Annotated in this window: 152 protein-coding genes, 1 other RNA gene and 1 pseudogene (1 of these 154 running past the window's edge); 105 read left to right on the forward strand and 49 right to left on the reverse strand. The window is 56.2% G+C overall.

What is annotated here, in order from left to right:
• Window positions 1-11, reverse strand: the beginning of a protein-coding gene (gene ung, locus MKZ79_RS18260; RefSeq protein WP_336144061.1) for a uracil-DNA glycosylase. It extends 670 nt beyond the left edge of the window; only the first 11 of its 681 coding nucleotides appear in the window; it begins with the start codon at window positions 9-11; its stop codon lies beyond the left edge, outside the window.
• 270 nt (window positions 12-281) lie between these two features.
• Between ung and grcA the strand changes: the two genes are divergently transcribed.
• Window positions 282-665, forward strand: a complete 384-nt coding sequence (gene grcA / locus MKZ79_RS18265; RefSeq protein WP_336144062.1) for an autonomous glycyl radical cofactor GrcA — start codon at window positions 282-284, stop codon at window positions 663-665.
• A gap of 231 nt (window positions 666-896) precedes the next feature.
• On the opposite strand, the gene srmB is transcribed toward grcA, so the two are convergent.
• Window positions 897-2,222, reverse strand: a complete 1,326-nt coding sequence (gene srmB / locus MKZ79_RS18270) for an ATP-dependent RNA helicase SrmB (RefSeq protein ID WP_336144063.1) — start codon at window positions 2,220-2,222, stop codon at window positions 897-899.
• Window positions 2,223-2,354: 132 nt separating this feature from the next.
• Here srmB and trmN point away from each other — a divergent pair, with 132 nt between their 5' ends.
• Window positions 2,355-3,092: a tRNA(1)(Val) (adenine(37)-N(6))-methyltransferase TrmN gene (gene trmN / locus MKZ79_RS18275; protein ID WP_336144064.1), complete on the forward strand. Its 738-nt coding sequence runs from the start codon at window positions 2,355-2,357 to the stop codon at window positions 3,090-3,092.
• On the opposite strand, the gene nadB is transcribed toward trmN, so the two are convergent.
• Window positions 3,093-4,685 carry an L-aspartate oxidase gene (gene nadB, locus MKZ79_RS18280; RefSeq protein WP_336144065.1) on the reverse strand — a complete coding sequence of 531 codons (1,593 nt, stop codon included), beginning with the start codon at window positions 4,683-4,685 and terminating at the stop codon, window positions 3,093-3,095. It abuts the gene before it with no gap.
• Between the two features lie 361 nt (window positions 4,686-5,046).
• On the opposite strand from nadB, the gene rpoE reads away from it, so the two are divergent.
• From rpoE to acpS, 11 genes are all read left to right on the forward strand, one after another.
• Window positions 5,047-5,622, forward strand: a complete 576-nt coding sequence (gene rpoE / locus MKZ79_RS18285) for an RNA polymerase sigma factor RpoE (protein WP_336144066.1) — start codon at window positions 5,047-5,049, stop codon at window positions 5,620-5,622.
• A 30-nt stretch (window positions 5,623-5,652) separates the two neighbouring features.
• The gene (rseA, locus tag MKZ79_RS18290; RefSeq protein WP_336144067.1) at window positions 5,653-6,297 is read left to right on the forward strand and encodes an anti-sigma-E factor RseA; all 645 of its coding nucleotides are present in this window, start codon (window positions 5,653-5,655) and stop codon (window positions 6,295-6,297) included.
• A complete protein-coding gene (gene rseB / locus MKZ79_RS18295; RefSeq protein ID WP_336144068.1) occupies window positions 6,297-7,244 on the forward strand; it encodes a sigma-E factor regulatory protein RseB in 948 nt (315 codons plus the stop codon). The genes rseA and rseB overlap by 1 nt, the downstream gene beginning before the upstream one ends.
• Complete coding sequence (rseC, locus tag MKZ79_RS18300) at window positions 7,241-7,702, forward strand: SoxR-reducing system protein RseC (protein ID WP_336144069.1); 462 nt, start codon at window positions 7,241-7,243, stop codon at window positions 7,700-7,702. Before rseB ends, rseC begins: the two co-directional genes overlap by 4 nt.
• Before the next feature lie 270 nt (window positions 7,703-7,972).
• Complete coding sequence (gene lepA, locus MKZ79_RS18305; protein WP_336144070.1) at window positions 7,973-9,772, forward strand: translation elongation factor 4; 1,800 nt, start codon at window positions 7,973-7,975, stop codon at window positions 9,770-9,772.
• A gap of 25 nt (window positions 9,773-9,797) precedes the next feature.
• Entirely contained in the window at window positions 9,798-10,760 is a 963-nt protein-coding gene (lepB, locus tag MKZ79_RS18310) for a signal peptidase I (RefSeq protein ID WP_336144071.1), read from the forward strand.
• Window positions 10,761-10,883: 123 nt separating this feature from the next.
• Window positions 10,884-11,564 (forward strand): ribonuclease III, encoded by a 681-nt coding sequence (gene rnc, locus MKZ79_RS18315; protein ID WP_336144072.1) that lies wholly within the window; start codon window positions 10,884-10,886, stop codon window positions 11,562-11,564.
• Window positions 11,561-12,469 carry a GTPase Era gene (gene era / locus MKZ79_RS18320; protein WP_246760660.1) on the forward strand — a complete coding sequence of 303 codons (909 nt, stop codon included), beginning with the start codon at window positions 11,561-11,563 and terminating at the stop codon, window positions 12,467-12,469. The genes rnc and era overlap by 4 nt, the downstream gene beginning before the upstream one ends.
• Complete coding sequence (gene recO, locus MKZ79_RS18325; protein WP_336144073.1) at window positions 12,470-13,195, forward strand: DNA repair protein RecO; 726 nt, start codon at window positions 12,470-12,472, stop codon at window positions 13,193-13,195. It abuts the gene before it with no gap.
• Window positions 13,196-13,266: 71 nt separating this feature from the next.
• Window positions 13,267-13,998: a pyridoxine 5'-phosphate synthase gene (gene pdxJ, locus MKZ79_RS18330; protein WP_336144074.1), complete on the forward strand. Its 732-nt coding sequence runs from the start codon at window positions 13,267-13,269 to the stop codon at window positions 13,996-13,998.
• Window positions 13,998-14,378: a holo-ACP synthase gene (gene acpS / locus MKZ79_RS18335; RefSeq protein WP_336144075.1), complete on the forward strand. Its 381-nt coding sequence runs from the start codon at window positions 13,998-14,000 to the stop codon at window positions 14,376-14,378. Before pdxJ ends, acpS begins: the two co-directional genes overlap by 1 nt.
• A gap of 67 nt (window positions 14,379-14,445) precedes the next feature.
• Here acpS and MKZ79_RS18340 read toward each other — a convergent pair whose 3' ends face one another.
• Together MKZ79_RS18340 and MKZ79_RS18345 are read right to left on the reverse strand one after the other, a co-directional pair.
• Complete coding sequence (locus MKZ79_RS18340; RefSeq protein WP_336144076.1) at window positions 14,446-14,703, reverse strand: YfhL family 4Fe-4S dicluster ferredoxin; 258 nt, start codon at window positions 14,701-14,703, stop codon at window positions 14,446-14,448.
• A 99-nt stretch (window positions 14,704-14,802) separates the two neighbouring features.
• On the reverse strand, window positions 14,803-15,474 hold the full coding sequence (locus MKZ79_RS18345; protein ID WP_336144077.1) for a S24 family peptidase: 672 nt from the start codon (window positions 15,472-15,474) through the stop codon (window positions 14,803-14,805).
• 176 nt (window positions 15,475-15,650) lie between these two features.
• On the opposite strand from MKZ79_RS18345, the gene MKZ79_RS18350 reads away from it, so the two are divergent.
• From MKZ79_RS18350 to MKZ79_RS18445, 20 genes are all read left to right on the forward strand, one after another.
• Window positions 15,651-16,025, forward strand: a complete 375-nt coding sequence (locus tag MKZ79_RS18350; RefSeq protein ID WP_336144078.1) for an antiterminator Q family protein — start codon at window positions 15,651-15,653, stop codon at window positions 16,023-16,025.
• A 466-nt stretch (window positions 16,026-16,491) separates the two neighbouring features.
• Window positions 16,492-16,842 (forward strand): phage holin, lambda family, encoded by a 351-nt coding sequence (locus MKZ79_RS18355; protein WP_336144079.1) that lies wholly within the window; start codon window positions 16,492-16,494, stop codon window positions 16,840-16,842.
• On the forward strand, window positions 16,826-17,263 hold the full coding sequence (locus MKZ79_RS18360; RefSeq protein WP_336144080.1) for a lysozyme: 438 nt from the start codon (window positions 16,826-16,828) through the stop codon (window positions 17,261-17,263). The genes MKZ79_RS18355 and MKZ79_RS18360 overlap by 17 nt, the downstream gene beginning before the upstream one ends.
• Before the next feature lie 83 nt (window positions 17,264-17,346).
• Window positions 17,347-19,167, forward strand: a complete 1,821-nt coding sequence (locus tag MKZ79_RS18365; RefSeq protein WP_336144081.1) for an amylovoran biosynthesis protein AmsF — start codon at window positions 17,347-17,349, stop codon at window positions 19,165-19,167.
• A complete protein-coding gene (locus MKZ79_RS18370; RefSeq protein ID WP_336144082.1) occupies window positions 19,168-19,605 on the forward strand; it encodes a lysis system i-spanin subunit Rz in 438 nt (145 codons plus the stop codon).
• Between the two features lie 82 nt (window positions 19,606-19,687).
• On the forward strand, window positions 19,688-20,236 hold the full coding sequence (locus tag MKZ79_RS18375) for a phage neck terminator protein (RefSeq protein ID WP_336144083.1): 549 nt from the start codon (window positions 19,688-19,690) through the stop codon (window positions 20,234-20,236).
• 3 nt (window positions 20,237-20,239) lie between these two features.
• Entirely contained in the window at window positions 20,240-21,391 is a 1,152-nt protein-coding gene (locus tag MKZ79_RS18380; RefSeq protein ID WP_336144084.1) for a DUF3383 family protein, read from the forward strand.
• Between the two features lie 12 nt (window positions 21,392-21,403).
• Window positions 21,404-21,844, forward strand: coding sequence for a phage structural protein (locus MKZ79_RS18385; protein WP_336144085.1), 441 nt, complete (start codon window positions 21,404-21,406; stop codon window positions 21,842-21,844).
• A 3-nt stretch (window positions 21,845-21,847) separates the two neighbouring features.
• Window positions 21,848-22,273 (forward strand): phage tail assembly chaperone, encoded by a 426-nt coding sequence (locus MKZ79_RS18390; RefSeq protein WP_336144086.1) that lies wholly within the window; start codon window positions 21,848-21,850, stop codon window positions 22,271-22,273.
• Window positions 22,274-22,308: 35 nt separating this feature from the next.
• Window positions 22,309-22,461 carry a DUF6889 family protein gene (locus MKZ79_RS18395; RefSeq protein WP_336144087.1) on the forward strand — a complete coding sequence of 51 codons (153 nt, stop codon included), beginning with the start codon at window positions 22,309-22,311 and terminating at the stop codon, window positions 22,459-22,461.
• Window positions 22,451-24,097 carry a hypothetical protein gene (locus MKZ79_RS18400; protein ID WP_336144088.1) on the forward strand — a complete coding sequence of 549 codons (1,647 nt, stop codon included), beginning with the start codon at window positions 22,451-22,453 and terminating at the stop codon, window positions 24,095-24,097. Before MKZ79_RS18395 ends, MKZ79_RS18400 begins: the two co-directional genes overlap by 11 nt.
• A complete protein-coding gene (locus MKZ79_RS18405) occupies window positions 24,094-24,660 on the forward strand; it encodes a phage baseplate protein (protein WP_336144089.1) in 567 nt (188 codons plus the stop codon). The genes MKZ79_RS18400 and MKZ79_RS18405 overlap by 4 nt, the downstream gene beginning before the upstream one ends.
• Window positions 24,660-24,968, forward strand: a complete 309-nt coding sequence (locus tag MKZ79_RS18410) for a phage baseplate plug family protein (RefSeq protein ID WP_336144090.1) — start codon at window positions 24,660-24,662, stop codon at window positions 24,966-24,968. The genes MKZ79_RS18405 and MKZ79_RS18410 overlap by 1 nt, the downstream gene beginning before the upstream one ends.
• Window positions 24,965-26,041 (forward strand): baseplate hub protein, encoded by a 1,077-nt coding sequence (locus MKZ79_RS18415; protein WP_336144091.1) that lies wholly within the window; start codon window positions 24,965-24,967, stop codon window positions 26,039-26,041. Before MKZ79_RS18410 ends, MKZ79_RS18415 begins: the two co-directional genes overlap by 4 nt.
• A gap of 40 nt (window positions 26,042-26,081) precedes the next feature.
• Window positions 26,082-26,738, forward strand: coding sequence for a Gp138 family membrane-puncturing spike protein (locus MKZ79_RS18420; RefSeq protein ID WP_336144092.1), 657 nt, complete (start codon window positions 26,082-26,084; stop codon window positions 26,736-26,738).
• Window positions 26,735-27,088 (forward strand): hypothetical protein, encoded by a 354-nt coding sequence (locus MKZ79_RS18425; protein WP_336144093.1) that lies wholly within the window; start codon window positions 26,735-26,737, stop codon window positions 27,086-27,088. Before MKZ79_RS18420 ends, MKZ79_RS18425 begins: the two co-directional genes overlap by 4 nt.
• Entirely contained in the window at window positions 27,088-28,290 is a 1,203-nt protein-coding gene (locus MKZ79_RS18430; RefSeq protein WP_336144094.1) for a baseplate J/gp47 family protein, read from the forward strand. Before MKZ79_RS18425 ends, MKZ79_RS18430 begins: the two co-directional genes overlap by 1 nt.
• Window positions 28,287-28,859, forward strand: coding sequence for a DUF2612 domain-containing protein (locus MKZ79_RS18435; RefSeq protein ID WP_336144095.1), 573 nt, complete (start codon window positions 28,287-28,289; stop codon window positions 28,857-28,859). The genes MKZ79_RS18430 and MKZ79_RS18435 overlap by 4 nt, the downstream gene beginning before the upstream one ends.
• 1 nt (window position 28,860) lies before the next feature.
• Window positions 28,861-29,841, forward strand: a complete 981-nt coding sequence (locus tag MKZ79_RS18440; protein WP_336144096.1) for a gp53-like domain-containing protein — start codon at window positions 28,861-28,863, stop codon at window positions 29,839-29,841.
• 2 nt (window positions 29,842-29,843) lie between these two features.
• Window positions 29,844-30,269, forward strand: a complete 426-nt coding sequence (locus MKZ79_RS18445; RefSeq protein WP_336144097.1) for a tail fiber assembly protein — start codon at window positions 29,844-29,846, stop codon at window positions 30,267-30,269.
• A 125-nt stretch (window positions 30,270-30,394) separates the two neighbouring features.
• Here the strand turns inward: MKZ79_RS18445 and MKZ79_RS18450 are convergent, their stop codons facing one another.
• From MKZ79_RS18450 to MKZ79_RS18465, 4 genes are all read right to left on the reverse strand, one after another.
• Window positions 30,395-31,153: a glycosyltransferase family 25 protein gene (locus tag MKZ79_RS18450; RefSeq protein ID WP_336144098.1), complete on the reverse strand. Its 759-nt coding sequence runs from the start codon at window positions 31,151-31,153 to the stop codon at window positions 30,395-30,397.
• A 239-nt stretch (window positions 31,154-31,392) separates the two neighbouring features.
• Window positions 31,393-32,907: a hypothetical protein gene (locus MKZ79_RS18455; protein WP_336144099.1), complete on the reverse strand. Its 1,515-nt coding sequence runs from the start codon at window positions 32,905-32,907 to the stop codon at window positions 31,393-31,395.
• Between the two features lie 384 nt (window positions 32,908-33,291).
• A complete protein-coding gene (locus MKZ79_RS18460) occupies window positions 33,292-34,572 on the reverse strand; it encodes an O-antigen ligase family protein (protein WP_336144100.1) in 1,281 nt (426 codons plus the stop codon).
• A 294-nt stretch (window positions 34,573-34,866) separates the two neighbouring features.
• Window positions 34,867-35,706, reverse strand: a complete 840-nt coding sequence (locus tag MKZ79_RS18465) for a MurR/RpiR family transcriptional regulator (RefSeq protein WP_336144101.1) — start codon at window positions 35,704-35,706, stop codon at window positions 34,867-34,869.
• 159 nt (window positions 35,707-35,865) lie between these two features.
• On the opposite strand from MKZ79_RS18465, the gene murQ reads away from it, so the two are divergent.
• The 3 genes from murQ to tadA all read left to right on the forward strand — a co-directional run bounded on the left by murQ (window position 35,866) and on the right by tadA (window position 38,071).
• Window positions 35,866-36,768, forward strand: a complete 903-nt coding sequence (murQ, locus tag MKZ79_RS18470; RefSeq protein ID WP_336144102.1) for an N-acetylmuramic acid 6-phosphate etherase — start codon at window positions 35,866-35,868, stop codon at window positions 36,766-36,768.
• A 112-nt stretch (window positions 36,769-36,880) separates the two neighbouring features.
• A complete protein-coding gene (yfhb, locus tag MKZ79_RS18475) occupies window positions 36,881-37,519 on the forward strand; it encodes a phosphatidylglycerophosphatase C (RefSeq protein WP_336144103.1) in 639 nt (212 codons plus the stop codon).
• A gap of 39 nt (window positions 37,520-37,558) precedes the next feature.
• Complete coding sequence (gene tadA / locus MKZ79_RS18480) at window positions 37,559-38,071, forward strand: tRNA adenosine(34) deaminase TadA (protein ID WP_336144104.1); 513 nt, start codon at window positions 37,559-37,561, stop codon at window positions 38,069-38,071.
• Window positions 38,072-38,107: 36 nt separating this feature from the next.
• Here tadA and mltF read toward each other — a convergent pair whose 3' ends face one another.
• The gene (gene mltF / locus MKZ79_RS18485; protein WP_336144105.1) at window positions 38,108-39,565 is read right to left on the reverse strand and encodes a membrane-bound lytic murein transglycosylase MltF; all 1,458 of its coding nucleotides are present in this window, start codon (window positions 39,563-39,565) and stop codon (window positions 38,108-38,110) included.
• 266 nt (window positions 39,566-39,831) lie between these two features.
• On the opposite strand from mltF, the gene purL reads away from it, so the two are divergent.
• From purL to glnB, 5 genes are all read left to right on the forward strand, one after another.
• Window positions 39,832-43,716 carry a phosphoribosylformylglycinamidine synthase gene (gene purL / locus MKZ79_RS18490; protein ID WP_336144106.1) on the forward strand — a complete coding sequence of 1,295 codons (3,885 nt, stop codon included), beginning with the start codon at window positions 39,832-39,834 and terminating at the stop codon, window positions 43,714-43,716.
• A gap of 575 nt (window positions 43,717-44,291) precedes the next feature.
• Complete coding sequence (locus tag MKZ79_RS18495; protein ID WP_336144107.1) at window positions 44,292-45,719, forward strand: sensor histidine kinase; 1,428 nt, start codon at window positions 44,292-44,294, stop codon at window positions 45,717-45,719.
• Window positions 45,719-46,423: a two-component system QseEF-associated lipoprotein QseG gene (qseG, locus tag MKZ79_RS18500; RefSeq protein WP_336144108.1), complete on the forward strand. Its 705-nt coding sequence runs from the start codon at window positions 45,719-45,721 to the stop codon at window positions 46,421-46,423. The genes MKZ79_RS18495 and qseG overlap by 1 nt, the downstream gene beginning before the upstream one ends.
• Complete coding sequence (gene glrR / locus MKZ79_RS18505; RefSeq protein ID WP_336144109.1) at window positions 46,420-47,754, forward strand: two-component system response regulator GlrR; 1,335 nt, start codon at window positions 46,420-46,422, stop codon at window positions 47,752-47,754. Before qseG ends, glrR begins: the two co-directional genes overlap by 4 nt.
• Before the next feature lie 141 nt (window positions 47,755-47,895).
• Window positions 47,896-48,234 carry a nitrogen regulatory protein P-II gene (gene glnB, locus MKZ79_RS18510; RefSeq protein WP_017803161.1) on the forward strand — a complete coding sequence of 113 codons (339 nt, stop codon included), beginning with the start codon at window positions 47,896-47,898 and terminating at the stop codon, window positions 48,232-48,234.
• 48 nt (window positions 48,235-48,282) lie between these two features.
• On the opposite strand, the gene hmpA is transcribed toward glnB, so the two are convergent.
• Entirely contained in the window at window positions 48,283-49,467 is a 1,185-nt protein-coding gene (gene hmpA, locus MKZ79_RS18515) for an NO-inducible flavohemoprotein (RefSeq protein ID WP_336144110.1), read from the reverse strand.
• 332 nt (window positions 49,468-49,799) lie between these two features.
• Here hmpA and glyA point away from each other — a divergent pair, with 332 nt between their 5' ends.
• The gene (glyA, locus tag MKZ79_RS18520; protein ID WP_336144111.1) at window positions 49,800-51,053 is read left to right on the forward strand and encodes a serine hydroxymethyltransferase; all 1,254 of its coding nucleotides are present in this window, start codon (window positions 49,800-49,802) and stop codon (window positions 51,051-51,053) included.
• Window positions 51,054-51,146: 93 nt separating this feature from the next.
• Window positions 51,147-52,277: a 3-phenylpropionate MFS transporter gene (locus MKZ79_RS18525; RefSeq protein ID WP_336144112.1), complete on the forward strand. Its 1,131-nt coding sequence runs from the start codon at window positions 51,147-51,149 to the stop codon at window positions 52,275-52,277.
• Here MKZ79_RS18525 and csiE read toward each other — a convergent pair whose 3' ends face one another.
• Entirely contained in the window at window positions 52,278-53,543 is a 1,266-nt protein-coding gene (gene csiE, locus MKZ79_RS18530; RefSeq protein WP_336144113.1) for a stationary phase inducible protein CsiE, read from the reverse strand.
• Window positions 53,544-53,678: 135 nt separating this feature from the next.
• On the opposite strand from csiE, the gene MKZ79_RS18535 reads away from it, so the two are divergent.
• Together MKZ79_RS18535 and MKZ79_RS18540 are read left to right on the forward strand one after the other, a co-directional pair.
• Window positions 53,679-54,323: a DUF1007 family protein gene (locus MKZ79_RS18535; RefSeq protein WP_336144114.1), complete on the forward strand. Its 645-nt coding sequence runs from the start codon at window positions 53,679-53,681 to the stop codon at window positions 54,321-54,323.
• A complete protein-coding gene (locus MKZ79_RS18540; protein WP_336144115.1) occupies window positions 54,314-55,315 on the forward strand; it encodes a nickel/cobalt transporter in 1,002 nt (333 codons plus the stop codon). The genes MKZ79_RS18535 and MKZ79_RS18540 overlap by 10 nt, the downstream gene beginning before the upstream one ends.
• Before the next feature lie 59 nt (window positions 55,316-55,374).
• On the opposite strand, the gene suhB is transcribed toward MKZ79_RS18540, so the two are convergent.
• Window positions 55,375-56,178 (reverse strand): inositol-1-monophosphatase, encoded by an 804-nt coding sequence (gene suhB, locus MKZ79_RS18545; RefSeq protein WP_336144116.1) that lies wholly within the window; start codon window positions 56,176-56,178, stop codon window positions 55,375-55,377.
• Between the two features lie 117 nt (window positions 56,179-56,295).
• Between suhB and trmJ the strand changes: the two genes are divergently transcribed.
• The 6 genes from trmJ to MKZ79_RS18575 all read left to right on the forward strand — a co-directional run bounded on the left by trmJ (window position 56,296) and on the right by MKZ79_RS18575 (window position 63,033).
• Complete coding sequence (trmJ, locus tag MKZ79_RS18550; protein ID WP_336144117.1) at window positions 56,296-57,024, forward strand: tRNA (cytosine(32)/uridine(32)-2'-O)-methyltransferase TrmJ; 729 nt, start codon at window positions 56,296-56,298, stop codon at window positions 57,022-57,024.
• Window positions 57,025-57,177: 153 nt separating this feature from the next.
• A complete protein-coding gene (gene iscR / locus MKZ79_RS18555) occupies window positions 57,178-57,675 on the forward strand; it encodes a Fe-S cluster assembly transcriptional regulator IscR (protein ID WP_336144118.1) in 498 nt (165 codons plus the stop codon).
• A gap of 97 nt (window positions 57,676-57,772) precedes the next feature.
• Window positions 57,773-58,945: an IscS subfamily cysteine desulfurase gene (locus MKZ79_RS18560; protein WP_336144119.1), complete on the forward strand. Its 1,173-nt coding sequence runs from the start codon at window positions 57,773-57,775 to the stop codon at window positions 58,943-58,945.
• Window positions 58,946-59,061: 116 nt separating this feature from the next.
• The gene (gene pepB, locus MKZ79_RS18565) at window positions 59,062-60,345 is read left to right on the forward strand and encodes an aminopeptidase PepB (protein WP_336144120.1); all 1,284 of its coding nucleotides are present in this window, start codon (window positions 59,062-59,064) and stop codon (window positions 60,343-60,345) included.
• Window positions 60,346-60,392: 47 nt separating this feature from the next.
• Complete coding sequence (gene sseB, locus MKZ79_RS18570) at window positions 60,393-61,148, forward strand: enhanced serine sensitivity protein SseB (protein ID WP_336144121.1); 756 nt, start codon at window positions 60,393-60,395, stop codon at window positions 61,146-61,148.
• 235 nt (window positions 61,149-61,383) lie between these two features.
• Window positions 61,384-63,033, forward strand: a complete 1,650-nt coding sequence (locus tag MKZ79_RS18575) for a BBE domain-containing protein (protein WP_336144122.1) — start codon at window positions 61,384-61,386, stop codon at window positions 63,031-63,033.
• Between the two features lie 71 nt (window positions 63,034-63,104).
• Here MKZ79_RS18575 and sseA read toward each other — a convergent pair whose 3' ends face one another.
• A complete protein-coding gene (gene sseA / locus MKZ79_RS18580; RefSeq protein WP_336144123.1) occupies window positions 63,105-63,989 on the reverse strand; it encodes a 3-mercaptopyruvate sulfurtransferase in 885 nt (294 codons plus the stop codon).
• A 240-nt stretch (window positions 63,990-64,229) separates the two neighbouring features.
• Between sseA and MKZ79_RS18585 the strand changes: the two genes are divergently transcribed.
• The 13 genes from MKZ79_RS18585 (at window position 64,230) to MKZ79_RS18645 (ending at window position 84,407) form a co-directional block, all read left to right on the forward strand.
• A complete protein-coding gene (locus tag MKZ79_RS18585) occupies window positions 64,230-69,188 on the forward strand; it encodes an alpha-2-macroglobulin family protein (protein WP_336144124.1) in 4,959 nt (1,652 codons plus the stop codon).
• Window positions 69,189-69,226: 38 nt separating this feature from the next.
• Window positions 69,227-71,548, forward strand: coding sequence for a peptidoglycan glycosyltransferase PbpC (pbpC, locus tag MKZ79_RS18590; RefSeq protein ID WP_336144125.1), 2,322 nt, complete (start codon window positions 69,227-69,229; stop codon window positions 71,546-71,548).
• A 173-nt stretch (window positions 71,549-71,721) separates the two neighbouring features.
• Window positions 71,722-72,153, forward strand: coding sequence for a nucleoside-diphosphate kinase (gene ndk, locus MKZ79_RS18595; RefSeq protein WP_336144126.1), 432 nt, complete (start codon window positions 71,722-71,724; stop codon window positions 72,151-72,153).
• A 162-nt stretch (window positions 72,154-72,315) separates the two neighbouring features.
• Window positions 72,316-73,476 (forward strand): bifunctional tRNA (adenosine(37)-C2)-methyltransferase TrmG/ribosomal RNA large subunit methyltransferase RlmN, encoded by a 1,161-nt coding sequence (locus MKZ79_RS18600; protein WP_336144127.1) that lies wholly within the window; start codon window positions 72,316-72,318, stop codon window positions 73,474-73,476.
• A gap of 66 nt (window positions 73,477-73,542) precedes the next feature.
• On the forward strand, window positions 73,543-74,265 hold the full coding sequence (gene pilW, locus MKZ79_RS18605) for a type IV pilus biogenesis/stability protein PilW (RefSeq protein ID WP_336144128.1): 723 nt from the start codon (window positions 73,543-73,545) through the stop codon (window positions 74,263-74,265).
• Window positions 74,255-75,226 (forward strand): cytoskeleton protein RodZ, encoded by a 972-nt coding sequence (rodZ, locus tag MKZ79_RS18610; protein WP_336144129.1) that lies wholly within the window; start codon window positions 74,255-74,257, stop codon window positions 75,224-75,226. The genes pilW and rodZ overlap by 11 nt, the downstream gene beginning before the upstream one ends.
• Before the next feature lie 37 nt (window positions 75,227-75,263).
• On the forward strand, window positions 75,264-76,385 hold the full coding sequence (ispG, locus tag MKZ79_RS18615; RefSeq protein ID WP_336144130.1) for a flavodoxin-dependent (E)-4-hydroxy-3-methylbut-2-enyl-diphosphate synthase: 1,122 nt from the start codon (window positions 75,264-75,266) through the stop codon (window positions 76,383-76,385).
• 65 nt (window positions 76,386-76,450) lie between these two features.
• On the forward strand, window positions 76,451-77,740 hold the full coding sequence (hisS, locus tag MKZ79_RS18620) for a histidine--tRNA ligase (protein ID WP_336144131.1): 1,290 nt from the start codon (window positions 76,451-76,453) through the stop codon (window positions 77,738-77,740).
• Between the two features lie 13 nt (window positions 77,741-77,753).
• On the forward strand, window positions 77,754-78,374 hold the full coding sequence (locus MKZ79_RS18625; protein WP_336144132.1) for a YfgM family protein: 621 nt from the start codon (window positions 77,754-77,756) through the stop codon (window positions 78,372-78,374).
• A gap of 31 nt (window positions 78,375-78,405) precedes the next feature.
• Window positions 78,406-79,587, forward strand: a complete 1,182-nt coding sequence (gene bamB, locus MKZ79_RS18630) for an outer membrane protein assembly factor BamB (protein ID WP_336144133.1) — start codon at window positions 78,406-78,408, stop codon at window positions 79,585-79,587.
• Between the two features lie 154 nt (window positions 79,588-79,741).
• Window positions 79,742-81,226 (forward strand): ribosome biogenesis GTPase Der, encoded by a 1,485-nt coding sequence (gene der, locus MKZ79_RS18635; protein WP_336144134.1) that lies wholly within the window; start codon window positions 79,742-79,744, stop codon window positions 81,224-81,226.
• Window positions 81,227-81,285: 59 nt separating this feature from the next.
• Window positions 81,286-81,513 carry a zinc ribbon domain-containing protein gene (locus tag MKZ79_RS18640; protein WP_336144135.1) on the forward strand — a complete coding sequence of 76 codons (228 nt, stop codon included), beginning with the start codon at window positions 81,286-81,288 and terminating at the stop codon, window positions 81,511-81,513.
• Window positions 81,514-81,974: 461 nt separating this feature from the next.
• Window positions 81,975-84,407 carry a glucose/quinate/shikimate family membrane-bound PQQ-dependent dehydrogenase gene (locus tag MKZ79_RS18645; RefSeq protein WP_336144136.1) on the forward strand — a complete coding sequence of 811 codons (2,433 nt, stop codon included), beginning with the start codon at window positions 81,975-81,977 and terminating at the stop codon, window positions 84,405-84,407.
• A 48-nt stretch (window positions 84,408-84,455) separates the two neighbouring features.
• Here MKZ79_RS18645 and MKZ79_RS18650 read toward each other — a convergent pair whose 3' ends face one another.
• The 3 genes from MKZ79_RS18650 to xseA all read right to left on the reverse strand — a co-directional run bounded on the left by MKZ79_RS18650 (window position 84,456) and on the right by xseA (window position 87,285).
• Entirely contained in the window at window positions 84,456-84,788 is a 333-nt protein-coding gene (locus MKZ79_RS18650; protein WP_336144137.1) for a protealysin inhibitor emfourin, read from the reverse strand.
• Entirely contained in the window at window positions 84,785-85,798 is a 1,014-nt protein-coding gene (locus MKZ79_RS18655; RefSeq protein WP_336144138.1) for a M4 family metallopeptidase, read from the reverse strand. The genes MKZ79_RS18650 and MKZ79_RS18655 overlap by 4 nt, the downstream gene beginning before the upstream one ends.
• Before the next feature lie 116 nt (window positions 85,799-85,914).
• On the reverse strand, window positions 85,915-87,285 hold the full coding sequence (gene xseA, locus MKZ79_RS18660) for an exodeoxyribonuclease VII large subunit (RefSeq protein ID WP_336144139.1): 1,371 nt from the start codon (window positions 87,283-87,285) through the stop codon (window positions 85,915-85,917).
• A gap of 170 nt (window positions 87,286-87,455) precedes the next feature.
• Between xseA and guaB the strand changes: the two genes are divergently transcribed.
• The 3 genes from guaB (at window position 87,456) to MKZ79_RS18675 (ending at window position 91,710) form a co-directional block, all read left to right on the forward strand.
• On the forward strand, window positions 87,456-88,922 hold the full coding sequence (guaB, locus tag MKZ79_RS18665; RefSeq protein WP_336144140.1) for an IMP dehydrogenase: 1,467 nt from the start codon (window positions 87,456-87,458) through the stop codon (window positions 88,920-88,922).
• 73 nt (window positions 88,923-88,995) lie between these two features.
• Complete coding sequence (gene guaA / locus MKZ79_RS18670) at window positions 88,996-90,576, forward strand: glutamine-hydrolyzing GMP synthase (RefSeq protein ID WP_336144141.1); 1,581 nt, start codon at window positions 88,996-88,998, stop codon at window positions 90,574-90,576.
• Between the two features lie 213 nt (window positions 90,577-90,789).
• On the forward strand, window positions 90,790-91,710 hold the full coding sequence (locus tag MKZ79_RS18675; RefSeq protein WP_336144142.1) for an Rpn family recombination-promoting nuclease/putative transposase: 921 nt from the start codon (window positions 90,790-90,792) through the stop codon (window positions 91,708-91,710).
• Between the two features lie 86 nt (window positions 91,711-91,796).
• Here MKZ79_RS18675 and mgtE read toward each other — a convergent pair whose 3' ends face one another.
• On the reverse strand, window positions 91,797-93,233 hold the full coding sequence (mgtE, locus tag MKZ79_RS18680) for a magnesium transporter (protein ID WP_336144143.1): 1,437 nt from the start codon (window positions 93,231-93,233) through the stop codon (window positions 91,797-91,799).
• 100 nt (window positions 93,234-93,333) lie between these two features.
• Window positions 93,334-93,498 (reverse strand): YfgG family protein, encoded by a 165-nt coding sequence (locus MKZ79_RS18685; protein ID WP_442897176.1) that lies wholly within the window; start codon window positions 93,496-93,498, stop codon window positions 93,334-93,336.
• Between the two features lie 453 nt (window positions 93,499-93,951).
• On the opposite strand from MKZ79_RS18685, the gene MKZ79_RS18690 reads away from it, so the two are divergent.
• Window positions 93,952-96,132 (forward strand): sensor domain-containing phosphodiesterase, encoded by a 2,181-nt coding sequence (locus tag MKZ79_RS18690; RefSeq protein WP_336144145.1) that lies wholly within the window; start codon window positions 93,952-93,954, stop codon window positions 96,130-96,132.
• A gap of 9 nt (window positions 96,133-96,141) precedes the next feature.
• Here the strand turns inward: MKZ79_RS18690 and tehB are convergent, their stop codons facing one another.
• Genes tehB through ppk1 form a run of 3 tightly spaced genes read right to left on the reverse strand, consistent with a single transcriptional unit; the run spans window position 96,142 to window position 100,331 of the window.
• The gene (gene tehB / locus MKZ79_RS18695; RefSeq protein ID WP_336144146.1) at window positions 96,142-96,738 is read right to left on the reverse strand and encodes a tellurite resistance methyltransferase TehB; all 597 of its coding nucleotides are present in this window, start codon (window positions 96,736-96,738) and stop codon (window positions 96,142-96,144) included.
• Window positions 96,735-98,264 (reverse strand): exopolyphosphatase, encoded by a 1,530-nt coding sequence (gene ppx, locus MKZ79_RS18700; RefSeq protein ID WP_336144147.1) that lies wholly within the window; start codon window positions 98,262-98,264, stop codon window positions 96,735-96,737. Before ppx ends, tehB begins: the two co-directional genes overlap by 4 nt.
• Window positions 98,265-98,270: 6 nt before the next feature.
• Window positions 98,271-100,331 carry a polyphosphate kinase 1 gene (ppk1, locus tag MKZ79_RS18705; RefSeq protein ID WP_336144148.1) on the reverse strand — a complete coding sequence of 687 codons (2,061 nt, stop codon included), beginning with the start codon at window positions 100,329-100,331 and terminating at the stop codon, window positions 98,271-98,273.
• Between the two features lie 157 nt (window positions 100,332-100,488).
• Between ppk1 and MKZ79_RS18710 the strand changes: the two genes are divergently transcribed.
• Genes MKZ79_RS18710 through pstB form a run of 3 tightly spaced genes read left to right on the forward strand, consistent with a single transcriptional unit; the run spans window position 100,489 to window position 105,025 of the window.
• Window positions 100,489-102,609, forward strand: coding sequence for an ABC transporter permease subunit (locus tag MKZ79_RS18710; RefSeq protein WP_336144149.1), 2,121 nt, complete (start codon window positions 100,489-100,491; stop codon window positions 102,607-102,609).
• Window positions 102,606-104,243 (forward strand): phosphate ABC transporter permease PstA, encoded by a 1,638-nt coding sequence (gene pstA / locus MKZ79_RS18715; protein ID WP_336144150.1) that lies wholly within the window; start codon window positions 102,606-102,608, stop codon window positions 104,241-104,243. The genes MKZ79_RS18710 and pstA overlap by 4 nt, the downstream gene beginning before the upstream one ends.
• A gap of 14 nt (window positions 104,244-104,257) precedes the next feature.
• Window positions 104,258-105,025, forward strand: a complete 768-nt coding sequence (pstB, locus tag MKZ79_RS18720) for a phosphate ABC transporter ATP-binding protein PstB (RefSeq protein ID WP_336144151.1) — start codon at window positions 104,258-104,260, stop codon at window positions 105,023-105,025.
• Between the two features lie 236 nt (window positions 105,026-105,261).
• Here the strand turns inward: pstB and MKZ79_RS18725 are convergent, their stop codons facing one another.
• From MKZ79_RS18725 to purM, 4 genes are all read right to left on the reverse strand, one after another.
• Window positions 105,262-105,693 (reverse strand): hypothetical protein, encoded by a 432-nt coding sequence (locus MKZ79_RS18725; RefSeq protein ID WP_336144152.1) that lies wholly within the window; start codon window positions 105,691-105,693, stop codon window positions 105,262-105,264.
• Window positions 105,690-106,058, reverse strand: coding sequence for a tlde1 domain-containing protein (locus MKZ79_RS18730; protein WP_336144153.1), 369 nt, complete (start codon window positions 106,056-106,058; stop codon window positions 105,690-105,692). The genes MKZ79_RS18725 and MKZ79_RS18730 overlap by 4 nt, the downstream gene beginning before the upstream one ends.
• Before the next feature lie 391 nt (window positions 106,059-106,449).
• Window positions 106,450-107,088, reverse strand: coding sequence for a phosphoribosylglycinamide formyltransferase (purN, locus tag MKZ79_RS18735; protein ID WP_336144154.1), 639 nt, complete (start codon window positions 107,086-107,088; stop codon window positions 106,450-106,452).
• Window positions 107,085-108,125: a phosphoribosylformylglycinamidine cyclo-ligase gene (gene purM / locus MKZ79_RS18740; protein ID WP_336144155.1), complete on the reverse strand. Its 1,041-nt coding sequence runs from the start codon at window positions 108,123-108,125 to the stop codon at window positions 107,085-107,087. The genes purN and purM overlap by 4 nt, the downstream gene beginning before the upstream one ends.
• 239 nt (window positions 108,126-108,364) lie before the next feature.
• Between purM and upp the strand changes: the two genes are divergently transcribed.
• The 3 genes from upp (at window position 108,365) to hda (ending at window position 111,127) form a co-directional block, all read left to right on the forward strand.
• A complete protein-coding gene (upp, locus tag MKZ79_RS18745) occupies window positions 108,365-108,991 on the forward strand; it encodes a uracil phosphoribosyltransferase (protein WP_336144156.1) in 627 nt (208 codons plus the stop codon).
• 64 nt (window positions 108,992-109,055) lie between these two features.
• Window positions 109,056-110,333 (forward strand): uracil permease, encoded by a 1,278-nt coding sequence (gene uraA / locus MKZ79_RS18750; protein ID WP_336144157.1) that lies wholly within the window; start codon window positions 109,056-109,058, stop codon window positions 110,331-110,333.
• Window positions 110,334-110,425: 92 nt separating this feature from the next.
• The gene (hda, locus tag MKZ79_RS18755; RefSeq protein ID WP_336144209.1) at window positions 110,426-111,127 is read left to right on the forward strand and encodes a DnaA inactivator Hda; all 702 of its coding nucleotides are present in this window, start codon (window positions 110,426-110,428) and stop codon (window positions 111,125-111,127) included.
• Here hda and arsC read toward each other — a convergent pair.
• Window positions 111,124-111,477 (reverse strand): arsenate reductase (glutaredoxin), encoded by a 354-nt coding sequence (arsC, locus tag MKZ79_RS18760; protein WP_336144158.1) that lies wholly within the window; start codon window positions 111,475-111,477, stop codon window positions 111,124-111,126. The two genes, hda and arsC, sit on opposite strands and share 4 nt — an antisense overlap.
• A 7-nt stretch (window positions 111,478-111,484) precedes the next feature.
• Window positions 111,485-112,942 carry a beta-barrel assembly-enhancing protease gene (locus MKZ79_RS18765; RefSeq protein WP_336144159.1) on the reverse strand — a complete coding sequence of 486 codons (1,458 nt, stop codon included), beginning with the start codon at window positions 112,940-112,942 and terminating at the stop codon, window positions 111,485-111,487.
• A gap of 643 nt (window positions 112,943-113,585) precedes the next feature.
• On the opposite strand from MKZ79_RS18765, the gene MKZ79_RS18770 reads away from it, so the two are divergent.
• Complete coding sequence (locus MKZ79_RS18770; protein WP_336144160.1) at window positions 113,586-114,191, forward strand: DsrE family protein; 606 nt, start codon at window positions 113,586-113,588, stop codon at window positions 114,189-114,191.
• 230 nt (window positions 114,192-114,421) lie between these two features.
• Window positions 114,422-116,020, forward strand: coding sequence for a sensor domain-containing diguanylate cyclase (locus MKZ79_RS18775; RefSeq protein ID WP_336144161.1), 1,599 nt, complete (start codon window positions 114,422-114,424; stop codon window positions 116,018-116,020).
• A 492-nt stretch (window positions 116,021-116,512) separates the two neighbouring features.
• On the opposite strand, the gene bcp is transcribed toward MKZ79_RS18775, so the two are convergent.
• Both bcp and MKZ79_RS18785 read right to left on the reverse strand, forming a co-directional pair.
• Complete coding sequence (gene bcp / locus MKZ79_RS18780) at window positions 116,513-116,980, reverse strand: thioredoxin-dependent thiol peroxidase (RefSeq protein ID WP_336144162.1); 468 nt, start codon at window positions 116,978-116,980, stop codon at window positions 116,513-116,515.
• A gap of 2 nt (window positions 116,981-116,982) precedes the next feature.
• Window positions 116,983-117,552, reverse strand: a complete 570-nt coding sequence (locus MKZ79_RS18785) for a glycine cleavage system transcriptional repressor (RefSeq protein ID WP_336144163.1) — start codon at window positions 117,550-117,552, stop codon at window positions 116,983-116,985.
• 158 nt (window positions 117,553-117,710) lie between these two features.
• Between MKZ79_RS18785 and dapA the strand changes: the two genes are divergently transcribed.
• The 5 genes from dapA to MKZ79_RS18810 all read left to right on the forward strand — a co-directional run bounded on the left by dapA (window position 117,711) and on the right by MKZ79_RS18810 (window position 123,623).
• A complete protein-coding gene (gene dapA, locus MKZ79_RS18790; protein WP_336144164.1) occupies window positions 117,711-118,589 on the forward strand; it encodes a 4-hydroxy-tetrahydrodipicolinate synthase in 879 nt (292 codons plus the stop codon).
• A 15-nt stretch (window positions 118,590-118,604) separates the two neighbouring features.
• A complete protein-coding gene (bamC, locus tag MKZ79_RS18795) occupies window positions 118,605-119,636 on the forward strand; it encodes an outer membrane protein assembly factor BamC (protein ID WP_336144165.1) in 1,032 nt (343 codons plus the stop codon).
• Window positions 119,637-119,792: 156 nt separating this feature from the next.
• On the forward strand, window positions 119,793-120,506 hold the full coding sequence (gene purC / locus MKZ79_RS18800) for a phosphoribosylaminoimidazolesuccinocarboxamide synthase (protein ID WP_336144166.1): 714 nt from the start codon (window positions 119,793-119,795) through the stop codon (window positions 120,504-120,506).
• Window positions 120,507-120,742: 236 nt separating this feature from the next.
• Window positions 120,743-121,597, forward strand: coding sequence for a KPN_02809 family neutral zinc metallopeptidase (gene ypfJ / locus MKZ79_RS18805; protein WP_336144167.1), 855 nt, complete (start codon window positions 120,743-120,745; stop codon window positions 121,595-121,597).
• Between the two features lies 1 nt (window position 121,598).
• Entirely contained in the window at window positions 121,599-123,623 is a 2,025-nt protein-coding gene (locus MKZ79_RS18810; RefSeq protein WP_336144210.1) for a tRNA(Met) cytidine acetyltransferase TmcA, read from the forward strand.
• A gap of 33 nt (window positions 123,624-123,656) precedes the next feature.
• On the opposite strand, the gene MKZ79_RS18815 is transcribed toward MKZ79_RS18810, so the two are convergent.
• Genes MKZ79_RS18815 through MKZ79_RS18825 form a run of 3 tightly spaced genes read right to left on the reverse strand, consistent with a single transcriptional unit; the run spans window position 123,657 to window position 125,344 of the window.
• Entirely contained in the window at window positions 123,657-123,845 is a 189-nt protein-coding gene (locus MKZ79_RS18815; protein ID WP_336144168.1) for a YpfN family protein, read from the reverse strand.
• Between the two features lie 9 nt (window positions 123,846-123,854).
• Window positions 123,855-124,982, reverse strand: a complete 1,128-nt coding sequence (gene dapE / locus MKZ79_RS18820; protein ID WP_336144169.1) for a succinyl-diaminopimelate desuccinylase — start codon at window positions 124,980-124,982, stop codon at window positions 123,855-123,857.
• A 2-nt stretch (window positions 124,983-124,984) separates the two neighbouring features.
• Entirely contained in the window at window positions 124,985-125,344 is a 360-nt protein-coding gene (locus tag MKZ79_RS18825) for an ArsC family reductase (RefSeq protein WP_336144170.1), read from the reverse strand.
• 133 nt (window positions 125,345-125,477) lie between these two features.
• Between MKZ79_RS18825 and MKZ79_RS18830 the strand changes: the two genes are divergently transcribed.
• Together MKZ79_RS18830 and ypfM are read left to right on the forward strand one after the other, a co-directional pair.
• Complete coding sequence (locus MKZ79_RS18830) at window positions 125,478-125,672, forward strand: hypothetical protein (RefSeq protein ID WP_336144171.1); 195 nt, start codon at window positions 125,478-125,480, stop codon at window positions 125,670-125,672.
• A gap of 280 nt (window positions 125,673-125,952) precedes the next feature.
• Complete coding sequence (gene ypfM, locus MKZ79_RS18835; RefSeq protein WP_152601344.1) at window positions 125,953-126,015, forward strand: protein YpfM; 63 nt, start codon at window positions 125,953-125,955, stop codon at window positions 126,013-126,015.
• Window positions 126,016-126,110: 95 nt separating this feature from the next.
• Here ypfM and acrD read toward each other — a convergent pair whose 3' ends face one another.
• Window positions 126,111-129,227 (reverse strand): multidrug efflux RND transporter permease AcrD, encoded by a 3,117-nt coding sequence (acrD, locus tag MKZ79_RS18840; RefSeq protein WP_336144172.1) that lies wholly within the window; start codon window positions 129,225-129,227, stop codon window positions 126,111-126,113.
• Window positions 129,228-129,437: 210 nt separating this feature from the next.
• Window positions 129,438-130,952, reverse strand: a complete 1,515-nt coding sequence (locus tag MKZ79_RS18845) for a type IV pili methyl-accepting chemotaxis transducer N-terminal domain-containing protein (protein ID WP_336144173.1) — start codon at window positions 130,950-130,952, stop codon at window positions 129,438-129,440.
• A 385-nt stretch (window positions 130,953-131,337) separates the two neighbouring features.
• Here MKZ79_RS18845 and MKZ79_RS18850 point away from each other — a divergent pair, with 385 nt between their 5' ends.
• From MKZ79_RS18850 to MKZ79_RS18865, 4 genes are all read left to right on the forward strand, one after another.
• On the forward strand, window positions 131,338-131,610 hold the full coding sequence (locus tag MKZ79_RS18850) for a YdgH/BhsA/McbA-like domain containing protein (RefSeq protein WP_336144174.1): 273 nt from the start codon (window positions 131,338-131,340) through the stop codon (window positions 131,608-131,610).
• Between the two features lie 313 nt (window positions 131,611-131,923).
• Window positions 131,924-133,393: an L-asparagine permease gene (ansP, locus tag MKZ79_RS18855; RefSeq protein WP_336144175.1), complete on the forward strand. Its 1,470-nt coding sequence runs from the start codon at window positions 131,924-131,926 to the stop codon at window positions 133,391-133,393.
• A 119-nt stretch (window positions 133,394-133,512) separates the two neighbouring features.
• On the forward strand, window positions 133,513-134,094 hold the full coding sequence (gene nudK / locus MKZ79_RS18860; RefSeq protein ID WP_336144176.1) for a GDP-mannose pyrophosphatase NudK: 582 nt from the start codon (window positions 133,513-133,515) through the stop codon (window positions 134,092-134,094).
• A 588-nt stretch (window positions 134,095-134,682) separates the two neighbouring features.
• Window positions 134,683-135,768, forward strand: coding sequence for a DUF1176 domain-containing protein (locus MKZ79_RS18865; protein WP_336144177.1), 1,086 nt, complete (start codon window positions 134,683-134,685; stop codon window positions 135,766-135,768).
• A 54-nt stretch (window positions 135,769-135,822) separates the two neighbouring features.
• On the opposite strand, the gene hiuH is transcribed toward MKZ79_RS18865, so the two are convergent.
• On the reverse strand, window positions 135,823-136,233 hold the full coding sequence (hiuH, locus tag MKZ79_RS18870; RefSeq protein WP_336144178.1) for a hydroxyisourate hydrolase: 411 nt from the start codon (window positions 136,231-136,233) through the stop codon (window positions 135,823-135,825).
• Window positions 136,234-136,364: 131 nt separating this feature from the next.
• Here hiuH and hprR point away from each other — a divergent pair, with 131 nt between their 5' ends.
• Both hprR and MKZ79_RS18880 read left to right on the forward strand, forming a co-directional pair.
• Window positions 136,365-137,045, forward strand: coding sequence for a response regulator transcription factor HprR (gene hprR / locus MKZ79_RS18875; protein WP_336144179.1), 681 nt, complete (start codon window positions 136,365-136,367; stop codon window positions 137,043-137,045).
• On the forward strand, window positions 137,038-138,408 hold the full coding sequence (locus MKZ79_RS18880; protein ID WP_336144180.1) for a heavy metal sensor histidine kinase: 1,371 nt from the start codon (window positions 137,038-137,040) through the stop codon (window positions 138,406-138,408). The genes hprR and MKZ79_RS18880 overlap by 8 nt, the downstream gene beginning before the upstream one ends.
• A gap of 1 nt (window position 138,409) precedes the next feature.
• Here the strand turns inward: MKZ79_RS18880 and tkt are convergent, their stop codons facing one another.
• From tkt to amiA, 4 genes are all read right to left on the reverse strand, one after another.
• On the reverse strand, window positions 138,410-140,410 hold the full coding sequence (tkt, locus tag MKZ79_RS18885) for a transketolase (RefSeq protein WP_336144181.1): 2,001 nt from the start codon (window positions 140,408-140,410) through the stop codon (window positions 138,410-138,412).
• 93 nt (window positions 140,411-140,503) lie between these two features.
• Window positions 140,504-141,454 carry a transaldolase gene (tal, locus tag MKZ79_RS18890; protein WP_336144182.1) on the reverse strand — a complete coding sequence of 317 codons (951 nt, stop codon included), beginning with the start codon at window positions 141,452-141,454 and terminating at the stop codon, window positions 140,504-140,506.
• A gap of 373 nt (window positions 141,455-141,827) precedes the next feature.
• Entirely contained in the window at window positions 141,828-142,736 is a 909-nt protein-coding gene (hemF, locus tag MKZ79_RS18895; protein ID WP_336144183.1) for an oxygen-dependent coproporphyrinogen oxidase, read from the reverse strand.
• A 47-nt stretch (window positions 142,737-142,783) separates the two neighbouring features.
• Complete coding sequence (amiA, locus tag MKZ79_RS18900) at window positions 142,784-143,650, reverse strand: N-acetylmuramoyl-L-alanine amidase AmiA (protein ID WP_336144184.1); 867 nt, start codon at window positions 143,648-143,650, stop codon at window positions 142,784-142,786.
• 276 nt (window positions 143,651-143,926) lie between these two features.
• Between amiA and MKZ79_RS18905 the strand changes: the two genes are divergently transcribed.
• From MKZ79_RS18905 to MKZ79_RS18955, 11 genes and pseudogenes are all read left to right on the forward strand, one after another.
• Complete coding sequence (locus tag MKZ79_RS18905; RefSeq protein ID WP_336144185.1) at window positions 143,927-144,352, forward strand: GNAT family acetyltransferase; 426 nt, start codon at window positions 143,927-143,929, stop codon at window positions 144,350-144,352.
• 19 nt (window positions 144,353-144,371) lie between these two features.
• The gene (locus tag MKZ79_RS18910; RefSeq protein ID WP_336144186.1) at window positions 144,372-144,824 is read left to right on the forward strand and encodes a DUF2919 domain-containing protein; all 453 of its coding nucleotides are present in this window, start codon (window positions 144,372-144,374) and stop codon (window positions 144,822-144,824) included.
• 92 nt (window positions 144,825-144,916) lie between these two features.
• Entirely contained in the window at window positions 144,917-145,525 is a 609-nt protein-coding gene (locus MKZ79_RS18915; protein WP_336144187.1) for an RpoE-regulated lipoprotein, read from the forward strand.
• Window positions 145,526-145,728: 203 nt separating this feature from the next.
• On the forward strand, window positions 145,729-146,733 hold the full coding sequence (gene cysP / locus MKZ79_RS18920; protein ID WP_336144188.1) for a thiosulfate ABC transporter substrate-binding protein CysP: 1,005 nt from the start codon (window positions 145,729-145,731) through the stop codon (window positions 146,731-146,733).
• Window positions 146,733-147,566 carry a sulfate/thiosulfate ABC transporter permease CysT gene (gene cysT, locus MKZ79_RS18925; RefSeq protein ID WP_336144189.1) on the forward strand — a complete coding sequence of 278 codons (834 nt, stop codon included), beginning with the start codon at window positions 146,733-146,735 and terminating at the stop codon, window positions 147,564-147,566. The genes cysP and cysT overlap by 1 nt, the downstream gene beginning before the upstream one ends.
• Window positions 147,566-148,433: pseudogene (gene cysW / locus MKZ79_RS18930) on the forward strand (sulfate/thiosulfate ABC transporter permease CysW). Before cysT ends, cysW begins: the two are co-directional and overlap by 1 nt.
• Window positions 148,423-149,517: a sulfate/thiosulfate ABC transporter ATP-binding protein CysA gene (gene cysA, locus MKZ79_RS18935; protein ID WP_336144190.1), complete on the forward strand. Its 1,095-nt coding sequence runs from the start codon at window positions 148,423-148,425 to the stop codon at window positions 149,515-149,517. Before cysW ends, cysA begins: the two are co-directional and overlap by 11 nt.
• A 75-nt stretch (window positions 149,518-149,592) precedes the next feature.
• Window positions 149,593-150,483 (forward strand): cysteine synthase CysM, encoded by an 891-nt coding sequence (gene cysM / locus MKZ79_RS18940; protein WP_336144191.1) that lies wholly within the window; start codon window positions 149,593-149,595, stop codon window positions 150,481-150,483.
• Between the two features lie 147 nt (window positions 150,484-150,630).
• Window positions 150,631-151,311 (forward strand): response regulator transcription factor, encoded by a 681-nt coding sequence (locus MKZ79_RS18945; RefSeq protein ID WP_336144192.1) that lies wholly within the window; start codon window positions 150,631-150,633, stop codon window positions 151,309-151,311.
• Window positions 151,308-152,657 carry an ATP-binding protein gene (locus MKZ79_RS18950; protein WP_336144193.1) on the forward strand — a complete coding sequence of 450 codons (1,350 nt, stop codon included), beginning with the start codon at window positions 151,308-151,310 and terminating at the stop codon, window positions 152,655-152,657. Before MKZ79_RS18945 ends, MKZ79_RS18950 begins: the two co-directional genes overlap by 4 nt.
• A 57-nt stretch (window positions 152,658-152,714) precedes the next feature.
• Complete coding sequence (locus MKZ79_RS18955; RefSeq protein ID WP_336144194.1) at window positions 152,715-153,398, forward strand: GntR family transcriptional regulator; 684 nt, start codon at window positions 152,715-152,717, stop codon at window positions 153,396-153,398.
• Between the two features lie 50 nt (window positions 153,399-153,448).
• On the opposite strand, the gene crr is transcribed toward MKZ79_RS18955, so the two are convergent.
• The 5 genes from crr to cysZ form a co-directional block, all read right to left on the reverse strand.
• The gene (crr, locus tag MKZ79_RS18960; protein WP_336144195.1) at window positions 153,449-153,952 is read right to left on the reverse strand and encodes a PTS glucose transporter subunit IIA; all 504 of its coding nucleotides are present in this window, start codon (window positions 153,950-153,952) and stop codon (window positions 153,449-153,451) included.
• Window positions 153,953-153,995: 43 nt separating this feature from the next.
• Window positions 153,996-155,723, reverse strand: coding sequence for a phosphoenolpyruvate-protein phosphotransferase PtsI (ptsI, locus tag MKZ79_RS18965; RefSeq protein ID WP_336144196.1), 1,728 nt, complete (start codon window positions 155,721-155,723; stop codon window positions 153,996-153,998).
• A gap of 185 nt (window positions 155,724-155,908) precedes the next feature.
• Window positions 155,909-156,166, reverse strand: a complete 258-nt coding sequence (gene ptsH / locus MKZ79_RS18970; protein WP_125289603.1) for a phosphocarrier protein Hpr — start codon at window positions 156,164-156,166, stop codon at window positions 155,909-155,911.
• Between the two features lie 387 nt (window positions 156,167-156,553).
• Complete coding sequence (cysK, locus tag MKZ79_RS18975; protein ID WP_336144197.1) at window positions 156,554-157,522, reverse strand: cysteine synthase A; 969 nt, start codon at window positions 157,520-157,522, stop codon at window positions 156,554-156,556.
• A gap of 128 nt (window positions 157,523-157,650) precedes the next feature.
• Entirely contained in the window at window positions 157,651-158,412 is a 762-nt protein-coding gene (gene cysZ / locus MKZ79_RS18980; protein WP_336144198.1) for a sulfate transporter CysZ, read from the reverse strand.
• Window positions 158,413-158,633: 221 nt separating this feature from the next.
• Here cysZ and zipA point away from each other — a divergent pair, with 221 nt between their 5' ends.
• The 3 genes from zipA (at window position 158,634) to MKZ79_RS18995 (ending at window position 161,968) form a co-directional block, all read left to right on the forward strand.
• Window positions 158,634-159,662: a cell division protein ZipA gene (gene zipA / locus MKZ79_RS18985; protein WP_336144199.1), complete on the forward strand. Its 1,029-nt coding sequence runs from the start codon at window positions 158,634-158,636 to the stop codon at window positions 159,660-159,662.
• Window positions 159,663-159,733: 71 nt separating this feature from the next.
• Window positions 159,734-161,752, forward strand: a complete 2,019-nt coding sequence (ligA, locus tag MKZ79_RS18990) for an NAD-dependent DNA ligase LigA (RefSeq protein ID WP_336144200.1) — start codon at window positions 159,734-159,736, stop codon at window positions 161,750-161,752.
• Complete coding sequence (locus tag MKZ79_RS18995) at window positions 161,753-161,968, forward strand: DUF3820 family protein (protein ID WP_336144201.1); 216 nt, start codon at window positions 161,753-161,755, stop codon at window positions 161,966-161,968.
• A 33-nt stretch (window positions 161,969-162,001) separates the two neighbouring features.
• On the opposite strand, the gene MKZ79_RS19000 is transcribed toward MKZ79_RS18995, so the two are convergent.
• The gene (locus MKZ79_RS19000; RefSeq protein WP_336144202.1) at window positions 162,002-163,018 is read right to left on the reverse strand and encodes a bile acid:sodium symporter family protein; all 1,017 of its coding nucleotides are present in this window, start codon (window positions 163,016-163,018) and stop codon (window positions 162,002-162,004) included.
• A gap of 94 nt (window positions 163,019-163,112) precedes the next feature.
• Here MKZ79_RS19000 and MKZ79_RS19005 point away from each other — a divergent pair, with 94 nt between their 5' ends.
• Window positions 163,113-164,033: a LysR family transcriptional regulator gene (locus MKZ79_RS19005; RefSeq protein WP_336144203.1), complete on the forward strand. Its 921-nt coding sequence runs from the start codon at window positions 163,113-163,115 to the stop codon at window positions 164,031-164,033.
• Here MKZ79_RS19005 and MKZ79_RS19010 read toward each other — a convergent pair.
• Window positions 164,030-164,380, reverse strand: a complete 351-nt coding sequence (locus tag MKZ79_RS19010) for a FlxA-like family protein (RefSeq protein WP_336144204.1) — start codon at window positions 164,378-164,380, stop codon at window positions 164,030-164,032. The two genes, MKZ79_RS19005 and MKZ79_RS19010, sit on opposite strands and share 4 nt — an antisense overlap.
• Window positions 164,381-164,641: 261 nt before the next feature.
• Window positions 164,642-164,806, reverse strand: coding sequence for a hypothetical protein (locus tag MKZ79_RS19015; RefSeq protein ID WP_336144205.1), 165 nt, complete (start codon window positions 164,804-164,806; stop codon window positions 164,642-164,644).
• Between the two features lie 461 nt (window positions 164,807-165,267).
• On the opposite strand from MKZ79_RS19015, the gene MKZ79_RS19020 reads away from it, so the two are divergent.
• Window positions 165,268-166,053 (forward strand): hypothetical protein, encoded by a 786-nt coding sequence (locus MKZ79_RS19020; RefSeq protein WP_336144206.1) that lies wholly within the window; start codon window positions 165,268-165,270, stop codon window positions 166,051-166,053.
• A 55-nt stretch (window positions 166,054-166,108) separates the two neighbouring features.
• On the opposite strand, the gene MKZ79_RS19025 is transcribed toward MKZ79_RS19020, so the two are convergent.
• Window positions 166,109-166,235, reverse strand: a non-coding RNA gene (locus tag MKZ79_RS19025) — RtT sRNA.
• Between the last annotated feature and the right edge of the window lie 101 nt (window positions 166,236-166,336).

A 166,336-nucleotide genomic window follows, 5' to 3' on the forward strand; every position in this document is an offset into this window, starting at 1 on the left:
GCGTTGCCCATATCCGTCTCCTTTGGGGGTTCAACGCGTAGCTTAGCGCGGATCGCAGCAGGGTAAAACTTAAAATAAATTTTAATCCTGCAAAAAAAATTTAAATTTTTTATCCGGTTAAATTTAAATAAATCATTAAGTTGAGAATCTGCACATCTATCGAGCAGTGACATTTTTGATTTGTATCAAAACTATCGACACTTCACGCTGCTATATAAAGCGCTACAGATCAAATTTCTTCGCTGATGCTTCGTCAGCCACCAACTGCCTGGGAGGCAACAATGATTTCCGGAATCCAAATCACTCAAGCAAACGATCCAGCGCTGCTGAACTCTTTCTGGCTGCTGGATAACGAAAAAGAAGAAGCCCGCTGCGTCTGTGCGAAAGAAACTTACGAAGAAGATCAGATTGTCCCGGTCAGCGATCTGGGAGAGTTTGAATACCGTGAGATCCCGCTGGAAGTTAAACCGCAGGTTCGGGTTGAAGGCGGTCAGCACCTGAATGTGAACGTGCTGCGTCGTGAAACGCTGGAAGATGCCGTCAAGCATCCTGAGAAGTATCCGCAGCTGACGATTCGCGTTTCCGGCTATGCGGTACGTTTTGCTTCACTGACGCCAGAACAGCAGCGTGATGTGATCGCGCGTACCTTTACTGAAAGCCTGTAACCAAACCCGAAACGTCTGGTAAATTAGCCAGGCGTTGAAAATGACATCAGGGAAATTTTTCAATTATCTCTTTGAAAAATAAGATGTAGCTGCAATATAAGCCAGGTTTAAAAAAATGAGCTTGCCAAAAAAAAGCTTTTCAGGAAGAAACATAAACTAAAGCAGCAAAAAACGGGCTTCAAGCCTAAAAAAACCGCCTTGTGAAAGGCGGTTTTTTGTTATGCGGTCTGTTTATTCAGCGCTATCGGTTTTAGGTGCGGCGTTGGGCTTGCGACGCTTGCCGATATTTTTCGTATCACGATGACGCTTCTTCACGCGCGGCTTTTCCTGCTCTTTCTCTTTCTTCTCTTTGCGCTTCGCCAGCGTTTTCTTCGACGGCTTGCCGCTCAGCTTTTCGCTTGGCGCACGAGTAGTTGGACGCAGTTCGTCAATCACGCGCGCTTTAAGCGGTTCGTTGATATAGCGACTGATCTTACCCAGCAGCAGATGATCGTGTGCCTCAACCAGCGAAATGGCCACGCCTTTTTTACCTGCGCGTCCGGTACGGCCGATACGGTGCAGATAGATGTCGGCAGTGCGCGGCAGATCGAAGTTGAAAACATGGCTGACATCGTCAATATCAATGCCGCGCGCCGCCACGTCAGTAGCGACCAGCACGTTTACACGGCCATCCACTACGCGTTTGATCGCTTCATTACGCTTGAACTGCTCCAGCTCGCCTTCCAGATAACTGCTGTTAATGCCGGCATCGCGCAGCCAGCCGCAAAGCTCGTGCACTCGCTCGCGCTTACGCACGAAAATCACCGAACGGGTCACTTCCGGCTGTTTCAGCAGATGCAGCAGCAGGGCGGTTTTATGCTTGAGGTCGTCGGCGCGGTAGTACCACTGCAGGATTTTTTTGCGTTCGCGGCGCGCCGGATCGGATTCAATCTCGATCGGGTCGTTAAGCAGGCGCTCGGAAAAGTCCTGAATCGCTTCGCCTTCCAGCGTGGCGGAGAAGAGCAGCGTTTGCTTGCGCCAGCGAGTTTCCGCCGCAATGGTTTCAATATCCTGCGCGAAGCCCATATCCAACATGCGATCGGCTTCGTCCAGAATCAGCGTCTCTACCGCGCGGCAGTCGAAGTTCTCTTCTTTAATATACTGCAGCAGACGACCGGTAGTGGCGACCACCACATCCTGGTTCTCGCTGAAAACTTCCGCATGGTTCATATAAGCCACGCCGCCGGTAATGGTCGCGATATCCAGATGCGTATTTTTCGCCAGCTCACGAGCATGATCGGCAACCTGCATCGCCAGTTCACGAGTTGGCGTCAGGATCAGAATGCGCGGCGGACCGGACTTTTTGCGCGGGAAATCCAGCAGATGCTGGAGCGCGGGCAGCAGATAGGCCGCGGTTTTGCCTGTACCTGTTGGTGCCGAACCCAGAATGTCGCGACCCTCCAGTGCAGGCGGGATCGCAGCGGCCTGGATTGCCGTGGGGCGCGTGAAGCCCTTTTCCTGCAGGGCGTCCAGCAGGCTTTCATCAAGTTCGAGTTCGGAAAAAGTGGTTACAGTCATGGTCTACCTCAGTTTGGGGCGCTGATTATAGACAGTTTGCGCAGGATCTTCATCTGTTTGTGTGTAATGAATGACTTTTCCTTGCATCTTAATTGTCCTATGCTAGCGCCGTTTCCTTTTCAGGTCGGTTAAATGACTCAACAAAAAGCGGTATTGCGCTCTGACGGCTTTACCTTTAAACAATTCTTCGTTGCTCACGATCGCTGCGCTATGAAGGTCGGCACCGATGGCGTGCTGCTGGGCGCCTGGGCGCCGGTTGCGGACGCGAAACGAGTGCTGGATATCGGCACCGGCAGCGGGCTAATCGCGTTGATGCTGGCGCAGCGTACCGGCGAAAGCGTCGCCGTGGATGCGGTGGAGCTTGACGAACAGGCGGCGGTGCAGGCGCAGGAAAACGCCGCGGCTTCGCCGTGGGCCAGCCGCATTAGCGTTTACCGTGATGATATTCGTCACTGGACGCAACGTTGCGAGCATCGTTACTCGCTAATCGTCAGCAATCCGCCCTATTTTACGCCCGGTTCAGATTGCGCTACGCCTGCGCGCGCTTCGGCCCGTTCGACCACCGATCTGACTCACGATATGCTGCTGAACTGCGCGGAATCGCTGATTACCGAAGACGGCTACTTCTGCGTGGTGTTGCCGACGACGGCAGGCGACAGGCTGCTTACGCTGGCGTTACAGCATGGCTGGCACCTGAGATTTCGTACCGATATCGCCGATAACGACCGCCGACCGCCGAATCGCGTGCTGCTGGCGCTTTCGCCGCACCCCGGGGAAGAGTTTCTGGATCGCATGACGATTCGCGGGCCGGACCAGCGCTATTCCGAGGCGCACTGCAGCCTGACCCGCGACTTCTATCTGTTCCGCTAGTCAGGGCGTCAGTATCGTCGGCCTGGCTTCCTCAAGCTGCTGCGGATAATCCAGCGTATAGTGCAGGCCGCGACTCTCTTTCCGCGCCATCGCGCAGCGCACCATCAGCTCTGCGACCTGCACCAGATTACGCAGCTCCAGCAGGTTATTGGAAATGCGGAAATTGGCGTAATACTCGTTAATCTCCTGCTGCAGCAGATTGATGCGGCGCAGCGCCCGCTCCAGCCGTCTGGTGGTGCGGACGATGCCAACGTAATCCCACATAAACAGCCGCAGCTCGTGCCAGTTATGCTGCAGAATAACCTGCTCATCCGAATCGTCGACGCGGCTTTCATCCCACGCGGGCAGCTTATCTACGGCGGCCGTATGCTGAAGATGCGCGGTGATATCTTCCGCTGCCGACCAGCCATAAACCAGGCATTCCAACAACGAATTAGAGGCAAGACGATTGGCGCCGTGTAAGCCGGTATAGCTTACTTCGCCAATGGCATAAAGCCCGTTGAGATCGGTTCTGCCGTGGTGATCCACCATCACGCCGCCGCAGGTATAGTGTGCGGCCGGCACGATCGGAATCGGCTCTTTGGTCAGGTCGATGCCCAGCGTTTTCAACTTCTCCGCGATAGTGGGGAAGTGCGCCAGAATAAAATCAGCTGGCTTATGGCTGATATCAAGATACATGCAGTCCGCGCCCAGCCGTTTCATCTCGTGATCGATAGCGCGCGCAACGACATCTCGCGGCGCCAGCTCGGCTCTGGCATCAAAATCCGGCATAAAGCGCGTGCCGTCGGGCCTTTTCAGCAGTGCGCCTTCGCCCCGTAGCGCCTCGGTGAGCAAAAAGTTTCTCGCTTCGGGATGATAGAGGCAGGTAGGGTGAAACTGATTAAACTCCAGGTTAGCCACGCGGCAGCCCGCACGCCAGGCCATCGCGATGCCGTCGCCGGAAGCGACATCCGGGTTGGTGGTGTACTGATAAACTTTAGCAGCGCCGCCCGTTGCCAGCACCACGGTGCGGGCGCGGCAGGTTTCCACCTTTTCGCGTTTGCGGTTCCAGATATAAGCGCCTACGACCCGGCGCTCGCCGGGTAAGCCTATTTTATCGGAAAGAATCAGGTCAACGGCGTTACTGCGTTCAAGAAGGGTAATGCCGGGATGACTGAGCGCCTGGCTGACCAGCGTAGTTTCTACCGCGCGTCCGGTAGCATCGGCGCTGTGGAGAATACGGCGATGGCTGTGGCCGCCTTCGCGCGTAAGGTGATAGCCGCCATCCGTCGCTGTCTTATCGAACGACATGCCGTTATCAATCAGCCACTGCACGCAGTGACGGGCATTGCTGGCGATAAAAGAGACCGCGTCGCGATCGCAAAGTCCATCGCCGGCGACGAGCGTATCCTCCACGTGCGATTCAATACTGTCGGTTTCAGCAAACACCGCGGCGATACCGCCCTGAGCGTAGAAAGTCGATCCTTCATTGACCGGCCCTTTGCTCAGAATGGTTACGCGATGCCTGTCGGCGAGCCGAAGCGCCAGCGACAGGCCCGCCGCGCCGCTGCCAATAATCAATACGTCACAACTGTAATCGGGAAGAGAAGTCATAGCGTTTAATTTACTAAACAGGTTGTTTGCTGAGCATAGCGCCGTTCCGCCGGAGCAAAAAGCGTTTTTTTGTACAGAGGCAAATTCACGCGGTATCCGCGCTTCAGACTCTCCTGAAAAAGGCGGGGCTTGCTGTACATCCGGTCAGGCCAGTTTATTATGATGAACCTGCAAGATTTAAAGATGAAAAAGCGCTCTTCTTAGAGTACTCTGCGGCGATGACGCACATGACACCACAAATATAACGGCGCAGCGGAACTTTACTCATGACCATCACTCTAAGCGCATGCTTGCTCGAAAATTATGAGTTACGGGTAGTTCAGATACGCGTGGAAAAAGATTTGGGGAGACATTACCTCGGATGAGCGAGCAGTTAACGGATCAGGTTCTCGTAGAGCGAGTGCAGAAGGGAGATCAGCGGTCATTCAATTTACTGGTAGTGCGCTATCAGCATAAAGTGGCGAGCCTGGTTTCCCGCTATGTTCCCTCCGGAGATGTGCCTGATGTAGTGCAGGAATCATTTATTAAAGCCTATCGCGCGCTGGAGTCATTTCGCGGGGATAGCGCTTTTTATACCTGGCTCTATCGGATCGCCGTCAATACGGCCAAAAATTACCTGGTTGCTCAGGGGCGCCGTCCGCCCGCCAGCGATGTGGACGCTAACGATGCGGAAAACTTCGAAAGCGCCGGCGCTTTGAAAGAAATTTCGAACCCTGAGAACTTAATGTTGTCGGAAGAATTACGACAGATGGTTTTCCGCACCATCGAGACACTGCCCGAAGATCTCCGTATGGCGATCACGTTACGGGAACTGGATGGACTAAGCTATGAAGAGATAGCGGCCATCATGGAGTGTCCGGTTGGGACGGTTCGCTCCCGCATCTTCCGCGCGCGCGAGGCCATTGATAATAAAATTCAACCGCTTATCCAACGCTAGCGATAGCGGACACAGGAAGGGTACTGAGGCATGCAGAAAGAACAACTTTCCGCTTTAATGGATGGTGAAACTTTAGATAATGAAGTTTTATCCGCATTGTCTGAAGACGCTGTGCTGCAGAAACAGTGGGAAAGCTATCATCTTATCCGCGATACCCTGCGTGGCGATCTTGCGCCGGTTATGCATTTTGATATCGCGGCGCGCGTCGCAGCGGCAATTGAAAATGAACCGCCGAAGGGCGCCGTCACGCCGCTGTTAGAAGCGCAACCCGAGCCGGAACGCTATGCTGCCATGCCTTTCTGGCGCAGGATGCGGCCTTGGGCGTCGCAAATTACGCAAATCGGCGTAGCTGCCTGCGTTTCGCTGGCGGTCATCGTCGGCGTGCAGCACTACAACCAGCCTGCCGACGGCCAGACGCAGTCGGAATCGCCGGTATTCAATACGCTGCCGATGATGGGCCAGGCGTCGCCGGTCAGTCTGGGCGTGCCGTCAGAAACCAGCGCTAACGCGCCGCAGCAGGTGCAGGATCAGCGCCGTCGCGTTAACGCCATGCTGCAGGATTACGAACTGCAGCGCCGTCTGCACTCTGACGGGCTGCAGTTTGAGCAGACTCCTGCGCAGCAGGCCGCCGTTCAGGTTCCGGGTAACCAGTCGTTAGGAATTCAGCAGCAGTAATGAAGCAGCTTTGGTGCGCCGTCAGCCTTATGGCTGGCAGCCTGTTTTATTCCTCTTTCGCCCCGGCGCAAACCACGTCCGGGGCGTTGTTGCAACAGATGGAACAGGCCAGCCAGTCTCTCAATTACGAACTTGCCTATATCAACGTCTCGCGTCTTGGGATCGAATCCCTGCGTTTCCGCCATGCGGTACTGGACAATAAGACCTATGCCCAGCTGCTGCAAATGGACGGGCCGCGCCGCGAAATCATCCAGCGTGGCAGCGAGATCAGCTATTTTGAGCCTGGCCTGGAACCTTTTACCCTTACGGGCAAATATATCGTCGATTCCCTGCCGTCGCTGGTGTTCGCGGATTTCAGCAAGCTTTCCGAATATTACGATTTTGTTCCGGTAGGGCGCACGCGCATCGCCGATCAGCTCTGCGAGGTGATTCGTATCGTAGCGCGTGATGGTACGCGCTACAGCTACATCGTCTGGCTGGACAGCGAAACCAGGCTACCGCTGCGGGTCGATCTGCTCGACCGTGACGGTGAAACGCTGGAACAGTACCGAGTGGTCAGCTTCGCCGTGGACGACGGCGTCAGAAAGATGATGCAGGGACTTGAGAAAGCCAGCCTGCCGCCTTCGCTTTCCGTACCGGCCAGCGACAAAACGACCTTCAGCTGGGCGCCAGGCTGGCTGCCTGCGGGCATGCAGGAAATCACGCAGAGCCGCAGGCAGATCCCTTCGTTAAAGAAACCTGTCGAGTTGCGGCTCTATTCGGACGGCCTGTTCAGCTTCTCTGTCAACGTCAGCGCGGCAGATAAAAATAGCGTTGCCCAGCTGTTGCGCACTGGACGTCGTACGGTGCAGACGGAAGTGCGCGATAATAGAGAGATTACGGTGGTTGGCGAGCTTCCTCCCTCAACCGCGAAGCGTATCGCCGACAGCATAGGTAACGCAAAATGATGAGAGAATGGGCCACGGTAGTTTCCTGGCAAAACGGGGTGGCGACGCTGCACTCCGAACTGAAAACCTCCTGCAGCAGCTGCTCCGCGCGCAAAGGCTGCGGCAGTCATATGCTCAATAAGCTGGGGCCGAAGAACGCGCACGTGATGAAAATCGCCAGCGCGGAGCCGCTCGCGCCCGGTCAGCGCATTGAGCTGGGCATCGCAGAGAAAAGCCTGCTCAGCTCGGCGCTGCTGGTCTATATGACGCCTCTGTTGGGGCTTTTTATCGTCTCCGGCCTGTTTCAGACGCTGTTCCACAGCGATCTGGCCGCTGCGGCCGGCGCGCTGCTGGGCGGCATCGGCGGTTTTATCGTCGCCAAAGGCATTTCCAGCTATTTAGGCAAATCCGCCTCTTTTCATCCCGTGATCCTCAGCGTGGCTCTGCCACCGGACGCGCTGCGCGTTGAAACCGAGTAATCCCGCTATGGCCCGACAAGCCGTCGGGCCGCTGTCTGCCAGAGACAGAACGTTTCTTATTGTTTCCGGAAAGGCGTTTTTTCACCGAGGCAGCTACAGTAAAAACGGCAGCCGCAGCGAAATCATCCGCTATGCATGTGAATTCTTTCGTGGCGGGAGCTAACAGTGTAAGATGCGTGCTCATTGATGGCGGGTACATTGCAGTCGGTATTTACGGCTCTGTCCACCGCGAGAACTAAACCGAACGTTTAAGCGAAAAAATTCATATAAATGAAGCATATAAGAAACTTTTCTGTCATCGCTCATATCGACCACGGCAAATCGACGCTCTCCGATCGTTTGATTCAAATCTGCGGTGGACTTACCGAACGTGAAATGGCGGCTCAGGTACTGGATTCTATGGATCTGGAACGTGAACGCGGCATTACCATCAAGGCTCAGAGCGTAACCCTGGATTATCACGCGCCTGACGGTGAAACTTACCAGCTCAATTTTATCGACACGCCGGGTCACGTTGACTTCTCCTATGAGGTTTCCCGCTCGCTGGCGGCCTGCGAAGGCGCGCTGCTGGTGGTGGATGCCGGTCAGGGTGTGGAAGCGCAGACGCTGGCTAACTGCTACACCGCGATGGAAATGGATCTGGAAGTGGTACCGGTACTGAATAAAATCGACCTGCCGGCCGCCGATCCCGATCGCGTCTCGCAGGAGATTGAGGATATCGTCGGCATTGACGCCACCGATGCGGTTCGCTGCTCGGCCAAAACCGGCGTGGGCGTGCCGGACGTGCTGGAGCGCCTGGTGCGCGATATTCCGCCGCCGGAAGGCGATCCGGAAGGGCCGCTGCAGGCGCTGATTATCGACTCCTGGTTCGATAACTATCTGGGCGTCGTCTCGCTGGTGCGTATTAAAAACGGCACGCTGCGCAAAGGCGAGAAAATCAAGGTGATGAGTACCGGACAGGTCTATAACGCCGATCGTCTGGGCATCTTCACGCCGAAACGCGTTGACCGCGATGCGCTGCAGTGCGGCGAAGTAGGCTGGCTGGTCTGCGCCATCAAAGATATCCTGGGCGCGCCGGTTGGCGATACGCTGACGCTGGCGCGCAATCCGGCGGAAAAAGCGCTGCCTGGCTTTAAAAAAGTGAAGCCGCAGGTTTACGCCGGTCTGTTCCCAATCAGCTCTGACGACTATGAAGCGTTCCGCGACGCGCTCGGCAAGCTGAGCCTGAACGACGCCTCGCTGTTCTATGAGCCGGAAAGCTCGACCGCGCTGGGCTTCGGTTTCCGCTGCGGCTTCCTGGGTCTGCTGCATATGGAGATCATTCAGGAACGTCTGGAGCGCGAATACGATCTTGAACTGATTACTACCGCGCCAACCGTTGTGTATGAAGTTATCACCACGTCTGGCGATACGCTCTACGTTGACAGCCCGGGCAAGCTGCCGCCGCTGAACAACATTGAAGAGCTGCGTGAACCGATCGCCGAGTGTCATATGCTGCTGCCGCAGGAGTATCTGGGCAACGTGATCACGCTGTGCATCGAAAAACGCGGCGTGCAGACCAATATGGTCTATCACGGCAATCAGGTCGCGCTGACCTATGAAATCCCGATGGCGGAAGTAGTGCTGGACTTCTTCGACCGTCTGAAATCGACCTCGCGCGGTTACGCCTCGCTGGATTACAACTTCAAACGCTTCCAGGCCTCCAACATGGTGCGTGTTGATGTGTTGATCAACTCCGAGCGCGTTGACGCGCTGGCGCTGATCACCCACAACGATAACGCGCCGTACCGTGGTCGCGAGCTGGTGGAGAAGATGAAAGATCTGATCCCGCGCCAGCAGTTCGATATCGCGATTCAGGCGGCCATCGGCAACCACATTATTGCCCGCTCCACCGTCAAGCAGCTGCGTAAAAACGTGCTGGCGAAATGCTACGGCGGCGACGTCAGCCGTAAGAAAAAGCTGCTGCAGAAGCAGAAAGACGGCAAGAAGCGCATGAAGCAGGTCGGCAACGTCGAACTGCCTCAGGAAGCCTTCCTGGCCATTCTGCATGTGGGTAAAGAGAGTAAATAAAGCCTAAAACGACGAGGGAACTGGAATGGCTAATATGTTCGCCCTGATACTGGCGATAGCAACGCTCGTAACCGGTATTATCTGGTGCGTGGACAGATTTAAATGGGCGCCGGCCCGCAGAGCCAGCCAGGCGCTTGCGGACGCCTCAGCGGAAAGCGCGGGCGAGAAAAAAACGGTGAAACAGCCGGGCTGGGTGGAAACGGCGGCGTCCGTTTTCCCGGTGCTGCTGCTGGTCTTCGTGGTGCGCTCTTTTATCTACGAGCCTTTCCAGATCCCGTCCGGGTCGATGATGCCAACGCTGCTGATCGGCGACTTTATCCTGGTGGAGAAATTCGCCTATGGGATTAAGGACCCGATCACTCAGACCACGCTGATCCCGACCGGACATCCGAAGCGCGGTGACATTGCGGTATTCAAGTACCCGAAAGATCCAAGCATGGACTATATCAAGCGCGTTATCGGTCTGCCGGGCGATCGGGTCAGTTACGATCCGCAAAGCAAAACCGTTACGGTGAATCCGGCCTGCGCGCCGGAAAAAAATTGCACTACTGCGCTGCCTGTCACCTATTCGGACGTGCAGCCAAGCGACTTTATCCAGACCTTCAGCGGCTTTGACGGCAATGAAGTGGGCAACGGCTTCTGGCAGAAGCCGCAGGGCGAAACCATTCGCGGCGGCCTGCGTCTGGCGACGCGCAACGAAACCCTGGGCGACGTCACGCACCGCATTCTGTTGGTAACCCAGGCGCAAAGCCAGGCGAGTTCCTACTACCAGCAGCCCGGCCAGCCGCAGTCCAGCTGGGTTGTGCCTGCCGGTATGTATTTCATGATGGGCGATAACCGCGACAACAGCGCCGACAGCCGCTATTGGGGTTTCGTACCGGAAAGAAATCTGGTGGGTAAAGCCACCGCCATCTGGATGAGTTTTGAAAAGCAGGAAGGGCAATGGCCGACCGGCGTTCGCCTGAGCCGCATTGGCGGCATTCATTAATAGCGCTTTAGCTAAACGGGTGGTTCCCTGCGGGGAGCCACTGCACACGAAACAGTCCCGTGTTGGCGTGTCCAGCCCTGTTCCCTGTGCAGGAAAATTTTCGCATTAAGATATTGGTAACGCATGAATCCCATCGTAATTAACAGACTCCAGCGGAAGTTGGGCTACACTTTTACCCATCAGGAACTGTTGCAGCAGGCGTTGACCCATCGCAGCGCCAGCAGTAAACACAACGAAAGACTGGAATTTCTGGGCGATTCCATCCTCAGCTACGTTATCGCTAACGCGCTCTATCACCGTTTTCCCCGCGTGGACGAAGGCGATATGAGCCGGATGCGCGCCACGCTGGTGCGCGGTAACACGCTGGCGGAGATGGCCCGGGAATTCGATCTGGGCGAATGCCTGCGTCTGGGGCCGGGCGAGCTGAAAAGCGGCGGCTACCGTCGCGAGTCGATCCTGGCCGATACCGTAGAAGCGCTGATCGGCGGCGTGTTTCTGGACAGCAATATCCAGACGGTAGAGCAGCTGATTCTGAACTGGTACGCCAGCCGTCTCGATCAGATTAGCCCGGGCGACAAACAGAAAGATCCAAAAACGCGTCTGCAGGAGTATCTGCAGGGTCGCCATCTGCCGCTGCCCTCCTATCTGGTGGTGCAGGTGCGTGGCGAAGCGCATGACCAGGAATTTACTATCCACTGCCAGGTAAGCGGCATGACTGATCCGGTTGTGGGAACCGGCTCCAGCCGTCGCAAAGCTGAGCAGGCAGCGGCCGAACAGGCGCTGATTAAGCTGGGACTTGAATGAGCGAACAAACCACCCATTGCGGCTTTATTGCTATCGTAGGCCGCCCGAACGTCGGAAAATCCACGCTGCTGAACCAGTTGCTGGGGCAGAAGATTTCCATTACCTCGCGTAAGCCGCAAACCACGCGTCACCGCATTACCGGTATCCATACTGAAGACGGTTATCAGGCGATCTACGTGGACACGCCGGGTCTGCACATGGAAGAAAAGCGGGCGATCAACCGCCTGATGAACCGTGCGGCCAGCAGCTCCATCGGCGACGTCGAGCTGGTGATTTTCGTGGTGGAAGGCACCAAATGGACCGACGACGACGAAATGGTGCTGAACAAGCTGAAAGATGGCAAGGTGCCGGTACTGCTGGCGATCAACAAGGTCGACAACGTCACCGACAAAACTATCCTGCTGCCGCATATGCAGTTCCTGGGTCAGCAGATGAACTTTATGGACATCGTGCCGATCTCTGCGGAAACCGGCAAGAACGTGGACACGATCGCCAGCATCGTGCGTAAGCGTCTGCCGGAAGCGGAACACCACTTCCCGGAAGAGTACATCACCGACCGCTCGCAGCGCTTCATGGCTTCCGAAATGATCCGCGAAAAGCTGATGCGCTTCCTGGGCGCCGAGCTGCCTTACTCGGTGACCGTGGAAATCGAACAGTTCGTCACTAACGAGCGCGGCGGCTATGATATCCACGGCCTGATTCTGGTTGAGCGCGAAGGCCAGAAAAAAATGGTTATCGGTAATAAAGGCGCCAAGATCAAAACCATCGGCATCGAAGCACGCAAGGACATGGAAGAGATGTTCGAAGCGAAAGTGCACCTTGAGCTGTGGGTTAAGGTCAAGTCCGGCTGGGCAGATGACGAACGTGCGCTGCGCAGCCTGGGTTATGTAGACGATCTGAAATAAATGGAAGGCTGGCAGCGCGCGTTTGTCCTGCATGGACGTCCCTACAGCGAAACCAGCCTTTTGCTCGATCTCTTTTCCGAAAACTATGGCCGTATCCGCGTGCTGGCGAAAGGCGCGCGGGGCAAGCGTTCCAGCCTGAAAGGGGCTTTACAGCCCTTCACGCCACTGCTGGTGCGCTGGGGCGGACGCGGCGAGGTGAAAACCCTGCGCGGCGCCGAACCTATCTCTCTCGCGCTTCCTTTGACCGGTATCTCTCTCTACTGCGGCCTGTACGTTAACGAGCTGATCGCCCGCGTGCTGGAGCAGGAAACCGCCTTTACCGAACTCTTCTACGACTATCTGCACTGTATTCAGGCACTGGCCGCAGGCGCTGGCTCGCCGGAACCGGCGCTGCGCCGCTTTGAGCTGGCGATGCTCGGCCATCTTGGCTATGGCGTCGACTTTATGCACTGTGCGGGCAGCGGCGAAGAGGTCACGGACGAGATGACCTATATCTATCGCGAAGAAAAAGGCTTTATCGCCAGTCTGGTGAAAAGCCATAAAAGCTTTACCGGGCGCGAGCTGCGGGCGCTCTATGAGCGCAGCTTTCCCGATATCGCTACCCTCAAAGCCGCTAAACGCTTCACCCGTATGGCGTTAAAACCCTATCTGGGCGGAAAACCGTTGAAGAGTCAGGAGCTTTTTCGTCAGTTTGTGCCGAAAAAACGCCCGGACGCGCCGGAGTAAAGCCGTCAGGCTGTACCGGAAAACGGCACGGACGTACACTGTAGCCATCGTACATCATTCCGAGGTTTGTTATGGCTGAACTCCTGTTAGGCGTCAATATCGACCATGTCGCTACCGTGCGTAACGCACGCGGCACCAACTATCCCGATCCGGTACAGGCTGCGTTTGTTTCCGAGCAGGCTGGCGCAGACGGCATTACCGTGCATCTGCGTGAAGATCGTCGGCATATTACCGATCGCGACGTGAAGATCCTGCGTCAGACTATCCAGACCCGAATGAACCTTGAAATGGCCGTTACTGACGAAATGGTCGATATCGCCTGCGATATCAAACCGCATTTCTGCTGCCTGGTGCCGGAAAAGCGTGAAGAGGTGACCACCGAAGGCGGCCTGGATGTCGCGGGCCAGCTGGAAAAAATCACGCTGGCCGTCTCAAGGCTGAGAGAAGCGGGCATTCAGGTTTCGCTGTTTATCGATCCCGATCATCGTCAGATTGACGCCGCGATGGCGTCCGGCGCGCCTTACATTGAAATTCATACCGGCGCCTATGCGGAAGCGGAAGAGGGCGCGTCGCGCGATGCGGAGTTCCGCCGTATCAAAGATGCTGCGGCTTACGCGCACGATAAAGGGCTGAAGGTGAACGCCGGTCACGGGCTGACCTACCACAACGTGCAGCCGATCGCCGCGCTGCCGCAGATGCATGAGCTAAACATCGGACATGCCATTATCGGGCGCGCGGTAATGAGCGGACTGGCAGCAGCAGTTAGCGAGATGAAAGCGCTGATGCGGGAAGCGCGCCGCTGATGGCTATTCTGGGGCTGGGCACGGATATCGTCGAAATCGGGCGTATTGAAGGCGTCATCTCCCGTTCCGGCGATCGGCTGGCGAAACGCGTGCTGAGCGAAAGCGAATGGGCGCAGTATCAGGCTCATCAGCAGCCGGTACGCTTTCTCGCCAAGCGCTTTGCGGTCAAGGAAGCGGCAGCTAAAGCTTTTGGCACCGGTATTCGCGGTGGCCTGGCCTTTAACCAGTTTGAGGTATACAACGACGAGCTGGGCAAGCCGGGACTGCGCTTCTTTCAGCAGGCGGCTGAGATGGCGAAAAAGCTTGGCGTGGCGCACGTTCACGTCACGCTGGCGGACGAGCGGCATTACGCCTGCGCTACGGTGATTATCGAAAACTAACGTAGTCTGAGCGAAAACCTTTCGCTCAGATATTAACTGACTTTGTAACCTCTGGAATGCCTGCCGCTCAGGATGCCGCGTGATGCAGGATCACAAACTTCTCCCACAGCCTGTCGCTACTCTCTGGGCAATCAGGATCTTTGATAATCGTGTTATCGATTGGGCAAACCTGCTGACAGGTTGGCGTATCGTAGTGACCGACGCACTCCGTACAGCGGTTCACATCGATCTCATAGATGCTGTCGCCCATAGAAATCGCCTGATTCGGGCACTCAGGCTCGCACATATCGCAATTGATACAGCGCCTGGTGATCAGTAAAGCCATGTTCAACCCATACCCTTAGCGGAAGAAGGGGCGTAATTTACCATACTGAACGCCCGTTTCCCACGTGCTGACCGCACGCTGTTGGCAAGCCGTTGTCGCTTAAGGATGCCACAGCGAAGATTTAGCGATGCCGGCAACATACTGCATTTGCGTGACCTCTTCGACCGGCAGGCGGATCGGCGCATGATCTTCGTTGACCGGCAGCAGATGGTAATAGCCGTCGCGTTTAAACAGAAACGTTTTCACCATCACTTCGCCGCTGCGAGTCACCACCAAAACTTCATCGCCCGGATGAAAATTTTGATTGGGTTCGACAATCACAAACTCGCCTTCCTTGATGCGCGGCATCATCGAATCCCCCACGCATTTCAGCGCATAGACATCCCGATCGCAGGATGGCCAGCGCAAAAAGCCGTCGCCGCTGCCGACAGGGTACTGCATCTCGCTCCAGTAGCCGCTGTGGCCGAGCTGTGTATTACCCAATACCGGTACGGTATGCAGCATCAGAACATGACGCTCGTCTGCCATAGCCGACGTGGCGATCGCTGTTTGCAGATCCCTTTCGATCAGATCAATGGGGGAAACGTGAAAATAGTCGCCCAAAGCCTTTAGCGTGGTGTACTTGGGATCTTTCACCTCGCCCGTCAGCAGCCGGTGCAGCGTGGACTGCTGCAGCCTGACTTTCTTAGCCAGTTCCGTTACGCTGCCGATCCCCTCTCTTTCCATCAAGTACTTGATGTTGCTGTTAAATATCTCCAGGTCAAAAACCATTTTTTCTTCCTTTTGCGATGCGCTACCGTTGCAATTATGCATTTTTGCATTAAAATAGGTGTTGTTAAGGCGATTTTGCTTCGTGAGATAATGCATTTTAGTATAGTCTGTCGCCACAGTCATCCTGCTTAAGTGGCGGGTCGTCAAAGAACTGAGAAAGAAAAGGAGGTCGGTTGATGCGTAACATACAAAAAGTACTGGAACGTTGGGGTGGTTGGGCTGCGGCAGAGGGGACACAGCTTGACTGGTCGCCGGTTGCCGCGGGTTTTAAAGGGCTGCTGCCTGATGAAAGAAGAAGCCGGCTCTCCTGCAGCGACAGCGATGGCCTGATTGTCGATGCGGCCATTGCCAAACTGCACAAGACGGGACGCATGGATGAGGTTGAACTGATCATCCTGCACTATCTCTATAATCTCTCCAAGTCCGCGATTGCCCGCCAAAAAAAATGCTCAGAAGGGAAAATAAGGAATCAGCTTATGATCGCGGAAACCTTTGTGGACGCCTGCATTATTATGAGCGATGCAGAGCTGGAGATGGATGCCTGGCTCTAAAAAACAGACACAAATAAAAATTACCTGAACCAATATTTGTTGGAGGCTATCTTTTTGCTGAAAATAAATTTAGAAAATTCTACACGGCAAAATAAATTTCAATAAAAGCTTTTCGTTACGATTTCTTGCGGTTAGATTAGTAGTATGAAATTTTGAAAGCTAATTCATATCAAAATTTCTTTCTCTTATGCACTCTGTTATCTGTCTATTTTGCAGATCGGAGTGCATTTTTTATGGGCGTAAAAAATATTTTATCTCAGGTATTTTCGTTACGAAATTCATATCGTAATGTAGCAGCATGAATTAATGAGTGACGCGATTTAAAAACAAAAAAGACTTTTCGTAACGAGTTTTACTCGCTAATCTGACATCATGAAATAAAGAGAGTGACACCTTGCCTTTAATATAAAAATCCCTGCGCGAATAAATTCGTTCGTCGCTTTAATACAGGAGGCCAAAATAAAGCATGTTTCCACAGGAGCCAGGCTTTTGGGCCAGTATCGCACTCTGGCTATACAGCCATAAAACCGAATGGGGCTACGCCGGAATTGCCGCGATGTTTTCTTTGCTGCGCAGCGCCTGCGCCAAAGCGCCCTGGAGCAAGCGCGTGCTTGACGCCGTCTCCTGTAGCGCGCTGGCTTTCTTCGCCGCACCAACGCTACAGGTTATCGGCGCGCTGCTGAACTGGAAGATGCCGGATACCGCCGCCCAGGTCTTTGCCGTCTATATCGGTTATGTCGGCAACGACTATATAAGCGAGAAGCTGAAAAGGTTAATAAACAAGAAATCAGGAGAGTTTGATGAAAATCAGCCATAACGGCATTCGTTTTATAAAACAGGAGGAGGGTGAAAAGCTGACGGCCTATCGGGATAGCCGCGGCATATTAACTATCGGTGTAGGCCATACGGGGCCTGTTGAAAATAAAAGTATTATACCCGGCATGACAATTACCGCTGAGCAATCCGACAGCTTGCTGCTTGCAGATATCGCCCACGCAGAAAAAGCGATAAATGAAAAAGTCAGGGTGAGTCTGAATCAGCAGCAATACGATGCTTTATGCAGCCTGGTTTTCAATATTGGCGTGCAAGCATTCAGCAACTCAACGCTTTTGCAAAAGCTGAATGCGGGTGATTGTCACGGCGCCGCCGAAGCGATGCTGTTATGGAAAAGAGCTGGTGAGCATAAAGATATTTTATTGCCGCGCAGACAGCGCGAGAAAAAACTCTTTTTGTCATAAAGGATTCCCCCTGATTGTTATCACCACTTCCAGTGGCGCCCTTAAAAAACCATAAAAATATTCACTAATTAAAGGAAATCAAGATGATTGAAGTAAATTCATTTGCTGAACTACGTACGACGAAACCCTCCGCTTCCGGAGAAATCGCGCTGCTGAAACGCTATTACGATAAAGACTCCACCTTTCAGGGCGGAGGACGCTTTGTCGGCTTTATTGATGCTGCCGCCAGCGCCTCGGCTGATGATGGCGGCTCTGTTGCCGTAGGCTCTGCAGGCGGCTATTTCTGGCGACGCATTATCGACAACGTGGAAGATATCAATATCTACCATTTCGGAGGTAAGCGGCTGCGCGGCGACAGCAATTTCGATGCGGACAACGGCGCGGTCAACCATACGGCCTGCATCAACATGCTTAAATGGGGCCAGGGTTTTTCTTCGCCCGTGAGCAACACCAGCAAGAATCCCGTACACGGCGTAGGTATCCGCTTGCCGGCAGGAAAATTCCAGATCGATCCTGTCGATCTGACCGGTGAAGGCGAGATCAACTATTTCAGCCTGTACGGAGACGACTGCGAATATGGCGTTTCGCCGCGCACTATCATTGTCTCTGACCAGTCCGCCGCGCCGGTGTTTAAAGTCAAGGCGCGCCGTACCGCTATTCGCGGCATCTTCTGGGATGGCCAGGCGACGGCGGATATCGTCAAGAACACGGGCGCCATCACTGCCGGGATGGTCAGCAATACGCAGCCGTTTTTTGAAAATACCGTGATTGAGGGCGAGTTCGTCAATATTACCTGCTGCCGCATTGAGAACATCGGTGGCGCCGCGTTTAAGCTGCTGGACACGCTGGATACGCGACTGGATCAGATCTACAGCAACACTACCTATGCCCGCGTCTTCGATATCGGCTGGTCAGATTCCGTTGTGGGCGTATGGGATCACTCTACGGCGGTAGAGCTGTCGAACTGTAATTTCCAGAAGGGCTACAGCGACGCCACGCTTTATATGCCGCGAGTGACGCAAGGGCTGATTCGCAACGTGTGGATCGAGCATACTCGCTATCCTGGCGATTTAAGCAACGGGCAGTGGATTATCGACGCGCTGAGCATTGAGTCTTCCGAAAATCCCTTAAAGCTGAACTATACCCGCACTACGATGCGCGCGCTCAGCCTGCAATCCGGCGCCAAAGTCGATCTCACCAAAGCGGGTACCTCGTGGCTTTCCGGGTTTGAGTACGGCTGGCGTCGTGATGAAAACTACGGCACGGAGATGACCGGCTCCCTGAAAGCGGGCTGGTATTCCGGTTATCGCCTCAGCAATAGCAGCGAGCAGGATAAATGGTTCCGCGTCGGCAAATTCTTTTTCCCTAACGCCAACCAGCACTGGCATCTGGAAATGCACGGCAAGGCGCTGCGGGATACGGCAACGCAACCTGCCGACGCGCCTCTGCTGAGCAACGTCTGCGGCAAGGCTTACCTGAATCTCTATCGCGGCGCCAGCTCGGTCGGCGGCAACCTGCACTACGAGGGCGATTCCGGCGTGATCGATTGTCTGGTCAGAACCAGCGATAGTAAAGGCCTGTATGGCGAAGTCTGGCTGAAACTCAAGGCGCAGTGCGGCGATGTGGTGATCAACCTGAAAACCACTGGCCCGTCGCGTTTCGAGGCTGGCCAGTGCTCGCTGTTCAGCGCCGATTTCTCGGAAGTGACCGATCTGGATATCAATAACCGGGTAAAACTTTCCACGGTGATGAATTTCCATAACGGCAGCGCCGGTTACGGTTTTGACGATAGCGTGGTGACGCTGGCAACGGCGGTCGCGGAGGCGCCAGCTTCCACGGCAACGCCTGCGGGCTATATCACGGTCAGGATCAACGGCGTAAATCGCAAGCTGGCTTATTTTTAAATGCGTGCCAACACCAAACTGCTTATTACGCTTTTTTTGCTGACGATAGCTGTTGCCGCTATAAAAACCCTGCTTTTTTATCGTGATAATTATCTTGATGCCAGGCAACAGCTCCGTCAGCAGCAGGAGCAGGTTAATACGCTCAAGGAACGCTTAAACAGCATTGCCGAACTGGATAATAAATATGTTTTACAACTGCAACAGGCTAAAGAGAATATCAGCCAGCTTGAACGGGATGTGGCTGCTGGCAAGCGTCGGCTGCAGTTCGCCGCCAGCGACAATGCCACGGCCAGCGCCGCCAGCGTGGCTGATGTTGCCGGCACCGGACTTAATGACGCCGCTCAACGGCATTATTTCACTCTCCGGGAAAGAATAGAAACCGCCCGAATACAAATCGCTGGCCTGCAGGAATATATTCGCCAGCAGTGCCAGCCCTGATTAACGCCAAATAAAAAGCGGATAAATTTATTTATCCGCTTTTTGCTGTCCGCAATATCAACAGAAAATAACAGGAGGTGCTTTGATTACGAATACCAGCAAGAGAGCTGGCTGGCTGACGCCGCTTGATGGTGAACCCGCCTGCGATGCCGCGCTGGAAGAGCAAATCAGCGCGTGGATTCAGGGCATTACCGGCCTGGCCGAAAATCGCGTAGCGGTTTATGACGGCGTCACGCCGCCGGTATGGCTGCCGGAAGATGGAAACGGCTGCGCTTTCATGGTGATGAATACAGCCGCTGAAGGCACGCCGGTGCTTAGCGGCCAGCAGCAGGAAAGCGCAAGGCTGGAACGGGATGAAAATATGGCCTGCCTGCTGCGTTTCTATGGCCCTTCGGCTCAGCTTTACGCCACTCGCTTTCGCGATGGCATTGCCCTGACGCAAAACATCGCGGAATTAAAAAAACTTTCGCTAAGCGTTAAAGATTGCAGCGATATCGCGACCGTACTGGAAACGGTTAATAACGCTCAAACCCGCCGTTATGAATTAACGGTAAACGTTGTTCGTAAAATATTCCGTCTTTACGGAATCTGTTCACTGGTGGAAACACCCGTTCAAATTTTTGGAGAATAAAATATGTCTCAAGGATTACCTTTATCCGGCATCGTGAATGTCGATGTCATTATGTCGCCTGCCGCGACTTCCGGCCGTAATTTCGGCTCTATGCTGATTATGGGCGACGCCACGGTGATTCCACTGACGGAACGCCTGCGCCTTTATAGCTCAGCAGCCGATATCGGCGCGGACTTCGGCCTGGATTCCGCCGAGTATCAGGCGGCGTCCGTCTGGTTCGCACAGTCGCCGCAGCCGCAGCAGCTCTATATCGGCCGCTGGGCAAAAACCCTGGCCGCGGGCGAGGAAGGTAAAGTGGAAACCCTGCCCGAAGCCGTCAACGCCGCGCTGGAGTACGCCAGCTGGTATGGCCTGGCCATTGCCACAATGGCGGACGATGAGCTTAACGATGAGGATATGCTCGCCGTTGCGGCGGCTATCGAATCGGCCAGCCAAAGCCGCGTCTTTGCTGTGACCACGGGCAGCGAAGCGGTACTGAGCTCAACCTCGACCACCGATATCGCCGCCAGGCTGAAAGCGGCAGGCTACGCGCGCACTTTTGTGCAGTACGCCAGCCATAGCCGTTTTGCGGCAATTTCCGCTTTCGCCCGCGCCTTTACCGTCGACTTCAACGGCAGCAATACCACGCTGACGCTGAAGTTCAAAACCGAGCCCGGCGTGACTTATGAAACCCTGAGCGCCGGCCAGGTTGCGATTCTGGAAAACAAACATGCCAACGTCTTTGTGTTCTATGCCAACGACAGCGCCATCCTGCAGCAGGGCGTAATGGCTAACGGCGACTTCTTCGATGAGCGTCACGGGCTGGACTGGCTGCAGAACTACGTACAGACCAATCTTTACAACCTGCTTTATACCTCAACCAGCAAAATCCCGCAGACCGAAGCGGGGATCACCAGGCTGATGGGCAATGTGGAAGCGTCGATGAATCAGGCCGTGGTCAACGGGCTGGTGGCGCCGGGTATCTGGAACGGCGGCGATATCGGTCAGCTCAGCGCTGGCGACACGCTGACCAAAGGGTATTACGTCTATGCCCAGCCGCTGACGCAGCAGTCTCAGGCCGATCGCGAAGCGCGTAAAGCTCCGCTGATGCAGGTGGCCTGCAAGCTGGCTGGTGCCGTGCACTATGCCGATGTCCAAATTAACGTTGTTCGCTAAGGAAAAATAACTATGTCTACCTATTCATTTATGGATATTACCGCTTCATTTATCGGCCCTGGCGTGGCTTTTGATTTGGGAAGCGGTTCGGGTAATTCCGAAGAAGGGATTACCGTCGCGCAAAGCGGCGCCAAAAACAGCATGACGCTGGGCATTGACGGTAAAGGAATGAACTCTTTGCTGCCGAATAAATCCGGCCAGATCACCATTAACCTGCTGCGCACCTCGCCATTAAATAAAAAGCTTTCTCTGGCTTATAACGCGCAGAGCCAGTCGCCAGCAACCTGGGGCAATAACACCATCGTTATTCGCGATAACGCCTCCGGCGAAATTATTACCGCCAACGGCGTCGCTTTTAATAAATTGCCGGACCGTAAATTCGCCAAAGAGGGCGGCACGGTCACATGGGTGTTCGACTGCATCGAGATTGATGTCTACATGGGAGAGTATTAATCGATGGAATTCACGATCGACGAAAAAAGCTTTCGTATCGCTAAGCTGGATGTCTTCCAGCAGTTAAAAGTCTCACGAAAACTGCTGCCGCTGCTGGCTGGTCTGCTGTCGGAGATCCAGACGGTAAAAAGCGCGGCGGCGGCCGGCGACTATTTCCAGGTGCTGGAAAAAGCGCTGCCGGCTATTGCGCATTCGCTGGCGGAGATGAGCGAGGAAGACACCAATGCGATTCTGCATCCCTGTCTGGCCGTGGTTTCGCGCCAGCAGGCGAAAAGCTGGGTGCCCATCTTCTCTCAGGGCGTACTGATGTTCGACGACCTGGATCTGATCACCATGCTCAGGCTGGTATTGCGGGTAGTGGAGGATTCGCTGGGCGGTTTTTTGCCCGAACTCCCCGTCAGCAAGCATGCCGCCCCGACAGCGGACTGATTCTGGAAACGCTTCCTGATGGGGAAGACTTTCTGATGCGCCCGGTGGATGCCGGGCTTATCAGCTACACCGCGCTCAAGGATGGCTCAGTGGATCTGGCGGACATTGCCCGCCTGAACGACTGGCTCGATTTGAAAGCGGACAATCAACACCGCATTGCGCAATGGAAACAGGCCAATGAATGCTGAAAATACAAAAAGTTTTCTGATGGTGCTGGAAAATCAGCTGGCGGCGGAGGCCGCCGGCTGGGAGAAAGTCAGACAGCAGGTGGAAAAGCCTGACTGGCAGAGCAACGAACAGACCGCAAAAGCGCTCGATCTGCAAAAAATCAGGCAGACGGTAGAGCAGGCAGGCAAAACGCTGGTGGAGTATATCAACCGTTTTGCTGGCCGGCTTGAGCAGCTGGGCACGCGAGCGCAGAACGCCGGTATGGATGCTGACAATCTGAAAGCGCTGGAGTATGGCGCGGCTCAGACCGGCCTGAGTAACGAGGCCATCGCCAGCGCCCTCCAGACCATCATGAATCATCCGCAAACGCTCAATAAGCTGGGTATAGCCACACAGGATGAAAGCGGCCAGAAAAGAGCGGCCGGTACGATAATGAGCGACGCCAGCGCTGCTCTGGGCGCAATGCCGCAGGCTGAAGCGCTGGAAACGGCCAGGCAGCTGGGGCTGGCTCCCGACGTTTTAGCCGCCATGCAAAAAGGGCTGGGGAAATTTATCGGCGACTATAACCAGCTTTCGACTTCGCTGGGCGCCAATATGACCGCCGCCGTTTCGGGCGCCGATCGTTTTATGACCGCCAGGCGCAAGTTCGATGAAGTAGTCGAACTGCTGCAGATCAACGGCAGCAGCCGACTGAACAACGGGCTTGGCGATATTTTTGACCGCTTTACCCAAGACCTTTTAGCCAATGCTCCCGATGTCCAGCGCGTGCTCGACGGCGCGGTCACGTTACTGCTTCGGCTGGCTGACATCGGCGAAAAAGTCGTATTGCGCCTGATCCAGGCGGCGGCCGATGTCAGCGGCTGGTGGGAATCGCTGGATGGTTTTACGCAGGAGCTGATCGTCGCGCTTGGCGCGGTAACGACGGCCTGGCTGCTTTTCAACAGCGGTTTCCTCGCTTCGCCGGCCGGTATTATCCTGATGCTCGGCGCGGCGATTTTTGCCCTGTACGACAGCTATAAAACCTGGCAGGAAGGCGGCGATACCTTTATTGACTGGGATGCCTGGATGCCGGGCATCGAGGCGGCCAAAACGGCGATCGGCTGGCTGATTGATAAATTCGAAAAGCTTTGCGCAGGCACGCTGGATTGGCAGGACGGACTGCAAACCATAGCGGACTTCCTTTCCGGCAACTGGTCGCCTGCGATGAAAGAAGCGGTCGATCAGGTACGAAACTATTTCAACAACCTCTTTACGGACATCACCGACAAGCTGGCGAACAGTCCGCTCTGGCGAGGGTTAACCCGAATCGGCAGCGCGCTGAAAGAGAGCGGCCAGGAATTTATGGAAACCGTGCAGGGAGTATTAACGGCGCAAAGCAGCAGCGCTGCGCTGGGCAACTGGCAGGCTCTGTCGCTGAAAAACGTTCCTGCTATCAACGCCAGAATGGACGCGATGGCGGCGCCCGAGAACCACCGCCAGCCCTGGCAGAGCGAAATCAGCGCGCCCGGCAGCGTAAGGCCGGTCGACGTGAAGCAGGAAACCAAAATCTATATCGAAGGGGCCAGCGATCCGCATCTGACGGCGACCAAAGTGGCCGACAGCCAGTTCGACGTTAATGCCATCTTCGTGCAAAAACTAAGCAGGATACCGAAATGAATGAGTTTCTCTCCACGCTTTTTATGCAGAAAACGCGCAAGGTCGGTTTGCTCGTCCCTGAGGTGGTGATTAGCGAAACGCATAGCGACACCTTAACTATCGTCACTCATCCTGTGGAGTTCGGCTTCAATATAGCCGATCACGCTTATATGGGCGCTGCGTCGCTGACGATGAAAATCGGTTTTTCCGGCGGCGGCTCGCTGGTGAATTTTATGGATACCACGATGCTGGGCGTCCGCTGGGGTTATAGCCCGACAGAGATCTACCAGGCGCTGCGGGACATGCAGCGAAAAGCGGAATTACTGGATGTGGTAACCGGTAAGCGGCTCTATAACAATATGGTTATCACCTCGCTGGACGTTACCACGGATCAAAGCAGTGAAAACGTGCTTTTCGCTACGCTGAAGCTGACCGAAGTGATGGTTACGCAAACCCAGCTTGTCGCTATCGCCCCGAAAGAAAATATGGCGCAGGGCGCGACAACCAGCATGGTAGAAAACAACGGCAGAAAGGCGGTCAAACCTGGCCCCGAAAACATTACCTTGCAGGGAGGAAGCGGCTGATGGCTATTATGGAAATTCCTCTGTCGCCGGATAATCAACGGTTTGATATCTCCATTAATAACACCAACTATAAAATGCGCATTCTGTGGCGGGAAATAAACTGGATACTGGATATTCAGGATGAAAACGGCACGGATATTATCACCGGCATACCGCTGGTCACGGGTGTTAATTTGTTGGCGCAATACGCCTGGCTCCGCTTTGATTTTGGCCTGTGGGTGGTGTCGGACTCTGTTTTAAATGAAGCGCCGGGCCAGTTCGATCTCGGTTACGCCGCGCATCTCTGTATTGTGACGGAGGCGACATGAGCCTCAACTGGATGCGTTACTTTGAACTCATTCTGGAAGTAAATCAGGATAACTTTCTCAGACTTAGCGACTTCAAAGTTTCTTTTACTATTACCACCTCGGTGAACAGTAATGGCAGCACGGCCAATATCACCCTTTACAATCTCAGCCCGAGCACGCGTAATGCCATTATGAATGGCGTCTATAAAAGATTAAAAGTGATAGCCGGCTATGCCGGGCCAACAGCCGATATTATAAAGGAGAGCGAAGTCGGTAAGTCTTATCCCGTAGAAAAAAGCGGCCAGATCTGGGGCCGTAACTATGGCGAAATCTTCAGCGGCGACCTGCGCTATGCTTATATTGGTGAATCCGGGAAGGGGGCTGATAATACGCTGGTCATTCAGGCGATCGACGGGCATCAGGCGGAGCAGGAAGCCATAGTGACGGCGACCGTGGCCGCGGGGTATGACGCCAGAAAAATTTATGAGTTGACGCTAAGAAGTTTCCATCCCTATGGCATCACCGGCGGCGTAACGGGTGAAATGCCCACAACGCGCTATCCGCGCGGCCGCGTGCTTTATCAGAAAGCCAGCCAGGTTATCGGGAACGTTGCCGAACAGTGCCGGGCCAGCTGGCAATTTGTCGATGGTAAACTGCAGCTGGTGCCGGAAGAAAACTATCTGGAACAGATTATTACCCTTAACAGCCAGAGCGGACTTATCAGTACCCCGACACTGACGACGACCGGCATTGAAATAAATTGTCTGATTAATCCTGATATCCGACTGCATGGTCTTATTCATATCAATCAGGCTGCCCTGAAACGCATGACTGACGAAATAAAATTAACGGAGGACAGAAATAAAGGCGAAGAAAATAACAAGCCTGCAGGTAGCGACGAAAAAAAAGCGAGCAGCGAAGCAGCGCAAAAGAAAGAAGAGGAAGAGAGGAAGAAAAAAATTGCTACCGACGGCGTTTATATTGTTAAAGGTATTACTTACTCAGGCGATACCAGAGGCACAGAGTGGAATATGAAAATAACCGGCGTCGTACGGGATCAACAGAAATCAATTAAAGCCTCTGCGGAAAAATAATCTTTTAAACGCGATCCCCGACGGATCGTTGGGAGTTTTTATGGCCATTTCTATAAAACCAGCGACTGCCGGAGCCGCTCAGGCCTATCAGGCGCTGGCAGACTCAATATCTTCAACGCTGCGGGTCGCTCTACCCGGCATTATTCAGTCTTTCGATCCTGAAGCCGTTACCTGCGTGGTGCAGCCCGCGATCAAAGGAAGCGTGCTGGATACGCACGGCCAGCCTGTTTCGCTGGCGCTGCCGCTGCTGGTGGATGTTCCTGTGGTTTTTCCACGAGGCGGCGGCTGCACCATCACGTTTCCGGTCAGAGCAGGCGATGAATGCCTGGTTATCTTCAGCGATCGCTGTATCGACTTTTGGTGGCAGAGCGGCGGCGTGCAGGAGCCAGTAGATCCGCGCCAGCACGATCTGTCGGACGGCTTTGCGCTGGTCGGCCCGCAGTCGCAAAAAGAGAAAATCGGCGCTATCAGCACTGACGCTTTGCAGATTCGCACCGATGAAGGCCAGGCCTTTATTGAGCTAAAGCAAAGCGGCGAGGTCAATATCACCACCTCACAGCTTACGGTAAATGGCAATCTGCAAGTTAACGGCGAAATCACTTCATCGGGCGATCAGATAGCCAGCGGCATCAGCCAGGTTGGTCACGTTCATGGCGGCGTCCAGAGCGGCGGCAGTTATACAAAGGGAGCACAATGAGATATCGACGAGAAGACAGCAGCGGCGATTATACCTTTGGCAAAGGCGATGACGCCTTTCTGGTTAATTCGCCCGAATGCGTGGCGCAGGCGATCAAAACCCGTCTGCAATTATGGTACGGACAGTGGTTTCTGGATACGACGCAGGGCACGCCCTGGCTGCAGTCGCTGACCGGCAAGCAGAACTCGCAGGCGATGGAGCTGGTGTTACGCCAGCACATTCTGGCGACGGAAGGCGTTACCTCCATCCTTGCCTTTAAATCCACTTTTTCCCCATCCTCTCGCCGGGCGGTCATCACGGTAACCGTCGAGACCCGGTACGGCACGACGACAGTAACAAGCGAGGCATAATGGCTCTTAGCACAGACAGACTGGGGTTATCGGCGACGATAACGGCCCAGGGGATTAGCGCGCCTGATTATCAGACCATCCTCAGCACGCTGACCAACTATTTCCGACAAATCTACGGCTCGGATGCTTATCTGGAACCGGACAGCAAAGACGGGCAGATGGTAGCGATTGTGGCGCTGGCCATCCATGACGCCAACAATATGGCGATAGCCTGCTACAACTCGTTTTCGCCTTCGACCGCCAGTGGCGATGCGCTGACGCGCAATGTCAAAATCAACGGTATCGTGCGCAAAGCGGCGACCAACTCCACCGTTGACCTGGTATTAACGGGTACGCCAGGCACCACTGTTGTTAATGGCTCGGTCAGAGACAGCAATAACGTGATCTGGAATCTTCCGGCGACGGTGATTATCGATACCAGCGGCAAAGTGACGGTGACGGCAACCTGCGCGGCGGCAGGCGCGGTTGCCGCGGTGGCCGGTTCAGTGAACCAGATCAACACGCCGACGCGCGGCTGGATGACGGTCACCAACTTAAGCGCGGCCGCCACAGGAAGCGCGGCGGAAACCGATGCGGAATTACGCACTCGTCAGGCGCAAAGCGTTGCTTTAACGGCGCTGACCACCTTTGACGCGCTGGATGGCGCACTGTCAAATATCGCAGGCGTTACTGAACACAAGCTATACCAGAATGATACCAACGTGACCGATGCCAATGGCCTGCCGGCGCATACCGTTTCCGCCGTGGTAAAAGGCGGCGACGCGACAGCCATCGCGGAAGTCATCCGTAAAAAGAAATCGTTGGGCGTGGGCACTTACGGTAACACCACGCTTGTTATAGCCGACAGTTATGGCACACCGCAGGCGATTAGCTTTTCACGCCCAACGGCGGTGCCGGTTTATCTGAAGCTGGAGCTGAAAGCGCTTCCCGGCTATACCAGCCCAATTGCGGAGAAGATCAAAAAAACCATCGCCGCGTGGATTAACAATCTCGGCATCGGCAATAGCGTACTGATCAGCCGTCTCTATTCGCCAGCCAACCTGACGGCAGGCGTGGACAGCACCGACAGTCAGTTCTATGACATTCTTGATTTACAGCTGGGCAGCAGCGAGTCTGCATTATCATCAGCGAATATCGCCATCGGCTATAAAGAATTTGCGAGCTGTGATGTAAATAATATTACTGTCACGGTGACATCATGAGCAAATATACCGATTTAATTACCAACTCTCATCGGGATAAACCGCTCTATGTCGCGCATATCGATCTGTCGACGCGGCCACAGGAAGAAATTGCCAACGCCTTATCTGAAATCATCACTGCGCTCGATCTCGATAACGCCACGGGCGCACAGCTGGATATATTAGGCGAATGGATAGGGCGCAGCAGAAGCATTAATGCGCCGATTGAAGATTACTTCTTCACTTTTGATAAAGCTTCGCTGGGCTTTGATCTGGGAACCTGGAAAGGCAGGTATGAACCCGATACCGGCGTTATAAGGGTAGACGATGAAGACTATCGCACCATGCTGCGCGCCAAAATCGGCGCCAATAAGTGGGATGGCACCGCGGACACGCTGCCTGAAATACTTCATGAGATATATAGCAATCAGGATATCAATATCACTTTTACCGACAACCAGGATATGACGGTAACGGTTTATGTGACGGCAAAAAAACTCTCTAACGTGACCAAAGAAATTATTAAGCAGGGCTATCTTGCGGTGAAGCCTGCCGGCGTAACGGTCAATTATGAAATTAACGGAGAATAAAATGGCAAAAAATGATTTTAAACCTTTTGCGACGGGCGAGGAGGCTAATGTTCTGTCGCAGGAAGAATTTGAAAAGCTGGATGCAGTAGAGAAGGGTTTTGAAAGCGGCATCGCCAGAAGCGAACAGCTGAATAAGGTCTGGCGTCAGGCGTCGACGATTGCCTCCGTGGTGGCCAGCTTTATGGCGGATAAGTCAGGCAACGACGTGCTGGATAATGGCGACACGGCAGCTTTGCAGGCGACGCTGCTGAAAGCGCTGCTCAATAACTCAACCTCGCAGCTAGACAATCGCTATTTGCAAAGTGGCAAAAACCTGGCTGATCTCGGCAGCGCCGCACAGGCGCGCACCAACCTTGGCCTGGGAAGCCTGGCGCAAAAAAACGGGCTTAGCGCGGCCGATGTCGGGGCTTTTCCTGCTGCAGGTGGTACTGTAGGTGCGCAGGGGGTTAAAGCACCAGGCATTTTTGTAAATAACCATACGATGCCAGGAAATAGCCAGGGCATGTATATGTTATGGAATGAGAGCAACGGCACGGGAGAAGGATCTTTAGTTTGTAACCGAGGAACAGGTAGCGGTGGTTTTGTACTTCGCACCGTTAATTCGGATAATACTGTTGAAACGGGAAGAGTTACCATTAATGGCAACGGAGATTTAAACTCATCTCGTTACCTGATGGAAATGGGACAGCGAGCGTATAGCCCTAACAATCCGCCTTCTCAATTTAATGCTGGTGGTTGGTTTAAGGATGTGGCGACAGGGTTTATTATTCAGTGGGGGAATACTTCAAATGGGTCAAGTAATATAGAAAATCATAATTATAACATTGCGTTCCCTCATGCAGCTCTTGTGATTACAGGTAGTTTAGGTGCGCATCAGGATTTAGGTCGTGTTGTATATATGGAAACTTTAAATAATTCAGTTTTCTCATCAAGAACAACTACTAACGGACTTGGTTTTTATTGGATGGCAATAGGGTATTAATTATGGCTAATTATTTTTATAGTAAAAAAACAAATGGATTTTACCCAATTTCTTTAAAAGAAACTTATGAAGCTTCGCCAGGCGGGTGGCCTGATGATGCCGTTGCAGTTAGCGATGAAATCTATCATGAACTTTATGCAGGACAGGCTAAAGGAAAAGTTATTGCTGCTGACAATACAGGTAATCCGGTGTTAATGGAGCCGCCAGAACCGGAGGCCAGAGAGCTTATTGCTACAGCGGAACAACTACGTAATACTTTGATGGCTGAAGCGTCCATTATTATGGCGCCGCTTCTGGATGCTGTCGATCTTGATGAGGCCACGGAAGAAGAAAAAAATAAACTTGTTACATGGAAAAAATACCGGGTATTGCTGAACAGGGTTGATATCAGTAAAGCTCCGGATATTACCTGGCCGGAAAAACCTTAATGTTATAAAAAATATTATAAAGCGGTACCTGGCCGCTTTATAAAAAATTATCTGCTATCCCCTATATCAATCAACAGAAAAAATCTAACAAAAGAAATTATGGAGTAATGAATATAAAGGATGCCTCAAGGCCCTTTCCCCTGATTAACTACAGAATAAATCAGCGGAGCTAAACCACGGCGAATTCGATTCTTTATTTTTACTTTTAATGGGCGATCTTTCATAATAGCATTCCAGATTGATTTCTTTTTGCTGTCTATGTTTGTGTCGCCTTTTTTTGTGTTAATAGTAGAGACAGAAGCATTGGGGCTCAATTCAACAGGCGCGGGAACGATTGCATATACTTTTAATAATGAGTAATCCTCAAACAGACTCCACTTGTCTGCCGTCATCCAAACAGGATAAAGAGCATCCAAAAGGCTTATCGCTGCGGGTAAATTAATAATGTAACTATGCGTTGTCGTTGCGCTTTGAATTCTGTGTATGCTTAGATGATCATCTAAGAGCTTGACGGGTTTTTTAAAATATTTATTCACTCTGCTTAAGAGAAGAACCTCGGCTTGTGTTTTGTTCAAAGATATTTTCTCAAGCATACTGGGTAAAAAGTCGGGAAGCGTAACATCATCCTCAAGAATTAATGCCGCCTTTATTTTCTCGTTAATCATCTTTTTATAGATAAACTGATGGCTTAGCGCACAGCCAATTTCCCCGGGAAGAAAGGCATAGTTTAACGGGGTAGTCGCTTTTTTTATCTCTTCATTAGTAAGGGCTTTCCCATCGACGGCTTTAATAAACTCAACTTCCAGGCCCAGTTGTCCGCAGCGTTCCTGTAATGCTTTTTTTCGTTCCATGGAACGCTCAAGATTAACAATAAATACTCTCATGATAAACCTTTGTAAAAATGGGAATAACCCCAGAAAATGTTAATGGTAAACATTTCAAGGGCTCTGGTCAATAAAATGTTAGTGTCCGTTACGCGCAGGTTTCAGATAAATATAATGCAAGCAGTTTCTGATTTAGGTAACTTTAACCATACAAAACTGCAATTTTTTCTGAACTGATTTTTGTGCATTTTAATCAGAAAGCTATGTATACTTTTATAAGTATACATAGCATATCTTCCTTATCTTATTGCCAGTTGATGGTTATAGATCAGGATAATCATGTTCTGAAAGGGTAGCTGTTCATCGGATTTACCAAACTGCTTTTCAATAGCCTGAATACGAAAGTTGGCTTCAGCATTCCCTTCACTATTTACCGCTGGAATAGCTATAAACTGGCGCTCGGGTGTAGAGCGGATAAAATCTTCAGTCAGCCAGGAACGCATTGTTTGAGAACGAGATGAGCTGAAATCAATCGAATAGTCGTCTTTGAAAAGAACAGAGGTAATATGAACTCTCCCTTCAGTTAACCAGTTTACGCTATTGGAAAACGCCCAGAAATCAGCGTAGCCGTACGTAAGATTATTCTTTTCAAGAAAATTTATATAATCGTAAGTTTGCTGTTTTTGATCGTAAAGCGGTCTGGTATGGACATGGTAAGAATAGAGCGAGGATGCAATATACAGGGTCAAAACGATACCAGGGATGATATTTTTTGAAAAAGATAAAAGTAATGTGACCAAAACAACTACAAAGCAGATAGCATTGACAAAAAACCTTGCACTGATTTCAGCAGGAGAATCGTAACTAACAATAAAAGAGGAAATGATAGCAGAGATAGTCAGGAAGCTAAATAGTGAAATAAACACTATGCGTTTTTCCTGCTGACGAAGGCAAATATATAGTGCCCAAATAGTCAGGCCTACCCAAATAATTAGAGAGGCGATCCACGCTATCGGATTATCAACAAAAAATAAGTTCAGGCTTCTGCCAAGTATATGACATGTCCATTCAGCATTAGCCAACCATTGTTCCAGAGGAACGAGTTTAAAACGTTGAATAGGTAAACCAAGCATCCTGGGAATGACATGCGTCATAGATAGTACAAAAGCTACAAAAACGTATGTTGTGGATTTTAATGATATTACTTTCTTCCATGTAAAATATCCGTGAGTCAGCAACAGAGGTAGAAAATACGTAGCTGAAAACCAGGGGTCAGAAACAGCAGAAAAAACTGCAATAATACTATAAACACCAGCCAGTATCGTAGAATTTTTCTTGATGTTATAAACAGCTAAAGCTAAACAAACTACACCAAAAAAGTTTGTTGAATAGTGTGAAAAAGGGTGTGCGACGAAACCGTATGTATAAAGATAAGCGGGAAGAAAAATAAGCGAAAATAATATAAAAACAGCATGCCAGCTTTTGGTTGTAAAACAGACTATTGCAGCCAGAATAATTGCAGTAAAAGCTACAAAAAATGACGTTGATGCTGTTAAAGACGCAATGCCATCACTGCCGCTTAACATGAAAAAGATAAAGTTAATGGGATAAACTGTAAAGTACCAGTTATCAGGTGTAGGAGCCCAGTCTTTGAATACGGCTGCCCCTTCATTCATTAATGCTCGCCAGACTAAAGGACTGTTCGCCGCATCGGGTTCAACAGGAAAATAACGGTGAGTTATAAGCCATGAAAAATATACTGTTATAAACACCGTTATTATATAAATAAGTTTTTTTACATTGATTTTATTCATATTTTCCTTATGCTATTTTAAACGAGCTTTTAATAAATTCTAAATATATTTTAGTTTAAAGGGAGTTCACTGGAATTTGAATTGTCAACCATACACTCAGATCATCTTGTTTGGCATGGTTAGTTTGATTAGTTCTTTCGCTTTTTTACCATAATAATGATTCATTAGTAGCTAATTTCTTATGGTTGTCTAAAGTCCCGTTATGGTGATTGATCCATCTTACTCAATTCAGCTTTGCAAGGCTTCTTTAATTAGAGTTATGCGCTATATGATGCCGCTTTTGACTCCGATAAACCTGAGTATTTAACGCCAGCAATAACTTTCGTTATAAGTTAAACCTGCCGTATACGACAGGTTTATTATTACTTCAAACCTGATAAACACTCATTTTTTTATTTTCTTCTCTTCAATACTGTTAACGCTGGCTAACAAAATCAAGGTGCTGAATAGCGTAATATATTCAACTGAGGTTAGCAGAACATCCGTCATCCCGTAAAGTAATCCAGAAAGTGCTATAATTGAGACAGGATTGTTAAATACGCCTTCCAGGCCATTATTCAGTATCAGCATAGAAAAAAAGAACAGAAGAATAATAAACCCGAAGATGCCAAAGAGCGATGTAAATTGCAAAAACTCGTTATGTAGATGGACATCAATATATTCTAATGCGAATGAGCCTGGCTGATTGATGTTTATCCAGTTACGGATTATCGTATTTCTGGTTGTCTGAGTTTCACCTAATGGGTTTTCCTGAATGGCAATCAAACCAGATTTCCATAGCGTAAAGCGTGAACCCAAAGATGTATGGTCGTCACCCTGACTGAAACGAGTGATTTCCTGCTGAGTAGTGTCAAATCTGGAATATATTATATTTTTACTGAAGATAGCTATAACGGTAACAGCCAGTAAGATTGCGATTATCGATGCCGGTTTGAAAGCTTTACCCTGCCATAATGCGTTAACCAAAATAGCCAGCGAGAGTAGCGTATGAATAAACATCGCCGATCGTGTTTCAGTTAAAAGAATAACGTATATTGAGAGCAGGCAAGTACAAATAATTGCCGTGAATCTGATGCGTATATTTTTTATTTGATTCAACATCGTCATCATGACCAGCGCCAGCGCACTGTATGCGTAGGCGGTCATTGTTGCACGATTTATACCGAGAACTATTCTGTCAACGCCATTGATATGCTGCCAGATGCCGTACACGCTGGACAAGATAAAAGCTGCTCCTAGTGAAACCCAGGTGAGCTTGTATAAAAGCTTTTTACTGACAAACTCTTTTCTTACCCCCCATAGGGTAAATAAAGCAATTAGCGTTCCCAGAAACCAACGTTTAGCAGGTGTAAAAAGCAGGCCATTATCCACATCCGGTACTTTATGATAAGAAGCTATTGATGACCATACTGTGTACATCAAAGCGAGAAGCAGTCCGGGAATAATTATCTTAGCGGTAAAGAGTGTGGAACGAATGTCTCTGAAATTGATCACAATGCCAAGTGCACATAAATAGCTACAGAGATAAAATGAAATTCTACTGGCTTTCTCATGAACATATCCGAATGGCACTATTAACAGAAGTAAAACCAGAGAGAGGGAAAAAACGATCCGGGTTATCTGTTCTTTTCTTGCACAATTTTGAAGCGAGTCTAGATAGTACATTTATAATATCCCTGGCATAAAGAAGCTTTCACTGTCAGACATAAACGTTAGTTGCACGAAATCTCAATAGCAATTGATATGTTGCCGCCATATCGTTACACAGGTCATCATTACGCCCGCCTGTGAAATGATAATTTATGTGTGCTGCTTGTAGAAATGGCCTACGTTTATAACTTATCCTTTTAAAAAAATCAAAAGCGTCAAGTTAAAAATCTGGACGAAGTTCGGATTATCTTCTTGAAAATCATCATAAATAAAGCCATGCCTTTTCAGAGTTAGGATACGCGCAAACATTTATACCAGCTTTTTCACCAGCGCCTCGCTGTGACGAATATGGCTGGAAGCGCGCTCCGGATCGTGCTGCACCAGCGCCATAAACAGCAAATCGGTCAGCGCCAGCTGTGCCGATGTCGAGGATATCGCGGCGCTGCTGGTGGTTTGCTCTTCGGCTACCGTATAAAGACAGTGAGTGGCGCACTGCTGCAGCGTATTGGGCGTAAAGCCGGTAAACGCCAGCACGCTGGCGCCGGCACGACGTGCTTCCTGAGCGGCCAGGTTGATCTCACGCCTTTCGCCGGTATAGGAGATAGCCAGCAATACATCGCCCGGTTCCAGCGCCTGCACGCTTGCCAGCAGCGCATGCATATCCTGTTCAGCCACGGCGTGAATGCCTATCTTCATCAGTTTCCATGAAAAATCCTTCGCTACCAGCCCGGATGCGCCGATACCTACCAGAACGATACGTTTTGCCTCTTTCAGCAGCCGCAGCGTTTCCAGCAGCTTCTCTTCGCTATTAATATCCAGCGTGGCGCGGATCGCGGACTGCTTCTCCGCCAGCAGCTTCTCGCCCACGACTTTTAACGGATCGTCGCTTAAGATCAGGTTGTGTACGGTAATGGCGTCTTTTTTCGCCAGGGATTCGCTTAGCGCCAGCTTCAGCGCCGGAAAACCTTTGTAGCCCAGCTTTTGCGCGAATTTCACCACGCTGGACTGGCTGACGCCCGCTTCTTCCGCCAGTTTCTGCGAGCTGAGATGGCGCGCCTTGTCCGGCTGCGACAGCAAAAAGTCCGCCAGGCGCCGTTCGTTCAGCGCCAGCGAAGGATAAAGTTGTCGAATGCGTAGCAGTGAGCTCATTGGCTTCTCCTTAAAACGGCCTGTACACGGTTCAGCACGCCGGACAATCCTACGCAAGGCGGGCCATAAGCGAAAAAAAGGCGCCTGAGAGAGAGGTATGAATATAATATTCAACCATTCAGCCGTTTATTGAATTAAAAATTCATTTGAGAGGATAGCATGAATCTTGGCGCACTGATTTCTGAAACGCGCAACCCCGAGACAATGGAGCTGGACAGCCTCTCCACGCTGGAGATGGTGAAGAAATTTAACGAACAGGACGCCACTGTTGCAAAAGCGGTTCGCCAGACGCTGCCGGCAGTGGCGCAGGCGGTTGACGCCGCCGCGCAGTCGCTGCAGGCCGGCGGTCGGCTGATTTATATGGGCGCGGGCACCAGTGGACGTCTCGGCGTGCTGGATGCTTCCGAATGTCCGCCAACCTTTGGCGTACCGCACGGTCTGGTTATCGGCCTGATTGCCGGCGGGCCGGGCGCGTTGCTGAAAGCGGTGGAGGGCGCCGAAGACAACGAAGAGCTGGGCGTCAGCGATCTGCAGGCGCTTGAGCTGACGGCGCAGGATATGGTGATTGGCCTGGCCGCTTCCGGGCGCACGCCTTATGTTATTGGCGCTTTGCGTTTCGCTCGCGAGCTGGGCTGCCGCACGGCGGCGATTTCCTGCAATCCCGATTCGCCCATCGCGCGCGAAGCGGCTATCGCTATTTCCCCTGTGGTCGGGCCGGAAGCGCTGACCGGCTCGACGCGGCTGAAGTCGGGAACGGCGCAAAAGCTGGTGCTGAATATGATCTCAACCGGCGCGATGGTAAAAATCGGCAAGGTTTATCAGAACCTGATGGTGGATATGCAGGCTACCAACGTCAAGCTGGTCGATCGCGCCTGCCGCATGGTTTGCCAGGCAACAGGCTGCGAACGGGAAGAGGCGGAGCAAGCGCTGCGGCAAACGGCCTGGGAGGTAAAAACCGCTATCCTGATGGTGCTCAGCGGCGTCAACGCCACTGAAGCCAAAGCCTTGTTGGCCCGACACGGCGGCTTTCTGCGGGCAGCTCTACAGGAAAGCATTGGCTGAGCCATACGGCCCAGTTTTGACATCGTTGTCTCAGCGTCCACTATTATTAAAGGCAAAAGTGTCATTACCGCGCAAGACGCGCCAGGTTGGGGAGTTCCCCGAGGAGAGAGGTTTGGTAACTGGTCAGGAACGACGCGTGGTGTTTTTCGATCTCGACGGCACGCTGCATCAGCAGGATATGTTCGGCACCTTTATGCGCTATCTGTTATGGCGACAGCCGCTCAATTTGCTGCTGGTGGCGCCGCTGCTGCCCGTGGTCGGCGCTGGCCTGCTGATTAAAGGACGCGCCGCGCGCTGGCCGATGAGCCTGCTGCTGTGGGCCATCACCTTCGGCCACAGCGAAAAGAAGCTGCTGGCGCGAGAACAGGCTTTCGCGCAGTGGTTCCGCCTGCGGGTCACCGCTTTTCCCGTGGTGCAGCAGCGCCTTACCGACTATCTGAACAGCTCAGACGCCGATGTCTGGCTGATTACCGGTTCGCCGCAGTCGCTGGTCGAGAAAGTCTATTTCGACTCCGCCTTTTTACCAAAGGTGAAGCTGATCGCCAGCCAGATGACGCGCGGCTATGGCGGCCGTCTACTGGCGATGCGCTGCCTGGGACATGAAAAGGTGGCGCGGCTGGAAGAGCAAATCGGCACGCCTCTGCAGCTTTACAGCGGCTATAGCGACAGCAAGCAGGATAACCCGCTGCTTTTCTTCTGCCAGCATCGCTGGCGCGTCACGCCGCAGGGCGAACTGCAACAGCTGGAGTAAACGGGTATACTGCCCGGCGATTTTTGGCTGGAGACTCAGGTGAGCGATACCCTAATTGATGAAAAGTGGATGCGCCATGCTCTGACGCTGGCGCGCCGCGCCTGGGAAGAAGGCGAAGTGCCGGTCGGCGCGGTGCTGGTGCAGGGCGATACCGTTATCGGTGAAGGCTGGAACCGGCCTATCGGCCACCACGATCCGACTGCCCATGCGGAGATTATGGCGCTGCGGCAGGGCGGCAAGGTGCTGGAGAACTATCGGCTGCTGGATACCACGCTCTACGTAACGCTGGAGCCGTGCGTGATGTGCGCCGGCGCGATGGTGCACGGCAGAGTAGGGCGGCTGGTGTTTGGCGCCAAAGATGAGAAAACCGGCGCCGCAGGGTCGCTGCTGGATGTGTTGGGCCACGTTGGGATGAATCACCAGGTGAAGGTGGAGCAGGGCGTACTGGCCGCCGACTGTGCCGCCATGCTTAGCGATTTCTTCCGGCATCGCCGCGCGGAGAAAAAAGCGCTACGCGACCGGCTGCGAGCGGAAGCGCAGCAGAAGCAATAGCCCGCTTTAAGGCGCCGCCATCGGCGCCTTTTTCTTTCAGTTCAGCGCCACCTGCGGCTCCACGGTCGGATAGCCCTGGCCCAACTGCGCTTCCATCGCCGCCTGCTGCGCCAGCTTTCTCTCCTGATCCTGCAGATAGCCCGACAGGCTCTGCTGATAGATGCGAATATTTTCCACGTAGTTGTAGGCTTCCTGTCCGCGCGCGTAGCCGTAAGTGGTCTGGCTGTAGTAGCGCTTCTGGCTCAGCATCGGCAGACGCTGCTTGACGTCGGCCCAGCTGTCCGGATTGCCTTTTTGCTTCTCTGTCAGCCTGCGCGCGTCCAGCATATGCGCATAACCCATGTTGTAGGCGGCCAGCGCGAACCAGATGCGCTCGTCTTCCGGAATGGTCGCCGGCACCTTCTCCATCATCTTCACCAGATACTCGCTGCCGCCGCGAATGCTCTGCTCCGGATCGGTTCTGTCGCTGACGTTGACGCTGTCCGCCGTGTTGCGGGTCAGCATCATCATGCCGCGCACGCCGGTAGGCGAGGTCGCCTGCGGATTCCAGTGCGACTCCTGCCAGGAGATGGCGGCCAGCAGCCGCCAGTCGATGTCGCTGGCGTATTTCTCAAACAGCGGGCGAATAGCCGGCAGCATACTGTCGATAGCGCGCAGGAAAGTGCGGGTATCGACATAGTCGAAGGTGCCGACGTGGCCCAGATACTTCTCGTCCAGCCGCGCCATCGCGCCTTCTTCCGCCATCTGGTTAAAATAGTCCAGCATGGCCGCATAGAGGCTGTCGTCATCGTCGCGCTGCATATACCAGGTGACCGGCTCTTCGTCTGTGATGTCGAAGGCGACGGCCAGCTGCGGATGGATGCGCTGCAGCAGCGCGATAGAGACGGAATCGCCAACCGTATAGTCCAGCTTGCCGTCCGCTACCGCCTCCAGCAGCGCGTTAGGGCTCTGATCGGTCGAGATGGCCCAGTCCAGGTCGGGATACTGGTTTTGCCGAATATCCCGCAGCGTGGAGGCGAAAGCGGAATCGGAAGCCACCGTCAGACGGCCTTTCAGCGCGCCCAGATTTGGCGGACGCGGTTTGCCCATCCGGTAGACCAGCTGCTGGGAAACGGAATAGTAGGTTGGGCCGGTGCGGAAACGCGCCAGGCGATCGCTGTTGTAGATCAGCCCGGCAGCCAGCACGTCCGCTTTGCCTTCTTCCAGATCGTCAAACAGCTCGCTGAGATTCTGACGCACCGTAATCTGTAGCTTCACGCCCAGATAATCGGCGAAGCGCTTCGCCAACTCGTAATCCATACCGGCCGGTGCTTTATTCACTGTGTAGTAAGTCAGGGGCGAATTGAGCGTGCTGACGCGCAAAACTCCCCGTGCTTTTATCTGTTCCGTCTGGTTCAGCCCGCTGCTGTGCCACGGGATCGACGGCCACAGCGCAAGCGCGAGCAGTACCGTCACCAGCCCGATGAACAGATAATTAATTTTCAGGCGTTTCAAATGGTTATCTCTCGATTTCTCTCAGGATTCTGTCTGTAACGGCAGTATTTGTGGTCTGTAAGAGGCCCTGAGCGTGGGGCATTTTGCGCAACTCCTGACGCCCGCGCAACTGAAATCATGCAAAATTGTGCGCTTTTCAGCCAATTCCCCAGCGCGATAAATTCTGCGCAAACGGTTTCGTAACCGGCGGGGATTCTCTATAATGGCGCCCGTTTTCCCTGTTGCGCCCAAAGAAGCGTCGCCTGGCGCTCTGACGAGAGATCTTTATGATGGAAATTCTGCGTGGTTCGCCCGCTCTGTCGGCATTTCGTATTAACAAACTGCTGGCCCGCTTTCAGGACGCTCACCTGCCAGTGAGCGACATTTACGCCGAGTATGTCCATTTCGCCGATCTCAGCGCCCCGCTTAACGAGGCTGAAAAAGCGCGTCTGCAGCGCCTGCTGAAATATGGCCCGTCTCTCGCCGAACACACTCCCGAAGGACGTCTGCTGCTGGTGACGCCTCGTCCGGGAACCCTTTCTCCCTGGTCTTCCAAAGCAACGGATATCGCGCACAACTGCGATCTGCCGCAGGTAAAGCGCCTGGAGCGCGGACTGGCTTTCTATGTCAAAGCGCCGCAGTTAACCGAGGCGCAGTGGCCGCAGCTGGCCGCGTTGCTGCACGACCGCATGATGGAAATCGTCCTCAGCGATCTGTCGCAGGCAGCCCAGCTTTTCGCGCACCATGAACCCACCGCGCTGACCAGCGTGGACGTATTGGGCGAAGGCCGCGTAGCGCTGGAGCAGGCCAACCGCAAGCTGGGGCTGGCGCTGGCGGAAGATGAAATCGACTATCTGCAGCAGGCTTTCGAGAAACTCGGGCGCAACCCTAACGACATTGAGCTCTATATGTTCGCCCAGGCGAACTCGGAGCACTGCCGTCACAAAATATTCAACGCCGACTGGATTATCGACGGGGAAAAACAGCCGAAATCGCTGTTTAAAATGATCAAGAACACCTTTGAAAAAACGCCGGAACACGTGCTCTCTGCTTATAAAGACAACGCGGCGGTAATGGAAGGCTCGCAGGTCGGTCGTTTCTACGCCGATGGCGACCGCTACGATTTCCATCAGGAAGAGGCGCATATCCTGATGAAGGTGGAAACCCATAACCACCCAACGGCCATTTCTCCGTGGCCTGGCGCGGCGACCGGTTCCGGCGGCGAAATCCGTGACGAAGGTGCTACAGGCCGCGGCGCGAAACCTAAAGCGGGTCTGGTGGGCTTCTCCGTTTCCAACCTGCGTATTCCCGGCTTTGAGCAGCCGTGGGAAGAGGATTTCGGCAAGCCCGACCGCATCGTTACCGCGCTGGATATTATGACCGAAGGCCCTCTGGGCGGCGCGGCGTTTAACAACGAGTTCGGCCGTCCGGCGCTGACCGGCTACTTCCGCACCTATGAAGAAGAGGTCAACAGCCACAACGGCGCCGAGCTGCGCGGCTACCACAAGCCGATTATGCTGGCTGGCGGCATCGGCAATATTCGCGCCGATCACGTGCAGAAAGGCGAAATCAGCGTGGGCGCTAAGCTGATCGTGCTCGGCGGCCCGGCAATGAATATCGGCCTGGGCGGCGGCGCCGCCTCTTCAATGGCTTCCGGCCAGTCCGACGCCGATCTGGATTTCGCTTCGGTACAGCGCGACAACCCGGAAATGGAGCGCCGCTGTCAGGAAGTGATCGACCGCTGCTGGCAGCTGGGCGAAGAGAACCCGATCCTGTTTATCCACGACGTGGGCGCGGGCGGCCTCTCTAACGCCATGCCGGAACTGGTCAGTGACGGCGAGCGTGGCGGCCGCTTTAACCTGCGCGATATCCTGAGCGACGAGCCGGGCATGAGCCCGCTGGAAATCTGGTGCAACGAATCCCAGGAACGCTACGTGCTGGCCGTCGCGCCGGAAAAACTGGCGCAGTTTGACGCGCTTTGCCAGCGTGAACGCGCGCCTTACGCCGTTATCGGCGAAGCTACGGAAGAGATGCACCTGACGCTCAGCGACAGCCACTTCGACAACAAGCCGATCGATATGCCGCTGGACGTGCTGCTGGGCAAGACGCCGAAAATGACCCGCGACGTCGCCACGCTGAAAGCCAAAGGCGAGCCGCTGGCGCGCGAAGCTATCACCGTTGCCGATGCCGTTAATCGCGTGCTGCATCTGCCGACCGTGGCGGAAAAAACCTTCCTGATTACCATCGGCGACCGTAGCGTCACCGGCATGGTGGCGCGCGATCAGATGGTCGGCCCGTGGCAGATCCCGGTCGCTGACTGCGCGGTAACTACCGCCAGCCTGGACAGCTACTACGGCGAAGCGATGGCGCTGGGCGAACGTGCGCCGGTCGCGCTGCTGGACTTCGCCGCTTCCGGCCGCCTGGCCGTGGGCGAAGCGATCACCAATATTGCCGCCACGCAGATTGGCTCGCTGAAGCGCATCAAGCTTTCCGCCAACTGGATGGCGGCAGCCGGCCATCCGGGCGAAGACGCCGGTCTGTACGAAGCGGTGAAAGCGGTGGGCGAAGAGCTTTGTCCGGCGCTGGGCATCACTATTCCGGTCGGCAAAGACTCCATGTCGATGAAAACCCGCTGGCAGCAGGGCGCCGAACAGCGCGAGATGACTTCGCCGCTATCGCTGGTGATCACCGCTTTCGCCCGCGTGGAAGATGTTCGTCGCACCGTCACGCCGCAGCTTCAGCCTGAGCGTAATAACGCGCTGCTGCTGATCGACCTGGGTGAGGGCGCTAACGCGCTGGGCGCGACGGCGCTGTCGCAGGTTTATCGTCAGCTTGGCGACAAGCCAGCCGACGTGCGCGACGCCAACAAGCTGGCGGGCTTCTTTAACGCCATGCAGGCGCTGGTGGCCGACGGCAAGCTGCTGGCCTACCATGACCGTTCCGATGGCGGCCTGTTGGTGACGCTGGCGGAAATGGCCTTTACCGGCCACTGCGGCGTCGAGGCGGATGTTGCCGCGCTGGGCGGCGACTCGCTGGCCGCGCTGTTCAATGAAGAGCTGGGCGCGGTGATCCAGATCGCCGCAGAGGATCGCGAGCAGGTAGAGCAGATCTTTGCCGCGCACGGCCTGGCTGACTGCGTGCATTTCCTCGGCCGCGCGCTGCCGGGCGATCGCTTCGTTATTACCTCCGGCGATTCTGCGGTCTACAGCGAAAGCCGCACCACGCTGCGCACCTGGTGGGCGGAAACGACCTGGCAGATGCAGCGACTGCGCGATAATCCGCAGTGCGCCGATCAGGAGCATGAAGCGAAGAAAAACGATCTCGATCCGGGTCTGAACGTGAAGCTCTCGTTCCGTCCGGAAGAGGATATCGCCGCGCCTTATATCGCCACGGGCGCGCGGCCGAAAGTAGCCGTGCTGCGCGAGCAGGGCGTCAACTCTCATGTCGAGATGGCGGCCGCGTTCCATCGTGCCGGTTTCGACGCCATCGACGTGCATATGAGCGACCTGCTGGCCGGTCGCCGTGGTCTGGAAGATTTCCAGACGCTGGTGGCCTGCGGCGGTTTCTCCTACGGTGATGTGCTGGGCGCAGGCGAAGGCTGGGCGAAATCGATTCTGTTCAACAGCCGCGTGCGCGACGAGTTCGAAACCTTCTTCCATCGTCCGCAGACGCTGGCGCTGGGCGTCTGCAACGGTTGCCAGATGATGTCTAACCTGCGCGAACTGATCCCTGGCAGCGAAGAGTGGCCGCGCTTTGTGCGCAACCAGTCCGAGCGCTTTGAGGCTCGCTTCAGCCTGGTGGAAGTGGCGGCCAGCCCGTCGCTGCTGCTGGCCGGCATGGCGGGATCGCAAATGCCGATTGCCGTATCGCATGGCGAAGGTTTTGTGGAAGTGCGTGATGACGCGCATCTGGCTCAGCTTGAGAGCAAAGGCCTGGTGGCGCTGCGCTTCGTCGATAACTTCGGCAAAGTGACGCAAACCTATCCCGCTAACCCTAACGGTTCGCCAAACGGCATCACCGCGGTCACTAACGAAAGCGGCCGCGTTACCATTATGATGCCGCATCCGGAGCGCGTGTTCCGTACCGTCAGCAACTCCTGGCATCCGGCGGAGTGGGGCGAAGATAGCCCGTGGATGCGGATCTTCCGCAACGCGCGCAAGCAGTTAGGCTGATTCAGTCCTGACCCAACAAGGCAGCTTCGGCTGCCTTTTTTTATGACGGTTAAGCGGCTGTTGCAAATTAACGACAGCGTAAAAACTGGCTGTCTCTCAATGGCGACATCTAACTGATTGATAAAGATAGAATCATAAGGATAATCCTAATCCTGTTACCGATTGACGACAGTTTGTAGCGGGGAGCGGTATGGGTTGCCGTGTTTTTTCTGCAAAAAGCGTTTAAAACCAACCCATTGTAAATATATTTTAAAACTGGCACGGAAATTGCTATACTAACCGCAGTGGCTCATTCACCTGGTTATGACAGCCCTGCGCAAGCGGTCAAGCGCTTCATAACGTTCCGAATGACGCACAATACGGTGCCTGCCGTCCAGCGAGACCGATACAGCTCCGGCTCTATCACACTCAGGGCGCAACGTTGAGTTAGGCACCACCTATTCCGGCATGTCGACCTTATCGGCATCGCATCATGGCAGGCTCCTGGAGCCTGCCATTTTTCGTTTTAAGACAAAGCTTTTCTCTCGCGGCGCAGTCGGCTAGCATCGGGCTGACTAAAAACATGAGAGCTTCCCGTGAAAAAATGGCGTCTGTTTCCCCGATCGCTGCGTCAGCTGGTGCTGATGGCGTTTCTTCTGGTGCTGCTGCCGCTGCTGGTGCTGGCCTGGCAGGCGTGGGAAAGCCTGTCGGCCCTGAGCATCCAGGCGGCGGATATCAACCGTAACACGCTGACCGACGTGCGCCGCAGCGAAGCGATGGCGCGCACCGCGCTGGAGCTGGAACGCAGCTATCGCCAGTACTGCGTACTCGACGATCCTATGCTCGCCAACCTTTATCAAACCCAGCGCACCAAATATACCCGTATGCTGGAAGAGCAGGCGGCGGCGGTGCCCGACGACCGCCTGACGCAGTCGCTGCAGCAGCTGCTCGCCGGGCTGACGAAAATCGACTGCGACAACAGCAGTCCGGTAAAAACGGCCTCCGATAATCTGGAAAAATTTTCCGCCGCCAACGGCCAGCTGGCGCAGTCGACGCGCGAAGCGGTCTTTTCACGAGGGCTACAGCTGCAGCGGGAAATCGCCGAGCGCGGCCAGTATTTCGGCTGGCAGGCGCTGATCCTGTTTCTGCTCAGTCTTGGACTGGTGCTGCTCTTTACCCGCATGATTATCGGGCCGGTCAAGGCGGTCGAGCGCATGATCAATCGGCTTGGCGAGGGCCGTTCGGCGGGACATAACCTGGCGCTGAAAGGGCCGCGCGAGCTGCGTTCGCTCGGCCAGCGGATCCTGTGGCTCAGCGAGCGTCTGGCCTGGCTGGAGTCGCAGCGGCACGAATTCCTTCGTCATATCTCCCACGAGCTGAAAACGCCGCTGGCCAGTATGCGCGAAGGCACGGCGCTACTGGCGGACGAGGTCGCCGGCCCGCTTACCGCCGATCAGCGCGAGGTAGTCACTATCCTGGATGAGAGCAGCCGGCATCTGCAGCGGTTGATTGAACAACTGCTGGACTACAACCGTAAGCTGTCGGAGGCGCAGGTGGTGCTGAAGCCGGTGGAGCTGGAGCCGCTGATTGAACGCATCGTCAGCAGCCACAACCTCACCGCGCGCAAACGTCAGATTCGAACCGATATCGCGCTGACCGCAAAAACGTGTCGGGCCGACGAAGCCCTGCTGACAAGGGCGATCGATAATCTCTATTCGAATGCGATACACTACGGCGACGAATCCGGTACTATCTGGATCCGCAGCTGGCCGCAGGGTCGCAAGGTCATCATCGAGGTCGCCAACAGCGGCACGCCGATACCGGATGCGGAGCGAGCGATGATCTTCGAACCTTTCTTTCAGGGAAGCCAGCAGCGGAAAGGCGCGGTTAAGGGCAGCGGTCTGGGCCTGAGCATCGCCAAAGACTGCGTGCATCGCTTGCTGGGCGATCTGCAGCTGGTTGCCAGCAAAGAGGCTGACGTCTGCTTTCGCATCGAACTTAACTCCATTGGCGAGAACAAATAATGCGTTCACTCTTCTCTTTTCCCGATGCGGAACTCTTTACGCGGTCGGGCAAATACACGCTGGTCGTGCTGCTGGCCGGTGTGCTGGTAGCCTGTGTGGACAAAGCGCCCGGCGCTAAAATCGTCGGGCACAAAGCGCCTGTTGAACCTGAAGCGAAGGTCGTCGACTATCAGCTGGCGGAGTGCGCGCGGATCTGGGATGTGGAAGAGAACAAAACCAGTAACTCGCTCTACTGGCTGCGGGCGATGGACTGTGCGGCCAGGCTCTCTCCGGCCGACGCGCGCGCCGTGGCACGCCAGCAAAGCGGCGACAGCTGGCAGGGCGTGTTTAAAGGCGCGATCCTGATGGCCAACGGCAACGTGACGCCCGTAGAAAGACGTCAGTATATGCTGCAGCTGGATGCCTTCAGCCGCAGCTATCCCGCCGCTATACGCACGCTGCTGCAGCTCTGGCGCGATAATCAGATGGCGCAACTGCAGCTTTCCGAAGAACGGACTCGCTATCATCATCTGCAACAGAGCAGCGACGCTCAGCTGGACGCGCTACGCCAGCAGCACTCGGCGCTGAGCGATGAGCTGAAAGTCACCCGACGCAAGCTGGATACGCTGACGGATATCGAGCGCCAGCTCTCTTCCCGTCGTTCGCCGGATGGCGCTGACGGTCACGGTGAGAAAAACGACGCGGAAAAAGGAACGCAACGATGATCAAGAAATCGGCCAACCTGCTGCTGGTGGATGACGATCCCGGCCTGTTAAAGCTGCTGGGCATGCGTCTGGGCAGCGAAGGCTTTAGCGTATTTACCGCAGAGAGCGGCGCGGAAGCGCTGCGCACGCTGCAGAACGAGCGGATCGATCTGGTGATCAGCGATCTGCGCATGGATGAGATGAACGGCCTGGCGCTGTTCGCCGAGGTGCAGAAAAGCCATCCCGGTATGCCGGTAATCATTCTCACCGCTCACGGCTCTATTCCCGAAGCCGTTTCCGCCACGCAGCAGGGCGTCTTCAGCTTTCTTACCAAGCCGGTGGATCGCGACGCGCTCTACAGCGCCATCGATCAGGCTTTAGCCCAGCGAGCGCCGGCCAGCGACGATGCCTGGCGCGAGAGCATCGTAACCCGCAGTCCGGTGATGCTGCGGCTGCTGGAGCAGGCCAGAATGGTGGCGCAGTCGGACGTCAGCGTGCTGATTAACGGCCAGAGCGGCACCGGCAAAGAGATCCTGGCGCAGGCTATTCACGCCGCCAGTCCCAGAGCGGGCAAAGCCTTTATCGCCATCAACTGCGGCGCGCTGCCGGAACAGCTGCTGGAGTCGGAGCTGTTCGGGCACGCCAAAGGCGCTTTTACCGGCGCGGTAAGCCAGCGTGAAGGCCTGTTTCAGGCGGCGGAAGGCGGTACGCTGTTTCTGGATGAGATTGGCGATATGCCGCAGGCGCTGCAGGTTAAGCTGCTGCGCGTGCTGCAGGAGCGCAAGGTACGGCCACTGGGCAGCAACCGCGATCTGGATATCAACGTGCGCATTATCTCCGCTACCCATCGCGACCTGCCGAAAGCGATGGAGAAAAAAGAGTTTCGCGAGGATCTCTATTATCGCCTGAACGTGGTTACGCTGCGCCTGCCGGCGCTGCACGAGCGCGCGGAAGATATTCCGCTGCTGGCGAACCATCTGCTGAAGCAGGCCGCCGAGCGACATAAACCCTTTGTACGCAGCTTCTCCACCGACGCGATGAAGCGCCTGATAGCCGCGAGCTGGCCGGGCAACGTGCGCCAGCTGGTGAACGTGATCGAGCAGTGCGTGGCGCTAAGCTCGGCGCCGGTGATCGGCGAGGCGCTGGTCGAGCAGGCGCTGGCGGGCGAAAACACGGCGCTGCCAACCTTTGCCGAAGCGCGCAACCAGTTCGAGCTCAACTATCTGCGCAAGCTGCTGCAGATGACGAAAGGCAACGTGACGCACGCGGCGCGTCTGGCGGGGCGCAATCGTACGGAATTTTATAAGCTGTTGTCGCGCCACGAGCTGGATGCGTCTGATTTTAAAGAGTAGTTTTTTTGTGCCGCATCGCCGCGCAGATATGATAGGTTATCAGCCCGGAAAAAGAGGCAGGCCGCGCGGCAGATCCTCTCCGCTGTACATATACTGAATACGCTTACCCTCCGGCAGGCGAGGGAACAACAAGGGTTCGCCATGAAAAAGATCGATGCAATTATCAAACCGTTCAAGCTGGATGACGTGCGTGAGGCGCTGGCCGAGGTCGGCATCACCGGCATGACCGTGACCGAGGTGAAAGGGTTTGGCCGTCAGAAAGGGCATACCGAACTCTATCGTGGCGCGGAATATATGGTCGATTTTCTGCCAAAGGTAAAAATTGAGATCGTGGTCGCTGACGACATCGTCGATACCTGCGTGGAAACCATTATGCGCACCGCTCAGACCGGAAAAATCGGCGATGGCAAAATCTTTGTATTCGACGTCGCGCGCGTGGTGCGTATCCGCACCGGCGAAGAAGACGAAGAGGCGATCTGATTCACTGTTTGCCATAAAAGGCCGGTTTTCAACCGGCCTTTTCGCCTGTTACAGCACCTTGTGCGGGCCAAAGACTTCGTAGTGAATGCGTTCTGCTGCAATCCCCATTTTCACCAACTGCGCCGCTGCAAACTGCATAAAGCCAACCGGGCCGCAGAGACAGAACTGCATAGCCGGATCGCTGAGCTGCTCTGCGAGCGGCGCTAAATTCATCAGGCCCGTGCTGTTATAGCGACCGCTATCCTCAGGCTGCGGATCGCTATACCAGATCTGCTGCGAGAAATTCGGCAGCCTGCTGCCCGTTGCTGCGACCTCATCGGCAAAAGCGTGTGTTTTGCTGTTGTCGGCCGCGTGAAACCATTGTACCTGCGCAGGATGACGCTGCGTCGCCAGTACCGACAGCATCGCCAGCATGGGTGTCTGGCCAACGCCTGCCGAAATCAGCGTCACCGGCGTTTGCGGCGTCACATCCAGAAAGAAATCTCCGGCAGGCGCGGTCAGCAGCACTTCGTCACCCACTTTCGCCTGCTGATGCAGCCAGCCGGAAACCGTGCCGGTCGCTTCATGACGTACCGCGATGCGGTAATCTTTACCGTTGGGCGCGCGGGTAAGCGAATACTGGCGGATCTCCTGATTAGCCAGCCCTTTGTCCCGCAGCCAGACGCCCACATATTGTCCTGGCTGATAATCGGCCACCGGCTGGCCGTCGACCGGGCTGAACACAAAGCTTTTAATCACTTCGCTTTGCGGCGTAATTTCCGTAATGCGGAAGGCGCGCGGGGTACGCCAGCCGCCGGGTTTATGCTCCGAGGCTTCATAAATCTCCTCTTCACGCCGGATAAACACGTCAGCCAGCACGCCATAGGCTTTTCCCCACGCATCCAGCACTTCCTGACCGGGACTGAGCATTTCATCCAGCGTCGCCAGCAGATGTTCGCCTACTACCTGATAGTGTTCCGGCTGAACCGCAAAGCTGGTGTGCTTCTGCGCGATCTTTTCCACGGCGGGCAGGATAGCGGGCAGATTCTCGATATTGCTCGCGTAGGCGCAAATAGCGTTAAACAGCGCCTCACGCTGGTTGCCGTTGCGCTGGTTACTCATATTGAAAATATCTTTCAGCTCCGGATGGTGTGCAAACAGCCGGTCGTAAAAATGGGCGGTCAGGGCAGGGCCGGTTTGCAGCAAAGCGGGAATAGTGGCTTTGATCGTGCCGATAGTCTGCGCGTCTAACATGGTGTGCTCCTGGGATTCTTATAAGTTGCATTTTAAATGCATCTTATAGCGAAAAGCCTGAAGCTGTAAATAACCTTTAAGCAATTATGGGCATTAAAGGTTGCAGAAAACGCGCGGCGTTGAAAAATTCGCATTTGCATGATGAGGAAATATCCAGCAAGAAACCGCTGCGAAAAGTGTAATCAACCCTTGCCAGCCGTGAAGCCAATCGTTTGCGTAAAAACCGCGCTTTCCGGCTATCCCTGAACAGGCAAAACGGTTTACACTGTTGGCCTTCGCCCAAAAGGGCCGTTCAATGCCGAATAGATTGTTAGCTGAGTCAGGAGAAGCGGATGTTAAAGCGTGATATGAATATTGCCGATTATGATGCCGAATTGTGGCAGGCAATGGAGCAGGAGAAAGTGCGTCAGGAAGAGCACATCGAACTGATTGCTTCGGAAAACTACACCAGTCCGCGCGTAATGCAGGCGCAGGGTTCTCAGCTGACCAACAAATATGCGGAAGGCTATCCGGGCAAACGCTATTACGGCGGCTGCGAATATGTTGATATCGTCGAGCAGCTGGCGATCGATCGCGCCAAAGAGCTGTTTGGCGCCGACTACGCCAACGTGCAGCCGCACTCCGGTTCGCAGGCGAACTTCGCCGTCTATACCGCGCTGCTGCAGCCGGGCGACACCATTCTGGGCATGAATCTGGCGCACGGCGGCCACCTGACCCACGGTTCGCCGGTTAACCTGTCCGGCAAGCTTTACAACGTGGTGCCTTACGGCATCGACGAAACCGGCAAAATCGATTATGACGATCTGGCCGCACAGGCGCAGAAGCACCAGCCAAAAATGATCATCGGCGGCTTCTCCGCTTACTCCGGCGTCTGCGACTGGGCAAAAATGCGTGAAATCGCCGACAGCATCGGCGCTTACCTGTTTGTCGATATGGCGCACGTAGCAGGTCTGGTCGCCGCTGGCGTCTACCCGAACCCGGTGCCGCACGCGCATATCGTTACCTCTACTACCCATAAAACCCTGGCTGGCCCGCGCGGTGGTCTGATCCTCGCAAACGGCGGCGACGAAGAGTTTTACAAAAAGCTGAACTCTGCCGTTTTCCCTGGCGGCCAGGGCGGCCCGCTGATGCACGTGATCGCCGGTAAAGCGGTGGCGTTTAAAGAGGCGATGGAACCAGAGTTTAAAGTTTACCAGCAGCAGGTCGCCAAAAACGCCAAAGCTATGGTGGAGGTTCTGCTGGAGCGCGGTTACGACATCGTATCCGGCGGCACCCATAACCATCTGTTCCTGATCGATCTGGTGAGCAAAAACCTGACCGGTAAAGAAGCGGACGCGGCGCTGGGTCGTGCCAACATCACCGTGAACAAAAACAGCGTGCCGAACGATCCGAAAAGCCCGTTTGTGACTTCCGGTATCCGTATCGGTTCGCCAGCAGTGACCCGTCGCGGCTTTAAAGAGGCGGAAGTGCGCGAGCTGGCTGGCTGGATCGCTGACGTGCTGGATAATGTCAACGACGAAGCGACCATCGAACGCGTGAAGAAGCAGGTGCTGGAACTCTGCGCCCGCTTCCCGGTTTACGCGTAACAAATCGGCGGGATGATTATCCCGCGAGCTGGCATTACAACGAAACGGGGCGCTGCGCCCCGTTTTTTTTGCCTGAATTTTGCCGGAGGAAAAATGGCACTTCGTTCTGCCTGGTGGCTCGCGCTGGGTTATTTCACCTACTTTTTCGCCTATGGCGTTTGGCTGCCGTTCTGGGCGGTCTGGCTGAAAGGCGTCGGCCTGGATGCCGAAAAGATCGGCCTGCTGTTAGGTGTCGGCATGGTTTCCCGCTTTACCGGCAGTCTGCTTATCGCTTCCCGCGTTACCAATCCTTCCCGTCTGATTGTCGTGCTGCGCCTGCTGGCCGGTCTGTCGCTGCTGTGCGTGTTGGGCTTTTGGGTCGGCGCTTTCTGGGCCTGGCTGCTGCTGGTGATGATCGGGTTCAATCTCTTCTTTTCGCCGCTGGTGCCGCTCAGCGACGCGCTGGCTGCGACCTGGCAGCAGCAGATCGCTATGCCTTATGGGCCTGTGCGGCTATGGGGTTCGCTGGCTTTTGTGATCAGTTCGGCTTTGACCGGCGTGCTGGTTAACGCTTTCTCCTACCAGGCGATCCTGTGGATGCTTTGCGCGGGCGTCGCGGCGATGTTTGCCGGTATGCTGCTTCGTCCGGCGACGATGCCGCAGGGCGGCGAAAAAGTGGTTGCCCACGCAGGCTGGCCGGAGTGGCGGCGATTGCTGAAATCCGCCTGGCGTTTTCTGTTTTGCGTCACCCTGATGCAGGGCGCGCATGCCGCCTATTACGGCTTCAGCGCTATCTGGTGGCAGGAAGCGGGTTATTCGGCGAGCGTGGTGGGCTATCTTTGGTCGCTGGGCGTGGTGGCGGAAATTATCGTTTTCGCCAGCAGCAACCGGCTGTTCCGGCGCTGGAGCGCGCGGGATCTGCTGCTGCTTTCCGGCGTCTGCGCGCTACTTCGCTGGAGCCTGATGGCTTCCACTACCGCGCTGCCGCTGCTGATTGTGGCGCAAATCCTGCACTGCGGCAGTTTTACCGTTTGTCATCTGGCGGCGATGCGCTTTATCGCGGCCAGAGAAGGCGCCGAGGTGATTCGTCTGCAGGCCGTCTATTCGGCACTGGCGATGGGCGGCGGCATTGCGGTCATGACCGTGGTTTGCGGCCTGCTGTTCCAGCATCTGCACGGCCATCTCTTCTGGGTCATGGCGCTGCTGGTGGTGCCGACGCTTTTCCTGCGTCCGCGAGCGGCATAATCAGGACTCCAGCAGCTGCCTGATGCGATCCTGCTGGTAGGGCTGCAGCGGCAGCTCCGCGTGAATCAACGCCGGCGAGTAAAGCGGCAGCGGCGTGGCGTAAGGGGTAATCACCAGCGCCACGCCTTTTGGCGCGCCGCTGCGCTGATACTCCGCCACGTCCAGATATTTGATACTCAGCGGCAGCAGCGTCAGTTCCCGCAGCTGCTGCTCAATCTCTTTTTCCAGCGCGTCATCTCTTCCGGTCAGCAGCAGGATCTGTTTTTCCTGCAGCACGTTCTCCTGCATCAGCCAGGCGCCAAAAATAATGGCGATCAGCCCCAGCTCTTCTTCAGAAAAGCGCAACTCGTAGCGCTGCTCGAATAGCGCAACCGCCTCGCGCGTAGTGCGCAGCAGCCTGGGATAGAGCTGGATTACCTCTTCCGCCAGCGTGTTATCAATGCCGATGCCGAACAGCGAACGCTCCAGCGCCTGCGCCAGATGCGTATAGAGCTGTTCGCACAGTCCCTGAGCATTGCCGAAGCGGTAGCCGGAAAGCGTCTGGAAGCGCTCGATCAGCCGCTGTATATCGTCAAGCAGCTGCTGTTCGTAATCGTGACGAATAGTGGCGATGGTCGGCGTGTGAAGCTGGCTGAACAGCAGCGCAAACAGACAGGCGACATTCGCCTCCGGCGCGGCCTTACAGCGTTTTTGCCAGTGTCGTGCAATCTCCTGCGCGACGCGATACTCAACACGCTTCGCCAGCCAGGTCTGCTGCGACTCGTTGAAAGTCATGCGCGCCTGACGGCCCAGCGCATGCTGCATATAGAGCGCCAGAAACTGGCAGTCGCGTGGGGAAAATTCCCGTGATAAACCCTGCGCGCAGTGCTGCACCAGCGCGTTCAGATTACGATCGTCATACAGCGCTTTTTCCATCTGCAGCTGCTGCAGCTGCTGCCTGAGCGCCGGAGAGAAATGGTGGCGAATAAAATCGGGCGACAGCCGTAGCGCGCGTCGAAGCCAGTGCAGCAGGCATAGCCGCCGATCCAGTTCCTCACCCGCGATCTCGTAGCTGTCGCTGGCCTGCTGTACCACAGCAAGCCGGTGATAGCGCTGGATTTCTGCCGTCACCTCCGCTATATCTTGCCGGGCTACAAAACGATCCACGCCGTTTAGCTGGCATATTAAGTCCAGGGTTACACTGGTCGGGAGGTAAAGCAGTAAAAGCAGGTGGCAGCGCCGCTGCGGACTGGAGAAAGCAGCCGGCCCGATTAGGGGTTCAGTCATTGTCTGCCGTCTCTGTTAAAAGTATCCCGCTAAGGATAGCCTGCCTGCCGGTGACTATACCGACAGTCCGTGGGTTTTTTTGTAGCTTTTAAGACAGGTCACAAAAACAGGACCAGATCGCCTGAGGAATTCATATTGTTACGTTATAACATTTATGTCAAACTGCTGGCTACCACGCTGCTGACGATCGCGCCTCTGGCATGGAGTCATCCCCACAGTTTTATCAGTATGCAGGCAACGCCGGTTCACCAGGGCGACAGGCTGACCGGGTTGAAGATGCACTGGGTAATGGATGAGATTACCTCCGCCGATCTGCTGTATGACGCCGGCAAAGCCAAACCCGATTCGGTTATCTGGAAAAAACTGGCCGCCGAGGTGATGGCGAACGTCATGGGGCAGCACTACTTCACCGAGTTCTGGCACGAAGGCAAACCGGTGAAATTTGGCAACTTACCGCCGGAATACCGGCTGTTGAGAGAGGGAAACAAAGCCGTACTGGAGTTTATTCTGCCGCTGAGCGAGCCGCAGCCGCTGGCCGGGCAGCGCTACACTTTTTCCATTTTCGATCCCACTTACTTTGTCGATATGACCTTCGCTTCTGAGAAATCGCTGCACCTTTCCGACGACCTGGCGCAGCGGTGTCGATTTACGCTGCAAACGCCGAATCCCGACGCCTCTTTACAGGCTTACGCGCTGTCGCTCGATAAAGCGGACGCGCCGCCGGAGGATATGGATCTGGGCCGCCAGTTCGCACAGAAGGTCACGCTGCTATGTCAGTAATCTCCGTACCGCAACGTTCCCGCAGCGGTTGGCGCCAGGCATGGCCGCTTTATCTTTTGCTGTCGCTGTTTGCCGCCGCAGGCATCGCGGTCTGGCTGTACTGGCCGCAAATTTTGCTGCAGAGCGTGGTCTGGCAGCGGGAGCTGCATCGCGAAATGACCGCGCTGCTGCAGCAGGTAGCCAGCCAGCCGCACAAGGTTGGTCTTACGCTGATGGGGTTCAGTTTGGCTTACGGTATTCTGCACGCGCTTGGCCCTGGCCACGGCAAGGTGGTGATCGCCACCTTTCTGGCTACCCATCCGACAAAAATGAAAACCAGTATGCAGCTGACGATGGCTGCCGCCGTGCTGCAGGGCGGCGTGGCGATCGCGCTGGTGACGATAATGCTGATGGTGCTGCAGCTCTCTTCCCGCCAGCTGCATCTTGGCAGCTACTGGCTGGAGAAGGGCAGCTATCTGCTGGTCATCGGACTGGGTTTTTGGCTGTGCGGGCGCGCGGGAATCAGAATTGCGCGCTTGCTGAAAAAGCCACGGCTGACTATCCATCGCCTTCTTCCTGCGGGGCAGGGCCACGCGCATCAACACCACGAGCATTGCGGCTGCGGTCATCAGCACGTGCCGGACAGGGAAATGCTGGCGAAGGCGGTCAGCGGCAAAACCAAAGCGCTGGTGGTGCTGTCGATGGGGCTGCGACCCTGCTCCGGCGCGATTATGATGCTGCTGTTTTCGAAAGTGATTGGCGTTTACTGGTGGGGCGTGCTGTCGGCGCTGGCGATGGCTGTCGGCACGGCGGTGACGGTGACGGCGATGGCGCTGCTGGTGCAGGTTTCGCGCGCGCTGGCGCTAAAGCTGAGCAGCGGGAAAAACGGGCGGGGCGAGTTTATCCGGGCTTCGCTGTCGCTGGCAGGCGGTTTGCTGCTGCTGGCTATCGGCGCGATCCTGTGGCTGAGCGCGCAGCCTGCGCTCTCCGGCGGCATTCGGCCTCTCTTTTAAGCCAATAAAAAAGGCTGAACCTGCGTTCAGCCTTTATTCCACGAGAGCAGCGTTGTGAATTAACGCTTCAGCGCTTCGCTCAGCTCTTCACGCATGGACGCCAGCATCGCTTTCACCACGCGCGGGTTGCCCGCGACGATGTTGCCGGAGTGCATATAACCATGTGCGCCAACAAAGTCGGTCACCAGGCCGCCCGCTTCACGCACCAGCAGCTCGCCTGCGGCGAAATCCCACGGCTTCAGGCCAATTTCAAAATAGCCATCCACGCGACCAGCGGCAACATAGGCCAGATCCAGCGCGGCGGAACCGGTGCGGCGGAAATCGGCGCACTGGGTAAAGAGCTTGCTGACAATATTGATATAAGGCGTGGCGTGCTGCTTCAGTTTGAACGGGAAGCCGGTCGCCAGAATGGTGCCGTCCAGATCGCGAGCGGTTGAGCCGCGCAGACGATAGCCGTTCAGCTGGGCGCCCTGGCCGCGAACGGCGCTGAACAGTTCATTACGCATTGGATCGTAAACCACCGCCACTTCGGTGCGGCCTTTGATGCGCACGGCGATAGAAACGGAGAAGTGGGGCAGACGTTTGATAAAGTTGGTGGTGCCGTCCAGTGGATCGATAACCCATTGCACATCCTGGTCTGTTCCTGCCAGCTCGCCACTCTCTTCGGTAATAATGGTGTGCTGAGGATAAGACTTGCGAATCACCTCGATAATCAGGCGCTCGGCGTCGCGGTCAACATTGGTAACGAAGTCGTTGCTGCCTTTCTGGCTGGCTTCAACGGCGTCTGGCGTTTCGTAATTTTTGGCAATTAAATTACCGGCCTTGCGCGCAGCGCGCACGGCGATGTTGAGCATCGGATGCATCGGTCTCTCTCACTGGATTTTAAAGAACGGAAAACGGCGCGGATTATAACAGGGGGTTCAGTAAAAGTCCTGAAAATATGTTAACATCCGCAAATTATCTCACAGACCTGAATTCCTATGCTGCAGAATATCCGAATCGTGCTGGTGGAAACCTCTCACACCGGCAATATGGGCTCCGTCGCTCGCGCGATGAAAACCATGGGCCTGACCAACCTTTATCTGGTTAATCCGCTGGTCAAGCCGGACTCGCAGGCGATCGCGCTGGCCGCCGGCGCCAGCGACGTTATCGGCGAGGCGCATATCGTCGACACGCTGGACGAAGCGCTGACCGGCTGTAGCCTGGTGGTCGGCACCAGCGCCCGCTCGCGCTCGCTGCCCTGGCCGATGCTCGATCCGCGCGAATGCGGCATTAAAAGCGTGCAGGAAGGGCAACAGGCGCCGGTCGCGCTGGTATTTGGCCGCGAGCGCGTGGGCCTGACCAACGAAGAGCTACAAAAATGCCACTATCACGTGGCGATCGCCGCTAACCCGGAATACAGCTCGCTGAACCTGGCGATGGCGGTGCAGATCATCGCTTATGAAGTGCGTATGGCGTTTCTACAGTCGCAGGAAACCGCGCAGCCAGAGTATGAAGAGTCCCCTTATCCGCTGGTCGATGATTTAGAACGCTTCTATCAGCATATGGAACAGATGATGGTGAAAAGCGGCTTTATCCGTGAAGGCAATCCCGGCCAGGTGATGAGCAAAATGCGCCGTTTGTACACGCGAGCGCGCCCGGAGCGCGACGAGCTGAATATTCTGCGCGGCATGCTCTCTTCGCTGGAAAAGCCGAAGAGCGAAAAGTAGTCGCTGAAAGCCTAAAAAAGCGGCGGTAATAGTTGAGTGAATTACCAGGTTAAATACTTGAGTGATTTACCAGGTTAAATAGTTGACCAAATCACTCAGGAATGGCAGACTGCGACCATCAATTGTTCACGAACAACCGAGGTCGTTTACGCCATGAGACTGACATCCAAAGGCCGCTATGCCGTTACCGCTATGCTTGATGTTGCGCTGCATTCACATGAAGGGCCGGTTCCTTTAGCCGATATCTCCGAGCGGCAGGGCATTTCCCTGTCTTATCTGGAGCAGCTCTTCTCGCGCCTGCGTAAAAACGGCCTGGTGGCCAGCGTTCGCGGCCCGGGCGGCGGCTATCTGCTGGGTAAAGAAGCTGGCGCGATCGCGGTCGGCGCGGTTATCACCGCCGTAGATGAGTCTGTAGACGCCACCAAATGTCAGGGTAAAGAAGGCTGTCAGGGCGGCGAGCGCTGCCTGACGCACGTGCTGTGGCGCGACCTGAGCGAGCGTATCAGCGACTTCCTGAACAACATTACGCTGGCGGAACTGGTGAACAACCAGGAGATCCTGGATGTGGCCGATCGCCAGAACAACACAGAAAAAGCGCGCGTGCCAGCCGGCCGCCTGCATGAAACGATTAACGTCAATCTGCGCGCCTGATTAAAGCGGCGGCGCAAGCCGTCGTCCTCTTATACTCTGTCGGGACGATAGTCGCCGCTCATCGGTCGCGCTAAATGACCCGATGGAGTTCAACGCAATGAAAGTCCCGATTTACCTTGATTACGCCGCCACCACGCCAGCCGATCCCCGCGTCGCGGCAAAGATGGCGCAGTGTCTGACTATGGACGGCACTTTTGGTAATCCGGCTTCCCGCTCTCACCGCTTTGGCTGGCAGGCTGAAGAAGCGGTCGACGTCGCCCGCAACCAGGTGGCCGACCTGATCGGCGCCGATCCTCGTGAAATCGTCTTTACCTCCGGCGCCACCGAATCCGACAACCTGGCCATTAAAGGCGCCGCCGAACTCCATCAGGAGAAAGGCCGGCACATCATTACCAGCCAGACGGAACACAAAGCGGTGCTGGACACCTGTATCCAGCTGGAGCGCGAAGGCTTTGAGGTAACTTATCTGCAGCCTCAGCCCGATGGCATCATCACGCTGCAGCAGCTGCAGGAAGCGATGCGCGACGACACCATTCTGGTTTCTGTTATGCACGTGAATAACGAAACCGGCGTGGTGCAGGATATTGCCGCTATCGGCGAGCTGTGCCAGGCGCGCGGTATCCTGTTCCACGTTGACGCCACGCAAAGCGTTGGCAAGCTGCCGGTCGATCTCGGCATGCTGAAAGTCGATCTGATGTCTTTTTCCGCCCACAAGCTTTACGGGCCGAAAGGCATTGGCGGCCTTTACGTGCGCAGAAAGCCGCGTATCCGCATCGCTGCGCAGATCCACGGCGGCGGTCATGAGCGCGGCATGCGTTCCGGCACGCTGCCCGTTCATCAAATCGTCGGCATGGGCGAAGCCTACCGCATTGCAAAAGAAGAGATGAGCGGCGAAAGCGCGCGCCTGAACCTGTTGCGCCGGACGTTATGGGCTGGTTTGAGCGAAATTGACGAGGTTTATCTCAACGGCAGCCTGGAGCAGAGCGCGCCGAATATCCTCAACGTCAGTTTTGCGCATGTGGATGGCGAATCGCTGATTATGGCGCTGAAGGATCTGGCGCTCTCTTCCGGTTCCGCCTGCACCTCGGCCAGCCTGGAACCTTCCTACGTGCTGCGCGCGCTGGGCCTGAGCGAGGAGCTGGCGCACAGTTCGCTGCGCTTCTCGCTGGGTCGTTTCACCACCGGCGAAGAGATTGAATACGCCATCGAGCTGGTGCGGAAAGCGATTGTCCGCCTGCGCGATCTTTCTCCCCAGCGCTCATCCCGCTAAACTTTTCAGAACCACGGGCTCTTTAGCCCGTTTTTTATTTATTCTGTTAATCTGGCAGGCGAACGCATCCAACTTTATCGGGTTGGCGTAACTATTTTTTGACAAGGAGCGAGGCGATGACAACCACGCCAATGATCATCAGGCTATCGACGACAGCGGCAGACGCGCGCTGGGGCGAAAAAGCAATTCTGACCAGCAACGACAGCGGCATGACGATTCATCTCACCGGCGGCGACGAGCTGGCCATCATCCAGCGCGCGGCGCGGAAAATCGATGGTCAGGGCATTCGTCACGTCAGTTTGCAGGGCGACTGGGATGGGGAAAAAAGCTGGGCCTTCTGGCAGGGCTATCGCGGCCCAAAAGGTGAAAGAAAAGTCGACTGGGCGCCGCTGAGCGACGAAGATCGCGCTGAATTCGATCGCCGACTGAAGATCGTCGACTGGGTACGTGACACCATCAACCTGCCGGCGGAAGAGCTGAGCCCGGAGCAGCTGGCGCAGCGCGCGGTCGATCTGCTGTGCGGCGTCGCCTGCGACAACGTCAGCTACCGCATCACCAAAGGCGAAGACCTGCGCCTTCAGGGCTATGCGGGCATTCATACCGTAGGGCGCGGCTCTACGCGCAGCCCCGCGCTGCTGACGCTGGACTACAATCCGACGGGTGACGAGAATGCGCCTGTGTTCGCCTGCCTGGTCGGCAAAGGCATCACCTTCGATACCGGCGGCTACAGTTTGAAGCCGAGCGGATCGATGGATTCCATGAAGTCCGATATGGGCGGGGCGGCGACGCTGACCGGCGCGCTGGCGCTGGCGATCGATCGCGGCCTGAAAAAACGCGTGAAGCTTTACCTCTGCTGCGCTGACAATATGGTCAGCGGCAACGCTTTCCGCCTGGGCGATATTATTCGTTACCGCAACGGCAAAAGCGTCGAGGTAATGAACACGGACGCGGAAGGGCGCCTGGTACTGGCGGATGGCCTGATTGACGCCAGCGAGCAGAATCCTGAGCTGATGATTGATGCGGCGACACTGACCGGCGCGGCGAAAATGGCGCTCGGCAACGATTACCATGCGTTGTTCAGCTTCGACGATACTCTGGCGCAGTCGCTGCTTGACAGCGCCGCCAGTGAAAACGAACCTTTCTGGCGCCTGCCGCTGGCCGAGTTCCATCGCGGCCATCTGCCTTCCAACTTCGCCGATCTGAATAATATCGCCGCGCCTTCGCATACCGCAGGCGCCAGCACGGCAGCGGCGTTCCTGTCGCACTTCGTGAAAAATTATCAGCAGGGCTGGTTGCATATCGACTGTTCAGCGACCTATCGCAAGGGCGCTGTGGAGCAGTGGTCAGCCGGCGCGACCGGGCTGGGCGTACGTACCGTGGCGAACCTGCTGCTGAAATAGAACGTAGCGCCGGGCCTGTCGCCCGGCGCTTTTACCGGATGCAAGCAATGAATGAAATCAACCAGCGCCTGGAAGAGGTGTTGAAACTGGCGGCGACCGAACCCGCGCACCGCCCGGAATTTTTTAAACTCTTGCTGGATGCCAGCGTCTGGGTGCCGGGCGAAAGCGCGGAACAGGTCGACGTGTCACTGACGCATTGGGAAAAAGAGGATGGCACCAGCATTATTCCTTTTTTCACCTCCGAGCGCGCGCTGCAGCAGGCGGTTACCGAAGAGCAGCCGTTCCTCGTTATGCCGGTGCGCACGCTGTTCGCCATGACCCAGGGCGAAACGCTGTTTCTGAATCCAAAGCTGCCCGTCGGCAAAGAGTTTTCGCCTGTGGAAATCGGCAATCTGCTGCGGGAAGAGGGCAACGCCCTGAGCCAGCAGACGGTGCTGGAAGGCGGTACCACGCTGCTGCTTTCAGAGATTGCCGAGCCGCCAGCGCAGGTCATCGCTTCGCTGACCCAGCTGTTCGCCAAACATAAACAGGTACGGCGCGCTTGGGTAGCGCATATCAAAGAGTCGGCGGAACAGCAGCCGAATCTGTTGATTGGCATTGAAGCCGACAGCGATATCGAAACCATTATTCAGGCTGCCGGCAGCGTGGCGACCGATACACTACCGGAAGACGAGCCGGTAGATATTTGCGAAGTGGTGGACAACGATAATATCAGCCACTTTTTTACTGCCCATATCACGCCTTTTTATGAGCGGAGATGGGGCAGTTTTCTGCGTTCGCTTAAACAAGATCGTATTCTGTAAATCACTCCCCGCCCGGATAGCGCTACGCGCCGGGCAGTTTCGCCCCGCAGAAATATATAAGAATTTTTTAATAAAAATCCACTTATTTATTAATTTATTAATCGCCATTTAAGTGCGATCGTCGTCCGGAAAAAAAGCGTTTAACGCGTTACTTTCCTCTCGCCTGAACAGTTTCCCCTGGCGAGATTCAGGCAGCGGTACTTGCCGATTAACCCCTGAACAGGAAGGTAATATTATGAGCGATTTTGTTAACATCGATAACGCTGACACAAGGTTTGAAACTCTCAAAAAAGGCTTTAATTTACGCTGGCCGGACAGCGGCAGAGACGCCAATAATATTTATGTCTGTCGTACACCCGATGAGGTGCTGGCTGCAGCGAACGCGGCGCTGGCTAAAGGGCAGCGCATCACTGTTCGTAGCGGCGGGCACTGTTATGAGGGCTTTGTCAGCAACAAACTGGCGAACGAATCGAGCGAGCTGGGCATTATCGATCTGAGCCTGATGACGGGCATGGAGTTTAGCGAAGATCAAACCGTGGTTTCACCTTACGACAGCACGGCGAAATATCGTTTCCGCGCGGCGACGGGAAATCAAAACTGGGATGGCTACGTAAGCTTATATAAGCTGGCAAATCGCACCGTTCCCGGCGGCTCCTGCTATTCCGTCGGATCGGGCGGACACGTCACGGGCGGCGGCTACGGCCTGCTTTCGCGTCTGCATGGCTTAACCGTCGACTGGCTGTCAGGAATTGATATTCTGGTGCCTTCCGCAGATGGCACAACGCTTGAGCCCAAACACGTTAATCTGAACAGTACCGGAACGGATCGCGAGCTGTTTATCGCCTGTCGCGGCGCTGGCGGCGGCAATTTCGGCATTATTTTAAATTATTACTATGAAGATTTGCCTGCGGCGCCGCAGCAGGTTTATCTGTTAACGCTCTCTTATCCGTGGAGCACTTTTTCGACTCAGGCGCAGTTCGGTACTTTCCTGAAAGCCTACTGGCAATGGTTTTCTACCCATAATACGGAATGGAACAGTAGCGACATCACCAAAGCCAACGGCGGTCTTTTCACGCTGCTGAAGCTACAGCATCGTTCTACCGGCAATATTAATCTGCTGGTGCAGTACACGGGCAGTGATGGCCGCGTGGACGGTACCGGCCAGGCCACGCCTTTTATTGATTTTGTGAACACCATGAATGCGGCCGCAGGCGTAACGCCGCACGTGGTGGAACCCGCAGGACGTCATGGCCCTCTTCAGGAAACGGGCAAAAAACCTTTCCGGGATGCCGTCAGCGACGCGCGCCTGATGGATTGGCTCTATGCTACGCAGACTATTAACGGCTCCGGCGATAACCAGCGAGGAAAATATAAGTCGGCTTATCAGGTCGGCAATTTCGGCGACACGGAAATCACCGCGCTGTGGAATAACCTGAACGGCTCGGACGATCCGCTGCTGACTAAGGCGCTGGTGCAGATAGATTCTTATGGCGGCTGTATTAACGCCAATAACGAAACCAGCAATCCAACCTCGGTTGTGCAACGCAGCTCGCTGTTAAAAACGCAGTTCCAGGTTTACTGGACGAAAGAAGAGAATGACAGTCACTGCATTCAGTGGCTGCAAAAACTCTACACGGACTATTTTGCCGATCAGGGCGGTAAGCCTTATCCTGATGATGGCCACTACCAGGGCTGCTATATCAATTATCCCGATATTGATATGAAGTACGTGGCAGGCTCGACCCAGACAATAGATCCAAAGTGGCTGCAGCTCTACTATGGCGATAATGCCAATTTGCTGATATCGCTGAAAAACGCGGCCGATCCGCTGAACCTGTTCCGGCATGAAATGTCGATTCCGCTGACGATGCCTGTCAGGAAATAGCCTGAAGCTTCGACGCTATCCGTCACGCCTCTTTCCGGCCGCCTCTGAGAAGGCGGCCGTTTTTATGGCAATCAGGGCGCGATCGGCAGATCGTCGCGACTGCCCCATTCGCCCCAGGAGCCGTCATACAAGGTAACCTCTTTCATACCCAGCGTATTCAACGCCAGAATTACCACCACCGCCGTTACGCCGGAGCCGCAGCTGGCGACGACCGGTTCGTCCAGCTTCACGCCCTGGCGCTGGAAAATAGCCTTCAGCGCTTCAGGCTTCTTCAGCTCGCCGTTCTCCACCAGCTCGTTCCACGGCACGTTCAGGCTGCCGGGAATATGACCACGGTGTAATCCTGGTCGCGGCTCGTCCACTTCGCCGTTAAAACGATTGGCGGCGCGGGCATCGACGATTTGCGCGCCGCCCTCGTGGCTGATCAGCATGACCTCGGTAACGCGTTTCACCACCGCCGGATCGAAACTGGCCTCAAACTCCGCTTCCGGCAGCGCGACGTCGCCGGTAGCCAGTTCGAATCCCGCTTCGCGCCAGCTTTTCAGGCCACCGGCCAGTTCGAATCCCGCTTCGCGCCAGCTTTTCAGGCCACCGGCCAGAATCGATACCGACGCCACGCCGAACTGGCGCAGCATCCACCACGCGCGCGGCGCGGAAAAAAGATTGCCTTCATCGTAAACCACCAGATGTTTATCGCTACTGACGCCCAGCTCGCGCATCGCTACAGCAAAAGCTTCCGGACGCGGCAGCATATGGGGATAAGGGCTGGTATGGTCGGAAAGCGCTTCAATATCGAAAAACGGCGCGTTCGGCAGATGGCCCGCGCGATATTCAGCCTGAATATCGCGAACTTTCTCCTGACCCGCCGGCGGCATGCGCGCGTCGAGCACCTGGATATCGTCATCGGCATAGTGTTCCGCCAGCCAGTCGGCGGTCACAAAAAAAGAGGAAGTCATGGCGGCCTCGCTGTAAATATCGTTTCCTGAGTGTCTTTCATCCTGGCAAGCATCTCAAGCTCTTCCACTCTTATTGACGGGTATAAAACGAAAAGCTGGAAGCTTTACGCATTTTAATGACAGCGGACTGCAACGCGGCACTAACTTTGCGAGATGTTACGAATAATGAATAATTGCCTTTTTCCTTAATGCGCGATGACGTCATAATAAGCCTTTATGTGGCTTTGCCAGGGAATCAATATGAATAACACGACACGGGCTTTCGGACTGGTGGTTTTCCTCTCGCTACTGGCGCTTAGCGGGTGCGATGATAATGAAAAGAAAGCGTCGGCAGCTACGGCTCAAAAAGCGGCAAAAACTACTCAGTCGCAGCCAGCGCCGCTCCCTTTGAGCGAGGCGGCGATAAAGCAAGATGCCGGTAAGCCTTTGACGTTAATCGATGCTTCGGAAGCGCAGCTGGATGGCGCCGCCACGCTTATCCTCACGTTCTCTGTTGCGCTGGACGACCAGCAAAATTATGCCGGCCTGCTGCATCTGGTTGACAGTAAAAGCGGCGCTGTCGAGGGCGGCTGGGAACTGTCGCCAAATCGAAAAGAGCTGCGGTTTCGCCATCTGCCGCCAAACCGCGAGCTGACCGTCACGCTTGACGGCGGCCTGAAGGCGGCAAATGGCGCGGTGCTGGCAGAATCGTTCCAGAAAAAAATCACCACGCGCGATATTCAGCCAATGGTGGGCTTCGCCAGCCGCGGTTCTCTGCTGCCTACACGGATCACGCAAGGGTTGCCGGTGCTGGCGCTCAACATCAGCAAGGTCGATGTCGATTTCTTCCGGGTCAAACCTGCCTCGCTGCCCGCTTTCCTTGCCTCCTGGCGCTACGGCTCGTCGCTGTCGACCTGGCAATCGCAGGAGCTACAGAGTGAAACGGAGCTGGTTTACAGTGGGCGTTTCGATCTCAATCCCCAGCGCAACACGCGTGAGAAAATGCTGTTACCGCTTAACGATATCGCCGCGCTGAAACAGCCTGGGGTTTACCTGGCGGTGATGAAACAGGCCGGTTCATATAATTACGCCAATCCGGCTACGTTGTTTACGCTAAGCGACATTGGGCTATCTCTGCATCAGTTTCCCGACAAGCTGGCGATATTCGCGCAAAGTCTCAACGATGGCGCAGCGCAGCCTGACGCCCGGCTAACGCTTCTGGATCAAAAAGGGCGAACGCTGGAACAGGCCACTACCGATAAAAACGGCTATGCGGAACTGGCTGCGAACGGGCAGGGCAAATTGCTGCTGGCCACGCAGGGCGAGCAAACAACCCTGCTGGATCTGACGCTGCCAGCGTTGGATCTGGCCGAGTTTGCCGTGACAGGGCCGGAAGGATATGACAAACAGCTGTTTATGTTTAGTCCGCGCGATCTTTATCGTCCGGGAGAAACAGTGGTATTTAACGCGCTGATGAGAGACGCCGACGGCGCGCCTCTTCCTCCGCAGCCGGTAAAAGCCACGGTAGTAAAGCCAGATGGCGAAGTGGCGCGGACATTCGTATGGCAGCCGGAAAACGGCCTTTACCAGTACCGCTATGCGCTGCCGGAATCCGCCGCTACCGGGAAATGGTCGCTGCGCCTGGATACCGGCGATGGCCGGACGCGTAGCTGGGCGTTCGACGTGGAAGATTTCCTGCCGGAGCGGATGGCGCTGAGCCTGAAAAGCAGCGAACACCCCATAGCCAGTAGCGAAAACGTCAGCTTCGGGATTAACGGTCGCTATCTTTATGGCGCGCCCGCCGCCGGCAACACGCTACAGGGCCAGCTGTTTTTACGTCCGCTGCGGGAAGCCGTTGCCAGCCTGCCGGGCTACCAGTTCGGCGATATCACCGAATCTGACCTGAAGCGCAACCTGGACGCTCTGGATCTGAAGCTGGATGAGCAGGGCAATGCCAGCGTCGAGGCGGAATCCAGCTGGGCAGAGACGCACTCGCCGCTGAGCGTGATCCTGCAGGCCAGTCTGCTGGAAACGGGAGGGCGTCCGGTCAGCCGTCGCGCTCAGCAGGCTATCTGGCCTGCAGAAGCTCTGCCTGGCATCCGGCCGCTGTTCGGCAATAAAGAGATGTACGACTACCGCAGCGACAGCTATCGCAGCCAGCCGATGGTCGACAGCGACAGCGTCGCCTCGTTCAATCTGGTTTACGCTAACAGCGAGGGTAAAAAGCTGGCGGTAGAAGATCTCGATGTTCGGCTAATCCGCGAACGACGTGACTACTACTGGAGCTTTTCCGACGACGAAGGCTGGCAGTCGCGCTATGACCAGAAAGATTTAATTGAAGACGAGCAGCGCATAGCTATTGCCGCTGGCGGCGTCACGCGCGTTGACTATCCGGTAGAGTGGGGCTCTTATCGTCTGGAGGTGCGTGCGCCAGCAGGGAACGTAGTCAGCAGTATTCGCTTCTGGGCAGGCTACAGCTGGCAGGATAATACTGGCGGTTCCGGCGCGCTGCGGCCGGATCAGGTTAAGCTGAGCATCGATAAGCCTGCCTATCAGGCGGGCGATAAGGCCATCGTGCACGTTACCGCGCCCGCTGCCGGCAAAGGCTACCTGATGGTAGAGTCCAGCAATGGGCCGCTCTGGCGGCAGGAAATTACCGTGCCTGCAGAAGGTAAGGATATTGAGCTGCCGATCGATCCGGCATGGAAGCGCCACGACCTTTATCTGAGCGCGCTGGTTATACGCCAGGGTGATAAAGCGCAGGGCATCACGCCCAAGCGAGCGGTGGGGCTGCTTCATCTTCCGCTGGCGCAGGAAAACCGTCGGCTGAATATCGAACTTCTCTCTCCGGATCGAATCCGGCCTGAGCAGACTCTGAAAATCAGGATTAAGGCCGCCACTAAAGATGGCAAAGTTCCGCGGCAGGTTAACGTTCTGCTTTCCGCGGTTGACAGCGGCGTGCTGAGTATTACCGATTACAAAACGCCCGATCCCTGGGAAGCCTTCTTTGGCCGTAAACGCTATAACGCTGACCAGTATGACGTGTACGGACAATTAATTGAGGGCGCTGGCAGGCTGGCGACTTTAAGCTACGGCGGTGACGGCGACGAAGAAGATCCGCTTGCTCGCGGCGGTAAAAAGCCGGTTACCCACGCCAATATTATTGCCCAGCAGCTCCAGCCGGTAACGCTTGACGACAAGGGCGAAGGCACGCTTGAGCTGACCGTACCTGAGTTTAATGGCGAGCTGCGGTTGATGGCGCAGGCGTGGAGCGCCACAGAGTTCGGATCGGCGGAAAAGAAAGTCGTAGTCGCCGCGCCTTTGGTTAGCGAGCTGGCAACGCCGCGCTTTATGGCGGGCGGCGACAGCGCCAGACTGGCTTTTGACGTCACTAACCTTACCGGCGCGCCGCAAAATCTGCTGGTGAAGGCTAAGGCATCTGGTCTGGTACAGCTTGAGAACGCCATGCCTTTGCCGCTGACGCTTGCGGCAGGGGAACGTAAAACGCTGTTTATTCCTGTCAGCGCGCGGCCAGGCTTTGGTGAGGGGGAAGTATCGACAGAAATCACCGGCCTTAATCTGCCTGGAGAAACCATCGCGCCGCTTAACCAGCAGTGGAAAATCGGCGTACGTTCTCCTTATCCGGCCGAAACACGCAGTTTCAGCAGCGTCATGCAAACCGGCGAAGCGTGGAGTCTGCCGGCCGAAGCCTTTAGCGGCCTCGCTCAGCCCACTCTGCAAGGCCAGCTGGTGCTGAGCAATCGTCCGCCGCTCAATATCGCCCGCTATATTTCCGAGCTGTATGCTTATCCCTATGGCTGTCTGGAGCAGACAACCAGCGGGCTTTATCCCTCGCTGTTCACTAACCAGGCGCAGTTAAAAGCATTGGGGATCAAGAGCAGTACCGATGTTGCTCGCAGAGAATCAATCGAAATTGGTATTGACCGGCTGGCGGGGATGCAGCGCGATAACGGCGGCTTTGGTCTGTGGAGCAAAGAAAGCCCGGAAGAGTTTTGGCTAACGGCCTACGTTACCGACTTCCTGATGCGCGCAGGCGAACAGGGATACGATGTGGCGAAACCTGTCATCGACAAGGCCAATACGCGTCTGCTGCGTTACCTTCAGGATCCGGCGCAGATTGACGTTTACTACAGTCAGGATGCCAATGCTGCTCGTTTCGGTGTGCAGTCCTACGCGGCTCTGGTGCTGGCGCGTCAACAAAAAGCGCCGCTTGGCGCTTTACGCGCGCTCTATGACAAAAGAGATCAGGCGAAATCGGGTCTGGCGCTGGTGCAGCTGGGCGTAGCGCTGAAGCTAATGGGCGATGAGGCGAGATCGGAGAAGGCGATAGCGTCAGGACTAACCACGATGCGAGCTTCGACAGACGTCTGGCTTGAAGATTACGGTAGCGACATCCGTGACAGGGCGATGATTCTGGTGCTGCTGACAGAAAATCAGCTATTACCGGAAACCCGCAACCAGTTATTGACCGAGCTTTCGCAGCAGGTAAGCGGCAGGCGCTGGCTCTCCACGCAGGAGAATAACGCGCTGTTCCTGGTTGCCCATCAGCTGAGCAATGAGAGCGCCACGTCGTGGCAGGTGCAGATGACAGGTCAGCAGATGCTAAGCGCTAATAAAACGCTTAATACCTCTCTTGCGCCAGAGCAGCTTGCAGAGGGAATAGCTATGCAGAATCTTGGCGAGGGCGCGGTTTATGGGCGTCTGGATGTTTCTGGCTACCCTAACCAGCCACCACAGCCTGCGCATCAGGTTCTGCAGATTTCACGGCGCTACCTGGATCTCAGCGGCAAAGAGATTTCTCTCGCCAACCTGAAAAGCGGCGATTTAGTGCTGGTCAGCCTTAAGGTCTGGGCCGATCGCCGGGTACCGGACGCGCTGGTCACCGATCTGCTGCCCGCCGGACTGGAGCTGGAGAATCAGAACCTTGCCGATAGTACGGTCAGCCTGGGCGACAGCGCGGCGGCGGTACAGGAATTGATGGGCGATATGCAGCAGGCCAGCATTAAGCATATGGAGTTCCGTGACGACCGCTTTGTCGCCGCTACGGAAGTGGATGGCTATCGCCCGGTGACGCTGCTCTATCTGGCCCGAGCCGTGACGCCTGGTCACTATCAGGTTCCACCGCCGCAGGTGGAATCCATGTACGTTCCGCAATGGCGCGCCGTGGGCAATACGCCAGATAGCCTGACCGTTAACTAAGCAGGAGGCGCTCGCTTAACGGCGGGCGCCGTAGCAGAATGGATACCTTATTACGCTATACTCGCTGGCTTTTGCTGCCCTGTCTGCTGGCGCTACTGCTCATGCTCGCCGATCGGCTATGGCCATTGCCGCTGTCTGAAGCGACGCCTGCACGGCTGGTCGTTGCGGAAGACGGCACGCCGCTGTGGCGATTTGCCGACGCCAATGGAATATGGCGCTATCCGGTCAGGCCGGAGGATGTCGCGCCGGATTATCTGCAGGCGCTGCTGAACTACGAGGATCGCTGGTTCTGGTATCATCCGGGCATCAACCCTCAGGCGCTGTTGCGCGCTGCCTGGCAGGATTTGCGCGGCGGCGAAATCGTATCAGGCGGCAGCACGCTCACCATGCAGGTGGCGCGTCTTCTTGATCCCCGACCCAGAACATTCAGAGGCAAGCTCTGGCAGGTCTGGCGCGCATTACAGCTGGAGTGGCATCTCTCAAAGCGCGAGATATTAACCCTTTATCTGAACCGCGCGCCCTTTGGCGGAACGGTGGAAGGCGTGGGAGCAGCCAGCTGGACATGGCTTGGCAAACCGCCCTCACAGCTGACGCGTGGCGAAGCTGCACTGCTGGCAGTCCTTCCGCAGGCGCCAAGCCGTCTGCGTCCCGATCGCTGGCCCGAGCGCGCGCAGGCGGCACGTGACAAAGTGCTCAAGCGGATGGCAACCCTGCAAGTCTGGCCAGAAAAGCAGGTAGAAGAGATCCTGCAGGAGCCGGTCTGGCTGGCACCCAGACAGGTGCCTCAGCTTGCGCCGCTGCTTTCGCGCAGGCTGCTGGCTTTGTCAAAGCAGCAAAAAATCGTTTCTACCCTTAGCGCGCCGATGCAGCGTCAGCTGGAGGCGCTGACCGCAGGCTGGAAAGCTCAGCTGCCGCCGCGCACGTCCATGGCTATTCTGGTTGTGGATCACACCACGATGAAGGTTCGGGCTTACATCGGCTCCGCCGATCTGGACGACGACACCCGCTTTGGCCATGTCGATATGATCCGCAGCGTCCGTTCGCCCGGCTCAATATTGAAACCCTTTGTTTACGGCCTGGCGCTGGATCAGGGGTTGATACATGCGGAGTCGCTTTTACAGGATGTACCCAGACGTTTCGGCGATTATCGTCCGGGCAATTTTGACAGCGGTTTTCACGGCCCGGTAAGCGTCAGTGAGGCGCTGGTACGCTCGTTGAATCTACCGGCGGTGCAGGTGCTGGAAGCGCTGGGGCCGAAATTTTTCACCGCGGCGTTAAGAAACGTCGGCCTGCAGCTACGTTTTCCGCCGGCGGCCGAGCCCAATCTTTCACTGGTACTTGGCGGCACCGGCACGCGAATGGATGAAGTCGTCGCGGCTTACAGCGCTTTCGCCCGTCATGGCAAGGCGGCGAAATTGCGCTTTCTGCCGCAGCAGCCGCTACAGGAAAGGCGGTTGCTGTCGCCGGGCGCGGCCTGGATTATCCGGCGCATTATGGCGGGAGAAGCGCAGCCGCTGGGAGATGACGTCCTGCCTGCGGTAGTACCGCTGGCGTGGAAAACCGGCACCAGCTACGGCTACCGCGATGCGTGGGCGACAGGAATCAATCCGCGTTATCTGATTGGCGTTTGGGTTGGCCGTCCGGACGGTACGCCAGTCGCTGGCCAGTATGGCAACGCCAGCGCGGTGCCGGTGCTGAATCAGGTCAACAATCTGTTGATGACCTCGCCGGTTTTCCGCGGCAACTGGCTGCCTGGCGATCCGCGGCCCGCTTCGGTAACGGCAGGAGCAATCTGCTGGCCGGGGGGACAGCCGCTGCCTGCCGGCGACAGTAACTGTCGCCAGCGCAGGCAGAGCTGGCTGCTGGATCATACTGCGCCGCCAACCCTGCTGGCTGTTAGTCAGGAGAGTCTGGCCGGGCTTCAGCAGCCCATCTGGCTTAACGAGGCTGGTCAGCGCGTGGCGGCGGACTGCCCGCAGGCTCACGCGGAAAAAATTATTCAGTGGCCGCTTGCGCTACAGCCCTGGCTGCCCTCTGCCGAGTGGCGCAGCCATCGCCTGCCAGAAATCGATGCAGGCTGTCCGCCTTTGCGTTCGGGAAATAAAGCCCCGTTGCTGATGACCGGCGTACGGGATGGTCAGCTGTTGCATCGCTTGCCGGGACAGACCACGCTGACAGTTAGCGTAAGCGTGCAGGGTGGAGAAGGAAGCCAGAGATGGTGGTTTCTTGACGGTAATCCGTTAGCTGATGCAGACGGCAAAGCCTCTTTATCGCTTTCGCTTAGCGAAAGTGGCAGGCACCAGCTGACGGTGCTTGACGAAGCGGGAGAAGTGGCGGCAGCCAGCTTTGAGTTGCGGTGATAATGTACAAAAAAGAGCGGCGCCGTTATAAAAGTGTGGGGATAAAACCTGTTTTTTTAATAAATTATTAAATCTTCCATAGGCAAGCCTGGCTCAGCCCCCTATAATCGGCGCCATTTTCCCGGCCGGGGAGCCTTTTCGCCGGCTAAACTCGACATCAAACAGGGGTCACTATGACTATCGAACGTACTTTTTCTATCGTAAAACCAAACGCGGTGGCAAAAAACGTAATTGGTGCCATTTTTAACCGTTTTGAAAGCGCTGGCTTCAAAATCGTTGGCACCAAAATGCTGCACCTGACCAAAGAGCAGGCTGAAGGCTTCTACGCAGAACACCAGGGTCGTCCTTTCTTCGACGGCCTGGTTGAATTCATGACCTCCGGCCCGGTAGTGGTTTCCGTACTGGAAGGCGAAAACGCCGTACAGCGTCATCGTGACCTGATGGGCGCGACCAACCCGGACAACGCGCTGGCTGGTACGCTGCGTGCCGACTACGCAGACAGCTTCACCGAGAACGCTACCCACGGTTCTGATTCCGTTGAGTCCGCTGCTCGTGAAATCGCCTTCTTCTTTGGCGAAAACGAAGTGTGCCCACGCACTCGTTAATTATTGCCGGTCGGTGAATGCGGCGCGTTTACAATTTATTTTCATTGCGCCCTTCAATCCACGCCCGTACAATAATGCGCCCCTGCCCAGTGCAGGGGCGTTTCATTTATACTCCTTAACCCCCCAGCGCCATAACGTGTAACAACGAGGCCAGAGAATATTATGTCTGAACAAATTGTGACCCCGTCGTCTGCTATCGCCACGCCAAAAAAAGAAAAAATCAACCTGCTCGATCTGAACCGCCAGCAGATGCGCGAGTTTTTCGTCAGTCTCGGCGAAAAACCTTTCCGCGCCGATCAGGTGATGAAGTGGATCTATCACTACTGCTGTGATGATTTCGATGAGATGACCGACATCAATAAAGTTTTCCGCGGCAAGCTGAAAGAGCTGGCTGAGATCCGTGCGCCGGAAGTCGCCGAAGAGCAGCGCTCGGCGGACGGCACCATCAAATGGGCCATTACCGTTGGTGGTCAGCAGGTGGAAACCGTCTATATCCCGGAAAAAGATCGCGCCACGCTGTGCGTCTCTTCTCAGGTTGGCTGTGCGCTGGAGTGTAAATTCTGCTCAACCGCGCAGCAGGGCTTTAACCGCAACCTGCGCGTTTCTGAAATTATCGGTCAGGTCTGGCGCGCAGCGAAAATTATCGGCGCTTCTAAAGTTACCGGCCAGCGTCCTATCACCAACGTGGTGATGATGGGGATGGGCGAGCCGCTGCTGAACCTGAACAACGTAGTGCCGGCAATGGAAATCATGCTGGACGATTTCGGTTTCGGCCTGTCAAAACGTCGCGTAACCCTCTCTACTTCAGGCGTGGTACCCGCGCTGGACAAGCTGGGCGATATGATCGACGTGGCGCTGGCGATATCGCTGCACGCGCCTAACGATGTTATTCGCGACGAAATTGTCCCGATTAACAAAAAGTACAATATCGAAACTTTCCTGGCTTCCGTCGCCCGCTATATTTCTAAATCCAATGCTAACCAGGGACGCGTAACCATTGAGTATGTGATGCTGGACCACGTGAACGACAGCACCGACAACGCGCATGAACTTGCCGCGCTGCTGAAAGACACGCCATGCAAAATCAACCTGATTCCGTGGAACCCCTTCCCGGGCGCGCCTTATGGCCGTAGTTCGAACAGTCGTATCGATCGCTTCTCTAAGGTGTTGATGGATTATGGTTTTACCACTATTGTGCGTAAGACCCGCGGCGATGATATCGATGCAGCCTGCGGTCAGCTGGCGGGCGAGGTGATTGACCGTACGCGCCGTACCATGCGCAAAAAGATGGCTGGCGAAGCGATTTCTGTGAAAGCGCTCTGAAACCAGGCTTCTGCGTTTGTGCCCTGAGCTAAAGGGCGTAACATCGCTTCCGTTAAGGAGGCGATGATGGATAAAGGATTACTTTTTTTGCTGGTTGCGCTGCTGTTTTCAGGCTGCGGCCTGACGTCGCAGCGCAGCGAGCTGGCCGGGACGCGACTACAATTAGGCTTGGCCTGGCTGGCGCAGGACGAACTGGCCCTGGCGGAGCGCAATCTGCGTCAGGCGGTGGCGCTGGCGCCAAACGATTACCGTTGCCGGCTTGCGATGGCCCGCTATTATCAGCGTGCGGGCGACAACGCGGCGGCGCTGGAAAATTACCGGAAAGCGGCAGCGCTGGCAGAACAAAACCGCGATGTAATCAATAATTACGGTGCGTTTCTCTGTCTTTTAGGGCAGTATGATGCGGCCCGGCAGCAGTTCAGCAAGGCGGCGCACACAGCGGGCCATGCCGACGCCCTGGAAAACGCCGGCTACTGCTATCTGCGGGCAGGAGAGCCGCAGAAAGCAAGAGTTGCGTTGCTGAAAGCGACGCAAAACGATGCGGAAAAGGGCGCCGCGCTGCTGGCGGAAGCCGAAAGGCGATTTGGAAAGAACGAGCGCGATACGTCGCGGCTCTTGTTAGATGTTTATCAACGCAACTTTGCTCCTTCGGCGCAGAGCTTGTGGCTAGAGATTCGCTTCGCCGCGCGGGCAGGGCATCCGGAAAGCATCCGGCTTGCCGGGGAACAGCTGGCGCGAAATTTTCCACAATCGAAACAGTACCTGCATTTTTTAGCTAATGAATACTGAAGCCACTCAAGATAAATCAGCAGTAAATTCAACAGGCGAACGCCTGCGCCAGGCCCGTGAAGAGATGGGCCTTTCTCAGCAGATCGTGGCGGAGCGCCTTTGCCTGAAACTTTCCACCGTACGCGACATTGAAGAGGACAGGTCGCCTGCGGATCTGGCCTCTACTTTTCTGCGTGGCTATATCCGCTCCTACGCCCGGTTGGTACACGTGCCGGAAGAGGAGCTGCTGCCGATGATGGCGAAGCAGACGCCAATCAGGGCCGGCAAAGTCGAGCCAATGCAGAGCTTCTCGCTGGGCAAACGCCGCAAAAAACGTGACGGCTGGCTGATGATCTTCACCTGGCTGGTGCTCTTTGTCGTGGTGGGCCTGACCGGCGCCTGGTGGTGGCAGAACCACAAGGCCGCGCAGGAAGATCTGGTTTCGATGGCCGATCAGAACGCCAGCACAGGCAGCGCCAACAGCCAGTCGATCCCGCTGAACAACGGTGAAGAGAGCGCGCCGTCGACCGACGCGTCGCCGATTGACAGCCTGCCTGTGCGCAGCGCACCGGCAGACAGCGCGGCCGATTCAGCTGAACCTGCCGCCGCCGCGAATGCAGCCGCCGCCAGCCCGGCCGCGCCTGCCGAGCCGGTAGCGGTTTCGCCTTCGCAGGCGCCGGCGGACAACGGTCAGATGCCGACAGCCGCCGCAAGCGTCAGCGCACCAGCCGCCGAGGCCAACGCGCTGGTCATGAATTTCAGTAAAGAGTGCTGGCTGGAAGTCTCTGATGCCACGGGCAAGAAACTGTTCAGCGGAATTCAGCACAGTGGTGGTAAACTCAGCCTCACCGGCACTGCGCCCTATCGTCTGAAGATTGGCGCGCCGGGCGCGGTTCAGATTCAGTACCAGGGTCAGCCGGTAGATCTGAGTCGTTTTATCCGTTCCAACCAGGTTGCCCGCCTGACAGTCGGTGCGCAGTAACGCATCTTCTGGTCGCGAGTAATTCCGGAGAAAGAATATGCATAACGAAGCACCCATTATCCGTCGCAAATCAAAGCGCATTTACGTCGGCAAGGTGCCGGTGGGCGACGGCGCGCCAATCGCCGTTCAGTCCATGACCAACACGCGTACCACCGATGTGGCGGCGACGGTCAACCAGATCAAAGCGCTGGAGCGCGTCGGCGTAGATATTGTCCGCGTCTCTGTTCCCACCATGGATGCCGCAGAGGCGTTCCGCCTCATCAAGCAGCAGGTCGACGTTCCGCTGGTGGCCGATATCCATTTTGACTACCGCATCGCGCTGAAAGTCGCCGAATATGGCGTTGACTGCCTGCGCATCAACCCTGGCAATATCGGCAATGAAGAGCGTATTCGTCAGGTGGTCGACTGCGCGCGCCATAACAATATTCCTATCCGCATCGGCGTCAACGCCGGATCGCTGGAAAGAGATCTGCAGGAAAAGTACGGCGAACCAACGCCGCAGGCGCTGCTGGAATCCGCCATGCGCCACGTCGATCACCTCGATCGCCTTAATTTCGACCAGTTCAAAGTCAGCGTCAAAGCCTCGGACGTTTTCCTGGCCGTCGAGTCCTATCGGCTGCTGGCTAAGCAGATCGATCAGCCGCTGCATCTGGGCATCACCGAAGCGGGCGGCGCACGTGCTGGCGCGGTAAAATCCGCTATCGGCCTGGGTCTGCTGCTGTCGGAAGGCATTGGCGATACGCTGCGTATCTCGCTGGCGGCCGATCCGGTCGAAGAGGTGAAGGTCGGTTTCGATATCCTGAAATCGCTGCGCATCCGTTCACGCGGCATCAACTTTATCGCCTGCCCGACCTGCTCCCGTCAGGAGTTTGACGTTATCGGCACCGTTAACGCGCTGGAGCAGCGGCTGGAAGATATTATCACTCCGATGGACGTCTCTATTATCGGCTGCGTGGTTAACGGGCCGGGCGAGGCGCTGGTTTCCACGCTTGGCGTTACCGGCAGCAACAAGAAAAGCGGCTTCTATGAGGATGGCGTTCGTCTACGCGAGCGTCTGGACAACCATGATATGATCGACCAGCTTGAGGCACGTATCCGCGCCAAAGCCGCGATGATGGATGAATCTCGTCGTATCGACGTGCAGCAGGTTGAAAAATAAATAACGGCGGGGCGGGCGCGCCGTAGCTTTCGCGGCCCGCCTCCGGAATCAAAGAAGAGAAAACAGTGGCGAAGAATATTCAGGCAATCCGCGGGATGAACGACTATCTGCCTGTGGATACCCTTGTATGGCAGCGTATTGAACAAACCCTTAAGCAGGTGCTGGCCAGCTACGGCTACAGCGAAATCCGCACGCCGATTGTAGAGCAGACCCCGTTATTCAAACGCGCTATCGGTGAGGTCACCGACGTGGTTGAAAAAGAGATGTACACCTTCGACGATCGCAACGGCGAAAGCCTGACGCTGCGTCCGGAAGGCACGGCAAGCTGCGTGCGCGCCGGTATCGAGCACGGTCTGCTCTACAATCAGGAACAGCGCCTGTGGTATATCGGGCCGATGTTCCGCTACGAGCGCCCGCAGAAAGGACGCTATCGTCAGTTTCACCAGATCGGTGCCGAAGTCTTCGGCCTGCAGGGCCCGGATATCGACGCCGAGCTGATTATGATGACCGCTCGCTGGTGGAAAGCGCTGGGCATTGCCGATCACGTGCGTCTGGAGCTGAACTCAATCGGTTCGCTGGAGGCGCGCGCCAACTACCGCGATGCGCTGGTGGCGTTTCTGGAACAGCATAAAGAAGTGCTGGACGAGGACTGCAAACGCCGTATGTACAGCAACCCGCTGCGCGTGCTGGACAGTAAAAATCCGGACGTGCAGCAGCTGCTGAACGATGCGCCGGTCCTGGGCGACTATCTGGACGCCGACTCCCGTGAACACTTCGAAGGTCTGTGCCGACTGCTGGACGACGCCGGCATCGCCTACACCGTGAACCAGCGACTGGTGCGCGGCCTGGACTACTACAACCGCACCGTTTTCGAATGGGTGACCAGCAGCCTCGGCGCTCAGGGCACCGTGTGCGCCGGCGGCCGTTACGATGGTCTGGTTGAACAGCTGGGCGGGCGCGCTACGCCAGCCGTAGGCTTCGCAATGGGAATGGAGCGTCTGGTACTGCTGGTGCAGGCCGTGAATCCGGAATTTGAACCGACGAGCATTGTCGATGTCTATGTTATCGCTTCAGGGGCTGGCGTACAGTCTGCGGCGATGCAGCTGGCGGAAAAACTGCGCGACGCGGATCCGACTCTGAAGCTGATGACCAACTTTGGCGGCGGCAACTTCAAAAAGCAGTTCGCTCGCGCGGACAAGTGGGGCGCCCGCGTGGCGCTGGTGCTGGGCGAAGAAGAAGTTGCCAACGGTCAGGTCGTCATTAAAGATTTGCGCAACGGCGAGCAGCAAAAGCTGGAGCAGCATGAGGCGGCAGCGACGCTGGCAGCGATGCTGAAGCAGACGGCCGCGATTTAAGGAGAGTGTTTGCGTGGAAGTGTATAGCAACGAAAACGAACAGGTTGACGCGCTGAAGAATTTTTTCGCGCAGAACGGCAAGGCGCTGGCGATCGGCGTGATTATCGGCATCGGCGCGCTGGCAGGCTGGCGCTACTGGAGCGGCCACCAGGACAACAGCAGCCGGGAAACCTCGGCGGTCTACCAGCAAATCTCCAGCGAGCTGGACAGCAGCAAGCCAGAGACGCTGACGGCGGCGGCGAAGTTCGCCGACAGCAACAGCAATACCTACGGCGCGCTGGCGTCGCTGGATCTGGCGAAGCGCTACGTTGACAACAACGAGCTGGACAAAGCCGCAGCGCAGCTGCAAAACGGCCTGAAGGCGACAAAAGATGCTAATCTGCAGGCGGTGCTGAATCTGCGTTTGGCGCGCATTCAGCTGCAGCAGAAGCAGCCGGATGCGGTGCTGAAAACCCTGGACGGGATCAAAGGCGACGGCTGGGCGGCCATTATCGCTGACGTGCGCGGCGAAGCGCTGCTCAGCAAGGGCGACAGCAAAGGTGCTCGAGAAGCCTGGAGTAAAGGCATCGCTTCCAACGCCTCGCCGGCGCTGAAAGAGATGCTGCAGATGAAAATGAATAATTTGCCGGGTTAATAATTGCCGCAACGGGCTCAAGAGGGATTTCATGGAATTGCGTAAGATACTGCTGCCGGCACTGATTTCAGTCACGCTGCTCAGCGGATGTTCATGGTTCAGCGGCGAAGAAGACGTGGTCAAAATGTCACCGCTGCCGAAAGTGGAAAATCAGTTTACTCCGGAAACGGTCTGGAGCACCTCGGTAGGCGACGGCGTAGGCGATTACTACTCCAATCTGCATCCGGCCTGGTCGGAAAATACCGTTTATGCGGCCGATCGTTTCGGCATCGTCAAGGCGCTGAACGCGGGCGACGGTAAAGAGCAGTGGAAAGTCGATCTGTCGACCAAAACCGGTTTCTTCTCCAAAAACCTGCCTGCGCTGCTTTCCGGCGGACTCTCTTATGACGGCGGACACGTTTACGTCGGCAGCGAGCGCGGCGAAGTTTACGCGCTGAACAGCAGCGACGGCACGATCGCCTGGCAGACCAAAGCGGCGGGCGAGGTGCTCTCCCGTCCGGTTGCCAGCGACGGACTGGTGCTGATTCATACCAGCAACGGTATGCTGCAGGGGCTGGATCAGAACAGCGGCGCGGTGAAATGGACCGTTAACCTGGACGTGCCGGCACTGTCGCTGCGTGGCGAATCTGCACCGGCTACCGCGTTTGGCGCGGCTATCGTCGGCGGCGACAACGGCCGCGTCAGCGCGGTGATGATGAACCAGGGCCAGATTATCTGGCAGCAGCGCATCTCCCAGCCGGGCGGCGCGACGGAAATCGATCGCCTTGCCGATGTGGATACCACGCCGGTTATCGTTGACGGCGTAGTCTACGCGCTGGCCTATAACGGCAACCTGGCGGCGCTGGATCTGCGTTCCGGCCAGATTATGTGGAAACGTGAGATCGGCTCGGTACACGATATGATCGTGGATGCTGGTCGCATCTACCTGGTCGACCAGGACGATCGCGTCGTGGCGCTGAGCACCGATGGCGGCGTAACCGTCTGGCGCCAGAGCGATCTTCTGCACCGTAACCTGACCGCGCCCGTGCTCTATAACGGTTATCTGGTGGTCGGCGACAGCGAAGGCTATCTGCACTGGGTCAACACCACCGACGGTCGTTTCGTTTCCCAGCAGAAAGTGGACGGCTCCGGTTTCCAGACGGCACCCGTGGTCGCCAGCGACAAGCTGCTGATTCAGGCGAAAGGCGGCAAGGTTTACGCCTTTACCCGCTAAAACGTCAACGGCGTCCTGCTACAACGGCTCCTGAATCTTCAGGGGCCGTTTCGTTTTTCTACAGGCGTGGTATCCTCTACGCCTTCAGCCTGCATGCGCGTCAGCAATTCAATTGCAGGCGGTCAGGCGTTTAATTTAGTTATGAGGCTTCAATATGGTACCTGTGGTCGCGCTGGTCGGGCGTCCCAATGTGGGAAAATCTACCCTTTTTAACCGTCTTACGCGCACGCGAGATGCGCTGGTGGCGGATTTTCCCGGGCTAACCCGTGACCGTAAGTATGGTCGCGCCGAGGTCGAAGGGCGTGAGTTTATCTGTATCGATACCGGCGGTATCGACGGCAATGAAGAGGGCGTGGAAACCCGTATGGCTGAGCAGTCGCTGTTGGCGATTGAAGAAGCCGACGTGGTGCTGTTTATGGTGGATGCGCGCGCTGGCCTGATGCCAGCCGATCAGGCCATCGCTCGTCATCTGCGCTCACGTCAGAAGCCTACTTTTCTGGTCGCCAACAAAACCGACGGCATGGATCCCGATTCTGCCGTGGTCGATTTCTACTCGCTGGGACTGGGTGACATCCATCCTATCGCCGCTTCGCACGGCCGCGGCGTAACCGGCCTGCTGGAGATGGTGCTGCTGCCGTGGATGGATGAAGTGGTGCCGCAGGCGGAGCTGACCGAAGAAGAAGAGAACGAAGCTTACTGGGCGGAGCTGGCGGCGAAAGAGAGCGGCGAAGAGGCCGAGGAAGATAACTTCAACCCGTTGGATCTGCCAATCAAACTGGCGATCGTCGGCCGTCCTAACGTGGGTAAATCAACGCTTACTAACCGCATTCTCGGCGAAGAGCGCGTGGTGGTTTACGATATGCCCGGCACCACGCGCGACAGTATCTATATTCCGATGGAGCGTGACGGTCGTGAATATATCCTGATCGACACGGCGGGCGTGCGCAAACGCGGTAAAATTACCGAAACGGTTGAGAAATTTTCGGTCATTAAAACGCTGCAGGCGATCGAAGACGCCAACGTGGTCATGCTGGTGATCGACGCGCACGAAGGCATTTCCGATCAGGATCTGTCGCTGCTGGGCTTTATTCTTAACAGCGGCCGCTCGCTGGTGATTGTGGTCAACAAGTGGGATGGCCTGTCGCAGGAGGTTCGCGACGAAGTGAAAGAAACCCTCGACTTCCGTCTTGGCTTTATCGACTTCGCTCGCGTTCACTTTATCTCCGCGCTGCACGGCAGCGGCGTGGGCAACCTGTTTGAATCGGTTACCGAGGCTTACGACTGCTCAACCCGTCGCGTCAACACCTCTATGCTGACCCGTATTATGAATATGGCGGCCGACGATCATCAGCCGCCGCTGGTACGCGGGCGCCGCGTGAAGCTGAAATATGCGCACGCTGGCGGTTACAATCCGCCGATTGTCGTGATCCACGGCAACCAGGTGAAAGATCTGCCGGACTCCTACAAGCGCTATCTGATGAACTACTTCCGCCGTTCACTGGAAGTCATGGGTACGCCAATCCGCATTCAGTTCAAGGAAGGCGACAACCCGTTTGCCGGCAAACGTAACCTGCTGACGCCAAATCAGCAGCGCAAGCGCAAACGTCTGATGAGTCATCTGAAAAAGAATAAACGTTAATCCGCGAGGGGGCCTGATGGCCCCTTTTGTTTTATACTCATCACAAACAGGAGGAGCCTATGAGCGAAAATTGTCCGGTATGCCAGCATCATCTTGTCGCCCGCCATGAAGGGTTTCACTGCGTTGATTGCCACCGCGATTTTGCCGCGCAGCCGGTTTGTCCCGACTGTGGCCAGTCACTTCAGGTATTAAAAGCCTGCGGCGCCACTGATTACTTTTGCCCAAACGGCGACGGCCTGATCTCCAGAAAACGGGTAGTTTTTAAGCCGCTGATTGAGTCGCTGTAAAATTCATTTTATTTCCCCCGGTGCTAAAAAGGCTTATTTTTAATATGCCTTTTATTCTATCAATTCTGCTTCTCCTTTTTGGTTCCCTTCAAAGCTAACTGTTTCATTTATTGCTGCCTCTGTTTACCTCTCCTTCAGCCATTCTGAACAGTTCTGCGCCGGTATAGTTCGACCAGGGTTAAAATTCGGAAAACAGGAGAAAGAGCAACCGTTGCAAAGGTGAAGTTTGTTAATTTTATGTATAGTTATTTACGTACCGCATGGTACAATTTTTTTCGTTGTCTTCCGAAAGCCGCTTATGGCGGGCCTTTCAGACCGACGCAGGACGGGGCAAGCCCGTGATGATTTGTTAACGAAAATAGTGACCATAGCATAATGTTGATTTGCTTCGCCCGACGCAGCGCGCGCAGAAGCAGCGTAAGATTGCGCTAAGGGCCTGTTTTTTCCAGGAGTGTTTTACCATGTCTCAAACGAATGCCCGGTCGCCGAAATGGCTGGGGCTGTGGTGCATTGTGCTGGGCCTGATTTTGCTGGCGACCGGCCTCTTTTTTGTGGTGGGCGGCGGCAAGCTGGTGTCGCTGGGCGGTAGCTGGTACTTCCTGATTGCCGGTATCTTTACCGTGCTTTCCGCCATTCAATTTTTCCGCCGTAAATCTTCCGCCGTTGCGCTTTTCGCGCTGATCTTTATCGGCACGCTGATCTGGGCTCTGCTGGATGTCGGTTTCGACTTCTGGCCGCTGGTGTCGCGTCTGATGACTATCGCCGGGCTGATGCTGCTGGCCGTTATTACGCTGCCGGCGCTGCGCAAGCGCGAAGGAAAATCCTCTGCGGCTAAACCAGCTTATATTTCTGCAGCGGTGCTGGTTGTAGGTATGGTTGTAACTTTCGTGCAGATGTTCCAGCCCCACGCGCCTGTCGCCGATGGCAGCGAACTGCCGCTAACGCCGGTTAACAAGGCCAACGAGCAGAAAAACTGGGATAACTACGGCAACACGCCGGGCGGCAGCCGCTTTGTGGCGCTGGATCAGATTACGCGTGATAACGTCAAAGATCTGAAAGTCGCATGGACTTTCCATACGGGCGATATTCCTGAAAGCCCAACCGGCAACGGCGCGGAAGATCAGCAAACGCCTCTGCAGATTGGCGATGTGCTTTATCTCTGCACGCCGCACAACAACGTGATCGCTGTTAACGCCGATACCGGCAAAAAGATTTGGGAACACGTGGTTAACGCGCAGGCGGAAGTCTGGAACCGCTGTCGCGGCCTGGCTTACTTCGACGCCACCAAACCGCTGACTCAGCCTTCTGTGCCTGGCTCCACGCCGGTGCCGCAGCCTGCTCTGGCGGCGGGTGATAGCTGCCAGCGTCGTCTGCTGATGAACACCATCGACGCGCGCCTGATGGCTATCAATGCCGACAACGGCGAACTGTGCCAGAACTTCGGCGACCACGGCGTGGTTGATCTGAAAGCGGGCCTGGGCGAAGCGCAGGATCCAAAATATCAGCTGACCTCGGCGCCAACGCTGGCCGGTACTACCGTAGTGGTAGGCGGTCGCGTGGCGGACAATGTGCAGACCGATATGCCTGGCGGCGTAATCCGCGGTTTTGATGTCATCACCGGCCAGATGCGCTGGGCATTCGATACCGGCAACGACGATCCGAATGCGAAACTGCAGCCGGGCCAGACCTTCGCCCGCAGTACGCCTAATTCCTGGGCGCCGATGTCCTACGACCCAACCATGAACACCGTGTTTATGCCGATGGGCAGCTCTTCGGTGGATCTGTACGGCGCAACGCGTACCGCGCTGAACCATAAATATGGCGCTTCTGTGCTGGCGGTCGACGCAACTACCGGTAAAGAGAAGTGGGTTTATCAGACCGTCCATAACGATCTGTGGGACTTTGACCTGCCGATGCAGCCAAGCCTGATCGACTTCCCGATGAAGGATGGCACCAGCAAACCAGCTGTAGTAATCGGCACTAAAGCGGGGCAGATCTACGTGCTGGATCGCCTGACCGGCAAGCCGCTGACCGAAGTGAAAGAAGTCCCGGTCAAAAAAGGTAATATCCCGAACGAGCAGTACACGCCGACCCAGCCTAAATCGGTTGGTATGCCGCAGATTGGCGCGGAAACGCTGAAAGAGTCCGATATGTGGGGCGCGACGCCGTTCGATCAGCTCGCCTGCCGCGTGGCCTTTAAATCGATGCGCTATGATGGCCTGTACACCGTGCCGGGCACCGATAAAGCGCTAAGCTTCCCGGGTTCGTTGGGCGGGATGAACTGGGGCAGCCTCTCGACCGATCCGAATAATCACTACATCTTCGTTAACGACATGCGTCTTGGCCTGTGGGTGCAGATGATCCCGGCTAACACCGGCGCTATCGCTCGTGGCAGCAACGGCGGCGAAGCGATCAACACCGGTATGGGCGCGGTGCCGCTGAAAGGCACGCCTTACGCGGTTAACAAAAACCGCTTTATGTCGCCGCTGGGCATCCCTTGCCAGAAGCCGCCTTTCGGTACGCTCTCCGCTATCGATCTGAAAACGCAGAAGCTGGTGTGGCAGGTTCCGGTCGGCACCGTGCAGGATACCGGCCCGTTCGGTATCAAAATGCGCGCGCAGATGCCGGTAGGCATGCCGACGCTGGGCGGCACGCTGGCTACACAGGGCGGTCTGGTGTTTATCGCAGGCACGCAGGATTACTATCTGCGCGCGTTTGACTCCGCCACTGGTAAAGAAGTGTGGAAAGCGCGTCTGCCGGTTGGCAGCCAGGGCGGCCCTATCAGCTACAGGTCGCCGAAAACAGGTAAGCAGTACATCCTGATTTCAGCAGGCGGCGCGCGTCAGTCTCCGGATCGCGGCGACTACGTGATTGCCTACGCGCTGGATAAATAAGCGAGCGTAAAAAAATAAAGCCCCGCTTATAGCGGGGCTTTTTTACGTCTACTGTCCGTCGTGCCAGAGCTGTACCAGTTCCGGCGGCGCCAGATCCTCGGGAATAACGATGACGAGATTGCCCGACTGATGCTCCGTGGCGTAGCTGATTTCGATACGATAATAACGCTGATCGCCTCTTCCGGCGCGGCTCTGCTCTCCTGGCGGTTCGCCCAGCTGCAGCGCGCGTCGCAGCACGCTGCAGACATGCTCCCGCTTTGGCGGATCCAACTGCGCCAGCGCAATACGTCTTGGCCCCGACAGTTTAGGGATAAAAGCAAAACCGCCTTCGCGCGCCACGTCAATGACCGCGTCGTCGCTCAGTTCCGGAAGTGAATTCATAACACGCCAACCTCCTTCCAGGCGTTCTCAATCGCCTGACTCACCGATTTATTAAAGCGCTTCTGGCCATGATTAACCGTGTACTGTGCGAAAGTTTTAAAATCGGCATTCTGCGGCAGCGTTTTATCACACACTGTATCATACCAGGCATAGCCTGCCAGCTCCCACGCGTAGCCGCCCAGCGCCTGCGCGGCCAGGTAAAATGCGCGGTTGGGGATGCCGGAGTTAAGATGTACGCCGCCGTTGTCGTCACGGGTTTGCACATATCCTTTCATATCCGCAGGCTGTGGATCTTTACCCAGCAGCGGATCGTCATAGGCCGTGCCGGGCGCCGACATTGAGCGCAACCCTTTGCCGTTGATGCCTTCCGCCAGCAGGCCTTCGCCAATAATCCAGTCAGCCTTGTCGGCTGTTTGTTTAAGGCTGAACTGCTTAACCAGCGAGCCGAAAACGTCCGACAGCGATTCGTTCAGCGCGCCCGCCTGTTCAAAATAGATCAGCCCGGCTTCAGTTTCGGTCACGCCGTGCGCCAGCTCGTGGCCGACTACATCCAGCGCAATGGTGAAGCGATTGAAGATTTCGCCGTCGCCGTCGCCGAACACCATCTGCTGACCGTTCCAGAAGGCGTTCTGATAGCCTTTGCCGTAGTGAACCGTGCCTTTCAGCGTCAGTCCCTGGTTATCCAGAGAGTTGCGCTGATAGGCCTGCCAAAAGAAATCGTAGGTGACGCCGAGATAATCGTAAGCCTCATTGGCGGCAACGTCGTTATTGCTGGACTGGCCTTCGCTGCGCACCAGCGTACCGGGAAGGTTTTGCGTCTGCTCTGAATCGTAGATTTCCCGCTGAACCTTGCCCGGTGCGGCGGTTTTCGCGCCGTCAGGCTTGACCCAATTTTCCGCCATCAGCGTCTGCACGTGCGCCAGGGTATGACGCGCGCAGCTCTGCTGCTGGCCGGAGCCGTTATCGATGATTTTGCGCAGAATATAGGGAGGAATGACGCCGTAATGCATACCATGCTCCTTGGTCCATCGTAAATGTCCAAAAAGTATAGTGGCTGCTTTGCGTACGCGCATTGCGGCGCGTCCCGCATTTTCACCTCAGCAATATCAGCGCCTTGCCGAAGATATCAGGATTTTTTAGCGCGGGCTTTTTTTACGGGCACGATCGCCGTGACCTCGCTTTCCACCCAGCCGTCGTCCAGCCGTGTTTTCAGCGTATCGCCGGTTTTGATCTGCGCCGCTTTTTTAATGACCGCGCCGTCTGCCGCTGTTGTGACGCTAAAGCCGCGCGCCAGCGTGGCCAGCGGACTGACGCCTTCCAGCCGCGCCGTCAGCTCGCCAAACTGCTGTTTGCCGCCATTCAGCTGCGCCTGCATCGCCTGCTGCAGGCGATATTGCCATTGCTGCAGCTGCTGCTGCGCGCGGTAAAGCCGATTTTGCGGCTGAATCGCGGCAAGGCGTTGCGCGACACGTTCCTGCTGGCGGCCAGCCTGGCGCAGCCGCAACTGCATGGCATCGTCCAGCCTGCGCTGCAGCTTCATCAGCGTGGTTTGCTGACGGGCCAGCCTCAGCTGAGGATGCTGCTGCTGCAAACGGTGATGCAGCCGGGTAAAGGTACGGTTCTGCTGCGCGAGATAGTAGTCCATCGCCATCTCCAGCCTGGTCTGCTGCGACTGTAGCTGACGCAGCAGCTCAATCTGATTGCGGCTGACCAGCTCCGCCGCCGCGGAAGGCGTGGGCGCGCGTAAATCCGCGACAAAATCGGCGATAGTCACGTCGGTTTCATGGCCGACAGCGCTGACGATGGCGATGCGGCTGGCGAAAATCGCTCTCGCCACGCGCTCGTCGTTAAAGCTCCAGAGATCTTCCAGCGAGCCGCCGCCGCGTCCGACAATCAGCACGTCACACTCCGCGCGCTGGTTGGCAACCTCAATGGCGCGCACGATGCTGGCGGGCGCATCCACGCCCTGAACCGGCGTCGGGTAAATCACTACCGGCAGAGAGGGATCGCGGCGGTGCAGAATACGTAAAATATCGTGCAGCGCCGCGCCGGTGGCGGAAGTAATCACGCCGACCTGACGTGCCGGATCCGGCAGCGGCTGTTTGTGAACCTGTTCAAACAGGCCTTCGCCTGCCAGCTTCTGCTTAAGCTGTTCAAACTGCTGCTGTAGCAAACCGTCGCCCGCAGGCTGCATGCTTTCGGCAATCAGCTGATAATCGCCGCGCGGTTCATACAGCGTAATGGTGGCGCGAACCAGCACCTGCTGACCGTTTTGCGGACGAAAAGTCACGCGGCGGTTGCTGTTGCGGAACATCGCGCAGCGCACCTGGGCGCCGTCATCCTTCAGCGTAAAGTACCAATGGCCGGAAGAGGGCTGAGAGAAGTTGGAGATCTCGGCGCTCAGCCAGACCTGGCCCATCTCCATTTCCAGCAGCTTGCGCACCGTGGTGTTCAGGCGGCTGACGGTAAAAATATTGGCGGTTGGCGGTAGCGACATGTGATAGAGATCAAACTTTAAATCAGAGGGTTAATTAACCGATACTACATGCCTGACCAGAGGGATCAAGAGTTTTTCGTAAATAATGCTGGAGGCAATCGATTACGCCCTGTATAATGCCGCGGCAATATTTTACAAGTTCTCATTCACCCTGAGGTTGAGATATTGCCATGCTAAGAATCGCTAAAGAAGCCCTGACATTTGACGACGTACTGCTCGTTCCCGCTCATTCTACTGTATTGCCTAACACGGCCGACCTCAGTACCCAGCTTACCAAAACTATTCGTCTGAACATTCCTATGCTCTCTGCAGCGATGGATACCGTGACCGAAGCGAACATGGCTATCGCGCTGGCGCAGGAAGGCGGCCTGGGCTTTATCCATAAAAACATGTCCATTGAACGCCAGGCGGAAGAAGTCCGTAAGGTGAAAAAACATGAAAGCGGCGTGGTAACCGATCCGCAGACCGTGCTGCCAACAACCGCGCTGAGCGACGTAAAAGCCCTGACCGAACGCAACGGCTTTGCAGGCTATCCGGTAGTGAACAGCGAAAATGAACTGGTAGGGATTATCACCGGCCGCGACGTACGCTTCGTGACCGATATGAGCCTGCCAGTTTCCGCGGTGATGACGCCGAAAGAGCGCCTGGTCACGGTGCGCGAAGGCGAAGCGCGCGAAGTCGTGCTGCAGAAGATGCATGAAAAACGCATCGAAAAAGCGCTGGTGGTGGATGACGCCTTCCATCTGCTGGGCATGATCACCGTAAAAGATTTCCAGAAAGCCGAACGCAAGCCTAACGCCTGTAAAGACCAGCAGGGTCGTCTGCGCGTTGGCGCGGCGGTCGGCGCAGGCGCCGGCAATGAAGAGCGTGTGGACGCGCTGGTCGCGGCGGGCGTGGACGTGCTGCTGATCGACTCTTCTCACGGCCATTCCGAAGGCGTGCTGCAGCGTATCCGCGAAACCCGCGCCAAATATCCTGACCTGCAAATCGTCGGCGGCAACGTGGCGACCGGCGCTGGCGCGCTGGCGCTGGTTGAAGCAGGCGTGAGCGCGGTTAAAGTCGGTATCGGCCCTGGTTCTATCTGTACTACCCGTATCGTTACCGGCGTGGGCGTACCGCAGATCACTGCGGTTTCCGACGCGGTCGCCGCGCTGGAAGGCACCGGCATTCCTGTTATCGCGGACGGCGGTATTCGCTTCTCCGGCGATATCGCGAAAGCGATCGCCGCTGGCGCAAGCGCGGTGATGGTCGGTTCCATGCTGGCCGGTACAGAAGAATCACCGGGCGAAATCGAACTCTATCAGGGCCGCGCTTTCAAATCCTACCGTGGTATGGGCTCACTGGGCGCGATGTCCAAAGGCTCTTCCGATCGCTACTTCCAGACCGATAACGCGGCAGACAAGCTGGTGCCGGAAGGTATCGAAGGGCGTGTGGCTTACAAAGGCCGCCTGAAAGAGATCGTGCATCAGCAGATGGGCGGCCTGCGCTCCTGCATGGGCCTGACCGGCTGCGGCACCATCGAAGCGCTGCGTACCAAAGCGGAATTCGTCCGCATCAGCGGCGCGGGCATTACCGAAAGCCACGTACACGACGTCACCATTACCAAAGAGTCGCCAAACTATCGCATGGGTTCTTAACCCGGCCATGATGCCCGGCGCTTGCCGGGCGTTTCTTAATCCCTGTATTTGTTTATCGCTCTGGAATAGCTCAATGACCACGGAAAATATCCATAAACACCGCATCCTGATCCTTGATTTCGGCTCGCAGTATACGCAGCTGGTTGCACGCCGCGTGCGCGAGCTGGGCGTATATTGCGAACTTTGGGCGTGGGACGTCACCGAAGAGCAGATCCGCCAGTTTAATCCAAACGGCATCATCCTTTCCGGCGGCCCGGAAAGCACCACCGAGCACAACAGCCCGCGCGCGCCGGAATATGTTTTCAACGCTGGCGTACCTGTGTTCGGCGTTTGCTACGGTATGCAGACTATGGCGCTGCAGCTTGGCGGCAAAGTCGAAGGATCCAGCGAGCGTGAGTTTGGCTACGCGCAGGTGGAAGTCGCCGTGGAAAGCGCGTTGACCCGCGGTATTGAAGATTCCCTGAGCGCCGACGGCAAGCCGCTGCTGGACGTCTGGATGAGCCACGGCGACAAAGTGACCGCGATCCCCGCTGACTTTGTTACCGTCGCCAGTACGGAAACCTGTCCGTTCGCCATTATGGCTAACGAAGAGAAACGTCTTTACGGCGTGCAGTTTCACCCGGAAGTGACCCACACTCGTCAGGGCCAGCGTATGCTGGAGCGTTTTGTGCTGGAGATTTGCCAGTGTGAAGCGCTGTGGACGCCAGCAAAAATTATCGAAGACGCTATCGAACGCCTGCGCGAGCAGGTAGGCAATGACCGGGTGATCCTGGGCCTTTCCGGCGGCGTGGACTCTTCCGTTACCGCTATGCTGCTGCATCGCGCTATCGGCGATCGCCTGACCTGCGTTTTCGTGGATAACGGGCTGCTGCGCCTGAACGAAGCGGAGCAGGTGCTGGAGATGTTCGGCGATCATTTCGGTCTGAATATTGTGCATGTGGAAGGCGAACAACGCTTCCTGGATGCGCTGGCAGGCGTTGACGAACCGGAAGCCAAGCGCAAAATTATTGGCCGCGTGTTTGTGGAAGTGTTCGACGAAGAAGCGCTGAAGCTGCAGGATGTAAAATGGCTGGCGCAGGGCACCATCTATCCAGACGTGATTGAATCCGCCGCTTCCGCCACCGGCAAAGCGCACGTGATCAAATCGCACCACAACGTGGGCGGCCTGCCGAAAGAGATGAAGATGGGCCTGGTCGAGCCGCTGCGCGAACTGTTTAAAGACGAAGTGCGCAAAATCGGTCTGGAGCTGGGTCTGCCGTACAATATGCTTTACCGTCATCCGTTCCCGGGTCCTGGGCTGGGCGTGCGCGTGCTGGGCGAAGTGAAGAAAGAGTACTGCGACCTGCTGCGTCGCGCCGATGCTATCTTTATCGAAGAGCTGCACAAAGCCGATCTCTACAACAAGGTCAGCCAGGCGTTCACCGTGTTTCTGCCGGTGCGTTCCGTAGGCGTGATGGGTGACGGTCGTAAATATGACTGGGTTGTCTCGCTGCGCGCGGTGGAAACCATCGACTTTATGACCGCGCACTGGGCGCATCTGCCCTATGAGTTCCTGGGCCGCGTCTCTAACCGTATCATCAATGAAATCGACGGCATTTCCCGCGTGGTTTACGATATCTCCGGTAAGCCGCCGGCGACGATTGAGTGGGAATAATCTAACGCCCTGCATTGATTTTACTCTGAAAGCTCTGCCACTCGGCGGGGCTTTTTTTCGATCTGACTCGGCTTTATTCCTGCAAAAAATCGCTATTTCATCTCCATTTGCGAGCCTTGCCGAAGCCTGTAAATAAGGCCGTTGGCTTCTCTCCATAAGGCGGAGGAGGCGTGCTAAAGTCCGGCCATATCAACGGACTGACGGGAGCAGGAGATGGCACTGACGCCTACGCCGCACGACGCCTTTTTTAAACAGTATCTGAGCCAGATCGAGGCCGCCAAAGATTTTTTGCAGATCCATCTGCCCGCTAAGCTGCTGGCATACTGTAATCTCAGCACGCTGAAGCTGGCGTCCGGCAGCTTTATTGAGGATGACCTGCGGTCTTATCATTCGGATGTGCTCTACTCATTAGAAACGGTTGAGGGCACAGGCTATATCTATTGCCTGATCGAGCATCAAAGCTCACCGGATCGGCAAATGAGTTTTCGGCTTATGCGCTATGCCATCGCGGCGATGCAGCAACATCTGGAAGCCGGCCATAAAAAACTGCCGCTGGTGATCCCGATACTTTTTTACCATGGTTCCGTTACGCCTTATCCTTACAGTACTAACTGGCTGCAGGGATTCGATAATCCCCAACTGGCAGCGGAACTCTACAGCACTCATTTTCCGCTGGTTGACATTACCGCGATTTCTGATGATAAAATCATCACTCACCGCCGTATTGCCATACTGGAACTGCTGCAGAAGCATATCCGCTTACGGGATTTGGCGGCGCTGGAGCGGCAGCTGATAGTGCTGCTGGACAACGGAGATATTCACGGTGAGCAGCTGACCCTGCTGGTTAATTATATCGCGCAGGCAGGGCAGGCGAGCAACGCCAAAGCGCTATTCCGCAGGCTGGCGCGACGCTTACCGCAGCATAAGGAGGTTATGATGACCATAGCAGAACAGCTGGAACAGCTTGGACTTAAAAAAGGCCTTAAACAGGGTTTCAGAAAGGGACGGGACGAAGGTTTTCAGCAGGCAAAACTGGAGGTCGCCCGCAATATGCTGGCTGGCGGTCTGGATCTTAAAACTATCAGGAAAATGACCGGCCTACCGGCCATAACGCTATGGAAACTAGCTCACTAACGTTCCTGGATTTTTTCGTTCAGAACGGTGACTATCCGGCTGGTTAACCAGCAGTAGCCAGCAGGCTTGCTGGCTACCCATTAACTTCAATGCAGTAAAAACAGCGTCGCCAGTCCCAGAAAGATAAAAAAGCCGCCGGTATCGGTCAGCGCGGTAATCAGCACGCTGGAACCAACGGCAGGATCGCGTTTTAGTTTGGTCATAATCAGCGGGATCAGTACGCCCATCAGCGCGGCCAGCAGCAGGTTTAAAACCATTGCCAGCATCATCACGCCGCCCAGCGCCGGATTGCCGTACATCGCCCAGGTAATGCCGCCCATGATACCGCCCCAGCAGAGGCCGTTAATCAGGGCCACGCCCAGTTCGCGCGCAATCAAAAATGAGAAGTTGCCCGGTTCAACCTGATGCAGTGCCAGCGCGCGTACGATCATGGTAATGGTCTGATTGCCGGTATTGCCGCCGATGCCGGCGACGATAGGCATCAGCGTGGCCAGCGCCACCAGTTGCGAAATCGTCTCTTCAAACAGGCCGATCACGCGCGAAGCGACAAACGCGGTGCAAAGATTGATTGCCAGCCAGGTCCAGCGATTGCGTACCGCTTTTCTCACCGGCGCAAACACATCTTCATCAGGATTCACGCCGCCCATCTTACGAATATTGCTGTCGTTCGCTTCGTTGACCAGATCGATCACATCCTCAATGGTCACGCGGCCCATCAGCTTGCCTTTGGCATCGATAACGGCGGCGGAAATCAGGTCGTAACGCTCGAAAGCGCCCGCCGCGTCTTCGGCTTTATCATCCAGCCGGAAGGTGACCGGCCTGTCGTTCATCACCTCGAAAACTCGCTTGCCGGGCTTGTTCAGCAGAATATCCATCAGCGTCAGCTCGCCCAGCAGCGTGTTGTTCTCGTCGGTGATAAACAGCTTATCGGTGCCTTCCGGCATCACCTTTTTGCGCCGCAGGTAACGCTGAACGGTGGCGAGCTTGATATCGGCAGGCACGGTGACCAGCTTGAAATCCATGATGCGGCCGACGCGGTCGCGGTCAAAATCCATCACCTCCAGCACGCGCGAACGCTGCGCCGGATCGAGCGAGGTCAACAGACGGCCGGTTAAATCTCGCGACAAATATTTAGCGAGATAGACTTGTTCATCGATATCCAGCGGTTCGATCGCCTGCAGCAGCTCGCGATCGCTCATCTCCTCGATCAGGCTTTCCCAGACGTTTTCCGAGGCCTCGACCAGCACTTCCCCGCGTCGGTCGGTGCCAACCAGCCGCCACAGTGCCCGGCGCTCTTCTTCAGGCAAGGCTTCCAGCAGATCGGCGATATCCGCCGCGTGCAGCAGCGGCAGATACTCTTTCAGCTCCCGCACCTGTTCCAGATGCGCTTCGGCCTCGGCTTCGCTCTGCTTCAGCGGTTTCTGAAGCAGCGTATCGACCAGATCGCCGTCGTTAAGCAGGAGGTTAAGAATACGGGTACGAATTTCAGCAAGTTGCTGAGCATGTGACTGGGCTACAGACATAAAAATTCCCTTGTGTCTGGCAAAAGCGGACAAAGAAGTAAGTATTGCTTAAATTGAGCGGTTCAGAAGATTAAGTGGCATTTTTTCAGGCGCGCGTTGACTATTTGTCGCTGCTGGCAGGCAGTACCGTTTCCTGTTTTTTCTGCTTGTGGTGTTCGATAGCGCCGGGCAGCACGTAAATCAGTCGGGCAGCCAGAATGATAAAGCTGACCAGCAGCACGATTCGGGTCATTCGGCTTGTTTTACGACGTTTTCTGAATGGCATAGCGCGGTTCACGCAGTGTTCCTGAAGTTAGCCCGCAGGCGGTTGAGCAATTTAGACACAGGCCGACCGTCAGGTCAATGCCGATGACGGGAATGGAAAGGCTTTGTTCAGGATTGCCGCTTTTTTGCAATTCTCTCTAATCAACCACAGCCGACAGATTCGGAAAGATAAAAGGGTCGAAATTGACTCAGGTCAATTTCGACCGGGCGATAATGCATAGTATGGCGAATACTTCCGCACCGGAATTATCGTTTTACTGAAAATAACGCCCGCCAGCAGGTCACTCTGCGTCGGCCGCATCCGGCACAGCGTCTGACTATGTCAGATAAACCTGCGTGGATAATCTCCGGTACCTTTTATCTACGGGCACGCTTGCCCTGTAATTCAGCGAGTATCATGATCATCACGGCCCGCCTTAATCGCTTTCGCAAAAGTCCCTGGGGATTAGCTCTTGTGCTGCCTGCGATACTGATGCCGTTCTCCACGCAGCTGTCGGTACGGCTGTGGATGCTGGATGGCTACGTTTATCTGATCTATCTGCCGCTGGCGATGATGATAGCGCTGCTGCTGGTCTATGACTGGAACGCTTTTCCGGGGATCGCGGTTGGGTTGGTTATTTACTATTTTAACCGTTACGCGCCTGTGTCCGCCGCCATCATCTGCGGCACCTGGATGCTGTCGCTGCTGAGCGGCTGGGCGGGGTATCGCCTCCAGGCGAAAAGGCGCTGGGGCGTCAGCTATGGCGAGCTGCGCCTGATGCCCAAAAGGCTAATCTGGCTGGTTATTTTTATCCCGACGCTGTTTGTATTTATGATGCAGATACTGGCGACGACCGGCGTAGTGCCGCTAAAAGGCTCGATTTTTTCCTGGGATCCGCTGTCGCTGCATACGCTTCTGAATTTTCAGTCCGTGCTGCTGGCCTGCGTCACTATGGTGCCGATCTGTTATCTGATTGTCCGTAGCCTGCGTAGCCCTCGCTATCTGCGCCGGGTCATTTTCCATCTTCGTCAGCAGTTCTCACCAGAGGTCAGCCGCACCGAATATATTGTCTGGGTATTTTTGCTAACGTTCCTGTTGACCATGCTGCTGCAGGTCGCCTCAAATCAGCAGAATCTGTTGACCACCGACTATGGCCTGCCGCTGATCCTGCCTCTGATGCTTTGGGCCGCGATGCGCTTCGGTTATCTGTTTACCAGCCTGGTGTGGGCGCTGCTGCTGATAGCGCTTTACCAGCTGCGCGATCGCTTTCTGCATCCTGATACCGGGCCTTATCAGCTGGCGGTAATTTCGGCTAACCTGCTGGTGTTCAGCCTGAGCCTGCTGCTGATGGCGGCCATCACCACGCGTCAGCGGCGCACGCTGGCCAGAACCAAAGCGGCGGCGCTCAACGATCCCGTCATGAACCTGCCTAACCTGCGCGCCCTGAGCATCGCGCTGGCGCAAAGCCCGGGCTCGACGCTCTGTTTTTTAACTATTCCCGAGCTGGATCGCCTGAGCCGGACATACGGCTTGCGGCTGCGGATTCACTACAAACGTAGTCTGGCCAACCATTTAAGACCAGAGCTTCAGCCCGGAGAAGATGTTTATCAGCTTCCCGGCTTCGATCTGGTGATACGGCTCGAGGGAACCAGTCAGCTGGCGCGGGTCGAAAATATTGCGGCAAGGCTGAAGGATTATTGCCTGAGCTGGGATGGCCTGCCGGTGCATCCCGGCATCGGCGTCAGCTACTGCAGCGTGTTGCCGCCGGTCAGCCACCTTTACGAGCTGCTGGGCGAGCTGAGCGGTATGGCGGAGCTTTCGCTGGCGAGCGGCATCACGGAAAATCTGCAGCAAAATGCCGCGCAGCCGGTACAGCACCGTATCGGTAAAAAGATTGCGTTGCTGAACGCTATCCAGCAGGCGCTGAAAGCGGACGGTTTTCAACTGATGGCGCAGCGCATCTGCGGCGTGCGCGGCGACGACTACCACTACGTCTGGCTGACTTTGGCGAGCGAAAGCGGCGAGCCCGTGCCGGATGAAGAGTTTTTCCCGGTAATTCATGAATTTGGCTTGTCCTGGGAGCTGGATAACTGGCGGCTTCGGCAGGCGCTGGCCTTTATCGACAGCCATCGCGCCGCGCTGCCGGGGATCAGAATTGCGCTCGATCTTTTTACCCTCAGCCTGTGCCGGCCTGGCCTGACGAAAGAAGTTCAGACGCTGCTGCGTGGCTACGGCGTTGAACCCTGGCAGCTGATTTTCTGCGTGGAAGAGTCGCCGATGCTGACGCCACAGAGCGGCGGCTATCGCGCCGTCAGCCAGCTGCGTAGCCTGGGCTGCCGCATCGCGATCGGCGATTTTGGCCACGGTTACGGCAGCTACGCGCTGTTAAAAGAGATCGAGGCGGACATGCTGCGGATCAACGGCGCTTTTGTCCGCAATATGTTTAACAACAGCCTTGACTACCAGATCATCGAATCGACCTGCGTTATCGCCCGACTGAAAAAAATGCAGATTGTGGCGGCGGAAGTGGAAACGCAGGAGGCGGACAGCCTGCTGCGTAAACTTGGCGTGGACTATCTACAGGGCGCGCTGTATGGCGAAGCGCGGCCGCTGCAGCTACTGGCGAAAGACAAGAAGGGCGCGCAGCAGACCTAAGGATAGCTGCTACTCTTTAACCCGCTCTTTCTGCGCCAGCAGCGTGGCGAAACGCAGCGAGATGCGGTTGCCATGCTCGTCCGTGCGGTGTAGCTGGCCGACATGCTCGTTATATTTCACGATGCGCCATTGCCGGTAGTATTCGCTCAGCTCGCCCGATTTAAAGGCAAAAGGGAACAGCGTGCAGGGATAGTCTTCCGTATCCATCGCCGAGACAATCAGGTTATAGCCGCCTCTCACCGTGCTGGCCTGCATATCGGCGATCAGCTGCGGAATGGCCTGCGGCTGCAGAAACATCATTACTACCGTAGAGAGCACCAGATCGTAAGCGCCGTTAAACCTCAGGTCGTTAAGGTCTTTCACCTCGGTTTGGATGCCGGACAGTTTTTCTTCCGTGATAATCTGTTCAAGGCGCGCCGGATTGCGATCCCAGGCGGTCACTTCAAAGCCTTTCAGATGCAGATAAAGCGAATTCCGACCGCTGCCGCAGCCCAAATCCAGCGCCCGTCCGCCGGGCGCCATCTGATTAACGGCCGCCACCACCTCGGAATGGGTGGCGGTCAGCTGATACTTCTCCGTGTAGTAGTCGTCGGGTTTGTGGTTCATTCTTCAGACTCTTTGATCGTCAACTGCCAGCCGGTCACCTCTTTCCAGTAGCTTTGCTCGCGCTCCAGATCGAGCTGGACCAGGTTGTTCTGGCTGAAATAGTCACGGGGGAAAGTCAGCGTCCAGTGTCCATCATCCGTTTCCAGCAGCAGAGAGTCGGGCGTCGAGGTGGCCTGACGCTGATTATTCAGCAGCGTGCCCAGCCGCAGCAGAAACACCAGCGGCAGAAACTGCTTTTTCTTGTACAGCGTCAGGCGCGGCAGCTCGTCCACCTTGACCGCTTTACGATGACACCGCACCAGCGTGGCCAGCAGCGTCTGCTGCTCCTGGTTAAAGCCAGGCAGATTGGTATTTTGCAAAATATAGGACGAATGGCGATGCATACCGCTGTGGTTGATGGTCAGACCGACCTCATGCAGCATCGCCGCCCACTTCAGCAGCGCGGCGAGCTGCGGATTCGCCTGCTTAGGATTCTGATCGCGCCACTGAACATAGAGCTTTTCGGTGGTGTCCAGTACGCGCCTGGCCTGATCGCTGTCGATAGCGTAGTGATTCGCCAGGCTCTGCGCGGTGCGGCTGCGGATATCCTGATGACGGAAGCGGCCTTCCATCTCATAGAGTACGCCTTCGCGCAGCGCGCCGTCGGAGAGGCGCAGCTCGCGGATCGCCAGCGCGTCAAATACGCCGCACAGGATCGCCAGACCCGGCACGAAGACCGCTTTTCGCTCTTCTGAAAGGCCAGGCAGGCTCAGGCTGTCGAAAGATTTATGCTTAACCACTTCGTCATAGAGCTTATCCAGCCGTTCGGGCGTGACCAGTTTGTCTTTCTCGCCCATCGCCTGCAGCACTTCCACCGTGGCTTTGATGGTGCCGGACGCGCCCAGCGCATACTGCCAGCCGTGCAGACGATACTGCCAGGAGAGCGTCTCCAGCTTCTGGGTCGCCGCCAGCCGCGCGCGGCGGAAGTTCTCTTTACTGATGGCGCCGCCGGGAAAATAGAGATTGGCGAAGCTGACGCAGCCCATGCGGCGACTTTCCACCAGCTTTGGCTCAAAATCTTCGCCGATCACCAGCTCGGTGGAGCCGCCGCCGATATCGATCACCAGCTTGCGGCCTTTTTCCGGCTGAGTATGCTCCACGCCCATAAAAATCAGGCGCGCCTCTTCCTGGCCGGAAATGACCTCAATCGGGTAGGGGATGACGTCGGCCGCGCGCTGAAGAAAATCTTCCGCGTTCACCGCCTGGCGCAGCGTGTGGGTGCCGACGATAGTGACGTTGGCCGCGCTGAAGCCCTGCAGGCGTTCGGCAAACAGCGCCAGGCAGCTCAGGCCGCGCTCTATCGCCTCTTCGGCCAGCACGTTGTTATGATCCAGCCCGTCAGCCAGATGCACGCGCTGTTTCAACCTGCCGAGCACCTGCATGGCGCCGTCCACCACGCGGGCAATCACCATATGAAAACTGTTCGAGCCCAAATCAATTGCGGCGAACTCCTGGGGTTTGGGCGTACTTTTCTGGGATATTGGCATAGTGAATTAGTCAGGTTGTTCCAGAGATTTAATGTAATCGTAAATAGCCAGCTGCGCGCGCACCTTGCGGCGATTGCCGCGCGGAACATAGCGATTGCTGAGCTCCTTGTCTACGAAGCGCGCCTTAAGCGTATCACTGAAGAGGATGCCGATAATATCCAGCACGCGCTGTTTCAGAATAGGGTCAAGGATGCAGCAGGCGACTTCGATACGATAATCGATATTGCGCGTCATCCAGTCGGCGGAAGAGAGAAACACTTTTTTGTCGCCGCCGTTATCAAAAATATAGACGCGATCGTGTTCCAGATAGCGGTCGACGATGCTGATTACGCGAATATTCTCGCTGATGCCTTCCAGATTGGGGATCAGCGAACACATACCGCGCACCAGCAGATTGACCTTCACGCCAACGCTGGAAGCGGTATAAAGGCGATCCACCAGGCCTTTATCCACCAGGTTGTTAATTTTCAGCGTGATGCCGGCCGGAACGCCTTTCTGCGCGTTGGCGATCTCGTTATCGATCAGCTGGTAAAGCATCTGCCGTGAATTCTGCGGCGATACCATCAGATGCTCGAAGCTTACCGGGCGATAGGGGTTTTCAATAAAGTTAAAGACGCGTCTGACCTCGTTGGTGATGCGTGCGTCCGCCGTCAGCAGCGAATAGTCGGTATAGATGCGCGCCGTTTTCTCGTTGAAGTTGCCGGTGCCGATATGGGCGTAGCGAACGATTTCGCCGTTTTCGCGTCGGGAGATTAAAAACAGCTTGGCGTGAATTTTCAGGCCGGGCGCGGAGAAAATCACGTGTACGCCCGCTTCGGTCAGGCGCTTCGCCCAGTGAATATTGGCCTCTTCATCGAAGCGCGCCTGCAGCTCCACCACCACGGTTACTTTCTTGCCGTTATAGGCCGCGTGGATCATCGCGTCGATAATGCGTGAATTCTTCGCCACGCGATAAATATTGATCTTTATTGCCAGCACGGATGGGTCGAACGAAGCCTGACGCAGCAGCTCCAGCACGTGCTCGAAAGTGTGGTAGGGATAGTAGAGCAGCACGTCGCGGTTGCGGATGGCGTCGAAGCCGTTGCGGAAGCGATCGAACCAGATATGGCGCAGCTGCGGCAGCGGTTTATTGACCAGGTTGGCCTTGCCGACGTTCGGAAAACCGATAAAGTCTTTGAAGTTGTGGTAGCGGCCGCCGGGCACGATGGAGTCATAGTTGCTGATATTGAGCTTTTTGCTGAGCATCTCCACCATCGCGTCGGGCATATCGCGCTGATAGACAAAGCGTACCGGTTCGGCGGTCAGACGCTGCTTCAGACTGGAAGACATCAGCTCCAGCAGGCTGGACTCCATTTCAGTGACCAGATCGTACTCCGCGTCGCGGGTCATCTTCATGGAATAGGCGTTCAGCGCGTCGTAATCAAAGAAGCCGCGAAAAATATCGCCCAGGCAGTAACGCAGAATATTATCAAGCAGGATCATCGGCTTGCGGCGGCGTGGCGTTTCCGGCGGCAGATTAACGAAACGCGGCACCTTATCGGAAGGGATCTCCAGCAGCGCATAGTCGATCTTTTCGCCGCGAATAATCTCCACCGCCAGGTAGGTATAGTCGTCTTTCAGGAACTCAATAAGGTCGGTGTCGGGATAAACCAGGATCGGCGTAATATGCTGGCGCAGCTCATGCTTAAAGTAGTGCCGCAGCCAGCTCTGCTGGTTGGGCGAGAGCTGACGCTCGTTAATCAGAAATATTTGGTTGCGCGCCATTTCCAGCAGCAGATCGTTGTAGAGGCCGTCGAACTCCTGATCGGCTTTCAGCACGCGCGCCTGAATTTTTTTTAACAGATGACGCGGCGTATCGGGCGAACCCTGTTCTTCCCCAATCAAAATGCGGCGTTTTAAATCCGCGAAGCGAACCTTGTAAAACTCCTCCAGATTATTGGAGTAGATCCCCAGGAACCGCATTCTCTCGATCAGGGGATTGCTTTTGTCCGCCGCTTCCTGCAAAACGCGCTCATTAAAGGATAACCAGCTTAATTCTTTCTCTATATAAAGCTTTTCCTGACCCATTTTTACTCCGTTCCACAGATCCTGTAAAAAACCAGGCATTGTCTCCAGGCATTATGACGAGAGTATGACAGCGCTGTCTATGGCGAATCCAGATTGTCTTATTAGCTACATACGGGCAACATAGGGCGCTTAAGCGCACCCTACAGCGAAGACTGGCATGAACCCAATTCCCATTCCTGCACATTATAACGATCGGCGGCGCCAGTTTATCGATCGCCTGACCCGACGTGTCGTAATGGCTTGCGGACTGGCTATTTTGCTGGTGATGCTGCTGCTGTTCGTCTGGCTAATCTGGGTGGTGGTGCCGCTGTTCTCTGCGCCAACCATCGACAGCGCTGGCCGTATCGCGCTGGATCAGGGCCAGCCTGCCGTAGCGATAGGGATGGACGCGCGGCAGAAATGGGGCTGGCGTATCGACGCGCAGGGCAGAGCGACGTTCGTGTCGCTGACGGCTCAGAGCCGTATACCGGCGCTCCAGCTGACGCAGGGCGCGTTCAGCGTCGCCGTGGATAACGACAGCGTGCTGCTGAAAAGCGCCGCCGGACTAACGCTGCTTCAGCCCGACTTTAGCGAACCGGAACCGCGCTGGAAATTTCCGCTGGGCGACCAGCCGCTGAGCAGCGTGCCGGACGCGACGGTTCTCGCGCTGGCCCATCCTGAAGCGCAGCGCTGGCTGGTTGCGCAAGCCAGCCCGCAGCAGCTTACCCTGCAACAGCTACGGCCGCAGCAGCCGCCGGTTAGCTTCAGCGTGGCGACGCCGGATATCAGCCAGCTGCTGATCGCGCCTGATGGTCAGCAGCTTTACGCCCTGGCGGGCAATATACTGCGCGTCTGGCGCATTACCGATAGCGGCCTGACGCTGCGTGAATCTCATACCTTTTTGCGTCAGCCGGAACGCATAGCGCTGCTCAGCGGCGGCAGTACGCTGCTGGTGGCAGATCGCGACGGCATAGCCCAATGGTTCGATATCGCCAGCGAAACCGGGCCGCATCTGCAACGGATTCGCCAGTTCAGCCAGGCGCGCAATGAAACTCTGCTGTTGACCGAGGCGCACCGGCGCGTTTTTGCCACCTTAAGCCAGACGGGCGAACTGAAACTGTTTGCCAGTAAACAGCAGGGCGCCGTGCTGAGCGACAGGCTTGACGGCGGCGTACTTAACGCGGCCTTCGCGCCGCGCGGCGACGGGCTGCTGGTGGAGCGGCAGGGCGGCTGGCAGCACTATCGCATCGCCAATCCGTGGCCCGATATCAGCTGGCAAAACCTGTGGCGCAAAGTCTGGTACGAACACTATCCCAAAGCGGACTATGTCTGGCAGTCCACCTCCGCCAACGACGACTATCAGGGCAAGTTCAGCCTGGTGCCGCTGGTGACCGGGACGCTGAAGGCAGCCGGGCTGGCGATGCTGTTCGCCACGCCGCTGGCGCTGGCCGCCGCGATGTATACCGCCTGGTTTATGGCGCCTGGCCTGCGCCGCTGGGTGAAGCCGACGATCGAAATGATGGGCGCGCTCCCTGGCGTGGTGATTGGGCTGATTGCCGGACTGTGGCTGGCGCCGCAGCTGGCGGACCGGCTGGCGGGCGTGCTGCTCTGGCCGCTGGCGCTGGCGGCGTCGCTGCTGCTCTGCGCCTGGGCTGCGCAAAGGCTGCCGGAAAGATGGCGTAGGCGGCTCTGCGACGAAGGGCGCGAAATCTGGATTCTGCTGCCGGTGCTGCTGCTGGTGACGCTGTGCTGTATCTGGCTGCTGCCGCTGCTGGAGCATCGCCTGTTTGGCGTTAACCTGGCGGCCAGCCTGTGCGGCGGCTACCAGCAGCGCAACCTGCTGATCGCCAGCGTGGCGATGGGCTTTGCGCTGGTGCCGCTGATCTTTACCCTGGCCGAAGACGCTATCTTCAGCGTGCCGCCTTCATTAGGGCAGGGCTCGCTGGCGCTGGGCGCGACCCAGTGGCAAACCCTGACCCGGGTAGTGCTGCCGGGCGCCTCCGCCGGGATTTTCGCCGCGCTGATGATCGGCTTTGGCCGGGCGATAGGAGAGACCATGATAGTGCTGATGGCGACGGGCAACACGCCGGTCACGGAAGGCGGGCTGCTGCAGGGCGTGCGTACGCTCTCTGCCAACGTGGCAATTGAGATGCCGGAAGCCGCCGCGAGCAGCGGTCATTACCGCGTGCTGTTTCTCAGCGCGCTGGTGCTGCTGGTCTTTACGCTGGTGGTAAACACGCTGGCGGAGCTGGTGCGTCAGCGGCTACGGCAGCGCTATGTTCAGGAGACGCAGGGATGAGCGCCGTTAACCGCAATCATCGCTGGCGATGGCTGACCGGCGGCGCCGTAGCGCTGAGCCTGCTGGCATTTCTGCTGCTAATCGCGCTGTTGGCCTGGTCGGGCGTGCGCTATTTCTGGCCGCAGCCGGTGACGCTGTTTACGCTCAATAACGGGCAGCAGATGCTGGGCGAACTAACCAGCTCGCAAAGCATTTCGCGCGAGCGCCTGCAGGCCAGCGGCGCGCCGTTGCCGGAGAAGCTGCCGGAGCAGGTCACGCGCTACCTGATTAAAACCGGCAATCGCGATTTCAGCGACAGCGATTTTCATAGCCTGCTCAGCAGCGATATCCGCGTGTCGGCGCGGCCCGGCGACGTTATCGCTCTGCAGCGTCGCGTAGGCGGCATGGCCTACGGCTGGTTTGAAGGATTGCGGGACAACGGCAGGCCGCTGGTCGCCGCCAACATGATGCGCGAGCTGCAGCTACGCATTAAAGAGACGCGCCAGCGTCAGCAGCGAGCGGAAAAGATTCGCCACGTGGCAATGGCGCAGCTGAATGGCGAAATGGAGCAGCTGGAGCACAGACGGCAGCGCCTGCAGCAGGAGCAGAGTTATACGCCGCAGGCGCAAAGCATCTGGCAGGCGGACAGCGCTGAAATCCAGCGACGGTTTCGCCAGCAGGCGCAGGAACTGGCCGGGCTGAGCAGGGAAAATGACGGCACCGAGCTGATCCTGCGCGATGTCGCCGGCGAGCGGCACGTTATACCGCTTACGCAGATCCTGGCGGCCTGGTATCCCAACGCTATGGGCTACGGTGAAAAATGGCATCATTTCGGCCAGCAGCTGTGGCGTTTCGTCAGCGGCGCTTCCGGCGGCAGCCTGGGTGAGGATGGCGTTTTCCCGGCGATCTTCGGCACGGTTTTGATGGTGCTGCTGATGTCGATCGTGGTGATGCCGCTTGGCGTCGTAGCCGCTATCTGGCTGCACGAGTATGCCGGGAACAGCCTGATGACGCGGCTGGTGCGCATTGCGGTGGTCAACCTGGCGGGCGTGCCCTCTATTGTTTATGGCGTGTTCGGCCTGGGCTTTTTTGTCTGGCTGGTTGGCGGCAGTCTGGACAAGCTGTTCTTCGCCCAGGCGCTGCCCGACCCAACATTCGGCACGCCGGGTCTGCTCTGGGCATCGCTGACGCTTGCTCTGCTGACGCTGCCCGTGGTGATTGTCGCGACCGAAGAAGGCCTGTCGCGCATTCCCCGGTCGCTGCGGCAGGGCTCGCTGGCGCTGGGCGCTACCCAGGCGGAGACGTTATGGCATGTAGTGCTGCCGCTCTCTGTTCCGGCGATGCTGACCGGTTTGATCCTCGCCGTGGCTCGCGCGGCAGGCGAAACTGCGCCGCTGATGCTGGTGGGCGTGGTGAAAATGGTGCCGGAGCTACCGGTGGATACGGTTTTCCCCTATCTGCATCTTGACCGCAAGTTTATGCATCTCGGTTTCCAGATTTACGATCTGGCTTTCCAGAACCCGCACGCGCAGGCGGACAGGCCGCTGGTGTTCGCCACGGCGCTGATGCTGGTGCTGATTATTCTGGCACTCAATCTGCTGGCAATGGTGCTGCGCCACCGGCTGCGCGAACGCTATCGCGCGCTGATTAATTAATGGAGAAAAGCCTGATGGCAAACGAGCAGGAAACCGCGCTTGAGGTGGATAATCTTTCACTGTGGTACGGCGAAAAACAGGCGCTGAATGCCATTAAGCTGCAGGTGCCGAAAAACCGCGTCACCGCGCTGATTGGCCCTTCCGGCTGTGGCAAATCGACGCTGCTGCGCTGCTTTAACCGCATGAACGACCTGATTGTCGGCTGCCGGGTAGCCGGCGATATTCGCCTGCATCAGCAGTCGATCCTGGGCGGCAACGAAGATTTGGCGGCGCTGCGCCGCAGGATCGGCATGGTGTTTCAGCGGCCTAATCCTTTCCCCAAAACGATTTATGAAAACGTGGTTTACGGTCTGCGCCTGCAGGGCGTGCGCGACAGGCGAGTACTGGACGAAGCGGTAGAAAGCGCGCTGCGCGCGGCGGCGCTCTGGCCGGAGGTGAAAAACAATCTCTGGCAGAATGCCTTAACGCTCTCCAGCGGCCAGCAACAGCGGCTGGTGATCGCCAGAGCTATCGCCATTGAGCCGGAAATTCTGCTGCTGGATGAACCCACTTCGGCGCTGGATCCTATTTCCACACTGGTTATCGAAGAGCTGATGAGCACGCTGAAGCAGCATTTCACGCTGGTGCTGGTCACGCACAATATGCAGCAGGCCGCGCGCGTTTCCGACTATACCGCGTTTATGCATCACGGCAGCGTGGTGGAGTTTGACGAAACGGACAGGATCTTTACCGCGCCGCGCCAGCGCCGCACCGAAGACTATATCACCGGGCGTTATGGCTGATTAAAAAGGGAATCAGCGATTTTAGTTTATGAATCTGGATGTAAGAAATCAGATAAGAAGGCTACCTGTTCAGAATGGCGCGGCGGCAAGATGCCTTATTGCTTCTTGCCTGTAAAACGTTTAGTTAACCACACTCCCTGCAGGACAAACCCTGAAACGCTGAGGGCAGGATGAAAAAGCCAGGCAGATAACATGCTATTAGCAACAAGCCCCTGTGCCAGCACAGGGGAAAATAATCAGAACTCACGCTTAGCTATAATGTAGCCATTATATCTGATATTGCACTCATAATCACTGGCGATAGCTGATACCAGAAATACATTTTCTTTCTCCTGCTTGTTTTTGAATGTAAATTTTATTATCAGGTTTCTTGGATTGTCATCTGCATATATCTCTTTGTATTCATTTAAAGGCAAAGAGCCATCCTCATCGTAACTTACCTTTGCATAATAAGTGGATAAGATATCGGTTACAGGCTCGTTAAAGAGTAATTCAGTGGTCGTTTCTTTTTCAACTATACTTTTAGGGTCAATATGCATAGCATCACGCATTTGATCTATCATCTCCATCCCCGTGCTGGATAGGGGAGATTTACAATTGTTATCGATTACCTGTGCTGCACCAGAAAAGCTGCTAAAAACCAATAAAATCATCAGGAGGTATTTCATTCTACAATTATCTCCCTGTCTTTAGAGTTCCATATCTGCCTGCGCAATACTTGATCCAGTATAATGCAACCATTAGAAGCCGTGCCGGGATCTTTTATGCTGTCGCCATGTATTAAAAAACCATCGCGTCCACACATGTGATTACTCTTATCGGGTTCCAGCCGCAGCGTAAACGGGCCACCCTTTTTATGCCTGAACGGAATGCCTGTAATTCTGTACTTTCCTCTGGGCAATGGGCCTTTATCGCGAATGCATTCATACTCGGGATTATCTTTATAGCCAGGCGCGCCAGCGTAGCGCGCGCTGAACCTGTATTCGCCGTTATGCTTAAAAGTTTTGAGCATTACATTATAAATCCATGCCATTGTTTCTCTCCTTGTTAAACTTTAATAGCACGATTACTTAAGGTGATTTTTTTAAGTATGGCTATAGCAGCAAGGAAAAATTAAATAAAACGCTGATTAAAATCAAAAGAAGGTCATTTTTGGCGAGAGCTGGCACGATTTTTATCTGAGGCAGTTTTTGACAAGCGCCGCTATCAGAGAGGCTACCGATCAATCCCGTTATTTGAAGGCGGGCTTAATGTAAATTAAACATAACAGCCCGGCATAGTAGATTGGCTCTATGCCGGGCTGTGGCAGAATTTCAGAGTTTATTATCAGGTTTCGTATAGCGATGATTTATCGCTGTACTCGCTTCGGGCAGAACAAAATTTCACCGTAACGAACCGGAGCCGTTCCTGCTCAGCCGTGCGCTTCAACCCCAGGCGTAACCTTCCGGCGGCAGACGTTCGCCGTCCAGCCAGGCCGCGCCATCCTGCATCTTCAGGCGGCCATCCACAAACCAGCCCGCCACCAGCGGATAGATGGCGTGCTCCTGGTGCTGCACGCGAGCCGTGACCTCTTCTTCCGTATCGCCTGCAAACACGGGAACTTTCGCCTGTAAGATCACCGGGCCGCCATCCAGCTCTTCCGTCACGAAATGCACGGAGGTGCCGTGCTCTTCGTCGCCGTTTGCAATCGCTTGGCGATGCGTGTGCAGGCCCGGATACTTTGGCAGCAGGGAAGGGTGGATATTCAGCATACGTCCGGCATAGCGCGCGACAAAAGCGGCGCTGAGAATACGCATATAGCCAGCCAGAATCACCAGATCCGGCGCGTAAGCGTCAATCTCCAGCATCAGCTGGCGGTCAAAGGCTTCCCGGTCGGCAAACTGGTCGGCGGCTAAAGCGTGCGCCGGAACGCCGGCCTCACGCGCTCGCGTCAGGCCATAAGCTTCGGCTTTGTTGCTGAACACGGCAGCGACGCTGCCGTGAATTCGTCCCTGCCGGCAGGCATCGAGAATGGCCTGGAGATTGCTTCCCTGGCCGGATACCAGCACGACAATCCGCTTCATGCGTTGATAACCACGCGCTCGTCGGAGTCGGACGCTTTGATCACGCCGATTTTCCAGGCTTTTTCGCCCGCTGCGGTCATCAGTTCAACCGCTTTGTCCGCTTCGCTCGCGTCCAGCGCGATCACCATGCCGACGCCGCAGTTAAAGGTGCGGTACATCTCAAAGCGGCTGACGTTGCCCGCTTCCTGCATCCAGCCGAAGACGGCTGGCCACTGCCAGCTCGACTCTTCCAGCACCGCCTGGGTGTTGTCCGGCAGCACGCGCGGAATATTCTCCCAGAAGCCGCCGCCGGTGAGGTGGGCGATGGCGTGCACGTCAACCTGCTCAATCAGGCTGAGGATGTTTTTAACGTAAATGCGGGTTGGTTCCAGCAGATGATCGGCCAGCGGCTTGCCCTCAAGCTGCGTGGTTTCCGGATTGGTCTTGCTGAACTCAAGAATTTTGCGTACCAGCGAGTAGCCGTTGGAGTGCGGGCCGCTGGAGCCCAGCGCGATCAGCACGTCGCCGTCTTTGACTTTGCTGCCGTCAATAATCTCTGCTTTTTCCACCACGCCGACGCAGAAACCCGCCACGTCGTAATCTTCGCCGTGATACATGCCCGGCATTTCAGCCGTTTCGCCGCCAACCAGCGCACAGCCGGACTGCGAGCAACCTTCCGCGATACCGGTAATCACGCTGGCTGCCGTGTCCACATCCAGCTTGCCGGTAGCGTAGTAATCGAGGAAGAACAGCGGCTCGGCGCCCTGTACCACCAGATCGTTAACGCACATTGCCACCAGATCGATGCCGATAGCATCGTGGCGTTTCAGATCCATTGCCAGACGCAGCTTGGTGCCGACGCCGTCAGTGCCCGAAACCAGAACCGGTTCACGGTATTTTTGCGGCAGCGCACAAAGCGCGCCGAAACCGCCCAGTCCGCCCATTACTTCCGGACGGCGAGTCTTTTTCACTACGCCTTTGATACGGTCGACTAAAGCGTTACCGGCATCAATATCTACGCCGGCGTCTTTATAGCTGAGAGAGGTTTTGTCGGTCACTGCGAAATCCCCACGCGGTTTGCGGTTGGTGGTTGGTATAGAGCGCGGCAATTCTAACAGCGCAGGCAAACGTTTGCGAGCCTCATCTTCGGCGGGCGTTGCGTATAGCTGAATTTTAGCCAATCCTTATCGGAAGAAGGGATCTGGCGGAAGTCAGATTAAGTAATAGGTACTGGCCGCTAAATGGCGCTATAATCTCGCGATTTTTTTTTGCAGCCATACACTCCGGGAGTAAAACAATGAAGATCGTGGAAGTCAAACACCCGCTGGTCAAACATAAACTGGGCCTGATGCGTGAACAGGACGTGAGCACCAAACGCTTTCGTGAACTCGCCTCGGAGGTAGGAAGTCTGCTGACTTATGAAGCCACATCGGATTTAGAAACGGAAAGGGTCACCATCGAAGGCTGGAACGGCCCGGTGGAAATCGACCAGATCAAAGGGAAAAAAATCACCGTTGTGCCGATTCTGCGTGCAGGTTTGGGCATGATGGAAGGCGTGCTGGAGCATGTGCCAAGCGCGCGCATCAGCGTGGTAGGCGTCTATCGCGACGAAGAGACGTTAGAACCGGTGCCTTATTTCCAGAAGCTGGTTTCCAATATCGAAGAGCGCATGGCGCTGGTGGTCGATCCTATGCTGGCGACCGGCGGCTCAATGATCGCCACGATCGATCTGCTGAAAAAAGCGGGCTGCAGCAGCATTAAAGTGCTGGTGCTGGTGGCTGCGCCGGAAGGCATCGCGGCGCTGGAGAAAGCGCATCCGGACGTCGAACTCTACACCGCTTCCGTCGATCAGGGACTGAACGAGAAAGGCTATATCATTCCCGGCCTGGGCGATGCGGGCGATAAGATTTTCGGAACAAAATAACGGATAGCCACCAAGCCGACCAGAGAGTCGGTTTTTTATTGCGTTAAATAAGGGGTAATTCATCATGACGCGTCGCGCTATAGGCGTAAGCGAGCGGCCGCCGCTGCTGCAGACTATTCCACTCAGCTTTCAGCATCTGTTCGCCATGTTCGGCGCGACGGTGCTGGTGCCGATCCTGTTTCATATCAACCCGGCTACCGTATTGCTGTTCAACGGCATCGGCACGCTGCTTTATCTCTTTATCTGTAAAGGTAAAATTCCGGCCTATCTGGGATCGAGTTTCGCTTTTATTTCCCCGGTTCTGCTGCTGCTGCCGTTGGGCTATGAGGTCGCGCTGGGCGGCTTTATCCTGTGCGGCGTTCTGTTTTGTCTGGTGGCGCTGATTGTGAAAAAAGCGGGTACCGGCTGGCTGGACGTGATGTTTCCTCCGGCCGCGATGGGCGCTATCGTGGCGGTTATCGGTCTGGAGCTGGCCGGTGTGGCGGCGAATATGGCCGGCCTGCTGCCCGCCAACGGCGCAGCGGCCGACGGCAAAACTATCCTGATCTCTATGGTGACGCTGGCGGTTACCGTGTTCGGTTCGGTGCTGTTTCGCGGCTTCCTGGCGATTATCCCTATCCTGATTGGCGTGCTGGTCGGCTATGCGCTCTCTTATTTTATGGGCATTGTCGACTGGTCTTCCGTGGAAGCGGCACCGTGGTTTGCGCTGCCAACCTTCTATACGCCGCGCTTTGAGTGGGCGGCGATGCTGACCATACTGCCTGCAGCGCTGGTGGTTATCGCAGAGCACGTCGGGCATCTGGTAGTGACGGCGAACATCGTAAAAAAAGATTTGCTGAAGGATCCGGGCCTGCATCGTTCCATGTTCGCCAACGGTATCTCGACGGTATTCTCCGGGCTGTTCGGCTCTACACCTAACACCACCTACGGCGAAAACATTGGCGTGATGGCGATTACTCGCGTGTATAGCACCTGGGTTATTGGCGGCGCGGCGATTCTGGCGATCCTGCTCTCCTGCATCGGCAAGCTGGCCGCTGCGATTCAGGCCGTACCGGTACCGGTAATGGGCGGCGTATCGCTGCTGCTGTACGGCGTGATCGGCGCTTCCGGTATTCGCGTGCTGATCGAATCGAAAGTGGATTACAACAAGGCGCAGAATTTGATCCTGACCTCGGTGATATTAATTATCGGCGTCAGCGGCGCTACGGTGCATATCGGCGCGGCGGAGCTGAAGGGCATGGCGCTGGCGACTATCGTCGGCATCGCCCTGAGCCTGATCTTTAAAGTCATCACGCTGATCCGTCCGGAAGAGGTGATTCTGGATCCGCAGGATCGCGATTAACCGTTGTGACGGGCAGCGGCGCTGCCCGTTTCATAATCCTTAAAGATCTGTGATAAACTTCCGCCGGATTTCGACCCATTACTGAGGTGCTTCTGAACACGCCGGCACAGCTCTCACTGCCACTCTATTTGCCCGACGATGAAACCTTCGCCAGCTTCTGGCCAGGGGAAAATCCGTCGCTGATCGCCGCGCTGCAGAGCGCGCTGCAGCAGGAGCACGGCAGCTATCTCTATTTCTGGTCGCGGGAAGGCGGCGGACGCAGCCATTTGCTGCATGCCGCCTGCGCGGAGCTTTCCGCGCGCGGCGAAGCTGTCGGCTACGTGCCGCTTGATAAACGCACCTGGTTCGTACCGGAAGTGCTGGACGGCATGGAGCAGCTGGCGCTGATCTGCATCGACAATATTGAATGCATCGCCGGCGACGAACCCTGGGAAATGGCGATTTTCGATCTCTATAACCGCATTCTGGAAACGGGCCGCACTAAACTGCTGATCACCGGCGATCGACCGCCGCGCCAGCTTAATCTGAAGCTGCCGGATCTTGCCTCGCGGCTTGACTGGGGACAAATTTACCGCCTGCAGCCGCTTTCGGATGAAGACAAGCTGCAGGCACTGCAGCTGCGGGCGCGCCTGCGCGGCTTTGAGCTTCCGGAAGATGTCGGACGCTTTCTGCTGAAAAGGCTGGATCGCGAAATGCGCACGCTGTTTATGACGCTGGACAAGCTGGATCGCGCCTCGATCAGCGCCCAGCGCAAGCTGACCATTCCTTTTGTGAAAGAGGCGCTGGGGCTTTAAAGGATCGCCAGCACCTGTTCCGGCGGCCTGCCCAGCCGGGCTTTGCCGTTGGCCACCACTATCGGGCGCTCGATTAGCTCAGGATGAGCGACCATCGCGGCCAGCAACTCTTCCTCGCCAACCGCTTTATCGCCCAGTTTCAGCGTGCGGTACGTCTCTTCTTTAGTACGCATCAGCTCGCGGGCAGAGCTGAAGCCCGCCTGCAGCAGCAGGGTTTTCAGCGTGGCGATATTGGGCGGCGTATCCAGATAGCGCACCACTTCCGGCTCAATGCCTCTGCTCTGGAGCAGGGCCAGCGTTTCGCGGCTCTTTGAACAGCGGGGATTGTGATAAATCTGTACGCTTGACATAAAATTCCTATCTTTTCTGATACTGACGAAAACGCTGCTGCAGATAGCGCAGCTGATCGATGCGGGCATCATAGCGGGCCTGCTTAAGACTGCCCAGCGGTACCGCCGCGCTGGCGCTGCTTAAACTGCGGATCGCCTGATCCAGCTGGCCGTTGAGCGCCAGACTTTCCGCCCGCGCGGCTTCTTCCTCATCCGTCAGGCCCTGATCGGCAGAAGCCTGCGCCAACAGATCCCAGCCGTTGGGATCGTTTTTATGCGCCCAGGTATAGCGATAGAGGATCTTGCTGGCGCTGGCTGGCTGCTTCGCTTCCACATAAGCATTGGCAAGATTGAGCTGAATCACCGGGCTGGCTTTCGCCTTGCTGCCCTCAAGCAGGGCGATGGCGCGAGCGGGCTGCTTCAGGCCGATATCGATATCGGTCATAATATCCAGATACCAGACGTTGTCCGGCTGGGCGGCCAGCAGCGGCGCGATGATTTTGCGCGCGTTGTCGTAACTCTTCGCCTGCAGAAACTGCACGGCCTTGCCGTACTGCGCGGCGGTTTGCTCGCGGGCATTGCCTTTGCTCAGCGTCTCCAACAAATCGTCGTTAAGCTGATTTTTGCCCGTAGCGTACATGCCCAGCACGCGCACTTTCGCCATATAGAAATCCTGCGATGACTGCACCACCATCGGCTTCATCTGATTGGCGCGGTTGCGGGCGTCGGCAAGGCGGCTGTCGGGCAGCGGGTGAGTCAGCAGGATTTCCGGCGGCTTAGAGGCAAAGCGGGACTGATCCGCAAGCTTCTGCAAAAAGTTGGGCATCGCCTGGGGATCAAACCCCGCGCGCTGCAAAACCTGAATGCCGATGCGATCCGCTTCCTGCTCGTTCTGCTGGGTAAAGCTGATGACGCCCTGCTGCGCGCCGGCCAGCGTGCCGCTCAGCGCCGCCATGCCCGCCTGGGGACTGGCCATCGCCAGCAGAATAGAGCCCAGCGCGCCAACCCATGTCAGCGGCGCATTACGCTGCTGCTCTTCCATCGCGCGTGCCAGATGGCGCTGCGTAACGTGGGAGATTTCATGCGCCAGCACCGAAGCCAGCTGGCTTTCGTTTTCGGTGTAGCGGAACAGGGCGGAGTGCAGCACCACGTTGCCGCCGAAAAAGGCGAAGGCGTTCAGCTCGTCGTTGCTCACCAGGAAAAACTGGAAAGGCGTCTTGACCGACCAGGCGTGCGCCACCAGCCGCTGCCCCAGCTGGTTGATATAGTCGTTTAGCAGCGGATCGTTGATCAGCGGCGCGCTGGCCCGCAGCTGGCGGACATAGAAGTCGCCCATTGCCAGCTCCTGATTAACGGAAAGCGTATTGCCCGCGGTTGTCCCGATATCCGGCAGGTTATCGGTGATATCCGCTCTGACAGGCGACGAGGCCATCGCGGGCAGCAGGATTAGCGAAGCCAGCGCGCACTTTTTTAATCGATTAATCATGCAAAATCCTGGTCTGATAATATCTTCGTTTCGCCGACAGGCACGCTGAGCGAGCCTGGCTTTTTCTACGGCTATCTTAACCACAGGCGATAAGGAAGGAAACGATCGTGGCGGCGATTAAGTGCAACAACAAACGAACGTCGTTAAAAATGGATAGAAAAAATTGAATATTCATGCGGCGCAGCAACCGGGATTTTATCTTTGCAAAGGTAAATTCAGGTAAATATGCTCAATAAAATTGAATGTGGCACGAGTTTTGATTCAGTTTACTCTTAAAAATGGCCTTATCTCGCTTCAGGTCGTCCGGTTTATTTTGCTCACGGCAGGCGGGTTTTTTAAAAATCCCGTTCCGCTATAAAACAGAATTTCTTCGCCACCGTTAAAAAAAAGCCTTTTATAAAGCTGTTGGGGTTAACAAGCCATGCTGAAAATTATTAAATAAGCTGGCCTCTTTTTAATTGCGGGGTTTATTTTATTTTTTAGTCGACGAGAGAAAAAAAGCACTGCTGTCAGCGCCACAATTATAAAAACGGATTATCGCTTATTTACAGCATGAAATAATTTATTCACTCTGTATTACAGCTTATCGCGATGACTTTTATTATCCCTTTTCCGTTCTGTTACGCTTTTTGGAGAGCATCCTATGCGTCCTGTTGTGTCCTACGTCCTTATCGCCGCCGTGGCGGGTTTTGTCGGCGCCAGCGTCTCTTCCGCGCCGGCGATCGCGGATAAAATCAGCCAGCACTTCGGCAGCCAGCAAAACGATCCCGACGGATTCTGGACCACGCCCGCTATCGACGGCTACGGTAAAATTCATTTTGAACCCGATGCGGCTTATAAACCGGCGGCTGGCGACAGCAATAAAGTAGTCTTTCAGATCACCAAAGCGGAAAACGGCCCTAAAGTGCCCAATCTTGGACTGGAGCGCGTCGCCCGCGTGGTCAATCTCTATATCGCTTCCGGCGTACCGCAGGAGCAGCTTAAATTTGTCGTTTCGGTCACCGGCGACGGCACGCCAGCGATGCTGAACAACGCGGAGTATAAAAAAATCTTCGGCGTGGATAATCCTAACCTGAAGCTGATTAATGAACTGCGCGCCAAAGGCGTGGACGTTTCCGTTTGCGATCAGTCGGTGGCCTTCCACCATTTTCAGCATGACTGGATCGACAACTCCGTCACTCATGCGCTCTCCAGCCCGACCACCGTCGCCACGCTCGAAAACCAGGGCTACGCCTTTCTCGCCATGTAACTGTTTTTGTCCCGCGCCGCTTTTGTCGCGGGACGCCTCTGACGCCACCTCAAAAACGAGTTTCGCCTGGATTAACGTTTTCCTTACAAAAAAATTGAGTTAAAATCGTTAAGATTATTCCTAACACTGACGATACCCATCCTATTGATGCATGCTTCACCAGGGCATGACGCGTTACAAAGCAAACTAAAACAAGAGACATCCATGACATGTTTCCCCGAGGTCAATCCATGAGGCTTTTTCGCCTGAGGCTGGATCTGCGCACGCTGATCATGCTGCTGGCCTTCGCCAGCATTGCGATTACGCTGGCTAACTCACTGTACGCCACCTGGCAGGTACAGCGGGAAGTGCTGATTGAGAACACGCTGGAATCCAACCGGGTTTACGCCACCAAGCTGGCTTCCACCACTGAAATGTTCTTTCAGCTGGCGGAGTCGCAGCTGGCCTATAGCGCGAAAACGCTGGGACAGAACAGCGATAGCGATGCGCTGATGCAGCGCGAGGTGATGCGCCTGCGCGAGCAGACCAACAGCTTTAACTCCGCGGTGATTGTTGACGCCAACGGCTGGGTAAAAGCTATATCTCCCGACTCCCTGATGCTGAAAGGCGTGCATCTGACAACGCCGGCGACGCGCCAGGCGCTGACGGAGCGTAAACCGCTGGTTAGCCAGCCGACGGTTTCCGTTGCCAACAACCTGATGGTGTTTGTTTCCTATCCCATCTGGTCGCCCAGCGGCGTTTATCTGGGCTTTGTGGGCGGAACCATCTACCTCAAGAAAAAAAGCATCCTCAATGAGCTGCTGGGCGAGCAGTTCTATCGCGACGGCTCTTCGCTGTATGTGGTGGACAGCGGCAATCGTGTACTCTATCACGAAAACAAGGCGCTGATCGGACAAAAAATTGCGCCGCTGCTGAGCGATAAGCTGAAGCAGAACAACGGCTACCAGCAGGTTTCGAAGAAAAACGGTGAGCCGATGCTGGCTGGCTACGCGATGGTGACCACGCCTGGCTGGATGATCGTGGCGATGAAGCCGACGCCAACTACGCTGACGCCGCTGACCAGCCTGATGTTGCAGGTGCTGCAGCGCGCCGTGCCGCTGGCGCTGCTGACGCTGGCGCTGGCCTGGCTGTTCGCTTGCCTGATCGCACGGCCGCTGGGGCAGCTGGCAGACAACGCCAGCCAGCTCGACGAGTCCGGCGTCGCCGTGGAGATCGGCGCTATCCGCTCCTGGTACTACGAAGCGGCGCAGATCAAGCGGGCAATGCTTACCGGTCTGGGTTTGCTGCAGGATAAGATCGGCCGCCTGAAGTTCGAGGTGCAGACCGATCCTATGACCTCATTGTTAAACCGCCGCGGCCTGAACGCCGTACTGGAATATTTTCTCGCCACGCGCCAGTCTTTCGCCGTGCTGGCGCTGGATATTGACCACTTCAAGCGCGTTAACGACAGTTGGGGCCACGATGTCGGCGACAGCGTTATTAAAAGCGTGGCGCAGCAGCTGGGCAAAGGTTCACGGCAAACCGACGTCGTTTGCCGCAACGGCGGCGAGGAGTTTTTGATGATCCTGCCTGGCGCCGATCGCGAAATGGCGGCGGTTATCGCTGAGCGGGTGCGTAAAAAAATCGAACAGCTGGCGCTGGCACCGGTCGGGCGCATCACGATCTCGGTTGGCGTGGCGCTGTGGGATGCGGATGAAATGCCGCTGGAACGCGTGTTTAAACAGGCGGACGATGCTCTGTATAGCGCCAAGCACGCTGGTCGTAACCGCGTGGTGGTCAGCGGCGAGTGGCAGGAAAGCGCGCAGGAACTTTATCGCCAGCATGGCTAACCTCTGGCGCGCGCTTTTTCAGCCCGGCGCCGTGCCTTGTTGGCGGCAATATTTTCTACACCGATAATGTGCCTGGACTGGCAATCGCTTGTCCGGGCGCTTTTACATCGAAAGAATAAAAGGTCATTTCAATTTTAACGGTAATAATATTTATAAATTGCCGGTAAATACTTCTCGCTGTATAGCGCAACGGCGTGCTTCGCCACTGAGTCTCTTCCGCCGGACGTCAGCGCTTTTATTAAAAACGCGGAAGAATGCCAGCATTTTGCGGGCGAGTGGGAGAGCGATCTCGCCGCCGTAAAGCAAAAGGAAGTCGAAAAAGGCATCGAGCTGGCCTGCGGCAAAGCAAAAGAAGAGAAAGAGGCGCTGCAGAGTAAATATAAAGGGAATAAACAGGTCGAAGAGCGGCTGGCCGACTACGATTTTTGATGGATAAAGAGAAGCAAAGAAGGGCGGATTAATGTCATCCAGCCCTTTAATCAGAAAACAGACTCAAGCCGATTTCAAATAGTCCATCACGATATCGTGGTGGTTGCTGGTTTTAAAATCGTCGAACACTTTTTCAATTTTGCCATCGGTGCCAATCAGAAAACTGATACGGTGAATGCCGTCATAGGTTTTCCCCATAAAGGTTTTCTCGCCCCAGATACCGAACTGTTCGCAGACCTGGTGATCTTCATCCGACAGCAGGGTAAAGTTCAGCAGCTCTTTCTCGGCAAAGCGCGAAAGCTTTTCCGGCTTGTCGGTGCTGATGCCCAAAACTTCCACGCCCGCTTTTTTCAGCTCATCCATGCTGTCGCGCAGACCGCACGCCTGTACGGTACAACCTGGCGTCATCGCTTTCGGGTAGAAATAGACCAGAACGCGCTGTCCCTGGAAGTCGGTCAAACTTACCTGTTCGCCATCCTGGTCGGGCAGGCTAAAGGCTGGTGCGGAATCGCCGGCTTTCAGTGGATTCATCACTACTCTCCATTATTTTCATCATGCTGTGGATACTGGACGACGCTAATAGTGCCTTGCGCATTTAACTCTGTACAGAGGCTGTTAAACGCCTGCTCAATAATTGCAGCATCCTGACTGGCAGGACTGTGAGCGGTAATTTGAATATAGAGCAATGGCGGCTGATTTTCTGCCGCAGGACGGGTGCGCGAAACCAGTTCGGCGATATTCATCTGATGCGAATCAAAAAGATCGGTAAAGCGTTCGATAATATGCGCGGAATCTTTAACCTCTACCTGTACCCAAACGGTAGCCGGCATCGGCGGCCTTTCGCGGAAGGTCGTGCGTTTCATCACGATCAGCAGCTCCAGCTCGGCGCCTTTCAGCGGCAGCGTCGATTCAATCAGAGCGATAGCGTTCCAGCTTCCTGAAAGCAGCATAATAAAAGTAAACTCATCACCCAGCATCGCCAGACGGCTGTCTTCGATATTGCAGCCGCAGCTGCTGACGTGGCGGGTAATGGTGTTAACTATGCCCGGTCGATCCACGCCCACGGCGGTGATAACCAGATGATGTTGCTCTGACTGCGGCAAAATAATGCTTCCTGTACGTCTCAGTGATTAGCAATTGTGATAACGCTAAGGTAAACATAAAAAATACCCTGTGCCAAGAGGCCTGGCGGGCTTGCCCGCTTGCTTTTCCTGGACGGACAAACGTACCATGAAGCACTTGTTTGTGGAGGGGATGGCTAATGTTTACGGGAAGTATAGTTGCGCTCGTTACGCCGATGGACGATAAAGGGTCTGTCTGTCGTGCAAGTCTGAAAAAACTGATTGATTATCATGTTGCCAGCGGAACAGCGGCAATCGTCTCCGTAGGAACAACGGGCGAATCGGCAACATTAAGCCATGACGAGCATGGTGACGTCGTGATGATGACGCTGGAGCTGGCCGATGGCCGCATTCCCGTTATCGCCGGCACCGGCGCCAACGCTACCGCGGAAGGCATTTCGCTGACCCGGCGTTTCGAAAACAGCGGCGTGGTCGGTTGCCTGACCGTTACCCCATACTACAACCGCCCGACGCAGGAAGGGCTGTATCAGCACTTTAAAGCCATCGCTGAAAGCACCGATCTGCCACAAATGCTCTACAATGTGCCGTCGCGCACCGGCTGCGATATGCTGCCGGAAACGGTAGGCCGCCTGGCGAAGATTAAAAATATTATCGGAATCAAAGAGGCGACCGGGAACTTATCGCGGGTTAGCCAGATCCAAGAGCTGGTCGATGACGATTTCGTGCTGGTCAGCGGCGACGATCTTTCCGCCCTCGACTTTATGCAGCTGGGCGGCAAGGGCGTTATCTCGGTGACGGCCAACATCGCCGCGCGCGAAATGGCAGCGCTCTGCGAGCTTGCGCAGCAGGGCAACTTCCGTGAAGCGCGCCGCCTTAACCAGCGCCTGATGCCTCTGCATCAGAAGCTATTTATTGAGCCTAATCCTGTCCCGGTAAAATGGGCGGCTAAAAAATTAGGATTAATTGCAACCGATACGCTGCGTCTACCCATGACGCCGATGACTGATGCCGGTCGTCCGGTTGTTGAGCAGGCACTGAAAGACGCAGGCCTGCTGTAAATTTAGGGAGAAGTAATGGCTTACTCAGTACAAAAGTCGGCAATCGCGAAAGGGGTTGGCCTGTCGCTGGTGATGTTGCTGGCGGCATGTTCGAGCGATCAGCGCTACAAGCGCCAGGTCAGCGGCGACGAATCTTACCTTAAGGCCGCGGATATCAGCGAGCTGCACGCGCCTGCGGGCATGATCCTGCCGCTGCAGAACGGTGATTTCGATATTCCCGCTGCCAAAAGCAATGGCGCCGTCGGCAAACAGCTGGACATTCGTCCGCCGGCTCAGCCGCTGGCGTTGATCAACGGCGCCCGCACCCAGTTTGCCGGCAACTCCGGCGTACTGCTGCTGGATAACAGCAGCGGCGCGCTGTGGCCGCAGGTTGTGAATGTAGTGCAGGCGCGTAACTATCCCATCGCCAGCCGCACCGATGGCAGCCAGACGCTGACCACCGACTGGGTGCAGTGGAACCGCGCCGACGAAGATCACCAGTATCGTGGCCGTTACCAGATCGCCGTTCAGCAGCAGGGCTATCAGCAGGCGCTGAGCGTCAAGCTGCTGGAGCTGGAGCAGGAAGGCAAAGCCGTTACTTCTCCTGTACAGCAGCAGCGCTACACCGCGCAGATGCTTAACGAGCTGAGCGCCGGTCTGGATAAAATCGCCACCACGCGCGATGACGCGGCGGCGAAAGGCAGCACTGCGCAGATCAACGTGCAGAGCGGCGCGGATGATACCGGTCTGCCAAACCTGATCGTTCGCGCGCCGTTCAATCTGGTGTGGGAACGTCTGCCGGGCGCGCTGGAGCGCGTAGGTATGCAGATCAGCGATCGCAACCGTCCGCAGGGCAGCCTGAGCGTGAGCTATAAAGCGCCGTCCGATGAAACCTGGGACCAGCTTGGCGCGAAAGATCCTGAGCTGACCAACGGTAACTATAAGCTGCAGGTAGGCGATCTGGATAACCGCAGCAGCCTGCAGTTCCTGGATCCGAAAGGCCATGCGCTGACCCAGTCGCAAAACGACGCGCTGGTGGCTGTGCTACAGGCGGCATTCAACAAGTAAGCAGAGGGCCGACGCGCGTCGGCCTTTTTTATTTGCCGCTGCGTAATCGATTGCTTCGGTTTTTTCGCGTCCGATCATACAATAGACGCAACAGTTCCTGCCCGAGCGCTTTCCGTGGCGAAAGGCGCGAGGGAATTTCACGTTTGGAGTAAAGAGATGAAAAAGCAAGCTGAGTTGTATCGCGGCAAAGCGAAAACCGTGTACAGCACCGATAATCCGGATCTGCTGATACTCGAGTTCCGCAATGATACATCAGCACTGGACGGTGAGCGCATCGAACAGTTTGATCGCAAGGGAATGATTAACAACAAGTTTAACCATTTCATTATGAGCAGGCTGGCGGAAGCGGGCATTCCTACCCAGATGGAAGCGCTGCTCTCCGATAACGAAGCGCTGGTGAAGAAGCTGGATATGGTGCCGGTCGAGTGCGTGGTGCGTAACCGCGCGGCTGGCTCGCTGGTCAAGCGCCTGGGCGTGGAAGAGGGCACCCTTCTTAATCCGCCGCTGTTCGACCTGTTTTTAAAGGACGACGCGCGTCACGACCCGATGATCAACGAATCCTACTGCGAAACCTTTGGCTGGGTGAGTAAAGAAAATCTGGCGCGTATGCGCGAGCTGACCTTTAAAGCCAACGACGTGCTGAGCAAGCTTTTCTCCGACGCCGGTCTGATTCTGGTGGACTTCAAGCTGGAATTCGGCCTGTTCCATGGCGAAGTGACGCTGGGCGACGAGTTCTCCCCGGACGGCGCGCGCCTGTGGGATAAAGAAACGCTGAACAAAATGGATAAAGATCGCTATCGCCAGAGCCTCGGCGGCCTGATTGAAGCCTATGAAGAAGTGGCGAATCGTCTGGGCGTGAAGCTGGACTGATTTTCCCGGCTGCGGTTTCGCCGCAGCCCTTTAACTCCACCCGTTTTATCGCTGCCGCACGACTGTTTCTGTTCTGTGTATCTCCCGCAATACATTTCGCCATCGTCTGATTTTTTTCATACAGAGATTCCCTCATGCTGGTTTCCTCCGCGACGGGCCGCCATCGCCGTCAGGCTGGTGTTAGCGGACGGCCGCGACTAAAATCAGTCAAACAATCTTATAACCCGAGGTAATTTATGCGTTGGCAAGGGCGCCGTGAGAGCGATAACGTGGAAGATCGCCGTAATGAATCCGGTAACTCAATGGGCGCGGGAAGAATGCGTATTCCCCGCGGGAAAGGCGGGATTATTCTGCTGATCGTCGTGATGATCGCTGGCTACTACGGCTACGATTTGACGCCGCTGCTGACCGGCGAATCCTCTTCGCTCTCCTCGCAGCAGCAGCGCAGCACGCCACAGCAGGATGAGGCGGCGAAGTTCACCTCGGTGATGCTGGCGACCACGGAGGATACCTGGCAGAAAATCTTCCAGCAGATGGGTAAAACCTATACGCCGCCTAAGCTGGTGATGTATCGCGGCGTGACCCGTACCGGCTGCGGCACCGGCCAGTCGGTGATGGGGCCTTTCTACTGCCCGAACGACAGCACCGTTTATATCGATCTCTCTTTCTACGATGAGATGAAAAACAAGCTGGGCGCGGACGGCGATTTCGCGCAGGGCTACGTGGTGGCGCACGAGGTCGGGCACCACGTGCAGCGCCTGCTGGGCATTGAACCTAAAGTTCGCCAACTGCAGCAGCAGGGCGATCAGAAACAGGCTAACCAGCTCTCGGTGAAGATGGAGCTGCAGGCGGACTGCTTCGCGGGCGTCTGGGGACACTATATGCAGCAGGAGAACGTGCTGGAGCCGGGCGATCTGCAGGAGGCGCTGAACGCCGCCGAAGCGATCGGCGACGACCGGCTGCAGCAGCGCAGCCAGGGCCGCGTAGTGCCGGACAGCTTTACGCATGGCACCTCGCAGCAGCGCTACACCTGGTTTAAAAAAGGCTTCGACAGCGGCAATCCTGGCCAGTGTGATACCTTCGGTGGCTGATCTGAGCGACGTCGTCGCGCAGACAGAGCAATTACGTACCCGGGGAATGCGGCGGCTGATGGCGATCAGCGGCGAGGCGGAATGGTGTGGGCAGCAGGCGCAGCAGTGGATGTCGCTACTGCCGGGCGACTGGCTCTGGCTGGGCGATGCGCCGCAAAGTCCGCTGCACTGCGCGCCCAAAGCGATGCGCACGCTGCTGGGGCAGGAGTTCCTGCATGCGGTGTTCGACGCGCGACACGGTTTCAACGCCGAGGCGCTGGCGGTGCTGGCAGGCACGCTGAAAGCGGGTAGCTGGCTGCTGCTGCTGACGCCGGAATGGGCCAGCTGGCCCACGCAGCCCGACAGCGACTCGCTGCGCTGGGGCGATACTGCAGCGCCCATCGCCACGCCTAATTTTATCGCTCGCCTGCAGCGGCTGCTGCTGGCCGATCCGCAGACGGCACGTTTTTGCCAGCATCAGGCGCCTGTTCTTCCTGAACCGCCGGAGGCGCCGGACTGGCTGCCTGACGACGACGTACAGCAGCAAGCTCTGCTTGACCAGCTGCTGACGGCGAAGCCGGGCGTCTCTGTTGTTACCGCGCCGCGCGGCCGCGGGAAATCCGCGCTTGCCGGATCGCTCGCGGCTCGCTGGCCCGGCCGCTGCCTGATCTCCGCGCCGGCAAAAGCGGCCACCGATGTGCTGGCGAGGTTCGCCGGCGAGGCTTTTGAGTTTATCGCGCCAGACAGGCTGCTGGCGCTTGCTCCTCAGGATCGTCCCACGGATATCGACTGGCTGCTGATTGACGAAGCCGCCGCCATTCCCGCGCCGATGCTGGCGCAGCTGGTCAGGCTTTACCCTCGCACGCTGTTAACCACCACGCTACAGGGCTATGAAGGCACCGGTCGCGGCTTTATGCTGAAGTTTTGCGCCAGCCTGCCCCAGGCGACGCTGTACAAGCTCGATCGCCCTTTGCGCTGGTCGGCGGAGGATCCGCTGGAACAGTTTATCGATCACGCCCTGCTGTTTAACGAAGCTGAAGCGGAAGAGAGCCGTGCGCCGATCCGCTTCTGCTTTCCGCAGCAGGCGGAGTGGAGCACGCAACCGGCAAAGCTGGAAGCGATCTACCAGCTGCTGACCAGCGCGCATTACCGTACTTCGCCGCTGGATTTACGACGCATGATGGATGCGCCAGGCCTCTCTTTCAGCGCGGCGCTGCAGGAAGATAAAGTGTCGGGCGCGCTGTGGCTGGTGGACGAAGGCGGCCTGACGCCGGAGCTGGCGCGGGCGGTCTGGGCTGGCGTGCGCCGACCGGCTGGCAATCTGGTGGCGCAGTCGCTGGCCGCGCACGGTGGCTGGCCGGAAGCGGCGCAGATGCGCTCGCGGCGTATCAGCCGTATCGCTATTATGCCCGCGCTGCGACGGCAGGGCATCGGCGCACGGATGGTGCAGCAAAGCCTTACGCAGGCGCGGGAACTCGATTTTCTGTCGGTCAGCTTTGGCTACACAACCGATCTGTGGCGTTTCTGGCAGGCCTGTGGTTTTCAGCTAGTGCGCATTGGCACGCGTACGGAGGCGAGCAGCGGCTGCCATACCGCAATGGCTATCCTGCCGCTGAGCGAAGGTGCGAAGGTGCTGGCTGCCAAAGCGCATCGCCGCCTGGTAAGGGACTGGCGCTGGCTACGGCCTTTTCTCCCTTCGGTGGATTTGAATTTTCCCGAGGCTGTAACGGAAGCTCTGGATGAAGAGGACTGGCGCGATCTGGCGGGTTTCGCCTGGGCGCAGCGCTCGTTTGAATCCAGTATCGGCGCGCTGGGCAGGCTGATTGATGAAGCGCCGCAGACGCTGCCATTGTTGCAGAGCGCGCTCGTGGAAGGACTTGCACAGGCGGAGCTGGTGCAGCTGTCGGGTCTTTCCGGCCGCAAAGCGCTGCTGCACGGCTGGCGGCAGGAAGCTGAACGGGGACTCATGGCGCTGAACAGCGAAAAAGCGGAGGCGTTGCGGCTGGAGATGACGGCCCTGCGTGAGCAGAGCCGCCCGGAAGTGTAATACAGCAATAAAACAGGGGCCGAAGCCCCTGAACTATTTTTTCTTCGGCCAGTCGTCGTCGTCATCCCACTTATCGTTAAAGTCGCGATGCGGCGGCAGCTCCGGCCGGTTATCCATATATTTTTTATGGTCGATACGCTTCAGGTCTTTATAGACATTCATCAGAATGCCGACCATCAGCACGATACCTATCAACCACCAGTACTCTTTCAGCCATTCCATACTCAATCCTTACGCTATTAACTGTTCCATAATGCGCTGGTACATGCGGCTCAACAGCTGCAGATCGGCGGCCTTAACGCACTCATTTATTTTATGAATGGTGGCGTTGACCGGCCCTAACTCCACGACCTGCGCGCCCATACGGGCGATAAAGCGACCGTCAGAAGTGCCGCCGGTCGTCAGCAGCTGCGGCTTTATTTCATTATAGTGCTCAACGGCGTTTACCACCGCTTCAACCAGCTTGCCGGTTGAAGTTAAAAAGGGCTGGCCGGAAACAACCCAGTCGAGCGTATAGCGCAGCTGATGACGATCCAGCAGCTCCTGCACGCGCTGTTTAATCATCGCATCGGTTAACTCCGTACTGAAGCGGAAGTTAAACTGCACGAAGAACTCGCCAGGGATGACGTTATTACTGCCGGTACCGGCCTGCACATTAGCGATCTGCATACTGGTCGGCGGGAAGAACTCGTTGCCTTTGTCCCATTCCGTCGCCGCCAGCTCGTTCAGCGCGGGCAACGCGCGATGTACCGGATTGTCGGCCAGATGCGGATAGGCTACGTGGCCCTGTACGCCATGAATGGTCAGGTTGGCGGTCATTGAGCCGCGACGGCCGTTTTTCACCACGTCGCCGACCACTTCGGTGCTGGACGGTTCGCCGACCAGACAGTAGTCCAGCCGCTCATTGCGCGCCATCAGCGCCTCAACCACTTTTACCGTGCCGTTAACGGCGCTGGCTTCTTCATCCGACGTGATCAGAAAAGCCAGCCGTCCTTTATGCTGCGGATAGCTGGCGACAAAGCGTTCAGCGGCGACAAGCATCGCCGCCAGCGAGCCTTTCATATCCGCCGCGCCGCGACCAAACAGCATACCGTCGCGGATAGTAGGTTCAAAAGGCGGGTTAATCCAGCGGTTGGCGTCGCCTGCGGGCACCACGTCGGTATGGCCGGCAAAGGCCAGCGTTTCGCCTTCGCCGCGCCATGCCCAGAAATTTTGCGTATCGCCGATATTCATCAGTTCAACGGTAAAACCCAGCGCCTTCAGGCGCTCGATCATTACGGCCTGACAACCGGCGTCATCCGGGCTGAGGGAAGGGCGACGAATAAGCTGCTGCGTCAGCTCAATGACCGGACAAAACATAATCAGGACTTCTCCACGATAAAAGATGAGTAGTTGGCTTCATTAAAACCCAGCAGCATAGAGCCGTCAGCCCGGCAGAGCAATGGCCGTTTAATAAGGGCCGGCTGCGCCAGCATAAGCTGCTGCGCCGCCGCCGCGTTATCGACCGCGCCGCGCGTCTCTTCATCCAGCTTGCGCCAGGTGGTGCCGCGCGTATTCAGCAGCGCCTCCCAGCCCAGCGTATCGGTAAAGCGCTGCAGCATAGCCGCATCCAGCCCGTCCGCGCGATAGTCATGAAACTGATAAGCCACGCCGTTCGCTTCTAAATACTTCCGCGCTTTTTTTATGGTGTCGCAATTTTTGATGCCGTACATCGTCAGCATGGCGGGTTACCTTCTTTTTTCTGTGGGTTTCATCTATATTCGATACTGCTCAGGCGCTGAGTTTACAATGGATACGCCTGTGAGGCACGGAAGACGGTACAAACCCCAGGAACAGAGGAGAAGGAGGGACAATATGAACTATATGAAAGCGTCTTCCGCCCATACGGTTGAAGAGACAAAGTCGACAATTGTTATCGCCAGAAAAAAAGAGAGCCGTTGCGACGAGTTCAATCATATCGTTGAAGCGGTGCTGGCCGAGCATCCCGATGCCAAAACCCATATCGACAGCGAGAGCGGCGGCTACGACAGAATCATCGTCCTTAAGTAGTGACGCGCGAGGGGGCCTGGCCCCCTCGAAAATCCTCTTGTCCCGCTGCTTTTATCCTCGCCTTACCGCCGCCTCAGCTTTATCAGCCACTTAGCGGATGCTCTGTTTCCTGATGATAAGCAGGCTATTAATTCCCTTAAAAATCAGTCGATAAGAAATGTGCGCCGCCGCACATATTAGGATAATTCTTAATTTTTAACCTGCCTTCATGGCTGAAAGTTGTTCACTTCACCTTAGGAATAATCTTATAATAGCCTCACTACAACGAGAGAGGTGATGTATGATCGACTTAGAACTGGGGAACTGGAAAGACTTTATCGAAGCGATGTTGACTCGTAAGTAACACACTCGTAAAGAAAAGCTCGGCGACGCAATCAATCAGCTTTAACTTCAGTATCCGAATTTAAAAAAGGCAGCCTTCAGGCTGCCTTTTCTCATTTATGCGATCGGCCTCTCTTTTAACGGGAAACGCCGCCGCACCAGCACGAAGAAAATCGGTACAAAAAATAGCGCCAGCACGGTGGCCGCGATCATTCCGCCCATCACGCCTGTGCCGACCGCGTGCTGGCTGCTGGAGCCAGCGCCGTTGCCGATAGTCATCGGCAGGACGCCAAAGATAAAGGCCAGCGAAGTCATTAATATAGGACGCAGACGCTGGCGGGAAGCTTCCAGCGTCGCCTCCAGCAGATCGCGGCCTTTGCTGTTCATCTCGTTGGCAAACTCCACGATAAGGATGGCGTTTTTCGCCGACAGTCCGATCACCGTCAGCAGACCAACCTGAAAATAGACGTCGTTTTCCAGCCCGCGTAGCCAGGTTGCCGCCAGCGCGCCAACCACGCCCAGCGGCACCACCAGCATCACAGAGAAGGGCACCGACCAGCTTTCATATAGCGCGGCCAGGCAGAGAAAGACCACCAGCAGCGAGATCGCGTAAAGCGCAGGCGCCTGCGAGCCGCTCATCCGTTCCTGATAGGACGCGCCGGTCCACTGCACGCCAAACCCGGTCGGCAGCTTGCTGACCAGCTGCTCCATGATATCCATCGCAGTGCCGGTGCTGACGCCCTGGGCGGATTCGCCGACGATCTCCACCGCTGAATAGCCGTTGTAGCGCTCCAGACGCGGCGAGCCCGTTTCCCAGCGCGTGCTGGCGAAGGCGGAAAACGGCACCATGCCGCCGCCGCTGTTGCGCACGTACCATTTATCGATATCGTCCGGCAGCATACGGAAGGGCGCGGCCGCCTGGACGTAAACTTTTTTCACGCGGCCCCGATCCAGAAAGTCGTTAACATAGGTCGAGCCCCAGCCGGTAGTCAGCGTGTCGTTGATATCGTCTACGGAGACGCCCAGCGCCTGCGCCTTGTGCTGATCGATATCGATGCGCAGCTGTGGCGTATCGTCCAGGCCGTTATGACGTACGCGAGCCAACGAGGCATTGCTCTCCGCCATCGCCAGCAGCTGGTCGCGCGCCTGCATCAGCGCGTCATGACCCAGACCAGCATGATCCTGTAGCTCCATATCAAAACCGGCCGAGTTGCCCATACCGGTAATGGCCGGTGGACTGCTGGCGATAACGCGGCCTTCACGGATCTTTTTAAAAGCTTCGGTGGCGCGCTCAATGATGGCGAAAGAGCTGTTCTCCGCGCCCGGTCGATCCCGCCACTCCTTCAACCGCACAAACATGCGCGCCACGTTTTGCCCGTTGCCGCCGGGGCCGGCGCCGATAGTGGAGAAGACGGAGAGCACGTTATCTTTTTCCTGCGTCAGATAATACTGCTCAACTTTGTTGACCACTTTATTGGTCTGCTGCAGCGTGGAGCCTGGCGGCAGCTGCACCTGGGTGGTAAAGACGCCACGGTCTTCCAGCGGCAAAAACGAGGTCGGCAGATGCAGGAACAGCAGCGCCATGCCCGCGATAATCACCACGTAGAGCAGCAGCCAGCGTCCGGCCTTCGCCACAATTTTTCCTACGCCGCGCTCGTAGCGATCCGCGTTACGATTGAAGGCGCGGTTGAACCAGCCGAAAAAGCCGCGTCGCTGATGATGCGCGCCTTGCGGCAGGGGTTTTAATAGCGTGGCGCAAAGGGCAGGCGTCAGGATCATTGCCACCAGCACGGAAAGCACCATCGCGGAAACAATGGTGACAGAGAACTGCCGGTAGATGGCGCCGGTGGTACCGCCGAAAAAGGCCATTGGCACAAACACGGCGGAGAGCACCAGCGCGATGCCTACCAGCGCGCCCTGAATCTGTCCCATCGACTTGCGCGTCGCCTCGCGCGGCGACAGACCTTCCTCGCTCATTATTCGCTCGACGTTTTCCACCACCACGATAGCGTCATCTACCAGCAATCCTATCGCCAGCACCATCGCGAACATAGTCAGCGTGTTGATACTGAATCCGCAGGCGGAAAGAATGGCGAAGGTGCCGAGCAGCACCACAGGCACGGCGATGGTCGGAATTAGCGTGGCACGGAAGTTTTGCAGGAACAGATACATCACCACAAAGACCAGTGCGATAGCTTCCAGCAGCGTTTTCACCACATCCTCAATGGAGGCGACCACAAAAGGCGTGGTTTCATAGGCGATCTCCGCCTTCAGGCCCGGCGGAAAATAGTGGGAAAGCTCATCAATTCGCGCTCTGACCAGCTTATCGGTTTGCAGCTCGTTGGCGCCTGAGGCGAGCTTGACGCCCAGACCGGATGCGGGCTGGCCGTTGTACTGGCTCAAATAGTCATATTTTTCCGCGCCCAGCGCTACCTCCGCTACGTCGCCCAGCCTCACTTCGGAGCCATCCTGATTGACGCGCAGCGTGATATTGCGGAACTGTTCGGGCGTGGTTAACAGCGACTGAGAGTTGATAGTGGCATTGAGCGCCTGACGCTCTACGGAAGGCAAACCGCCCAGCTGGCCGACGGCGACCTGGCTGTTTTGCGACTCGATAGCGCTGACGATATCGGAGGTAGTCAGCGCATAGTTGATCATTTTATTGGGGTCCAGCCAGATGCGCATGGCGTACTGTGAGCCATAGGCGTCCACCTGACCGACGCCGTCAATACGGCTCAGCGGATCCTGCACGTTACTGGCGACGTAATCGGCGATATCCTGCTTATCCATGCTGCCGTCGGTAGAGACAAAGGCCACCATCAGAATATTGGTGTCGCCGGTTTTGGTTACCGTCACGCCCTGCGACTGCACGGCCTGCGGCAGCTTGCGCAGCGCGGTCTGTAGCTGGTTCTGCACCTGCTGGCGCGCCTCGTCGGGATTGGTGCCTGCGACAAAAGTCAGCGTAATGGTCGCCTGGCCGGTATTGCTGCTCTGCGACGACATATACATCAGGTTATCGATGCCGGTCATATTCTGCTCGATAACCTGAGTGACGGTGTTCTCCAGCGTCTGCGCCGAAGCGCCGGGATAGTTGGCGGTAATGCGCACGTTGGGCGGCGCCAGCGCCGGATACTGCTCTACCGGCAGCGAAAAAATAGCCAGAGTGCCGGTTAAGCACAGCAAAATTGCAATCACCCAGGCAAAAATGGGGCGATCGATAAAAAAATTCGCCATTGCAGGCTCCAGGCAATTTTTAAACAAAATGACGGCTGGAAAACGCCGCGCGCAATGAGGCTTAACGCTGTTTGTGACAGCGCATTGTTATTTTGCAGAGCGCTTCACTTTACCCGCTGCCAATGAGGGAATCGTGGAGAAATTAAGGATAAAGTGTAAATTATCGTGCCTGTTCGTGGTGCGATTTAACGCTGGCGAAACAACCTGTTTTTATCCGTGACCAGGCGAAAAGCAGAGCGAAATTCGCGCGCCGCCTTGCGCTGCCTGGGTGATATCCAGCTCTGCGTTCAGGCTTTTCGCGCGCTCCTGCATTATAGCCAGGCCATAATGGCCGGGTTTGGCTTCCGCCAGGCTAAAGCCCTGGCCGTTATCGCTAACGTCGATTTGCAGCAGGCCTTCTTCCGGCTGCATGACGCGTACCGTAATTTCACTGGCTCGCGCGTGGCGAATGGCGTTCAGCAGCGCTTCCCTGACAATCTGTAAAACATGTACCAGCTGTTGAGCCGTCAGATGCTGCTGCTGTATCTCGCTGGCGAGGTGAATATTTGCCTCCGTTTGCTGGCTGAGCTGGGCCACGACCTGGCCCAGCGCTGTAGGGAGATCGGCCGGCTCTACCGACAGGCGGAAGGTGGTCAGCAGCTCGCGCAGCTGACGGTTGGCCTCGGTTAGCGCCACGTCGATTTCGCCAACGATAGCCGCCGGAGGCGTTGCCACTTCCACCACGCGCTTGAGTCGCGCCAGCTGAATACGCAGATAAACCAGCGACTGCGCCAGCGAATCGTGCAGCTCTCTGGCAATAGTGGCGCGCTCTTCCATCAGCAGCAGGTGGCGCATTTTCTCTTCGGCGTCGTCCAGCTGCAGCGAGCGGGCCAGCATACTTGCTAAACCCTGCATAAGCGCCGGTTCGCTCTCCCAGGCCTGCCAGCGCAGCACGCCGCCCGCGGTCTGTTCCAAAGGCAGACTGTGCCAGGGCAGATTTTCATGCTCTGCACCGGCGGTTAGTCGCCAGCGAGGCGGCGCTTCCAGCGCGATTGCCGGCAGGTTTTCATGTTTTTGCGCCAGTTTCAGTACCTGCGCATAGGCTTTATCGTGGCCGCGCAGCATCTCGGAGCAGCGGTAAAGCAGCTTCAGCCTGCGGTTCGCCTGGCGCAGATTAACGGTTTTCTCTTTTACCGCCTGCTCCAGCCACAGGTACTGTTTCTCCAGCTGTCCCGACATCCGCGCAAAAGCTTTTGCCAGCAGCGCGATGGCGATAAAGCCGAGCAGACATGCGCCCGCGACCAGCTTCATCTTCAGTTCCGCCCAGCGCTGCAGGGCGAGCACGAACCGATCTATCTGCGCCACATAGCGCGACACATTCTGCTGAAAGTGCTGGCTGTCGCCCGCTTCCAGCTGCGGCTGCAGCTTTTGCCAGGCCGTCAGCAGCTCCTGGTAGCGCGCTTTGACGCTGTTCGGCACCCAGGCATGCTGTAGCGAAAGCAGTACCGGCGCTTCAACGGCGTGCTGATAGCTGAGGATATCGCTGGTCAGCGAAGGCGATTGGGTCGCGGCGTCCAGCGCCAGGCGATAGCTCTGCATACGCAGCGATCCCGCCATATTTATCGCCTCGGCGTCGCGCAGGCTGGCGGAGAGCGTCAGCAGCGCCAGAAAAGAACAGAACACAGCCAGCAGCACGATAGCGAACAGGGCGCTGGCCAGGCTGCGGGTAACAGAACGCTTAAACATCGGATGCTCCAGAGCGGGATCAAACAGCGGCCGGGCGATATCGCCAGCCGGTAAACGCTGGCGGCAGTATAGCGTTCCTGCCGCTGGCGCAGCTAACGGGATAACGCGTTCTTGTGAAAGATCAAAAGTGTGCGCCAGCGCGCTTGAAGCCAGACGCGGTGACGGGTAAAGTGAACATATTGTCATCTGAATATGTTGCAAATTAATACAAAGTTACACCCTACGAAAAAAGTAACTTTTATTGACGCTTCTTTTGATAAATGTTTGTTGCCCGTACATTCCTTTAACGCTTTTACCCCTCGTTTACTCTGCTTTGCATCCTGCGCGCCATAGTTAACTCCGTATCCCGAATCACTTTCCGGCAACCCGGAGAAAGGAGCTGAATATGAGTAAACTCTCTGCCATTGTCACTGCAGCTATCCTCGCCGCCACCTCGTTTTCAACGCTGGCGGCCACCCAGGTTAATGAAGAGCAGAGCCAGAATCTGCAACAAATGGGCACGGTTTCCGTAACCGGCGTGCGCGGTTCGCTGGATGACGCCACCGCCCATCTGGCGCAAAAAGCGGAAGAAATGGGCGCCAGCCATTACCGCATTATTCGTGCCGACACCCCAGGCGACTCCAGCCTGTGGAGCGGCAACGCCGAGATTTACCGCTAAGCGAACCCCTGTCCCATGTAGCTTTTCCCCCTGTTGGAAAACCGACCGTCTTAAGCGGTCGGTTTTTTTTTCGTCCTCTGATGAAAGTCACAAAACTTCACGATTTCGGCCACAGATTTTTTGCGTCGGCTTTACAGAACGGGTAGGATGCATCGCCGTGATTTTCCCACTTCCGTCAAGACTATAACTACAGGAAAACAGGGAAAACGCCCAAATGCCCGTGCGGCAACGCAATCGTTTGGTTAGCGCAACACAATCAGGTCGCCCGGGAAAGGCAGCCGTATCACTGTGGACAGGATAATTAGGAAAGAAAATGAAAGCTGATAAAAAAGCGGGTGCCGACAAGCGAGCCGCAAGACGACGTTGGTTAAATTCTCATGATTCCGGCTATCACAAAGCGATGGATAATCGCCATGTGCAGATGATCGCCATTGGCGGTGCTATTGGTACCGGCCTGTTCCTCGGTGCGGGCGCCCGCCTGCAGATTGCCGGCCCGGCGCTGGCCATTGTCTATCTGGTCTGCGGCATCTTCTCCTTCTTTATACTCCGCGCGCTGGGCGAGCTGGTTCTGCATCGTCCCTCCAGCGGCAGCTTCGTTTCTTACGCACGCGAATTTTTAGGCGAAAAAGCCTCTTACGTCGCGGGCTGGATGTATTTTGTTAACTGGGCGATGACCGGCATCGTGGATATCACCGCCGTGGCGCTCTATATGCATTACTGGGGCGCGTTTGGCGACGTACCGCAGTGGGTCTTCGCGCTGGGTGCGTTGGCCATCGTCGGCACCATGAATATGATCGGCGTGAAATGGTTCGCCGAGATGGAGTTCTGGTTTGCGCTGATCAAGGTGGTGGCTATCGCCGTTTTCCTGATCGTGGGCGTGGTATTTCTCGGCAGCGGCAAGCCGCTGGACGGCAACGAAACCGGCTTCCATCTGATCACCGATAACGGCGGCTTCTTCCCGCACGGGCTGCTGCCTGCGCTGGTGCTGGTGCAGGGCGTGGTTTTCGCCTTCGCCTCTATTGAACTGGTGGGCACGGCGGCGGGCGAGTGTAAAGATCCGAAAACCATGCTGCCAAAAGCGATTAACAGCGTGATCTGGCGTATCGGCCTGTTCTATGTGGGATCGGTGGTGCTGCTGGTGCTGCTGCTGCCATGGAACGCCTATCAGGCGGGTCAGAGTCCGTTCGTCACTTTCTTCTCTAAGCTGGGCGTGCCTTATATCGGCAGCGTCATGAATATCGTGGTGCTGAGCGCGGCGCTCTCCAGCCTTAACTCCGGCCTTTACTCCACCGGCCGTATTCTGCGCTCTATGTCTATGGGCGGTTCGGCGCCGAAATTTCTCTCTAAGATGAGCGGTCAGCAGGTACCTTACATGGGCATCCTGGTGACGGTAGCCGTCTATATTGTGGGCGTCTGGCTCAACTACATTGTGCCTTCCCGCGTCTTTGAGATCGTGCTGAACATCGCTTCGCTGGGCATCATCTCCTCATGGGCCTTTATCGTGGTCTGCCAGATGCGCCTGCGTAAGGCTATCAAAGAAGGTAAAGCGGAAGACGTTAGCTTTAAGCTGCCATGGGCGCCGTTTACTTCCTGGCTGACGCTGCTGTTTCTGGCCAGCGTGCTGGTGCTGATGGCGTTTGATTATCCGAACGGCACCTATACCATCGCCGCTATCCCTTTGATCGCCGTGGTGCTGGTGCTGGGCTGGTTTGGTGTGCGTAAACGCGCTCAAGAAATTGCGCAGACCCAGCACGATCACGAGCAGGAAGAGGCGGCGAAGTAAAGCCGACGGAATGCAACGAGGCGGCCGCGATGGCCGCCTTTTTTATGCGGCTTTCGGATAGTTTTCTGTGACCGCCGACTCTATGATGTCACTCTTCTGTTAACGACAAGGGCGTCGCCATGTCAGCTAAAGTTGCCGTCATTAAAAATAAGATCCTGTCGGAAAATTGGTTTGTACTGCGCAATTTTACCTACGAGCTCACCGGTAAAAGCGGCGAAACTATTCGTCATAAGCGCGAGGTTTACGATCGCGGCGATGGCGCGACCATCCTGCTCTATAACCGCGAAAAAAACAGCGTCGTGCTGATCCGGCAGTTCCGCATCGCCACCTGGGTCAACGGCAACGACAGCGGCTTGTTAACCGAAACCTGTGCCGGCCTGCTGGATAACGATTCGCCGGAAGCGTGCATCCGCAAAGAGGCGATAGAAGAAACGGGCTATGAAATCGGCCGGGTAGAGAAGCTCTTCGATCTTTATATGTCGCCCGGCGGCGTAACGGAGCGACTGCACTTTTTCGCTGCAGAGTATAACGATTCGCTGCGCGTAACTTCAGGCGGCGGCGTGGAAGATGAAGATATCGAGGTGCAGGAGCTGAGTTTTCCCGAAGCCTGGCGTCGGGTGCAAACAGGTGAGATTAAAGATGGTAAAACGGTGCTGCTGTTACAACATGCCCTTATTGCAGGCTGGTTAAAACCTGACTGAGGGCGGCCAGCGCCTGTTGAAATCCTGTTTAGTAAATTGTCTGAATAAGACAAATAGCTTTTTACAGGTTAATAAAAACCTTTATCTACAATAACCTTATATTTAAAAGGGAGTAAAAGTAAATTATTCGCTATCGACAGGCCTTTATTTTAACCATAAGGTAAATATAAAATTAACCACCCCTGCTCGATCCCGACAGCAATAATGCTGTGAAAAAGCAAAAGCGCCGACAGGGTATTTTAGATGAATACACTGATTTTATGAATTTTTAAGCGGATGATTTTGTTTAAAACAGACGGGCGCGCGGCCAGCCCGGTTAAAAAAAGTGACAGGGTTCACATCGTGCTCGCTTCTTTAATCTGGCTGTAGCAAAACATCTTTATTTTTATTTCATAATAAGTGATTTTTTGCCAGGGCATGGCAGGCTTTTTCCTTGTCCGATTTATCTGATTGAGCCGCCAGCCTGCACGAGTCAATATAAATAAGGCCCGGCAATAATTAATCAACAGCGGCCGATTTTATTATACCGGCCGGCGACCGCTACGCTATGCTTACTGCTTAACTCTCATTCGGGGATATGGGTTATCGATGCATTACTGGATAAAGTTACCTCTGGCGCTCTTTTTTTTCGCCGCCGCGCTGCATGCCGAGCCCCTGCAAAAAACCTTTTCTGACTGGCAGATAACCTGTAACAACCAAAACTATTGCGTAGCGCGTAGCGTTCCCGGCGTTAATGGTCTGGTGATGACTATCAGTCGCCATGCCGGCGTCAATGACCATCCCTTTTTGCGCATCGACTACGGCAGTCGCTATACCGGCAAGCTGAACGGCGCGCCGTTACAGGATAACCTGCTGCTGGATGGCCAGCGCCTCAGGCCCGATCTTAAACATTGGGAGGTTCAGCCGCATCACCTCTCAACCGGTCATGCTATCTCGATTAATGAATTCCTGTCGCTGGTGATGGAAGCCGACACGCTGCAGCTGCTCTACAGCCCGCGCGCCACCATTTCGCTGCACGGCCTGAAAGCGGCGCTGCTGCTGATGGACGATGTACAGGGCAGAGTCAATACTATGAGCGCCTGGATCAAAAAAGGCGAACGTCCGGCGACAGATGCGCCGCCGCCGCCCGCATTGCCCGCGTTGCCCTTTACGCAGCCTGTTCCGCCAGCCCTGACGCGTGAGGAAACCACCGGCCTGCTGGACTATGGCACATGGCGCGTCAATACCGATCGCTGCTCGCTGGATCCCCAGCGACGCCAGGTTAGCGTCGCGCCGCTGAACGAGAGGAAAGCGCTGCTGCTGATCGGCTGCGAAATGGGCGCCTACAACGTGATCGATCTCGCTTTCGAAGTGACGCGCAGCCAGCCTTACATCGCCAGAGGATTGACGCTGACGCTGCCCTTCACGCCGCCGCGTCGTGGAGAGAGAAAACTGGAGCTGATCAACGCCGATTATGATGCCAGCCGGGGCGAGCTGCTGACCTTTGGCAAAGGAAGAGGGCTGGGCGACTGCGGCACGGCGACGCGCTGGCAGTATAATGGCCAGGAGTTTGTGCTGGCTGAATATGCTGAAGAAAGCACCTGCGACGCCTGGCACGGCAGCGACGACTGGCCAACGCTGTGGACTACCGCAAGAGACGCGCCGCCAGAAACAGATCGGGCGGCGGCGAATTAACGCGGTTACGGAGCGCGTCACTTGTTAAGTTTCTCTTAACAAGGCGCGGCCCGGTCAGCTTCCACGATAGGTTGCATAGCCATACTGGCTCAGCAGCAGCGGCACGTGATAATGCTCGTTGGTGTTGCTGATATGAAATTCCACCGGGACTTCAGGAAAAAAACTCTCCTGCTTCTGCTGCTTAAAATAGTCGCCGGTTTTAAACACCACGCGGTAATCGCCCGCGGCCGCAGGCTGCTCTGGCCAGAAGTGCTTAATTCGCCCATCCCGATCGGTAGTGGCTTTGTTAAGCATCGCCCAACCGGTATCCTGTTTCTTCTCCAGCGTCACTTCAACGCCAGGCGCCGGCTTGCCGGTTTGCTGATTCAATACGTGTACGCTTAAAAGATTCTGCTCTGCCGCCATCGCGGTTGCCGAAGCGGCAAGGGTAAAAGCCAGCGTCGCTGCGCTAAGATAATTTTTCATGGTGGTTCTCCTGTTGGTTAACGCTTTTATAACCCAGGCGGGAGGCATGGAACCTGACATCAGGATGACAAAAATGTCATGTTGAGCGAAGGCCGGGGACAAAACGGCCGCGTCGTGGCAGACTCGCTGTTATGAAACTATTGCTGATTGAAGACAACCAGAAAGCCAGCGACTGGCTTTGCCGTGGCCTGCGCGAGGCGGGGTTCGTCGTGGACAGCGTGACCGACGGTCGCGACGGGCTGCATCTGGCGCTCAGCCAGGATTACGCGCTGATCGTGCTGGATATCATGCTGCCCAGCATGGATGGCTGGCAGGTTTTACGCTCGTTGCGCACCGCGCGCGCCACGCCGGTTATCTGCCTGACGGCCAGAGACTCGGTCAGCGACCGGGTAAAAGGGCTGGAGCTGGGCGCGAATGATTATCTGGTCAAACCCTTCTCTTTTGCCGAGCTGCTGGCCCGTATCCGCTCGCAGCTGCGGCATAACCATCCTGTGGAAGCAGTACTGACGGTAGGCGATTTAGTGCTGGATTCTGTGCGCCAGACGGCCAGCCGCCAGGGCGAAGCGATCGCGCTGACCCGACGGGAATTCGCGCTGCTCTGGTTGCTCGCCAGCAGGCGAGGCGAAATCGTGCCCAGAACCCTGATCGCCAGCGAAGTGTGGGGAATTAATTTCGACAGCGAAACCAACACGGTCGATGTGGCGATACGTCGACTGCGCCGCAAGCTGGACGATCCTTTTGAGCACAAGATGATCGGCACCGTGCGCGGAATGGGTTATCAGCTGATATGGCCCGGAAAGCCCGATGCGTAATCTCTCCCTGACGGCCAGGCTGACGATAATTTTCGTGCTGATTATGGCAGCGGCCTGCGCCAGTATCACGCTGACGCTGTACGGCGCACTGCGCCACGAGCTGATCTGGCGCGACGACCAGACCCTGATTAACCGGGCAGAGCAGCTGCGTCAGCTGCTGCGGGATGGCGCGAAGCCGGAAACGCTGCCGCTCTATTTCAATCGCATGGTCGATACCCGCCAGGATATTTTGCTGATCCATCCGGCAAAGGGGCCGGCTATTACCCTTAATCAGACTGGCGTCACGCTGCCCACGGCGATCCTTCCAGGTAAACTTCAGCGAGGACGCACCAGAGAGGGCGAAGAGATTGCCTTCCTCAGCCTGCGGGGAGAAGCGGAGAACGGCGCGGTGATGCTGACCGTGGCTCGCATCGCCCGCGAAAGAGCGAAAGTGCTGGAGCAGTATCGCCAGCGAAGCCTGCTGGTCTGTCTGGCGGCGCTGACGCTTGTCGCTATCCTCAGTCCTGTGCTGATTAGGCGCGGGCTGCGGGCGATAGCGAAGCTCAGCAAAATCACCGCCGATACTAACGCCGATCAGCTTTACCAGCCGATTCCACTGCATCGCCTGCCGCGCGAGCTGCTGCCTCTGGGCGAAGCGCTCAACACGATGCGCAGCCGCCTGGCGCACGATTTCACCCGTCTTACGCGCTTTGCCGACGATTTGGCCCATGAGCTGCGCACGCCGGTCAACGTGATGCTCAGCCAGAGCCAGGTCGCGCTGGGGCAGGAGAGAACGCCGGACGAGTACCAGCGGCTGCTGGAAGGGAATATCGAAGAGCTGGAAAATCTCTCCCGCCTGACCGATAACATTCTTTTTCTCGCCAGAGCCGATCACCACAACGTCGCGCTGCGAAAAGAGGCGTTTTCACTGCCGGACACGCTGGAAAACATCACCGATTTTCTTGAACCGCTGGCGGAAGAAAAAGCGCTCTCTTTCCTGGTGCAGGCCGAAGGAGAAATCTTTGCCGACAGGCTGATGCTGCAGCGGGCGCTGGTCAATCTGATTACCAATGCCATTCGCCATGCGCCGGAAAAGACGCTGCTGCGGATAAACGCGACGTTTGGGGAGAGGTTTGTCGATATTTCGGTGGGCAATCAGGGCGAGCTTTTAACGGAGACGGAGAAACTCTACGAGCGCTTTTGGCGAGGCGACGACGCGCGTCACAGTCCGGGAACGGGCCTGGGGCTGGCGCTGGTTAAAGCGATTGCGGAACTGCATGGCGGTTACGCCTGGTATCGGCATCATCAGGGCGAAAACTGCTTTGGGATCAGGCTGGAAGGGCAGAAACCTGCCCGCGTTATGCGGGCAGGGGAACAGGCTTAAATCAGTGCGGCTTCAGCAGTTTTTCCGCATGGCTGACGATGTTTTCCACCGTAAAGCCAAACTCGCTGAACAGCTTCTCTGCTGGTGCAGATTCGCCGAAGGTGGTCATGCCGACGATAGCGCCGTTCAGGCCGACATATTTGTACCAGTACTCGCCGATACCGGCTTCAACCGCTACGCGAGCCGTTACGCCGGAAGGCAGCACGGATTCGCGGTAGGCCAGATCCTGCTTATCGAACAGATCGGTCGACGGCAGTGATACCACGCGCGCTTTGTGGCCGCTGGCGGTCAGCTTCGCCGCGGCGCCCAGCGTGATCTCCACTTCAGAGCCGGTGGCGATCAGGATCACGTCCGGCGTGCCTTCACAATCTTTCAGCACGTAGCCGCCACGGGAGATATTCTCCAGCTGCTCTTTGGTGCGTTCCGGCTGCGCCAGGTTCTGACGTGACAGGATCAGCGCGGTCGGGCCGTGATGGCGCTCGATAGCGTGTTTCCAGGCCACCGCCGTTTCCACCTGATCGCAAGGACGCCAGACGCTCATGTTCGGCGTGATGCGCAGGCTGGCCAGCTGCTCAACCGGCTGGTGCGTCGGGCCATCTTCACCCAGGCCGATAGAGTCGTGGGTATAAACCATGATCTGACGCGCCTTCATCAGCGCGGCCATACGCACGGCGTTGCGGGCATACTCCACGAACATCAGGAAGGTCGCGGTGTAAGGAACGAAGCCGCCGTGATGCGCGATACCGTTGGCGATAGCGGTCATGCCGAATTCACGCACGCCGTAATGGATATAGTTGCCCGCCGGATCTTCTTTAATCGATTTAGAGCCGGACCAGATGGTCAGGTTGCTTGGCGCCAGGTCGGCGGAGCCGCCCAGGAACTCCGGCAGCAGTTTGCCGTAAGTTTCCAGCGAGTTCTGCGAAGCTTTACGGCTGGCGATTTTCGCCGGATTCGCCTGCAGCTCTGCGATAAACTTCTGGGTTTCCTGCTCCCAGTTCTCCGGCATACCGCCATCCATGCGGCGAGCGTACTCTTTCGCCAGCTCAGGATAAGCTGCTTTATAGGCCGCGAACTTGTCGTTCCACGCTTTCTCGCGCTGCTGGCCCGCTTCTTTGGCGTCCCACTGCGCGTAGATATCTTCCGGGATCACGAAAGGTTCGTGGTTCCAGCCCAGCTGCTTGCGGGTCAGCGCGATTTCGTCATCGCCCAGCGCAGCGCCGTGTGCTTCTTCTTTACCGGCTTTATTCGGCGAACCGTAGCCGATAATGGTGCGGCAGATAATCAGAGAAGGCTTATCGGTAACGCTCTGCGCCTCTTTAATCGCTTTCGCCACCGCTTCGGCGTCGTGACCGTCCACTTCATTGATAACGTGCCAGTTATAGGCTTCGAAGCGTTTAGCGGTATCGTCGCTGAACCAGCCTTCCACTTCGCCGTCAATTGAGATGCCGTTGTGATCGTAGAAACCGATCAGCTTGCCCAGACCCAGCGTGCCGGCCAGCGAGCACACTTCGTGCGAAATGCCTTCCATCAGACAGCCGTCGCCCATAAAGACATAGGTATGGTGATCGACAATCTCATGCTCTGGACGGTTGAACTGTGCGGCCAGCGTGCGTTCGGCGATCGCCAGACCCACGGCGTTAGCCAGGCCCTGACCCAGCGGGCCGGTAGTGGTTTCCACGCCCGGCGTGTAGCCGATTTCCGGGTGGCCAGGCGTTTTGGAATGCAGCTGGCGGAAGTTTTTCAGCTCTTCGATCGGCAGATCGTAGCCGCTCAGATGCAGCAGGCTGTAGAGCAGCATGGAGCCGTGACCGTTGGAGAGGATAAAGCGGTCGCGATCGGCCCAGGCCGGATTGGTTGGGTTGTGGTGCAGGAAGTCGCGCCACAGTACCTCGGCGATATCCGCCATGCCCATTGGGGCGCCCGGGTGACCCGATTTGGCTTTCTGCACCGCATCCATACTCAGCGCACGGATTGCATTAGCCAACTCTCTACGTGAAGACATATTTTTCTCCCTGATTTTTTTTGGGGGACGAACGGGGCGAACAGAACGGCGGGCAATGTTCCCCGACCACGTCGGGGAAGCCCATAAATGGAACTACAGCCTGGCGGCCAGCACGTCTTCCAGATGCTGCTGGTCAACGGCGAACTGACGGATGCCTTCGGCCAGTTTTTCTACCGCCATCGGATCCTGGTTGTGCTCCCAGCGGAACTCCGCTTCGGAGAGCGGCGCTGGCTGGTGGAAGGCCTCGGTGGAAGGCGACAGCTTGCGCTCAACCGGCGCGTCGCTGGCCTGCAGCTCTTCCAGCAGGTTTGGCGAAATCGTCAGGCGATCGCAGCCCGCCAGCGCAATAATCTGTTCGGTTTTACGGAAGCTGGCGCCCATGATGATGGTGTTATAGCGATGCTGCTTGTAGTACTCGTAAATGTTACGTACGGAAACCACGCCTGGATCTTCGTCCACCACATACGGGTCAAGCGGCTTACGGCTGTTGTACCAGTCGTAAATGCGGCCCACAAACGGCGAAATCAGGAACACGCCCGCTTCGGCACAGGCGCGTGCCTGGGCAAAAGAGAACAGCAGCGTCAGGTTACAGTTGATGCCGTTCTTCTCCAGCTCTTCCGCCGCGCGGATGCCTTCCCAGGTGGAGGCGAGTTTGATCAGAATACGTGAACGGTCGATGCCGTTGTCTTCATACATTCTTACCAGCTTCTCGGCTTTGGTCACGCACATGCCGCGATCGAACGACAGGCGAGCGTCCACCTCGGTAGAAACGCGGCCAGGCACGCTTTTCAGGATTTCCATACCGAGGTTGACGTTGACTTTGTCGCTGGCGTTAATGATCTGCGTCTCTTTGCTGCCGCCCTGTTTTTTGGCGTAGTCGATAGCGTCGGTGATCAGGTGCTTGTAAGAGTCGAGGCTGGAAGCTTTCAGGATCAGAGATGGATTGGTGGTGGCATCTTGCGGATGGTAGTTGCGAATAGATTCGATATCGCCACTGTCCGCCACCACGGTGGTGTACTGTTTCAGTGCGTCTAGCTGGTTCATCTCATGGCTCCTTGATGTGCAATCTGCAAAACATATGATGGCCGCGCCGGGTCGTCAGCTATGGTTAGCTGATAGCGGGAAAGCCGGATTTACCGGGCTGAAATCCAGAGGATTTGCACACGACCGGCTCCCGACACGGTAGATTATTCTCAGGCCAAACATTGCATCAGACGTCCTGGAATGGGAATGCGTTTTCTCTGATTGTTGCAATGGGTTCGCTCAATGACCGGGATGGTGCGCAAAAATGGCGCATCTGAAAGTGTAGCACTTCTTTAGCATTGCGCGGCCAAACAGCACTGGCTGCTACATTTATCGTGCAGGGAAAGGCGGAGGAAAACCGGCGGGCGAAAGCTGGTGGCTCGCCGGTTAAGAGTCAAATCCAGGCTTTTACCGGCAGAAAGTCGGTATAGAGTGCGGCTTCCGGCGTGCCCGGCTGCGGCTGGTAATCATATTCCCAGCGCACCAGCGGCGGCATCGACATCAGGATGGATTCGGTGCGGCCGCCGGTCTGCAGGCCAAACAGCGTGCCGCGATCCCAGACCAGATTAAATTCTACGTAGCGGCCGCGGCGATAGAGCTGAAACTGACGCTCGCGCTCGCTCCAGGTGAGTGCCTTACGGCGTTCGACAATTGGCAGATAAGCCTTTAAAAATCCTTCGCCGACCGCCTGGGTAAAGCGGAAACAGCGATCGAAATCCGGCGTGTTGAGATCGTCGAAAAACAGCCCGCCGATGCCGCGCTGTTCGTTGCGATGCTTAATAAAGAAGTAGTCGTCGCACCATTTTTTATAGCGTGGATAAACCTCTTCGCCAAAGGGCTGGCAGAGATCGGCGGCGGTTTGATGCCAGTGCACCGCATCTTCCGTAAAGCCATAGTAGGGCGTCATATCGAAGCCGCCGCCAAACCACCAGACCGGATCGGCATCGGGCTTTTCGGCGATAAAAAAGCGCACGTTGGCGTGGCTGGTCGGTACATAAGGGTTTTCCGGATGGATCACCAGCGATACGCCCATCGCTTCAAAACTGCGTCCGGCCAACTCTGGCCGATGCGCGGTGGCGGACGCGGGCATCTGGTCGCCGTGGACATGCGAGAAGTTCACGCCAGCCTGTTCGAAAACCGCGCCGTTGCGCAGCACGCGGCTGCGTCCGCCGCCGCCGCCTTCGCGCGTCCAGCTATCCTCGGCAAACTGCGCCTTGCCGTCAGCCTGCGCCAGCTGCTGACAAATAGTGTCCTGTAAATGAAGCAGAAACTGCTTTACCTGGGCGATATCGGGTTTATTCATGATTTTGCCTGACCGTGAAATGACGCGCGCAGTATACGCCAAAATCCTTAGCCGGGGCGGCGGTTATTGGCGTCGAATTCATTAAAGTAACTGATGACGCCGCTGACGATGGCGCTGGCGATTTTACGCCGGAAGGCGGTCGTGCCCAGCAAACGCTCCTCGGCCGGGTTAGTAATAAACGAGGTTTCCACCAGTACCGAAGGAATAGAAGGCGACTTCAGTACGGCAAAAGCGGCCTGCTCGGTATGCTGGCTGTGCAAATGATGCACGGGCCGGATCTGATTAAGCACGTGTTTGCCCAGCGTCAGGCTGTTTTTAATGGTATCCGTCTGCACCAAATCGAACAGTACCTGCTGCAGATAGCGATCTTTCTGCGCGACCTTCACGCCGCCCACGTCGTCGGCCGCGTTCTCGCGCTGAGACAGGTAGCGCGCCATACGGCTGCTGGCGCCGCGGTTAGAAAGCGCGAAAACCGACGCGCCGTTGGCGTCCGGGCTGGTGAAACCGTCGGCGTGAATCGACATAAAAAGATCTGCGCCGTGACGGTGAGCGATCTCGACACGCTCACCCAGCGGAATAAAATGATCGCTTTCGCGCGTCAGCTTCGCTTCGATATGAGGATGGTCGCTCAGCATCTGGCGAATATAGCCGGCGATCTCCAGCACCACATGTTTCTCCTCCGATCCTTCTTCGCCGACCGCGCCGGAATCAATGCCGCCGTGACCGGGATCGATCATCACCAGCTTTTTGCCGTTGGCTTTGGGCGGCGTCGCGTGCGGTTTGCTGCGAGGCGTTGCCGTCAGCGGCGCTTCTTTCGCCCTGGCGGGTTTATTCGCTAACAGCGCCAGCGCCAGGCCGGATAGCAGCAGCCGGCGGCGGGAGGTCAGCGGAGTCATGGAGCCAAACTTTTTCATTACAACATCCTTAAGGCGCAAATTGCCTGTCGTTATATCGTAACAATCAGGCGGCTGCGAGAGCGGAACTATTTCAGGAGTTTACTTTTTATTTCCACAGGCTAATGGCGGCGCGTTTCCCTCTTTAACGGCAAAAGCGCCCAACGCGGATTGCGGATAAGCTGAGCAGAAGGGCTGCGCCGCAGGCGTTTTCCGGCAATTATCGCGGCAGAAGCTTGCGCCCGCGAAAGAAACCGCGATAATCAGCGAATTATGGTTAACCTCTGGGGCAACGCTATGGAAATTCGCGTATTCAGCCAGGACGATTTTGAAGAAGTCATCACGCTGTGGGAGCGCTGCGATCTGCTGCGTCCGTGGAACGATCCGGAAATGGACATCGAGCGCAAGCTCAATCACGATCCCGATCTGTTTCTGGTCGCGGTGGTAGGCGGCTCGGTGGTCGGGACGCTGATGGGCGGTTACGACGGTCATCGCGGTTCGGCCTACTATCTGGGCATCCATCCCGATTATCAGGGCAGAGGCTTCGCTAACGCGCTGATCAACCGGCTGGAGAAGAAGCTGATCGCCCGCGGCTGTCCGAAAATCAACGTCATGGTGCGGGAAGAGAACGACGCGGTGCTGGGTTTCTACGAGAAGCTGGATTATGAAATGCAGGACAGCGTACTGCTGGGCAAGCGCCTGATTGAGGATCGCGAATATTAAGCCGGTGGCGCGTTTGGCTATGAGCTCTTACACTCCCGACGACTATGACGCGAAAGGCCAGCTAAAGCTGCCGCCAGCCTTTTGGGGCGTAATGCTGCTGCAGGCGCGCACCTGGCTGCTGTTTGTGATGGCCGGCGCGTCCCGCGAGCAGGGAACCGCTTTGCTGGAGCTGTTTTATCCCGACACGCGCGCGTTCTGGACAGGCATCGCGCTGGGCGTGCCTGCGGCAATCGGGCTGCTGCTGACCGGCTATCGTCAACGCCTGCCGCGTCTCTGGCAGGCGTGGCGCTGGGTGCTCTGTCTGTCGCTGACGGTGATGCTGGCCGTCCAGTTCGCCAGCCTCTGGCAGGGCGAGGAAGCGCTGTCGCCGCTGATGATCCTCTTTACCGGTTTCGATCTGCTGGCGCTGGCCTGGTTCAGCTTCAGCACGCGTCTGCGCGACTGCTTTACGCCAGCGCTGAACGCAGGATAAAACTTTTCCGCTGAATTGCACTCCAACCTCTTTTTGAGGCTGTCGATAGCCTATAACGCGACGGCCGCCCAGCTATATTGTCAGGAGACTTCATGAAAACCCTTCGTCCTTTTGCCCTCGCCGCGGCTGTTTTGCTGGCAGGCTGCGCCAGTTCAGGCGCCTCGACCCCTGCGAGCGGCGACGCCACCTGGTGGAACCCGCTGACCTACTCGTGGTCCAGCCTGGCGCCCTGGAACTGGTTCGGCTCCGCCATCGAGGTGAGCGAGCAGGGCGTCGGCGGCCTGAACGGCGCCACCGCCATGAACGAGCAGGCGATCGATAAGGCGCTGAACGGGGATTATAAACTGCGTAAAGGCATGCGCAGCGAGAACGGCGGCGTAGTCACTTTCTTCCAGGCGCTGGACGGTAAGGAGATCAGGCTTGAGGTGACAGGCGAGTCGACTGTCAGCGAGGTCAGGGTCATGGACAGCGGCATCAAAACCGCTTCCGGGGTCAAAATCGGCACGCCTTTCAGCGACCTCTACAGCCGCGCTTTTGGCTCCTGTAAAAAAGTGCCCGGCAGCGACGGCGTGGAGTGTAAAGCGCCGGAGAGACATATCAGCTATCTCTTTAGCGGCGAATGGCACGGGCCGGAAGGGTTGCTGCCGTCCGATGAAGCCCTGAAAAAATGGGCCGTCAGCCAGATTATCTGGCGCCGTTAAGCCTGCCGCGGCTGCCCTGCCATAATGGGCAGCCGCCAGTTCCGCTATTCCTGCCTTCCGCATAAGCTGTGCCGCGTGCTTATAGCTTTTTAAACTTGCAAATCACCAAACGGTATATAAAACCGTTACTGCTTTTACTGTGGTTATAAATAAACTGAACGTTCTCAGGCCGCGGGCCAGGCAGTCATTCCGGGATGAACAGCATGACCACACTACACCAATTTTGCCGCGGCGCGGCACTGCTGCTGCTGGCCGGATCAGCCCAGGCAACGGAGCTGCTGAACAGCTCTTATGATGTTTCACGCGAGCTGTTCGCCGCCCTGAATCCGCCTTTCGAACAGCGCTGGGCAGAGCAAAACGGCGGCGACAAGCTGACCATCCGGCAATCGCATGCCGGCTCTTCCAAACAGGCGCTGGCGATTCTGCAGGGCCTGAAAGCCGATGTTGTCACCTATAACCAGCTGACCGATGTGCAGATTCTGCACGATCGCGGCGACCTGATTCCGGCTGACTGGCAGCAGCGGCTGCCCAACAACAGCTCGCCTTTTTACTCCACCATGGCTTTCCTGGTGCGTAAGAGCAATCCAAAGAAGATCCGCGACTGGCAGGATCTGATCGGCAACGACGTCAGGCTGGTTTTCCCTAATCCAAAAACCTCCGGCAATGGTCGATACACTTATCTGGCGGCCTGGGGCGCGGCGGATAAGGCGAACGGGCACGATAAAGCGAAAACCGAGCGGTTTATGACGCAGTTTTTGAAGAACGTCGAAGTTTTTGATACCGGCGGTCGCGGCGCAACCACCACCTTTGTCGATCGTGGCCTGGGCGACGTGCTGATTAGCTTTGAATCGGAAGTGAATACTATTCGTAATCAGTATCCCCAACAGGATTTCGAGGTGATCGTCCCGCGCAGTAACGTGCTGGCGGAGTTTCCGGTTGCCTGGATCGATAAAAACGTGGCGGCCAACCACACGGAAAAAGCCGCTAAGGCTTATCTGAACTATCTCTATACGCCTGAGGCGCAGAAAATCATCACTCGCTATTATTACCGCGTAAATAATCCCGAGCTGATGGCGCAGCGGCAGTACTTCCCGGCGGTCGATCTGTTCCATGTGGAGCAGGTATTCGGCAGCTGGGAGCAGGTCATGAAAACGCAGTTTGCCAGCGGTGGCGAACTGGATAAGTTGTTAGCAGCGGGACGTCAGTAATGTTTGCCACTAAAAGTAAGCGCGTACTACCGGGCTTTGGACTGAGCCTGGGCAGTAGTCTGTTTTTTACCTGTCTGATACTACTGCTGCCGATCAGCGCGCTGCTGATGCAGCTCTCAAACATGACGCTGGCGCAGTATTGGGACGTGGTGACCAACCCGCAGATGGTCGCCGCCTATAAAGTGACGCTGCTGTCGGCAGGCGTCGCTTCGCTGTTCAACGCCTTTTTCGGCATGTTGATGGCCTGGATCCTGACGCGCTACCGTTTTCCGGGCCGCGCGCTGCTGGACGGCCTGATGGATCTGCCGTTTGCGCTGCCTACAGCGGTCGCTGGCCTGACGCTGGCGGGACTTTTCTCCGTTAACGGCTGGTACGGCGAGTGGCTGGCGCAGTTTGATATCAAAGTTTCCTACACCTGGATCGGTATCGCCGTCGCCATGGCGTTCACCAGCATTCCTTTTGTGGTGCGCACGGTGCAGCCGGTGCTGGAAGAGCTGGGCCCGGAGTATGAAGAGGCGGCGGAAACGCTTGGCGCCACGCCGTTTCAGAGCTTCCGTCGCGTAGTGCTGCCGGAAGTCGCGCCGGCGTTGCTGGCGGGAACGGCGCTCTCTTTCACCCGCAGCCTGGGTGAGTTCGGCGCGGTAATCTTTATCGCCGGCAATATCGCCTGGAAAACCGAAGTCACCTCGCTGATGATCTTCGTGCGCCTGCAGGAGTTCGACTATCCGGCGGCCAGCGCCATCGCCTCGGTGATCCTGGCGGCTTCGCTGCTGTTGCTGTTTGCGATTAACACCTTGCAGAGCCGCTTTGGCCGTCGTCTTGGAGGTCACTAATGGCTGATATCACCGAACTGAACCAGGCTGGTCGCGGACGCGCCAGCTGGGGCAAATGGCTGCTAATCGGCACCGGCATGATTATTTCGTTTGGCCTGCTGGTGGTGCCGCTGATTGCGATTTTCGCCAGCGCGTTCTCCGAAGGCTTTATCGCCATGATCGGTAACCTGAAGGATGGCGACATGCTGCACGCCATCTGGCTGACGGTGCTGATGGCGCTGATTACCGTACCGGTCAACCTGGTGTTCGGTACGTTGCTGGCCTGGCTGGTAACGCGATTCACTTTTCCCGGTCGCCAGCTGCTGCTGACCCTGTTTGATATTCCTTTTGCCGTCTCGCCAGTGGTTGCGGGGCTGATGTACCTGCTGTTCTGGGGCGTTAACGGCCCGGCTGGCGGCTGGCTGGATGAACACGCGATTCAGCTGATGTTCTCCTGGCCGGGCATGGCGATGGTGACTATCTTTGTTACCTGTCCATTTGTGGTGCGCGAGCTGGTGCCGGTGATGCTGAGCCAGGGCAGCAACGAAGATGAAGCGGCGGTACTGCTGGGCGCCTCCGGCTGGAAGATGTTCTGGCGCGTCACGCTGCCAAACATTCGCTGGGCGCTGCTTTACGGGCTGGTATTGACCAACGCCCGCGCGATTGGCGAATTCGGCGCCGTCTCGGTGGTATCGGGATCGATTCGCGGCGAAACCTATACGCTGCCGCTACAGGTAGAATTACTGCATCAGGATTACAACACCGTAGGCGCATTTACCGCCGCCGCGCTGCTGACCCTGATGGCGATAGCCACGCTGTTTGTGAAAAGCGCGCTGCAATGGCGTTTAGAACGCCGCGCGCATCACGAGGGGGAATCATGAGCATTGAAATCAGTAACATCAACAAATCCTTTGGCCGCACTAAAGTGCTGAACGATATTTCGCTGGATATTCCTTCTGGACAGATGGTGGCGCTGCTGGGCCCGTCCGGCTCCGGCAAGACCACGCTGCTGCGCATTATCGCCGGGCTGGAGAGTCAAAATAGCGGCCGCCTGAGTTTTCACGGCAGCGACGTTACCCGGCTGCACGCCCGCGATCGCCGCGTAGGCTTCGTCTTCCAGCACTATGCGCTGTTCCGCCATATGACGGTATTCGACAATATCGCTTTCGGTCTGACCGTGCTGCCGCGCCGCGAGCGGCCATCGGCGGCGGCGATCAAAGAAAAAGTGACGCGCCTGCTGGAGATGGTACAGCTTGGCCATCTGGCTGGCCGTTTCCCGGCGCAGCTTTCTGGCGGGCAGAAGCAGCGCGTGGCGCTGGCTCGCGCGCTGGCGGTCGATCCGCAAATCCTGCTGCTGGATGAACCTTTTGGCGCGCTGGATGCGCAGGTGCGTAAAGAGCTGCGCCGCTGGCTGCGTCAGCTGCATGAAGAGCTGAAATTCACCAGCGTCTTCGTGACGCACGATCAGGAAGAGGCGATGGAAGTCGCGGATCGCGTGGTGGTGATGAGCCAGGGCAATATTGAACAGGCTGGCGCGCCGGATGAAGTCTGGCGCGAACCGGCGACGCGCTTCGTGCTGGAGTTTCTGGGCGAGGTCAACCGCTTTGACGCCGAAGTGCATGGTTCGCAGTTCCACGTCGGCGCGCATCACTGGCCGCTGGGCTATGCACCGGCGCATCAGGGCGCGGTGGAGCTCTTCCTGCGTCCGTGGGAGATCGACGTCAGCCGTCAGAGCAGCCTGGAGACGCCGCTGCCGGTACAGGTGCTGGAAGTCAGTCCGCGCGGTCACTACTGGCAGCTGGTGGCGCAGCCGTTTGGCTGGGGCGAACATCACGAACCGCTGACCGTGGTGATGGAAGGCGAACAGACGGCGCCGGTGCGCGGCGAGCGCCTCTTTGTCGGCCTGCAGCAGGCGCGGCTCTATAAAGGCGACACGCCGTTGCGGCAGGTTGCCTTTGCGCAGAGCGCCTGATATTTTCTACCGCAATACGGGTCAGGCACGCCTGACCTTTTTTTTGCCGGTAAGGCTACTTTCAGGAACCGCAACTTGACCACGCTCGAACAAACCATCGGCAATACGCCACTGATAAAGCTTCAGCGGCTGACGCCGGACAACGGCAGTGAAATCTGGCTGAAGCTGGAGGGCAACAATCCCGGCGGTTCGGTGAAAGATCGCGCCGCGCTGTCGATGATTCAGCAGGCGGAGCGGCGTGGTGAGATTCAGCCCGGCGACGTGCTGATTGAGGCGACCAGCGGCAATACCGGCATTGCGCTGGCGATGATCGCTGCGATGAAAGGCTATCGGTTAAAGCTGTTGATGCCGGACAACATGAGCATGGAGCGTCAGGCCGCGATGCGGGCTTACGGCGCGGAGCTGATTCTGGTCAGCCGTGAGCAGGGCATGGAAGGCGCACGCGATCTGGCCCGCGAAATGCAGACGCGCGGCGAAGGCAAAGTGCTCGACCAGTTTAATAACCCCGACAATCCGCTGGGCCATTACCTTACCACAGGCCCGGAAATCTGGCGGCAGAGCTCGGCACGATTAACTCATTTCGTCTCCAGCATGGGGACGACCGGCACCATCACCGGCGTTGGCCGCTACCTGAAAGAGCAGAACGAAGCGGTGCGCATCGTAGGTCTGCAGCCTGCGGAAGGCAACAGCATTCCCGGCATTCGCCGCTGGCCGGCGGCCTATCTTCCCGCCATCTATCGACCCGAACTTATCGACCTCATCCTGGATATGACGCAGCGGGAAGCGGAAGAAACCATGCGTCTGCTGGCGCGCCGCGAAGGCATTTTTTGCGGCGTCAGCTCTGGCGGCGCGGTAGCTGGCGCGCTGCGCATCGCACGCGAGCAGCCCGGCAGCGTGATCGTGGCGATTGTCTGCGACCGCGGCGACAGATATCTCTCTACCGGCGTACACAACTCCCCTGAGTAAAGCGACCGGCCTTTTTTCGGGCCGCTTTATTTTCAACCTTCGCGCCTTCTGCCGCGTCTGCCGTTACACTGTAAGGATTGGGTAAAACCTGCTGCTATTGTTTGGGCAACAGGTGAAAATAGCGCCTGGTCTACAGAGAGATGACGCATGAAAATTTTACTGGTTGACGACGATCTGGAGCTGGGCACCATGCTCAGCCAGTATCTGATTGCCGAAGGATTTGACGCCACGCTGGTGCTGAGCGGTAAAGCGGGAATTGAAGGCGCGATGTCGGGCGACTACAGCGCGATGATCCTGGATATTATGCTGCCGGACATGAGCGGCATCGACGTGCTGCGCCAGGTGCGGCAGAACGGCCGCCTGCCGGTGATAATGCTGACAGCGAAGGGCGACAACATCGACCGCGTAATCGGCCTGGAGATGGGCGCGGACGACTATATGCCTAAGCCTTGCTACCCGCGCGAACTGGTCGCGCGGCTGCGTGCCGTACTGCGCCGCGTTGAAGAACAGCCGGTGGCGGTAGAGAATAAAGAGATAGTGAGCTGGGGCGAACTGACGCTGAATCCGGCCACACGCATCAGTGAATGGCAAAAGCGGCCGTTCGATCTCACCGCCTCGGAGTTCAATTTGCTGGATCTGCTGCTGCGTTCACCCGATCGCGTAGTGTCGAAAGACGAGCTGTCGGAAAAAGGCCTGGGTCGTCCTCGTGAAGCCTACGACCGCAGCGTGGATGTCCATATCAGCAATATCCGCCAAAAGCTCTCCGCCTTAACCAACGACGCCATCACTATTGAAACCGTGCGCAGCATAGGTTATCGCATCCGATGAGGGCCGGATTTCGCGGGCTGCTCTTCTGGAAGATCCTGCTGGGTTTTTGGCTGACGTTCCTGATCATGAGCCAGCTGCTGTGGCTGGGCTTTTCCATTTACGGCAAGCACCATGAGCCGCCGGAAAACCTGGCGGCGCGGCGTATCGTCAATCTTCAGATGACTTCAGCTGTCTCCGTGCTGCAGCGCGGCGGCATGGACGCGCTTAACGATATGATGGCGGACTGGTCCGCTAACGATCGCCGCTTCTTTTCTGTCCAGCAGATGCAGAAGCCGCCGCAGGAGCTGCCGCGCGGCGATCTCAACCGCGATCTGCGGCCGGGCGATTTTCCTAAAGAAGTGATCGAATGGGTGACCGGCGCCGACGGTCGGCAGTATCAGCTGCGTTACGACGTGCAGGCGCTGCGTGAAGACAGCAATATGAACGGCGGTCGTCGCAGCTTTCTCAACATCCCTGAGCCTATGTTCTTTATGGCCGGCGGCGGCGGGCTGCTATTCAGCCTGTTTCTGGCGTGGAACCTGACGCGTCCAATGCGCCAGCTGCGCGCAGGTTTCGATCGCGTCGCCAAAGGCGATCTTTCCGTACGGCTGTTTCCCGAGATGCGCCGCCGGCATGACGAGCTGTCGGTGGTCGCTCAGGATTTTGATGCCATGGTCGAACGCCTTTCCGTGCTGGTTAAAGCGCGCGAAGAGCTGCTGCATGACGTCTCGCACGAGCTGCGTTCGCCGCTGGCGCGTCTGCAGCTGGCGACAGGGCTGGCGCGACAGACGCCGGAGTCGGTAGGGCAGTCGCTCGACAGAATCGACGAAGAGGCGCGACAGCTGGATAAGATGATCGGCGAACTGCTGACGCTGTCGCGCGCCGAGCATCATGGCCTGGTGGACGAACAGTATTTCGATCTGCTCGGCCTGCTGGAAGCGGTGGCCAACGACGCGCGCTACGAGGCGCAGGTAACCGGCGTGGCAATTCTGCTGAATGCCGACGCCAGCGATGACTATACGGTGAAAGGCGACGCCAGGTTAATCCGCTCGGCGGTGGAAAACGTCGTGCGCAACGCGCTGCGCTTCTCCTGTCAGGGACAGCAGATCAGGATCTCGCTGCGTCAGGAGAGCGGCTGGCTCACCATTAACGTTAGCGATCAGGGGCCAGGCGTGGATGCCGATAAGCTCTCCAGCATTTTCGATCCTTTTGTGCGGGTCAACTCGCCGCTGTCCGGCAAGGGATACGGGTTGGGGCTCTCTATCGTGCGCAAGGTCATTCTGGCGCATCAGGGCGAAGTCAGCGCGGTCAACGGCAAAAACGGCGGGCTGGAGCTGACCATCAAATTGCCACACTGGGTGGTTTAGCGTAGCGAGGATGCTATTATTGGCCGAAACGTTTTATTCACGTTTATGAGGTAAGGGATGAATAAAGTGTCGTCCAGTAAGCAACAGGAAGTGCAGCGTATCGTCGAGACGATATCAAACGCTATCTCACAGCGTCGGCTGAAGCCTGGCACGCGGCTGATTGAAGCTCAGATCGTCGACGTGCTTGCGGCCAATCGCAATCATGTGCAGAGCGCGCTACAGCGTCTGGCGATGCAACATATCGTCACTATTGAGCCGCATCGCGGCGCGATGGTCGCCAAACCGGAAGCTCGCGAGGCGCGTGAAATTTTTACCGCGCGGCGAGCGGTGGAAAGCGCCATTATCTCCGGGATCACGGCGGAAACCATGCAGCGCTATCGCCATGAGCTGGAGGCGCAGCGTCAGGCGGAAAAAGCGGCGATAGCCAGCGACAACCGGCTGGAAATTGTCCGGCAGCTGACGCAGTTTCATCTGCTGCTGGCGAAAATCAGCAACAACCGCGTGCTGATGGAAATTCTCACTAACCTTACCGTACGCAGCTCGCTGATTGTCGCGCTCTATCAGCGTAACGAAAATCCTTCCTGCCATTGCGATCAGCATGATTCGATAATCTGCGCGCTGCAGGCGGGAGACGGCGATCTTGCACAGCAGCTGATGAGCCATCATATGGACGTGCTGGAACAGGAGCTGGACTTGCATGACGTGGAGGAAACGCCGAGCCTGCGCGACGTGTTTGCCTGAAAAAAAAGCCGCCTGATTGCTCAGACGGCTTTTTGTGTAGGCGCGGCGGCTTACTTTTTGATGCGGATCACCGGGGTTTCGCCTACGGTAACGCTACCCGTCAGCTTCACCAGCTCTTTGATCTCATCCATATTAGAGATAACCACCGGCGTCAGCGTGGATTTCGCTTTTTCTTCCAGCAGAGGCAGGTCGAACTCGATAACGACGTCGCCTTTCTTCACCTTCTGGCCTTCTTCAGCGATACGCTTAAAGCCTTCTCCCTTCAGTTCAACGGTGTCAATCCCGAAGTGAACGAACAGCTCAATGCCGCTATCCGATTCAATGGAAAATGCATGATTAGTTTCGAAGATTTTACCAATGGTGCCGTCAACAGGCGCCACCATTTTATTGCCGGCAGGTTTGATAGCGATGCCGTCGCCAACAATTTTCTCCGCAAACACAACGTCCGGTACGTCTTCAATGTTTACGATTTCGCCGGACAGCGGTGCCACGATCTCAATGGCGCCAGATGCGGTATCTGACTTATCGCCAAAAAGTTTTGAAAACAAACCCATGATCTTCTCCTAAGCAGTAATATTTGGCCAGCGCTTCTGGATCTCAGCAGAGTGTTTTTTCTTCAATGAACTTGTTGACCAGGTTCATTAACTCTTCCGCTGTCGGTTGAGCCAGAGCCTGTTCTGCTAACGCCTTAGCATCTTCAAAATTCGTATTACGAATAATTTTTTTGATGCGCGGGATAGAAATGGCACTCATGCTGAATTCGTCCAGCCCCATTCCCAGTAACAGTAGTGTAGCACGTTCATCGCCCGCCAGCTCACCACACATCCCTGTCCATTTCCCTTCAGCATGAGATGCATCAATAACCTGCTTGATCAGCGTCAGCACGGAAGGGGTCATTGGGTTGTACAAATGCGAAATCAAATCATTACCGCGATCCACCGCCAGCGTGTACTGCGTCAGGTCGTTGGTGCCGATACTGAAGAAATCGACTTCTTTCGCCAGATGATGCGCGATTGCGGCTGAAGCGGGTGTTTCCACCATAATGCCAACTTCAATCTGCTCGTCAAAGGCTTTGCCTTCCGCTCGCAGCTGCGCTTTCAGCGTCTCCAGCTCGGCTTTCAGCGTGCGGACTTCCTCAACGGAAATCACCATCGGGAACATAATGCGCAGTTTGCCGAAAGCGGACGCGCGCAGAATGGCGCGCAGCTGGGCATGCAGGATTTCCGGACGATCCATAGCGATGCGAATGGCGCGCCAGCCCAGGAACGGGTTATCTTCTTTCGGCAGATTCATGTACGGCAGATCTTTGTCGCCGCCGATATCCATGGTACGCACGATAACGGCCTGCGAACCCATCGCTTCCGCTACGGCTTTATAAGCCTGGAACTGCTCTTCCTCGCTCGGCAGCGAGTCGCGATCCATAAACAGGAATTCGGTGCGGTAGAGGCCTACGCCTTCCGCGCCGTTGCGCTCTGCGCCAGCCACATCGCGTACCGTACCGATATTGGCACAGACTTCGACCTGATGACCGTCCAGCGTGATAGCGGGCAGATCTTTCAGCTTGGCCAGATCGTTCTTTTCCGTCACGTACTGGTTCTGGATAGCTTTCAGCTCTTCGATCTGCTCAGGCGTTGGATTGACGTAAATATGGTTGTTTACGCCATCAAGAATCAGATAATCGCCATTTTTCACCTGAGTGGTGACGTCGCCGGTACCCACGATAGCGGGCAGCTCCAGAGAACGCGCCATAATAGAGGTGTGCGAAGTACGACCGCCCAAATCGGTAATAAAGCCCAGCACCTTGTTCAGGTTCAGCTGCGCGGTTTCCGATGGCGTCAGGTCTTTAGCGACCAGCAGCACTTCTTCGGCGATGGCGCTGAGATCGACGATATGCAGGCCGAGAATGTTCTGCAGCAGACGCTTGCCGATATCGCGCACGTCGGCCGCGCGCTCTTTCAGATATTCGTCGTCCAGCTCTTCCAGCGCTTTGGCCTGGCCTTCGATAACGGAGTAAACCGCGGCGTCGGCAGAAGCCAGCTCGTCTTTAATCAGGGCTATGATTTCCTGCTCAAGCTCTTCATCTTCCAGCAGCATGATATGGCCTTCGAAGATGGCCTCTTTCTCTTCACCGAAGGTTTCGCCGGCTTTGATTTTGATCGCTTCAAGCTGCGTGGCGGCTTTACTGCGACCTTCGAGAAAACGCTGAACTTCCTGCTCAACCTGGTCGGTAGTAATTTTTTTCCGGTTGATGACTATTTCATCTTCTTTCAGCAGAAGCGCTTTGCCGAAAGCGATACCCGGTGATGCTAAAATGCCTGAAATCATAACCCTACCTTTTTAATAACTGATAATCGCGAGCGAGACGCTGCGGCGAATCCGGCGCCGGTAAGGAATCCGGCGGTCGCCCGCAGCTGACAGGCGCTTCACTTTATGAAAACAATAACGCGGACATGCTGTCCGCGATCAATTATGTTGCAGTAAAGTACCTGTCGCGTTGAAAAAGCTAACGCTTATTCGAGTTCCGCCATCAGTTTGACCAGGTGCTCGACCGCTTTCTGCTCGTCTTCGCCTTCAGCGGACAGCGTAACCACGGTGCCCTGAGTCAGGCCCAGCGTCTGCAGTTTGAACAGGCTCTTGGCGCTGGCGGATTTGCCGTTGGAGGTCACGGTGATTTCAGAGACGAAAGCCTTCGCTTCTTTCACGAACTGAGCGGCAGGGCGGGTATGCAGACCGTTAGGTGCGGTGATAGTAACTTCTTGCTGGAACATGCTGTTTCCCCAACTTTATTTATTTGGCGTTATTCCAAAGCCTGGCCTGGCGGCGAAACTTTGGCCTGAATGTCTTGCGCGGGCTCGCGTGTAGCAACGTGCCGGAAGCGCGCTAAAAATTGACAGATACGCAAGCGGCGGCACTCACCGGCTGCGCTTTTTCCTTCCTCATTATGCCGTGCTTTCCGCAAACACGCCAAACCGGTAAATCGATTCAGCGCCAGGCAATTCACGCGGCGATTAATTTTGAGGTTCGAAATAATTGGTTGCTTAGATACCAGACACTCCTCGGTAAAAGCAATCCGGGAAGTGGCAAAAATTTGATGTGCTCCACAAAAAAGCACCCTTATGGGTGCTTTTTCAGACTTTTTTAACCTGACGATGCCGTTACTGCAGCTCTTTCTCGGTAAAAAGATCGGCAAAGAGCGCCGTACTCAGATAACGCTCGCCGGAAGAGGGCAGGATCACCACGATATTTTTATTGGCGAAAGCCTCATCTTCCTGCAGTTTCAGCGCGGCGGCGACCGCAGCGCCAGAGGAGATACCGGCCAGGATACCTTCCTCTTCCATCAGGCGACGCGCCGTGGAGATGGACTCTTCATTCGTGATCGCGACCACACGATCGACCAGGTTCAAATCCAGGTTGCCCGGAATAAAGCCGGCGCCGATGCCCTGAATCTTATGCGGGCCAGGTTTGATCTCTTCGCCAGCCAGCGCCTGAGCGATTACCGGCGAATCCGTCGGCTCTACCGCCACGGTGATCAGATCCTTTTTACCTTTGGTGTTCTTGATATAGCGGCTGACGCCGGTCAGCGTACCGCCTGTCCCTACACCAGCGATAAAGACGTCGACTTCACCATCAGTGTCTTCCCAGATTTCCGGGCCGGTGGTTTTTTCATGAATTTCCGGGTTAGCCGGGTTGCTAAACTGCTGCAGCAGAACGAACTTATCAGGATCGCCCGCGACAATCTCTTCCGCTTTGGCGATAGCGCCCTTCATGCCTTTAGCGCCTTCCGTCAGAATCAGATTCGCGCCCAGCGCTTTCAGCAGCTTGCGGCGCTCCACGCTCATGGTTTCCGGCATGGTCAGGGTAAGCTTATAGCCGCGTGCGGCGGCCACGTAGGCCAGCGCGATACCGGTGTTGCCGCTGGTGGGTTCAACCAGTTCAACGCCAGGTTTCAGAATGCCTCTTTTTTCCGCGTCCCAAATCATATTGGCGCCGATACGGCACTTGACGCTGAAGCTCGGGTTACGTGACTCGACTTTAGCCAGAATGCGTCCGTTACCGATACGGTTCAGGCGAACCAGAGGCGTATGGCCGATAGTTAACGAATTGTCTTCGTAGATCTTACTCATAACCCGTCCTTAACTGTTTGAAAATTGGAATCTGCCTCAAGCATACCCGGTTCCTTTTTTCAAGGAAGTGAAGAAATAGTATATGCATATGTTCTGCAGCAATAAGGGTAAAGGAAAAAGCATAAGCCTTATTTCACCAGTCCCAGCGTACTGCGATAGCGATCGACCCACATGGCGGTCGCGCCGCAAACGGCTACCGGCATAATGGCCAGGTTCAGAATCGGAATCATGGTAAAGAGGCTGACCAGCGCGCCAAACTGCATCACATCCGTTTTGTGCTGTTTTAGCGATGTGCGCATCTGCCGGAAGCTGACTTTGTGGTTATCAAACGGATAGTCGCAGTACTGAATAGAGAGCATCCAGGCGCTGAAGAGGAACCAGAGCACGGGCGCGACCGTCTGCCCAAAACCCGGCACGAAATAGAGCAGCAGCAATACCAGCGCACGCGGCAGATACCAGGCTAGCTTTTGCCACTCGCGCTTCATGATGCGCGGAATATCCTTCACCATGCCGGCCCACCCGCTGTCGGGCATCGGCTTGCCGGTAAGCCGGGCTTCCAGCTGCTCGGCCAGCAGTCCGCAGAAAGGCGCCGCTATCCAGTTGGCCACGGTGGAAAAAAAGTAGCTGAACACCAGCAGGACGAAAATAACCGTCAGCGGCCAGAACAGGTAGTTAAGCCACTGCAGCCAGTCCGGTATCCGAGACATCAGCGCGGGCAGCCACTGTCCCAGTTTGTAAAAGAGCCAGATAAAAGCGCCGCCCATCAGCAAAAAGTTAAGCACCAGCGGCACGATGACAAAACGACGAATGCCGGGCAGACGGATCAGCTGCCAGCCCTGGGCAAAATAGTGAAGGCCTGTGCCGGAAGCGCCGGTACGGTTGATAGCCATGATGTGCTTTCCTTAAAATTAACAAGCTGTGCGCGGCTATCATAACTCAGCCGTTTACGCTGGTCAGAAGAGATTTGCGCGAAAAAACAGCAAATAAACATGTCGTTTCACGCTTATTTGTCAGAAAATAGTGCACGGACTTGCACTTGTGCAGCCGGGCAAATACAGTTAGGGGATAAAGTTTGCCGCGGTGGCAAGGTATTGGAACAACAGAGAATACAATGATGCAGGATTTGCGTCTGATATTAATCGTTGTTGGCGCGATCGCTATAATAGCGCTTCTGCTTCACGGCTTCTGGACCAGCCGTAAAGAGCGCTCGTCCGTTTTTCGCGATCGTCCTCATAAACGTTTAAAACAGGATAGAGAAGAGGCTTTTGACGACGTCGATGATGACGCGGGCGCCGCTCGTGGCAAAAGCCCACGCGCGCGCAATACGGAAGATGACGAACCGGTTGTCGGTGGCTTTGACGAGCCGGCACCGCGCCCGACCCGACCGCGCGCCCAGCCGGAACCTGTCCGCCATCAGCAGCCCGTCGACGAATCGCCGGAGCTGGATCCGCTGTTTGGCGGCGAGCTGCCGGATGAAGCCGATTACGATGATGAACCGCGGGCGCCGGTAAGCCGCAGGCAGCCGGAAGCGGTTCAGCCTGCCGCGCAGCCTCAACCTGTCGCGCAGCAAAAACCGGTTCAGCCGCAGCCGCCGGTTCAATCTCCGCCGCCGGTGCAGCCGCAGCCGCCTGTCCATTCCGCACCCGTCGTCGACGAGCCGGAATCAGAGCCGGAACCGATGCCGCAGCCTGAGCGTCCTGCCGCGCCGCAGGAAAAACCCAAAGAGACGGTGCTGGTGCTGCACGTCAGCGCGCACGCTGGCGGTATGCTGAACGGCGAAGCGCTGCTGCAGGGCGTACTGCAGGCGGGTTTCCAGTTCGGTGAAATGAATATCTTCCACCGTCACCTCAGTCCTGCCGGCAGCGGCCCGGTGCTGTTCAGCCTGGCGAATATGGTGAAGCCTGGCTCGTTCAATCCTGACGAGATGGCGGATTTTTCCACGCCTGGCGTCTCTATCTTTATGATGGTGCCTTCTTACGGCGACGCGAATCAGAACTTCAAGCTGATGCTGCAGTCGGCTCAGCGCATCGCCGATGATGTCGGCGGCGTGGTACTGGATGACGAGCGCCGTATGATGACGCCGCAGAAGCTGGAAACCTATAAAAACCGTATCCGTGACGTTATAGAGGCGAACGCCTGAGTTAACGGCACGCCTTCCTCTCTGTACAAGACCCCCGCCAGTCGGGGGTTTTTTATCGCTATGGTGCCGCTATGGAATCCGTACAAGACAAAATTATCGCTCTGCAAACCACGCTCCGCCATTACGAATATCAGTACCATGTGCTTGACGAACCGGTAGTGCCGGACGCCGAGTACGACCGGCTGATGGGCGAACTGCGTAAGCTGGAAGAGGCGCATCCCGAGCTCATTACGCCCGATTCGCCGACCCAGCGCGTAGGCGCTGCGCCGCTCAGCGCCTTTGAACAGGTACGCCACGAAATTCCGATGCTGTCGCTGGATAACGCTTTTGACGAAGAGAGCTACCTGGCCTTTAACAAACGCGTGCAGGACAGGCTGAAAAGCGTTGAAGAGATTACCTTCTGCTGCGAGCTGAAGCTGGATGGCCTGGCGGTTAGCCTGCTGTATGAAAACGGTCTGCTGGTGCGGGCGGCGACGCGCGGCGACGGCACGACCGGCGAAAATATTACTGCTAACGTGCGCACCATCCGCGCCATTCCATTGCGGTTACGCGGCGACAATATTCCGGCGCGGGTCGAGGTACGCGGCGAAGTCTTTATGCCGCAGGCGGGATTTGAAGCGTTGAACGAAGAAGCGCGCCGTACGGGCAGCAAGGTTTTCGCCAATCCGCGCAACGCTGCGGCCGGATCGCTGCGCCAGCTCGATCCTCGTATTACCGCGAAGCGTCCGTTGACCTTCTTTTGCTATGGTCTGGGCCTGCTGGAAGGCGGCGACATGCCGCGCAGCCATCTTGGGCGACTTCAGCAGTTTAAGGCCTGGGGATTGCCGGTCAGCGATCGCCTGCGTCTTTGTTATTCGCCGGAAGAGGTGCTGGCTTTCTATCGTAAGGTAGAAGAGGATCGCGCCACGCTGGGGTTCGACATTGACGGCGTGGTCATCAAGGTAGATTCGCTGGATTTGCAGGAGCAACTGGGCTTTGTGGCGCGCGCGCCGCGCTGGGCGATAGCGTTTAAATTCCCGGCTCAGGAGCAGATGACCCAGGTTCGCGACGTGGAATTCCAGGTTGGTCGTACGGGTGCGATTACGCCGGTTGCCAGGCTGGAGCCGGTACAGGTTGCGGGCGTTATGGTCAGTAACGCCACGCTGCACAATGCGGACGAGATCGACCGTTTGGGCCTGCGTATCGGCGATCGGGTCGTGATCCGCCGTGCGGGCGACGTTATTCCGCAGGTGGTCGGCGTCATTGAAGCGGAGCGCCCGGCGGACGCCAGAGCGGTGGTCTTCCCGACGCACTGTCCGGTCTGCGGCTCTGACGTGGAGCGCGTAGAGGGCGAGGTCGTAGCGCGCTGCACCGGCGGTCTGATTTGCGGCGCGCAGCGCAAAGGGGCGTTAAAGCACTTCGTTTCCCGTCGCGCGATGGACGTGGACGGCATGGGCGATAAGATCATCGACCAACTGGTGGAGAAAGAGTACGTCAAAACACCGGCGGATCTCTATAAACTCACGGCGGGCAAGCTGACCGGTCTTGACCGCATGGGGCCGAAATCGGCGCAGAACGTTGTGGACGCGCTGGAAAAATCGAAGCAGACCACGCTGGCGCGTTTTCTCTATGCGCTGGGCATCACGGAAGTGGGCGAAGCCACGGCCGCTAACCTCGCCGCGCACTTTGGCTCGCTGGAGAGTATTATCAGCGCCGATCTGGACGCGTTGATCGCCGTGCAGGATGTCGGTAAGGTGGTGGCCGCCCATGTACGGAATTTCATGGACGAGGAGAGCAATCGCGAGGTTATCCGCCAGCTGGTGGAGGAGGCCGGGATTCACTGGCCCGCGGTTGCTGTGGTGAAAGCGGAAGAGATCGACAGTCCCTTCGCCGGTAAAACCGTGGTGCTGACCGGTTCGCTGACGCAGCTGTCGCGCGACGAGGCCAAAGACAGGCTGACCGCGCTTGGCGCTAAGGTTAGCGGCAGCGTTTCGAAAAAGACCGACCTGGTGATTGCCGGAGAAGCGGCAGGCTCCAAACTGGCTAAGGCGCAGGAGTTAGGCATTGCGGTTATCGACGAAACGGAGATGATGCGACTGCTGGGTGAGTAAATGGAAAAAGAGCACCTGATTGAAATTGCCACAACCGAAATGCCCTTTGGTAAATACAAAGGGCGTTTGCTGATAGATTTACCGGAACCCTATCTGCTGTGGTTCGCCCGCAAGGATGAGTTTCCGGCAGGCCACCTGGGCGAGCTGATGCGTCTGACGCTGGCGATCAAGGTTGAAGGACTGGAAGGGCTGATTAAGCCGTTGAGAAAAGCCTGATAAAGCGGGGGAACGCCGTTCCCCCAATCCCTCTTATTTCTGCGATTCAATCACCGCCTTGCCGGTTTTCTTCTGGCTCTCCACCTGTTTTTCGCCCGCCCTTTTATAGCGCTGCGCCAGCATTGAGCAGACCATCAGCTGCACCTGGTGAAAAATCATCAGCGGCAGCACGATAATCCCCACCGCCGCAGAAGGGAACAGAATGTTCGCCATCGGCACGCCGTTAGCCAGGCTCTTTTTCGAGCCGCAGAACAGAATCGTAATCTCGTCAGCGCGGTTAAAGCCAAACAGGCGCGCGGCCAGCAGATTAATCGCCAGCGCCACAAACAGAATGCCCAGGCTGCCGACCAGGATATAAAGCAGCGTCAGCGCGCCGACGCGATGCCAGATGCCGTTTACCACCGCCTCGCTAAAGGCGGAATACACCACCAGCAGAATGGAAGCCTGATCCGTTTTGCCAATCAGGCTACGATGCCTCTCAACCCATTCCGCTATCCAGCGGCGAGAAATATGGCCCAGCACGAAAGGCACCAGCAGCTGCAGCATAATATTGCCAATCTGCGCAAAGCTGCCGCTGGCGGCGTCGTTATGCACGTTCATCACCAGCCCGACCAGCAGCGGCGAAATAAACACGCCCAGCAGGCTGGAAGCGGAAGCGCTGCATACCGCCGCCGCCACGTTACCGCCTGCAAGCGAAGTCAGGGCGATAGCTGACTGAACGGTAGCGGGCAGAATGCAGAGATAAAGAAAGCCCGTATAGATTTCCACGCCGACCGGCAGCGGATGCCACCAGACAAACAGCAGGCCAAGCAGGGGAAAAAGCACGAAGGTGCTGATCATGACCCAAAGATGCAGCCGCCAGTGGCCGCCGCCAGCGATAATTTTCTCACGCGACAGCTTGGCGCCGTGCATAAAAAACAGCAGCGCGATGGCGGCGGTAGTCAGCCACTCAAAGAAGGTGACAAAGTGGCCGCGAGCGGGCAGAAACGTTGCCAGCAGCACGGTGATAATCAGTTTAACCATCATGGGGTCGAGCCGGAGAAAACGCATGTTAATGCCTCGTTAATAAATCAATCGCGCTATTGTGCGCCAGAAGGGTTTAGAAATAAAATTGATTTATTGAATTCATATATGAGCGTAATCGATGAATTACACCTTAAGGCAGCTACGGGTTTTCGTCGCGGTCGCGCAGCAGGGCAGCTTCAGCCAGGCGGGCCAGATGATAGGCTTAAGCCAGTCGGCGGTCAGCCATAGCGTGAAGGAGCTGGAAAACGAAATCGGCATCCGCCTTCTGGATCGCACCACGCGCGAAGTGGTACTGACTGAAGCCGGCGTGCAGCTCTCCAGCCGTCTTGAGCGTCTGCTGGAAGAGCTCAACACCACGCTGCTGGATGTGCGCAGCTACGGACAGCAGCGCAGCGGAACGGTCAGGGTAGCCGCCAGCCAGACTATTTCCGCCCATCTGATGCCGCAGTGCCTTGCGGCCAGCCAGTTAAATTTCCCTGACATCAAAATAATGCTTCGCGACAGGCCGCAGCAGTGGGTATTGCAGAGCATCCGCAACGCCGAGGTCGATTTCGGCATCGCCATCGGGCCGCTTCAGGCAGAGGACTTTGAGTGCGAAGCGATCCTGGAGGAACCTTTCTTGCTGCTTTGCCGGCAGGACGATCCGCTTGCCGCCGCGCCGGCTGTCAGCTGGCAAATGCTGAATCGCCGCCAGCTGGTGCTGCAGGACTATTCTTCGGGTAGCCGGGTATTGATCGACGAAGCGCTACGTCTCCAGCAGGTTCAGGCGGAAATAGTGCAGGAGATCGGCCATCCGGCCACGCTCTATCCTATGGTGGAGGCGGGGATTGGCATCAGCATTTTGCCCGCGCTGGCGCTGCCGCTCCCGCAGGGCAGGCCGCTGCTGGTCAGAAGAATAACGCCGGAAATCAATCGTTCGATTATGCTGGTGCGGCGAAAAAACCGCTCGCTGACGCCCGCAGCGGAAGCGATCTGGCAGGAAGTGCGTCAGCAGGCTCTCCTGCTGACGCGGCAACGCACGCTTGTGCCAGCCTTTTAGATATAAACGTTGAGCGAGTTAGTCGCTGTCGGCCGGTTTACGCCATCGGCGACTTTACTATAGGCCGAGGCTGTATCCTGCTTCGTCTCCTGCTTATCCTGTGCTTTCTGCGCCTGGGCCTGCTCAAGCTGGGCTATTTGCGCTTCAATCATCTGGATCTGGTTTTTGATCAGCTGTTCCTGCTCCGTTTTCTGCTCTGCCGTCATGGTAGTATCTGTACCCAGATTCTTTAACTGCGTTTGCAGCTGGGTAATCTGCTTGTTCAGCGCCGCAATCTGTGAACTGGAACCGCCGCCCGAGCCACCGGAACCGATAGAGGTATGGGTGCTGGTAGTAATAGTTGTCATTGCTGTCTCCTTTGTAATAAACCAATACGGTTATCGGTAAGCAGGCAGGCAAGCTTGAACGCGTAAATCGTAAAATTAGTGATAAGAATTCGAAAGCGAGGCGTAGCCGGACGAATAACAGGCAGTTTATGCTGCTGACATAGTTTCTCAGCTGCGGTTTAGTATCGGCGCTGTCGCCCGCTCTATATAAAAGAGCGCATGATCCTTAACGAGAACCAGCAGGTTGAAAAGGATTAGGCCAAAATTTTATCTGTGTATTATTTATAAAATAACAGGACGCAGCGCCCTTAATCCTGCCATTCCTCTGCCTGGGCTAACAGGTAAAGCAAGCCACAAAATATCCTCTTCTGCTTCATCTGAATAATTCTTCGTTGATGAAAATAAAAAAAGAGCCAATAATAATTTTACTGAGGATGATTCAGGCATTTTCCTTGATTTTTATCGATTTTTATTGATATCCCCGTCTTAACTCTATAAGGAAAATCCGATAGGCTGCGTACGCAATTGACTGATTTATAAAGAAATTGTTATACCTTAATTCGTACCTGACGTTTCTTTTGGCCTTTAAAATTTAACAGCTTCAGGAAGATAACTTATAAGTCGGAGAATGTTTTTTAATAATAAAAAAAGGAATTTATCTCTTTTTAAAATTTCATGCAGCTTTGCTGATGAGCAGAAGATCTGTGGTGAGTTTTAAGGGGGTTGACCGGGGTTTATAGCAAGGGACGGCCATCAATATAAAAATTACTGCCATCAATAGTAAAAGGAGGGTGAAGCTATAAAACGTTCATTCAGAATGGGTCTTTACATACTTTAAATTGGGCGCTCTTTTCCGGAGCTGTTCCTGAAAACTATTTTCCTTATTATGCTTAATAAAGGGGTTACCTATGTCTTCTACATTAACGCAGTCTGTTTTGTCTCTTAACTCGATTACCTCTGCTCTGAAATCAGTAACGGAAGGGGGGAGTGATAGTTCGGTCAGCCAGTTGCAAACGACGCTGGCGCAGATCACCGCTATCGTTTCCGATCTGCAAACGGAAGGTAAGGCTTTCGTCACCTCGACCACCGAAGCAATCAGTAAAATTAAGCCGGAAGAGGCCGCTAAGCCATCCACATACAGCGATCTGCTAAAAAACAGCGTTGCTGGATTTTCGGCGACGGTGGATAGCGCCATCCAGACCATCGCACCCTTGAAGGATTCCGTGGTGAGTTCAGGCAACCTTCTGCAGACCACGATTGCCGGGCTGACTTCACAGCTTTCTTCGCTGCAGAGCACCCTTGCCAGCAATCAGGCTTCTCTGAATAAAGCGCAGAAGAGCTATAGCCTGTTGAGCGGTTTGGGTTCCCTGGCCGGACTATCCGGTTTGTCGGGCGCTTTGGATCTGGTGAAAAAATGGCAGGGGGTGATTACCGCCAATCAGCAAACCTTTCAGGATTTGCAAACGGCACTTACGGAAAAAAACCAGCTTGTAGGCCTGCTGAGCTCCGCCAATAGTTCAATCGCCGATATTTATAATATCTTACCCGGCCTGTCCGATACGCTGCATTTCCTGCAGAACGATCTGGCCAACCTGGCATCCGGCGTTAACGAAGACTCTTCAGCCTCTGCTGTACCGGTCATCGTGACCACTATTACCGGCGCGCTGGCCGAGCTTAATGCCGCATTAAGCTAGCTTCACCGACAAAAGCGGAAAAGCAAAAAGGCGCCTTTAGGGCGCCTTTCTACACTGGTGGGGTCGTGCAGGATAACTCGGCTAACGCCTCGCCCTTCGGGTCGTTGCTTTCAGCAACGCTGTCTCCCGTTGGTCGACCCGAACCTGCTGCAGGTTCGAACCCCGCCCGAATCGCGCATAGCAAAAAGGCGCCTTTAGGGCTGGTGGGTCGTGCAGGATAACTCGGCTAACGCCTCGCCCTTCGGGTCGTTGCTTTCAGCAACGCTGTCTCCCGTTGGTCGAC

Origin of the sequence: Erwinia sp. CGal63, from assembly GCF_037026505.1 — a bacterium.
Taxonomy (GTDB): domain Bacteria; phylum Pseudomonadota; class Gammaproteobacteria; order Enterobacterales; family Enterobacteriaceae; genus Erwinia.

What these genes read in the sequence shown, in the direction of transcription:
- MKZ79_RS18525 (WP_336144112.1), top strand. Translation starts at nt 51,147, where the DNA reads ATGGCACTTCGTTCTGCCTGGTGGCTCGCGCTGGGTTATTTCACCTAC.
- pstA (WP_336144150.1), top strand. Translation starts at nt 102,606, where the DNA reads ATGAGCGCCGTTAACCGCAATCATCGCTGGCGATGGCTGACCGGCGGC.
- MKZ79_RS18645 (WP_336144136.1), top strand. Translation starts at nt 81,975, where the DNA reads ATGTCTCAAACGAATGCCCGGTCGCCGAAATGGCTGGGGCTGTGGTGC.
- lepA (WP_336144070.1), top strand. Translation starts at nt 7,973, where the DNA reads ATGAAGCATATAAGAAACTTTTCTGTCATCGCTCATATCGACCACGGC.
- csiE (WP_336144113.1), bottom strand. Translation starts at nt 53,543, where the DNA reads ATGACTGAACCCCTAATCGGGCCGGCTGCTTTCTCCAGTCCGCAGCGG.
- MKZ79_RS18950 (WP_336144193.1), top strand. Translation starts at nt 151,308, where the DNA reads ATGAGGGCCGGATTTCGCGGGCTGCTCTTCTGGAAGATCCTGCTGGGT.
- recO (WP_336144073.1), top strand. Translation starts at nt 12,470, where the DNA reads ATGGAAGGCTGGCAGCGCGCGTTTGTCCTGCATGGACGTCCCTACAGC.
- hmpA (WP_336144110.1), bottom strand. Translation starts at nt 49,467, where the DNA reads ATGTTAGACGCGCAGACTATCGGCACGATCAAAGCCACTATTCCCGCT.
- MKZ79_RS18445 (WP_336144097.1), top strand. Translation starts at nt 29,844, where the DNA reads ATGGCTAATTATTTTTATAGTAAAAAAACAAATGGATTTTACCCAATT.
- upp (WP_336144156.1), top strand. Translation starts at nt 108,365, where the DNA reads ATGAAGATCGTGGAAGTCAAACACCCGCTGGTCAAACATAAACTGGGC.
- MKZ79_RS18815 (WP_336144168.1), bottom strand. Translation starts at nt 123,845, where the DNA reads ATGGAATGGCTGAAAGAGTACTGGTGGTTGATAGGTATCGTGCTGATG.
- MKZ79_RS18880 (WP_336144180.1), top strand. Translation starts at nt 137,038, where the DNA reads ATGCGTAATCTCTCCCTGACGGCCAGGCTGACGATAATTTTCGTGCTG.
- cysZ (WP_336144198.1), bottom strand. Translation starts at nt 158,412, where the DNA reads ATGGCTATCAACCGTACCGGCGCTTCCGGCACAGGCCTTCACTATTTT.
- xseA (WP_336144139.1), bottom strand. Translation starts at nt 87,285, where the DNA reads ATGTCGCTACCGCCAACCGCCAATATTTTTACCGTCAGCCGCCTGAAC.
- pstB (WP_336144151.1), top strand. Translation starts at nt 104,258, where the DNA reads ATGGCAAACGAGCAGGAAACCGCGCTTGAGGTGGATAATCTTTCACTG.
- MKZ79_RS18845 (WP_336144173.1), bottom strand. Translation starts at nt 130,952, where the DNA reads ATGTTTAAGCGTTCTGTTACCCGCAGCCTGGCCAGCGCCCTGTTCGCT.
- MKZ79_RS18430 (WP_336144094.1), top strand. Translation starts at nt 27,088, where the DNA reads ATGGCTCTTAGCACAGACAGACTGGGGTTATCGGCGACGATAACGGCC.
- MKZ79_RS18710 (WP_336144149.1), top strand. Translation starts at nt 100,489, where the DNA reads ATGAACCCAATTCCCATTCCTGCACATTATAACGATCGGCGGCGCCAG.
- MKZ79_RS18865 (WP_336144177.1), top strand. Translation starts at nt 134,683, where the DNA reads ATGCATTACTGGATAAAGTTACCTCTGGCGCTCTTTTTTTTCGCCGCC.
- bcp (WP_336144162.1), bottom strand. Translation starts at nt 116,980, where the DNA reads ATGAATCCACTGAAAGCCGGCGATTCCGCACCAGCCTTTAGCCTGCCC.
- ppk1 (WP_336144148.1), bottom strand. Translation starts at nt 100,331, where the DNA reads ATGGGTCAGGAAAAGCTTTATATAGAGAAAGAATTAAGCTGGTTATCC.
- amiA (WP_336144184.1), bottom strand. Translation starts at nt 143,650, where the DNA reads ATGAAAAAGTTTGGCTCCATGACTCCGCTGACCTCCCGCCGCCGGCTG.
- rpoE (WP_336144066.1), top strand. Translation starts at nt 5,047, where the DNA reads ATGAGCGAGCAGTTAACGGATCAGGTTCTCGTAGAGCGAGTGCAGAAG.
- uraA (WP_336144157.1), top strand. Translation starts at nt 109,056, where the DNA reads ATGACGCGTCGCGCTATAGGCGTAAGCGAGCGGCCGCCGCTGCTGCAG.
- sseB (WP_336144121.1), top strand. Translation starts at nt 60,393, where the DNA reads ATGAATGAAATCAACCAGCGCCTGGAAGAGGTGTTGAAACTGGCGGCG.
- MKZ79_RS18540 (WP_336144115.1), top strand. Translation starts at nt 54,314, where the DNA reads ATGTCAGTAATCTCCGTACCGCAACGTTCCCGCAGCGGTTGGCGCCAG.
- murQ (WP_336144102.1), top strand. Translation starts at nt 35,866, where the DNA reads ATGAATCTTGGCGCACTGATTTCTGAAACGCGCAACCCCGAGACAATG.
- MKZ79_RS18640 (WP_336144135.1), top strand. Translation starts at nt 81,286, where the DNA reads ATGAGCGAAAATTGTCCGGTATGCCAGCATCATCTTGTCGCCCGCCAT.
- MKZ79_RS18955 (WP_336144194.1), top strand. Translation starts at nt 152,715, where the DNA reads ATGAATAAAGTGTCGTCCAGTAAGCAACAGGAAGTGCAGCGTATCGTC.
- iscR (WP_336144118.1), top strand. Translation starts at nt 57,178, where the DNA reads ATGAGACTGACATCCAAAGGCCGCTATGCCGTTACCGCTATGCTTGAT.
- dapA (WP_336144164.1), top strand. Translation starts at nt 117,711, where the DNA reads ATGTTTACGGGAAGTATAGTTGCGCTCGTTACGCCGATGGACGATAAA.
- cysT (WP_336144189.1), top strand. Translation starts at nt 146,733, where the DNA reads ATGTTTGCCACTAAAAGTAAGCGCGTACTACCGGGCTTTGGACTGAGC.
- MKZ79_RS18380 (WP_336144084.1), top strand. Translation starts at nt 20,240, where the DNA reads ATGTCTCAAGGATTACCTTTATCCGGCATCGTGAATGTCGATGTCATT.
- MKZ79_RS18360 (WP_336144080.1), top strand. Translation starts at nt 16,826, where the DNA reads ATGAAAATCAGCCATAACGGCATTCGTTTTATAAAACAGGAGGAGGGT.
- glyA (WP_336144111.1), top strand. Translation starts at nt 49,800, where the DNA reads ATGTTAAAGCGTGATATGAATATTGCCGATTATGATGCCGAATTGTGG.
- MKZ79_RS19010 (WP_336144204.1), bottom strand. Translation starts at nt 164,380, where the DNA reads ATGACAACTATTACTACCAGCACCCATACCTCTATCGGTTCCGGTGGC.
- pepB (WP_336144120.1), top strand. Translation starts at nt 59,062, where the DNA reads ATGACAACCACGCCAATGATCATCAGGCTATCGACGACAGCGGCAGAC.
- MKZ79_RS18385 (WP_336144085.1), top strand. Translation starts at nt 21,404, where the DNA reads ATGTCTACCTATTCATTTATGGATATTACCGCTTCATTTATCGGCCCT.
- MKZ79_RS18585 (WP_336144124.1), top strand. Translation starts at nt 64,230, where the DNA reads ATGAATAACACGACACGGGCTTTCGGACTGGTGGTTTTCCTCTCGCTA.
- MKZ79_RS18730 (WP_336144153.1), bottom strand. Translation starts at nt 106,058, where the DNA reads ATGGCATGGATTTATAATGTAATGCTCAAAACTTTTAAGCATAACGGC.
- guaB (WP_336144140.1), top strand. Translation starts at nt 87,456, where the DNA reads ATGCTAAGAATCGCTAAAGAAGCCCTGACATTTGACGACGTACTGCTC.
- qseG (WP_336144108.1), top strand. Translation starts at nt 45,719, where the DNA reads ATGCGTTCACTCTTCTCTTTTCCCGATGCGGAACTCTTTACGCGGTCG.
- MKZ79_RS18775 (WP_336144161.1), top strand. Translation starts at nt 114,422, where the DNA reads ATGAGGCTTTTTCGCCTGAGGCTGGATCTGCGCACGCTGATCATGCTG.
- ligA (WP_336144200.1), top strand. Translation starts at nt 159,734, where the DNA reads ATGGAATCCGTACAAGACAAAATTATCGCTCTGCAAACCACGCTCCGC.
- MKZ79_RS18350 (WP_336144078.1), top strand. Translation starts at nt 15,651, where the DNA reads ATGCGTAACATACAAAAAGTACTGGAACGTTGGGGTGGTTGGGCTGCG.
- glnB (WP_017803161.1), top strand. Translation starts at nt 47,896, where the DNA reads ATGAAAAAGATCGATGCAATTATCAAACCGTTCAAGCTGGATGACGTG.
- MKZ79_RS18830 (WP_336144171.1), top strand. Translation starts at nt 125,478, where the DNA reads ATGAACTATATGAAAGCGTCTTCCGCCCATACGGTTGAAGAGACAAAG.
- MKZ79_RS18370 (WP_336144082.1), top strand. Translation starts at nt 19,168, where the DNA reads ATGCGTGCCAACACCAAACTGCTTATTACGCTTTTTTTGCTGACGATA.
- hemF (WP_336144183.1), bottom strand. Translation starts at nt 142,736, where the DNA reads ATGAATAAACCCGATATCGCCCAGGTAAAGCAGTTTCTGCTTCATTTA.
- lepB (WP_336144071.1), top strand. Translation starts at nt 9,798, where the DNA reads ATGGCTAATATGTTCGCCCTGATACTGGCGATAGCAACGCTCGTAACC.
- rseB (WP_336144068.1), top strand. Translation starts at nt 6,297, where the DNA reads ATGAAGCAGCTTTGGTGCGCCGTCAGCCTTATGGCTGGCAGCCTGTTT.
- trmN (WP_336144064.1), top strand. Translation starts at nt 2,355, where the DNA reads ATGACTCAACAAAAAGCGGTATTGCGCTCTGACGGCTTTACCTTTAAA.
- purC (WP_336144166.1), top strand. Translation starts at nt 119,793, where the DNA reads ATGAAAAAGCAAGCTGAGTTGTATCGCGGCAAAGCGAAAACCGTGTAC.
- MKZ79_RS18400 (WP_336144088.1), top strand. Translation starts at nt 22,451, where the DNA reads ATGAATGCTGAAAATACAAAAAGTTTTCTGATGGTGCTGGAAAATCAG.
- tehB (WP_336144146.1), bottom strand. Translation starts at nt 96,738, where the DNA reads ATGAACCACAAACCCGACGACTACTACACGGAGAAGTATCAGCTGACC.
- der (WP_336144134.1), top strand. Translation starts at nt 79,742, where the DNA reads ATGGTACCTGTGGTCGCGCTGGTCGGGCGTCCCAATGTGGGAAAATCT.
- rseC (WP_336144069.1), top strand. Translation starts at nt 7,241, where the DNA reads ATGATGAGAGAATGGGCCACGGTAGTTTCCTGGCAAAACGGGGTGGCG.
- purN (WP_336144154.1), bottom strand. Translation starts at nt 107,088, where the DNA reads ATGAAGCGGATTGTCGTGCTGGTATCCGGCCAGGGAAGCAATCTCCAG.
- rodZ (WP_336144129.1), top strand. Translation starts at nt 74,255, where the DNA reads ATGAATACTGAAGCCACTCAAGATAAATCAGCAGTAAATTCAACAGGC.
- ptsI (WP_336144196.1), bottom strand. Translation starts at nt 155,723, where the DNA reads ATGATTTCAGGCATTTTAGCATCACCGGGTATCGCTTTCGGCAAAGCG.
- arsC (WP_336144158.1), bottom strand. Translation starts at nt 111,477, where the DNA reads ATGTCAAGCGTACAGATTTATCACAATCCCCGCTGTTCAAAGAGCCGC.
- MKZ79_RS18575 (WP_336144122.1), top strand. Translation starts at nt 61,384, where the DNA reads ATGAGCGATTTTGTTAACATCGATAACGCTGACACAAGGTTTGAAACT.
- MKZ79_RS19005 (WP_336144203.1), top strand. Translation starts at nt 163,113, where the DNA reads ATGAATTACACCTTAAGGCAGCTACGGGTTTTCGTCGCGGTCGCGCAG.
- MKZ79_RS18655 (WP_336144138.1), bottom strand. Translation starts at nt 85,798, where the DNA reads ATGCATTACGGCGTCATTCCTCCCTATATTCTGCGCAAAATCATCGAT.
- MKZ79_RS18600 (WP_336144127.1), top strand. Translation starts at nt 72,316, where the DNA reads ATGTCTGAACAAATTGTGACCCCGTCGTCTGCTATCGCCACGCCAAAA.
- MKZ79_RS18450 (WP_336144098.1), bottom strand. Translation starts at nt 31,153, where the DNA reads ATGAGAGTATTTATTGTTAATCTTGAGCGTTCCATGGAACGAAAAAAA.
- rseA (WP_336144067.1), top strand. Translation starts at nt 5,653, where the DNA reads ATGCAGAAAGAACAACTTTCCGCTTTAATGGATGGTGAAACTTTAGAT.
- bamB (WP_336144133.1), top strand. Translation starts at nt 78,406, where the DNA reads ATGGAATTGCGTAAGATACTGCTGCCGGCACTGATTTCAGTCACGCTG.
- MKZ79_RS18825 (WP_336144170.1), bottom strand. Translation starts at nt 125,344, where the DNA reads ATGCTGACGATGTACGGCATCAAAAATTGCGACACCATAAAAAAAGCG.
- MKZ79_RS18995 (WP_336144201.1), top strand. Translation starts at nt 161,753, where the DNA reads ATGGAAAAAGAGCACCTGATTGAAATTGCCACAACCGAAATGCCCTTT.
- acpS (WP_336144075.1), top strand. Translation starts at nt 13,998, where the DNA reads ATGGCTATTCTGGGGCTGGGCACGGATATCGTCGAAATCGGGCGTATT.
- MKZ79_RS18340 (WP_336144076.1), bottom strand. Translation starts at nt 14,703, where the DNA reads ATGGCTTTACTGATCACCAGGCGCTGTATCAATTGCGATATGTGCGAG.
- mgtE (WP_336144143.1), bottom strand. Translation starts at nt 93,233, where the DNA reads ATGTCTGTAGCCCAGTCACATGCTCAGCAACTTGCTGAAATTCGTACC.
- MKZ79_RS18460 (WP_336144100.1), bottom strand. Translation starts at nt 34,572, where the DNA reads ATGTACTATCTAGACTCGCTTCAAAATTGTGCAAGAAAAGAACAGATA.
- MKZ79_RS18910 (WP_336144186.1), top strand. Translation starts at nt 144,372, where the DNA reads ATGAGCTCTTACACTCCCGACGACTATGACGCGAAAGGCCAGCTAAAG.
- ndk (WP_336144126.1), top strand. Translation starts at nt 71,722, where the DNA reads ATGACTATCGAACGTACTTTTTCTATCGTAAAACCAAACGCGGTGGCA.
- cysA (WP_336144190.1), top strand. Translation starts at nt 148,423, where the DNA reads ATGAGCATTGAAATCAGTAACATCAACAAATCCTTTGGCCGCACTAAA.
- MKZ79_RS19020 (WP_336144206.1), top strand. Translation starts at nt 165,268, where the DNA reads ATGTCTTCTACATTAACGCAGTCTGTTTTGTCTCTTAACTCGATTACC.
- MKZ79_RS18685 (WP_442897176.1), bottom strand. Translation starts at nt 93,498, where the DNA reads ATGCCATTCAGAAAACGTCGTAAAACAAGCCGAATGACCCGAATCGTG.
- ypfJ (WP_336144167.1), top strand. Translation starts at nt 120,743, where the DNA reads ATGCGTTGGCAAGGGCGCCGTGAGAGCGATAACGTGGAAGATCGCCGT.
- MKZ79_RS18355 (WP_336144079.1), top strand. Translation starts at nt 16,492, where the DNA reads ATGTTTCCACAGGAGCCAGGCTTTTGGGCCAGTATCGCACTCTGGCTA.
- era (WP_246760660.1), top strand. Translation starts at nt 11,561, where the DNA reads ATGAGCGAACAAACCACCCATTGCGGCTTTATTGCTATCGTAGGCCGC.
- MKZ79_RS18435 (WP_336144095.1), top strand. Translation starts at nt 28,287, where the DNA reads ATGAGCAAATATACCGATTTAATTACCAACTCTCATCGGGATAAACCG.
- acrD (WP_336144172.1), bottom strand. Translation starts at nt 129,227, where the DNA reads ATGGCGAATTTTTTTATCGATCGCCCCATTTTTGCCTGGGTGATTGCA.
- MKZ79_RS18365 (WP_336144081.1), top strand. Translation starts at nt 17,347, where the DNA reads ATGATTGAAGTAAATTCATTTGCTGAACTACGTACGACGAAACCCTCC.
- MKZ79_RS18465 (WP_336144101.1), bottom strand. Translation starts at nt 35,706, where the DNA reads ATGAGCTCACTGCTACGCATTCGACAACTTTATCCTTCGCTGGCGCTG.
- nudK (WP_336144176.1), top strand. Translation starts at nt 133,513, where the DNA reads ATGTCAGCTAAAGTTGCCGTCATTAAAAATAAGATCCTGTCGGAAAAT.
- MKZ79_RS18675 (WP_336144142.1), top strand. Translation starts at nt 90,790, where the DNA reads ATGGCACTGACGCCTACGCCGCACGACGCCTTTTTTAAACAGTATCTG.
- MKZ79_RS18915 (WP_336144187.1), top strand. Translation starts at nt 144,917, where the DNA reads ATGAAAACCCTTCGTCCTTTTGCCCTCGCCGCGGCTGTTTTGCTGGCA.
- MKZ79_RS18560 (WP_336144119.1), top strand. Translation starts at nt 57,773, where the DNA reads ATGAAAGTCCCGATTTACCTTGATTACGCCGCCACCACGCCAGCCGAT.
- tal (WP_336144182.1), bottom strand. Translation starts at nt 141,454, where the DNA reads ATGAACCAGCTAGACGCACTGAAACAGTACACCACCGTGGTGGCGGAC.
- MKZ79_RS19015 (WP_336144205.1), bottom strand. Translation starts at nt 164,806, where the DNA reads ATGCCTGAATCATCCTCAGTAAAATTATTATTGGCTCTTTTTTTATTT.
- purL (WP_336144106.1), top strand. Translation starts at nt 39,832, where the DNA reads ATGATGGAAATTCTGCGTGGTTCGCCCGCTCTGTCGGCATTTCGTATT.
- ptsH (WP_125289603.1), bottom strand. Translation starts at nt 156,166, where the DNA reads ATGTTCCAGCAAGAAGTTACTATCACCGCACCTAACGGTCTGCATACC.
- pdxJ (WP_336144074.1), top strand. Translation starts at nt 13,267, where the DNA reads ATGGCTGAACTCCTGTTAGGCGTCAATATCGACCATGTCGCTACCGTG.
- guaA (WP_336144141.1), top strand. Translation starts at nt 88,996, where the DNA reads ATGACCACGGAAAATATCCATAAACACCGCATCCTGATCCTTGATTTC.
- grcA (WP_336144062.1), top strand. Translation starts at nt 282, where the DNA reads ATGATTTCCGGAATCCAAATCACTCAAGCAAACGATCCAGCGCTGCTG.
- MKZ79_RS18765 (WP_336144159.1), bottom strand. Translation starts at nt 112,942, where the DNA reads ATGATTAATCGATTAAAAAAGTGCGCGCTGGCTTCGCTAATCCTGCTG.
- MKZ79_RS18410 (WP_336144090.1), top strand. Translation starts at nt 24,660, where the DNA reads ATGGCTATTATGGAAATTCCTCTGTCGCCGGATAATCAACGGTTTGAT.
- ispG (WP_336144130.1), top strand. Translation starts at nt 75,264, where the DNA reads ATGCATAACGAAGCACCCATTATCCGTCGCAAATCAAAGCGCATTTAC.
- glrR (WP_336144109.1), top strand. Translation starts at nt 46,420, where the DNA reads ATGATCAAGAAATCGGCCAACCTGCTGCTGGTGGATGACGATCCCGGC.
- cysK (WP_336144197.1), bottom strand. Translation starts at nt 157,522, where the DNA reads ATGAGTAAGATCTACGAAGACAATTCGTTAACTATCGGCCATACGCCT.
- MKZ79_RS18455 (WP_336144099.1), bottom strand. Translation starts at nt 32,907, where the DNA reads ATGAATAAAATCAATGTAAAAAAACTTATTTATATAATAACGGTGTTT.
- MKZ79_RS18420 (WP_336144092.1), top strand. Translation starts at nt 26,082, where the DNA reads ATGGCCATTTCTATAAAACCAGCGACTGCCGGAGCCGCTCAGGCCTAT.
- cysP (WP_336144188.1), top strand. Translation starts at nt 145,729, where the DNA reads ATGACCACACTACACCAATTTTGCCGCGGCGCGGCACTGCTGCTGCTG.
- MKZ79_RS18905 (WP_336144185.1), top strand. Translation starts at nt 143,927, where the DNA reads ATGGAAATTCGCGTATTCAGCCAGGACGATTTTGAAGAAGTCATCACG.
- ansP (WP_336144175.1), top strand. Translation starts at nt 131,924, where the DNA reads ATGAAAGCTGATAAAAAAGCGGGTGCCGACAAGCGAGCCGCAAGACGA.
- trmJ (WP_336144117.1), top strand. Translation starts at nt 56,296, where the DNA reads ATGCTGCAGAATATCCGAATCGTGCTGGTGGAAACCTCTCACACCGGC.
- MKZ79_RS18390 (WP_336144086.1), top strand. Translation starts at nt 21,848, where the DNA reads ATGGAATTCACGATCGACGAAAAAAGCTTTCGTATCGCTAAGCTGGAT.
- hiuH (WP_336144178.1), bottom strand. Translation starts at nt 136,233, where the DNA reads ATGAAAAATTATCTTAGCGCAGCGACGCTGGCTTTTACCCTTGCCGCT.
- MKZ79_RS19000 (WP_336144202.1), bottom strand. Translation starts at nt 163,018, where the DNA reads ATGCGTTTTCTCCGGCTCGACCCCATGATGGTTAAACTGATTATCACC.
- MKZ79_RS18345 (WP_336144077.1), bottom strand. Translation starts at nt 15,474, where the DNA reads ATGGTTTTTGACCTGGAGATATTTAACAGCAACATCAAGTACTTGATG.
- crr (WP_336144195.1), bottom strand. Translation starts at nt 153,952, where the DNA reads ATGGGTTTGTTTTCAAAACTTTTTGGCGATAAGTCAGATACCGCATCT.
- MKZ79_RS18395 (WP_336144087.1), top strand. Translation starts at nt 22,309, where the DNA reads ATGCGCCCGGTGGATGCCGGGCTTATCAGCTACACCGCGCTCAAGGAT.
- srmB (WP_336144063.1), bottom strand. Translation starts at nt 2,222, where the DNA reads ATGACTGTAACCACTTTTTCCGAACTCGAACTTGATGAAAGCCTGCTG.
- MKZ79_RS18415 (WP_336144091.1), top strand. Translation starts at nt 24,965, where the DNA reads ATGAGCCTCAACTGGATGCGTTACTTTGAACTCATTCTGGAAGTAAAT.
- MKZ79_RS18425 (WP_336144093.1), top strand. Translation starts at nt 26,735, where the DNA reads ATGAGATATCGACGAGAAGACAGCAGCGGCGATTATACCTTTGGCAAA.
- nadB (WP_336144065.1), bottom strand. Translation starts at nt 4,685, where the DNA reads ATGACTTCTCTTCCCGATTACAGTTGTGACGTATTGATTATTGGCAGC.
- pilW (WP_336144128.1), top strand. Translation starts at nt 73,543, where the DNA reads ATGGATAAAGGATTACTTTTTTTGCTGGTTGCGCTGCTGTTTTCAGGC.
- ppx (WP_336144147.1), bottom strand. Translation starts at nt 98,264, where the DNA reads ATGCCAATATCCCAGAAAAGTACGCCCAAACCCCAGGAGTTCGCCGCA.
- zipA (WP_336144199.1), top strand. Translation starts at nt 158,634, where the DNA reads ATGATGCAGGATTTGCGTCTGATATTAATCGTTGTTGGCGCGATCGCT.
- dapE (WP_336144169.1), bottom strand. Translation starts at nt 124,982, where the DNA reads ATGTTTTGTCCGGTCATTGAGCTGACGCAGCAGCTTATTCGTCGCCCT.
- pbpC (WP_336144125.1), top strand. Translation starts at nt 69,227, where the DNA reads ATGGATACCTTATTACGCTATACTCGCTGGCTTTTGCTGCCCTGTCTG.
- tkt (WP_336144181.1), bottom strand. Translation starts at nt 140,410, where the DNA reads ATGTCTTCACGTAGAGAGTTGGCTAATGCAATCCGTGCGCTGAGTATG.
- MKZ79_RS18770 (WP_336144160.1), top strand. Translation starts at nt 113,586, where the DNA reads ATGCGTCCTGTTGTGTCCTACGTCCTTATCGCCGCCGTGGCGGGTTTT.
- rnc (WP_336144072.1), top strand. Translation starts at nt 10,884, where the DNA reads ATGAATCCCATCGTAATTAACAGACTCCAGCGGAAGTTGGGCTACACT.
- MKZ79_RS18405 (WP_336144089.1), top strand. Translation starts at nt 24,094, where the DNA reads ATGAATGAGTTTCTCTCCACGCTTTTTATGCAGAAAACGCGCAAGGTC.
- MKZ79_RS18725 (WP_336144152.1), bottom strand. Translation starts at nt 105,693, where the DNA reads ATGAAATACCTCCTGATGATTTTATTGGTTTTTAGCAGCTTTTCTGGT.
- MKZ79_RS18850 (WP_336144174.1), top strand. Translation starts at nt 131,338, where the DNA reads ATGAGTAAACTCTCTGCCATTGTCACTGCAGCTATCCTCGCCGCCACC.
- MKZ79_RS18650 (WP_336144137.1), bottom strand. Translation starts at nt 84,788, where the DNA reads ATGAATTCACTTCCGGAACTGAGCGACGACGCGGTCATTGACGTGGCG.
- sseA (WP_336144123.1), bottom strand. Translation starts at nt 63,989, where the DNA reads ATGACTTCCTCTTTTTTTGTGACCGCCGACTGGCTGGCGGAACACTAT.
- hprR (WP_336144179.1), top strand. Translation starts at nt 136,365, where the DNA reads ATGAAACTATTGCTGATTGAAGACAACCAGAAAGCCAGCGACTGGCTT.
- suhB (WP_336144116.1), bottom strand. Translation starts at nt 56,178, where the DNA reads ATGCATCCGATGCTCAACATCGCCGTGCGCGCTGCGCGCAAGGCCGGT.
- bamC (WP_336144165.1), top strand. Translation starts at nt 118,605, where the DNA reads ATGGCTTACTCAGTACAAAAGTCGGCAATCGCGAAAGGGGTTGGCCTG.
- MKZ79_RS18945 (WP_336144192.1), top strand. Translation starts at nt 150,631, where the DNA reads ATGAAAATTTTACTGGTTGACGACGATCTGGAGCTGGGCACCATGCTC.
- MKZ79_RS18440 (WP_336144096.1), top strand. Translation starts at nt 28,861, where the DNA reads ATGGCAAAAAATGATTTTAAACCTTTTGCGACGGGCGAGGAGGCTAAT.